Genomic DNA, 225,110 nt, shown 5'->3' with positions numbered 1-225,110 from the left:
CCGGCGGAAGGGCGTCAGTGACAGGATATGGGTTGCAACATTCTCGCCGTTTTCCGTGGTGATGGAAAAGACCAACTTGGAATCGACCAGCGAGATGTTCAGCCGATAGGGCCCGCCGGCATGGCCGACGGGTGTGAAGGAATTCTCCTCGATCAGGTCGAAGATCGCCACCGCCCGCTCATGCTCGACATCAGGAGTCGAACGGCCGATCGTATCGTCAAGGACAACGTCGCAGAGCCGAAAGTCGTCCTTCACCATTCCCTCACCTTTCGAGGTTCAGGCGGATCGCGACCGATCGCGCATGGGCATCGAGGCCTTCGGAAACGGCAAGCGCAATCGCTGCCGGGCCAAGATCACGGAGCTGCTGCGGACCGAGCCGCAGGATCGAGGTGCGCTTGACGAAATCGAGAACCGAAAGGCCGGAGGAGAAGCGGGCGGAACGCGCCGTCGGCAGCACGTGATTGGAGCCGCCGACATAATCGCCGATCACTTCGGGCGTGTGGGCGCCGATGAAGATCGCGCCGGCATTGCGGATCTTGTCCACAAAGGCATCGGGATCGGCGACGGCGAGTTCCAGATGTTCAGCGGCGATACGGTTTGCGAGCGGAATGGCATCCTTGAGATCAGAGACAAGGATGATTGCGCCAAAATCGCGCCAGCTAGCCGCAGCAGTCTCTGCACGGTTCAGCGTCTTCAGCTGCCGTTCGACGGCCGCTTCGACCGCCTTGCCGAATTCCTCGTCGTCGGTGATCAGGATGGCCTGCGAGCTCTCGTCATGCTCGGCCTGGGCGAGCAGATCAGCGGCAACCCAATCGGGATTGTTGTCCTTGTCGGCGATGACGAGCACTTCTGACGGGCCGGCGATCATGTCGATACCAACAGTGCCGAAGACCTGGCGCTTGGCGGCGGCGACATAGGCATTGCCGGGGCCAGTAATCTTGGCAACCGGGGCGATCGTTTCCGTGCCATAGGCAAGGGCAGCAATCGCTTGCGCGCCGCCGACGCGGTAGATTTCATTGACGCCGGCAAGTTTGGCCGCAGCCAGCACCGCCGGATTGACCGAACCGCCCGTCGCCGGCACGGCGATAACAATGCGATCGACCCCTGCAACCCTCGCCGGTACGGCGTTCATCAGGACCGAGCTCGGATAGCTCGCCGTGCCGCCCGGCACATAGAGGCCGACGGCTTCGATTGCCGTCCAGCGCGAGCCGAGGCCCACGCCCATGGCGTCCTCGTAGATATCGTCCTTCGGGAGCTGTCGGCGGTGGTGGGATTCAATGCGGAGTGCGGCGACCTTCAGCGCGCCGAGGACTTCGGATGGAGTGACCTCGACGGCATTGTCGATCTCTTCCTCGGTGACACGCATAGGCACGGTGGCGTAGTCGATGCTGTCGAACTTCTTCGAATATTCGGCGAGAGCGACATCGCCGCGGGTGCGAACGTCATCGATAATGGCGCGTACCACGGCGTTGACGTCTTCGGAGACTTCCCGCTTGGTGGTCAGAAAAGCCGCGAAACGCTGCTCAAAACCATCGGATGCCTGATTGAGCCAGATTGCCAAAGCGGTATTCCTTCTCTGATCGAAACTGTTAGGCTCAGGTGCCAGGGTGGCGCGGCTTGGAAGTCGTTTCCCAGGCGCCGCCGATATCGGCAAGCTGCACTTCGATGCATTCGACATCGAGGGCGATCGAAGCCGTGCCGGACAGCGAAAGCTCCAGCGTGCCTTCCGGGCCCTCGCCCTTCTGCTCGAAACGCAAGGCGAGCAGCGACAGCACGTCGTCGCGCCGAGCACGGTCGATGCCGATCGAGCGGACGGAAAGCACGCGCTTGAAAACGAGAGCAGCGCGGCGGCGTTCGAAACCCTTGCGCTTGCGGGCCGCCTCTTCCCAGACGAAGCGGTTGGCAGCGAGCGAAAACTGCTTGTCGCGCGGCAACCAGTCGATATCGGCTACCTTGAGGACGCTGTCCTGTATATGTGCGGAAATGACGGCCAAGTCTTCGCTATCGAGCGCAACAAGCTTCAGGTCGGTCATCCAGCCTCTATCCCATGTCTTTCAGCCGCACCTGCGGCGATCTGTCAGACAAGGGAGATAAGGCGCTCAGACCAAATACGCAACCGGGATAAAGGGCGCACAAGCGCCCTTTTCTTACTCGCTGACGCGCTCAACGATGGCGCCGCAGCGGGTCAGCTTTTCTTCCAACCGCTCAAAGCCGCGATCGAGGTGATAGACGCGGGAAACCGTGGTCTCGCCTTCGGCGGCAAGCCCGGCGATAACGAGCGAAACGGAAGCGCGAAGATCGGTCGCCATGACCGGGGCGCCCTTCAGCCGCTGGACACCTTCAATCTTCGCCGTCTGGCCTGACAGAGAGATCTTTGCGCCAAGGCGGGCAAGCTCCTGCACATGCATGAAGCGGTTTTCGAAGATGGTTTCCGTGACATGCGAGATGCCGGAAGAGCGGGTCATCAGCGCCATGAACTGCGCCTGCAGGTCGGTCGGGAAGCCCGGGAAGGGATCCGTGACGATATCGACCGGCTGGATGCCGGCGCCGTTACGCTTGATGCGCATGCCATTGTTGGTCGACGAGATGTCCGCGCCGGCGCGGCGCAGTGTTTCCAGCGCCGTTTCCAGCAGGGCAATATCGGTATTTTCGAGTACGACATCGCCGCCGGCCATGGCAACGGCCATAGCATAGGTGCCGGTTTCGATACGGTCAGGCAGGACGCGGTGGCGCGCGCCCGAGAGCGAGGTGACGCCTTCGATCGTGATGGTCGAGGTGCCCGCGCCGGAAATCTTCGCGCCCATGGCATTCAGGCAGTTGGCAAGGTCGACGACTTCGGGCTCGCGTGCGGCATTGCCGATTACGGTCGTGCCGCGGGCAAGGGTTGCCGCCATCATCAGCACATGCGTGGCGCCAACGGATACCTTCGGGAAGGTATAATGTGTGCCAATGAGGCCGCCCTGCGGTGCCTTGGCGTTGATATAACCGCCATCGATTTCCATCGTCGCGCCGAGCGCGGTCAGACCGTCGATGAAGAGATCGACCGGACGCGTGCCGATCGCGCAGCCGCCCGGCAGCGAAACGCGGCAATGACCTTCGCGGGCCAGGAGCGGACCGATGACCCAGAAGGAAGCACGCATCTTCGAGACCAGTTCGTAGGGAGCGGTCGTATCGACGATGGTACGGCAGGTGAAATGGATCGTGCGGGCGTAGGAATCTTCCTGACGCTCGCGACGGCCGTTGACGGCGACATCGACGCCGTGATTGCCGAGGATGCGCATCAGCAATTCGACATCGGCAAGGTGGGGCACGTTTTCGAGCGTCAGCGTATCGCTCGTCAGCAGCGAGGCGATCATCAGCGGCAGCGCGGCATTCTTGGCGCCGGAAATCGGAATGATGCCGTTAAGCTCATTGCCGCCGACAATTCTGATACGATCCATGTGCACTTACGGGCGAGGCCCGCCTTTCCTCAAAAGTTTTGCCTGTGGGGGCAAGGCAAGAAGTGGGGGTCTTTAGAGCAAATCCCCGCACGCTTCAATTCGTCGCGGACCGAACATTACGATTCGTCCATTTTTGCGGCAGGCATTTTTGCGGCGGGCAGCCCATTCGTCTCGTCCGCCTGGCCGGATCGGCGCGCGCGCACTTGCTGTTTGCGTCTTGAAAGATTTTCTCTCAGCTTTTCGGCAGCCCGTTCGCGGCGCAATGCCGCTTGGGCTTCCATGGCCGCTTTCCGGCTCTGCCGGGCCTTCTCAGTCTCTTCGTTCATCCCCCAGAACTACCCGAATTCGCGCCATTCCAAAAGTGGGCGGGACGTTATTCCCAGATAAGTTGGAATTTGCGGCTTGCACTCCTGCCGAAGCTGTGGCAATAGCCGCCCCGTTCACGCGAATTGAGCGTTTCCGCTTCTCGCGTCTGGTCCTGCTGCCGTAGCTCAGTGGTAGAGCACACCCTTGGTAAGGGTGAGGTCGGTGGTTCAATCCCACTCGGCAGCACCAGTTTTCTCCTTTAGCATTATCCCCCGCGCCAATCGGCGCCATTGCTGCCGGCAAAAATCTCGCTAGAATATTAGCATTCTGAATGCCTTTGCGGAGGAACCCGAAGGCTTCATTCAATGTTTCTATCGAGACATGCTGGAGGAGCGTCGATGGCAACTGAACGATGGAATAGTCCGATCAAGGTAGGTTTCGAAGAGGCGGGAGCACGCACGGTTAACGGACCGTTTGACGCGCTGACCTGCCTGACCGATCTCTGGCCTGCCGTACGCGGACTGAAATATCTCAAGGCACGCAGCGCCTGCCGCGCCGCACTCGATGGAAGAAAGACCGTCGAAGAGGCCCGCGCGGAGTTTATGGCGGCGGCCGAGGAAGCAAAGCTTAAAGTGCATTAAGCTTTCGGCGGCGGTATTGGACAATAAAAGTCCGATCTGCTCCGAAACGAAGCAATGCTTAATTTTCACTTAACCCTGCCCGGAGCTCGCGCAGGGCTTTGTCTCGAAAGACATTGCGCCATTCATCTGTTCATCAATAGAACGACGCCAGCCATCATGATGATGGTTAGAGGCTCGTCACCTTCTGCGGGAGACTGCAGACGAGCCTCGTTCGAAAGAAACTTCGAATATTCTATCAGCAATCCGAAGTATCCTCATCCTCCACCTGAATATATCCTACACCGATGATTGTGCCATCTGCGGCACGGATGAAGGACGGCAGGTAATGCGGTTCGGCGGGCTTGCAGACGGCGGCGCTGGTATATTCGTTCAGCGCTATTTCGTCTTTCGGCAGCGCCGAATAGTTCATATCGGTTTCGAGTGAGGCATGGGCGGAGCCGGCAAAAGCGCCGCATCCCAGAAGCAGAGCTGCGGCCCACAGGCGTATCAGCGTTTGCATTATTGTCTCCCGTATTGAAATCAGCTTTTCAACACGCGGGACAGGGAGTTGGTTCCTTGGAAATTCCTGTGCTGATCGTGATTTATCTCACCAGCAGGCGGCAATGCACGTAACCGCTTCCGACAATGTCCTCGGCGATTGCCAACGCCCGCTCGCTATCACCCCATTGGCTCACGAAACCTTCGAGAATGACGGTGGGGCCGATGGTGGAGACGATGATTTCGGTCGCATCGAGATCGGCTGCGGCATGCAGGGCGCTTTCCACGGACGCGCGCATGGCGGCCGTGTTGTGGCCCTTCATCCAGGCTTCCTCGTGGGGTGGCGAGCCGTGAAACCGCAGCACCATGACCGTTCCTGACATTACCTAATAGGGGTTTAACGCAAGAAGACGACGTTTGTTGCCATACGCAGCCGGCTGGATGCATAGTCGCCGTGATGGTGGTGCTCCGATACTCCTGTCCCCGTCGGCAGAAGCCCCATGCAATTGCGGCCGAGGAAAATGTTGATGAAAGCGCTTGTGCCTGCCCTTCTTGCCACGACCCTTCTGGCCGCACCTCTGCTGGCAGGCTGTTCCGCCGCGGACGCGCCTGCGCTGGAGCCCATTCCCGGCAGCATCACCTATGGCGGGCAGCCGCGCACGAAGCTGACGAAATCGCCGATCGGCAGCGCCGTCCACAACGACTTCTACGATCAGCAGGGCCAGCGCGTCTACGAAACCTATATTCTCCAGGCCGACCGCAGCCTGAAGCTGGTGCGGCGGCAGATCGTGCCGGACTTTCCGTAATAGTGCATGGCAGCCAGCGCCTGCTTGACAGCGGCGCCAATCGAGAACATCCAAGGAACATCTGATTTTATTCGCGAGCGTTGATTCTCCCGCGAAGCCCAACCGGACGGCTGGATGTATCTCGAAAGACTCAATCCCCAGCAGCGCATGGCCGTGGAGCACGGCACACTCACAGACGGCAGCCATGTGGCCGGGCCGCTGCTGGTCATCGCCGGCGCCGGTTCTGGCAAGACCAATACGCTCGCGCATCGCGTTGCGCACCTCGTTCTCAAGGGTGCCGATCCGCGCCGTATCCTGCTGATGACCTTTTCGCGCCGGGCGGCTGCCGAAATGGGCCGGCGCGTCGAGCGTATCTGCGGCGAGGTTCTCGGCAAGAATTCCGGCATCCTGGCGGATGCGCTCGCCTGGAGCGGCACGTTTCACGGTATCGGCGCGCGGCTCTTGCGCGACTATGCCGAACAGATCGGCATCGACCCGGCCTTCTCCATTCATGACCGGGAAGACAGCGCCGACCTGATGAACCTCGTGCGCCACGATCTCGGCTTCTCCAAGACGGAAAGCCGGTTTCCGACGAAGGGCACCTGCCTTGCCATCTATTCGCGTGCCGTAAACTCCGAAACGGAACTGCCGCTGGTGCTGCGCGACGCCTTCCCCTGGTGCGCCACCTGGGAAAAGCAGCTTCGTGAGCTTTTTGCCTGTTATGTCGAGTCGAAACAGAGCCAGAATGTGCTCGATTACGACGATCTGCTGCTCTACTGGGCACAGATGGTGGCAGAACCCATGATCGCCGAGGATATTGGCAGCCGCTTCGACCATGTGCTCGTTGACGAGTATCAGGACACCAACAGGCTTCAGTCTTCGATCCTGCTTGCGTTGAAACCGACCGGCCAGGGCCTGACCGTTGTCGGCGACGATGCGCAGTCGATCTATTCCTTCCGCGCGGCCACAGTGCGCAACATTCTCGATTTTCCGGCTTCCTTCAGCCCGGCTGCCAATATCGTCACGCTCGATCGCAACTACCGTTCGACGCAACCGATCCTTGCCGCCGCCAACGCGGTGATCGACCTTGCTTCCGAGCGTTTCACCAAGAACCTCTGGACGGAGCGGGAATCGCCGGAACGGCCACGGCTGGTGACGGTGCGCGACGAGAACGATCAGGCGCGCTATGTGGCAGACAAGGTTCTCGACAATCGCGAGGAGGGCGTGAAGCTGAAAAGCCAGGCCGTGCTCTTCCGCGCCTCGCATCACAGCGGCCCACTTGAGGTGGAGCTAACCCGCCGCAACATTCCTTTCGTGAAGTTTGGCGGGCTGAAATTCCTCGACAGTGCGCATGTGAAGGACATGCTGGCGGCGCTGCGCTTTGCCCAGAACCCGCGCGACCGTGTGGCTGGCTTCCGGCTGATGCAGATCCTTCCGGGGGTCGGCCCGTCCACCGCGCAGAAGGTGCTGGACCAGATGGCTGACGATGCAAGCCCGATCGCAGCGCTTGCCGTCATGCCCGCACCGCCGCGCTCGGGCGAGGAGTGGACCTCCTTCGTTTCCACCATGCAGGAGCTGAAAACCGGCAAGGCTGGCTGGCCGGCCGAGATCGAGCTGGTACGGCGATGGTATGAGCCGCATCTGGAACGGCTGCATGAGGATGCGAGCGCGCGGCTTGCCGATCTGGTGCAACTCGAGCAGGTCGCCGGTGGTTATGCCTCGCGTGAGCGATTCCTGACGGAGCTCACACTCGATCCGCCCGATGCGACTTCGGATCAGGCAGGCGTGCCGCTGCTCGACGAGGACTATCTCATCCTCTCGACCATCCATTCGGCCAAGGGGCAGGAATGGACCAAGGTCTTCATGCTGAACGTCATCGACGGCTGCATCCCTTCAGATCTCGCAGTCGGCACGACGGCCGAAATCGAGGAGGAGCGGCGATTGCTCTATGTGGCGATGACCCGCGCCAAGGACAGTCTCGATCTCGTCGTGCCGCAGCGCTTCTTCACCTATGGTCAGAATTCGCAGGGCGACCGGCATGTCTATGCGTCGCGCAGCCGCTTCATTCCAGCCACGCTGCTGCAATTCTTCGAGGTCTGCGGCTGGCCACAGGTCAAGACCGATACGGCAGCCGCCCAGCAGGCGCGGCAAGTGCGTATTGATGTCGGCGCGCGTATGCGCGGCATGTGGCGTTGAAGCCTCTCCTGACCAGCGGGGTTAGAGCAAAAGCGGCGGCTTGGCCGGCTCGAAGAAGCGGCCGATCATTTCATCGTTGACCAGGGCGATCGTCGGCGGCGACCATTTCGGATTGCGGTCCTTGTCGATGACGGCTGCACGGACGCCCTCGTAGAAATCCGGACCGTGCAGGATGTGCATGCAGGCGCCGAGCTCGCGGGCAAGACATTCGCCGAGCGTGCGGCTCTGGCGGCCGGCCCTCAGCAGCCGCAAGGCAAGCTTGAGACTGGTCGGTGAACGTGTGAGCATCACGCGGCGGGTCTCGGCAGCGAACTCGCCTTCCGCCGCACCAAGTGCGGATGCGATGTCCTCGACGCGGTTGAAGTGAAAAGCACGATCGATCATCGCGGCATTGGCCTGCAATCTGCCCTCGCCCGGCTGTTCCGAGAGATCGCGTAGCGCTGAGTCCACATCGTCCGACGAACTTCCCGCAGGCATGTTCGTCAGACGCTGGACTGCCTCTTCGAGACGCGAGGCAGGCATATAGAAATCTGCGAGCCCGGTATGGATCGCATCGGCGGCATTGATATCGAGCCCCGTCAGGGCCATCCATGTGCCGCTTTCGCCCGGCGTGCGGGGCAGCAGCCACGTGGCCCCGATATCGGGAAAATAGCCGATGCCGGTTTCCGGCATGGCAAGGCGGGTACGCTCGGTGACGATGCGATGGCGGCCGTGGCTGGAAAGCCCGATGCCGCCGCCCATGGTGATGCCGTCCATCAGCGCCACATAGGGCTTCGGATAGGTGGCAATCCTGTGGTTGAGGCGGAATTCCTCGCGCCAGAAGGTTTCCGCGAGACCATCGCCGGCGCGGCCACTCAGGTGGATGGCGCGGATATCGCCTCCGGCGCAGAAGCCGCGCTCGCCTTCGCCCATTACGACAATACTCGCCACGGTTTGATCGACGGCGAACTCATCAAGCGCGGCGGTAATCGCACGCACCATGGGGATCGTCAGGCTGTTCAACGCCTTTGGGCGATTCAGCCGGACGAGGCCTGCCGTGCCCCGTCGCTCGACAATGACTTCGCTTTGATTGCTGTTGTCCATGGTCCACCTCACTCCTGACCTATGAATAAACCGGGTCGGGTCGGGGTTCCAGTGGCTGGCTGATCAATCAGGCCGAGAGGGACTGCGAAACGGCAACATCACGCCGCAACGCGTAATCGATCGCCAGTTCCAGCGGGAGCGACCTCGAGAAATAATAGCCCTGCGCCAATCTTACGCCGATGCCTTTCAGCGACTCGGCCACATCCTCGCTTTCCACACCCTCGGCCACGGAGGCGATGCCGAGGTTCTGGCAGAGGTTGGCGACGGAGCGGGTGATGTTCATGCAGCGCGCGTCGCGGTCGAAATTCATCACAAAGGCCTTGTCTATCTTCAGCTTGTCGAAGGCCAGGCGGTGGATGTGGCTCAAGCTCGAATAGCCCGTGCCGAAATCGTCAAGCGCGATCGAGATGCCGGCAGCACGCAGCATGCCGATCACCTGATCGGCAGTGTCGAAGTCGGACAGGAGTGCCGTCTCGGTGATCTCGAACTCGATGCGTTTCGGATCGACGCCGGCGCGGCTGATCATCGCGAGCAATGCCATCGATGTCTCATGATCGCAGATGTCGCGGGCCGACAGGTTGAAGGAGACGCGCAGATGCGCCGGCATGATCTTCAGTGCGTCGAGCGCCTGGCCGAAGAGAATGCGTGTCATGCGGCCGATCACCGCCGTGCGTTCGGCGGCCGGAATGAAGGCATCCGGACTGATGCGGCCGAAGCGGGCGCTATCCCAGCGCGCAAGGGCCTCAAAACCGACGACGCGGCCGCTGCGCAGCTCCACGATCGGTTGATATTCGAGCTTCAACTCCTTGGCGAAATTGTCAGCCTGCAGCTCCAGCTCGATCAGATAGCGTTGCGTCAGGATCTTTTCGTGTTCCGGCGAAAAGAATTCCACGCCGCCGATGCGCTTGCTCTTGACCTGGTAGAGAGCGAAATCCGCTTTCTCGTAGAGATCTTCGGCGGTGTACTCGCCCGCCTCAGGATAGACGATGCCGCAGGAACCGGAAACGCGCACCGAACCATCCGGAATCTCGAAAGGTTCGCGTACGGCCGCACAGAGCGCCACGCCGAGGTCAGAGACGCCCCTGAGCGTCATGTCGGAGGGGAAGATGATGCCGAATTCATCGCCGCCAAGGCGTGAGACGATACCCTGATCGCCCAACAGCGAGACGAAGCGGCGTGCTGTCTCCTTCAGCACGAGATCACCAGCCGCATGGCCGAAGACGTCATTGACCGGCTTGAAGCCATCAAGATCGACGATGCCGATGACAGGCGGTGAAGACGGATCCTTCAGCAGCATCTTTTCGAGCGACAGGAAGAAGCTGCGGCGATTGGCAAGGCCGGTCAACTGGTCCTGGAGCGCGTTACGGCTGTTGACGAGGTTCAGTTCCTCGGCTTCGGCCTGTTTCTGCTTGAGCTCTTCGGCAAGCCGCACTAGGTGCGCGAAATTCTGGAAGTAGCTGTTGATGACACGCAGGAAGGGCAGCACCAGGAACAAGCCGCTGACTGCCGTGGCCACAAAGACCGGGTTGCCGGAAAAGAGGAAGGTCACGATCATGGCTGTGAAAGTGATGACCGTGGTGATTGCCGCGGCGAGCGGCAGATGCATCAGGCAAAAGACGCAGGAAATGCCGGTTACGACCAGGAAATAGGCGATCTGGCCCTGCTGCGAGGCATCGCCATATTGATAGAGCGCGATAGCCCAGCCGCCGAAGCCGATCGTGAGGATCACCGCGCCGACCAGCGTCACCTTCATCAGCCGCAGTGCACGTTCCGGCGTGACGTTTTCCTTGCCTGATATCTCCCACCAGCAGAGGCGGAAGACGCAGACGATGCTGAGACCGACGGGGATGTAGAGCGAAAGCCAAAGAGGCGCCGACTTGATGTGGGTGATGGCGACAGCCAGCGCATTGATGACGAGGAGAACGTACAGAATCGGAATCTGCGATGACAAAGCTTCGAACTGTGCCACCAGAAACTTCGGATTATCTTTTTGCAGCCGTAGTGACGCGATGAAGTTCTTCATGATCCCTTTTCCCTTGGCGGAAACGAGCCAGAGAAAGCTTGATTATTCCTTATTCACGTAACGTCAGGCCACCCGCACTGCGCCGGGATGGTAAATGTTCGGTTGCATTTCAGAAAGAAGCCGCAGCCAGTGCGCGATGAATGCTGTGCAGATCGTCGACGCTCCTGTTCATCAGGAAGAGTTCCCAATCGAGCGAGCTGCGGACGATGGTTTCCAGCGAGTCGTGTTTCGGTGTCCAGTCCAGCACGCGACGGGCAAGGGTCGCATCGGCGACGACGCTCGCTGCGTCGCCCGGCCGGCGTGGCGCCATGTTGATCTTGAACGAGTGACCGTTCAAGCGGGTGACCATGTTCAACACATCGAGCACGGAATAGCCGTTGCCATAGCCGCAGTTGGCGACAAGTGGCCCGCTGCCCTGGCGCAAATGCTGGAGCGCCTTCAAATGCGCTGCCGTCAAATCGCTCACATGGATGTAGTCGCGCACACCGGTGCCGTCATGGGTCGGGTAGTCGAAGCCGTAGACGGCGATGCTATCGCGCTTTCCGAGTGCGGCCTCACAGGCGACCTTGATGAGGTGGGTCGCACCCGAGGTCGACTGGCCGGTGCGCAGCTGCGGATCGGCGCCTGCAACGTTGAAATAACGCAGCGCCACATAGCTGAAGTCATAAGCGGCAGAGGCGTCACGAAGCATCATTTCAGTCATCAGCTTCGACTGGCCGTATGGATTTTCCGGATTGAGCGGCGCCGTCTCCTTCACGGGTACGGAGCCCTTCTGCTGACCGTAGACAGCGGCTGTCGACGAGAAGACGAAGTTACGGATGCCCGCCTTGATCGCAGCACTCAGCAGGGCGCGTGTCTTGCCGGAGTTGTTATCGTAGTAAGAAAGCGGGTCAGAGACCGAGACCGGCACGACGGCAGAGCCGGCGAAATGGATGATCGCCTCGATATCGTTTTCGATGAAGATCTTCTTCAGCACATCCGGACCGGCGACATCGCCGAGATAGAAGCGCGCGGCCGGCGCCACGGCCCAGCGAAAGCCGGTGGAGAGGTTGTCGAGCACGACGACATCTTCACCGACATCCAACAGCGTCCAAACCATGTGGCTGCCGATATATCCAGCCCCACCTGTCACCAGAACCGCCATGTCTGCATTCCCTGTTTTATCTTTTTCGGGAGCATCAGAACGGCTTTTTCCTTTCCGATTTTGTTATCAAACGGCCTCGGAAAGGCTTTGCGGCCGGTATGTTTTGAGATGTGGTTAGAGGCGGATTTCAGGTATTTCTACAATTTTATCGAACAGCCGGTTTTGGGACAAAACCGCCTTTTGCCACCCTTTTCCGAGCGCGTTGACAAGGCGTTCACGGCAAGTCAAAGTAGGTGCATGAACAACTTCGCGTTTCAGGCTATGATGATGGGCATGACGACCACCCTTTGCGGTGGGGGCGTCGGCTTGTGACCTGAAACTGTTCACTATACCCGACCCAACCCCGCCGGACACGCGCGGGGTTTTCTGTTTCTGCCCCGATGTCCGCCCCATGCAAAGGACTTCTCGTGGCACAAGATCTTCTCTCAATGCCGGTTCGTAACCCGCTTCTCCAAAACAGGGAGCGGCAGCGATGAGACTCTATCTGTCATCCTACCGGCTCGGCGCCAGCGCCTTCCGGCTGAGGAAACTTCTGAATGGCGGACGGCGCGCCGCCGTCATCCAGAACGCGCTGGACTTCATTCCGGCCGAGCCCCGGCGTGCCTACGAGGCCAATATCTACGATCCCAAGGAAGAACTTGCCGATTGGGGGATCGAGGCGGACGAACTGGATTTGCGAGACTATTTTGGGCAACCGCACGCGCTGAAAGAGGCGCTCGCCGGCTTCGACCTCGTCTGGGGCGTCGGCGGCAATGCCTTTCTTCTGCGGCGGGCCATGCGGCAGAGCGGCTTCGATCGCATCATCGGGGAATTGCTGCGCCAGGATGCGCTCGTCTATGGCGGCTTCAGCGCCGGGGCGGTCGTTGCAACGCCCTCGCTAAAGGGCATCGACATCATGGACGATCCGCAGCAGCTTGCACCGGATTACGACGAAGCAATCCTGTGGGACGGTCTCGGGCTCGTCGATTTCTCCATCGTCCCGCATTACCACTCTGACCATGATGAGGCCGAAGCTTCCGAAAAGACCGTCCACTTCCTTGAAGAAGCCGGCACGCCCTTTCAACCGCTGAGAGACGGCGAAGTCATCATCGTCGAGGGCCGGAATGTGACGCTGCTGCCAGTGCTACCGGAAGCGATGCGTCGCTCCGCCTAAAGCGTGCCGCGATCTTTCAGATTCGCTTGTCATGCTTTAGGCCTCTGTTTTTCGCATGTCGTTATCGCAAAACCGCTGCACACTTTTGCGCGACATGCTTTAGAGCTTCAGGATATAGTCGCAAAGCCGCTCAGCCGCGACTGTCACCTGCGCCGGATCGCGCAGGAAACAGGCGCGCAGAAAAAGCTCGCCGCCGGGTCCGAAGGCCGTGCCGGGGGCAAGGCCGACGCCGGTCTTGTCGACGATGTCGATCGCAGCCTTACGGCTGTCGGTAACGCCGTCGATCTTGAGGAAGGCGTAAAGCGCGCCATCGGGTTTCAGTGTTTCGACCCGATTGGTGGCGATCAGTGCATCGCAGAGGATATCGCGGGAGCGGGTTGCCTTGTCGATATTCGACTGCACGAAGGCGTCACCCTCGTTGAGGGCAGCGACTGCGCCCTTCTGCATGAACTGTGCGACGCCCGAGGTCGAATACTGGATCAGGTTTTCGAGCACCTGCCCGGTTTCCGGCGGGGCAACGATCCAGCCGACGCGCCAGCCGGTCATAGACCAATTCTTGGAGAAGGAGTTGACGAAGATGATCTTGTCGCCGGGCTCCATGACGTCGAGGAAAGACGGCGCGCGGCCACCAGCATAGAAATAACGCGCATAGATCTCATCGGCCATGATCCAGAGATCATGCTTGCGGGCCAACTTCAGGATATCCGCCAGATCCCTCTTCGTCGCGGTCCAGCCGGTCGGGTTTGATGGGGTATTGATGAAGAGGCCGCGGGTCCTCGGCGTGATCGCCGCTTCGATGCGATTGAGGTCGACAGCCCAGGTGCCGCCTTCGAACTGCAGCTCGACGCCGACCGAACGGGCGCCGGCGATTTCCAGGGCGGCAGCGATATTTGGCCAGGCCGGCGTAAGATAGACAAGTTCGTCGTCGGGCGAGGTCAGTGCCTGAACGGCGATCTGGATTGCCTGCATGCCTGAACCGGTGACGTAGAAATGCTCGACCGGAAGGCGGATGCCGAAATGCCTGAAGTAATAATCCGACAGCGCCTGGCGCAGTTCGGGAATGCCGCGCTGCCAGGTATAGAAGGTCTCGCCGGCGGCGAGCGCCTGCATGGCCGCCTGATTGATGAAATCGGGGGTGGGAAGATCGCCCTCACCGACCCAGAGCGGCAAGAGGCCCTCACGGCCACGGGCATAATTGACGACTTCGACGATCCCGCTTTCTGGCGCTGCAATGGCGCGCGGGCTGAGGCTGCTTACAATCGACATGCATATCTCCAGTTCACGCCTTCATAGCGGATTTGCGGACGCAAATCCTATGACAATGCGTGATGGCATATCGATTTTCGTGATGGATGAGCCCGGCCGGAGCGAACGGGCTTAGGACCGGATCAGACGGCTGGGCGCTTGGCGAGAAGATCGCGGATTTCAGTCAGCAGCGCGACATCGGCCGGCGGCGGCGGAACCTCTGCCGGCGCTTCCTTTTCCTTGCGCTCGACCTGCTCGCGCAGGATGTTCACAGCCTTGATCATCAGGAAAATGATCACGGCGAGGATGAGGAAATTGATGAGGACCGTGATGAAATTGCCGTACGCGAAAACGGCCCCGCGGCTACGGGCAAGTGCAAGGGTTGGCTGCCCAAAGGCCTCCTTCGACAGCGGAATGTAGTAGTTGGAGAAGTCGAAACCGCCGAAGATCGCACCGACGATCGGCATGATCATGTCTTCGACCAGCGACTTGACGATGCCGCCGAAGGCGCCGCCTATGATAACACCGACTGCGAGATCCATGACATTGCCGCGGGCGATGAAAGCTTTGAACTCATTGAGCATCCGATCTGTCTCCCCTTGATGCATTTTCAAAGACATGCCGTTGTTTTCATTAGCTACACCTTCATCTCAATTAATCAATCGGCAATTGGAAATATTCGGACACTGCCCCCATCCGCGTAGAACTTAAGACCAAGGCCGCGGGAATTTTCAAACTTGCTGAATTGCCCTAATCTCGGAACTGTTCCGGGAGGACGGCGGATAGTCCGCCGGCGGAGGGTCGATGCTTCCAGGCTGGGTCATATTTGCGTTTGCCTTGGGTTATCTTCTGCTGCTTTTCGCAGTAGCAAGCTACGGCGACCGCCGGAGCCGGAAATTCGGTGTGCCGGAAGGCGGTCGGCCGGTGGTCTATGCGCTCAGCCTGGCGATCTACTGCACCTCCTGGACCTATTTCGGCGGCGTCGGCCTTGCGGCTCATCATGGGCTGGAATTTGCCGGCATCTATATCGGGCCGATCCTCGTCTTCACACTCGGCATGCCGTTGCTGAAGCGCATCATCGAACTCGCCAAGGCCGAGAAGCTTACATCCGTCGCCGATTTCATTGCCGCGCGCTACGGCAAGAATTCCACTGTCGCAACCATCGTGGCGCTGATCTGCCTCATCGGCACCATCCCCTATATCGCGCTGCAGCTGAAATCCATTTCAGCGACGGTCACGGCCATGGTCAATCCGTCCGACTATGGCATCGGCAGCGGCAACCTCTACTTCCTCGACCTTCCACTGATCGTCACGCTGGTGCTTGCCTGCTTCGCGATCATGTTCGGCACCCGCCACACCGATGCGACGGAACATCAGGACGGGCTCATCCTCGCAGTATCGATGGAATCGATGGTGAAGCTGGTTGCTTTCCTGACGGCAGGCATCTGCGTTATCTGGTTCCTGTTCGACGGGCCAAGCGACCTGTGGCAGAAAGGATCGGAGAACGCTCTGGTCACCGCCGCACTCGACTATCAGACACCGCTCAGCCGATGGATCACGCTGACGCTGCTTTCGGCCTTCGCCATTATCATGCTGCCGCGCCAGTTCCATGTCACAGTCGTCGAAAACCGCACGGCAAAGCAGCTCCGGCTCGCGGGCTTTCTCTTCCCGCTTTATCTGATCGCCATCAATCTCTTCGTGCTGCCGGTTGCGATCGGCGGGCTGCTGACCTTCGGCGGCAACGGCAACGCAGACCTTTACGTGCTCTCTCTGCCGCTTGTGGGGCAAATGCCTGTTGTCTCGCTGATCACCTTCATCGGCGGATTTTCGGCGGCGACCGCCATGGTGATCGTCGATTCCGTGGCGCTTTCCATCATGGTGTCGAACGACATCGTCATGCCGTTCTTCCTGCGCCGGAAGCTCGCGGGCCTTGCGAGCCAGCGCGACGACTTCGCAAAAAGCCTGCTCAATATCCGCCGCAGCGCCATCTTCGCCGTGCTGCTGCTTGGCTACGCCTATTACCGTTCGACCGACAGCACGGCAGGGCTCGCCTCGATCGGCCTGCTCTCCTTTGCCGCCATCGCGCAGATTGCGCCCGCCCTCTTCGGCGGCATGATCTGGCGGCGGGCGAATGCGCGCGGCGCCATCCTCGGCCTCTCGTCCGGCTTCATCATCTGGGTCTACCTGCTGTTCCTGCCCTCATTCGGAGGCCCGGATTATTCCTATGTAGCGAGCAGTTTCCTCGGCTTCATCTTTCCCGGTACAACGCTCTTCACCGGCCCGGATGCCGATCCGCTCGTCAATGCGACGGCAATGAGCCTGCTCGTCAATACCGCCACTTTCATCGTCGGCTCGTTGACGCGCAACGCCAAGCCGCTGGAACGCATCCAGGCCGGCATCTTCGTCAAGCGGCATTCGCGCTCGCAATTTGCCACGCGGGGCTGGAAGACCCGCATCAGCGTCGGAGATCTCAAGACGGCGATCGCCCGCTATCTCGGCGAGGAGCGCATGCAGCGCTCGCTTGCGACTTACGAGCAGACGTCAGGACGCAAGCTGGAGGACGACCAGCCGGCGGATATGGCGCTCATCCATTTCACCGAGCAGCTTCTCGGCAGCGCTATCGGCTCCTCCTCGGCTCGGCTCGTGCTGTCGTTGATCCTGCAAAAAATCGAGGATGCTTCCTCGGACACGGCCTGGCTGCTCGATCAGGCGAGCGAAGCACTTCAATATAATCAGGACATGCTGCAGACGGCGCTCTCGCAGATGGATCAGGGCATTGCCGTCTTCGACAGTTCCAATCGGCTGACGATCTGGAATCGCCGCTTCCGGCAATTGCTGGACTTGCCGGAAAATGCCGGCCAGGTGGGTTTTCCGCTATCGGAAATCGTCAGTATCCTCAGCCAGCGCGGCGATATCGCGCCGGGCGACCAGGGCCAAGCGGTGCGGCATTTCCTGACGCTCGACAAGCCCTTCCCGCTGGTGCTCGGCGGCGGCGAGCGCATCATCGAAGTGCGTTCCAACGCCATGCCGGACAAGGGCATCGTCGCGACCTTCACCGACATCACCCAGCGTGTGGCCGCCGACCGGGCGCTGAAACAGGCAAACGAGACGCTGGAGCAGCGTGTCGTCGAGCGCACCGCGGAACTGACCCGCGTCAACAAGGAGCTCGCGGAGGCGCGTGCAGCGGCCGAGGAGGCCAATATCGGTAAGACGCGCTTCTTTGCTGCCGCCGGCCACGATATTCTGCAGCCACTCAATGCGGCCCGGCTCTATTCTTCCGCGCTCGTCGAACGCATGGCGCAATCGGAAAACAGCCCGATCGTGCGCAATATCGATTCCGCGCTGGAATCGGTCGAATCCATTCTCGGCGCCGTGCTCGATATTTCCCGGCTGGATACCGGCGCCATGCGCCCGCGGCTGGCTTCCGTGCCGCTTTCAGATCTACTCGAGCGCATTGAGACCGATTTTGCACCGATCGCCCGCGAGAAGAAACTGAAGCTCAAGGTCATGCCGACCTCGCTGCGGGTGCGCTCCGATCCGAACCTGCTGCGCCGTCTCGTACAGAACCTCGTTTCCAATGCCATCAAATATACTGTCAGCGGCAAGGTGCTGGTCGGGGTAAGACGACGTGGCAATCAAGTGATGATCCAGGTGATGGATTCCGGCATCGGCATACCGCCTTCGAAATTCCGGACAGTGTTCAAGGAATTCGCGCGGCTGGATGAGGGTGCCAAGACCGCATCGGGCCTCGGGCTCGGCCTCTCCATCGTCGACCGCATCGCCCGCGTGCTCAATCACAAGGTCGAGCTTCATTCAACGCATGGCAAGGGCACGGAATTCCGCATTCTCATGCCGCTCGATATCTCGAAGAGCGCGGACGCAGCAACAGCCGTCGTTCCCGTCGACCGCACGGCCCAGCCGCTAAAAGGATTGCGCATCCTCTGCATCGACAACGAAACCAAGATCCTCGAAGGCATGCGGCTGCTGATCGACGGATGGGGCTGCGATACGCAGGCGGCGGATTCGCTTTCCGTTGTCCAGGCGCTCTCGATGCGTCAGCCGCCCGATCTTGTCATTGCCGACTATCATCTTGCCGACGGGACCGGGGTCGAAGCGATCCGGCATCTGCGGCAGCATTTCGGTGTCGATATTCCGGCCTTGCTCGTCACTGCCGACAGGACGCCGGAGGTGCGCGCCGAGGCGGAGAAGCATGGCATTGCCGTTCAGCACAAGCCGGTGCGGCCGGCGGCACTTCGCGCCTATATCACCCAGATTTCCGGCCTGAAGCGCACCGCCGCGGAGTGAAGATCAGGCTGCCTTGCGCCGGCCGAAGACGTGGCCGACAAGCTCCTGGACGGGGGCGGCGGTCGGGGCATCGCCGAACAGGATACGGTACATGATGGGGGCGACTACGCGATCCATCACTGCATCGACATCGGGGAACGCCTCGCCCCTCTCCTTCGCCCGACCGGCAATCGCCTCGATCTGCTGACGGGTGAAGTTGCAACATTTGTTGGCATTGTCGCCGGTCTGGGCGGAGAGCACATCGCGGATATATTCACGGCCAGGACCGGAAGACATTTCTTCGGCATATTGCTCGGCCCAGGCCTCCAGATCACCGGCGCCGGTACCGGTATCGGCCGGCTCCATATCGGGGCGCAGGCGCTCCACCGCAACGTCGGCCAGCAATTCCTGCAGGTCACCCCAGCGGCGATAGATGGTGGAAGGCGTCACGCCTGCACGCGCAGCGATCAGCGGCACGGTGATCTCTGCACGGCTCATCTCTACGAGGAGGTCACGCACCGCGGCATGCACGGAAGCCTGGACACGCGCGCTTCTGCCACCCGGACGGATATTCTCTTTCACTGCCATTTCGAACCAACCTTATCCGCCTGAAGTGTGCTGCGATCTTTCAGATTCGCCTAGCACGCTTCAGGCCCTTTTTACGCAATTCCGGGTGCAAAACCGCGGCCAACAGTTCAGAAACTTTCATGCACTCATAAACGCAAATTATTTGCTTTTAGGCCTTACATCTCCTAGATAGAGCTAACGCAATAACTTAGCCTTAAGGAGCTTATATGGTCGCCGCTTCCGAATCCATCAAGAATTCGTCGCCCATGGGCTTCCACGCTCTGACGCTTGCGATCTTCTTCGGCGCATCAGCAGCGCCGACGCCTCTCTATCGTATCTATCAGGAGAGCTTTGCCGTTTCTCCCATCCTGATCACCGTGATCTTCGCAGTCTACGCCTTCGCACTGCTCGCAGCCCTGCTGATTGCCGGCTCCATCTCCGATCATCTCGGACGGCGGCCCGTCATTTTCGGCGCACTGGTGCTCGAAATCATCGCCATGGCGCTGTTTTCCATTGCCAGCGGGCCGGAATGGCTGATCGCAGCTCGTATCGTACAGGGGCTTGCGACCGGCATCGCCGGCGCTTCGCTGGGTGCCGCCCTTGTCGATATCGACCGGGCAAAGGGGCAGATCGTCAACTCGCTCGCACCGCTTTCCGGCATGGCGATCGGCGCCATCGGCACCAGCGCGCTGATCCAGTATGGACCCGAGCCGCTGCATCTCGTCTATGCCCTGCTGCTTGCTGCCTTTGCCGTGCAGGCCGTTGCGCTGTGGCTGACGCGAGAGACAGGCGGCACGCGGCCCGGTGTCTTCAACTCGCTGAAGCCGACGATTTTCATTCCGCAGCAGGTGAAGAAGCCGCTGTCGCTGGTGACGCCGATCAATATCGCCAACTGGACGCTCGGCGGCTTCTACCTGTCGCTTGTGCCATCCCTGGTCGCTTCGACCACCGGCAGCCGCGCGCCGCTGACGGGTGGCGCGGTCGTGGCAGCGCTGATGCTGTCGGGCGCAATCGCCGTCTTCCTGCGCCGCAACCGCAGCCCGAAAGCCAATCTCATCTTCGGAGTCGCCTCCCAAACATTGGGCATCGCAACGGTCGTCGCAGGCGTGCATCTTGCCAATGTGCCGCTACTGCTCGTCGGCACGCTTTTGACGGGCGCCGGTTTCGGCACCAATTTCCTCGGCTCAATCGGCACGATCATGCCACTTGCCAAGCCGGAAGAACGGGCCGGCCTGCTTTCGGCCTTCTATATTCAGAGCTATCTCGCCTTCAGCCTGCCGGCAATCCTTGCCGGCTTCCTCGTCAAGTCAATCGGCTACGGCATGACCACAGACATCTACGCAACCGCCATCGTCCTCGTCAGCCTTGCCGGGCTGATGGTGATGCGCGCGACAAAGGAGGCGGCGACGGCTTAAGGCGTGTCGCGATCCTTCAGATCTGCCACGCTTTAAGCTCTTGTTTTCGCAAGTCGCTATCGCAAGATCGCGCACATTTTTGCGCGACATGCTATATGCCATCGCAGGATGCGATCAGCGCCAGCCGAGTGCCGGCGCGACGTATTTCAGGATCGATTCGATGACGTGGGCATTGTATTCCACGCCGAGCTGGTTGGGGACGGTAAGCAGGAGCGTATCGGCCTCGGCGATCGCCTCGTCCTTCTTAAGCTCCTCAATGAGAGCATCGGGCTCGGCGGCATAGGAACGGCCGAAGATTGCCCTCGTATTCTCGTCGATGAAACCGACCTTGTCCTGCCCTTCATTGCCATAGCCGAAATAGGAGCGGTCGCGATCGTTCACCAGCGCGAAGATGCTGCGGCTCACGGAAACGCGCGGCTCACGCTGATGGCCGGCTTCCTTCCAGGCCTCGCGATAAGCACGGATCTGCTTGGCCTGCTGGATATGGAAGGCTTCGCCCGTCTCGTCATCCTTCAGCGTCGAACTCTGCAGGTTCATGCCAAGCTTGGCGGCCCAGACTGCCGTAGCGTTCGAGCCTGCGCCCCACCAGATGCGCTCACGCAGACCAGCCGAATGCGGCTCGAGCCGCAGCAGGCCGGGGGGATTGGGGAACATCGGCCGCGGATTGGGCTCGGCGAAGCCTTCGCCCCGCAACACTTCCAGGAAGACCTCGGCATGGCGGCGGCCCATATCGGCATCGCTCTGGCCTTCCGGCGGGTTGTAGCCGAAATAGCGCCAGCCATCGATGACCTGCTCGGGCGAGCCGCGGCTGATGCCCAGCTGCAGGCGTCCGCGGGAAATCAGATCGGCCGCGCCGGCGTCTTCCGCCATGTAAAGCGGATTTTCGTAGCGCATGTCGATGACGGCCGTGCCGATCTCGATGCGGCTCGTCCGAGCGCCGACGGCCGCGAGCAGCGGGTATGGCGAAGCAAGCTGACGAGCAAAATGATGGACGCGGAAATAGGCGCCGTCAGCGCCAAGTTCTTCAGCGGCGACAGCGAGATCGATCGACTGCAGCAGCGTATCGCCTGCCGAGCGCGTCTGGGATTGCGGCGAGGGCGTCCAATGCCCGAACGAGAGAAAACCGATCTTCTTCATGATTCCATCGCTTAAACTGAAGTGTGCCCTGCACGCTTCTTGTCATGATTCCTGACAGGCATATAGGCGCTCGCAGGAGATTTCTGAACCGGATGACTGATCAAATGCGAATTCGGCGCCGCGCAGTTGCAGCACAGAACGCGGTCTATCGGGAAACCTCGCAAAAGCAGGGGAAAAATTTGTTCCCGGCCATACTCTTAAGACAATTCTTAATTAGTCATATAAATTGCCGTCCGCTAAATTGTGAAGGGAAAGCAATGAATACAGATAGTTTTGAAAAGAAAGCCGACCTGCTGCTGGTCATGGCGAACGCCCATCGACTGCGGATGCTGAAGACGCTTGCCGAGCGCGAGGTGGCGGTCAACAACCTCGCCGATATTATCGGAATCAGCCAATCGGCACTCTCCCAACACCTCGCCAAGCTCCGCAGCAGAGACCTCGTCAAGACGCGACGCGATGCGCAGACGATCTACTACTCGGTCAAATCCGAGAAGGTCCATGTGATCCTTGAGATGCTGAGCGAAATGTTCGACGAGGGCCAGACAACGGATCGCCGGCTGGCGGGTTAGGAGACTTCGTATCGCCTGGATTCCCCACCGTCACCGGTTAACTGCTCTAGCCTGGCTGCTACGCCGGGCATGAACATTCTTTATTTCTCCACGAGCTTCGCCAGTTGCTCGGCGACCGTGCCCCAGCCGTCGTAGAAGCCCAACTCCACATGCGTGTTGCGGGTGTCCTTGTCCTTATGCATGACGAGGGCGTTGTAATCGGTGCCTTCGGGATGGTCGGCGAAGGTGATGATGGCTGTCATGAAAGGGGTCGGCGCGGGGCGCCAGCCGCCGAGGAGCGCATTGGTGAAGACGATGCGACGGCCATCCTGAATATCCAGATAGCAGGCGCTGAGATGGTGTTGGAAGGGACCGCCATCCTCGCTCATCTCGGTCACGAGGGCGCCGCCGGGTTTGACTTCCATGGCGGCGACACGGCAGAGCGCCGGCGCTGGGATCCACCATTTTTCGAATCTTGCCGGTGAGGTCCAGGCGCTCCAGACGGCAGCCGGCGGGGCCTTGATGACGCGCGAAATGGTCAGATCGAGATCGGGATTCACATTGATACTCATTGGGATTTCTCCTCCTCGGATTGCGTGGCGGTGACGAAAGCTTCGAGCCTGTCCGTGCGGGCTTCCCAGATGGCGCGCTGAGCCGAAAGCCAGCCGTCGACCATCGCGAAACGCTTCTTTTCCAGCGTGCAGGTGCGCACGCGGCCCTGCTTTCTCGTTTCGATCAGGCCTGTCTCTTCCAGAAGGTGGATGTGTTTCATGAAGGACGGCAAGGCCATGTCGAAAGGCTTTGCAAGGTCGCTGATGCTGGCTGGGCCGGTGCCTAAACGACCGATGACGGCGCGGCGCGTGGGATCGGCCAATGCCAGGAAGATGCTGTCGAGTTGATGTGAATGGTAATCCATAAGGCTAAGTATCAGGATCTGATACTTAGCGCAAGGGCTAAGTGTTTTGAATTGGCTGTTCGCGCGCTTGCAGCAGGATTCTCCGCTCAAGCCCAGCCAGAGATGGAGGGAATGTCAGAGCGGCGCCCGCGGCCCTTACGAGCCGCGGCGCCTCACCAATTATGCAGCCTTATCAGTTGCCGGATAGGGATCGAAGCGGCTGTAGAAGGTTTCGCCCTTGGCAGCCATTTCCTTCAAGAGCGGCGTCGGCTTGAAGTGGTCGCCATAGGTGGAGGCCAGCTTTTCGGCGAGTTCCACGAAAGCCTTTACACCCATGCCGTCGATGTAGCTCAGCGCGCCGCCGGTATAGGGCGCAAAGCCGAAACCGAGGATGGAGCCGACGTCGGCTTCGCGGGGATCGGTGACAATTCCCTCTTCCATGGTGCGGGCGGCTTCGAGCGCGATCGTGACCAGGAAGCGCTGCTTCAGGGTATTGACGTCGATCTCATCCGCCGGCTTCTGCGGATAGAGGGTCTTCAGCTCCGGCCAGAGGAATTTCTTGGCGGGCTTGGTCGGATACTCATAGAAACCCTTGCCGTTCTTGCGGCCACGGCGGTCGAGCTCGTCCACCAGCTTATTGATGAGCGCAAGGTGACGTTCGTCGACGGCCGTGGGGCCGAGATCGGCGACCGTTGCCTTGAGGATCTTCTGCGAGAGATCGATCGCTACTTCATCATTCAGCGACAGCGGGCCGACCGGCATGCCGGCCATCTTGGCGGCATTCTCGATCATCGCCGCCGGTACGCCTTCGATCAGCATGTCATAGGCTTCGTGGATATAGCGGAAGACGCAGCGATTGACGAAGAAGCCCCTGACATCGTTGACGACGATGGGCGTCTTCTTGATGGCGGCAACATAGTCCAGGGCCACGGCGAGCGCCCGGTCACCGGTGCTCTTGCCGAGGATGACCTCTGTCAGCATCATCTTTTCGACCGGCGAGAAGAAATGCACGCCGATGAACTGGTCCGGGCGTTTCGAATTTTCGGCAAGGCCCGTGATCGGCAGAGTCGAGGTGTTGGAGGCAAAGATCGTCGCTTCCGGGATGACGGCTTCCACCTGTTCGATGACCGCCTTCTTGACGGCGCGGTCCTCGAAAACGGCTTCGATGACGAGATCGGCATCTTTCAAATCGGCGTAGTCGGCGGAGGGTGTGAGGCGGGCGAGAAGTGCTGCACCCTCTTCCTGCGTAAGACGGCCCTTACCGACGGAATCCTTGACGAGGCCTTCGCCAACGCCCCTGCCCTTTGTGGCAGCCTCGATATCGCGGTCGATCAGCACGACTTCGAAACCAGCGGCGGCCGTGACATAGGCGATGGAGGCGCCCATGAAGCCGGCGCCGACGACGCCGACCTTCTTGAGTTCTGTCTTCGGCACACCGGCCGGGCGGCGGGCGCCCTTGTTGAGCTCCTGCATGGAGATGAAGAGCGAACGGATCATAGAGAAGGCTTCGGTGGTCTGCAGCACCTGCGTGAAATAACGCTGCTCGATCTTCAGCGCCGTATCGAAGGGAACCTGCAGGCCTTCATAGACGCATTTCAGGATGGCGAGCGCGCCGGGATAATTGCCTGATGTTTCGCGGCGCAAGATCGCCGGCGCTGCCGGCCAGAGCTGGGCTGCGGCGGGCGTCCAGATGCCGCCGCCGGGCACCTTGAAGCCCTTTTCGTCCCAGGGGGCGACGGGCTTCAGGCCGTCCTTGATCATCTGCTTGGCGGCCGGAATGAGCTGATCCGGATCGACCACCTGATGGACGAGGTTCATGGCCTTGGCGCGCGAGGCGTTCAGCGACTGGCCCGTCGTCATCATCTGCAAGGCGGACTGGGCATCGGTCAGCCGCGAGATGCGCTGTGTGCCGCCGGCGCCTGGGAAAATGCCGACCTTGACTTCCGGCAGGGCGATCTTGACGCTCTTGGCATTGGAAGCGACGCGGCCGTGGCAGGCGAGCGACATTTCCAGCGCGCCGCCCATGCAAGTGCCGTTGATGGCGGAAACCCAGGGCTTGCCGCAGGTTTCGAGCTTGCGGAACAGGCCGGTCATGCGGCCGACCAGATCGAAGAGTTTCTGTGCCGCACCGTCAGGATTTGCGGCTTTCTCCTGCTGGTAGAGTGTGAACATGGACTTGATCATCGAGAGATCGGCACCGCCCGAGAAGGAGGACTTGCCCGAGGTGATGACCACGCCCTTGACGGCGCTGTCGGCGACCGTCGCATCGATGATGGCATCGAGCTCGTTCATCACCTCTTCGGTGAAGACGTTCATCGACTTGCCGGGCATGTCCCAGGTGACCAGGGCAATACCGTCCGCATCGGTCTCGACGGTGAAGTTGGTGTAGCTCATCGTCTCTCTCCCTTAAACGCGTTCGATGATGGTTGCCGTGCCCATGCCGGCGCCAATGCAGAGGGTCACCAGCGCGGTGTTGAGATCGCGGCGCTCCAGTTCGTCCAGCACGGTGCCGAGGATCATGGCGCCGGTCGCGCCGAGCGGATGGCCCATGGCGATCGCGCCGCCATTGACGTTGATCTGGTCGTGCGGGATGTCGAAGGCCTGCATGTAGCGCAGCACGACGGCGGCGAAGGCTTCGTTCAATTCGAAGAGGTCAATGTCGGCAAGCGTCATGCCCGTGCGCTTCAGGAGCTTTTCGGTGACATCAACCGGGCCGGTCAGCATCAGAGCCGGGTCGGAGCCGATATTGGCGAAGGCTTTGATGCGGGCGCGGGGCTTCAGGCCCATGCTCTCGCCACCGGCTTTAGAGCCGAGGAGGACGGCAGCGGCGCCATCGACGATGCCGGAGGAATTGCCGGCATGGTGGACATAGTTGACGCGCTCGACTTCCGGATGGGCCTGGATGGCGACAGCCTCGAAGCCGCCCATTTCGCCGGGCATCTGGAAGGAGGGATTGAGGGAGGCGAGCGCCTGCATGTCGGTGCCGGGGCGCATGTGCTCGTCATGAGCGAGGATGGTCAGGCCGTTCTGATCCTTTACCGGGATGACGGAATTCTTGAACCAGCCGTTGTTCCAGGCGTTTGCCGCGCGCTTCTGGCTTTCGACGGCATAGGCGTCGACGTCGTCACGGGAGAAGCCGTATTTGGTGGCAATGAGATCGGCCGAAACGCCCTGTGGCATGAAATAGGCCGGGAAATTGACGGAGGGATCCATGAACCAGGCACCACCGGACATGCCGAGGCCGACGCGGGACATGCTTTCGACGCCGCCGGCGATGACGATATCGTCAGCGCCCTGCGCGATCTTGCCGGCGCCGAAATTCACGGCATCGAGGCCGGAGGCGCAGAAGCGGGAGATCTGCATGCCGGGCGCCTTCGTCGAATAACCGGCCTCGAAGGCGGCAGCCTTTGGGATGACGGCGCCGGCATCCATGACCGGGTCGACACAGCCCATGATGATATCGTCGACCGTTTCCGTATTCAGGCCGTTGCGGTCGCGGATCGCCTCCAGCGTCTTTGCCGTGAGACGGACGGAGGGCACTTCGTGGAGTGAGCCATCCTTCTTGCCGCGACCGCGGGGCGTGCGGACGTGGTCGTAAATGAAAACCTCGGTCATTGTCTCATCTCCCTGGCGGCAATCTGTCTTGCCTCAAATCTTGGAAGGAGGAGAAAAGACCCCTCCCCAGCCCTCCCCACAACGGGGAGGGAGAAATGGCTCAAAACGCTTCGGCGGCGAGTTCCATCATCGTGTCGGCGCCGGTTTCGATGCGGGCCTTGCGCAATGCGGTTTCCGGCATCACGCGCTCCATGAAGAATTTCGCCGTGATCAGCTTGTTCTTCAGATAGTCCTCCCTGGCATCGCCGGCGGCAAGACGCTCGTTGGCGGCTTTTGCCATGCGCGCCCACATATAACCGAGAACGACAAGGCCGAAGAGGTGCATGTAATCGGTGGAACCGGCACCGGCATTGTCGGGCTTGGCCATGGCGTTCTGCATGAACCACATGGTCGCGCCCTGCACGTCGTTCAAGCCCTTTTTCAGGTGCTTGGTGAAGAAGCCGAGTTGCTCGTCATTACGATTTTCTTCGCAGAAATCGCCGATCTCCTTGAAGAGCGCCATGGCCGCGCGGCCGCCGTTCAGCGCCAGCTTGCGACCGACGAGATCGAGTGCCTGGATACCGTTGGCGCCTTCATAGATCATGGCGATGCGGGCATCGCGCACATACTGGCTCATGCCGTGCTCTTCGATATAGCCGTGACCGCCGAAGACCTGCTGGGCCATGACGGCATGATCGAAGCCCTTGTCGGTCATCACGCCCTTCAGGATCGGGGTGACGAGGCCGAGAATATCGTCGGCCGTCTGGCGCTCCTTCTCGTCGGTGGCGCGATGGGCGATATCAGACTTGAGCGCGGTCCAGAGCAGGAAGGCGCGGCCGGCTTCATTGAAGGCGCGGATGGTCATCAGCGAGCGGCGGATATCGGGATGGACGATGATCGGATCGGCCTTCTTGTCCGGCGCCTTCACGCCTGACAGCGAGCGGCCCTGGATACGATCGCGGGCATAATTGGCGGCGTTCTGATAGGCGATCTCGGAAATGGCGATGCCCTGTAGGCCGACCATCAGGCGGGCCTCGTTCATCATCACGAACATGGCGTTGAGGCCGCGGTTTTCGGCGCCGATCAGGAAGCCGGTCGCCTCGTCGTAGTTCATGACGCAGGTGGCGTTGCCGTGGATGCCCATCTTGTGTTCGATGGCACCGCAGGAGACGGCGTTGCGGGCGCCCGGCGCGCCGTCCTTGCCGACGAGGAACTTCGGGACGATGAAAAGCGAGATGCCCTTGGTGCCCTCAGGCGCGCCTTCGATGCGGGCCAGCACCAGGTGGATGATGTTGTCGGCCAGGTCATGCTCGCCGGCGGAGATGAAGATCTTCTGGCCTGATATCCTGTAGCTGCCATCAGCCTGCGGCACTGCCTTGGTGCGCAGCATACCGAGATCGGTGCCACAATGCGGCTCGGTGAGGTTCATGGTGCCGGACCAGCTGCCGTCCACCATCTTCGGCAAGTAGGTGCTCTTCTGCTCGTCGGTGCCGTGGACGAGGATCGCAGCGATAGCGCCCTGCGTCAGACCCGGATACATCATCAGCGACATATTGGCGGCCGAGGTATATTCGCCGACGGCGGTATGCAGCGTATAGGGAAGCCCCTGCCCGCCGAATTCCTCCGGCACCGCAAGGCCGATCCAGCCCCCTTCGCGATAGGCTTTATAGGCCTCCTTGAAGCCCTTCGGCGTAGAGACGCTGGCATCGTCGTGGCGAGTGCAGCCTTCCTGATCGCCGGAATAATTCAGCGGAAAAAGAGCTTCCTCGGCAACCCTTCCGGCCTCGCCGAGGATCGCTTCGATCATATCGGGTGTCGCATCGGCAAAACCCGGCAGATTATTATAGCGCTCGAGACCCAGCACGTCGTTCAGCACGAAGAGCGTGTCGTTCACCGGGGCCTTGTAGACTGGCATCGTTCGAATTCCTCCAATTCGGCAACCGGATCGCTCCGGTCTCGAGACTCTCTTACAAAATATTGACGTTTGCGTAAACGTCAAATTCTTCATATGCGCGATTTTGTGAAGTGTGTGGAGAGGGGCAACCATGCAGCGCCATTACCGCTTCAGCGGGAATAGTCCGTTGCTTCTCCGGCTAAGCGCGCTACACTTAATCTTGTGACTTTGGAGAAGCCTGGGAGGAGCTGTTTCATGAAGAGAGCGTGGCCTGCGGAGTTCAATTCCATTTTCGATACGGCGGAGGAAGTGACCATCGAGCCCATAACAGTCGAGCCGGTCAACGGCGAACGGCTTGTTGCGCATGACGAGCCTCCGGTTCCGCGCAAGGCGCTGAGAGTGCGTATTCCCATGGAAACCTACGAACGCATCTGGCCGCTGGCAGAGATGCGGTTCCGGCCGGGCGAAGGTCCCTACGCCGGCAAGGCGGTGACACTGATCGCCACCAACCCCCACTATCATCCCTGGCACCCTGCCGATGGCGGCAGCGAGGAGAAAGTCAGCGATAGCGGACGGCATTACAAGATCGATTATCTGATCGTGCATTTCCTCTTAGATGAGGTGCGCGAAACCGTAGCAGCCTGAGCATGGATCTCACGGCTTGAAGGTCCAAACCGCTTGAAGGCAGGACAGCTCCCGGAATAGGCTTGCGCAAGCAAAGTCCATTCGGGGAGCCAAGCCTTGAGCGATTTCGATATCATCCGCCAGCGCGCCGAGCAAAGAAAAGGCGGAGCCGATGCGCTGAAAGCGATGCTGCCGGCCATGCCTGATCATGAGGCGCTGCGCGCGCTGCCCGATGACCGCATTCTTTCGCAGATGACCCGGCGCATCTTCTACAGCGGCTTCGTGCACAAGGTCATCGACAATAAATGGCAGGGCTTCGAAGAAGCTTTCGATGGCTTCGATCCTGCCGCCCTCAACATCGCTCCCGACGAATTTTGGCATGATCTGACTGGTGATGACCGCATCGTCAAGAACGGCGCGAAGATCATGTCGGTACGCGCCAATGCGGCCTTCGTGCGCGAGCTTGCGAACGAGGCCGGCAGCGCCGGCGCCTTCTTCGCCGATTGGCCGCGTGAGGATCATATCGGCCTGCTCGAATTGCTCACCAAGCGCGGCAGCCGGCTGGGTGGAGCCACGGGTCAATATTTCCTGCGCGGCATCGGCCGCGACAGCTTCATCATGACATCAGATGTGCTCGCCTGCCTGAGGGATGCGGGCGTGCCGCTTTCGCCATCCGGGACCGGCAAGAAGGATCAGCAGTTGATCCAGCAGACGTTCAACCGCTGGGCCAATGAAACGGGGCTGCCGCTCGCCTATCTCTCGCGCATCTGCGGGCTTTCGATCGACGCGCCGGAAGCGTGAAAATTTCCGCCCGACGGTTTTTTTAAAGGCCGGGGCTGCCTACCTCTCTCGAAAGGTTCATCCGAAGGAGAAGATCATGGCCGAGTTTCCCTATCGCAGCGCGCTGATTGTCGGCGCCGGTTCCGGCATCAGCGGCTCGCTCGCCCGCAAGCTTTCAGACCGCGGTGTGAAGGTTGGTCTTGCAGCACGCAATATCGGCAAGCTCGGGCCGCTGCTCGACGAAACCGGAGCCAAGGCCTTCGCCACCGATGCCGCACAACCGGCGGCGGTTTCGGCGCTGTTCGAGCGCGTGGATGCAGAGATCGGCGAGCCTGATATCGTGATCTATAATGCCAGCGGCCGGGTGCGCGGGCAGATCGCCGAGCTCGATCCTACCGATGTGGAACAGGCGATCGCGACCAGTGCCTTCGGCGGCTTCCTCGTAACCCAGCAGGCGGCAAAACGCATGATCCCGCGGGGACGTGGCGCGATCCTGCTGACGGGGGCGACGGCCAGCATCAAGGGCTATGCGCAATCGGCGCCCTTTGCCATGGGAAAATTCGCCCTGCGCGGCCTGGCGCAAAGTGCCGCCCGCGAGCTTGGGCCGCTGGGCATCCATGTGGCGCATTTCATTATCGACGGCGCTGTGCGATCGACCACCAGACCCGACCGCGAAGACAAGCCTGATGGCACGCTTTCGCCTGATGCGATCGCGCAATCCTACATCGATGTGCTGCTGCAACACCGCAGCGCCTGGTCGCAAGAAGTGGAACTGCGGCCCTGGACGGAGAGCTTCTGATCCGGCCGGTTACGAAGCGGTATATTTACTTCTCCGCAAGCATGGAAACCAGTAAGATCAGGCCGGCTTTGATAGCTGGAGGGAACGATGCCGCGCCTGGACCATGTCACGATCGATACCCGCAATGCGCCGGTCATGATCAGCTTTCTGGAGAGCATTCTCGGTGTGAAGGAAGGCTACCGACCACCCTTCCCTACATCCGGCCACTGGCTCTATCTGGATGACAAGCCAGTCATCCATCTGAGCCTTACTTCACGCACAGCTGACTTTCCGCCCGGCATCCTCAACCATGTGGCCTTCAGCCTCTTCGAATTCGAACCGGCGCTCGCTCGCATCAAGGCGAGCGGCTATCGCTATGAATATCTCGACATTCCGGATACCGAGCTCGGCCAAGTCTTCGTCTATGGGCCAGAGGGCGTGAAGATCGAGCTACAGTACAAGCGGCCGATCTGAAGATTCCCGCGCTCCAAACTGGCCCGAAAAGGGCAAAAGTTAAAAAATTCTCATCCGGGTTAACGAGTTCTTTACCACGTTTCGTAAAAGGTGCGCGGTGAGCATTGGCGATCTGCATTCCTTTTCTTTGTCTCGCGTTTCAGGAGTGCCGCCAAAAAGTCTATCCAGCTTGAGGAAAGTCTAATTGACTATTTCCTTATGGATGGCGCTCTCCGATGCGTACCCCGGTATGCTTCGGAAAAGGCAATGATCGGGCCCAGACCGGGTAATCGAAGCGAGCAAGAACATGAACGGATCGCGATCACATTCTTCCCGGCACTCCGACAGGACCTCGCTCGACGCGTTGAACCGCACCATCGAAGGGCTGGAAGCGCGGATAGAAGGCCTGATGGGCAGCGGGCGCGAACAGCGGCCTCGCAATCCGACGCCCGAACGTGATCGCTACGCCAGTTCCTATGCGCCGCGCGCAGCCGATCCGCTTGCGGAAATCCGCCAGCGCCAGCGCGCGCTTGACGCTACCAGAGAGAACCGCGAGCGCGCCTATACGCGCGAAGCGGCACCGGCCCTTCTGCGTGAACCGGCTCTCGCGCCTGCCCTGCAGCGCGCTCCGGCGCCGCAGCCGGCGACAGCCGCCTTCCGCGCCTCCGACGACACGATGACTGAAATCGCCCAGGCACTCGTCAACCTGCGGCAGGATCTGAAGCGCGACATTTCCGAAGGTGTCACGCGCGAGATGAATGCGTTGCGCACGGAACTGCGCGAGATCAAGACCAGCGCGCAGGACCGGCATTTCGCAGACGACATCCGCGCCGACATGGGTCGTCTGTCGCAGAGCATTGCGCAGCTCACCAACCGCTCGGCCGGACCGGAGGCTACCGGTCTGCGCAACGACTTCGAGGAGCTGCGTTCGCTGATGGACGGGCTGGCGCGCGAAGATTCGATGCGCCACATGGAACAGCGCTGGGAGAATGTGGAAAACCGGCTGGCAGAGCTCGACACGGCCGGACTGCAGGGAGAGCTCGTGTCGCTCGCCTACCGGCTTGACGACATCAAGCGGCATCTTGGCGGCATGGGCGAAAGCCCAGCCGTGCAGGCGCTGGAAGACAAGCTCATCACTATCGCCTCCGCTGTCGAGCAGTTCGGCAATCTGATCCAGCCGCACGACCGGATCATGTCCGAACAGTTCGCCGCGATGGATACGCGGCTCGACGAGATCAGCCGCGCGATCGCCGCCAGCGGACGCACTGCCACGGGTACCGACCCGGCGCTTATGCAGCGGCTGGAAAACCGCCTTTCCGCACTTGGCGACCAGATCGAGCTGATGGGTCGGGCCACCATGAGCCGGCCCGGTCCAGCCGACGACATGGCAGGCCGGCTGGAAGCGCTGACGGCGCGCGTTGAAGACCTCGCCAATACCGAAGCGACTTCACGTCTCGACGAGCGGCTGGAGCACCTTTCCTACCTGCTCGAACGCACACAGAAGGCCGCGCCGCAGCCGGACCTGACCGGCACGCTTTCCGATATCTCCCGCAAGATCGATGCACTGGAAAGCGGCTCGGTCAATGATGCGCTCGCCAAGCGGCTCGACTATCTCGCACGCCGCATCGACGAGATGGAAATCCGCCCCGCCCCGGCGCCTGTTATCGACGACAGTGCCTTTCAGCGTCTCGAAGGGCGGCTCAGCGACATCGCCGCGCGGCTCGAAGAAAGCACGGCAGCTGCGCCGACCGACACGCGCGCGCTGAAGAACCTCGAAGATCAGATCGCCAATCTCTCCGAACTCTTGAGCGCACCACGCGAAAATGCCGAAGTGTCGGCAAATCTCGACCGCCGCATGGGCGCGATCGAAGATTATATCGCGACGAACGACGAATATATCATCGAGGCCGCGCGGCAGGCGGCAGAAGCGGTGGTCGATGCCTATTCGCGCAATGGCGGAGCGCAGGGCGCTGCACCTGCAGCAGCCGACATGTCGGCTCTGGTCGCGCTTGCCGAAGATCTGCGGCATCTCGAAGATCTGAGCCGCGACGGCGAAGAACGCACCCACAAGACCTTCCAGGCTCTGCACGAGACTTTGGTGCATATTGCCGACCGGCTGGATACGATGGAAGAGCGGGTTCGCCCGGCCGCCCGGATACCGGCGACAGAAGTCGATTTCGACGTCGATCCCTACGCATTGGTCGACGCAGGCCGGGAGCCAGCTAAAGCTCCGGTGATGCAGGCGCCGAAGGCTTCGCCCGTGCTGCGCACGGCCGCAATCGCTGAAGAGGCGGCGCCGCGCATGCCGGAAGCGGCATTGGCCGACAGCACCAGCGCGATCGCCATCGAAGCCACCAGCCAGCAGGAAAAGTCAGTTGTTCCCGCCAAAGGCAGCCTGCTCGCAAGCCTTGGCCGCAAGCTGATGCCAGCGCGCAAGACGGAAGCAAAGGCGGTTGCCGAGCGCACGGTCATCGATCCCGCTCCGTCGATCGATCCCGTCGACGTGATGCCGACTGAGGCGGCAAACGAGCTGCTGGAACCGGGCTCCGGCGCACCTGACGTGAAGAAGATCCTGGAACGCGTGCGCGCCAGCCAGAACGCCCAGCGCGGCAAGCCGGCCACCGAAAACGATCGGGCGGACTACATCGCCGCTGCGCGCCGCGCCGCGCAGGCTGCCGCCATGGAGATCGACAGCAACGGAAAGCCTGCGACGCGCGCCGAGCGTCGTGCCGCCAAGCCTGAAAAAGCTGGCAAGGGTGGCGCCTTCTCGCGCTTCCGCCGGCCGATCCTGCTGGCAGTCGGCGCCGTACTGCTCGCCATTATGGCCTTCCCGCTTGCCCGCACGCTGACGACGGGCGAAAAGGCCCCGCCGCCGGCTGAAGTCTCGGCCCTGACCGGTGCGACCGAAATGCCGCAAGCCAACATGGCAGCCCCTGCACCGGTTGCGCCGGAAGCAATCGCACCGGAAATCGGTGCCCAGGCGCCGGCGATGACGCCGGAGACAACACCTCCCGAGGCGGCCGCTCCTGCAGAGCCGCAGGCGGCGACACCCGACCACCTGACCGATGCCGCGCCACCTGACGGCGAAGGCGCCGAATCCTTCGACCAGGCACCGGCACAGGAGACGTCCAGCTTCGTTCCGAACGCGCCCGCCGCACCGGTGGCAACGACGCTGGCAGCTCCTGCTGCTGCTTCCATCATCGTTCCCGACACGATCCAGCCACAGCCGCTCGCCGACGCAGCACGCAACGGCGATGCGCTAGCGCTTTTCGAGATCGGGGCGCGCTACACCGAAGGCCGCAACGGCCTTGCCGCCGACCAGAAGCAGGCCGCGAGCTGGTATCAGCTTTCCGCCGACAAGGGCTTTGCGCCGGCGCAGTACCGTCTCGGCAGCATGTATGAGAAGGGCAATGGCGTCGCTCGCGACGTGCAGAAGGCCAAGGCCCTCTACGAACAGGCCGCAGCCCAGGGCAATGCCAGCGCCATGCACAATCTCGCCGTGCTCTACGCCTCCGGCGCGCTCGGCCAGCAGGACTATGCTACGGCCGCCTCATGGTTCCAGAAAGCAGCCGACCTCGGCATCACCGACAGCCAGTTCAACCTCGCCATCCTCTGTGCCCGCGGCAATGGTGTGCCGGCAGATCTGGAAGAATCCTACAAGTGGTTCGCGATCGCCGCCAAAGCCGGTGACAAGGACGCCGCTCAAAAGCGCGACGAGGTGGCGAATGCCATGAAGCCGGACCAGCTCGAGCGCGCCCGCGCCAAGGCCGACCTCTGGAAGCCGCAGCCACTCGACAACAAGGCGAACGGCATCGAGATCCCGGACGCATGGGCAAGCGGCGCTGCGCCGAAGACGGCAACCGTCGACATGAAAAAGGCCATCCGCAACATCCAGGCGATCCTCAACAATAACGGCTTCGACGCCGGCCCGCCGGATGGAGAGATGGGCGCCAAGACGGTGACCGCCATCAAGAACTTCCAGAAGTCGATCGGCCAGGAACCGACCGGCAAGGTCAATGACGACACGGTGAAGGCGCTTCTGGAGCGGAACAAACCAGGCGCCAAGGCCATCTGAGACAACCCGGCGGCACCCTGCCGCAGGGCTTTGCGCACTTTCGCACTGACTGTCACAGAACCTGAAAAAAGCCGGATTATGCGGGACATATCGGGGCTCGCATCCAGCTGACCATGGCTTTTTTCCTTCGAAAGCCTCTGGCAACGATTTGACAGTAGGATGCGCCATTCGAATGGGGACGTGAGAGTGCCGCCCCGGTGGGAGCGGCAATAATCGGGGTCGGCTGTGACAATCTATCTGCCCATCGCAGAATTGTCGGTGAACATTTTCATCATTCTCGGCATGGGGGCTGCCGTCGGTTTCCTGTCCGGTATGTTCGGCGTTGGCGGTGGCTTCCTCATCACGCCTCTGCTGATCTTCTACAACATCCCCCCGGTCGTCGCCGTCGCGACTGGCGCCAACCAGGTGGTGGCTTCCTCGATATCGGGGGCGATCACACATTTCCGGCGCGGCACGCTGGATGTGAAGCTCGGCACGGTGCTGCTTGTCGGCGGTCTTTCGGGCGCGACGGTCGGCATCTGGATTTTCTCCCTGCTGCGCGCCATCGGTCAGCTCGACCTCTTCATCTCCCTGCTTTACGTCGTCTTCCTCGGTACGGTCGGCGGGCTGATGCTTTGGGAAAGCGTCAACGCCATGCGCCGTGCCGCCCGTAACGAAGCGCCTGCCCCACGGCGACCGGGCCATCAGCACTGGGTGCACAAGCTGCCGCTGAAGGTGCGATTCAAGAAATCGAAGATCTATCTCTCGGTGATCCCGATCGTGACACTCGGATTTTCGATCGGCATCCTCACCTCTGTGATGGGTGTCGGCGGCGGCTTCATCATGGTGCCTGCGATGATCTACCTGCTGCGCATCCCGACCAATGTGGTCGTCGGGACCTCGCTCTTCCAGATCATCTTCGTGACCGCCTATACGACGATCGTGCAGGCGGCGACCAACTATTCGGTCGATATCGTGCTCGCCTTCTTCCTGATGCTCGCCGGCGTCATCGGTGCGCAGTATGGCGTGCGCGTCGGCCAGCGGCTGCGTGGCGAACAGTTGCGCGCTCTGCTCGGCCTGCTGGTTCTTGCCGTCGGCCTGCGCCTTGCAGTCGCACTGGTCGTGACACCGGAAGACATCTATTCGGTGGTCATGGGAGTGGGGAACTGATGCTTCGGCTCCTCCTGCTCCTTGCCCTTCTCATGCCTGTCGCCGCCTCGGCACAGGTGCTGCTGCCCGGACAGGGAACGACGCGGACAGAGCGCGAGGGGCTGGAAATCGGCACTTCCACCAGCGAAATCGCCATTACCTCCGATTTCCGCGGCGCAGACCTGACGATTTTCGGCGCGGTGACGAATACTGACGACCTGCTGCTCGCCATCGGCCAGTATGATGTCATCGTAGTTCTGGAAGGCCCGCGCGAAGACGCCACGGTGCGCAAGAAGGAGCGGGTCTTCGGCATCTGGATCAATACCTCGTCAATGACCTTTGCCGACGTACCGCATTCCTATTCGATGTCGAGCTCGCGCTCTATCGACGACATCACGACACCGCTCGACCTGACCGGAGAGGGTATCGGCATCGACCATATTCCACTGCGGCCGATCGATTTTGCCGGCAACTTCAACAGTCTCAACGAATTCCGCACAGCCTTCCGGCGTCTGCAGCAATCGGGCGGGCTTTACGAGCGCGATCCGAGCGGTGTTCGTTTCGTCTCCTCCAACCTCTTCAAGGCAAGCCTGCGTCTGCCGGCCAATATTCCGAACGGCGTGCATACGGTGCGTGCCTATCTGTTCAAGAGCGGGAAATTCGTAACGCAGAAATCGCAGCCGCTGCGCGTCATCAAGACGGGCATCGAGCAGACGATTACCGATGCGGCGCATGAGCAACCGATTTTCTACGGCTGCTTTGCGGTGTTGCTGGCCGTGCTGACGGGATGGGGCGCCAGCCTGATTTTCCGCAAGGATTGATCGGGCGGAGGTCCGCCGTCGCGGCGATGACTTTCAAATGGGCTTTTATCAAACGTCCGGGGACGATGACGTACCCGGTGGGCGGACGCTTGTCCCGATGCCCGCCATAGCCACCATTCAAAGTCTTCTTGCTCATGACCGCTTGCATTTCACCATCAGTCAAGCTAATTTCAAAACCAGTTGCTTATGGCAACTGGTTTTGAAGAACATGGTCCAAGGAGGATGAGATGAGGAAGCTTGTTGTCTGGAACCTGATGACGCTGGACGGTTACTTCGAAGGGACGAAGCCGTGGGATATCGAGTTTCACAATCTGGCCTGGGGACCAGAGCTCGAGAAATATGCCGAGCAGTTCGGTGAGGAAGGCGACCTTTTGGTCTTCGGCCGCAAGACCTATGAGGGCATGGCCGCCTACTGGCCGAGCGCGGAGAGCGAAGACAAGATCAAGGCCTATATGAACGGCATCGCCAAGATCGCCGTCTCGCGAACCATGGAAAAGGCGGACTGGCACAATACGCGCGTCGTCAATGATCCGGTGTCCGAGCTGAAGCGGCTGAAGGAAGAAGATGGTAAGACGATCTTCGTCTTCGGCAGCGCCGAGCTTGCCGATACCCTGTTGAAGGCGGAGTTGGTGGATGAAATCCGCATCTGCCTCGTGCCCGTTATTCTCGGCCGCGGTAATCCGCATTTCAAGCCTGCGGATGCGCGGCAGACCCTGAAACTGCTCGACTCGTCTGTGACGAAGAGCGGCGCGGTGATCCTGCGCTATGAGCCCGTCAGGGCAGTCTGATCATTTGCCTTTACCGGCTGCAGCCACCAAGGCTGCGGCCGCTTCGCCTGCCGTTTCCATATAGGTGGGATCGCGATGCAGGAGCACGGCGGCAAAGGAGCCGTCGAGCAGCAGAACGACCTGGCGGGCGAGCTTTGGCGCCTCGACAAGATGCTGCTCCTCGAAGAGAGCAGCGAGCCATTGCTCGACATTCTTCTTATGCGCGGCACCAACCTTGATGGCGGGATGGCCGGGCATATTGGCAAGTTCAGCCGAGGTCCTGAGATAACCGCAGCCCTTCCATTTCGGATGCCGGGCGGAGCGAGCCAGATTGTCGAATATACCCTTCACCTTCGCCGCCAGATCCCCATCCGTTTCCGCAAACCAGCGCCGATAGACCGCGAGATTGGGCTGGTCTCGGGTTTCCAGATAGGCGGCGATCAGGTCGTCCTTGCTGTCGAAATGATAATAGAGGGTCCGCTTCGTGACATCAGCTTTCTCCGCCACGGCGTCGACGCTCACGGCCCGGATGCCTTCGCTGTAGAACAGTTTGGCCGCAGCGGCGACGATGCGTTCGCGTGTGTCGGAAGCGGATTTGACCATGTCGGCAATGTATACCGACTAGTGAGTATCCTCAATACCAGCTGTCGCCTACTGTCCCCCAAGTGCAGGCAAGGGAGAGATATATGCCGGCTGCAAGAAAACCAAGGAAGAGCGACCTTGCACGGGAGGCGGAAGCTGTCGCGATCGGCTGCCGTGACGGCGTGGAACTACGCGGCCATCTCTGGAGTGCAATCAGCGACCAAAGCATCGGCAGCGTCGTCATCAATCCGGCAACCGGCGTCGCGGCACGCTATTATCACTATTATGCGCGCTTTCTTGCCGAACACGGCTTTGACGTGCTGACCTATGATTATCGCGGCATCGGCCTGTCGCGCCCGGAACGGCTACGCGGCTGCGGCTATCGCTGGCGGGACTGGGGTGAACGGGATTTCGATGCGGCGCTGCTTTTCATGGATGGCCAGCGGCCCGGCCAGCCGCTTTTCGTCGTCGGACACAGTATCGGCGGCTTTCTGCCCGGCCTTTCGGCTCATGCCGACCGCATAACGCGCATGCTTGCAGTCGGCGCGCAATATGGGAACTGGCGAGACTATGCCCCCGCGCACCGCTGGTGGCTGCTCCTGAAATGGCATCTTTTCATGCCAGCGGCGACCTTGCTGTTCGGCTATTTTCCGGGGCGCCGTCTCGGCTCGCTCGAGGATCTTCCGAAGGGCGTTGCGCTCGACTGGGCGTTCCAGCGGGGGTGGATCGATCCTCATCCATCGGCTGCCGAAAGAGCCGGTGCGTCGAAGCCCTTTGAGAATTTTCACGCACCAATCCTGAGCCTCACCGTCACCGATGATGAGATTGCGACTGTCCACGCTATCAGGCGCGGTCTTTCCCATTATCGCAACGCAAAGGTGGAAGAAGTGCTGCTGACGCCGGAAGATCTTGGATTTCCGAAGATCGGACATTTCGATCTTTTCCACGCGCGCCACGCCGCCGGCTTCTGGCTCGACACTCTGCTCTGGCTGCGGGACGGCACCAATCCCTGGCCTAGTAAAAAGCCGTCGGTACATCTCGTATTCGCATAAAAACAGCTCTTTAACGTTTACGAGTTAGTAATCTCTCGGAAACGAGAGGTTTGTGTCATGCGTACTCGTATCGTGCTCGCGGTCATCGGGCTGGCCCTGCTTGCCGGCTGCGCGACGGCGCCCCGCCAGACGAGAAATATCTGCGCCGTCTTCGATCAGAAGGATGGTCTCTTCACAAGCTGGCAGGGTGCTGCGGAGCGTGCGGAGAAGAAATACGGCGTGCCGGTGCCGATCCTGATGGCGACCATGTATGTCGAATCCGGCTTCCAGCCTTATGCGCGGCCGCCGCGCACGAAGCTCTTCGGCTTCATTCCCTGGACGCGGCCTTCGACGGCCTATGGCTATTCGCAGGCGTTGAACGGAACCTGGGACCACTACCAATCCGAAACCGGCAACTGGGCCGCAACGCGTACCAACTTCGCCGACGCGATCGATTTCATCGGCTGGTACCACTACAGCAACAGTCAGGCGACGGGTATTCCGCTCAACGACGCCTATGGTCTCTACCTTGCCTATTATTCCGGTCCGACGGGATACAAGCGCGGCGACTGGCGCAACAATGGTCAGCTGCAGCAGACGGCGCAGAAGTTTGCGCGGATGGCCGGGACCTATCAGCAGCAATTGCAGGGATGCAATTGAGTTATTCCCTTCTCCCAGTGGGAAAGGGAGAAGGTGTCAGCCCCGCAAATTGTCGTACCGGACCGAATAGATCCTGTCACGCCCGAGCAGATGAGCAATCAGCGACGCCTTGTCGAAGAGGCCCTTCATGGCCTTGTGGCCGAGGTCGAGACCACCGCTCATGACGCCGAAAGCAGGCATCAGCAGGCGGGCGCCGTCCGTGGCGAAGCAGGGACGGCGAACGGATTTTTCGCGGCGGCGGACGGTGGCTGCGGGATGCAGATGGCCGGCGATTTCACCCTTCTGCAAGCCATCGCGCGGCTCATGACGGAAGGTCAGGCCGGCATAATATAGCTCGTCCGAACAGGTGCCCGGCAGGTCGACGGTGCCGTCAGGGTCGTGATTGCCATTGATCCAGATCCATTCGCGGCCGCGGGCCATCTCGACGATCAGCGTGCGGAAGGCATCCGGCAGATGCTCGGAGCCGACACGGTCGTGAAAATTGTCGCCGAGCGAAATGACGATTTTCGGGTCGTAGCGGGAGATGACCGCTGCGAGCACAGTGAGCGTCGCCAGCGTATCGTAAGGCGGCAACATCATGCCGCGGCGGGCAAAGGCCGCCCCTTTTTCCAGATGCAGGTCGGAGACGACGAGAATGCCGGCATCCGGCAGATAGAGCGCGCCAAGCGGATCGCAGACGGCCGCAACACCGTGAATGGCGGTTTCGACGCCCGGTATTGCGGCAAGGCCAGTCATGTCGCGCGCGAGCGCCAGGCGGTTCATCATTCAGTCATTCCAAGTTTCAGGCCAAGTTCTTATGCCATCGCCTCGGCGATCAGGTCGTCGGCGGCTTCGGCAAGCAGGGCGTCATGAGCCTGACCCGGTACCGATTCCCGGCCGATTTCCAGCATGACCGGCACGGCGAGCGGCGAAATATGATCCAGCGCCCGGTGGGTGATGTGGCCCTTGATTCGCCTCAGCATATCGCCAAGGCGGGAAATATCCAAAAGACCGGTCGAAGCATCTTGCCGTGTTGCCTGCAGCAGGATGTGATCGGGCTCGTGGGTGCGCAGCACATCATAGATCAGGTCGGCGGAGACGGTGATCTGCCGGCCGGTCTTTTCCTTTCCCGGATGGCGCCGCTCGATCAAACCTGCGATCACGGCACAATTGCGGAAGGTGCGCTTCAGAAGGAAGGATTCATTCAGCCAGGATTCCAGATCGTCGCCCAGCATGTCCTCATCGAAGAGATCGGAAAGACTGAGGCGACCGTTGGCGATCATCAGGCCGAGATCTTCAAGCCCCCAGATGGCAAGGGAATAATCCGTTGCGACGAAACCGAGGGGTTTAGCCCCTGTCCTGTCCAGACGGCGGGTAAGCAGCATGCCGAGCGTCTGGTGTGCGAGCCGACCTTCGAAGGGATAGATGACCATGTAACCGCGGCTGCCGCGCGGGAAGGTCTCGATCAACAGCTCGTCGCGTTTCGGCAGGAGAGATTTTTCCTTCTGCAGTGAGAGCCAGTCTCGCACCTGATCCGGCAGGCGGTGCCAGCGATCGGGATCGTCGAGCATCGAGCGGACTTGATCGGCTAGGTAGGTCGAGAGCGGGAACTTGCCGCCGGCATAGGAAGGGATTTTCGGATCGAAGGAATAGGCTTGGCTCACAAGCGCCTCGTTTTCCCGGATGCCTTCGAAGCGGAGCACCTTGCCGGAGAAGATGAACGTATCGCCCGGTGCGAGCTGTTCGAGGAAATATTCCTCGACCTTGCCGAGCACGGCACCCGGACGGCCAAGCCTGCCGCCCTCGCCGCGTTTGGCCATGCGAATGTTCAACATCGGATCCTCGACAATGGTGCCGAGGTTCAGGCGATATTGCTGGGCGACCTGCGGATTGGAGACGCGCCAGCGGCCCTCTTTTGTCTTGCGGATGCGGGCATAACGCTCATAGGTGCGCAGAGCATAGCCACCGGTCGCCACGAAGTCGACGACACGCTCGAATGTCTCCCATGGAAGATCGGCATAAGGCGAGGCGCTGGTGATCTCATCATAGAGTTCCAGCATGTCGAAGGGTTCGGCACAGGCCATGCCGAGCACGTGCTGGGCAAGCACATCGAGTCCACCGCGGCCGACGGGGGGCGTATCCTGCGCGCCGATGTAATTCGCATCGAGTGCTGCCTGGCACTCCATGACCTCGAAGCGGTTGGCGGGGACGAGGATCGCCTTCGACGGTTCGTCCATGCGGTGATTGGCGCGGCCGATGCGCTGAGCAAGGCGCGAGGCGCCCTTGGGCGCGCCGACATGAATGACCAGATCGACATCGCCCCAGTCTATGCCGAGGTCGAGGGTCGATGTGGCGACGACGGCCCGCAGCCGGTTGGCGGCCATCGCGGCTTCAACCTTGCGGCGCTGGGCAACATCGAGGGAACCATGATGGAGCGCGATCGGCAGATTTTCCTCGTTGACCGTCCAGAGCTCCTGAAAGAGCATTTCGGCCTGCGAGCGGGTATTGACGAAGAGCAGCGTCGTCTTGTGATCGATCAGCTGCCGATAGACATCCGGGATCGCATATTTGGCGGCATGGCCGGACCAGGGAATGTGCTCTTGCGTATCGAGAATGGAAATCTCGGGCTTTGCGCCGCCTTCGACGAGCACTAGGCCGGCATGGCTCTCCCTGCCCTCCTCCTGTGCCACCAACCATTTCTGCAAATCCAGGGGTTCGGCAACGGTGGCAGAGAGCCCGATGGTCCTCAAATCGGGTGCAAGCCTGCGCAGCCGAGCAAGGCCGAGCGAGAGCATGTGCCCACGCTTTGAGGTGACGAGCGAATGCAGCTCGTCGAAGATGACATATTTCAAATCCTTGAAGAAGCGTTCGGCCTCCCGGTTTGCCAATAACAGGGCGACTTGCTCCGGCGTCGTCAGCAGGATGTCCGGCGGGTTGAGCTTCTGGCGCTGGCGCTTGGCGTTCGGCGTATCACCGGTGCGGTTCTCGATCGATATCGGCAAGCCCATCTCGGTGACGGGCTTCATGAGATTGCGCTCGATATCAACGGCCAGCGCCTTCAGCGGCGAAACGTAGAGCGTGTGGATGCCCGTGAAGGCCGAGCCGGGCGGGATCTTGCCACGGCGTGTGAGGGCGGTCAGCGACGGCAGAAAGCCGGCGAGCGTCTTGCCGGCGCCGGTCGGCGCAATCAGCAGCGTGCTCTCGCCGGCTTCGGCACGGGCCAGCAATTCAAGCTGGTGGGCGCGCGGGCGCCAGCCCTTTTCCGCAAACCAGCGGAGAAAGGGTGTAGGCAAGGCAAGGCTGGTCTCGGCATCGATCTGATCCACGGGGCAAATGTAGTTCAAACGCGGACGAATAGAAGCGGTATTGACTCCCCAGCATAATCGTGGATAAATAATATCCATGATTAAGGGAGATCGGCTGTGAAGCTTGGTGACGGCGTCGAACAGAGCATTCATTGCACGGCGGTACTATCAGGGCTTTCGGCGGGCGGCGTGCTATCGGCCGCAGCCCTCGCCGAATATCACGGCGTATCGACGAGCTATCTGCTGAAGCACCTGCAGGCGCTTTCGGGAGCCGGAATTCTGGAGACAGTGCCGGGGCCGAAGGGCGGCTACCGGCTGGCGAAGAAGCCGGAAGACATTTCGCTGCTCGATATCGTGCTTGCGGTCGAAGGACCGGCGCCTGCCTTCCGCTGCGCCGAGATCCGCCAACGCGGCCCGAACCCGCTGCCGCAGCGCTATTTCACCAAGCCCTGCCAGGTCACGGCGGCAATGCTCAGAGCCGAGCGCGCCTATCGCGCCGAACTCGCGAACACCAGCATCGCCGACATTCTGTCCGAACTTTCCGCTGATGATGACGGCGGGATCGCAGCCAGAGGCTGCGCCTTCATGGAAATACATGAAAGAAAAGTGGCTCGCTGAGCCCCTAACACAAACCCCAACCCAAGGAGAAATACCATGCAAGCACGTTTCAACTTCGGCAAAGCCGCTCCGGATGCCTATAAGGCCGTCGTCGCTCTGGAGCAGTATGTGCAGGAATCCGGACTGGATAAGCGCTTCATTCACCTGATCAAGCTTCGTGCCTCGCAGATCAATGGCTGCGCCTATTGCGTCGACATGCATTCGAAGGAAGCGCGCCATCACGGGCTTTCCGAACAGTGGATCAACCTGATGTGCGTATGGCGGGAATCGCCGGTTTACGACGCCCGCGAACGCGCGCTGCTCGGCTGGGTCGATGCGGTGACGAAGATTGCAGAGACCGGTGCGCCGGATGCCGATTACGAAGCCCTGAAGGTGCATTTCTCGGAAGAAGAAATGACCAAGATCACGGTTGCGATCGGCACGATCAATATCTGGAACCGGCTTGCCGTCGGCTTCCGCAGCCAGCATCCGATCGATGCGCCGCAGAAGGCAGCCTGATACTTCGTTGCTGATAAGGGCTTTGTCCCGGTGACCGACCCGAGAGATCGGGTCGGTTGAATATTTCATCGTCTGTGGTGCGTATCGGACCTCACAGCAACGGCTTCAGGCAATTTGCCCGAGAGGTCCATGCTGTTGAATATGTCGCGAACGACCTTGGCGATTTCCTTTGCGGAAGAGCCTTTGGCGTATTCTTCCTGCATGCGGCGTCTGACAAGCTTTTCCAAATCTGACATAGCTCACCTCATCATATCCGGCGCGAAGAGAAGTGTCGCGCCAGGACCGATCACGGGCAAGTTACGTTTTGTTTATAATGGCTTACCGATTTGTAATGTTGAGTCTTTCCTAGTCAGATTGACCCGGAAAACTCTAGAGAGCGATGTAGCGGTCGGCCCTGTGATTGATCGCGACGAACAGATTGAGCACGACGGCGCCGAGCACGGAATAGAAAACGACCGGCGGCGTGGTGACGAAGAAGGCGGCGGTCAGGACACACATGTCGATGGCAAGCTGCACGAGGCCGGCGCGGATACCGAAACGCTCCTGCATATAGATGCCGAGGATGCCGACGCCACCGAGGCTGGCGCGATGGCGATAGAGCGCGAGAAGGCCGTAACCCAGCAGCAGGCCGCCAAGGAGAGCCGCCCAGGCCGGATGAATGGCAGCGATTTCCATTACCTTCGGCTGCAGGCTGATGAGCAGCGAGGTCAGGCCGATGGCGATGAAGGTCTTGATCGTAAAGGCGATGCCGAGCTGTTTCCACGACAGGTAGAAGAAGGGCAGGTTGAGCATGAAGAAGGCGGTGCCGAAATTTACGCCAAAGGCATAATGCAGCAGGAAGGCAATGCCGGCGGTGCTGCCGGTCAGCAGGCCGGCGCTCGCGAGCACATAGAGGCCAAGCGCAGACACGAGGCTGCCGGAGAATACGCCCTGCACATCCTCGACCGGCGTGTGACGCGTCGCGGTGGTATTCCAGAACCCAAGGGCATTGATGAGCTGGCTCATGGCGCGATCTCCGATAGCGGCTCCGGACCGGCCGGAGGAAGAGGGAATGTAAGGGTGGATACGGCGCGTGCTACGCTCCGGGGAGCGCGTCGCTTTCTTGCGGAATGGCCGGATTATCAGGCCTTACAAGGTTGCACGCAAGCGAAATATGTAAGCAATGCTGACCTATTTTAAAATCGCAAGAAATATGCGTTCAGACGGTCTTGCGCGTAAGGAACAGAATGCCGGAAACCGGTTTACCGCCATCTTTGCGAATGATGGTTTTGACGATGTCGAGGATTTGGAGACCGTGGGCTGCCGCGAGCCCTTCGACATAGGATTGGGAGTGGGCATAACGCAGTGACGGGGCCAGGCTGAAGCCATCGCGTTCGCCGCCATCCTCGACCGAAAAGACAAAATCGGCGCCCGCTATGGAGAGGTCGTCGAGGATCGCAAAGACGCTTTCCAGATTGCCGAGATACATAAGCACGTCGGCGGCGGTGACGAGATCGGCGCGGTGCCGCCCGCCATCGGAAATGAGACCGGAGGCTTCGGGCGCCAGCGACAGGTCTGCCTGGGCGAGATGGTCGTAGATATGCTTTTCGGCAGCCTTCGCCAGCATGTTCTGCGACAGGTCGAAGCCTTCGAGCTCCGTGACATGGGCGCGGATTTCAGGGCCGAGCAGGCCCGTACCGCAGCCGAGATCGACGGCACGCCGATAGTGCCTTCCGGTCGATGCGACGAGCGCCGCAAGTTTCTGCGGAACGGAATAGTCCAGCTTCTCGACGAGCGAGGTCTCGAAACGATCGGCATAATCGTCGAAGAGGCGTTCAACATAGCGGCTTGGCGGCTGGGCCGGCGTCTCAGTGTCGCCGAGCAGAGCAAGCTTGAGGCTCGAGCCGAAAACATCCTCGGGATCGAGTTCCAGCGTACGGCGATAGGCTTCGACGGCGGCATCCGTTTTGCCCACCTTTTCCTGGTAGGTGGCGAGGCGGTACCAACCTGCAGCCCATGCCGGTACCAGTTCCAGCGCCTGTTCCATCAGCTCGGCCGCAGCATCCGGCTCGCCGCCCTCATCCAGCATCCTGGCGTAATCGGCACGGCGGTCGGCGATGACATCGCCGGAGGAGAGCTGGCTTGGCTGCATGATTGGACCCTTTGGCTGGCGGCATTTGGCTTCGGCCACAAAAAAACTCAAGTCCTATTTCAGAGGCGGTGCTGTCTTGGTGGAAAAGGCTTGCGGGCGAATCGCCGCGACCGTATCTCAAGACAAACAGGAGATGGCGCATGTCCGATCAGGTGAACAGGTTCCTCGGCGATTCCATTGGCCGCACGATCATCAAACTTTTGGTGGTGTCGCTGGTCGTCGGCTTCGTCATGGCCATCTTCGGGCTGACCCCCTGGGAACTTATCTACAACTTCCGTGATTTCGTGACCCATCTATGGCGGCAGGGCTTCTCTGCGCTTGGCCGCGTCGGCGACTATCTGATCCTGGGTGCGACCATCGTCATTCCGATCTTCATCATCATCCGTCTTTTCAGCTATCGCAAATAACATGAGCTCAACCATCCTTTCTCGCCGCGGCCTGCTGCAGCTTTCAGGTCTTGCACTGGTGGCCGGCATTGCCGGCTGCACCACGACCCCGAAACTTGCGACCACGCCTTCCAATGCCGCAGACGAGACGGCTTCTGCATTGCCGCTCGTCAACCAGCTTCGCGCCAAGAACGGCCTGCCGCCGCTCAGCGTCGATCCGCATGCAAGTGCAGCCGCGATCTTCCAGGCCAAGCGCATGGCAAGTGCGGGCAGGATGAAGCATCTGATGGGCATGACAGACAGTTTCGGCGCCCGCGTGAAGGCGAGCGGTGTTGCCCTGCCGGCTGCCGAAAACATTGCTTCGGGCCAGCAGAGCGTCGATGCGGTCGTCACCGCCTGGATCAATTCCCCCCACCATCTGGAAAATATGCTCGGACGCTATAGCGGTATCGGCGTTGCCGTTGCACATAATACGTCTTCCAAGAACCTGCCCTATTGGGCCATGGTACTTTCCAGCTGAGGCGATTCCGCCTCTCCCCAAGAGGCGGATATGGATACCGGCAGCAGCAGAAATACATTGGCATTCGACGTGACGCACCGCCTGGTGCTGTCGATCGCCATTCCGATGACGCTCGGCTTCATGACCACGCCGCTGCTCGGTATTACCAATACCGCCGTCGTCGGCCATATGGGCGATCCTGAAGCGCTGGCGGGGCTGGCGATCGGCGCCATGCTGTTCGACCTCATCATGGGCAGCTTCAATTTCCTGCGGGCGTCCACGACCGGGCTGACCGCTCAGGCGCTCGGGCGGCGTGACGCGCATGAGCAGCAGGCCGTCTTCTGGCGGGCGATCGTCTCGGCGCTCGGCTCCGGCCTGGCACTTCTCGTGCTATCACCGCTGTTGATCCTGATCGGGCTGAAGCTAATGGGGGCGGAGGGTCGGATTGCCGAGGCGACCAGCAGCTATTTCTCGATCCGCATTCTCGCCGCACCGGCAGCGCTTGCCAATTACGCCCTTCTCGGCTTCGTCCTCGGCCGCGGTCAGGGTCGGACAGGGCTGCTGCTGCAGGCGCTGATCAACGGCATCAATATCCTGCTTTCCATCTATCTCGGGCTTTCGCTCGACTGGGGCGTTTCAGGCGTCGCCTGGGGCACGATGGCGGGCGAAACGGCGGGCGCGCTTGCCGGTCTTTTCATCGTGCTGCGCAGTTTCGACAAAGCGTATCGGCCAAGTCGGATGGAGGTCTTTTCGCGGAGCAAGCTCGCCGAACTCTTCGCGCTGAACCGCGACATCCTGATCCGCACCTTCGTGCTGATCGGCTCATTCGCGATCATGACCCGCATCGGCACCAGCTTCGGCGCCATAACACTGGCGGCCAATGCCGTGCTGATGAACTTCTTCCTGCTGTCGGGCTATTATCTCGACGGCCTTGCCAATGCCGCCGAGCAGATCACCGGCCGGGCGATCGGCGCGCAATACCGGCCCGCCTTCGACCGCGGTTTGAGACTCACGATCCTCTGGTCCTTCGGGCTGGCGGCGATCATTTCCGGCTTCTTCTATTTTGCCGGCCCCACTCTGATTTCAGTGTTGACCAATTCGCCCGAGGTGCAGGCGGCGGCCGAGACCTACCTGCCTTGGGCAGCGGTCACGGGGCTGACGGGTGCGCTCGCCTTCCTGATGGACGGGGTCTTCATCGGCGCGACCTGGTCCGTCGACATGCGCAACCGGATGCTGATGTCCTTTGCAGGATATCTCGCCATGCTCGCCGTCTTCGTGCCGCTCTTCGGCAATCATGGCCTATGGCTGGCGATGAATGCCTTCCTGCTGTTTCGCGGTTTCTTCTTGGCAGTGCTGGTGAAGCCACGCGCGGCTCAGACGTTCCGAGCCGCCCAGTAATTGACGCGGCTGTCCCTGAGATCGCGGATCGAGGCAACCTTTTCACGGTCGAGCAGCTTCGACAGGCCGCGAACAATCGTGCCGGGAAGGCCCGGGCCTTCATAGACCATGCAGGAATAGAGCTGCACGAGATCGGCCCCGGCTCTGACCTTTTCCAGCGCCGTTTCGGCCGAGGAGACGCCGCCGACACCGATGATCGGCAGGGCCGGACCGGCGCGCTTGCGCATCTTGGCGAGCACAGCGGTGGATTTCTCGAAGAGCGGTGCGCCGGAGAGGCCGCCGGTCTCCTTCGCCTGGAGCTGATCCTTCAAGCCATCGCGGGAGAGCGTCGTGTTCGAGACGATGAGACCATCCAGCGCATGCGACAGCGCCTCCGCGGCAATGTCATCCATGCCCTCTTCGGTAAGATCAGGGGCGATCTTCAGGAAGACCGGGATTTTTCGGCCGGCCTTTTCAGCTTCCTCGTCGCGTGCCGTCAGCACGGCCGACAAAAGTGCGGCGAGGCTTTCGCGCGCCTGCAGATCACGCAGGCCCGGCGTATTGGGCGAGGAAATATTGGCGGTGAAATAGCGGGCGACCGAATAGAAGCGGCGGATGCCGGCGACATAGTCGGCGATCCGGTCCTCGCTGTCCTTGTTGGCACCTATATTGACGCCAATAATGCCGGCGCGGCCGATCTGCGACAGACGGCGGAAGGCCGCTTCATGGCCTTCATTGTTGAAGCCAAGGCGGTTGATGACGCCTTCATCCTCCACCAGGCGGAAGATGCGCGGGCGCGGATTGCCCGATTGCGGCTTCGGTGTAACGGTGCCGATCTCAGTAAAGCCGAAACCGAGCTTCAGCAGTGCCTCCGGCACTTCCGCGTTCTTGTCATAGCCTGCCGCCATACCGAGCGGATTGGCAAAGTCGAGACCAGCAACGGTCTGGCGCAGACGCGGATCCGGCGCGATGCGGCACGCGGGCACGACGCCCGATTTCAGCGCCGCAATCGACATCCCATGCGCGGTTTCCGGATCGAAGAGGAAGAGGCCCCGGCGGGCGATGCGCTTGAAAGGATCGATCACGGTGCAAGCTCCGGAAAGATATGGGTGCCGGTATCGTCGACCAACAAAGGCGCTTCCCAGAGTACGGCCGAAAGCGGCAGATCGGCATAAAGATGCGGGAAGAGCGCGCCGCCCCGCGAGGGTTCAAAGACCAGCTTGTCGCCGAAATTGCGGCCATCGATGGCGACGAGGACAAGGCCGGTCTGGCCGGCAAAATGCAGGGCTGCGGTCTGCTTGACCTGATCTGCCGTCGAGAAATGGATGAAGCCATCCTTCTGATCGATGCCGGCGCCATGAAAAACGCCGGTTTGTCTGGCTTCCTGCCAGAGCGCCTCCGGCACGATCTTGTAAAGGGTCGGTGTCGTGGTCATGATGATCCCGTTGGCTGGCCTTGTTAAGAGGGGGCTGGCCTTCCTGATGAGGGCTTTGCCCCAAAGAGACGGCGATGTCCACGCCCGCGGGCGCAAAAACGGACAGGCACCAGGCTTTGCGGAGGATGAGACGATGAAGGCATTTGCAATCATGCTTGCCGCCGGTCTTCTGCCGCTTGCGGCATTGGCGGCGGAGCCAGACGCAGCCCGCTTCCAGCTCGAGCGCAGCGGCGACCATTTCGTGCGCCTCGACCGGCAGACGGGGGCAATGTCGCTCTGCACCGAAAAAGACGGGGCGCTGGTCTGCCGCATGGCGGCCGATGAACGCGCGGCCTATGAGGACGAACTCGACCGGCTTGCCGATCGGGTGAGCGCGCTGGAGAAGAATACAGCCGCCCGGCCCGCCTTGCCGACGGATGCGGAAGTCGACCGCTCGATCGGCATCATGGAGCGGATGATGCGCAGTTTCATGGGTATAGTTCGGGAATTCCAGGCGGAAGACAAGGCCAATCCCCTTCCGCAGCGGAGTTGATCTGGTTATATTCATATAAGTGGAGAGTCATGTTCGTGCGGGGGAGCCGGACAGGACTGACGGGATCGAGCTCTTGGGAGGGAGTTTTCGATGCAGGAACAGACCATCATCATCGCTGACGACCACCCGCTTTTCCGCGACGCGCTGCGGCAGGCGGTGACCGGTATGGAAGGACGGCAGGCGATCGTCGAAGCCGGAGATTTCTCCGCGGCGAGAACGGCTGCGGGCGAGCACCCGGATGCGGACCTGATGCTGCTCGATCTTGCCATGCCTGGAGTCAGCGGCTTTTCCGGCCTGATGGCGCTGCGCTCCGAATTCGTCAGCCTGCCGATCGTCATCATCTCGGCAACCGATGACACCACGACGATCCGCCGGGCGCTGGAGCTCGGCGCTTCCGGTTTCATTTCGAAATCCTCAGGCATCGAGGATATCCGCCGCGGCATCCTGACAGTGCTCGCGGGCGACATTGCCACACCGGAGAGCTATCGCGATGGACAGGAACAGGACCCCGATGTCGCCGACCTCATCCATCGCCTGCACACGCTGACACCGCAGCAGAGCCGAGTGCTGACCATGCTCGGCGAAGGACTCCTAAACAAGCAGATCGCCTACGAGCTCGGCGTTTCCGAAGCGACGATCAAGGCGCATGTCTCGGCAATCCTCTTGAAGCTCAACGTCGACAGCCGCACGCAGGCAGTCATCCAGCTCGGCAAGATCAATATGGCCATGGTCGCCTGAGCTTGCGTATCCGCGAGACAGGATTTTATTCCTCATTTTCACTTTACTCGGGGAAGTGCCTCGGTTAATCTGCCGGCGATAGAAAGCGGCCGGATGGACCGCGGAACCGGACGCATATGCTGTCACATGACCAGATCTGGGGAGCGATCGACAGGCTTGCCGAAGGGCATGACCTGACGCCGTCCGGTCTTGCGCGGCGGGCGGGGCTCGATCCGACCTCCTTCAACAAATCCAAGCGGCTCTCGGCAGACGGGCGCCTGCGCTGGCCTTCGACGGAATCCATCGCCAAGGTGCTGGAGGCGACGGGAGCGAGCATGGAGCAGTTCCTTGGCTTCATGCGGCCGGCGGGTGCCGCCGCCGCCAGCCTGCCGGACAGTATTTTTGCCTCACAGGGAAGCTCCATTCCCCTGCTCGGCTTTGCACAGGCGGGCGCTGGCGGCTTTTTCGACGATGGCGGTTTTCCTGCGGGCCAAGGCTGGGATGTGGTGGAATTTCCGGCTGGCCCCTCGCAGAAGGCTGGCGTCTATGCGCTCGAGGTACAGGGCGAAAGCATGATGCCGCTCTATCGCGACGGCGATGTGCTGATCGTGGAGCCCGGTGCGCAGGTGCGCCGCAACGACCGTGTCGTCGTCAAGACACGCGAGGGCGAGGTCATGGCCAAGGTGCTTCTACGCCAGAGCCCGCGCTCCATCGAACTTTTGTCGCTTAATCCCGAACATCCTAACCGGACGATCGAGCTTTCCGACGTCGAATGGATTGCCCGCATCATCTGGGCCAGCCAATAGGAAAATAATCATGCGCCCTGCCGCCTTCATCACAGGTATCGCGGGGATAGCGACTGTGGTTGGCCTGCTCTTGGCCGGGCAAGCGCGGCTCAATGGCGGCGAGGGCCTGTCATCCAACGCCGAAGCCGGAAGCGTAGCCGCGGCGCTGCCTGATGCGACCGCCGATGCGGCAAAACCGCTTGTATCTATCACAGACGAAGATGCTGAATTGATCGCTCGGGCAACGGAGCCTGCGCCAACCGAGCCGGCGGCGGCTCCATCCGGAAACACAGCAGAGGCCTCTTCCGAAAATGCGCCAGCGGATGCAACGGCGCAAAGCGCTCTTGCGCCGACTGAGACGCTATCAACTGCGCCTGCTGGAAAGGACAGCGTGGAACTGCTGCGGCCGACGGTGGAGAGCGCCGGCATTCTCTCCTTCGGCAAACGCAGGCTGCAGATTGCCAATATCATCGAGACGCCCGCCGACAAGAGCTGCGGCTCGGATGGCAAGCAGTGGCCGTGCGGCATGATGGCGAAGACGGCTCTGCGGCTTTACCTGCGCAACCGCACGATCGATTGCGACCTGCCTTCCGATGCGTGGGAGGACATGGCGAGTGCGGCCTGCCGGCTGGGGCAGCAGGATATCGGCACATGGCTGGTTGAAAACGGCTGGACGGAGGCGCAGCCGGGCTCACCGCTTGCCGCTGCCGGCGAAAAAGCAAAGCAGGCAAAGCAAGGCATTCATGGTGAGGATCCGCGCCGCAGGCCGGCGGCTACGCCCCGGCCCGAAACGGCCGCTCCCTTGTAATAAAGACCGCCAATTCCTAATCTCCGCTCATCGAAGAGGGAATCAGACATGAACAAGCCGCTTTCCGCCCATGACGCGCTGATCTATGTGATGGTGATGGCATCCGCCGTCGACAGCACCATGAACGACCGGGAAATGGAGAGGATCGGTCAGCTCATCGGCTTCCTACCGGTTTTCCGCGATTTCGACGACGACAATCTGATTTCCATCGCCCGCGACTGCGCCTCGCTGCTGGCAGGGCCCGAAGGGCTTGACGTCGTGCTGGAGACCGTTCGCGATACGCTGCCTGCCCGTCTCTATGACACGGCCTATGCACTGGCGGTCGAAGTCGCCTCGGCCGACCTTTCCGTCAAGGCCGAAGAACTGCGGCTGCTCAGCCTGCTGCGCGACCGTCTCGGCCTCGACAAGCTGACCTGCGCCGCCATCGAGCGCAGCGCGATCGCCCGCTTCCGCAAGGGCTGATTTCTGCTTTTCTTCACGCAATTCCGGACGCAAACCACTGCACACTTTTGCGGGATTGCTTCTCTTCACGCAATTCCGGACGCAAGACCGCTGCACACTTTTGCTGGAATTGCTCTAGTACAGCCCGTAAGGGAAATAACGCAGATAGATTTCCTGCAGGCGGCCATTGCGCGAGAGCGTTGCCAGCGCATGGTCGATTGCTGCCGTCAGCACGCTGTCATTCTGGCGCAGCATGATCGTCATTCCCTCGCCCAGGAAATGCTCGGACATATAGGGACCGTCGAACAGGGCGCAGCATTTGTCTGAAGCTGACGAAGCGACCCAGAAGGAAAGTTGCAGCGCATCGGCAAAGGCAGCATCGATCTTGCGTTCCTTCAAGGCCGTCAGCAGCGCTTCCTTATTGTCGAAGGGCTGAGCCTTGATGGTAGGGAAGAAGGCAGCAAGCATCGCCTCATGCACGGTGCCCTTGACGACGCCGACGGAATGGCCAGCGAGGCCGGCAGCCGTCGTTCCGGTCACGGAGGCGCCCATGTTGCGGACGAAGCGGGCCGGCAGCATCAGATAAGGGCGGGAGAAGAGGAACTCGCGGCGCAGCTCGGGCGTGACGGCAAGGCCGGCAATGACGGCGTCACCCTGTAAGCCGGCAAGCGCCTTCTGCAGGTCGGCAAAGGGCAGCGCCTGGATCTGGCACTTATCAGCGATCTCGAGCTCGGTGCAGATCTCGCGAGCCAGATCGACGTTGAAGCCGGAGAGCTTGCCGTTCTGGTCGGTGAAATTGAAGGGCGGGAAGTCCACCGAGGTCAGGAAACGCAGGCGCACGAGCGAGGACAGATCCGGCTTCGCCAGACGCTCGCGGGAATCGAAAAGCAGCGGCACGGACAGGCCCGATTGCTGCGCAAAAGCGGAAAAAGCCGAAAACAGTGCAACCGAAAATAGGCAAAGGACGAAAATCCCTCTGAGGGCCAGAAACGCCGGTCTAGATTGCACCATGATAACCTGCCTCGGGAGTAAGAGCGGCGCTTGCCACAGGCCGAGATGTAACAGAATCACGCCCAACGGGGAATATAGCCTGGCGGGCGACAGACTGCGATCGGACAGAATTGCGATACGCGCAGGCCTTCAAAGCAAGCCTTTCGGAAGACTCGGCCCCGCGCCAGTCGCAAAAAAATTCCGCATAAATTGCATTTTTCGAACACCCAAGCACAAATGACAACTATGCCCCAAAAATTTACGGGCAATCCTGCGAGCCCGTTAGCGCGGAATTAAGCAATATCCGATCTTATTTGTTGCGACGACACCGACCTCACCGGCCGACCGCATGATGCGCATGTCGAACCTCCCAAGGTATCTCCCACACCGCAATACCGAAGAATTGTTCTGCAACAAATGATTTCAAAAGCACCGGGTCCGCAACACACCCGGCCAATCGGGTGACATTTCCATGCTGAAACATCTGAAAATCCGCACAAAAGTCATATCGGTCGTGGCGCTCCTGGGGCTGATCACCATGGCCGGATTGGTCTATGTCATGTCCGAGTTCCGCCAAGCGGACGCGACTTACAGCGCCTTCATCGATCATGAGGCGCTGGCCTCCATGCAGAGTGCGCGCGCCAGCGCATCGATCGTCGCCTCGGTGCTGCAAGTGAGTCTGCTTGCCGATATGAAGCCCGATACGCCGGCATTCCAAACAGCGCTCGCCACACCGAGCAAGCTGCCGCAGGCACGCGACCGCATGAAGCAGGCGCTGACACTTGTGCCCAGCCGCAAGGCGGCGATCGATGAAATCCAGGCCGGTATCGATGAAATCGAAACGCTGGCGAACAAGATCATCGAGCAGAGCAAGGCCAAGGACAGCGCCGGCGCCCTGGCGAATGTCGCCCTGATCAATGCCAAGCTCAACGCACTGACGCCGAAGATGATCGCCAACAATGATGCGATGATGGCGATGCTCAACGACGGCGGCGACGCTCTTTCGGCTGCCGTTAACCAGCGGATCGTCTTCTGTTTCATCCTGATCGGCATTGCGGTTCTCGCCGCTGTCGGCATCAGCGTGGCCGTGGCGCAGATCGGCATCGCCGGCCCCATGATGCAGCTGCGCCTGCGCATGACGCGGCTTGCCGAAGGCGATACCGCGAGCGAGATCAGCGGTCTCGACCGCGGCGACGAGGTCGGCCAGATGGCAAAGGCCGTCTCGATCTTCCGCGACAACGCGATCGAGCGTGCCCAGATCGAGGCGCGCGCGGAAGCCGACCGCAGCCTCAGCGACAACGAGCGCCGTGAACGCGAAGCGCAGAAGGCCGCGGAAGCCGCCGATCTCGAGCGTGCGGTCAATGCGCTCGGAGACGGCCTGCGCCGGCTCTCGGCGGGCGACCTCCTCTCACATATCGAAACGCCTTTCGTCGCGCATCTCGACGCGCTGCGCCAGGATTTCAACAATTCGGTCGAGAAGCTCAACGAGACCCTGCACGCAGTCGGCTCCAACGCCCGTGCCATCAGCGCCGGCGCCAACGAGATCCGGTCGTCTGCCGACGAGCTTTCGAAGCGCACCGAACAGCAGGCCGCTTCCGTCGAAGAAACGGCAGCAGCCCTCGAAGAGATCACCATAACGGTGAAGGACGCGGCAAAGCGTGCCGAAGAGGCAAGCCAACTCGTCGCCCGCACCCGCCTTGGCGCCGAGAAATCCGGCGACGTCGTCCGCAAGGCGGTCGCTGCCATGCATCAGATCGAGCAGTCCTCCGTCGAGATCGGCAATATCATCGGCGTCATCGACGATATCGCCTTCCAGACGAACCTGCTGGCGCTGAACGCCGGTGTCGAGGCAGCGCGTGCCGGCGAAGCCGGCAAGGGTTTTGCGGTCGTCGCACAGGAAGTGCGTGAACTCGCCCAGCGCTCTGCAAACGCCGCCAAGGAAATCAAGGCGCTGATCAACACATCCGGCACGCATGTGCAGACCGGCGTCTCGCTGGTCGGCGAAACCGGCAAGGCGCTCGATGCGATCGTCCACGAGGTGCAGGAGATCAACCAGCACGTCCATGCGATCGCCGAAGCCGCCCGCGAGCAGTCGACCGGCCTGCAGGAGATCAATACAGCCGTCAACACCATGGATCAGGGCACCCAACAGAATGCCGCCATGGTCGAGGAATCCACCGCGGCAAGCCATAGCCTTGCCACGGAAGCGACGGCGCTCAACAACCTGCTCGGCCAGTTCCGCCTGACAGGCACCGGCGGCTTCGTTGCAAGCGCGCCGATCTCGACCGCACCGGCCGCGCCGCGCGCTGGCGCACGGCCGGCTGCCAGAGCTCCGGTCCGCGTTGCCGAAAGCACCGCACGCCCGAAGGCTTCGCCCGCCCGCGCCCTCGGCCAGAAGATAGCCAGCGCTTTCGGCGTGAACAACGCTGCCCCCGCCAGCAGCCAGGAAGCTGACTGGACGGAGTTCTGAGCTGATGACATGATTGAATGAAAATGGGCGGCTTCGGCCGCCCATTTTCGTTTCAGGTCCTTCAGGCTGGTGGACGCCAGCCGACTTCGACAAGAAGGTTGCCGGGCGCGGTGCAATAGAAGAGCCAGCCGCCGCGAATGGCGGCCGGTGGTCCTGAGACAGCGGCATCATCTGTCACCAGACGGCCATGAAGCCGATCGACATCCAATCTTTCGGTGAGGATGAAGCCGATATGATAGGTCTGCCGCTGCAGCTCCACCTGATCGGCACCGCCGAATTTCGGCAGCGGGCGGCTCAAGACGATCTCCGTTCCCTGGTCGTCATGAAGGATCGCCCGGCCGATCCGTTCGTTCATCTCCCGCAATTCCAGACTGAAATAACGCAGGAAGAAATCCGCCGTAGCGGCAATATCGGGCACGTAGAAATCAAGATGGTTCAAACGCATGAATGTCTCCTTTGAGAATAAAATCCCGGAGGAGTGCGTCTTTTAACGCTCCGCATGCCGCCGGGAACCCGCATTCGCATGCGGGCCACGTCGCGGGTTCTCGTGTGAAACACGGAGCAGAGCTTCCGATGATGGAAGGGACCGGGCTTACCTCATCCGATCCTGCCTTTTTCGACAGCATCGCTCTACCAGATAGCGCCACGAGCGGCAATCAGATCAATCGGACGGTTGGCGCGAACGATCACAACCTTTACCCGGGCACTTCTCGAAGGGTTGAAGACGCGCGCACCGTTTGTATCGTGAGCTTTCGGCGATTTGCGGTACAATAGCACCGTGCTGCGGAAAGAAAGGCTTCCAATATGAAACTGATCGCACTTGGCCTGATCGGCGCGCTGGCGCTCGCTGGCTGCACGACTGTCGAATATACCGGTCCCGGCATCGAGCCTATTCCCGGCAGCATCACCTACAACGGCCAGCCGCGCACCAAACTGACAAAGTCGCCGATCGGCTCGACCTTCCCGCACAATTTCATCGACCAGTACGGCCGGCAGGTCGAGGAGACCTATATCATCCGCCCAGACCGCACGTTGGCGATCGCTCACCGCCAGTACCGGCCGATCAACATTTTCGGAAGAGATTGAGAGGAATAGCTGGAGCGGGTGAAGGGAATCGAACCCTCGTATTCAGCTTGGGAAGCTGCTGCTCTACCATTGAGCTACACCCGCCTGATGGCTTGAGACTTCCAACAGATAGCCGCCGCTGTCAAGTGACGGCGCCATCGGGCATCAAATCCGAAAATGCTTAGACAGTTTGAGGCCCTGGGCCTGATAGTTGGAGCCGAGGCCTGAACCGTAGAGGCTCAACGGCTGTTCCTGCATGTGCTCGTAGATCAGGCGGCCGACGATCTGGCCGTCTTCCAGGATGAAGGGCACTTCGTGGCTGCGCACTTCCAGCACCGCGCGGCTGCCGCGCCCGCCGGCCGGCGCATGGCCGAAGCCTGGATCGAAGAAGCCAGCATAGTGGACGCGGAACTCACCGACGAGCGGATCGAAGGGGGTCATTTCCGCCGCATAATGCGGCGGAACGTGCACGGCCTCACGCGAGACGAGGATGTAGAACTCATCCGGATCGAGGATCAGCTCGGTGCGGTCGCGGCTGTAGAGTGGTTCCCAGAAATCGTAGATATCGTGCTGAGCCTTCTTGTCGACGTCGACGACGGCCGTGTGGTGTTTGCCGCGATAGCCGATCAAGCCTTCCTCGTCGCCCGTCAGATCGATCGACAGCGCAATGCCGCCGCCGGATACGTTCGGCTGCTTGGCGGCGACGAGCGTTTCCGTTGCGTGCAACTTCAAAAGCTCCGGCTCGCCCAGAACCGAGTGGCCGACGCGGAAGCGGATCTGTGACAGGCGCGAGCCGCGGCGCACGACGATGGGGAACGTGCGCGGGCTGATTTCGAGATAGAGCGGGCCGGAATAGCCGGCCGGGATCTTGTCGAATTCCTGCGCGTAATCGGTGATGACGCGAGTGAAGATATCGAGGCGGCCGGTCGAGCTCTTCGGATTGGCCGAGGCCGACATGTCGGCCGGCAGATCGAGGCGCTCCATCAGCGGTACGATGTAGACGCAGCCGGTTTCCAGCACCGCGCCTTCGCTGAGGTCAATGACATGCAGGCTCAGCCGGTCGAGCTTGTCTGAGACGAGATGCGATGGGCCGGGCATGAAGCTGGCGCGCACCCGAAAAGCCTTGGCGCCCAGCCGCAGATCCAGGCTGGCAGGCTGGATCTGGTCGCGGTCCAGCTCGCGCTCGCTTTGAAGACGCCCCGTCTCAAACAGCGCGGCAATTGCGCGGTCGGCCAAAATTCCAGTTTCGCGAGCCATCATGCTCCATCCATAATTTGCAGCCGACAAAACCAAAGTCGGGGAATTGACGCAAGCTTAGAACGGCAGTATTGCAAATTTATCCCGTGGTGATTTGGCCGGTCGGCTTGCAGCCACGTTAAATAAGTGGCTAAAAAGACCGGGTTGAAAACCGGTCTGCATTTGCGGCCGGTTTTTTTGTTGTTTGAAAGTGGTGATGGCATGAGCAAGACCTGGCGCCCGGCAACCCAACTCGTCCACGGCGGAACGCTCCGCTCGCAATATGGCGAGACATCCGAGGCAATCTATCTCACGCAGGGTTTCGTCTACGATACGTCGGAAGCGGCGGAAGCGCGCTTCAAGGGCGAGACCGAAGGTTTCATCTATGCGCGCTACGGCAGCCCCACCAATGACATGTTCGAAAAGCGCATGTGCATGCTGGAAGGCGCCGAAGACGCCCGCGCCACCGCTTCCGGCATGGCTGCAGTCACCGCCGCCATTCTCTGCCAGCTGAAGGCCGGCGATCATATCGTTGCCGCCCGTGCCCTCTTCGGCTCCTGCCGCTGGGTCGTCGAGACGCTGGCGCCGAAATACGGCATCGACTGCACGCTGATCGACGGTCGCGACCTCGGAAACTGGGAAAAGGCTGTTACCCCGAAGACCAAGGTATTCTTCCTGGAAAGCCCGACCAACCCGACGCTGGAAGTGATTGACATCGCCGGTGTCGCCAAGCTCGCCAACCAGATCGGCGCAAAGGTCGTCGTCGACAACGTCTTTGCGACGCCCCTCTTCCAGAAGCCGCTGGAGCTTGGCGCTCATATCGTTGTTTATTCCGCGACCAAGCACATCGACGGCCAGGGCCGCTGCCTCGGCGGTGTGGTTCTCTCCGACAAGGAATGGATCGATGAGAACCTGCACGACTACTTCCGCCATACGGGCCCGGCCATGTCACCCTTCAATGCCTGGACGCTTCTGAAGGGCATCGAGACGCTGCCGCTGCGCGTCAAGCAGCAGACCCAGAATGCGGCGAAGATCGCCGATTTCCTGGCCGATCAGGGCAAGGTCGCCAAGGTCATCTATCCCGGCCGCAAAGACCATCCGCAGGCCGATATCATCGCCAAGCAGATGTCCGGTGGGTCGACGCTCGTCTGCTTCGAGCTCAAAGGTGGCAAGGAAGCTGCCTTCGCGCTGCAGAACGCGCTTGAGATCGTCAAGATTTCCAACAATCTCGGCGACTCCAAGAGCCTGATCACGCATCCGGCCACGACCACGCACAAGAACCTGACGGACGAAGCTCGCGCCGAACTCGGCATCTCGCCGGGCACGGTGCGCCTGTCGGCCGGCATCGAGGATACGGACGATCTGATAGAAGATTTCGCCCGCGCTCTGGCGAAGGTTTCGGCCTGACCATCAAGGCACGGCCGTCGGCAGACGCTGCGGCCGTCGCATTGCCTTGAAATTAACACTGAGAGTTAGGCTTAATGAACGAAAGGCGGTCCAACCGGGGGTGGTGAGGCCGCGATCACTGTACCGTTTCTTGACGGCAGAGGCCTCTTATAAGATACGGGTAACATATCCTGACTAAGGTGTAAGGCATGTATCGCGCCCTCACACGAGATATCGAAGTCGTTGTCGAGCCGTTTTATCTGGAGGAGCAATCCGATCCGGATGACGATCGCTATGTCTGGGGTTACCGTGTGGTCATCAGCAACAATTCCGGCATCGCCGTACGTCTCGTCAACCGCTACTGGAACATTACCGACCAGAACGGGCAGATCGACGAGGTCAGCGGCCCCGGCGTCGTCGGCGAGCAGCCGCGGCTGCAGCCAGGTGACACCTATGAATATTCGTCGGGCTGCCCGCTGGATACGCCGTCCGGCCTGATGTTCGGCCACTACCAGATGGAGACGGACGAAGGCGAGACGTTCGATGTCGACATCCCCGCCTTCTCTTTGGATTCACCCGGCCTGCTCAGGGTATTGAACTAGAGCCTGCCCCATTCTCCGCGCACTCACTCCGCCGCCGCAACTTCCTGCACCGGGAAGCGGTAGGTCGTGGAGCAGAATTCGCAGGTGACCGAGATCTCGCCATTTTCCTGGCTCGCCTCGATTTCCTCGGCGCTGAAGCCCTTCAGCACGCCGCCGATCTTTTCCCGTGAACAGCTGCAACGATCGAAGACGGCGCGCGGATCGTAGACGCGCACGCCGCGTTCGTGAAAGAGGCGAAAGAGCAGGCGTTCGGTGCCAACAAGCGGATCGGTCAGTTCATCGGCATCCACGGTTTCAACGAGCGAGCGGGCTTCCGTCCAGGCATCATCCTCAACATGGGCGCGCGCAGCCGTGTCGCCATCACCGCCGTGAAGATCGGGCCGGCGCATACGCTCCGGCGCTTCCGGCAGGAATTGGGCGACGAGGCCCCCTGCCCGCCAGCGGTGACGCGGCTTACCGTTCTCGTCGCGGTCGAAGAGCTCGGCTGCGGCAAGGCGCACGCGCGTCGGGATCTGCTCCGACTGGCGGAAATAGACACCTGCAATGTCTTCCAGCGAGGTACCGTCAAGTGCCACGATGCCCTGATAGGGCTGGCTGAACTTGCCCTGATCAATGGTGAAGGCGAGCACGCCCTTGCCGAGAAGCTGTTCCGGCTCCGTCTCGCCTGCAGCGATCGCCTTATCGAGCAAGGCCTGATCGAAGCGGGCGTAGGCCCGGACATTTTCCGGCGTGGAGAAATCGGCAACCAAGAGATCGACGGGACCGTCGCTCTTGGTCTGGACAGTGAATTTGCCCTCGAACTTCAGCGAGGTGCCGAGCAGCACCGTGAGCACCACCACCTCCGCCAGAAGGCGGGCGACGGGCGTGGGATAATGATGGCGTTCGAGGATTGAATCCAGCATTGGGCCGAGCTGGACGGCGCGACCGCGCACATCCAGCCCTTCCACCTGGAAGGGGACGACATGATCATCGCCGGCGAAATCGAACTCGCCGAGGGCGGCGGCAGCTTCTGCCATGGCTTTCACTCCTGTTTTGTCAGAGCAGCCGGCCAGCGCACCGGCTGCTTGCGCAGCCGCGAGTTTGGAACTCGCGACATCCGATTATGGTTCAGATCGCGCCCAGGCACCAAGCAAGAATCGACTTCTGCGCATGAAGACGGTTTTCCGCTTCATCGAAGACCACGGATTGCGGGCCATCGATCACTTCGTCCGTCACCTCCTCACCGCGGTGAGCGGGGAGGCAGTGCATGAACAATGCGTCTTTGCCGGCCTGCGCCATCAAATGCGCGTTGACCTGATAAGGCTGGAAGACATTGTGACCGCGAGCCCGATGTTCCTGATTCATGGAGACCCAGGTATCGGTCACCACGCAATCGACGCCGGCGACCGCACGGTCAGCATCATGGTAAAGCATGATTTCGGCGCCCTCATTGCGGGCCCAGTTCAGATAGTGATCCTTCGGCTCGGAACCAAGGGGTACTGCCATGTTCATGCGGTAGCCGAAACGGGCAGCTCCTTCCACCAGCGAATGCAGCACGTTGTTGCCGTCACCCGTCCAGGCGATCGTCTTGCCCTTGATCGGGCCGCGATGCTCTTCGAAGGTCATGATATCAGCCATGATCTGGCAGGGATGGGTATCATCCGTCAGCGCATTGATGACCGGCACGGTCGCATGCTCAGCGAGCTCCAGCATACGGTTGTGGTCGGTCGTGCGGATCATGATCGCGTCGACATAGCGCGACAGAACCTTGGCGGTGTCGCCGATCGTTTCGGCGCGGCCGAGCTGCATTTCAGTGCCCGACAAGAACAAGGTCTCGCCGCCGAGCTGGCGCATGCCGACATCGAAGGAGACGCGGGTTCGCGTGGACGGCTTCTCGAAGATCATGGCGAGCATCTTGCCGGCGAGCGGCTTGTCGGCCGTGCCGGCCTTAAAAGCCTGCTTTCGCAGCTTGGCATCGTCCATGATGGTTCTGAGGTCGGATCCGGTGACGGCGGAAAGATCGAGGAAGTGTTTGGGGGAAGCCATTGTTCGTTACCTGCTACGCCCGCCAGCGGGCGGGGCATTGTCCTATCAAGCGGTCTTCTTGACCTTGGCGGCACGGATGTTTTCGGCAGCGCGTTCGAGACGGGAAAGACCCTCGCGCGCCTCCTCGGCGGTTACGACCAGCGGCGGCAGCAGGCGGATGACATTATCGCCTGCCGGGATCGCCAGAAGATGGGCTGCGCGGATTTCCTTCAGCAGCTCTGCCGAGGGAATGGCAGCCTTGACGCCGAGCAACAGCCCTTCGCCCCTGATATCTTCGATCACGTCGGGATAGCGATCCTTGAGCGATGCAAGGCCCTGGCGGAAGACGAGAGTGACATCACGCACATGCTGCAGGAAGCCCTCGGCCAGGATGACATCGAGCACCGCGTTACCGACAGCCATGGCCAGCGGGTTGCCGCCATAGGTGGAACCATGCGTGCCCGCCTTCATGCCGGAAGCGGCCTCTGCCGTCGCAAGGCAGGCGCCGAGCGGAAAGCCGCCGCCGATGCCCTTGGCAACCGCCATGATGTCGGGCGTTATACCCGACCATTCATGAGCGAAGAGCTTGCCGGTACGGCCGACGCCGGTCTGCACCTCGTCGAGGATCAGCAGCAGGCCATGCTCATCGCAGAGCTGGCGGAGCGCTTTCATGAATTCGGACGTTGCTGGGCGGACACCGCCCTCGCCCTGCACCGGCTCGATGAGGATGCCGGCGGTCTTGTCGGTAATAGCGGCACGGACAGCCTCGACATCGCCAAAGGGCACCTGATCGAAACCAGGGGTCTTCGGGCCGAAACCTTCGAGATATTTCTCCTGGCCGCCGGCGGCGATGGTCGCCAGCGTACGGCCGTGGAAGGCGCCATCGAAGGTGATGATGTGGAAGCGCTCCGGATGCCCCTTGGAGAACTGATAGCGGCGCGCAGTCTTGATGGCGCATTCGAGAGCCTCGGCGCCTGAATTGGTGAAGAACACCTTGTCGGCGAAAGTGGCATCCGTCAGACGCTTGGCGAGCTTCTCCTGCCCCGGCACTTCATAAATATTGGAGAGATGCCAGACCTTGTCGGCCTGATCCTTGAGAGCGGCCACAACGTGCGGATTGCCATGCCCCACGGAGGTAACGGCAACGCCCGCGCCGAAATCCAGATATCGCTCGCCCGTTTCGGTGATCAGCCACACGCCCTCGCCTCGCTCGAACCGCAGCGGGGCACGAGAATAGGTATCATAAAGCGGCGAGGCTTCAGCCATGGCGCAATCTCCTGGTCAGGCTCTAAGGCAACGGACTCCGGCTAAGAAAACCAGGCCCGAAAAATCAAAAATGCCGCCTTGCGGCGGCAGGAAGCACTATTTACTTTTCGCACTGCAATGTCAACAAAACTGAGGATTTAGCACATGCGTCAAGCCTCAAATCAGACTTGCAGGTCTATCAACAGCTAATGTTGCAGAAATGACTCTCCGGGGAAGCAAGTTGGGGAAAACCCCGAATTCGGATTCATCGGATTCACGCGACTCTTGTCACAGAGTCAGGCTCACACTAGGTTAAAGTTCAATTACTAGACTGCATGCGGCGGAACTAGTCACCAAAATTGATCAGGCGTTTCTTGCTTCGGAGACTTCCGAGGCAACGGTGAGGGATTCTGCCATCACCAACGCGAAAGGTGGAGACAGGGCAATGAACTGGACAGACGAGCGTGTCGAGAAGCTCAAGAAGCTTTGGTCAGAGGGGCTGAGCGCCAGCCAGATCGCTGCGCAGCTTGGCGGAGTGAGTAGAAACGCTGTTATCGGCAAGGTTCACCGGCTCAGTCTTCCCGGCCGCGCCAAGGCCGGCGGCACGGCAACCGCTGCGCGCGCAACGAAGCGCAATACGTCGGCTCCGCGCGCCCCGAACTATGCGTCTCGCATCACCACCCGCACCGTTACCCGCCAGCAGGGCGCAACGATGCTGAAGGAAGAGATCGAGATCGAAACGGTCGAGGAAATGGAATACGTGCCGGCCAAGAATGTGGTCGTGCCGATTTCACGCCGCCTTGGCCTGACGGAACTGACGGAGCGCACCTGCAAGTGGCCGGTCGGCGATCCGCTGAAGGACGACTTCTACTTCTGCGGCTGCGACTCCCCGGATTCCTCGCCCTATTGCAACTATCACCAGCGCCTCGCCTACCAGCCGGTCAGCGAACGCCGCAAGGCTGTCCGGGTCGCCTGACCCGCGATCTTCCAACAGACGCAACGTACCATCACCCCTCCTCGCCTATGCGCGGAGGGGTGATTTTTTTAGCCGGCACAGGAGGACTGGAAAACCGCTCCTGACCACGACTATCTGCCGGAGGCCGATCTCTGCCGGTCGTTCACCATGCCTGACAATGCGAAGTTACGTGGCCAACACCACCGATGTGTTTCAGCCCCAGGCTGGCATGGAACGGTGGTCATGGCGCTGTAACGCGATTTTCTGATGCAGATGCGGTATTCTCGTGGAGTAGCACGGCGCAAACAGTCGGTCAGGGGTGCCAATGGAGATCGATCCAAAGCGGATGACAATGGGGTTCGTCGGGACGGGCACGATTACCGAGGCCGTCGTCACCGGATTGGGCAAGACAGCGTTTCGCGACACACCGATCGTGCTGTCACCGCGCAGCGCAAGCGTCGCCGCCCGCCTTGCGGCGGCAAACCGGAATGTGTCGATCGCTTTGGGGAACCAGGATGTTCTCGACCGATCCGATCTCGTATTTGTGGCGGTGAGGCCGCAAATTGCCGAGGAGGTCATCCGCTCGCTCCGATTTCGGCCGGGCCACCATGTCATCAGCTTCGTCGCGGCCACGCCAATGGATCAACTGCTGGCGTGGATCGATCAGCCAGTTCGCCTGAGCCTGGCAATTCCACTTCCGTTCATCGCAGATCTTCAGGGCGCGACTGCGATCTACCCGCCCGACGAGGTTTCCCACGCCCTCTTTTCGGCGCTCGGAACGGCGATCCAGGTTGAAAACAGACCTGAGTTCGAACTTCTCGCGGTGGCGAGCTGCCTGATGGCCACCTATTTCGGCATCCTGGACGCGACGTCGACCTGGCTGCAGAGCCAAGGGCTTTCGAGAACGGCTGGCGACGCCTACCTCCGTCAATTGTTTTCCGGCCTCGCCCATGCTGCCCGTTCGAAACCTGTCGCGAGTTTTGATGAACTCATCGGCGAGCATTCGACCAAGGGCGGATTGAATGAACAGGTGCTCGAAGACTTTCGCGATTTCGGTGGCGCTGTGGCTCTGCAAAAGGCTCTTGATCGAGTTCTTGCACGCATTCGTCTGTAGAAAGCAAACCCTCTTGAAGTTCGCTTTCGGCGCCTAGTGTCGGCTTCCAGAAGAAGCTGTGCTTCGCCGAGACAGGTCGCTTCAAGCTCGACGGACAGGGCGGGCCTACCCATCGCTGTTTCTTCAGAAGGACACCAGATAAGCAAACGGGCCGCCCGGCAAGCGAGCGACCCGTCTGGACCTCCGATCACTCGGATCAGGCTTCCATGGAATATCCCGCGCCGCGGACGGTGCGGATGACATCCTGCATGTTGGAGAAGTTCAGCGCCTTACGCAGGCGCCCGACATGGACGTCGACGGTACGTTCGTCCACGTAGATATCGTGGCCCCAGACGCCATCCAGAAGCTGCGAGCGGGAGAAGACCCTGCCCGGCGACGACATCAGGAATTCGAGCAGGCGGAATTCGGTCGGGCCGAGGCGCACTTCGCGGCTCTTGCGATGAACGCGATGGGTTTCGCGATCGAGCTCGATATCACCACACTTCAGAACGGTGGAGAGAACCTCCGGACGGGCGCGTCGCAGCATCGCCTTGACGCGGGCAACGAGTTCCGGCGTGGAGAAGGGCTTGACGACATAGTCGTCCGCGCCGGTCGAGAGACCGCGAACGCGTTCGCTCTCTTCGCCGCGTGCCGTCAGCATGATGATCGGCAGGCGCTCGGTCTCCGGCCGCATGCGCAGCCGGCGGCAGAGTTCGATGCCGGAAACGCCCGGCAGCATCCAGTCAAGGATGAGCAGGTCCGGCGTGCGCTCCTGAAGCCGGATTTCGGCCTCGTCGCCACGGAGGATCGTATCCACCTCGAAACCTTCAGCCTCGAGGTTGTAGCGGAGAAGCACACTCAGCGCCTCTTCATCTTCAACAACTGCAACTCTTGGGATCATGCGTGTCAGTCTCCTAATGCATGATCCTTAAACCGGGGGTGATTTAAGCAACGGACCATGCAGAAACTTGGAATTGGCTGCGACCTTTGCGCGCCCCAGCGCAGGGCGCGCACGCAATTGGCAGGTCCGGATTACTCCGTCACCGCACCGACGGTATTGGAGCTGTCGTCCTTCGGACGCTCACCCTCCGGCTGGGCGCCGGTTGCCATGTAATAGATCGTCTCAGCGATGTTGGTCGCATGGTCGCCGATGCGCTCGATGTTCTTGGCGCAGAAGAGAAGATGCGTGCAGCTCGTGATGTTGCGCGGATCTTCCATCATGTAGGTGAGGAGTTCGCGGAACAGCGAGGTGTACATCGCGTCGATCTCGTCGTCGCGCTCGCGGATGGACTTGGCCTTGTCCGCAGAACGCGTCGTATAGACGTCGAGCACTTCCTTGAGCTGGACGAGCGCCAGTTCGGAGAGATGCTCGAGACCGCGGGCGAGCTTGCGCGGAACGCCGGTGCTCTGGACGGCGATGACGCGCTTTGCGGTGTTCTTGCCGAGGTCGCCGACACGCTCGAGGTCGGCGGCGATGCGGATCGAACCCATGATCTCGCGAAGGTCGGAGGCCATCGGCTGGCGACGGGCGATCGTGACGATCGCCTTGTCGTTGATTTCGCGTTCCGCGTGATCAAGGATCACGTCGTCGGAAATGACCTTCTGGGCGAGCGCAGTGTCGCCGTTGACCAGCGCACGGACGGCCTCGCCGACCATCTGTTCGGCAAGACCACCCATCTCGGAAATGCGCCGGGACAGGAATTTCAGATCGTCATCGTAAGCGGAAAAAATATGTGTCGATGCCATGGGGCTTTGTCCTCGAAAATCGGGAAGGCTTCACATCGCCAAAATCAGCCGAACCGGCCCATGATATAGTCCTGGGTGCGCGGATCGTCGGGATTGGTGAACATCTTGTCGGTGTCGTTTTCCTCGACCAGGTTGCCGAGGTGGAACATGGCCGTACGCTGTGATACGCGCGCGGCCTGCTGCATGGAATGCGTCACGATGACGATGGTGTAGTTTTCACGCAGCTCATGGATCAGCTCTTCGACCTTGGCAGTCGCGATCGGGTCGAGCGCCGAGCAGGGCTCGTCCATCAGGATGACTTCCGGGCTGACGGCAACGGCGCGTGCGATGCACAGACGCTGCTGCTGACCGCCGGAAAGGCCGGTGCCGGATTCATGCACGCGATCCTTGACCTCATTCCAGAGGCCGGCGCGCTGCAGGCTCGTCTCGACGATCTGGTCCAGGTCGGCCTTGGATTTGGCGAGGCCGTGGATGCGCGGTCCGTAGGAGACGTTTTCATAGATTGTTTTCGGGAACGGATTCGGCTTCTGGAACACCATGCCGACACGGGCGCGGAGTTCGACGACGTCGATGTCAGGATCGTAGATATCGTCGCTGTCGAGCGTGATCTTGCCGGTGACGCGGCAGCCATCGATCGTGTCGTTCATGCGGTTCAGCGACCGCAGGAAGGTGGACTTGCCGCAGCCCGACGGGCCGATCAGGGCGGTCACGGTGTTTTCGCGGACGTTCAGATTGACATCGAAAAGCGCGCGCTTCTCGCCGTAATAAACGGAGACATCCTGTCCGATCATCTTATACGGGACGTTGCTCATTTTCTGGTCCAGCGCCTTCTCAACTGCAGCTTCCGTCAACATGTTCATGATCTCTACTCCGTTTACCAGCGGCGCTCAAAGCGACGACGCAAGAGGATAGCTCCCATGTTCATGACGATCAGGAACAGGAGCAGGACGATAATGGCACCCGAGGTTCTTTCCACGAATGCGCGCTCGGCTTCGTTGGCCCACATGTAGACCTGAACCGGAAGCGCCGTGGAGGGATCGAGTGGACTGCTCGGCGCCTGGGCGACGAAGGCGACCATGCCGATCAGCAGCAGCGGCGCAGTTTCGCCGAGTGCGTGGGCAAGGCCGATGATCGTGCCGGTCAGGATGCCGGGCATTGCAAGCGGCAGCACGTGGTGAAACACCATCTGCATCTTCGAGGCGCCGAGGCCGAGGGCAGCCGCGCGGATCGACGGCGGCACGGCACGGAGCGCTGCACGCGTGGCGATGATGATCGTCGGCAGCGTCATCAGCGTCAGCACCAGGCCGCCGACCAGCGGTGCCGAACGCGGCAGGCCGGCGAAGTTGATGAAGACCGACAGGCCGAGCAGACCGTAGACGATCGACGGGACGGCGGCGAGGTTGTTGATATTGACCTCGATCAGGTCCGTCAGCTTGTTCTTCGGCGCGAATTCCTCAAGGTAAATCGAGGCAGCGACGCCGATCGGCAGCGAAAGCACGAGAACGATCAGCATCAGGTAGAGCGAGCCGATGAGGGCGACGCCGAGACCTGCGGCTTCCGGACGGCTGGAATTGCCGTTGACGAAGAGGCCGGTGTTGAACGTCTTGTGGAGAGCACCGCTCGCCTTCAGCTCATTCATCCAGGCAACCTGCTTGTCGTTGACCTTACGGTTCTTCTCATCGACCGAAAGATTGATCTGGCCCTTGTTGGCGCTGTCGATATTGGCATCTGCAAGCACTGTAATATTGACGGTCTTGCCAATGATCGACGGGTCGGCAACGACCATGTCGCGCAGCTGAATGGGCGCCCCCTTGGACAGCATGGCGGATGCATCGCGCACGTCAGGACGGCTTGCGGCATTGATGCCGAGCTGCTTGACGATCGCGTCGCGTAGCAGAACCGGATAGTTGGCAGCGACCAGCACCGAAGGGTCGGTTGCACGCTTGTTGTCCGGGTCGATCGTCTTCTCGGAGAATTCGATCGGCAGGGTGATCGACGTCTGTAGGAAGGCCGTATAGCCGTTGCTGATGACCGTCCAAAGCAGAATGAAGAGGAAGACGAGGCCGAATGCTATGGCTGCGATGCCATAGGCCTGGAACCGGCGCTCGGCAGCGTAGCGACGCTTGATGCCGATATCGCGACGCGCGGGCGCCTTAGAAACGGTAACGCCGGCGACGGGGGAAACAATATTCGTCATTCGTACTGCTCCCGATATTTGCGCACGATATAGAGCGCGTAGATGTTGAGGCAAAGCGTGATGCAGAACAGCGTGATGCCAAGTGCGAAGGCAACCAGCGTCTGCGGCGAGGTGAACTCAAGGTCGCCGGTCAGCTGGTTGACGATCTTGACGGTCACTGTCGTCATCGGCTCGAAGGGATTGATCTGGATACGGGCGGCGACACCGGCGGCCAGAACCACGATCATGGTTTCACCGATGGCACGCGAAGCGGTCATCAGCAGCGCGCCGACGATACCGGGAAGGGCTGCGGGCAAGACCACCTTTTTGATGGTTTCGGAGCGTGTGGCGCCGAGACCGAGCGAGCCGTCACGCAGTGCCCGCGGAACTGCGGTGATGATATCGTCCGACAGCGAGGAAACGTAAGGGATCAGCATGATGCCCATGACGATGCCTGCGGTGATGACGCTCTGTGCCTGGATGAAGTTCGTATAGCTGCCGCTCAAAAGACCGCTGATCTGCGCCGAGAAATCACGCAGGAACGGCCCGACGGTGACGAGTGCAAAGAAGCCATAGACGATCGTCGGAATGCCGGCGAGCACTTCGAGAAGCGGCTTGGCGATCGAGCGCACTCTCGAAGAAGCATACTCGGCCATGTAGATGGCGGCAAAGAGGCCGACCGGCACGGCGACCAGCATGGCGACCAGGCCGATATAGAGCGTGCCGAGCAGGAGTGGGATGAGCCCGAACTGGCCGAAGGAGGAGCTGCCCGCACCGGCAAAACGCGGATCCCAGACCGTTCCGAAGAAGAAGTCGACGAAGGGAACGACGGCGAAGAAGCGGCTCGCTTCTGTCAGCATCGAGAGCACGATGCCGATCGTCGTCAGAATGGCGATGGAGGATGCAACGAGCAGCGCCCAGAGCATAACGCGCTCGACACGGTTGCGGGCACGGAAGCGCGGAGCAACGGAGCGCAGCGCATAGAAAGCACCTGCGACAGATATGAGCAGCACGATCGCCGTCATGATGACGCGGCTCGTCATGCTCTCCGAGTTCAGGGTCTTTGCGGCAGCGATCATGTAGGGCTGCGGCTCGCCGGCGAGCGGTACGCCCTTCTCGCTGAGCTTTGCCTGCAGACCCGCAGGATTGCTCGACAAGGAGGAAACCTCATCCGAGGTCAGCAGGTTCATGCCGCGGGCAACCGTGGCGACCATGCTGTAGGCGAGGTCCTGCTGGACGACCGGTTGCGCCTTCACGTCGTCAGGAAAGGCGCCGCGAACGGAGGAAGAGATGATGCCCGGGCTGATAGCCAGCCAGGCAAACAGAACGATCAGGGAAGGCAGAACAGCCCAGATCGCGGCATAGGAGCCATAATAGGCCGGCCGCGAATGCAGGGCAGAAGACCTGCCTCCGGAAAGCGCCATCGCGCGGCTGCGCGCAGCCACATAGGCAACGGCGCCGATCACTACCAGGCACAAGAGTATGATGGATGTGCTCATTCGTTACGTCCCCAGGCCCACAGCCCCCAAAGAGCCAGGCAGCTCCAGGAGCGTGCCATCGGCTTCAATATCATGGAGAAGAAGTTCATCCGCCCGGCACCCCAATGGAGCCGGGCGGATAAGGTGATGCCGGCGCGACGCCCCCGAGCGTCGCGCCGGCAAAGTCATTACATGGTCTTGCCGGCCTCTACGGCCTTACGGATCGCTTCGCGCTCTGCATCCGGAGCAGCAACGAGACCGTATTCGACGAGCGGGCTGTCAGGGCCGATCATCTGGTCGGATACGAAGAAGTTGACATATTCCTTCAGGCCCGGAACGGCGCCCAGATGTGCCTTCTTGACATAGAAGAACAGCGGACGGGAAACCGGGTAGGTGCCGTTGGAAATCGTTTCCGTCGACGGAACGATGCCGCTCATGGTCGCAACCTTGAGCTTGTCAGCGTTGTTTTCGTAGAAGGAGAGACCGAATACGCCAACGCCGGTCTTGTTGGCAGCGATGCGTGCCAGCGTTTCCGGATAGTCGCCGTCGATGTCGACAGCAGCACCGTCCTTGCGAACTGCGACGCAAGCCTTGCCCTGGGCAGCCTTGTCGGCGATTTCCTTGGCGATGACTTCCTGAGCGCCGGAAGCCTTGCAGCCGGCGGCGAGAACGTTCTGTTCGAAGACTTCGCGCGTGCCGTGCTTTTCGCCCGGGATATAGGCAGCGATATCAACAGCCGGAAGCTTCGGGTTGACTTCAGACCACTTCTTGTAGGGGTTGGCGACGAGCTTGCCGTCAACGACAACCTGGGCAGCGAGGGCCTTGTAGATGTCGGCCGGAACGTAGGCAACGTCCGGGTTGGAAGAGTCGGTTGCGAAGACGATGCCGTCATAACCGATCTTGACTTCCTGGATGTCCGTTACGCCGGCAGCCTTGCAGGCTTCCGCTTCATTCTTGTTGATCGGACGCGAGGCGTTGGCAACGTCGATCGTGTCTTCACCGACGCCCTTGCAGAATTCCTTCAGACCAGCGCCCGTGCCGCCGGATTCGACGACCGGCGTCTTGAAGTTGGTGAAGGTTTCGCCGAAGGACTCGGCGACGATCTTTGCGTAAGGCAGGACGGTGGACGAACCAGCAACCTGAATCTGGTCGCGAGCAACTGCAACGCCAGCGAAAGCGGCGGTTGCAGCAAGCGCGGCAACAGTAAGTTTAAAGGTGTTCATTTGAATCTCCCGGCATTTGGGCTTGTGTGAGTGCGGCCTCAAAGAGGCCCTCGCATTGCCTTTTTTCATCGGCAGGACTCTCTTAGCGCCTTAAGCACCGTCCTTTTATGTCAAATCGATGAAACATTTATGACAAGATAAATTCTTGATTTTAAATGTAAAAATATTGCGTTGAAAAATTGCATGCGACATATTGCGTCAGAAGCGCACGGTAAACTCCGTTCCCTTGCCCACCTCTGATTTAACGATCAGCCGTGCACGATGGCGCGTCAGAATATGCTTGACGATGGCAAGCCCGAGCCCCGTGCCCTTCTTGGAACGGCTGTCTTCGATGCTGACGCGATAGAAGCGCTCCGTCAAGCGCGGCACATGTTCGGCCGGAATGCCTGGCCCCCTGTCGACGACGCTGACCTCCACCGGCTGGCCCGATCCATTCTTCAGCCAGACATCGACGACTTCACCTTCCTGGCCATATTTGCAGGCATTTTCCATCAGGTTCTCGAAGACCTGAACGAGCTCGTCACGGTCTCCCAGCACTTCGACCTTGCCGTCGGGCAGGTGCAGGTTGATCGAGACGCCGACATCCTTCGCAAGCGGCACGAGCGAATCCCTGACGTGGCCGAGAAGCGGCACGAGATCCACTTTCTCATCGGGGGCGATATGCGACTTGAGCTCAAGCCTCGACAGAGACAGAAGATCGTCGACGAGCCTGCTCATACGCGTCGTCTGGTCGAACATGATGCCGAGGAAACGTGCCTGCGCCTTCGGATCGTTCTTAGCCGGACCCTGGATCGTCTCGATGAAGCCGCGCAGCGAGGCAAGCGGCGTGCGCAGCTCATGGCTGGCATTGGCGACAAAATCCGAGCGCATGCGATCGATGCGGCGTATTTCGGAAATATCCCGGAAGGAGAGGATGTAATAGCGCTCGTTGCGGCCATCATCATCCTTGAATTCGACAGGAGCGCTGCGAACGATATAGACGCGCTCTGAAGGCAGCCGCTCGGAATGTTCGATCTGGTTCGGGGCGTTGGTGGCGATGGTTTCGCGCACCATGTCCAAGACGCCGGGAGAACGCAGCCTTGCCGATATATGGGAGCCGAGCGTCACCTCGCCGAAAGCCTTTTCGGCCGCGCGGTTCTGAAACAGCACCGAGGCATCTTCCGAGAGCACCATGACCGGGATATCGAGGCCGGCCAGCGTGGCGGAGACTTCCGGCAGGCGGCTCGGAGGCACTTCAGGCTCGGGTTCGACCGGCTCGTCTACATCGTGTCTGATGACCGGCGCCTCGTTGAAGAGCGAGGTGAAGATCATCACAAGCAGCAGGGCGAGCACGATCCATTTGTTCATGCCAGCGGCAAGCGCGACAAGCGCGCTCAGCAGCGTCGCCAGCAGAACCGGGCGCTCGCGCCGGATGCGCGCCAACAGGCTTTTTGTCCACGGCGTTTCGTCTTCCAAGCTGCCCCTCGCGGCGTCGATTCGTTTTTCTTTATATTCAAACTCTGCCTGATAGCCGCGTTTCATGACAGAAGTTTTCCATTTGAGAAACTTGCGCGAAAAGCCGCAGCGCGCGTCACCGAATTGCGCTTTGCTTACGCAGAGGATTTGATTTTCAATGATAAATATGTTCGCCTGCTGAAAAATGAAATCATCAAGCGCAGGAGGAGACGATGGCCGAAGACGTCGAAAGCAGGGTTGTGGAGCTGGAGATCCGGGGCAAGAGACGCGTCTTCGATATCGATGATCCCGTGCTGCCCGACTGGGCAGATGAGCATGCGCTGGAATCCGGCGACTACCCATACAAGAAGAAGCTGAAGGACGACGAATATCTCGACGAGCTCAGGAAGCTGCAGGCCGAGCTCGTGAAGGTGCAGTTCTGGCTGCAGGCGACGGGCAAGCGGGTGATGGCGCTCTTCGAAGGACGCGACGCGGCCGGCAAGGGCGGCGCGATCCAGGCATCCTCGGCTCACATGAACCCGCGCCTTGCCCGCGTGGTGGCGCTCGCCAAGCCTACGGAGCGGGAACAAGGTCAATGGTATTTCCAGCGCTATATCGCACAGTTTCCGACATCGGGCGAATTCGTGCTCTTCGACCGTTCCTGGTACAATCGCGCCGGCGTGGAGCCGGTCATGGGCTTCTGCACGCCGAAACAATACGAGGACTTTCTCAATCAGGCGCCGCAGGTGGAAAAGGTCATCGCCCACGAAGGCATATTCTTCTTCAAGTTCTATCTGGATATCGGCCGGGAAATGCAGATCAAGCGGTTCCATGACCGGCGGCACGATCCGCTCGCTGTCTGGAAGCTCTCCTCGATGGATATAGCCGCATTGACCAAATGGGACGACTACAGCGAGAAGCGCGACCGCATGCTGAAGGAAACCCACACGGAGTTTGCGCCCTGGACCGTGATCCACGCCAATGACAAACACCGGACGAGGCTCAACCTCATTCGCCACATGCTGAAAACCATCGACTATGACGGCAAGGACAAGGACGCGATCGGTGCGCTTGATGATAAGATCATCGGCGCGGGTCCCGGCTTCCTGAAATAAACCTCCCAAGCAAACCGGGCCACTTACTGGCCCGGCAGGATCCGCACGGCAAAGAGATTGATGCCACGGGCCTTGCCGTCGACATCGCTGTTGATCATCAGCCGGCCCGGGGAATTCGGCGCCAGGGAGCGGTCGAAGCGCACCTGCAGCAGCGCGTCCGACTTTTCGCGCGTGACGTTGAAACGATGGCGGGCGCAATTGCCGAGCGACTGGAAATCGCACTCGACGGTGATCTGTGTAGGCTCGTCCGTGGTGGACTGCAGGGTCAGCGCGATGGTCGAGGACTTGCCGGCAAGCTGCTGCAGGACATCGGCCGGAATGGTGATGGAAACATTGCCATCCGTATTGCCGCTCTGGGAGGTCAGGCGGACGGCCGGGCCTTCGGTTTCAGTGACACTTTCCTTACGGGCACGCGGGCCGCTCTCGATCTTGTCGGCATCCGAGGGCTTGAAGACCTCGATCCAGTCTGCCGAGAAGCTGTTTTGCGGGTCGATCGCCGCAGGTTGGTCGCCATCCGAGGGGGCGCTGTTGCCGGCACTCTCCTCGCCATCGAAATCTTCCGGCTGCGTGCTGGCGGGCGGATTGGCGACGCTTGTGTCACGCTCAGCCGCCGTCTTCAGCAGGCCAGAACTATAAGCCCACCAGGCACCCGTCCCGATGAAGGCGAGCAGCACGCACCAGACAAGCAGGCGCGAGAAGAACTTGCGCGGCCTGCGGCGAACAGCGGCCCGTTCGGGGCGGAAATCCATGCCGCCACGCCTGTCCGGCGTCGCGCGCGTCTCTCCACGCATCTCTCCATCTGACGCGGCCCCCAGCTGATCGGCGCTGCTGGCGTGGACATCATCCAGGCTTGCATCGTCCGCGCGCCGGGAAGTGGCGTTGTAGCCGCGCGTTTCACCTGTAACGGCCAGGCTGTCGTCCTCGCCCTCGCGATAGGCGGGCTCTTCCGCACGATAGGCGGGCTCTTCCACGTGATGGGCGGGCTCAGGGATCTCCACAACAGGCGGAACCGGAACTTCCGGAGGCCCCTGCCGCGGGTGAAGGCGCGCGCGCTCTTCACTCTCGATGGTGTGGATCGTGGTTTCGAGGCGGTGGCGGTGATGGGCCACCACTTCGGCATCGGTGATATCCTGCTTGCGCAGGCCGGCTTCCAGCGCCTGACGCGCGGACTGATAGATGCGTGCACGAACTTCCGCACTGTCGCGGTCGGAATTATCCAGCGCAGTTCTGATAGCCGTTTCTAGTCCGCTCACATCGGGCCCTTCACGTTTCGTGCCGGCATCAACCCCAAAAGATTGAATGCCTGTCAAAATTCGGTAGCGGCAAGTGCGGCAAACCGCAAGCCTTGCAGCCCTTCCGGAGCGCATCGGCGGGGGATAAGCAGCGCCGGACGTTCCGAATTCTCCATTAGATATAGTGAAAATGGACAGGATTAGGGAAAAGGCAGCAAGAAGAAGACCACACTCTTTTCCTTGGTCGCTCTTTTCCTTGGTCGCTCTTTTCCTCGGGCACTCTTTTCCTCAGGCGCTCTTTTCCTCAGGCGATGGCTCTGCTAATCAATTGACGTTTTCGTAAACGTCAAAAAGCGGTGAAAGCATGGCCCTGCCCCCGATACTTAGGGATAATCTGAGACTGCCGGTCATCGGCTCGCCGCTTTTCATCGTCTCCCATCCGGCGCTGACACTGGCGCAATGCAAGGCCGGCGTGATCGGCGCGTTTCCGGCCTTGAACGCGCGCCCGGAAAGCCAGCTCGACGAGTGGCTGGCAATGATCACCGAAGATCTTGCCCATTATAATGCCGGGCATCCGGAACGACCGGCCGCACCCTTTGCGGTCAACCAGATCGTCCATATGTCGAACAAGCGGCTGGAGCACGATCTGATGCTCTGCGTGAAATACAAGGTGCCCGTCGTCATTTCCTCGCTTGGCGCCGTGCCGGAAGTGAATGCAGCTGTTCATTCCTACGGCGGTATCGTGCTGCACGACGTCATCAACAACCGCCATGCCAATTCGGCAATCCGCAAGGGTGCCGATGGACTGATCGCGGTTGCAGCGGGTGCTGGCGGACATGCGGGCACGCTTTCTCCCTTCGCACTGGTGCAGGAGATCCGCGAATGGTTCGACGGCCCGCTGCTGCTTGCCGGCTCGATTGCGACCGGCGGCGCCATTCTCGCAGCACAAGCAATGGGCGCCGACATGGCCTATATCGGCACCCCCTTCATCGCGACCGAGGAGGCACGCGCCTCCGATGCCTACAAGCAGGCGATCGTCGAGGGTGCCGCCGCCGATATCGTCTACTCGAACTATTTCACCGGCGTGCACGGCAACTACCTGAAGCCCTCCATTCGCGCGGCAGGCCTCGACCCTGACGATCTGCCTGAAGCCGATCCCTCGAAGATGGATTTCGAACAGGCGACGGGCGGCGCAAAGGCCTGGAAGGACATCTGGGGCAGCGGCCAGGGCATCGGTGCGATCAAGACGGTGGAACCGGTGGCAAAGCTGGTCGACCGGCTGGAAGCGGAATACCGGGCCGCCCGCACCCGGCTGGCGCTCTGAAGCACAGGCCTTTCCACTAAGGGGGGCCCTTCCACTGAAGGGAGCCTTTCCACAGGCTCAGCTTTTTTGCCCGGGGGCATAAGAGGGTGCTTGAAATCTTCAGACAATGCCTGTATCAGCCCCATGCAAATCGCGGGCCGCATGCTTCGCCCGCCGGATTGCCGCTTTAGCTCAGTCGGTAGAGCACATCATTCGTAATGATGGGGTCACGTGTTCGAGTCACGTAAGCGGCACCATTAGCCTCTTGATTGTAAGTATAAATTCTCGACGTCTTCAGATATTACCTGCCGACGACGCGCTCAAGTCGCCACGCATGCAGCGCAATTGCCTGCCAGAACGTCGTAACCACTCGAGTCTGTCAATACGAACTCGGCGGGTAAAATGTCAGCGTTCGATTGTCATTGACTCTACGAAATCGCGTTAGCTGTATTGGAATCGTGATTCTAGGAATGTTTCAGGGAAAATTATGAGCGCAAGGAAAGTCGGTTCGGCTCCACCTTGTGGAGGGGCCCCCAGGGCATCCTGACCGCTGAGATCATAAACTGGACACGTCACGTCCTAAGTGTACCGCGCTCTAAGCTCGCAGGTCTTCTATCATGGCCCGAAGTCAAAAAGGCGGGAGTGTACTTTCTTGTTGGCCCCAATCCGGACGACGATGGTCAAACGTTCGTTTACATTGGCCAAAGGTGTTCTAACGCCGCGTTGTACAACGAGTTCAGGCCATATAGCGCCTGGGCACCCCGCCGAACCAGCCTAAGTCGGCGAAGGCCCTCGTGTCAAAAGGACCACGACGACTGCGAGCGACAGGAGCACTCCGAGTATATAGAATGTGTCGGAAAACGCCATGACGAAGGATTGTTGCTGGACGAGCGTGCCGAGCAAGATCTCGGCCTCATGATGTGCATGACCGATATCACCGGCGCCATGCGCCATAAAATACTGCTGCATGTCCGTCAGAAACTGCCCGACGTTGTTTCCATAGGGCGTGACCGACTGGCCGATGATGTTGGAATGGAATTGTTCACGTTTGGTGATGATCGTTGCCAATGTGGCCGTTCCCACTGCGCCACCGAGGCTTCGCATCATGTTGAACAGCCCGGATGCCGCTCCTGATTGCTCTCTGGGGATTCCAATAGTTGCGATACCGATCAACGGTGCGATCACCACGGCCTGACCAATTGCACGCACAATGTTGGTAATCATGAACTGGGGACCACCGTCGTCGAAGCTCAGATGCGTGTTCAGAAAGCAGCTTGCTGCGAAGATAGCCAGACCGACGGAGACGATGGCACGCCGATCGAAGTGCTTTTGCAGCAAAGGCACGAAGGGAATGATCAGAAGCTGCGGCAGGCCGGCCCAGGCCAGCACCAAGCCCGTTTGCTCGGCATTGTAGCCTTGAACTCCGTTCAGGTACGCAGGCAGCACGTACACCGAGCCATAGAGGGCGAAGCCAACAATGATATTGGCGAGGGTACCCAATCCAAAATTTCGGCGGGCGAGCAGACGTAGTTGGACAGCGGGTTTCTCGACGACCAACTCGATGATGATGAAAATCGTCAGTGCAATGGCTGCCAGGATGGCCAAGTGCACTATGTAGGGTGACCCGAACCAGTCGTCCTTGTTGCCTTCATCGAGCACTGTTTGCAGCGATGCCAAGCCAACCGCCATGAATGCGATGCCGAGCCAGTCGCCGTCGCGCAGCAATGCGAGGTTCATCTTGGATCGTTCCAGCGTCGGATAGAGCAAGCCAAACATCAACGCCCCGGGGACAAGGTTGATGAAGAAGATATACTGCCATCCGTAGTTTTCGGTCAGGTAGCCGCCGATGGTCGGCCCGATTGCTGGTCCGAAGGTCGCAGTCAGCGCGAAAGCCGCTAACCCCGTCGGCTGCTGGCGCAGCGGGATCGTCGTCAACACGCGAGTGAAGGCCATCGGAATCATCACCCCGCCCGTGAGGCCCTGCAATCCACGGAACATGATCATTTCCGATAGGTTCGTGGCAAAGGCGCAGCAGACGGAAAACAACAGAAACAGGCCGAGATTGCCGAGCAATGCGCGGCGGAAGGTGAAGACGCGGCTGAGATAGTCCGTCAGCGGGATCATGATGATTTCGCCGATCAGATAGGCGGTCGAGATCCAGGTGCCGTTGTCGGAACCGGTACCGATTCCGCCTTCGATCTGTGGAAGCGAGGAGTTGGTGATCTGAATGTCGAGGACGGCAATCAGCGCCCCTACCATACAGCCGCCAACCGCGATCCAAGTGCGCATGCTGGCGCCCGCCTCGCGCTCAACTCCAGATGTCTCCATGCCCGCCATCGCCGTAGACCTCCCAAGAATTACTTGCTTGCGTTCCCAGGAGGGTTGCCATCAACGGCCGGTCCAACCTTGATTGTGGTCGTTACCGACATCCCCGGAAGCAGGCGACCGGCAAGTGGATCCGACTTGTCGATGGTGATCTTGACGGGAACACGCTGGACGATCTTGGTAAAGTTGCCGGTCGCGTTGTCGGGCGGCAGCAAGGCGAACTCCTGACCGCTTGCCGGCGCTAGGCTGTTTACGATGCCGCGCACGGTGATACCTGAAAATGTATCCACGTCGATCCTGACCGGTTGGCCTGGCTTGACGTTGGCGAGCTGGGTCTCCTTGTAATTGGCGACGACATAGGCCGCCTGGAGCGGCACCACAGCCAGCAACAGTTGACCAGGCTGGGCGTAGAGGCCAACCCGGACTGCCCGCGCGCCGACAACTCCGTCGACGGGTGCTCGTAGCACCGTGTATCCGAGGTTGAGTTCGGCCTGAGCCAGCGCGGCACGATTGTGATCAAGAGTTGCTTCTGCTTCGGACTGTTGAGCGTCCAGCGTAGCGATCTGCTTCTGCGCGGCGACCAGTGCAGCCTTGTCCTTGACTACGACGGCCTTCGCCGATTCGGCCTGCGACGCTGCCTGTTGGGCCTCTTCCACTGTTGCCGAACCCGTTTTTGACAGGGTCATGAAGCGCTGGTTGTTCTGTTCAGCGAACACCTCCGATGCCTGGTCGGTATTGATCGTCGCTTGCGCTTCGTCGATCAGGGCCTTCTGTTCGCTGAGTTGGGCGGCAATACTGACGATGGCCGCTTCGGCCTCGGCGACATCCGCCTTGGCCTGATCGACCGCCGCCTGAAAGTCGCGCGGATCAATCGTAGCGAGAATGTCACCGGCTTTGACCGGCTGATTGTCATTGACAAGAAGCGTCTGGATATAGCCCGCCACCTGTGGCGCTATCGCGACCACGTCGGCCTGCACATATGCATCGTCCGTCGATTGTTCGAATTGCCACACCGTCCAGTATTCCCAGCCGCCATAGGCCGCTGCACCAAGCGCCACCATCCCTATCGTACCCAGCACCAGCATTCGCCATTTCGGCTTTCGCGTCGGCGGAGCAGGTGTCCCTGCCTCCGCTTGATCGCTCTCATCTGAAGTTTTTAGGTTTGTGTTCGCAGGATGATTGGTGACATTCATGTTCATGGGGGCTCCTGCCCCTGAATAGCCAACTGGCGGTTTGGGATGCACCGGGATTTAGCGATTCCAGCAAGTTGGGTTCAGCCAGCCGGCCGACCCGACTGGGAAGGCAGTGATGCGATGGGTAAAAATTATCGCGTTAGTGTGTGTTCCATAACCATACGTTGGTGTAGGATATGCCGTGCTTTCTGGTCACGGCTTTGAGTTCGGGCTTGCGACGTAGACCCACTGCAGCAGGTCGTTGATCTGGCTGTTTGGATGCCCGTTGACGGTAAGCGGTGGGCCGACCCCACCTTGACCGAGATCATCGGTAGACTTGGATCATCGGTAGACTTGCTATTCGCCGCATGAGTTGCGCTCTGGTATCGCGGCACACGCTGACATTGCAAGTTTCGCGAAAACCCCTGACGGCCATAATCTTACCGGCGCGGCGCGGCCGTTCGAGGCGCTGAGACGCGCCCGTCCCCGACGACGGCGCGTATTGCGATAGTCTATCCATTTGATGATCCGCGCGAAATATGAAGGCCGACTGCTATCTGCGTTCCTGCGCAGAGGCTTTCGGATTTGGCGCAGTGCGTCTCAGGGACATTTCATCCATCCAGGCGCCGACTTCGTCCGACCGCCAGAGATTGTTTTTTGCGACCTGTATCGGACCGGGAAACTTGCCGTCCCTGACCCAGAGCGTCCCGCTCGAAACGGGCGCGATCTTCTGGACGTCGCTCGTGCTCAACAGTGTGCAGGTGATTGCGCTGCCAGTCATGCTCGTTCCGCTGAGACCGATCAGAGGCAGAATGCGCGACGACGGCTGTTCATAACAAATGCGATGTAGTTCAACGCGATACAGCCGACGCAGGGCGACGTTCACTGTATCGGCGGCTCACCGCACGGAAGGCAATGCGGTCGGGCCCGACACGGCAGCCCTTGTCCATCAAGGTCCTGAAGCAGGCTGAACCTATAACCCATTCCGGAACAGGCGTTTTGAATCAAGGTTCCTGACCATGCTGAACGGCAGCACGTTATCAGTTTCAAACTGGGCTGCCGGCGCGGGCCTTCCAATGAAATATCCCTGGAGCTGGTTGATTCCGTACTGCTGCATCAGCCGCTGATGTTCGATGGTCTCGACGCCTTCAATGAGTATCCTCACGCCGCGATTGCGCAGCAGGCTGATGATGTCGAGCAACATCCTCTTGCCTCTCTCCGTGTTGCTGTCATGGAGGAAGGATCGATCGATCTTGACGGTGTCGAACTCTATGAGGCGGAGCCACGAGAGCCCTGCGAAGCCTGTGCCAAAGTCGTCGAGCCAGACTTGAGCGCCGAGCTTTCTCAGGTCGCTAATGCAACGAACCACATCCTGGTCGATTTCCAGCTCCACGCCTTCGGTGATCTCGAAAGCAAGTCGGGCACCCGTCACGCCGAATTCTGCCAGTGTTGCCGCCACATAGGTGGCGAAACCCGGCATCTTGAGTTCAATCGGGGAAACGTTGACGCTGGCAACCTGCACGAGGTCGGTCGCCAACAAGTCTCGGCAAACAGTGCGGATTGCCCACCGGCCGAGTTCGACGATCGAGCCCGTCCTTTCCGCAACCGGGATGAATTTACCAGGCGATACAGGCGTTCCATCCAACATGCTCAAACGCATCAAAGCTTCGACAGCGTCCATCTTGCCCGTCTGGACGTTGCGGATCGGTTGATAGACGAGGGAGACAAGGCCGTGCTCGAGCGCGATCTTCAGGGTCGCAGCTATATCCTCGCTGTCATCGCTGCTCTCAGGATCTTCGGGATCGAAGACCACGAGGGTGTTGCGGCCCGCCGCCTTGGCGGCGTAAAGCGCGCGATCAGCTTCGTGAATGACCTTCTCTACCTGCTTGCTCTCGTCCCGCGTATAGGACACGCCGACACTCACGGTGATGACAGTGGTCCCGTCTCGCCTGTGTTCGTGTGGCCAGGCCAAGGCCCTGATTGCAGCACACATTGCTTCTGCGAGCTCGACCGCTCGTTGCGAATTCGGCATCGATGTGATGACGATGAATTCCTCACCGCCGTATCGCCCGATGATCGAACCCCAGGACTCGGCCACGCTTTGAAGAAGCTGGGAGACAGCTATAAGACAGCGGTCACCTTCTTGATGGCCGTAGCAGTCGTTATAGCGTTTGAAATAATCCACATCGATAAGCAGGACGGCAAAGGGCACACTGTCGTCCTGCCAGCGTTGCCAATGATCACGCAGACGCTGATCGACTGCCCGGCGATTTTCGAGGCCGGTCAACGAGTCCGTGTTCGAGAGGTGCAAAAGAGCCTTGCCTCTTTCGTCGGCGGCAGCTTGCTGCAAACTCGCTTCAAATGCATTGAGGAAGACTTTGTAGCGCTCCCTATTGAGCTGAAGGTTCACGTAAGACGTGAAAACAAAGCAAGAAATACAGAACGCACCGAGGATGAGCTTGTGGAGAAGCAACATGGGCGCGAACAGATATAGGGCGCCAGTGAAGATGAGCACGTTCGTTGCGGAGGCCGCAAGAGCAACCGGAAACCGGAAACTGAAGAACAAGTTGACGCTCATCATGAAGATCGCGCCAAACACCATATAATATGAGAACGCATCCCCGGCCGCGGTCATCCGGGCGGTGAGAAGCCAGACAAGATAGGCTACGAGCACCGACATCGCCGCGGCCATGTCGACCGTATCGGCTTTTGCCTCGCGGTAGAGCAGGAATTCCAGCACGCATAACGCACTGACGCCAACCGCCAGCCGGCCGGCGACCGTGTACTGGACGACATCACCGATAAAAAGATAGTCCGTGAAGGAATATGCAAGGTAAGCAGCGACCGCTGTCCAGAGGCCTTTGCGCGTCGCGCTCTTTCGGCCGCTCTCGCTCTTCTGCTCATAAAGGCAACGCAACTGTTCTGGCGACAGCGTCGGCAGCACGGTAGCAGCTGCGGTTTCGGCTAACACGTGCATCATGCCCCTGCCACCCAACATCTTGCAGCAGTTGCCCTTCGCAGACTGCCAACTGACGCTGGATAGCCGTACGCAGAGTCCACATCAACCGATAACGCTCAAACGGTCCCCAAGCGGGCGGGCTATCTCTCGGGTTCACTAATATTTTCTAAAGCTAAGACGTGCACTGGCGCCGCAGCCCAACCTTAACGCTTGACTCGCGTGAAAATGGTAAGGATTTTACGCAATGTTTTAAGTTCTTATTCACCAGTGAGGTTTCAGTGGCTCAGCCGCTCTTTTCTCTTGATGGCCAAAGCCTGATCACGCCGCAGTCCTTCAGCAATAAGCTTCCCTCACCGAACCGAGATGACGAAACAGACCGCCTGCGAACCGCAGAGGCTGAGTTTGCGATCGTCATCAACATTGCAATACAACGGTTCTCCGCGGGTAAGAACCTGCCTGATGCAGTCAGGTGGCTAATTGGCCAGCTCCATGACGTCCGTCATAAATTCGGCGCTGCCGTGTGGCAGAAGCTCATCCCGATCATTCAAGCCCATCCCTCGGCAAAGATCCTCCAGCAGTGCCCGTTCACCCGTTGGTCCTTTGACAAACCTCGCGGCTATTCCGGTGATGCCAGTCTTATCGACTTCATTTATGGGCATCCGGCGGTGGCCGAAGAAGTGGCCAGATCCACCCGTCTCGGACTGGATATCTTCGACTACACGATAAACGCCCCCGGCCCGGTCGCCGTAAGGGAACGTCGCGACATCCTGACCCGCTACGTCGACGAGACCGCTGCGCGAACGGGTTCGGATACCGAAGTCCTGGCCATCGCTGCCGGTCACCTGCGCGAAGCGGAGGCATCGAAGGCACTTGCGGAAGGCCGCCTTAAACGCTGGGTTGCTCTTGATCAGGATCCGGAAAGTATCGGCTCGATCTCGAGCCAATTCCATGGAACTTCCGTCGAGCCTATCAATGGATCCGTGCGCGGCTTGCTCGCACGAAAGCATCGGATCGGCACTTTCGATCTGATCTATGCAGCAGGATTGTACGATTATCTCACCGATAAAGTGGCAATCCGGCTCACGCAGATTTGCATGGAAATGCTGAAGCCAGGCGGCGTCTTTCTATTTGCCAACTTTTCCGACGAGATGGCCGATGACGGGTACATGGAATCCTACATGAACTGGGAGCTTCTCCAGCGTTCCGAAGCCGACATGTGGCGCATTTCCCATCGTAGTGCGACGGAAGACACTGATGATAAGACGGTCTGGTTCGGTGCCAACCGCAATATCATTTACGCCACCATCAGGAAGCGGTCGTAAGCCCCGACGGGCCGGGCGCATCACAAAATCCGAGACTCGGGTCACTGCCGCTGCAGATCAATGCGGCTCGTCACCACGGATCGGCCGGAGGCGAGGTCGCGATCAACAGTCTGCAGGCGAAGCCCGTTTTGCCCCAGCTTTTCGATCATCAATTGTGCGCTTCGGTCGCCATTGGTGACGCGAGCCCAGGTGACATTGAAGTTGAGAGCATCGCCTTTCCTGCTGCCGACGAGCATGGAAGGCTGGCCCGACGGTCCCGTGTAGTTGCCGGTGTAACGTTGACCGGCCGCCTTTACACTTGCCGAGAAGCTTCTTGTGATGACGGCGAGCGCGCGACAACTGCCATTCATGGACACTGCGGAAGCACTCGCGCTGGATTTCAGATTGCACGATACATTGACCTTCTTGCCGCCGATCTTGGTCAGGACCATTCCGCCTCCATCCCAGTCGCCTGCCAATGAATTCAGAAAGTCCGCGTCCGCCGCATTCGCGTTGGCAGACAGACATGAAAGCGAGAGCAATGTTGCGATCAGATGAGGACGCATGAGAGCACCCAACGTTTCCCTGAGCTGACAACATTCAAAGCGAGAAATTGTTCCGCTGCGATCCGGAACTTGCGTTCCTACTCATGCCAGTGATCCGCCACCCAGGGTGTCGGGAGGATATAGTGGCGCAGGTAGCGGAAGGGTTGCTTGCCGCCGCGTTTGCTGACATCGAACACGCCCTTGATATGATCGAGCCTTGTTTCGGCCCGGCCCTTCGGGCCGAATTTCCCATCAATGGCGTTCTGCGGGTGGAAGCCGCGCGGGAAGAGGACAACGCGGGCACTGGATGGCAGGCGCGGTGCGAGGAAGTAGTTCAGCGGAAAGGCCCAGTGGCAGTCCTGCCGGAAATGCAGAACCCAGCTCCGCGGGAAGAATTTCACGCCTCCGGGCGCATTGCGGGTGACGAAGCGCTGTTCATACTGATACTCATCGGCCACTTTCTGCGGGTTGGCCCTGAACTTTTCCTGCAGCGGCAGGAGCTTGCCGACCGGAAAGCGAAAGAGCGAGCTCTGGCCGAGCCTTTCGAAAGGCGTTGTCTGGTTGCGGGCCATGACGACATCATCAGGCCCTCCAACTTTGAAAAAGTCATCCAGAGAGGCGACGATGACCAGGTCGAGGTCCAGATAGAGGACCGGCCCGCTCAGGCTTCCGAGCTTCGGTCCCCAGAGCCTCGCCTTCGGCCAGATGCCCCTCGTATTGACGGGCATTTCGACATCCAGAGGCGGCAGGTCCTCGCACAGGATACCGGGATGGAGATCATCCCGGCAGTCGGTGAAACATGTGAAGGTAAACGGCGGCGTGATGTTGCGCGCCACCATCGCATAGAGCCGGTTGATGAAAGTCGGCCCGTATCTTGTACCCCAGTTGATGCAAATTACCTGTTTAACGCCGCCGCTCGCAGCCAAAACATGCGTCATCATAGCCCGCCATTTCCGTGCCCGGATCCGAAACCCTTCGCAGCCGCGATGGCGCGGTTCACAGGCCTGCATCAGGTTTTCAGGTGGGAATAACCTGGCGGAAATGCAATCCTGAGATCCGAGAGGCCTGGCCTGCCAGATCTCTTTATTTCCGGCGGATACCCACCGAAACTTTCCTTCGCAAAATGCCTTGTATTTTAAATTTGTCAGGGCCGGAAGCGGTTTAAAGCGTCGACACAAAAGAAAGCATATCACTTGCGCTTTACCTGCTACCAGCAGGAGCATAAAAGACTGCCGACATCACGCGTTGCACCTGCCCCACCAGCCGACAGCGGTTTTCCCGTTTCACGGAGAAAGCTTCGAGAGGTTCATCATGTCCGCTACATCGAAGCAATCCAACCGCACGCTCGTCGTTGCCACGATCATGCTCGCGACCTTCATGGTGGCGATCGAAGCCACGATCGTGGCGACCGCCATGCCGCGGATCGTCGGCCAGCTCGGCGGCTTCACCTATTATAGCTGGGTCTTTTCCGCCTTCCTGCTGGCGCAGTCCACGACCACGGTCATCTATGGCAAGCTTTCCGACATTTTTGGACGCAAGCCGGTGCTGATCGGCGGCATCCTCGTTTTCCTCGTCGGTTCGCTCTTCTGCGGGCTTGCCTGGTCGATGGCCTCGCTCATCGTGTTCCGCCTGGTGCAGGGCCTTGGTGCCGGCGCGATCCAGCCGGTGACGATGACAATCATCGGTGACCTGTTCAAGCTGGAGGAACGCGGCAAGGTGCAGGGCGTGATGGCGACAGTTTGGGCGACTTCGGCGGTCGTCGGGCCGCTCGCCGGCGGCATCATCGTCGATACGATCTCCTGGGCCTGGATCTTCTGGATCAACCTGCCGATCGGCATCTTCTCGATCATTGCCTTCATGATGTTCCTGAAGGAGGATGTGGCGCATAAGGATGCCAAGATCGACTATCTCGGTGCCATCCTGTTTTCGATTTCCATCATCGCGCTACTGACGATCCTGACGGAAACGGATGCGCCGGCCTGGGTGCTTCTCTCGCTTGCCGCCCTCTTCGTCGTGACCGGCATTCTCTTTGTATTGCAGGAAAAGCGCACGCCGGAGCCCATCATTTCCATCGCGCTCTGGAGTCGCCGGCTCGTTGCGACCAGCAATGCCTGTATGCTGCTTGCCGGCATGGCGCTGATCGGTCTTTCGACGATCCTGCCGATGTATGTACAGGGCGTGCTCGGCCGCTCGCCTGTTGTCGCCGGTTTCACGCTGACCATGCTGGTCGTCGGCTGGCCGCTGTCGGTGATGCTTTCCGGCCGTTTCTTCAAGGCATTCGGCATCCGCAATACGCTGCGGGTCGGCAGCTTCATGTTTCCCTTCGGGGCCTTCTTCCTGCTGTTCCTGACGCCGGAAAGCCATCCGGCCGTTGCGGGCGCAGGCTCCTTCTTCATGGGCTTCGGCATGGGGCTCATCAACCTGACCAGCATTGCGCTGGTGCAGGACAGCGTGGAATGGTCGATGCGCGGCAGTGCCACAGCCTCGATCATCTTTGCCCGCAGCCTCGGCAATACGCTGGGTGCCACCGTGCTCGGCGCGATCTTGAATGCCGGCATCAATCACTATGCGACGGGGGATGCGGCAAACCGCCTGCACAATGTCCTGAACGAGCCGACCGGCCTCTCGGCGCTTGCAAACGATCCGGCGGTGCGCGGTGTCTTCGATGCGGCGCTGCACTGGAGCTTCTGGGGTGTCGTAGTCGTGGCGGTGCTGACCTTTGCGACCACCTGGCTCATTCCGATCAGCCGCGGCGTGAAGAGCGGGGGCGCGAGCAGCGCGGCAAGCGAGGCCGCGTCGCACTGATCAGGTGCCAACCTTTCAGCCCGGAGCGCCTTCCGTGGAGCTCTGCGGGATGGATTGCAGCAGGGTCTGGCGAGCGGAGCGAAGGTGTATGCGACAGGCGGCCTCAATCTTCGCCTGATCGTTGGCTTCGAGCGCCGCTATATAATCGAGATGTTCGTGGATCGCGCGTTCGTTGCGTTCGCGGGCGGCCGCCTTGTTCCACTGATAATGATAGTGGAAGATGATGGCGATCGCGTCATAGAAGTCGGCAATGAAACGGTTCTTCGAGGCGCGATGGATCAGCAAGTGAAAACGCTCGTCGAGTGCCGAGAATTCCTTGAAACGGTTATTGATGTCAGAGAGCACAGAGAGGTGCTCCTCCTTGATCGCCGCCAAATCCGACCAGGCGTGATGGTCGGCAGGTAGCCTGCCGAACTCGGCGGCCGAATGCAGCTCGAACATTTCGCGCACATCGGCAAGCTCCAGCGCAAATTCGCGGGTGAAGCCCTTCAGCGTCCAGTGGCTGTTCGGCCGTTTTTCGATGAGCCCGAAGCGCGAGAAGCGGATGAGGAATTCACGCACGCTGGTGGTACCTGTGCCGATCTCGCGGGCAAGCTCCAGCTCGTTGATCTGCATGCCGGGCGCTGCTTCATCCGAAAGAATGCGCTGCATGAAGCTGCGCTCGATGATGTCATGCAGCGAATCCGTTTCTTCGGAGGGGAAGAAGTCGCGGTCGATCGGCTGGCGCAGGACGATCTTCTGGCGCTTGTTCCAGCGGATGATGCCCTCGTCGCTGAGACGGGTCAGGATGGCGCGCGCCGTGCTGCGGCTGACGCCGAGCTGGGCTGCGATTTCCGGCTCCGAAGGCAGCGCCGTATCCGTGCGCAATGCTGCCGCATATCGGTTATAGGCTTCCTTGAAGACCGTATTCTGCCTTGCCATCAGACCTTGCTTTCTGCCCAAGCGATACGGGCTTTCCGCCCGAGCGACACGGCGATGATACCCGCCCCAAGAACGGGCACAGCCGGACCAGGAGCCTCTTTAGGCGACCTCTATCTTATTTTCAGTCGCCTGCGGCCGTTTGCCTCCCTCGTCCACAGGATCAATATTCCCGTTGACTTGAAAATGTTTATTGTAGATAAAAAACAAAATCAATGCGCATTCGTCTATGTAGCGGGCGTTTCGTTAGGGAGAAGAAATTGGACAGACAGCCTTGGATCATCCTGTCGACCGGAGACAATGTCGCGGTCGCAACGGCACAGATCGCCGAGGGATCGACGGTTGCGGGCGTCTCGACGCGCCAGAAGATCGACCCCGGCCACAAGGTCGCCATAGCAGACATTCCGCTCGGCACGCCGGTCGTGAAATACGGCCAGGCGATCGGCCGCACGACTGATGATGTGAAGGCCGGCGACCACGTTCACAGCCACAATCTGCATTTCGAAAACGACCGCCTTGCTGCGACGGCCAATTCCGCTCCGGAAGAAGCAAGTGCCGAGGACAGGGCGCGCACCTTCATGGGTTACCGCCGCGCCGACGGACGGGCGGCGACGCGCAATTATATCGGCATCATCGCCAGCGTGAACTGTTCCACCACGGTCTGTCGGGCGATTGCCGACGAGGCCAACCGGACGATCCTGCCGCATTATGACGGCATCGACGGCTTCGTGCCGATCGTTCACGACCAGGGCTGCGGTATGAGCTCGACCGGCGACGGCATGAACGTGCTGCACCGCACCCTTGCCGGTTACACCCGCCATGTGAATTTCGGCGGTGTGCTGATGATCGGCCTCGGCTGCGAGGTCAACCAGTTGACGCTTTACGGCCAGAGCGGTGCCGGCGCTTCCAAGCGGCATTTCAACATTCAGGACGCCGGCGGCTCCCGCCGCGCGGTCGAGCGCGCCATGGGCATGCTGCGCGAAATCGCCGCTGATGTCGGCCGCGAAAAGCGTGTTCCGATGTCGATCGGTGAGATCATCATCGGTCTGCAATGCGGTGGTTCCGACGGTTTTTCGGGCATCACCGCCAATCCGGCGCTCGGTGTTGCCGCCGATCTGCTGGCGGCAGCCGGTGGCACGGCCATCCTTTCGGAAACCTCCGAGATCTATGGCGCGGAGCATTTGCTGCGCAGCCGCGCCGTCAGCGACGATGTCGCCAAAAAGCTCGATGAGAAAATCGCCTGGTGGGAAGACTATGTCGCCCTGCACGGCGCCTCGCTCGACAACAACCCGTCTCCGGGCAACAAGCGCGGCGGGTTGACGACCATTCTCGAAAAGTCGCTCGGCGCCGTTGCCAAGGGCGGCCGCTCGCCGCTGACCGCTGTCTATGGCTATGCCGAGCGCGTCACCGCACCTGGTCTCGTCTTCATGGATACGCCCGGCTATGACCCGGTTTCAGCCACCGGCCAGGTTGCCGGCGGCGCGAACATGATCGCCTTTACGACCGGCCGCGGCAGCTGCTTCGGCTGTCGCCCCGCCCCCTCCCTGAAGCTCGCCAGCAATTCGGCGCTCTATACCTCGATGGAAGAGGATATGGACATCGATTGCGGCACTATCGTCACCGGCGATGCGACCATCAGCGGCAAGGGCCGCGAGATCTTCGAGCTGATCGTCGATACGGCCTCCGGCAAGAAGACGAAAAGTGAAATCTTCGGTTACGGCGATAATGAATTCGTGCCGTGGCATCTCGGAGCCACGCTCTAAATAATACTTATTGATATCAGGGTCTTCACAAGGAGGAATGATGAAGACGAGGAAGATTGGCAAGACGGCGCTCGAGGTGACTGAAATCAGCTTCGGCGCCGCTGCACTCGGCGGTCTTTATCGCGCCTGCCCGCGCGAGCAGGCGATGGAGACGCTGGAATCCGCATGGAACCACGGTATCCGCTATTTCGACGTAGCGCCGTGGTATGGCCTTGGGCTTGGCGAACGACGCGTCGGCGATTTCCTGCGCGACAAGCCGGAAAACAGTTATGTGCTGTCCACCAAGGTCGGTCGTCTGATGCGCCCGGTACCGACGGGCACCGTTCCTGATTATGGCTATGTCGAGCCGCTCTCCTTCGATGCCGATTACGACTATTCTTATGACGGCATCATGCGATCGGTCGAATTCAGCTATGCGCGCCTCGGCCTCAACCGCATCGATATTCTGTTCGTCCATGACATTGGTGCCTATACGCATGGCGCCGCCAAGAATGCCGTGCATCTGAAGAACTTCCTCGATAGCGGCATCAAGGCGCTGGAACAGCTGAAATCGTCAGGCGCGATCAAGGCTTTCGGCCTCGGCGTCAACGAAGTGCCCGTCTGCCTCGACGTGATGCGCAATGGCGATATCGACGTCATCCTGCTTGCCGGACGCTACACGCTGCTCGACCGCTCGGCGGTTGCCGAGCTCATTCCGCTCTGCCGGCAGAAGGGTACCTCACTCGTCGTCGGCGGTGTGTTCAATTCCGGTATTCTTGCAACTGGCCCGGTGCCGGGGTCGCATTTCGACTATATGCCGGCAAATGACGAGGTGCTCGGCAAGGTGGGCGCGATGGAAGAGGTGGCCAAGCGCCACGGCCTGCCGCTTGCCGCCCCCGCCCTGCAGTTTCCGCTGCGCGACCCGGTCGTCTCCTCGGTGCTGATCGGCACGGCAAGGCCCTCGAGCCTCGTGCGCAACATGGAAAATTTCGAGCCGCAGCTTCCTGCCGATATCTATCCCGAATTCGAACCCTATACGCTTGTCGCCGCACCGCTCGGCGAAGAGGCCGTGCGGGTCTAAGGAGACACTATGCTTAGAGGTATTCATCCGCTTCTCGGCCCCGATCTGCTCTATGCGCTGAAGAGCATGGGGCATGGCGACGATATCGTCATTGCCGATGCCAATTTCCCGGCAAGCAGCATGGGACCTGATGTCATCCGTGCCGATGGCGTCAGTGCCACGGCCATGGCCGAGGCGATCCTCACCCACATGCCACTCGATACGTTCGTGCCGCAAACGGCATGGCGGATGGAGGTGGTTGGCGACCCCAAGGCGGTGCCGGAGGTTTGCGCCGAATTCCAGGAGATCGTCACCCGGCGCGCCGGCGATTTTTCCATCGCATCCGTCGAACGCTTCGCCTTCTATGAGATGGCGCGGAAGGCCGCCTATATCGTCGCGACCACCGAGTTCCGGCTCTACGGCAACCTGATCTTGAAGAAGGGCGTCGTCCATCCGCACGAGGTGCAATTCGACTGAGACCGTATTTTAGGTCATTATGTATTTGAAATGAAAACAATTGCTTGAGAGAGAATTTAGCGGGTAAAAAAGCGAATTGGGCATACTTGCAATTTGCCTGCGCCTCAGCTAGCTTCTGATCGTAAATGTTTTTTATCGATAAAAATCGTCCGCCTGCGTTCAGCGGTCCGGTTTCATTGGAGGAGAACGCACCCTGAGAGGAGAACCCTTATGAGCATCGTGAAATCCATTCTGTCTCGCCGTGCCTTTACGGCACTTGCAGGCGCCGCTGTCATTGCGACGGCGATGCCGGCCACGTCTTTTGCGGCCGAGGTGACGATCCCGATCATCGTGAAGGACACGACGTCCTTCTACTGGCAGATCGTTCTGGCCGGCGCGCGCAAGGCTGGCAAGGATCTCGGCGTCAACGTGCCGGAGCTCGGCGCTCAGGCCGAATCCGATATCAACGGCCAGATCAGCATTCTTGAGAACGCCGTTGCCGGCAAGCCGGCAGCCGTCGTCATCTCCCCGACCGAGTTCAAGGCGCTCGGCAAGCCGATCGATGAAGCCGCCAAGTCGGTTCCGATCATCGGCATCGACTCTGGCGCCGACTCCAAGGCATTCAAGTCGTTCCTGACGACCGACAACGTCCAGGGCGGCCGTATCGCTGCTGACGGTCTTGCCGCCGCCATCAAGGGCGCCACCGGCAAGGAAGAGGGCGAAGTCGTCATCCTGACCAACCTTCCCGGCGTCGGCTCGCTGGAACAGCGCCGCGAAGGCTTCCTGGATCAGGTGAAGACCAAGCATCCCGGCCTTAAGGTGATTGCCGATAAGTACGGCGACGGCCAGGCAACGACCGGCCTTAACATGATGACCGACCTGATCACGGCAAACCCGAAGCTCGTCGGCGTCTTCGCCTCGAACCTCATCATGGCGCAGGGCGTTGGCCAGGCGATCGCCGAAAACAAGCTCGGCGACAAGATCAAGGTCATCGGCTTCGACAGCGACGACAAGACGGTCGGCTTCCTCAAGGATGGTGCGATCGCCGGCCTCGTCGTTCAGGACCCCTATCGCATGGGTTATGACGGCGTGAAGACCGCTCTTGCCGTCTCCAAGGGCGAAAAGGTCGAGAAGAACGTCGACACCGGCGCAAACCTCGTCACCAAGGCGAATATGGCTGAGCCGAAGATCGACGCGCTCTTGAACCCGAAGATCAAGTAAAACAACAGGCGGCCGCGCCGGCTTCAAAAACCGGCGCGGCCTTTCTCATCCATGGTATGTTTCACCAGGGAGAGCAGACGTGACAAGAGGAGGAGAGGTCCATGGTCGGACTGGAAGAGGTCAGTCATCGCCACGATGACAGCGCGACGCTGAAAGAAGCCAATCGAATTCCCGCCGGATCGCCCATCCTCGAATTGAAAGGCCTGCAGAAGAATTACGGTCACGTGCAGGCGTTGAAGCCTGCGACGCTGACCTTCCTTGCCGGTGAAATCCACGCCATCGTCGGCGAAAACGGCGCCGGTAAATCCACTCTTATCAAATTGCTCACCGGCGTCATCACACGCACGGCCGGCGAGGTGCTGTGGTGCGGCCATCCGGTGGGGCTGTCGACGCCGAACGAGGCAATCGCCCGCGGCATCAACGCCGTCCACCAGGAAGTCGTGCTCTGCCGGCACCTGACGGTGGCCGCCAATCTCTTCCTCGGCGACGAGGTCAATCGCTTCGGCATCATGCGCAAGAAGCAGATGGAGAAGATGGCGCAGGCCGTTCTCGACGATCTCGGCTTCGGCCTGCCGGCCGGTGCGCTTCTGAGTTCGCTGACGATCGGTCAGCAGCAGCTCGTTGCCACCGCGCGTGCGGCCATGCGCGGCACGCAGTTCCTGATCTTCGACGAGCCGACCGCCTATCTCACCCGCCAGGAATCCGCACAGCTCTTCAAGCTGATCCGCCGCCTGCAGGGCGAAGGCGTCACCATCGTCTATATCAGCCACCGCATGGAGGAAGTCTTCGAGCTTGCCGACCGTGTCTCGGTGCTGCGCGACGGCACGCATGTCGGCACGCGCCTCATCGGCGAAACCAATGACGCCGAACTGATCGCGCTGATGATCAATCGCTCGATCGAGCAGATCTACCATAAGGAAGAGATTCCGATCGGCGAGACGATCCTCGACGTCAGGGGTCTTACCGGCCCGGGCTTCGAAGACGTGTCGCTGAGCGTCAAGGCAGGACAGATCGTCGGGCTCTATGGCCTGATCGGCGCCGGGCGCAGTGAATTTGCTCTCGGGCTCTACGGGCGCCAGCCGACAAGTGCGGGCGAAATCCACTGGATGGGCAAGCGCGTCGATATCAAGAACGAACGCACTGCGATGGAGCTCGGCATTGCGCTCGCGCCCGAAAGCCGGCGCGACCAGGGGCTCTGCCTCAACCTGCCGATCGGCCTCAACATCAACCTGCCGGTGTTCGGACGCCTCAGCCACGGCCCGGTCATCAATCACGCGCGCGAATCGACGAATGCCGACAAGCAGATCCGCGATCTCAGCATCAAGACGCCGAGCCGGCGCGTTCCGGCCTCCAGCATGTCGGGCGGCAACCAGCAGAAGATCGTCATCGGCAAGTGGCTGAGCCACGGCGCCCGGCTTTTCATTTTCGACGAGCCGACCGTCGGCGTCGACGTCGGCACCAAGGCGGAAATCTACCGGCTCTTCGCCAAGCTTCTGAAGGACGGGGCGGGCATTATCCTGATCTCCTCCTATCTGCCTGAGGTCTACGAACTGGCCGACCGGCTGCACGTCTTCCGCAGCGGCAAGCTTGTCGCGAGCCATGATTTCCACGCGGCGACGCATGAAGAAGTGCTCAGCGAAGCGATCGGCGTCTGAGCCAGAAGAATAAGAGGGAGAAAATTCATGACTGTCACCCCCACCGAAATCGTCGCGCCGCCGCCGCGCCGGAAGATGAACATCCTGTTCGGCCTGACGCTGATCGGGTTGCTGATCTTCCTCTGGGTCGTGCTCGGCTTCTCGACAGCCAGCTTCTGGACGCCGCTCAACATCTCTAACCTGCTGCGCCAAGGCGCGATGACGGCGATCCTGGCGCTCGGCCAGACCTTCGTCATCATCACCGCCGGCATCGACCTTTCGGTCGGTGCAATCGTCGGCTTCTGCACGGTCATCATCGCCTGGCTGCTGCAGGCGGGCGTACCGCTCTGGGCGGCAATCTTGCTGACGCTGGCAATCGGTGTCGCGATCGGCTCCTTCCATGGCTTCGGCATCGTGCATATGGGCCTGCCGCCGTTTATCATCACGCTGGCGACGCTGACATCGCTGCGTGGCATTGGCCTGCTGATCACCAACGGCTCTACGATCAGCATCACCGACGAGGGCTTCAGCAACTTCGCCCGCGCCGATTTCCTTGGCGTCCCAAGCCTGTTCTGGATGGTCATCCTGGTTGCGATCCCCTCCTTCGTCTTCCTGCATCTGAGCCGCTGGGGCCGCTATCTCTTCGCCGTCGGTTCGAATGCCGAGGCGGCGCGCCTTTCCGGCGTCAACGTCAAGGGGATGATCTACCTCGCCTATATCCTTTCGGCTTCGTTTGCGGCTTTCGTCGGCGTGCTGCTTGCCTCACGTATCGCAATCGGTAACGCGACACAGGCCGACGGTTGGGAACTGCAGGCGATCGCCTCCTCGGTCATCGGCGGCACGTCGCTCTTCGGAGCCGTCGGCTCCGTGCATGGTCCGCTGATCGGTGCGTTCATTCTGGCGACGATCAACAACGGCGCAAATCTCCTGAACGTCAACTCGTTCTGGCAGCGCATCATCACCGGCCTGCTGATCATCGTCATCGTCTACTTCGACCAGCTTCGCCGGCGCCGGACGGGCTGAGCGAGACGCAAAACGAAGCCGGCCCAAAGGCCGGCTTTCTTCTTTTCAGCAATGCGAGAACTATCATGAAAGCTGTCCTTTGCCGCGAACCCGGTGTCCTCGATCTCGTCGAGCGCCCCTCCCCTGATAAACCTAATACCGGCTGGGTACGGCTTGCCGTCAGCCATGTCGGCATCTGCGGCACGGACTATCATATCTTCGAAGGCAAGCACCCCTTTCTCGAATATCCGCGCGTCATGGGACATGAGATCTCAGCGACGGTGCTGGAGACCGGCGACGGGGTGGCGATGGCCGTCGGTACGCCCGTCATCGTCAATCCCTATCTCTCCTGCGGAAGCTGTGTCGCCTGCCGGCAGGGCAAGCCCAATTGCTGCACCAATATCAAGGTTCTCGGCGTCCATACGGATGGTGCTTTCTGCGAGGAAATCGTAGTGCCCGCGGGCAATCTCTATGCCGCCAAGGGCCTCAGCCTTGAGGCCGCGGCGACCGTCGAATTCCTGGCTATCGGGGCGCATGCGGTACGCCGATCCATGGTCCCTGCGGGTTCCCGCTCGCTTGTCATCGGCGCAGGTCCGATTGGCCTTGGCGCGGCGATCTTCTCGCGTATCGCCGGTCACGATGTGACGCTGCTGGATACGAGTGCGGAACGGCTGCAGATGGCGTCGGAACGCTTCGGCCTTACGTCAGGGATCGTCGCCAATGATGGGACAGCCGATGCCGTGAAGGCCAGGACGGACGGCGATGGTTTTGATGTCGTCTTTGACGCGACAGGCTTTGGACCTTCGATAGAGAAGGCCTTCAGCTTTGTCGCCCATGGCGGCGCCCTGGTGCTGGTCAGCGTCGTGAAAGACGATATCCGCTTCTCCGATCCGGAATTCCATAAGCGGGAAATGATGGTCATCGGCAGCCGCAATGCGACGCGCGTCGACTTCGAACATGTCGCGGATTCGATCGCCAAGGGTCTCGTTCCGGTCGACAAGCTGATCACCCATCGCACGACGCTTGCCGATGTGCCGCGTGATCTCGCCCGCTGGGCACATGAGAAGAGCGGCCTCATCAAGGCGGTGATCAAGATTGCTGGTTAAAGCGTGTCGCGATCTTTCGGATTTGCTTGCCACGCTTTAAGCTTTTGTTTTTGCATGTCGTTATCACAAAACCGCTGCACACTTTTGCGCAACATGCTTAGGCCGCGTCGATTGCCGCGCGCATCTGCCTGACGACCGCGGCATCGGTGCGGTTCGAGGTCGGCACATCGAAGCCGAAAGAGACGGCGCGCGGATCGGCGCTGGCAACGGCAGAGCTGCAGGAGCCGTGAACTTCGCGCGCGCCTGTTGCCCGCAGGATCTCGAGGACATTGGCCGGTCGCACGCCACTGCCCGGCATGATGGAGATGCGGCCGGCAGCCTTGACGGAGATGCGCTTCAGCGTTTCGAGCCCGTCCATCGCCTTCGGTACGCAGCCCGAGGTGAGGATGCGCTCGCAGCCCAGTTCGATCGCCTGCTCCAGTGCCACATCCGGATCCGGCACGAGATCGAAAGCGCGATGCAGCGTCGAGCCGAGGCCGGACGCATGGGCCTTCAGGCGATGAATGAGCGGCATGTCGAGCGTGCCGTCCAGTCGGTTGGCGCCGATGACGACGCCGGCAAGGCCAGCGGCCCTGACAGCATCGATATCGGCAAGCATCGCCTTTTCGTCCGTCGCATCGAAGATGAAGGGGCCGGCATGCGGGCGGATCATTGCATAGACGGGGATCGGCGCTTCGGCGGCAATTCGCATCAGGCTCGGCAATGGCGTCAGCCCACCAAGCTCCAGCGCCGAGCAGAGCTCGATGCGGCCAGCACCGCCCTCGATTGCAGCCGCAAGGCCCTGAGCGCTATCGACGCATACTTCCAGCAAAACCGTCATATCCCGAATCCTTCTCGTTCCGCCATTTCGGCCAAAGTAGCCCATGCAGCCCATTTCACGAACGGCTTACCGCCGATAGCCGCCTTTCCCCCTCTGACGCTCCCCATCGTAACGTCAGGCGCGGCGGCGTAGGGCTATGGTGCCACCAAGTCAGCAACACATTGATTGTCGAATATCGTAAACAACCCTCAAACCCCGATTGGGTCCGCGCATGCCGACGATTGCTGTTCCACAAAGACGCGCCAAATCATGGTTCCCAGATTGGTGGACTTCCGATTGACGTCCGCAGCGCCTCGGTGAAGGCTCGCACCTTGGCACTCGCCTGCGGCAGGGCGCGCAGGAGGTAGATCCCGGCCGGCGCAGCGTTCCAGGGTTCATCGCCCGGCCGCAACCGGACCAGTCTCCCTGCCTTGACGTCCGGTCCGACGACCCAGCTCGACAGGAATGCGAGCCCCAGCCCCTCCTGGGCCGCCGCGCGCAGGGCTTCGAAATCGTCTGAACGGAACGTCACCATACCGTTCCCCGCATGGCCCGCCGGGCCGTCGAGCAGGTCCCCCCAACCCAGAAGATCAGCGCCATGCAGCTTGTCGATCAAACGGTGCGATGAGAGATCGGCGACGCTATCGGGCACACCCGCCCGTGCCAGATAGGCCGGGCTTGCGACCAACAGTCGGGTCAGAGGCGCAAGCCTCGTGGCGATCAGCGTGCTATCGGCCAGCGCCCCCATGCGGATGACCACGTCGAGACGCTCGAGAACCGGATCGGCCAGCCGCTCCGTCAGGTCGAGCTCGACCTTGAGCGCGGGGTGCTCAGTTTGCAGCGCTGCGACGACCGGCAAGACATAGCGCTTGCCAAAGGTCGGGAAGCAGGCGATCCGGAGTGTGCCGGAGACGGAACCGTCGAAGGCGGCGATCTCTGCGTGGGTGTCGGCCAGTTCGTCAAGAAGCAGCAGGGCCCGTTCGTGCAGCCGCCGGCCGGCATCCGTGAGCGTGAGGGCGCGGGTCGAGCGGACCAGCAGGGCAACGCCCAGATCCTCCTCCAGCGTGTCGATCTGGCGCACGATCGCTGAAGGCGTCACCGCGCGCCGACGGGCGGCGCCGGAAAAGCTCCCCGCCCTAACGACATCGACGAAGGTTGACAGGAACACGGCGAAATGGGGTCTCATCTTTGCGATCCAGGCAAAGCCGTTTGCAGCAGGCTACGGCTTATCGCTGTCTTTCAATAGACGCACAATCCCCATCGTGAGGTCGGCGAGTTCAACAGCATTCGACGTTACCAAAACAAGGTAAATCTCGTCGAAGGCCCCGCGCGTCTCATGAAGGCGTGGGACTGCAAATATATACATAGGTATGTTCGATTTGACTCTGAATTACTGACCTAACACGAACGTATAATTTTCACGCAACGGTCCGGATAGCAGATTGTACCGGCAAAAACGGATGCTTCGCAGATCAAAAGTTCGAGACTGTCGCTGGATACGGGCCGCAAGGGTGGCGCGCACCGGAGGTGTGGCTGGCTCGTCGTCCGTGGAAAGCAACGTCGTCATCTAATCCGTGACACTCGAAAGGAAAAACCATGAAGATACTGACCGACAAGATCCTCTCCCTGTCCGCCTATTCCGCCGAGATCGACGTCCCGCTGGACAAGGTCGATATTGCCGACTGGCTCTTCACCCTGCCGGAAGCCGAATATCTACGCTGCTGCCCGCCCGACCACATCGGTGCCGGCACCACGACCACGGATGACGGCCGACCCATGTCGATTAACGTCGAGATGATCGGCACCGCGTTGGTCGTGCAGCATTACGTCGCCGAGGAAGCAACGCCGAGTTACTGCCGGATGAACTCGATCTCGGACGTGTTCACCCCGGTCGGGCGCACACAGGTCAACGTGATCTGGGAGCTGATCGCCGAGGGGATAGAGGGCGGACGCACCCGCTACACCAATCGCGTCACCTCGCACCCCACCGACGTTTTCATGGACTTCATTGCCGCGCACGGCCAGACCTTGGAACAGGCGGCGGCCGCCCGACAGGAAGCGGGCGGTGACCACAACCGCAGGGAGACGCCGCTCTTCGCCGCCAGCATCGCCCGCCGGGCGCTCGGCAAGGTCGCTGCGAAATGAAGGCGATCGCGTTCGATGATTTCGGCAAGGCGGAGGTTCTCCGTCTTGCTGAGGCGCCGATGCCGCAACCTCGCCCCGGTGATCTTCTGGTCAAGGTGAAGGCAGCCGGTGTCAATCGCGCCGACCTTCTTCAACGCCAGGGCTATTACGGCAGGCAGAGTTATGGCGAGAGCGATCTGCTCGGGCTGGAAGTGGCCGGCGAGGTGGTCGCTGTCGGCAGCGATGTCGCCGATATCCTACCCGGCGAGCGCGTGATGGCCATCGTCGGAGGGGGTGCCTATGCCGAATATGCCCGCGTCGACCGCGGCATGGCGGTACGTGTTCCCGATGGCCTTGACCTTATCGGCGCGGCGGCGGTGATGGAATCGTTCGTCACCGCGTGGGAGGCCGTCGTGCATCTTGGTGGTGCCGCCAAGGGCTTGGCCGTGCTCGTCCACGCCGCAGCGGGCGGCATCGGTTCCGCCGGCGTGGAGATTGCGCACGCCCTCAGTGCCAGGGTCTTCGCGACGGCCAATGCCGAGCGCCGGATTGATGTTTTGGGCTTGGGCGCAGAGGCCGTGTTTGATTACCGGTTGGAGGACTTCGAGCAGGGCGTTCGCGATGCCACCGGCGGAAGCGGGGTCGATGTAATCGTCGACTTCGTCGGTGGCGACTATCCCGCCCGCAACCTGCGCAGCCTCGCGCCGGGCGGGCGTCTCGTGCAGGTCGGCCTGCTGGGCGGGCAGGACGATACCGTCATCCCTCTCGCTCTCCTGCTCCACAATCACCTGCGCCTTATCGGCACCGTGATGAAGTCGCGCAGCGCGGTGGAGAAGCGCGCCATGGTTCAGCGCTTCGCCCAAGGAGCTCTGCCAATGTTCGCCGATGGCCGGCTAAAGCCGTTGGTCGGCAAAGTGTTCCCACTGTCCGAGGCAGCCGATGCGCATCGCTATATGGAAGCGGGTGGCGGATTCGGGAAGATCGTGTTGGATGTAGCTGCGTGAGGATGAGCTTTGAGAGTACGTCGCTGATGCTTGAACGCAGTGAGCGACCCCTCGCCAACAGTCAGGAGTTCTGTCATGGCGGACATCTCTACGCCGGCTACCGAACCGATGACCTCACGCTCAAACAGGCGGCTCTCGCCTCGGGCAAGGTGGACGAAGCACTGTTCGACAAGGTCGTCCAGCCGATCGAGATGGTCGGCGTCGGCCTCGGGGGCGCCTGATGGATGCCCAGCTCCGCGATCGACTACCAGCACTTCATCTGCGTCCTGATCTCCATCAAGCTGGTTCGTGTTGTTGCCATTTTTGCCCTTCTGCGTAAACGGCAGGTAAGGGCTGAGCAATCAACGTGCCGAGCACTTTCCTGTCCTGAAGTCACACAATCGGCGGCGTTAGAGGGCTATAGCGTAGACGTAGTGCTCATCTTCATCGGGCGTGGCCCGCCGCAGCCTGTTTAAGCGAAGGCTTTGTTTTGCGCGACAGGCGCCGGGACAATTTTTGCCGCCGTCGTGATCAACATGTCGCAAGCGTCGGCCGCGGCTTTCCGATGATTGAAGGCCACGTGATAGGACATGGGCATCGGCTCGGCGAGCTCGACGATGCGCACCCGGTCGGCAATCGGCATGGCGCTGACACGGCCGAGGAAGGAGACATAGCCGTGATTGGCGACGAGATCGACGATGACGGGCAGCGAATCTGCCGCAGTGATGTCTCGATCGCGGAGGCGGCGATGCAGGGTGCGGTCATAGCCGAAGGTCATGGCGGCATGGCCGATGCCAGTGCGCGGACTCGGCGTGCAGATCGGATGGCTGGCCACAAGTTCCGTGGCGGTTGCTTCCACGCTGTCGAGTGGGGCGATCGCCACCATATCGGTGCGCAGCAATTCGCGATGACGGAAGCTTTCCAGGCCGAAGACGGAATCGAGGATCGCAACATCGATTCGCCCGGATTTCAGCGCCTCGCGCAGATCGTCGGCAGTCATCGAGACCAGCGATAAAGCATTCTTGTTGCGGCCGGCATTCCACTCGGCAACGAGGCTACCCAGGCAGCGCGCAACCCAGCTTTCCGAACCAGTGGGGATAATGGCACCGATGCGCAGTGAGCGAGCGGTGCGCTGATAGCGTTCGTCCGCAGCGGATTTCAGTTCGTTCCAGGCGAGGCTGATGGTCGAAAAGACGGTATAGGCGAAGCGGCCCTCCTCCGTCAGCGCCGAGCCCTGGGCCTGACGCTCGAAGAGTCTGCCTCCAAAGAATTTCTCAAGATTGGCAATCTGCAATGAAAGCTGCGGCTGACCAAGGCGCAGACGACGGGCGGCTCTGTTGATGCTGCCCTGATCGGCAACCTCCAGGTAACGCTCCATGGTGACGAGCTTGACGGGATGCGGGCGGCCCATTGTCCGTAAGCTTCCGGTTCACGATGACCAAGCTTGTCGCCGAGCTGCCCTGTTGCGGCAAGGATCGGCGCCAATCCCTCCAGAACTCTGCCTCCGGCAAGCAGAATGACCAGTTCGCCCGAGGAACGTTCGGCGAGCTTCAGGGCGAGCTCCGTCTCCAGGTTATCGATCGCTGCCGACGCGGTCGAGGCGGAGATGTTGAAGCGACGCGCAGTTTCGCGCATGGAGCCGGAAGACAGGACATGGCTTGCGATGAAGAGGGCGCCGAGATGCAAGGCTTTCTCCGGAAACTACTGAAAAGGCGGAGGATATGACGTGTTCGTGAAAAAAGATATCCCTGCCCATAGAGGTGCAGGCTATCGTTCACTTAATAAGAAATCCGGGCGGCGAAAGAACCGACTGAAAGCACCGGAACATCGTGGAAACACGCAAGGGGACAAAAACAAATCGCGCCGGCCTTGGAAAAGGGAATGCAATTCCGCGCACGGACCTGCATTCGCCGCCATAATCGCGTCGCGAGAGCGAATACTGGAGGGGGCTGCTTCGATTTTCGGGCATCGATTTTTCGGGCATGCACACTATTTCCATGACGCACGTATTTCCGGCATGATGGCCTGATGGCTGACCATGCCGGCTGGTTTTATGCGCGCAGGCTTCGCGTCCGGGGCTTTCGCGACGTTAACGGTGTTCAACCAAGGGGATAATCATGCTGAAGAAATTCGCACTTGCCGTTTCGCTTGCCGCCTTTGCGGCCGGCGCGGCCCACGCCGCAGACGTCGTCGTTTCATCGAAGATCGACACGGAAGGCACGCTGCTCGGCAACGTCATCGCACTCGCGCTGGAAGCCAACGGCATCAAGACGCAGGACCGCATCGCACTTGGCGCAACCCCGGTCGTGCGCAAGGCGATCACCGCGGGTGAAATCGACATCTATCCGGAATATACCGGCAATGCCGGTTTCTTCTTCAACAAGGCCGATGATGCCGCCTGGAAAAACCTCGACCAGGGTTACCAGCTGGCGAAGAAGCTGGACTATGACGCCAACAAGATCGTCTGGCTGACGCCCTCGCCCGCCAACAATACCTGGGCGCTTGCCGTCCGCAGTGACGTTGCCGGCCCGAATAACCTCAAGACCTTGTCCGACTTCGGCAAGTGGGTCTCCGGTGGCGGTGCTGCCAAGCTTGCGGCTTCTGCCGAATTCGTGAACTCCGCCGGCGCCCTGCCTGCCTTCCAGACCACCTATGGCTTCACACTGAAGCCGGATCAGGAAGTCGTGCTTTCGGGCGGTGACACGGCTGCAACGATCAAGGCTGCGGCCGACCAGACCAACGGCGTCAATACCGCCATGGTCTATGGTACTGACGGTGCAATTCAGGCTGCCGAACTCGTCGTTCTCGAAGACGACAAGAGCGTGCAGCAGGTCTATGCACCGACCCCGATCATCCGCGAGGCCGTGCTGCAGGCAAACCCGAAGATCCAGGAAATCCTTACTCCGATCTTCCAGAGCCTGACGGCAGACGAACTGCGCAAGCTCAACGCCAAGATCCAGGTCGATGGCGAGCCGGCGAAGTCCGTTGCCGAAGCCTATCTGAAGGAAAAAGGTTTCCTGAAGTAATCGCCTGCTGCCCAATTCCTTAAATCGGAGCCGATTTAAGGATAAAAATAGGCAGCAGTTTAAAGTGCTACAGCGTCCTTTGCGCGTCTGAAAAGACGCGCGGCGCTGTAGTGCCCCGTCCGGTATCCGGGCGGGGCACTTTCCGGACAGGGTAGGATCGATGGAAGAAACCTTAGCGGTCCGCAAGCTGGACCGGCTCGGCGTGGTACTCGTGGCAGGCGGCATTGCAGCAACGGCCCTTCTGCCTTTCATCTATGTGAAGGCGAACCGTATCGCCGCCGGCAAGCCGATGCTGCTGACGCAGCTTCTTCCCCAGCCTTCCGTCGTCATCCTGATGGTCCTCCTTGTTGCCACTGCCTTGGCGACGCTTTTCCTGCGCAACGCTTTCATTCGCCTGGCGCTTGGCACGCTCTGCCTTGCCGCACTGATTGTTGCAATCGGCCTTGTGGCGACGGCTGCAACGCCACAAGGCAGCACCGTGGCGCGCATGACGCCCGGCGGCAGCTTCTGGGTGCTCCTCGGCGTCATCGGCCTCATCATCTCCGACGCGCTGGTGAAGATAAAGCTGACACCGTGGATGCGTGTTGCAGCACTGGCCGCTTACACAGCCTTGCTCGCGATATTTCTCTCGTCCGGCCTGCTCGACAGCCTTTCGATCCTGAGGGAGTTTTCGACCCGGGCAAACCAGTTCTGGAGCGAGGCGGTCTCCCACCTGATGCTGGCATTCGGCTCGCTCGCCATTGCCATCGTTCTCGGGCTGCCGCTCGGCATCCTCTGCTTCTGGGTGCCGAAGCTGCGCGCCATCGTGCTGCGGACACTGAGCCTCATCCAGACCATTCCGAGCCTGGCACTCTTCGGCCTCCTGATGCTGCCGCTCGGCTATCTCGCTGCAAACGTGCCACTTGCGGCCGATATCGGCATTCGCGGCATCGGCACCGCGCCGGCGCTGATTGCGCTCGTGCTCTATTCGCTGCTGCCGATCGTTGCCAACACGGTCGTCGGCCTCGAAGGTGTCGATCCGTCGGTGCGTGATGCTGCCGCCGGCATGGGACTGACACGCCGGCAGATTCTCACCGGCATAGACCTGCCGCTCGCCTTTCCCGTCATCCTCACCGGCATCCGCATCGTGCTGGTGCAGGCGATCGGCATGGTAACGATCGCCGCGCTGATCGGCGGCGGCGGCTTCGGCATCTTCATCTTCCAGGGGCTTGGCCAGACGGCCATGGACCTCGTCCTGCTCGGCGCCGTGCCGACCGTTTTCTTCGCCTTCTCCTCGGCCGTCATCCTCGATGCGGTCATCGAAAGCATTCAGGGGCCAGCCGCATGAGCAAGATCGAGATCAGGAACGTCACCAAGCGCTACGGCTCGGCAACGGTCGTCGACAATGTCTCCATGAGTGTCGAGAAGGGCTCGATCACCGTGATCGTCGGCACGTCGGGCTCCGGCAAGTCGACGCTGATGCGAATGATCAACCGGCTGGTGCCGATCACCGAGGGTCAGATCTTCGTCGGCGACCATGATATCATGGACGTGCCGGCGACCGAGCTTCGCCGCAAGATCGGCTATGCCATCCAGGGACACGGCCTGTTTCCGCACCGGACGGTGGCGCAGAACATTGCAACCGTGCCGGAGCTTCTCGGCTGGGATACGGCCCGCATCGGCAGCCGTGTGGCGGAACTGCTCGGCCTCTTCAATCTCGACCCGGCGATCTTTGCCGAGAAATATCCGCACCAGCTATCCGGTGGCCAGCAGCAGCGCGTCGGCGTCGCCCGGGCGCTGGCAGCCGAGCCTGAACTGCTATTGATGGACGAGCCCTTCGGCGCGCTCGACCCCGTTATCCGCGGCAAGGCGCAGGACGATCTGCTGGCGATCCAGAAACAGTTCGGCACGACGGTCGTCCTCGTCACGCATGACATGGACGAAGCCTTCCATCTCGGCAACCAGATCGCCGTCATGAGCGGCGGCAGGCTCCTGCAATGCTCGACGCCAGAGAAGATCCTGACGGAACCGGCCGATCCCTTCGTGCAGCAATTGACCGGCACCTCCGACCGGGCGCTGAAGCTGATGTCGCTCTCGCCACTGAAGGACAGTATGGAGCCCGCCAAGCCGGGTCTGCCCTATTCGCTGGCGCAATCTCTGAGCCTTCGCGATGCTCTCGCCGAAATGATCTGGCAGGGTGTCGACGAGGCCGCCGTGCAGGATGCGAACAAGGCGCCCGTCGGTTCGATCTCGATGGGTCGGCTGCTCGAACTGGGCCGCAAGGTATGAAGTTTCTCGTCGCCAACCTTTTTCGCGCGCTGGCGCTGGTGATGCTGCTGATCCTGATCTTCAGGACAGAGTGGCTCTCCTTCATGCTGGTGCCGCTGACCAACAACAATGCACCGCCGGTCTACATGCAGAACAGCCTCGCTTCGCTGGCACTCGGGCACCTGGAACTGGTCTTCATCTCGATTGTCGGCAGCGCGGTGCTTGCCGTGCTTGGGGGCATTTTCGTCACCCGCCCGAGCGGAGCAGATTTCCTGCCACTGTCGCGCGCCATTGCCAACGCCGGCCAGACCTTTCCGCCCGTGGCGGTGCTGGCGCTTGCCGTTCCCGCCACCGGCTTCGGCGCTGCGCCGACGCTGATTGCGCTCTTTCTCTACGGACTGCTGCCGATCTTCGAAAATACGGTCGCCGGTCTCAAGCAGGTGTCGCCGCAGGTACTGGATGCCGCCGACGGCATGGGCATGAACGGGACGCAGCGTCTCTTCAAGGTTGAGCTGCCGCTGGCATTGCCGCTGATCCTCGAAGGGCTGAAGGTCGCAACCGTCATCAATATCGGCACGGCGACGATCGGCTCGACGGTTGCGGCAAAGGGTCTCGGCGAGGTCATCATTGCCGGCCTGATCTCCGACAATACCGCCTTCATCCTGCAGGGCGGCCTGATCGTCGGCCTGATGGCGGTTCTGATCTATGATGTCGTTGGCATGCTCGAAGACGTCATCACGCGCAGAATGGGCTTGCGTCCGGCTTGAGAGGACGGCTACCAAGGCTGCCGGAGATATCAGCGATTGGGAGACCGCCTTGGCCAAGATGATCCATTCCATGATCCGCGTTCTGGACGAGGCGCGTTCGGTCGATTTCTACAGCAAGGTCTTCGGGCTCGCGGTTGTCGACCGTGTCGATTTCGAGACCTTCACGCTGATCTACATGAGCAATGAAGAGACCGGTTTCGAGCTGGAGCTGACGGTCAACAAGGGCCGTATCGAGCCCTATAATCTCGGCGATGCCTATGGGCATCTGGCTGTTTCCGTTCAGGAAGTGCAGATCGAACACAAGCGGCTGACGGATCTCGGCCTCAACCCCGGCAAGCTCGTGGAACTCAACCGCGACGGCAAGCTGTTCGGTCTGTTCTTCTTCATCACCGATCCTGACGGCTACAAGATCGAAGTGCTGCAGCGCTACGGCCGTTTTCAATAAACATAAGAGGCTGAAATGATTGGGAGGAGAGACCTTCATAACGGCTGGACGCTTTTCTGTAACGATACAGGAAGAACCAGTCTGCCCGCTTCGGTTCCAGCAACGGTTCCCGGATGCGTGCATCTCGACCTGCTCGCAAACCGGCTGATCCCCGATCCCTATCTCGACATCAACGAGATCACCAATGACTGGATCGGCAAGACGGAATGGATCTACCGGCTGGACTTCGAAGCCGAGCCTGATGCGGGCCAAGTGCAGGAACTCGTCTTCGACGGCGTCGATACGATTGCGACGATCCGCCTGAACGGCGAGGAGATCGGCCGCACCTTCAACATGCACCGCACCTATCGCTTCGACGTTTCGTCGCTGCTGCGGGAAGATACAAACGAGCTCAGCATCACCTTCCATTCCGCCTATGCCTATGGCGCGGAGATGGAGAAGCATTACGGCTATCGCCCGAACAACTATCCGGGACCGGGCAACCTGATGCGCAAGATGGCCTGCAATTTCGGCTGGGACTGGGGGCCGACGCTTGTGACAGCCGGACTCTGGAAGCCGGTGCGGCTGGAGAGCTGGGATCGGGCGCGGCTTGCCGATATCAGGGTTTCCGCCGCCCTTGCCGGTGGCGATGGGCTCGTCAAGGTGCATGCGCGGCTGGCAAGGCAAGGCGAGGCAGTGCCGACGACGCTTGTTGCAGAAATCGGTGGCGTCACGCAGACCGTTGCGATCGACGCCGATACGGACGAAGTGTCCTTCGAGGTTTGCGTGCCCTCACCGCAGCTCTGGTGGCCACATCATCTCGGCGCGCAGCCACTCTACCCGCTGGAAATCCGGCTGGAGGATGCCAGCGGCAACTTACTCGACCTTTATTCGAAGCGGATCGGCTTCCGTTCGCTGCGGCTCGACACCGCGCCGGACGCACATGGCTCCGCCTTTACCTTCGTCATCAACGACGTGCCGATCTTTGCCTGCGGCGCCAACTGGATACCGGACGATTGTTTCCCTTCGCGCGTGACGGCGGAACGCTATGCGGCGCGGATCGATGAGGCGAAGGCTGCTAATATCAATCTGCTGCGTGTGTGGGGCGGCGGCGTCTTCGAGCGGGACGAATTCTACGAGGCCTGCGACCGGGCCGGCATGCTTGTGTGGCAGGATTTCCTTTTTGCCTGCGCCTCCTATCCGGAGGAAGAGCCGCTGCGGAGCGAAATCATCGCCGAGGTGCGGGACAATGTGGTGCGGCTGATGCCGCATGCCTCCCTCATTATCTGGAACGGCAATAACGAGAATATCTGGGGTTTTGACGAGTGGGGCTGGCGGCCGATCATCAAGGACGGTGTCAGCTGGGGGCTCGGCTACTATCTCGATGTCCTGCCAAAGCTCTGTGCCGAACTCGATCCCGACCGGCCCTATTATCCCGGCAGTCCCTATTCGGGCTCCACGGAGATCGAGCCGAATGACGACCGGCACGGCTGCAAGCATATATGGGACGTGTGGAACGACGTCGGTTACGAAGTCTATCGTAACTACATTCCGCGCTTCTGCTCCGAATTCGGCTGGCAGGCGCCGCCGGCATGGGCGACGCTGCAGGAGAGCGTGCATGACGAACCGCTGACGCCGGAATCGCGTGGCGTCTTCCATCATCAGAAGGCGACGCAGGGCAATGACAAGCTCATCAAGGGCCTTGCCGGACACCTGCCCGTGCCGCAGACGATGGATGACTGGCATTTTGCGACCCAACTCAATCAGGCACGCGCCATCCGCTTCGCAGTCGAGCACATGCGCTCGCATCGCGACATCTGCAAGGGCGCGGTCGTCTGGCAGTTCAATGATTGCTGGCCGGTCACCTCCTGGGCAGCGCTCGATTCTGCCGGCCGGCGCAAGCCGCTCTGGTATGCGATGCAACAGGCGTTCCATCCCCGCCTGCTGACGATCCAGCCGCGTGGCGAGGGCCTTTCCGCGGTCGCGGTTAATGAGCAGACACTGTTCTGGCGCTCGAAGATCAGCGGCAAACGCATGCGGCTTGATGGTACGGTGCTGGCGGAATTTGAATTCTGGCGGCTGCTCTGCGACCGGTTCGAAGCGAAGGAATTTCCGTTGCCGCAGGATATCGCGACTTCACGCGCGGCGGATGAAGAAGTCATCGTCGTGCAGATGCTGGACAAGCGCGCCTTCCACTATTTCGTCGAGGATATCGAGCTGAAGCTTCCGGTGCCAGACGTCAACATATCGCTGGCAAGATCGGACGATGGCTGGGATGTCACGGTGAGTGCAAAGAGCTTCCTGAAGGATCTTTGCCTGATGGCGGATCGGCTCGATCCTGCGGCGGTCGTGGATTCCATGCTGGTGACGTTGCTGCCGGGTGAAAGCCATGTCTTCCGTGTGACGACCGACAAGTCCCTGTCGGCCGAAGATATCGTGGTTGGCACAGTGCTTCGCACTGCCAATGATCTCGTCAATAAAAACTGAAAGGCCCCGCTCTCGCGGGGCCTCTACCGGCTCGTCCTCGCGGACGACGTTACATCCAGTAGGGCGGCACGCCATAATAATCATACACGCGGCGGCCATTATCGTTGTACCAGGTGTCATCGTCATCCGCGTAGCTCGGCGCGCCTTCGATCTGCTCCTTGGTGAGATCGATGCGGTAACCGTCCAGCTGGGTATCGTAGGTCAGCTTTTCCCACGGCAGCGGATAGTGATCACTGCCGATGCCGAGGAAGCCGCCGAAACTCAGAACAGCGTAAGCAACGCGGCCGTCCTGCTTCCCGAGGATGAGGCGTTCGATGGAACCGATGTGTTTGCCATCGGCGCCATAGACGCGGGTGCCTTCAACGCGGTCGCTAGCGATCAGCGTCGGCGTATCCTTCACATTCGGGTCGCGTCGGGTGGCGTCAGTATCCTGATTCAGCATTGTGCACCTCCTTTGTCGTTCCTCGTGGTTCATCCACATCGAGAAAACGTGCCCTATGCTTCAAAGTTCCCCTTCACATGCTGTTCATATGCGACCACCGCGATATTGACGTTTACGTCAAGGTTATTGTAGCCTCAATCCGCTTGAACCGCTCAAGCAATGGCATAAGCTGCCTTGACGGAAGACGGAGGATCTTCCGATCGACCGGTGTCATCCGGTTTCGGCGGCCGAATGGGAGAGAGACACAATGAGCAGTATTTCCGTCCACCCTGGTGGTGCGAAACCGGAAAAACCATGGCTTGCCACCTATCCTGATATCGTTCCGGCTGAGATTCCCCCGTTGGAATTCGCCTCGCTTCCCGACCTCCTGGAAAAGAGCTGTGCCCGCTTTGCCGATCGCAGGGCCTTTTCGAGCATGGGCAGAACGATGACCTATCGCACGCTCGAGGCACAGACCCGCAAAGTGGCCGCCTGGCTGCAGAGCGTCGGCCTGCAGAAGGGCGACCGCGTGGCCGTGATGATGCCGAACGTTCTGCAAAACCCCGTCGCGGTCTACGGCATCCTGCGCGCCGGACTTGTCGTCGTAAACGTCAACCCGCTCTATACGCCGCGCGAGCTTGAGCACCAGCTTAACGATTCCGGCGCCAAGGCGATCTTCGTTCTGGAAAACTTCGCGCGCACTGTCGAACAGGTCATCAACAAGACGGACCTGCGCCATGTCGTCGTCAGCTCTCTCGGCGAAATGCTCGGCCCAAAGGGGCATATCGTCAATTTCGTCGTCCGCCGGGTGAAGAAGCTCGTTCCGTCCTGGTCCATTCCGCAACACAAAAGTTTCAGGCAGGTGCTATCGGCGGGAGCGAACAGGACGCTTGCGCCCATCGCGCTCACCGGCAGCGACATTGCCTTCCTGCAATATACGGGTGGGACGACAGGTATTGCCAAGGGTGCGATGCTGACGCATCAGAACCTGCTTGCCAACAAGATGCAGCTGCAGCTCTGGCTGAAATCCGCCTTCGACAAAAAGAAGCAGCCTGAGGTCCTGAACTTCCTCTGTGCGCTGCCGCTCTATCACATCTTCGCACTGACGGTGAATTCGCTGATGGGCATGTCGCTCGGCGCCCACAATGTGCTGATTGCCAATCCTCGCGACATTCCAGGGCTTGTTAAGGAATTCCAGAAGTCTGATATCCATATCTTCCCCGGCCTCAATACGCTCTTCAACGCGCTGCTCAACAACGCCGACTTCGCCAAGCTCGATTTCTCCTCTCTCGTCATGTCGCTCGGCGGCGGCATGGCCGTGCAGCGGCCGGTGGCCGAACGCTGGCTGAAGGTGACGGGCTCGCACGTGACCGAGGGTTACGGCCTCTCCGAGACCTCGCCTGTTGCGACCGCCAATCGCTTCGATTCACCCGAATTCACCGGCTCGATCGGCCTTCCCATCCCCTCGACGGAACTCGATATCCGCGACGAGGAAGGCAATTCGCTGCCGCTTGGCGAGATCGGCGAGATCTGCATTCGCGGCCCGCAGGTCATGGCCGGATATTGGAACAAGCCGGAGGAGACGGCGCGGGTGATGACGCCGGATGGTTATTTCCGGACCGGCGACATGGGCTTCATGGACGAGCGCGGCTATACCAAGATCGTCGACCGCAAGAAGGACATGATCCTCGTCTCCGGCTTCAACGTCTATCCGAACGAGATCGAGGAAGTGGCCGCCATGCATGCCGGCATTCTGGAGGCGGCTGCGATCGGCGTGCCGGACGGGCATTCCGGCGAGGCCGTCAAGCTCTTCATCGTGCGCAAGGATCCTGCTCTCACCGAAGCCGATGTGAAGGCCCATTGCGCGGCCAATCTCACCAACTACAAGCGGCCGCGCTTCATCGAATTCCGCATCGAGCTGCCGAAGAGCCCCGTCGGCAAGATCCTGCGCAAGGACCTGCGCGGCTGAATTTGACGGTCTCATGAAATTGAGGGCCATCCGCTTGTCGCGGGTGGCTTTTTTCATATTTCGTCAGATGGCTGAACTTGATTTGACTGCGGGAAAGAGAATAGTTTCCGCAACCCTCTCCGCCTCCAAAGGAGTCTCCCATGAATGCCATCGTCGAACAACTGAAGAGCACCTCGGCTGCCACCAAGGCCACTGATCTGCGCGCCGCATTCGCTAATGATCCGAAGCGCTTCTCGCGCTTTTCCGTATCGCTTGACGACCTGCTGATGGATTTTTCCAAGACGGCCGTGAATGACGAGATCCTGAAGCTTCTGGTGAAGCTCGCCGAAGAAGGCGGCGTCGAGAAGAAGCGTGAGGAGATGTTCTCCGGCAAGGCGATCAACTTCACCGAAAACCGCGCCGTGCTGCATACCGCGCTCCGCAACCGCTCCAACACCCCTGTCCTGGTCGATGGCAAGGATGTCATGCCTGACGTCAACGCCGTGCTGACAGCCATGGGCAAGTTTGCCGATGGTGTCCGCTCGGGCGCGCTGAAGGGCGCGACCGGCAAGAAGATCACCGATGTCATCAATATCGGCATCGGCGGCTCGGATCTCGGCCCGGTCATGGCGACGTTGGCGCTCGCCCCCTTCCATGACGGCCCGCGCGCGCATTTCGTCTCCAATATCGACGGCGCCCATATCGCCGACATCCTGAAACTTGTGGAGCCGGAAACGACGCTGTTCATCGTCGCTTCCAAGACCTTCACAACGGTCGAGACGATGACCAATGCGCAGACGGCGCGCAAGTTCATCGCCAGCGCGCTTGGCGAAGCGGCCGTTCAGCACCATTTCGCCGCCGTCTCCACCGCCCTCGACAAGGTCTCCGCATTCGGTATCGAGAGCGAGCGTGTCTTCGGCTTCTGGGATTGGGTCGGCGGTCGTTACTCGATCTGGTCGGCGATCGGCTTGCCGCTGATGATCGCGATCGGTCCGGAGAATTTCGGCAAGTTCCTCGATGGCGCGCATGCCGTCGACAACCACTTCCGTAAGGCACCGATTACCGAGAACCTGCCTGTCCTGCTCGGCCTCATCGGCTTCTACCATCGCAATGTACTGGGTTACCCGACACGCGCCGTGCTCCCTTATGACCAGCGCCTGTCTCGCTTCCCGGCCTATCTGCAGCAGCTCGACATGGAATCGAACGGCAAGGGTGTGACCATCGACGGCACGCCTGTCGAAGGCAATTCCGGCCCGGTTGTCTGGGGCGAGCCTGGCACCAACGGCCAGCACGCCTTCTACCAGCTCATCCATCAGGGCACGAGCATCATCCCGGCCGAATTCATGATCGCCGCCAACGGCTTCGAGCCGGAGCTGCGCCATCAGCATCAGCTCCTGATGTCGAACGTTCTCGCCCAGTCGGAAGCGCTGATGAAGGGCCGCACCTTCGCGGAAGCCAAGAAGCAGCTGACCGACAAGGGCATGGAAGACAAGCAGGCCGATTTCATCGCCCCGCACCGCGTCTTTAACGGCAATCGCCCGTCGATCACCTTCGTCTACGACAAGCTGACGCCCTATGCACTCGGCCGCCTGATCGCACTCTATGAGCATCGCGTCTTCGTCGAAGGCGTGCTCTTCCGCATCAACTCCTTCGACCAGTGGGGTGTGGAGCTCGGCAAGGAGCTAGCGACCGGCCTGCTGCCCGTCGTCGAAGGCAAGGAAAGCGCTGCAGGTCACGACTCCTCGACGCAGGGTCTCGTTGCCGCGCTGGCAAAGCTCGCCAAGTAATTCGGCGATCCGCAAACGGTCGCCGGGTTCAGTTCTCGACAAGCAGATTTTTATCGAACCAAACATCCTGATAATCATCTGCAATCAAGAATCGCCAACCCGGCGCCAAAGCAAGATACGGTTCAACGGCGGGCAACCAACCGCTCAGATGATTGGCATGCAGGGGTTTGAAAAAGTCATCCGCCGCGCTGTATTCACCAGCCCAAATATACCAACCCGATGTTCCTCCAACCGGATGATGCCGAAGGCCATTCAGCGGCATAATTCCGGACTTTACATTTAGCGATATCCCTACAGTTTCGCTGGCAGAAGGAACAAACATAGGGGATCCAAAGCGGTCGCAAATGTCCTTTTGTTTTAGCGAGAGGCTACTCCTCAAATCCGTTACCCTTCTTCAATCGACGGAAAAGTGCTGAGGTAACGACCTTTCTCAGCGGAACACTTGGAGCACTGTGGCTGGACAGCATTTACATCACGCGTGCGAGATTTGTCGATTGATCCGTTTTCATTGAACCCGCGCAGGTGGGGACAAAGCCCATTGGCGACACAGGTGGGTTTTTTGTTTGACCCTGTCGAATTGTAGGGCATCTCGTCGTCTATAGAGAAATTGACGGAGGAGGAGCTGATGACCGCGACTGATGACGAGCTGGTGAAATTCGAGGCAGAGGGCGCACCGCCACTGCCGCCCTCGCATGAGCAAGGCCTCGTCGACCACGAAGGCGCGCGCATCTGGTACGCGAGCTACGGCGCAGGCCCCGCTGTCATCCTGCTGCATGGCGGCCTCGGCAATAGCGGCAATTGGGGTTATCAGGTTCCTGCATTCATCGAAGCCGGCCATCGGGTCGTGGTGATCGACAGTCGTGGGCATGGCCGCAGCACGCGTGACGATCGGCCCTATACCTATCATCTGATGGCTTCGGACGTGCTAGCCGTCATGGATCACATCGGACTTCAGGAAGCAGCCCTCGTCGGCTGGAGCGACGGCGCCTGCACGGCGCTGATCCTCGCTGATCAGCAGCCGGACCGCGTCTGCGGCGTATTCTTCTTCGCCTGCAACATGGACCCCAGCGGTACCAAGGAATTCAAGGCAACGCCCGTCATCGAGCGCTGCTTCAGCCGCCACAGGAAGGACTATCAGGCGCTGTCGGAAACGCCGGACCAGTTCGAGGCCTTTGTCGCCGACGTGTCGAAGATGATGTCGACGGAGCCGAATTATACCGCCGAACAACTGGCAGGCATCAAGGTTCCGGTTTCCATCGTGCTCGGCGAACACGACGAATTCATCAAGCCTGACCATGCCGATTATCTGGCAAGGACGATCCCGGATGCGGAATTCGTGCTGCTGCCCGGCGTCAGCCATTTTGCGCCGCTGCAGCAGCCGGACCTCTTCAATCGGGAGGTCCGTGCCTTTCTCGATCGGATCGCCTAAGCTTCAGAGGCCGATCTCTTTCGCCCAGGGCGGATTAGCACCTGCGCGGGAGACGGTGACCGCGGCAGCCTTGGCGCCAAGCGCCAGGGCGTTTCGCAGGGCCTGCTCATCAAGATTGGCGACCTGCGCCTTGGTCAGCAGGTTATCCATCTTCAACGAGGCGAGAACGCCGGCATCGAACGTGTCACCTGCGCCGACCGTGTCGACGACCTTGACGCGTTCGCTCGGGACCGTGACCTTGCGCGCGCTGGTGTATCCGGTAGCGCCTTCCGCACCCTTGGTGATGACGACGAGCTTGGCGCCATGGTTCAGCCAATGGGCGGCGAGCGCATCGTGGTCACCTTCCAGGCCGAACCATTCGAGATCCTCATCGGAGAATTTCACGATATCGGACTTGGCGGCCATGCGCTTGATGCGGGCCATGTGCGCGGCCTTGTCCTTGATGAAGCCGGGGCGGATGTTCGGGTCGAGCGAGATGACGCGCGTGGCGGCCTCGCGGTCGAGCAGGGCCTCGTAGGTTTCGCCGCAGGGGCTCGGGATCAGGCTGATCGCACCGAAATGCAGGGCTTCGCAATCATCGCCAAGGGTCGGCAGATCATCCGTGGTGATCATCCGGCCGGCCGTGCCTTCATCGTAGAAGGCATAGGTCGCCTGACCATTGACCAGCTTGACGAAGGCGATCGTCGAGGGGCGCGGCGTGATGGCGCAAGGGCTGTAATCGACATTGCTCGCCTTCAGCGTATCAAGCAGGATTTCGCCCATCATGTCATCGGCAATGCCGGTGAAGAAGGCCGTGGGGATACCCAGGCGACCAAGCGCAATCGCCGTATTGAAGATTGCGCCGCCGGCATAGGGCGCAAAGCCCTTTTCGCCGAGAGTCGTATCCCTCGGCAGCATGTCGATCAGGGCTTCGCCGCAGCACAAAATCATCGAATTCCTCCCAACAGGACTTGCGCGTTTCTCAATCGATTAAGCGAGCTTTTGTCAAAAGGCTAGAGCGAAAGCTCACTTACGCCGCCATTCCTTGCCGACCAGGCGAGCGGCGCATCGAGGAAGGCCTCGACTTCGTGCAGCGTCATATCGTCGAAGAGCTTCTGCTGCCTGGCGATCGCGAGAACCTCGCGCCAGGTGGCGATATAATGGAGCTGGACCTTGCCATTGGCAAAGCGCTGCTGTGCCTCGGGAAAGATGCCGTAGAAGAAGAGCGCGATGCCGTGATCGACGATGCCGCCGGCGGCACGGATGGCATCGATGAAGGTGAACATGCTGCCGCCGGCCGTCGTCAGATCCTCGATGACGAGAACGCGGGCGCCGTCCTTCATCTCGCCTTCGATCTGCGCATTGCGGCCATGGCCCTTCGGCTTTTTGCGGACATAGATCATCGGCAGGCCGAGACGATCGGCAAGCAGTGCGGCAAAGGGAATGCCCGCGGTCTCACCGCCGGCGATGCAATCGAACTGCTCGAAACCGGCATCGCGCAGCAGGCTGCTGGCGGCAAAATCCATCACCGTCGAGCGGATGCGCGGGAAGGACAGGAGCTTGCGGCAATCGATATAGACGGGGCTCATGATGCCCGAGGCATACTTATAGGGCGTCTCGGCGTTGAAATGAACCGCCTTGATCTCCCAGAGCATCTTGGCCAGCAGCTCTGCCATAACGGCGCGATCAGGGAATGTGGTCTGGATCATGCGGCTTACTCCTTCGGCTGACGTTCCAGCGGCAATAGCAGCAAGAGCGGCCGGTTTCCAGATGGAAGGCAGCCCGTCAGCCGAGCAGACGGTCGATATCCGCAATCTGCATCTTCTTGAAGAGCGCGATCGCCTGCACGCCCTCTTCCTCATCCAGTGAAACAGCATAGCGGACGGCAGCCGCGAGAAGTTGCATCGTCAGCCGGGCGATGGCCAGAAGCTCCGTCTCGGTCCGCTCCGGCCATAGCTGTTTTAGCACTGAAAGCAGGGCCTGCGCGTGAAATTCCATGTCTTCGGCATCGACTTCCTGAAGCAGCTTGTCCGTGTGGGTCGCGTGCCAGATATCGTGCATGACAGGCTCGCGGCGAAAGAAGGCATAATATTCATCGGCGATGACGCAGAGAGCCGTTCGCAGATTGTCGGCATCCGTCACGTTGGCCAGTTCGTCGGCTACACATTGCCGGCCCTGCTCGTTGAAGCGCTCAGCGAGCGTGCGGATGATCGAGGTTTTGTCCGGGAAATACTGATAGAGGGCGCCGAAGGAAAGCTCAGCCTTTTCAACAATCTCGCTCATCTTCAGGGCATCACTGCCATTCTTTTCGATGAGGTCGGAGGCAACGGTCAGGATTTTTTCGAAGCGCTCGCGGCCGCGCTGCTGGCTCGGGATGCGGCGTGGCTGACCGGTCGACTCCTGCTGGCGCCTACGCCGTGCGATCACTTCTTCTACCATCTTCCGCTTCCTTCAACTGTTGACAAAGAAAATAAGAGAGTTTATCTCATTTTGCAAATGAGAGAGTTTCTCTTATTTTAAACCGCGGAGGAGTTTCGATATGCAGAATTCCGAAATCGTTCTGATCGGCGGATCGGGAAAAACCGGTGGCCGCATTGCCGACAGGCTGGAAGAACTGGGACTTAACGTGCGCAAGGCGTCCCGCTCCACGATACCGGCCTTCGACTGGGAGGATCACGCGACCTGGCGCGGTGCGCTCACGGGTGCGACGAGCGCCTATGTCGCCTTCCAGCCGGACCTTTCCATCTCCTGGGCGGCAGAGGCCATCGAAGCGCTTTCAAAGCTCGCAAGGGAGTGTGGGTTGCAGCATGTCGTGCTGCTTTCCGGCCGCGGCGAAGAAGGGGCACAGCGGAGCGAGGAAGCGCTCAAGGCAATTGGGATCGGCTACACGATCCTGCGCGCCTCCTGGTTCTGCCAGAATTTCAGCGAGGGCGCTTTCGTGGAGCCGCTCATTGCCGGCAGGCTGGAGCTGCCGGCTGGCGATATCAGGGAACCCTTCATCGATGCCGATGACAGTGCCGATGCGGCAGTGGCGGCACTCACCGATATCAGGCATCGCAACAAGATCTATGAGCTGACCGGCCCTCGCGCCCTGACCTTCCGCGAAGCCGTTGCCGAGATTGCCGCAGCCGCGGACCGTCCGATAGAATATGGGCAGGTATCGATGGCGGATTTCAAGGACGGGCTTGCCGCTGCAGGAATGCCCGAGCCGATCGTGGCACTTCTGGAAGAACTCTTCGGACAGGTGCTCGATGGGCGCAATTCTGAAGTGATGGGTGGTGTGACAGAGATACTCGGCCGCCCGGCAAGGGATTTCAGCCAATATGCGCGGGAGACCGCGGCAACCGGATTGTGGAGCGCCTGACCATGCAGATCGTTCTCGTCATTTCCCTCATTGCGGCAGCGATCGGCAGCGGCCTTGTCGCCGGCATCTTCTTTGCCTTCTCCACCTTCATCATGACCGCCTTTTCGCGCATCCCGGCCGAGCAGGGCATTGCTGCGATGAATTCCATCAATGTGACCATCGTGCGCTCGCCCTTCATGCTACTTTTCGTGCCGACGGCGATCCTCTGCGTAGTGATCGCAGTGCTCGCCTTCATAAACTGGCGCGGCGGCGCCTCTTCTATGATGCTGACCGGCGCGGCACTCTATGTCATCGCGTCCTTCCTCTCGACCATCGTCTTCAACGTGCCGATGAACGACGCGCTGGCGAAAGTCAGCGGCAACGGGCCAGAAGCGGTGCAGCTCTGGATGACCTATCTCAGGGACTGGACCTGGTGGAACCATGTGCGCACCAGCGCCTCGCTGCTGGCCTCGGTCGCGTTCGTCCGTGCGCTGATGCTGATCTGAAAAGGGCGGAGGCAATGCCCTCCGCCCTTCCTTTGTTTTCACGCAATTCCCGACGCAGAACCGCTGCACAGTTTTGCTGTAATTGCTCAGTTCTGTTGGCAGAAGGTGATGCGGTTGTTGAAGGGATCGATGACGCCCATTTCGAGGCCCCAGGGCGCTTCCTCGATGCCCGGGTTCATATAGCGGTAGTTCTTGGCGGCGAGTTCGGCCTGGTAGGCGCTGATATCCTTCACCCGCACGAAGGCTCGGGCGCCGGGGCTGGCATCGCCGGAATGCTCGCTCAGATGTAATTGCATGCTTTCACGCGAGACCTGGCAATAAAGCGGGGAGTTCTCGCCGAAACGGTGCTCCCAGTCGAGCGTGAAGCCCAGGAAGCCGCAATAAAATTCCATGGCTTTTTCGACCGAGAAGATGCGGAAGATCGGCACCGGTGGCTCGATGCCCACAGCCGATTTTACGCCTTTGGTGTCATCCAGTTTTGCGGAGAGAATATTCCACTGGTCGAAGCCGAATTGTCTGGCGACAATCTCCAGGGTTTCGCTATGAGTGAGGGAAATATCGCGGTCGGCAAGCGCCTGACGCAGGTTTTTTGCCATAAGCTTGGCATCGCGAAAATCGCGCATGGTTCATCCTTCTCCGTTGGCGGCAAACAGGAAGATCAGTGCCCGCGTCTGCTGACCCGTTCGCCATCGATTGCCAAGAGCAAGGATGTGAAACTGGATTTGGATGCCTTCACCATAATGCTTGCGCATCGCGGGGCGGCTGGCTGCATCCGGCCGGCTGTGAGCTTACGAAAGGTCGGGAGAAGGATCAAGAGGCCGATCGCGCATCCCCTGACGGTACCGAATGCAGGTGGCTGGCGAGTTCGACACGATTGCGGCCGGCGCGTTTTGCGACATAGAGCGCCTTGTCCGCCTCCCCCAGCATGGCATCGAAATCCAGCGGCTTGGAGCGACCAGGTGCAACACCGACACTGACGGTGCATTTCAGCACCTCATCGTCGATATAGATATCGCGCTCCTCGAAAGCCTTGCGGATGCGCTCAGCGGCAAGCTCGGCGCGGCCGGGCATGATTTCCTTCAGCACCAGCGCGAATTCCTCGCCGCCGAGGCGGGCGGCCGTATCGCCGCTACGGCAATTGGCCGAGAGTTCGCCGGCAAAGACCTTCAGGACGTGATCACCGGCCGCATGGCCATAGCGGTCGTTGACCGATTTGAAATGATCGATGTCGAAGACGATGACAGCAGTCGAAGCGCCCATGGCGCGGACGCCATATTGGTCGAACAGAGCGCGGCGGTTCAGCAAGCCGGTCAGCGGATCGGTGATCGCATCCATGCGGTGACGGGCGGCAAGCCGCCATTGATGCAGCGCCAGCGACAGGGCACCGATACCGGTCATGCCGGCAATGCATATGGCAAGGCTCAGATCTTCCGCCCAATTGCTGGGTGCGGCGCCAAGCACCAGTTTGCCGTCCCAGATCAACACGGCAGCGCAGAGTACGAAGGAAATCGCCGTCAATGTATAGAGAGCGGTAATGCCCGATATCGGCGCAGGTGCTTCGGCGCGGTCGAGCCAATATTGCCAGGCGGTCGCGAAGAGCAGAAAGGCGATAGCGAGATTATCGGCCATGAAAGCCAGACCATCCAGCCCGGCGATCATCGGCGGAATGGATGTGGCCATGGCGACAAGTGCACGGACGACGATGCCTGATATCGGGAGCCTGCCGGTACGGAACTGATAGCCAGCGCCCCAGATAGTGGCAAAACCGGCATGAAACAGCACGAAATTACCTGCACCAAGCAGGCGCCCGGGCTGCTCCACATAGAAGGCATAGGCAAAAATGCCGGCGACGACGAGAACGAGGCCGAATGCGCCGGTGAGAAGAAAGGTTTCGGCCCGGCGCGCGAGCCAACTTCCCGTGAGCGTCACGGCAAGGCAGGTTGCTGACACGCCAAGCGCCAGCAGCAATGAATTATAGTCAAGCATCATGCTTTAAATCTCCGCGGCTCTTGCCGCGCCGATAACGTTCTGAAATCTATCTCGTCATTGCTGACGAATGTCTTACGCATTCCGTTAAAAAAACATGGATTTCGCAGCCGGGCGTTACAAATTCAACATTCGGCAGCAACTATAAGAAGAATAATATTTAAGCCCGCAACGTCTTTTCTCAGGCTTTGATCTGCCAATGCAGTGCAAACATCGGATCGAAGACGGTAACCAGACCGGCGCCGGTCTCAATCCTGGCGGGGAAGACCACGGGTTCGGCCTGCCGCTCCAGCGTGATACGTTCCTCGTTGGGCGCCAGCCCATACCAGGCCGGGCCATTCAGGGAGGCAAAGGCCTCCAACCTGTCGAGCGCACTATCCTGCTCGAACACATGGGCAAGGCAGCTCATCGTATTGATCGAGGTATAGATCCCCGCGCAGCCGCAGGCGCATTCCTTGAGCGGGTCGACATGGGGCGCTGAATCCGTGCCGAGGAAGAACCTAGCATCGCCGCTCGTCGCCGCGGCCCGCAGCGCCAGCCTGTGGTTCTCGCGTTTTGCGACCGGCAGGCAGTAATAATGCGGGCGAATGCCGCCGACGAGGATGGCGTTACGGTTGATGATCAGGTGATGGGTGGTGATGGAGCCAGCGAGATTGGCCTTGGCCGACTTGATGTAGTCGATGCCATCGGCCGTCGTGACATGTTCCATCGTCACTTTCAGCTCCGGCAGGCGCTTGCGCAGCGGGTCGAGCACCGTCTCGATGAAGACGGCCTCACGATCGAAGATATCGACATCAGGTGTAGTCACCTCGCCATGAACGCAGAGCGGCAGGCCGATCCTGGCCATGCGCTCCAGCACCGGCATGGCCTTTTCCATGTCGCGCACACCACCGTGTGAATTCGTCGTGGCGCCGGCGGGATAGAGTTTCACGGCGGTGATGAGGCCGCTCTTCTTTCCCTCTTCCACGTCATCGGGGCTCGTATTCTCGGTGAGATAGAGCGTCATCAGCGGCTGGAAGCGATGGCCAGCCGGAAGCGCCTTCATGATGCGCTCGCGATAGGCGGTCGCATCTGACGTCGTGACGACGGGTGGCACTAGGTTCGGCATGATGATGGCGCGCGCAAAGGTGCTGCTCGTATCCCCGATCACACCTTCCAGCATGGCGCCGTCGCGCAGATGCAGATGCCAGTCGTCAGGACGGCGGATTGTGATCGATTGCATGGGAGCCTCCGAAGCGATGCGGGTTTCGCCTCGATAGCATCAACACCGGTACGGAAACAACTGTTCAGGCCAGCGCGATTTCCAATGTGATGTCTGCAGGCCGGCGATTTTCGAGGATGAGGCGACCGTTCGGCAGGTCGTTGCCATAGACTTTGGCGCTCGCTTCTTCCTCAGTCAGCTTGTAGCCGCGCCAGCGATCCCAGAGGCGCTCTTCCAGCACCTCCATCGGCGGGGCGAGCATGATCGTGTAATCGAAGATACCGTCGAGTTCGGCCCATTTGCCCAGCGTGAAGAGCAGATAGTTGCCCTCGATTATGATGAAGCGGTCCTGAGGATCGATCGGCCGGGCAGAGGCGATGGCAAGTTCGCGCGAACGGTCGAAGACGGGAACGAGGACCTCCTGATCGGCGGGACGCACGGCTTTGACGATATCGAGGAAGCCGCGTACATCGAAGGTCTCCGGAATGCCCTTGCGGGCCAGCAGACCACGCTCGATGAGAATGGCGTTGTCCATATGGAAGCCATCCATGGGAAGCACCGAGACACTCTCGCCCTTGGCCTTCAGGGCGCTGGCGACATTGTCGGCCATGGTGGATTTGCCGGCGCCGGGCGGCCCGGCGATCGCGATGAGGAAGCGCCTCGTGTTGCCGGCGCGGTTTAGAACCTCGCCGACAATTTCGTCTATTCTTGCATTCATGCAGCGACGGGCTCCGCAGGGACCGCCTTGGCGCCGGTCATGAAGGCGACGGCATCGGACATCGTGTATTCCTTGGGGTTGATGACCGTCAAGCGGCGCCCAAGGCGATGGATATGGATGCGATCCGCCACCTCGAAGACATGCGGCATGTTATGTGAGATGAGCACGATCGGAATGCCGCGGGCGCGCACGTCGAGGATGAGTTCCAGCACTCGGCGGCTTTCCTTGACGCCGAGAGCGGCAGTCGGCTCGTCCATGATGATGACCTTTGAGCCGAAGGCAGCGGCACGGGCAACGGCCACGCCCTGACGCTGGCCGCCGGAGAGCGTTTCCACTGCCTGGTTGATATTCTGGATGGTCATCAGGCCGAGTTCGGAAAGCTTGCTGCGTGCCTGCTTTTCCATCGTCGGACGGTCGAGCATGCGGAACCAGGAGCCGAGCGGACCCGGTTTGCGAATCTCGCGGCCGAGGAACATATTGTCGGCGATCGACAGTGCCGGCGAAAGGGCGAGGTTCTGATAGACGGTTTCGATGCCCGCGTCGCGCGCTTCCATCGGCGATCTGAACTGTACCTGCCGGCCTTCCAGGGTGATCACCCCGTCATCGGGCGTGATTGCGCCCGATATCGCCTTGATGAGCGAGGATTTGCCGGCGCCGTTGTCGCCGATGACGGCAAGGATTTCGCCCGGATAGAGGTCGAAATCGGCGTTATCGAGCGCTGTCACACGTCCATAACGCTTGACGAGGCCGCGGGCGGTGAGAATGGGTTCGCCAGCCATGATCACACCGAAACCTTTCTGATCCACTGATCGATAGCGACAGCGGCAATGATCAGCACGCCTGTCAGCAGGACTTTCCATTGTGGGTCGGCGCCGAGCATGTTGAGCCCCATCGACACGACGCCGACGATCATGGTGCCGAAGAGCGTGCCGAGAATGGAGCCACGGCCGCCGAACAACGAGATGCCGCCGATAACAGTCGCGGTGATTGCCTGGAGGTTATAGTCCGTGACGGCCGAAGACGGAGAAATCGAGCCGTTGCGGCCGATCGAGACCCAGGCGGCGAAGGCAGCGATGACGCCGGATATAGTGTAAACGGTCAGCAGCACCTTCTTGGTCTGGATGCCGGAGAGCTTGGCAGCTTCCGGATCATCGCCGACGGCATAGACATGCCGGCCCCAGGCGGTGTGATTGAGGACATACCAGAGCAGCACGACGAGCAGCACCATGGCGATCACGCCGAGGGTCAGCACTGCGCTGCCAAGCTTGAAGCTTGTGGCGAAGAGATGGAGCAGCGGCGCCTGTTCGTCGACATCGGTATCGCGGATCGTCTCATTGGCGGAATAGATAAAATTCGTCGCCATGACGATATTCCACGTGCCGAGTGTCACGATGAACGGCGGCAGCTTCATGAAGGCGACGAGGAACCCGTTCAGCAATCCGCAGAGGCCACCGACGATGAGGCCGGCGATAACAGCGATCGGTGTCGGGATGCCATAGGTGATGGCCACATTGCCCATGATGACGGCCGAGATGACCATGATGACGCCGATCGACAGATCGATGCCGGCGGTCAGGATGACCAGCGTCTGGCCAGCTCCCAGAATACCGACGATGGCGATCTGCTGCAGGATGAGCGTCAGCGTATAGGACGAGAAGAACCGTCCGCCGATCGCCAATCCGAAGATCACGATCGACAATATCAGCACGATCAGCGGCACGGCGGCCGGTGTCGAGTGCAGAAAATGCTGCGCGCGCTTTATCAGCGAGACACTCTCGTGCTCGAACGAGGCGACGCTCTTGTCGCTTTCGTCGAGGACGCGTTCAAATTCCTGTGCTCCGGTCATTGTTCCTCCTCCGCAGCCGCGCGCCGAACTCACGCGAAAGCCGTCGCCGATCGTTTTCCGGTCTTTGTTCAGCCGGTTTGTCGGGCGACGGCATATGGTCCGCCCAAAACGGCCGAGGATCAAGACCCGGCCACTCTGCACTTATTCAGGCAGGGCTTAGCCCCAGCACTTATCAGTGCCTTCCTTCGTGTCGATCGACTTGACGCCGGAGACCGGCTTGTCGGTGACGAGGGAGACGCCGGTGTCGAAGAAGGACTTGCCTTCAGTCGGCTTCGGCTTTTCACCGCTGTCGGCGAACTTCTTGATCGCCTCGATGCCGAGCGACGCCATCAGCAGCGGATATTGCTGCGAGGTGGCGCCGATGACGCCTTCCTTGACCGACTTGACACCCGGGCAACCGCCGTCGACCGATACGATCAGCACGTTCTTTTCCATACCGACGGCCTTCAGTGCCTGATAGGCACCGACTGCAGCCGGTTCGTTGATCGTGTGGATGACGTTGATGCCAGGATCCTTCTGCAGAAGGTTTTCCATGGCCTTGCGGCCGCCTTCCTCGTTGCCGTTCGTCACGTCATGGCCGACGATGCGCTTGTCATCTTCATCGCCGATCTTGTTCGGGTTCTTCGGGTCGATGCCGAAGCCGATCATGAAGCCCTGGTCGCGCAGAACGTCGACCGTCGGCTGCGACGGCGTCAGGTCGAGGAAGCCGACCTTGGCGTCCTTGGCCTTGTCGCCGAGCGTTTCCTTGGCCCACTGGCCGATCAGCTTGCCGGCGAGCAGGTTGTCGGTGGCGAAGGTGGCGTCGGCGGCATCGGCCGGCTCGAGCGGCGTGTCGAGCGCGATGACCAGCAGACCTGCATCACGCGCTTTCTTAACCGAAGAGACGATGCCCTTGGTGTCGGAAGCGGTGAGCAGGATGCCCTTTGCGCCGTCAGCAATGCAGCTTTCGATCGCCGCGACCTGGCTTTCGCTGTCGCCATCGATCTTGCCGGCATAGGACTTCAGCGAAACGCCGAGTTCCTTGGCCTTGGCCGTAGCACCTTCCTTCATCTTGACGAAGAAGGGGTTGGTGTCGGTCTTGGTGATCAGGCATGCAGAAACATCTGCCGCCATCGCCGGAGCGGAAAAGGCGACGCCGAGCGCGAGAGCGCCGAAAGCGAGAACTGATTTCTTCATGAACTCCTCCCAGAGATTAGCCGGCCCGCCCCCAAGGCGGTGCCGGAATTCATGCACGGCGAGACTTGCGGAATGTGACATCAGCCCCCTCCAAAAGCCGTCCCGTGCCCTTGACGCTGGTAATTAAGAGCGAAAGAAAACTGCTTGTCAATAAATAAATCCAATTGAATTATTAATTCGATGTGGCATGCTGGCGGGAAATCGGGCATAGGCCGTTAATCGGGAGGAGTGGCCAATGTCGTCCTTGGATGGTCCGGATTCCATGCCGGCCCCACCGCCAATTCTGAATCCGTCCGGAGGCGCGAACCAGATCAGGGTGCGCGCCTATAACGAACGGCTCGTGCTGTCGCTGGTGCGCCTCTACGGTGCCCTGTCGAAGGCCGATATCGCACGTCGTAGCGGGCTGTCTGCCCAGACCGTCTCCGTCATCATGCGGGTGCTGGAGAAGGAAGGGCTGCTTTCGCGTGGCGAGCCCATCCGCGGTCGCGTCGGCCAGCCATCCATACCCATGCGGCTCAATCCGGATGCCGTCTATTCCTTCGGCGTGAAGATCGGCCGGCGGAGCGCCGACCTCGTATTGATGGATTTCGTCGGCAGAATTCGGCTGCAGCTGCACAGAATCTATGCCTATCCCCTGCCCGACGAGATCCTGTCTTTCGTCACCCACGGGATCAAGGAGCTGGAAGGCAAGCTGGACGAGCGCGAGCGCAGCCGCATCGCCGGCCTCGGCATCGCGGCCCCCTTCGAGCTCTGGAACTGGGCCGATGAGGTGGGCGCACCCGAGGGCGCGATGGAGGTCTGGCGCGATTTCGACCTGCAGTCAGAAATCGCCACGCAGGTATCCTATCAGGTCTTCCTGCAGAACGACGCGACCAGCGCCTGCGGTGCAGAACTGGTGTTCGGCATCGGTCCGTCCTATCCGGATTTCGTCTATTTCTTCATCGGCTCCTTCATCGGTGGCGGGATCGTGCTGAATTCAGCGATCTTTTCCGGCAAGACGGGAACGGCAGGAGCCATCGGTCCGCTGCCTGTGCGCGGCAAGAACGGCGAGACACTGCAGCTTCTGGAGATCGCTTCCATCTTCGTGTTGGAAAACATGCTGCGCGAGCGCGGCATAGATCCTTCGCCCCTCTGGTATTCAGCCGATGACTGGGTGGATTTCGGCGAGCCGATGGAGGCCTGGATCCAGGATACGGCCAAGGCGCTGGCACAGGCGATCGTGGCTGCCGCCTCGATCATCGACTTCAGTGCAGCTGTCATCGATGGCGGCTTTCCCGACTGGGTGCGCCGGCGCATCGTGCAGGCGACGATCTACGAAGCTGAAAAGCTCGACCTGCAAGGCGTCGTCATGCCCGATATCGTCGAAGGCGTGGTCGGCGCACAGGCGCGCGCCATCGGCGGCGCCAGCCTGCCGATCTTTGCGCGTTATCTCACAGACCAGAATGTGCTTTTCAAGGAGATCGACAATGCTGAAAGGGCTTGACCCGCTGCTGAGCCCGGACCTGCTCGCGACATTGCGCGGCATGGGCCATGGCGATGAAATCGCCATCGTCGACGGCAACTATCCGGGTATCGAGCATGCGCGGCGGCTGATCCGGCTCGACGGGCACCATCTCATCCCGGTTCTTGATGCCGTTTTGAGCGTGCTGCCGATCGACGACTTTGTGGACGAAGCGATCTTCCGCTCGACCGTGAAGGCCGAGCGCGACAAGCTCGATCCGGTGCACGAGGAAATGATCGCCTGTTGCGCCAAGCACGAGCCGGATCGCGAGGTCATTCCACTCGTCGGGCAGGATTTCTATGGCCGCGTGCGGGCGGCCCATGCTGTCATCCAGACCAGTGAACCGCGGCTCTATGCCAATATCATCCTGCGCAAGGGCGTAATCTATCCCTCGGCTGATGACGACCCCGTCAAGGCCGAAGTCGATCCCTTCGTCTATTGAGGTCTGCCGCAGAGCAATTCCAGACACAAACCGCTGCGCGCTTTTGCTGGAATTGCTCTAGATCTCGCCGGCCGACGGCCCCCAGACATCCGTCAGCACAAAACCGAGGGGATGCGGATCGAAGGGGTCGAGTGCGACCTGCGACAGGCCGAAGGTGAAGCCGCGGCCGGTGATCGTCGGGATGACAGCCGATTTGCCGGCCACTTCCGTCACCGCCTGCAGACCGACCTCGAATTCCGAACCGATGATCGACTTCGACTTGAAGACATCGCCGACCTTGGCCTTTCCGCGGGCGTATAGGGTCGCCAGATTGGCCGAATTGCCTGTGCCGCAGGGCGAACGGTCGGCGCGGCCCGGCCACATGGTGGTGCAGGTGCGCACCGTGCCATCAGCCTCGATATCGCGGAACATGACATAGGCGACGCCCGAGATTGCCGGGATTTCCGGATGCACAACGTGGATATTGCGATTGATGAGCTCTTTGAGGATCATGCCGGCCTGCACCAGTGCTGCGGCATTGGCCTTCTCGATCGTCAGGTTGATCTGGCCGACATCGACCAGCGCATAGAAGATGCCGCCATAGCAGATGTCGGCCTTGATCTTTCCCCAATGCGGGGTGTCGATCTCGACATCAAGCTCGTGGACGAAGGACGGCACCATGGTGAGTTTAACCTTCTCGCAGCGACCGTCGCGGCAAGTGGCCGTCGCCTTCACCAGACCGGCTGCGGTTTCCAGCGTGACGATGGTTTCCGGCTCCTTCATCTCGACGATGCCGGATTCCAGGAGAGCGGTGGTCACACAGATGGAGTTCGAGCCGGAGCTCGCATGCGCCTGGTCTGGCTGCAGGATAATAAAGGCAGCGTCAGCATCGGGATGCTTTGGCGGCAGCAACAGGTTGACGGAGCCGATCGGTGCGCCGCGCGGCTCGAGGCAGAGGAAGCGACGAAGCTCCTGCCCCTTGGGGTCGGTGTTCAGCCAGTGAAGCTGGGCGGCGACCGTCTCGCCCGGAATTTTCGGCACGCCACCGATGGCGACCTTGCCGATTTCACCTTCGGCATGAACATCCAGAAGCTGGATCGTGCGCTTCCATCTCATCTTTCAAACTCCAAATCGGACGTGACGCGCGATGCCGCCATCGACGCGGATATTTTTGCGGGTGACGAAGGTTCCGGCCATGACCAGCCCTAGTACCTGTTGATGCGGAATGGCTTGATATCAACTGATGTTTTGACACCTGCCACCATATCCGCGATCAGCCGCGCTGTCGTTGCCGAATAGGTCAGGCCGAGATGGCCGTGGCCGGTGGCATAGAAGACGCCAGGCATTTTCGATGAGGGTGAGATGATCGGGATCGTATCCGGCAGCGCCGGGCGGTGCCCCATCCATTCACTGGTATCCTGAACCTTGAGATCGGGCAGGATGCGCTGCGCATGGCGCACGAGCACGCGCGGACGACGGAAATCGGGCGCGGCGGTCAGTCCGGCCAGCTCGACATTGCCCCCAATGCGGATACCGCCTGCCGTCGGCGTGACCATGAAGGCGCGATGCGGCCAGATCACCGAATAGCGCATGGAAATACCGGGCTGCATGATCTGCGTATGATAGCCACGCTCGGTTTCAAGCGGGATCGGCTCGCCAAGCGCCTCGGCGAGGAAACGCGTATGGACGCCGGCTGCGAGGATGACCTTTTCGGCTTGGATGCGGTTGCCGTTTTCGAGAAGGACAGCGGTCTTGCCATCACTCTTGCGTTCGACACTTTTTACTTGGCCAGATACGAAGCTGGCGCCCGCGGCCTTTGCGGCATCGGCGAGCTTTACGACAAGCTTATAGGGATCGCGGATGGACTTGTTATCCGGCAGCAGCACGGCTTTGGCGACTTTCGGCGACAGCGTCGGCTCGTAATACTGGATCGCGCCGTTGCTCAGCACTTCGAATTCGAGGCCGTAGCGCCGCATCAGTTCGAGATGGCCGCGATCGGCATCGAATTCGGCTTCGGTCTCGTAGATCGCCAGGCAGCCCTCTTCGGTCATCAGCTCCGGTGCGCCGATGGCATCGAGCATGGTACTGATATCGCCGAGAGCGATCTTGGAGAGGCTCATGCCCGCATCCTCGATCTCCCTCAGACGCGAGGGACGGCCAGCTGCGAGGAAACGCAGGAACCAGGGTAGGATTTTCGGCGCATAGCCTGGCCGCAGCCAGACCGGACCTTCCGGATCGATCAGCCAGCGCGGCAGCTTCTTCCAGGTCGAGGGGCCGGAACCGGCTGCAAAGTCGAGCGCGATGCTCGCCATATTGCCGTAGGAGGTTCCCCTGCCCGGTTCACCCTTGTCGATCAGCGTTACTTGAAAGCCGCGCCGCTGCAGTTCGAAAGCAATCGAAGCGCCGATCACACCGGCGCCGACGACGGCTACCGTCTTATTCGTTTCATTCGCCATGTCTTGTCCACCGCACGGCAGAGTCGATGCCGTTGGAGATGTGATATATCACAACGAAGCGAATGCCTATGATTTTTTACTGAGCATCTTCCGGCAGTCCGGCGCCGACGCTATCGCCCACGGAACCCACGGTATTGTTCATTGACTGGCCGAGACGGCGCACCTGGTCGTCATAGTTACGGCGGGTGCGGGGATCGAAAATGGCGATTGGCGTGCTAACAGCAAGACTGACCGCGCTGCCGGCGGTCTGGGCCGCGCCGATCGCGACAGCACCGACCGCCTCGCCAAGGCCGACCTCGGAATCGGTGATGGTCTGGCCGGCGATCAGCCGGTCACCGATGAGTTTCACCACTTCGGGGCTTTCGGCGAACTTGCCATGGTTCAGGCGATCGCCGGTCTTCAGCTTGGTAAGGTCAAGCACGGTGATGCCAGCCGCTTCCAGCTTGCTGCGATAGGGCTCGGCGGAAGGATCAATCTGGCCGAGGCGATCGACATTGCCGGAGATGCGGCGCGAAAGCGCCAGCGCCCGATCATCCTGGGATACGAAGATGGTGAAATGCGGCTTGTCCTTACCGAGGCTCATAAACTGGCGGCCGAACACGTCGACGTCTAGATCCGGTGAGGCAAGAATGACGTTGTTGATCTTGGAGGCAACGTGGCCGTCGCGGATCGCCATCTGGCGCAGGGCTTCGACCGTCAGCCACGTGCCCATGGAGTGGGCCATGACGGTGATGTCGCCAACGGCCGGATTGTTGGCCGTGCGCCGCAGCAGCTCTTCCAGCGCATCGCGCGAATAGTTGGTGCTTTCCTTGTCGTAGTTGTAATCGAAGATGCTGGCGCGCGACGGCCAGGTGAAAACGACGGGCGCAACGTCGGCATGCGAATCATGGACGATCTGCGCGAAACGATAGACCGCATCCTCGTAGCGGTTGTTGAAGCCATGAACGAAGATGAGGACGCGCTTGCTCCCAGGCATATGCGTCTTCAGCCAGTTCTCACCAGCCTTCTCGCCATCAAGCGGATCAACCGCCACCGTCACGAAATTCTTGAGCGGGTCGGCAGGCAAGCGGGAGGGCCACTGCACCTGCCCGACCTTGCGATTGGCTTCAGGCGGAATGGAGATATCGACGGCATTGACCATCAGGCCGGTGCCACGCTCGCCGGAGAAAAGAACGCCGGGATCCTTGTCCGCAGCGCGGGTTGTGGCAACCAGCAGATCGACGCGAGATGTGCCCGGAGGAACCGTGCCGGCCGCCTGCATGACACCGATCGGCCGCCCGCAGGATGCAAGACCAATACACAGGACGAGCAGGGCTGTGAGGGCTTTGCGCGAAACGCCGCATCCGCCGATCATGACTACTCCGCAGGTTCAGGCGTCATCGCGCCAAGCCACCGACATGCGCTTGCCGCGCGCCTCCAGATAGTCCGAGGCCAGCGAGAGAGTCAATTTTACGAAAGTTTGGGATAGGCATGACCCGGAAAAGAAAAGAGCCCGGCGCGGGAGGAGGTGCACCGGGCTCTTGATCCTGACTGACAACTGGGAGGAGGAGTGTTGTCAGTCCGATGAAGGAGCGCTGGGAGGAGGAGTGCGCTGCCTTCGTGATTATTAATACCCAATTCATTTGATGGGGAATAGCGAAAATACCGCAATGCAGCAATGCATTGGACGCAATGCTTGCCTCACTGAGCTCACGTCTGCGCCTCATTTTGCGCCATCTTTGATCAGCTGGTCAAATTATTGGGCAAAATGCTCGCGCATGAAGTCGATATAGGCCTGATCGTCCAAGGCAAAATGTCGGGACCGATGTCGCAGGACGCCCTTCCCGGGCCTGTGCCTCTATCATTCCGGCCACCGGCAAATGCCGCCAACGCTGCGCGCCTTTCTCGATATCGCGCGGGAAATGACGGCGCGGCGCGAAACGAAAACGGCCGCGGCTGAAACCGCGGCCGTTTCACGACTGATTTTATGTTTATCAGGCAGCCTTGAAGAGCTTCTTGCCTTCTGCATCGAGGGCTTTGAATTCCTCGTCCGACAGCGTGATGTTTACCGCAGCGACGTTTTCTTCCAGATGCTTGACCTTGGAGGTGCCGGGGATCGGCAGCATGACGGGGCTGCGCTTCAGCACCCAGTCGAGCGCGATCTGGCTCGGGGCGGCGTTGTGCTTCTTGGCGATCGTGTCGAGCAGTGAGCCCGGCTTGGCGAGATCGCCGGCCGCCAGCGGATACCAGGGGATGAAGCCGATGTTGTGCTTTGCGCAATAGTCCAACACATCCTCGCTGGTGCGGTCGACGAGATTGTAGCGGTTCTGGACCGTGGCGACCTTGAAGACCTTGGAAGCGGCTTCGATATCGGAGACCGAGACTTCGCTGAGGCCCGCATGGCGGATCAGGCCGGAATCGAGCAGCGACTTGATGGTGTCGAACTGTTCCTTGGCCGGAACCTTCGGGTCGATGCGGTGAAGCTGCCAGAGATCGATCTGCTCGACGCCGAGGTTGCGCAGGCTCTTGTGCACCTGCTGGATCAGATATTCCGGGCGGCCGAGCGGCAGCCAGATATTCGGACCGTGGCGCGTGAGGCCGCCCTTGGTGGCGACGACGAGGCCTTTCTTATAGGGGTGAAGCGCTTCCTTGATCAGCTGTTCGGAAACGTCAGGACCATAGGAATCGGCCGTATCGATGAAGTTGATGCCGAGTTCCGGCAGGCGTTTTAGTGTGCGGATCGATTCTGCATGATCCTTGGGATCACCCCAGATGCCGTCGCCGGTAATGCGCATGGCGCCGAAACCGAGGCGGTTGACCTCCATATCGCCACCAATCTTGAAGGTGCCGGATTTCGCTGCGTTGTAATCAGTCATCGTATTTTCCTCTCTTGGTCAATCAAATCACTCAAAATCGGTGGAGCTGGAGACTTGCTCCCAGGCGTCGAATTCGCTCTTGAGAGAGCCCAGTTTCTCACGAACGAGGCTGATCGCGTCCCGCCCCAGCAAGAGATGGGCCGGCGGATTATCGGATGCAATGAGCGTCAGCATTGCGGCCGCGGCCCTTTTGGGGTCGCCCGGCTGGTTGCCGTTGCGTTCGAGGCGGCGCTGGCGCAATGGCTCGAAAACCTCATCATAATCTTCGATCGAACGCTCCGCACGCACCATCGAGCGGCCGGCCCAATCAGTGCGGAAACCGCCGGGCTCGACAGCCGTCACATGGATGCCGAAGCTCCTGACTTCCTTGCCGAGGCTTTCCGAAATGCCCTCGAGGGCAAACTTGCTGCCATGATAGAAGGCAATGCCTGGCATGGTGATGATCCCGCCCATCGAGGTGACATTGAGGATATGGCCACTGCGGCGCTTGCGCATATAGGGCAGTACCGCCTGCATGACAGCCACCGGACCGAAAACATTGACCTCGAACTGGTGGCGCAGATCTTCCATGCTCGATTCCTCGACGAGGCCTTCATGGCCGTATCCGGCATTGTTGACGAGAACGTCGATCGGGCCGACCTCCCTTTCGATCTCGGCAACGACAGGCGCGATCGCTGTGGTATCAGTGACATCGAGCAGCATACCGAAGGCAAAGCTGGGCTTCAGCGCCTCGAACGCTTTGCGGGATTCTTCATTGCGCAGGGTGCCAACCACCTTATGGCCCTCGGCGAGGGCAGCCTCTGCAAGGGCGCGGCCGAAACCGGTGGAAACACCTGTAATGAAAAGGATCCTAGCCCTTGTTGTCATGGCCTTCACTCCGTCTGGCTGTTGGTGGAGGGGAAGTTAGGCCGCGGAGATAATTTCGATAAGCTCATTAAATGGCAATGGCCTTTTTAGAGAAACTTATTAATCTCGGTCTTGAAACCGGAGAATGGAATGCGCCAGGACATGCTTGACGGCATGGTAACCTTTGTCGTCGTCGCCGAGGAAAAGAGCTTTTCGGCTGCCGCCATTCGGCTTGGCGTATCGCCGTCCGCCATCAGCCAGACGATCAGCAAGCTGGAGAGCCGATTGCGTCTGCCGCTCTTCAACCGCACCACCCGCAGCGTGAGCCTGACGGAAGCTGGCGGCCGCTATCTGGAGCGAGTGCTTCCCGCCCTCGGCGAGCTTGCGGCCGCGAGCAAGGATCTGGACGCGGATGTCGGCCGGCCGGCGGGCCTTTTGCGGCTCAATGTGCTGCGCGCTGGCTATATGATTGCCATCCAGCCGCTGCTTCGCGATTTTCTGGAGGCCTATCCCGACATCCAGGTCGAGGTGAAGATGGAAGCCTCGATGAACGATATCGTCGCGGAAGGCTTCGACGCCGGCATCCGCTTCGGAGAGACGGTGGCAAAGGACATGGTGGCCATTCCGATCGGCCCGCCTATCAGCGCCCATGTCATCGCCTCGCCGGAATATCTCGGCCGCCGCGGCATGCCGAAGCATCCACGCGACCTGCTGCAGCATGATTGCATCGGCTTTCGTTTCGTGACGAGCGGTCAGGTCGAGCGCTGGGAATTCGAGAAGGATGGCGAAGGCGTCGATATTACGCTCCATCCACGGCTGATCCTCAACGATTCCGCAGCACTCACACAGGCAGCCCTCGATGGGATTGGCATTTCCTACATGATCAACGGCTATATCGAGCGTTTTCTTGAAGATGGCCGGCTCGTGCGGATCCTTGCCGACTGGAGCCCGCCGCTGTCCGGCCTGACGCTCTATTATCCGGATCGCCGGCGGGTGCCTGCAAAGCTGCGCGCGCTCATCGATTTCCTGAGAAAGCATCGATCCGAAGCGCCGCCGGCAACGGAAAGCGTGATTATCTAGCGTATAGAATTGCTTTGGAGGTAGGCTTTCGTCTCATCGCCGAATTCGGCCAGCATCTTCCAGAGTTCGCCAAAGATCTCGCGTGCGAAGGCTTCCATTGAAACGCCCTCCATCGAAACACCCTGGGTACGCTCTTGCCAGACCTCGCTGCCAACGCGCAGCGCGCCGATGACGATTGCCGAAAGCAAACGCATGTGCGCCCGCGCTTCAGGATCACCGCCCTTGCGGGCAATCAGCGCCTCGGTCAACTTCTGCTCCAGCTTGGCATATTTGAGCTGATCGCGGGCCTTGAGGGTCGGAGTGCAATGGATGAGTTCGCCAAGCGCCATGGCGCGCTCGTCAGCCGAAGCGGTCGCAGTGACGATCAAGGCTTCCTCGACCGCCTTGACGTCAGACTCACCGGGCGGGCGGGCGGCAATCGCCGCCATCAACCGGTCAGCGAAGGAATCCTGCCAGGCGAAGACGACTTCTTCCTTCGACGGGAAATAATCGAAGAAACTGCGCTTCGAAACGTCAGCTGCTTCGGTAATCTCCTCGATGGTCGTCGCGTCGAAGCCGCGCTCCAGAAAGAGGCTCATCGCTGCCTGCTCGATGCGCTCGCGGGTTTGGCGCCGCTTGCGCTCGCGCCTGCCCTCGATGGCTTCAGGCAGTTTCTTCTCTGTCATTTGCATCAGATGTTATTCAGTCATCCGCTTCGGAGAAAGCGGCGATCTCCATATCCACTCCGCTGCTGCGATATTTGAAGCGCTCACGCGAGAGCTCCAGCGGCTTGCGGCGCGAAATCCGGTAGACGGAAGCCGGCGGCAGGTTGCGGACCGTGCCGCCGATGCGCGTCGCCTTCAGGCCCAGGCGATCGAGGATCGGACGCGGCACAGGACAGCGCGGTCCATAGGTAAACTGATAGAAGGCGCCGCCGGCCCGCATATAGACGAAGGCGCCCGCCAGGATCGAGGCTATCTTGCGCGGCGACATGGAAAGCAGCGGCAGACCGCTGACGACGGCGCCGACAGGTTCACCTTCGAAAATATCGGCCTGCGCCAGATGGGCGGCATCCATCTGCAGGATGCGTGCATCGGGAAAACGCTTTTGAAGCGATCCGATGAATTCAGGACCATATTCGATGAGCGTCAGATCGGATTCGCTGATGCCGCGCGCAAGCAGCGCGCGGGTAAAGACGCCGGTGCCCGGCCCGAGCTCGATGATCGGACCGTCCAGCGCCGCGATCTCGCTGGTCATGATCCGCGCGAGCGAATCGCCGGAGGGCGCGATGGCCGCAACCCTCAGCGGGTTACTTAGCCAGGAACGGAAAAAATGCAGGAAATCGGAGAATGCAGTCTTTGCGATCATGATTATCCCACCTGCCTGAAATGCGATTGACTATCGATGCGACGATCTCTCGCAGCATGGCAATTCCATGGCAGCCTCGTCAATCCATCGTTTTCGCGCATGTCTTTTTCCAACAACATTTCGTGTATTTTTGTATCTATTGCATTTTTGCAGTTAATGCAATAATTCTCATCGCGTGATTTACCGATCGGTCCGCGCCGCCTCACACCGCAAAAGGAAATTTCCATGACTGACTGGACGACGACGAACATACCGGACCAGACGGGCCGCATCGCAGTCATTACCGGCGCGACCAGCGGCATCGGATATGAAACGGCCAAGGCGCTCACCGGAGCCGGCGCCCGTGTGATCATCGCATCACGCAATGTGGAAAAGGGCAACGAGGTGCTCGCGAAGATCCGGGCGACGCATGCCGGGGCCGAGGTGAGCTTCGAACCGCTCGATCTTGCGAGCCTGACATCGGTCGCAAACTGCGCTGCTCGTCTCTCTGCCTCGCTGCCGCGCATCGACCTGCTCATCAACAATGCCGGTGTGATGGCGATCCCGACGCGCCACGTCACCGAGGATGGGTTCGAGATGCAGCTCGGCGCCAATTATATCGGCCATTTCGCCTGGAGCCTGCGGCTACTGCCCATGGTGCTCTCGGGAAAGGCACCGCGCGTCGTGACCGTGAGCAGCCTTGCGCACCGCTCCGGCAAGATCAATTTCAACGACCTGCAATGCGAGAAACGCTACGGCTACTGGTCAGCCTATGCGCAGTCCAAGCTCGCAACGCTGATGTTCAGCCTGGAACTCGACCGTATTGCCCGCGCGGAAGGCTGGAACCTGACGAGCACGGCGGCGCATCCCGGCTACGCCGTGACCGGCCTGCAGAGCACGGGCCCGCGCATGGGACGCACCGGCCCAAGCTGGCAGGAGCGTTTCGGCAAATTGCTGGAGCCTCTGCTTTCCCAGTCGGCTGCTGCCGGCGCATTGCCGACGCTGTTTGCCGCGACCTCACCGGATGCGAAGGGCGGCGTCATGTACGGCCCCGATGGTTTCTATGAGCTGAAGGGTTCGCCGAGGCTCGCAAAGATTGTTCACGCAGCGCAGGACAAAACGGTCTGGCGAAAGCTGTGGCAGGTCTCTGAAGATCTGACCGGGCTCTCCCTCGACAACGTGACCGAGGCTTCCCTGGAACGAAAAAGGCAGCCATGAAGGCTGCCCTCTTTTCGTGACAGGGATGTCAGTTCCCTCGCCTATGCCTGCAATCCGCGTTCAATAGTTGCAGCCCGAGCTACTGGTCGGGTTGAAGCGCAGGCCGCAAGCCATGTTAAGCGACTTCTTCCGGCCATACTGGTAAGGTTCGGAGCTGCTGGAAGTACCATTGACCGAACCCGTGGTGTGGGGCTCATTGCGAGCGGTCGTGTTCTTCTGCTGCTTTACGACCTGCTGCTGCTGTTGCGCCGGGGCTGCGTTGGCAGATGCGAAAGCCGAAACGGTGATGATTGCGCCAAAGGCTACGGCCACGAGGCCATTCTTCACGACATTGATCATTTCTTGTCTCCTTGGGAGGATGGTTGGAATTTACGCCAAGTAGCTAGGAAGCGGAATTGTCATATTCTACTGCCTTGAAACGGCGATCACGACGACGTGAGTTCCGATTGCGGACAAGAAAAAGGCGGCTTTTGGCCGCCTTTTTCTTTGCCGGCTCAATAGCCGTTGTCACAGGGCATGCTGCCGGGGCCGATCGTGCCATTAAACGAGGGGTTGCACATAGTTTTCGGCTCGGGGCGGTTGACGGGTTCGCGGACAATCGAGCCCGTGGTGCCGGCTTCAACGCCGAACGCGGCAAGCGGATACCAGTAGCCGTCGGAGTGACGGCGGGTACCGGGGCGTTCCGTGCGGAATCCATGATAGCCATGCCAATAGCCGGCATGTGCTTTATATTGCACCATTTCCACATTCGATGGGACCGGGATCCGGGCCTGCTGAACGGGCGCCGCCAGCGCGGGAACGGTAGACGAGAGGGCGAGAAGAGCGCTGAGCGCAAAGGCGGCTGGGGCTGGATTAAGCATTTTCATGATAAACCCTCCTTCTGGATTTACCTATGAAAAATGCGTTCTATACGCGCGAAGTTCCATCACGACACGCAGCTTCCTACACTTGTGATTGCAGGCGATCCGGCGTGACTGAAAGACACAAAAAATCAAAAATTGCGATTTTGCAAAAGCCGCGAGAGCAGCGCCTGCGACAATTCATCAGCTGTGTGAATTCACCGTTCTCAATTCGCGTACAAAGGACGGTAGCCCTGGCTTGCGACGCAGGAGACATATTGCCTGTGAGCCGCGCCGCTTGCATTGGTTTCCCGTTCCATCGCGTCGCGGTGCCCGGTCATCTGCGCACGCAGGTCGTACTGCTTGTTTGCCTCATCATACATTGCGTTGGCATCGGACATACAGAGGCTGTGGGTGACACCAGGCGGATTGACGGGAGAAGCGACCGGCACGAGCACCGGCGCATTGGCGCGATCGATACAGCCTGCCAGAGCAGCCATCATCGCGACGAGACCAACGACACCAACAATTCTCGTCATCATCCAACCCTCCGGCTTCTCGCCCGACACAATCCATCGCTTCCGCAGATAGACGCCGAAGGTTGCGCGAAACTAGGCATGGAGGTGGGGAGCTATGGTATCGTGGCGCCCGTCGAAGCTTGAGGCAGGCTTCAGAATGGACGCTCGGTCGCGGCACCATCTGCATCGGAGCTTCAAAATGACAGTTGTTCAGGAAGAAGAACCTTTGACCGCGGTCCTTCACATCCTCGGCAAATCAGTCAGTGTTTGATCTGCGCCGGGGAAGTACATTGCCTTGCACGCCAGATTCGGAATAACGCCGAAGAGCGTGATCAGCGCCGGAATTGCGGTCGCCGCCCTGGCGCTCGCGCTGGGTTATCTTACATCGTCGAGGTGGTGGAGAGGCGGGAACCAATCAGGCCCAAGTTGGCCGAAGCCGATTTGCTTGCGACAAGAGCAATGGCGCCGGGCGCGATGAAGAGCCTGCTGCCAAGTCATGACCATGAACAATTGGAAAATGGCGCACCCGAAGAGATTCGAACTCCTGACCCCCAGATTCGTAGTCTGGTGCTCTATCCAGCTGAGCTACGGGTGCGTCTGCAGTGGCGGCCGTGCCGCTTGCGTGGGCGGTTCTCTAAAGGGTCTTTTCGGGCAATGCAAGAGCAATTCGAAAAAAATCGCGACTTTGGTTCGGCAAGGCTCCCCTGCGGAAATTGCATCACTTTTCGGCGTGCGACCGGCTGCGGTAATCTTCCAGTGAAACGGGGCGATCCGGAATTTCGATACGGAACTGCGTGCCGACCGAGGGCTTTTCTACAAGCGCGATCGTGCCGCCGTGGGCCAGCACCAGCTCGCGGGCGATGGTGAGGCCAAGACCGGTGCCGCCGGAGCGGGCCGAGCCGCGGAAGGCCGCAAACAGGTTCTGGCGCGCCTTCAGCGGCATGCCGGGGCCTGTATCGTCCACCGTGATGCTGACGACGCTGCCGACGCGCTGGGCGGCGACTGTGATGCGCCTGACGATCCCAGCCCCCTGCTCGCCCGGCGAGGTCAACGCCTGCAGAGCGTTGCGGCAGAGATTGTGGATGATCCGGAACAATTGCTCGCTATCAGCGTCCACTTCCAGATCCGGCCCCATCTGCTCGATGAACTCGACGCCGCTTTGTGGCTCGATGGCGAGGATGTCCTTCACCTCCTGCACAAGCTCGTAAAGATGGATTCGGCGGCGGCGCGGCGCCGATTCAGTTGCCTTGCCGTAAGAGAGGACTTCGGTCGTGTAGCCGACGGCGCGATCGATGGTGCGCAGTAGCTTCGGCGCGAAGCTTTTCACCAAGGGATCGTCGACATCGACGAGGCGGTCAGACATGAGCTGGGCGGATGCCAGGATGTTGCGCATGTCGTGGTTGATCTTCGAGACCGCGAGGCCAAGTGCTGCAAGGTTTTTCTGCTGCTTCAGCGTCTTCTGCAGTTCGAGCTGCATGGATGTAAGATTGCGGCCGGCAACAGCCAGTTCGTCACGGCCGCCGTCGCCGACATAGACATGCAGCGGATTTTCGGGATCCGAGGCGAATTGCTGCATGCTGCCCGTCAGTCTGCGGATCGGGCGGATGAGAATGCGATTGATGGAGAAGAAAATCAGTGTCGCGGTAAACAGCGAGATCAGGATCGACAGCAGCAGCACGTTACGGGCATAGACGAACATCGCCTTACGCAGAGGCCGGTCTTTCATGACCACCTCGACGCCGGTATTGGTCTCGCCCACCGCACCATAGACGCGGATCATGCGGTTGCCGCCGAAGATCATCGTGTCCAGCGCGTCGCGCATCGCGGTCAATGGCGGGATGTTGCTGAGATCGTAGGATTCGTCGACCGAGGTCGGCATTTCGCTCATGGCGAGCAGGCGGGAGGTGCCGTCCTTGCGCAGCACAATCGCCTTGGTGCCCGTCGCCTCCAGCGTCTCCTTCTGCAGCGCGCGCGGCAGATCCACCGGCTGCAGGCCGTCGATGACGATTGCGGCAGCGGCGGCCGTATTCAGCCGATCCTCCAGCCAACGCACACGCATGCTCGCGATCGAGGGAAAGAAGATCAGGATTTCCGCCAGCATGATGAAGAAGACGGTGAGCCAGAGCAGCTTGCCGGAGAGGCGGCTGAACATGCCGGCACGCGGATAGGAACCCCTAGCAGCCTCACCGGCCGCGATGTTTTCCGCCTTGAAAGGCTCGCCCTGGTCTTGAACCGGCATCTCGTCTTGTCCGTGCGGCGAAAGGCCGCCATCAGAATGAGCTCTTATATTAGACGAGAATGCTCCGCTTTCAAATCTTTGCGAGGAGCGGCAAGTCGTCACAAACGAAAACGCCGCCCGCAGGCGGCGTTCCGATCCCGGTCATAAAGGCTATCAGAACTCTTCCCAGCTCTGCTCCGCAACAGCGGCATTGCCGCTGAAGGCGCGGGCGACGCGGCCGATAGCACGGCGCGCCGGAGAGGCGACTGGCTGGTGATGCTGCTGGCGGGCAACGGCAACGGGCGCCTCGTTGGAAACCTTGAAGCGGGAGATGAGGCGCACGAGGCCATCGGCTTCGGCTGACAGCTTGTGGGTCGCAGCCGAGGTTTCCTCCACCATCGCGGCGTTCTGCTGCGTCACCTGGTCCATCTGATTGACGGCGGTGTTGACCTCCTTGAGGCCGGTCGATTGTTCCTTTGCCGCCGTTGCGATCGAATGGATATGGTCGTTGATGGCGATGACCCTCGTCTCGATCTCCGAGAGCGCACTGCCCGTCGCCTGGACCAGCTTGACGCCGACCTGCACTTCGTCGCCAGACTTGTTGATGAGCGCCTTGATATCCTTCGCGGCCGTTGCCGAGCGCTGGGCGAGCTCGCGCACTTCCTGGGCGACCACAGCGAAGCCCTTGCCGGCTTCACCAGCGCGTGCGGCCTCGACGCCGGCATTCAGCGCCAGCAGGTTGGTCTGGAAGGCGATCTCATCGATGACGTTGATGATCTGACTGATTTCGCGGGAGGCCTGCTCGATACGACCCATGGCATCGACGGCGTTGCGGACCACGACCCCGGAACGACCGGCATTGTCCTTCGCCTCGGAGACCATGACGGTCGCTTCCTGGGCGCGTTCCGTCGAGTTCTGCACAACGGCTGTGATCTCATCGAGAGCAGCAGAGGTTTCCTCAAGTGCGGCAGCCTGCTGTTCCGTGCGCTTGGAAAGATCGTCGCTGGCGTTCCTGAGTTCGTTGGTATTTCCGTTGATCGCTTCGGTCGTCTCGCGCACTTCGCGCATGGTCGTCTGCAGCGTCACGAACGTGCTGTTGACGTTTTTCTGCAATTCGGCAAAGGCGCCCTGGAATTGACCGCGCATAGTCTGCGTCAGGTCGCCTTCAGCAAGGCTTGCTATGACGCGGCGGGTTTCGTCGACGCCGGCATCGACGCTCGACAGCAGCGTGTTGATATTGCCGGCGAACTGGTTGAGGCTTTCGTCCTGATAATCCTTGTTGATGCGGTGGCTGAAATCGCCGGCAGCAGCGGCTGCAACGACGACGGACATGCTGGACTGCAGGTCGTCGCTCTTTGCACGCATTGCCGCTTCCTGTGCGTTCATGCGCTGGATGACGAGGCCGTTTTCCTTGAAGATGGCGACGGCAGCGGCCATCTCACCGATTTCGTCCTTGCGACCGGCGAACGGCACTTCCGCCTGGAAATTGCCGTCTGCGACGTCCTTGATCGCCTGAGTCACCTTCTTGATCGGCCGACTCAGGTGGCTGGTGCCGATGTAAAAGCCCATACCGACGCCGACCGCGATACCGATGCCGGTGATGCTGAGCACCAGCATCAGGATCCAGCTGCGGAAGCTCTCGATCTGGTCGTCGACGGCCGTCAGTGCGGCCTTGTCAGTGTTGACGATCGCGTCGATCTCGGCCTGGAAAGCCTTGCGGTTGGCGCGGTTGGCGTCATTGTTGCCCTGCTCGTTTGCGGCCTGCGGGCTCACCTGCGTGCCGAGACGGGCTGTCTCAGTGCGGAAGGTGCGGAATTCCTTGGCGCGGTCGATGAGCTTGGTGAAAGTATCCTTCTCGCTATCAGGCACAAGTGGCGCCCAACCGGCGATGACCTTGTCGATCTCGTCCAGATCGGCCATCAGGCCCTTGGCGAAGGCCGGCGTCTGTTCCAGGCTCTTTGCAGCATAGATGCCGCGCGACTCCATGACGACGGCGGTGACGAAGCGGTTGAGACGTTCGCCGGCGTAGGCGCGGGCCGCGGCATGTTCATAAGCAGTCAGGTTCGCGTTGTACTCGCTCATCGCCGACAGCGCGGTGGCACCGATCAGAAGCGCAACGCCACCCATGACGGAGACAAGAAGATTGATTTTGCCGCGAATTTTCACTGAACGCTCCCTCGCTTCGCACAATGGCTGGAAAGCAAATTCCCAGCCGATGTACTGAAAGATCGGGTAAATTCGTTAATGTTGTATTTCGAATATTAACAATATCGACTACAAGAAATTACCCATATTTACTGTTGCGCGCATTATGCTTTGTCTCGGGCCGAGCATCTTCAAGGAATAAAAGTTGCGGCTGAGAGCTTTCGGAAGCTTATGGATGAAATATACAACCATATAGTGAAGAACCAAATTCGTTAACACCAGAGTGCGAAATCTTGCCATCCGCCACGCAGCTCCGGGGAATCTGCCTGTCATAATTGACTTTGGCAGGCTTCATTTGTATAAGCCGCCGCACGTCCGGTCGTTTCAGGTCTTTTGCGACCTTGCCCGTTCGAAAAACCACGCTCCTTGCATTATGCAAATTCAAGAAGGGCCGCACTCCGCGGTGTTTAAATAAATGAAGCGTACCTATCAGCCCTCGAAGCTTGTTCGCAAGCGCCGCCACGGTTTCCGTGCGCGTATGGCCACTAAGGGCGGCCGCAAGGTCATCGTTGCTCGCCGCGCACGCGGCCGCAAGCGTCTTTCGGCCTAAGGCCGGAATTGCCCGATAGCAAATGACGGGCGACTTGAAGACCAAAGAAGACAAACAGATTGTCGGGCGGCTCTTGAGCCGCCCGCAATTTCTTGCAGTCCGCGAAGGCGAAAAGCGCCGCGGCCCTCTCTTCCTTCTCGAGGTCCTGAACCGCAAGGAAGAAGAAAGCGAAGCCCGCGTCGGCTTCACAGTCACCAAAAAACATGGCAACGCGGTCGAAAGAAACCGCATGCGGCGACGCCTGAAAGAGGCGGTGCGGCTTCATGCAGGGTTTGCAATGCAGCCCGGACACGACTATGTGGTTGTCGCCCGCAGGGACGTCTTGACAGCGTCCTTCGATGAACTGGCCGCGGAACTGAAAACCCGCGTGGAAACCAGGCCGAAACACAGGCGCCCGAAAGACGAGCGCCCCAGGAACGTATGATGCAAAACAACCGCAATTACTTCATTGCGATCGCTCTCTCGGTGCTGATCGTCCTTGGCTGGCAGTTCCTCTATATGAACCCGCGCATCGAGGCTCAGCGCAAGGCTCAGGAAGCCCAGAAGGCACAGCAGCAGACCGAGCAGACGCAGCAGCCTGCCGCCGGCGGCCAGAGCGCGCAGCCGAATGGCGCAGCTCCCACCGGTCAGGCCACGGCGACGGCGACCCGCGAGGAAGCTCTGGCGAAATCGCCGCGTGTTGCCATCGACACGGCTGCCCTTTCCGGCTCCATCAACCTCGCCGGCGCGCGCCTCGACGACCTGAGGCTGAAGGGCTATCACGAGACCGTCGACAACTCGAGCCCGATCATCACCCTGTTCTCGCCGGCTGAAACCAAGGACGGCTATTTCACCGAGTTCGGCTATATCGGCACTGATGCGACAGGCGCCGTTCCCGGCCCGTCTACCATCTGGACCGCGCCCGAGGGTGCGAAGCTCACCGAAAAGACGCCGGTGACGCTGACCTATACCAATGACAAGGGCCTGACCTTTGCCCGGACGATTTCCGTCGATGACCGTTACATGTTCACGGTCGTCGACAAGATCACCAATAGCGGCGACGCCGCCGTATCGCTGTCCAATTATGGACGCGTGACGCGCTACAACAAGCCGACCACGCCTTCGGTCTACGTGCTGCATGAGGGCTTCCTCGGCGTGCTCGGCGCCGGCAGCGGCATTTCCGAGAGCAAGTACACGGCGATCGAAAAGGAAAACCAGTCCAACCCGACGGTCACCGGCGGCTGGATCGGCATTACCGACAAGTATTGGGCTGCGGCTCTCATTCCGAGCCAGACCATTCCCTTCGATTCCCGCTTCTCGCATTTCACGGACGGTCAGCCGCGCTATCAAGCCGATTTCAAGGGTGAAGGCCTGTCGATCGCTCCCGGAGCGACGGTCGACGTCAAGAACCTCGTCTTTGCCGGCGCCAAGGAAGTGCCTGTCGTCGATGAATATGAAACGAAATATTCCATCCCGAATTTCGATCGCCTGATCGACTGGGGCTGGTTCTGGTTCCTCACGCAGCCGATGTTCAAGCTGATGGACTTCTTCTTCCGCTACTTCGGCAATTTTGGCGTGGCGATCCTCTGCACGACTATCGTCGTCAAGGCGCTGTTCTTCCCGCTCGCCAGCAAGCAGTACGCTTCGATGGCGAACATGAAGCGCATGCAGCCGAAGATGGAAGAGCTGAAGGCAAAATTCGGCGACGACCGCATGGGCCTGCAGCAGGCGACGATGCAGCTCTACAAGGAAGAGAAGATCAACCCGATCGCCGGCTGCTGGCCGGTTGCGCTGCAGATTCCGATCTTCTTCTCGCTCTACAAGGTGATCTACATCACCATCGAAATGCGCCATGCGCCGTTCTTCGGCTGGATCCGCGATCTTTCGGCGCCCGACCCGACGACGATCGTCAACCTGTTCGGCCTGCTGCCTTTCGAGGCACCGGCCTTGCTGCATCTCGGCGTCTGGCCGCTGATCATGGGCGTCACCATGTTCGTGCAGATGCGCATGAACCCGACCCCGCCCGACCCGACGCAGGCAATGATCTTCAACTGGATGCCGCTGGTGTTCATGTTCATGCTGGCAAGCTTCCCGGCCGGCCTCGTCATCTACTGGGCCTGGAACAACACGCTCTCGGTGCTGCAGCAGTCGGTGATCATGAAGCGTCACGGCGTGAAGATCGAGCTCTTCGACAATCTGAAGGGCCTGTTCAAGCGAAAACCGGCGCCATCGAAATAGTCGAAAAGCCCTGCTTCGGCGGGGCTTTTTGTTTCGGGCCACAGAAGCGCTCAACCGTACGAACCTTGACAATACGTCTTAAAAACATGAAGCCGGTTTCATTACCGATCCCGGAGATTGCAGAATTCATATGACTGAAATCGCAAAGCCGCTCTTCGGCCACCCCTGGATATTCATCCGCGGCGTGCCTTCCATGAAATTCCTTCCGCCGGAAGGCCCCTTGGAAGTAGCTTTCGCCGGCCGGTCGAATGTCGGCAAATCGTCGCTGATCAACGCGCTGGTCGGTCAGAAAGGTCTGGCGCGCACCTCCAATACGCCGGGCCGCACGCAGGAGCTCAACTACTTCGTTCCGGACGGTTATTCCGGCGAGGGCAACGACCTGCCGCCGATGGCGCTGGTCGATATGCCGGGCTATGGCTATGCACAGGCGCCGAAGGAGCAGGTGGATAACTGGACAAAGCTCGTCTTCGACTATTTGCGCGGCCGCTCGACGCTGAAGCGCGTCTATGTGCTGATCGACAGCCGCCACGGCATCAAGAAGAACGACGATGACGTCCTGACGCTGCTCGACAAGGCGGCCGTCTCCTACCAGATCGTGCTGACCAAGACGGACAAGATCAAAGCGCCTGCCGTGCCAAAGCTGCTGGCTGAAACATCGGAGAAGATCCGCAAGCGCCCCGCCGCCTATCCGGGCGTGCTTTCCACCTCCTCGGAAAAGAACGAAGGATTGGACGAGCTGCGGCAGGCGATTGCCGAAACGGTCGGCGTCAGCAACTGGAAATAAAAAGAGGCGCCCAGAAGGGCGCCCCCGACAGCCTGTATTTGAATTTACATCTTCGGCAGCAGCACTTCGTCGACGACGTGGATGACGCCGTTCGACTGTTTGACGTCGGCGATGGTGACGTGGGCGACACCGCCATTTTCATCCGTCAGCGTGATCTTGCCCATGCTTTCCTTTGCCTTGAGCACGCAGCCGCCGACCGTTTTGATGTCGTGCTCGCCGCCATCGTCCTTGATCATCTTGGCGACGGTCTTCGACATGGCATCTGCGGCAACGACATGGCAGGTCAGAACCTTGACAAGCTTGCCCTTGTTTTCTGGCTTCAGCAACGTATCGACAGTGCCTTTCGGCAGGGCAGCGAAGGCTTCATTGGTCGGCGCGAAGACGGTGAAAGGCCCCTTGCCTTCCAGCGTGCTGACGAGGCCGGCTGCCTTCACGGCAGCAACCAGGGTGGTGTGATCCTTGGAATTGACGGCATTCTCGACGATGTTCTTGTTCGCATACATCGCGGCGCCGCCGACCATCGGGTTCTTTGCCTGAGCGGCGAAGGCGATAGCCGAAAAGGCGGCGGTGAGCGCTGCGGCACGCAGTGCGGACTTGATCATGGTTTTCTCCTCTGCACCCGGTCGCAGCCGCCGGCTTTATGCCCTGCGCCGCCCGGATATCAGCAACTACGGAAGGCGCTGCAGAAGAGTTTCAGAAAATGATTTTTATTTTACGGCCTGTGGATCGAACCGCTGGCGATGACGGGGCCTGACGGCTGATGTGTGGGCGAGCCGCCGAATGGCTCCAGGCTGACGGCCAGCGTCGTTCCATCGGAAATCTGGCTGCGCATATCGGTCGGGATCAGCAATGCGCCGTTCATGCCCGGTTGGAAAACGCCGAGAGAACGGGGCGTCCCGCTACCCGGCACGAGCCAGAGCTCCAGAGATTTCTCCTCCGGCTTGCCGGCCGCAACCGGCACGATCTTCAATCGGCCACTCTGGATATCGTAGGAGGCCATCAGATTGACCTGATTGTTCTGTCCCGAGAGGTCCGCCACCAGCGGTGGCGATGCCGGAGGCTGGGGCACGAGACCGGAGGCAAAGGCGATGACGCCCAAGGTGACCGCAAGCGAGGCAAATGTCAGCGAGCGCCAGAAACCGGCGGAATTCCAGAGGCCGTGCGAAAAGCGCGGCTCACTTTCTGCATTGGCGAAGAGGCGCGCCTCGATCTGCTTGAAGGTCTCGCTGCTTGGAGCAGCCGTGCCATATTCGTCGTTGAAGCTGGAGAGGTTGACCTCCCAGCGGCTGACGATGGCGGCAAACTGCCGGTCGCGGCGCATGCGCTCCTCGACGATCCTGCGATCCTGAAGAGAGAGGACGCCCAGCACATACTCGCCGGCGAGAACCTCATCCCGGGAGCGGTCTCCCTTGCTTTTGTCGGGCGATGTCATCGTTCCATGCACTCTCTCAGTTTCAGCAGGCTGCGTCTTAGCCATGTCCTCACCGTGTTCAGCGGGACACCAAACTGATCGGCCAGTTCCTGATAGCTCAGCCCTTCGACATAAGCCCGTTTCACCGCGACCGCACGATCAGCTTCCAACTCTTCCATGCAGGTGTCAATCCGCCTTCCTTCATCCTTAATCACGACTTGCGCTTCAGGATCGGGACCGGCATCGGCAAGATCAAGCGCTTTGTCGATTTCGTCGGCTACCGGCTTGCGCGCCCGCAACGCATCGATCGACTGATTGCGGGCAATTGCCGCAAGCCAAGCGACCGATGTCGAGGAGCCAGCAGTAAAGGCACCGGCGCGCTGCCATATCTTGATGTAGACCTCTTGCAGCACCTCTTCCGCCTCGTTCCTGCTTCCCAGAATACGAAGGCAGATCGCCAGAAGTTTCGGACTGGTCTGGTTATAGAGTGCGGCGAAGGCCTTGCGGTCGCCGAGCGCTACGCGGCCGATTAAATCTGCAAAATCCCCAGTCATGTCGCCCTCGAATGAACGATTTCCGATTCGATAGTTTCAATATGAGCTGGCAGGTTCCCAGGTCGGCCTTAGATACGAAAAACTATTGCGTGCCGGATTATTCCATCTGTCAAAAACTTGAGATAAAAGGCCGCGATCAATTCCGCGGGGTCCCCCATGAACGAGTCCGAAAGCGAAATCCAGGCGCGTCTTCTCGCGCAGGCGCTGCCCTTCATGCAGCGCTACGAAAACAAGACGATCGTCGTTAAGTACGGTGGCCATGCCATGGGCAATCCCGAGCTCGGCAAGGCCTTCGCCAGCGATATCGCACTTTTGAAGCAATCCGGCGTCAACCCGATCGTCGTGCATGGCGGCGGCCCGCAGATCGGCGCGATGCTGACGAAGATGGGTATCGAATCCAAATTCGAAGGCGGCCTGCGCGTTACCGACCAGAAGACGGTCGAGATCGTCGAAATGGTGCTTGCCGGCTCGATCAACAAGGAAATCGTCGCGCTGATCAATCAGACCGGCGAATGGGCGATCGGCCTCTGCGGCAAGGACGGCAACATGGTCTTCGCCGAAAAGGCCCGCAAGACTGTCAAGGATCCCGATTCCAACATCGAGCGCGTGCTCGATCTCGGCTTCGTGGGCGAAGTCGTCGAAGTCGACCGTACGCTGCTCGACCTTCTTGCCCGCTCCGAGATGATCCCGGTCATCGCGCCGGTTGCTCCGGGCCGCGACGGCGCGACCTATAACATCAACGCCGACACTTTCGCGGGCGCCATCGCCGGCGCGCTGAACGCCACCCGGCTGCTGTTCCTGACGGATGTGCCCGGCGTGCTCGACAAGCAGGGCAAGCTCATCAAGGAGCTTTCCGTCGCCGAAGCGCATGCGCTGATTGCCGACGGCACGATTTCCGGCGGCATGATCCCGAAGGTTGAGACCTGCATCGACGCCATCAAGGCAGGCGTGCAGGGCGTCGTCATCCTGAACGGCAAGACGGCCCATTCCGTGCTGCTCGAAATCTTCACCGAGCACGGCGTCGGCACGCTGATCGTTCCCTGATTGAGAAAGGCGCCCTTCCGGGCGCCTTTTCTTATGCTTCGGCAAAGCTTGTCGAGAGCGTCAGATCTTCCCAGGCATCGATTTCAGCGCTCAGGCTCTTCAGCTTGTCGCGAACAAGCGCCAGCGCATCGGCGCCGAGCAAGAGATGCACGGGCGGGTTTTCAGCCTCGACCAGCGCCAATACGGCGGCGGCCGCTTTGCGAGGATCGCCTGCCTGTTTGCCGCTCTTTTCCTCGCGGGCCCTGCGGATAGGATCGAAGAGCGAATCATAGTCGGCGATGCTCCTGTCGGTGCGGATCATCGATCGTCCGGCCCAGTCGGTGCGGAATGAGCCGGGAGCGACCGCCGTGACTGCGATGCCGAACGCCTTCACTTCCTTCGCCAAAACCTCGCTGATGCCTTCGAGCGCAAATTTGCTGCCGCAATAATAAGCGATGCCCGGCATGGTGATGAACCCGCCCATCGATGTGATGTTGATGATGTGACCGGCCCGCCGTCGGCGCATGAACGGCAGAGCGGCCTTCATCATTCCAACGGCGCCGAAGACATTGACCTCGAATTGCCGGCGCATCTCCTCGATCGGCGATTCCTCCAATGTCCCCTCGTGCCCGTAGCCGGCATTGTTGATGAGAACGTCCACCGGGCCGATTGTTCTCTCGATACCAGCAACGGCCGGTTCGATTGCTTCGATATCGGTAACGTCCAGGCGGACCGCCGTTGCACGACCCAGCGCCAAGCTCTCGAACAGAGCTGCGGCTTCCTCATTCCTCACGGTTCCCACCACGCGATGCCCCTTCTCCAATGCGGCCTGCGCAAAGGCATGGCCAAAGCCCGAACTGACACCGGTAATGAGAAACTGCTTTTCGATTGAACTCATCGTGAACTCCTGTTCTAGCGCAACCGCCACAAAGAGGCGGCGCGTTCCGTCATGTGGCGGCGCAGGAGAGGTAGTTCCAATATATTGCACAGGTGAATACGATATTTTAAAAGTATCACATGGAGCTTCGTCATCTTCGCTATTTCATTGCTGTCGCAGAAGAACTCAATTTCACGCGCGCCGCGCGGAAGGTCGGCATCGGCCAGCCGCCACTCAGCAACCAGATACGTGATCTTGAAAACGAGATTGGCGCACCCCTTTTCCGCCGCCTGTCGAACGGTGCGGAACTGACGGAGGCAGGCGGTGCTTTCCTGCCGGAAGCCCGGGCGATTTTGCTTCAGGCGGAACAGGCCAAGCAATCCGCCCTCCGGGCGGCGCGCGGCCAGAGCGGGCGGCTGCGGGTCGGCTTCACCAGCTCTGCGGTGTTCAATCCGGTCGTGCCCGCCATCGTGAACGCCTTTCGCGAGAAATACGCAGCCGTCGAATTCAGCCTGGAGGAAGCGCCTACCACGCAGCTGCTGGAGCGGCTCGATGGGGAAGAGCTCGACGCTGTCTTTATCCGCCCGGGAAGTGGTGATGCGCCGCAAGTCCGATGTCAGCTGCTGGCCGAAGACCCCATGGTCATCGTGCTTCCGGCAAGGCATCCGCTGTCAGAGGCGCAGACATTGCGCCTCGACGCGCTGGCCGGAGAGAGCTTCGTTCTCTTTCCACGCGAGGCGGGTGCCGGCTTCTTCGACGATATCATCGCCGCATGCCGGCGAGCGGGATTTGAAGCACAGCTCGGCCAGTCGGCGCCGCAGATCACCTCGATCGCCAGCCTGATAGCAGTTGGTCTCGGCGTCTCGATCGTCCCGGCGGACATGGCGAAGATCAATGTTCCCGGCGTTCGCTACATTGCGATTGCGGGCGAAGCACCGACAGCACGGTTGGCGCTCGCCACCCGACGCGACGAGCGCTCTTCCATCATTCGTAACTTCATAGCTCAGGCGATCGCCACACAGAAAAGCTTCGCCAACAATAATCAGATCGCCGAATAGATCGCGGTCGCGGCTTCCTTCAGCTTTTCCATCATGGCCCGATACGGTCCGGGACCGTAGCTGATGCGCGAAACACCGAGCCTTGCGAGATCAGCCGGATCGGGCGCGCCCGCCTTCATCATGATATTGACCGGCAGCGTGGATGCGGCGCAGACTTTTTCGATCAAGGCCGGTTCGATCAGGCCCGGCACGAAGAAGCCGCTGGCGCCTGCCGCCGCATAAGCCTTGCCGCGCTCGATCGCCGCATCGACCAACCCTGCATGCCTGGAGCCGTCACCTTCCTGAAGGAAGAGATCGGTGCGGGCGTTGATGAAGAAATCGATACCCCGTGCCTTGGCCATTTCCCTGATCGCGCGGATGCGTGCTGCTTGCGCTTCGATGGGATGAAGGCCGGTCTCGCCGACGCGCTGGTCCTCGAAATTGATCCCTACGGCGCCGGCCTCGATGAGCTTTGCGACATTGGCCGCGGCACCGGCGGGTTCCGAGGAATAGCCGCCTTCGAAATCCACCGAGAGCGGCAGGTCGTTGACGGCCGTGATCGAGCGCGCCGTCTCGATAAGCACATCCATCGGCAGCTTCTGGCCGTCGCCATAACCATTGGCGGCCGCGACGGACCAGCTTCCGGTCGCAAGTGCCTTCGCACCGGCCTCCGTCACAGCCTTGGCCGTTCCGGCATCCCAGATGTTGTAGAGAATAACGGGATTGCCCTTGCGATGCAGCGTGCCGAAAAACTCGGCCTTTTCAATCTGGTTCATGCTGTCCTCTCCATCTTATGCGCACTGATTTTTTCCTCGTGCCGAAGCAGCCATTGCTTGCGCCAGAGCCCGCCGCCATAACCCGTCAATGAGCCGTCCGCGCCGAGGACGCGATGGCAGGGCACGATGATCGCGAGCTGGTTGGCGCCGTTGGCGCGGCCGACGGCACGCACCACCTCCGGCCTTTCCATCTCTCTAGCGAGATCGCCATAGGCGCGCGTCTGGCCGACAGGGATTTCGATGAGCTTTGCCCAGACATGCTTTTCGAAGGGCGTGCCGCCAAGCGCCAGCGGCGTCTTGAAGGTGGTTAGCCGCCCTTCGAAATAGTCCCTGATCTCCGCCTCGATCTGGTCGATAACAGGCGTGCGACCGATCGCGACCGAGGAACGGACACGCTTCTGCAGCGCTTCGAGTTCGGTCGGCAGCGCCTTGCGGTCGTGAAATTCGAGGAGATGCAGATGCGTCTTATCGGCGACTGCTATCATCGGCCCGAGCGGTGTATCGAACCAGTCGGCAAAGAGCAGTTCGCGGTTTTGCGAAAGCGCCGGCCCCCTGCCGACCAGCCGCTGGAAAGCCGCTCGGAAGCCGCTTCCCGATTCATATCCTGCTTCGAATTGCACGTCGATGACGCGGGCGCCATCGGCGAGCTGCCGCGCGGCCTCGCCGAGCCGGCGATAGCGGACGATATCGTGGAAGGTCATGCCGAGCGCTCGCTTGAAAGCGCGGCGGACGGTCGATGGATCATATCCCCGGCGCACAAGCTCATCTTCGGTCCAGCGCACCTCCGGTTCGCTGTCGAGCCGCGCCAGTAGCATGTCGACGATCGGCTCGTGGCCCGGCTGCTCCAGCGGCTTGCAGCGCTGGCACGGGCGGAAGCCCGAATGCATGCAGGCGGCGATCGTGTCGAAGAAGATGGTGTTTTCCCGCTTCGGCTTGCGCGCCGGGCAGGTCAGACGGCAGAAGATGCCTGTCGTCTTCACGCAGACATAGGCCTGGCCCTCATAATCGGCGCTGCGCGTGATCAGGGCATCATAGAGCGTGTCATCATCGGGGCGTTCGAAAAGCATGTCCGCTTTCTAGCACTCTGCGCCTGTGTCGTCCGCCGAAAATCGGGCGTCTATTTCATTCCGCAGCGTCGAGGCTCTTCACATGCCGCTGCGGGCGCAACATCGATTCCTCCTCCGCATCCTGGGGGGCGCCCCAGAATGTCTCAAGCGTCGGACCTTCCTTGGGATGGCGGTGGCGGAAGAGGAATTCGAGGATCTCGTGAAACCAGACGCGGCGACCCATCTGCGTGTACCAGCGCATGGAATGACGCTGTTCCGGATCGCGATGAAAGAGGATGCGCAGTAGCGCCTTCGGCCGCGCCTGGACCGCGACCTCGATCAGCTTGACGCAGGCGACCAGCACGATCGGGTTAAGATGCCGCATCTTCAGGACCTGATGTTTGTAGTCCCATTTGCGGATATCGGTCTCGATCACCTGCCGTTCGCGGGCGATACGGAAGAACGGCGTCCAGCGATGCGGTGTCACATAGAGCGCCTGGATCTGGTCGGGATCATAGGAGAGCAACTGCCGGAAGCCGCGCCAGAGATCGCTCAGCCTCTCCTCCTCGAAACCGACGACCCAGGTCGCCATAGAAAGGATGTCGTGCTGGCGCAGGAGGCGGATAGCCTCGCGATCGGTCGTCTTGGCGCCGCCCTTCTTGATCAGGGCAAGCGTCGCCTCATCGGTGTTTTCCATGCCGAGCAGCCAGCGCACGACACCCGCCTTTCGGTAGAGGTGCAGGATATCGGCATCGCGGACGATATCGTCCGCTCGCGTCGAGCCGACGATCTGCACGGGCACATTCTCGGCGATCATCGCTTCGAGAAAAGCCAGCCAGGCTTTTCGCGAGGATGTCGGGTTCTCGTCGGCGAGATTGATGAGCTCGACGCCCTCTTCGCGATACAGCCGTACAATCTCGCGGGCGAAAAGCTCCGGCGAGCGGTGACGCCAACGGGTCCAGAAACCGCGCTGGCCACAATAATTGCAGAGATGCGGACAACCGCGAGAAAACTGCATGACGACGGCGCGCTTGCCGCCCCAGTAGCTGTACTGGCGGTGGTCGATCAGCTCCCAGCCGACGCGATAGGCATCGAGATCGGCGATCGCCTGTGCCGGCTGCGTTGCCAGGATTTCGCCATGGCCATCACGAAAGGCGATTCCGGGGATGGTCGCGAGCGGGCGGTTCGTCGCCAGCGCATCGGCAAGGCGTCGCATGGTTTCCTCGCCCTCGCCTCGCACGAGGATGTCGAATGCCTCGGTCTCGGCCAGCACCTCCCGCCAATGATAGGTGGGGAACACGCCGCCGTAGATGATGGAGATTTTGGGATCGCCGCGCTTGATCGCTTCTGCGATCACGCGGGCAGTCGGATGCGCCGACGTCGAGCCGGAATGGCCGATTAGCACCAGATCGGGACTGTCAGCCATCACCCGGCTGACGATGTCTGCAACCGTCATCGGTCCGAATTCTGCATCGATGAGGCTGACGGCATGACCATCGTCGATCAGCGGACCTCCAACCGAAAGAAGCCCGAGCGGTGGAAGATGATCATCGGGAATACGACTGCCGATCGCCGTATGCGGCGGGTTTATCAGAACGATCTTCATGCTACTTCACCCTTGCGGGTCCCCCTGTCTGACGCAGGCAGAGGTCACCAGCGATCAATGGCGAAAGTCAGCCAAAATCTCTCTGAAGTTGTGAAAATCTGGCGGCATTTTTGGGAGAGCCTTGGCAAGCCGGACCTGCAAGCAAAAGCCTTTGGTTTCCCGCCGCGACCATGTCATAAGGGCGGCTATGACAAAGATCGACCGCACGCCTACCAAGAACGATTTCGAGCATGTGACCGAATGGGTCTTCGACCTCGACAACACGCTCTATCCGCATCATGTCAATCTCTTCGCGCAGATCGACAAGAACATGACGGCCTATGTTTCGGCGCTCCTGCAAATGGAGCAGGAAGAGGCCCGCAAGCTGCAGAAGCAGTACTACTACGATCACGGTACGACGCTGCAGGGGCTGATGATCCATCACGGGGTCGATCCCAACGACTTTCTCGAAAAGGCGCATGCGATCGATTATTCGGCACTGACCCCGCAGCCGGAGCTTGCCGAAGCCATCAAATCCCTGCCGGGCCGCAAGTTCATCTTCACCAATGGCAGCGTCCAGCATGCACAGGCGACGGCCGGCGCGCTCGGTATCCTCGACCATTTCGACGACATCTTCGATATCGTCGCGGCCGACTATCTGCCGAAGCCGGCACAGGCGACCTATGACAAGTTCACGGCGCTGAAGAAGGTCGAGACGGGCAAGGCTGCGATGTTCGAGGACCTGCCGCGCAATCTCACCGTACCGAAAGCGCTCGGCATGCAGACCGTTCTGCTCGTGCCGCGCAATCTGGAAGAGACTGTCGTCGAATGGTGGGAGAGAACGAGCGGCGAGGACGACCACATCGATTTCGTCACCGACGATCTCGCTGATTTCCTGAAGAAGATTACGACCTAACTTACCAAAGTTTCATCCATCTTACAGATGTTTAACTGGGCCGTGACAGGGTTCGGTCCTACCTTTCGTATCGAGGGACATCCTACGAAAGGACGCACTGACATGTACCGCAACAAGCTTATCCTGACGGCGCTTTCCTCTGTTCTTCTTCTCGGCGCAGCCGCCGGGGCCAGCTTCGCAGCACCAGGCGACCAGGCTGATCATCCAGGCCACCATGGAAAAATGGAGCATGGCATGATGAGCGGTCCGCGTGGCGCGGCCTTCCGCGAAATCCTCTTCGTGCGCATGCTGAAACAGTTCGACACGAACAAGGATGGGCAGATTACCAAGCAGGAGGCGACCGATGGCATGGAGAAGATCTTCGCCGCCATCGACACCAACCATGACGGCTCGCTGACGCCAGGCGAAATCCGCGCGTACCGCGAAGCACAGTTCAAGGCGCGTCGTGAAGCGGTATCGGCCAAGCAGGGCGATGCGGATCAGAATGCGGCGCCGCAGGCAGGCGACGACAAGGACCATGGCCGTCACGGCCACGACGGTCACCATTGGATGCATGGCAATGCCCGCTTCATGGCAATCACCATGATGATGGGCCGCATCGACACTGACCAGAACGGCCAGATCAGCAAGCAGGAAGCGGAAACCGCCTTCAACAAATTCTTCGATCGCATGGACCGCAACAAGGACGGCGTGATCTCGATCGACGATATGCCGGACCAGCCCTTCCTTTGAAGGGAATAACAAAGCGTTCCCTGGATATCGCGAGGGGTTTGCCCCTCACCCGAAGCCCTCTTCCCGTCCACGGGAGGAGGGTTTTTCGTTTGTACCGGGCGTAAAGCCGCTGACCAGTTTGGCTTGAACTGCTCTATTCGCGGTGTTCGTAAAAGTCCTGCACGATCTTCCAGGCCTCATCGGCAGTATCGACGAAGCTGATCAGGTTCACGTCCTCAGGCGCGATCGTCCCGAATTCGGCAAGCGCCTCGAAGTTGATGATGCTGTGCCAGAATTTCGAGCCGAAGAGCAACAGCGGGATGCGTTCCATGCGGCCGGTCTGGATCAGCGTCAGGCATTCGAAGAATTCGTCCAGCGTGCCGAAGCCGCCGGGGAAGACCGCGACCGCCTTGGCGCGCACCATGAAATGCATCTTGCGGATCGCGAAATAGTGGAAGTTGAAGCTGAGCTCGGGTGTCACATAGGCATTCGGCGCCTGCTCGTGCGGCAGGACGATGTTGAGGCCAATCGAAGGGGCTCCCTCATCCGCCGCACCGCGGTTTCCCGCTTCCATGACGCCGGGGCCACCGCCGGTGACGACGACATATTCGTGGAAATCGAAACCGGCCGCATAACGCGAGCAGAGGCGGGCGAATTTGCGAGCTTCGTCATAATAGACCGATGCGGCTTCGAGGTTTGCACGCTGGGTCTCGTTGCGGGCTGCCCAGGCGCTCTGGCCGGGTGCCGGAATGCGGGCGCCGCCGAACATGACAACGGTCGATTTGATGCCGCGCTCGGCCATCATCATCTCGACCTTCAGAAGTTCGAGCTGCAGGCGGATCGGTCGCAGTTCCTCGCGGCAGAGGAAATCCTCATCCACATAGGCAAGGCGATAGGCCGGCGAGAGCGTCTGCGGCGTCTTCGGAACCGCTTCCGCGCGCTGCCTGTCGCTCGAACTACTCTTCAACGGATCCCAGACACCGTCCTTGCGTCGTCCGCCACCGTTTCTTGCCTTTGCCATATCGAAATGCCTTTCAGTATCACCGGCCACGAATGACCGGATATGTCGCTATAACGCCTTGAATCCAGATATGATCTTGTCCGAAAAATCATTCCATTTTACGGGTGCATGCTATAGATCGGGTGACAACCCGCCAATCGCAATTCCGGAGACCTGCCGTCTCCACGATAAAGATCGAAGTTTAAGGAATTCCCATGAGCGCCACCGACCTCGTATCCCTTGAAAAGACCATCGAAACCGCTTTCGACAATCGCGACAATGTGAACACGTCGACGAAAGGCGAAGTGCGCGATGCAGTCGAGGCCGCTCTAAACCTGCTCGACGGGGGCAAGGCACGCGTGGCCGAGCGCGGCACCGATGGCGTCTGGAAGGTCAATCAGTGGCTGAAGAAGGCCGTGCTGCTCTCCTTCCGCCTCAACGATATGGAAGTGGTCAAGGGCGGTCCCGGCCAGTCGACCTGGTGGGACAAGGTGCCCTCGAAATTCGAAGGCTGGGGCGAGAACCAGTTCCGCGCCGCCGGCTTCCGCGCCGTGCCTAGTGCGGTCGTGCGCCGCTCGGCCTATATCGCTCCGAACGCCATCCTGATGCCGTCCTTCGTCAACCTCGGCGCCTATGTCGGCGAAGGCACGATGGTCGACACCTGGGCCACCGTCGGCTCCTGCGCGCAGATCGGCAAGCATGTGCATCTCTCCGGCGGCGTCGGCATCGGCGGCGTTCTGGAGCCTATGCAGGCCGGACCGACGATCATCGAGGACAATTGCTTTATCGGTGCGCGTTCGGAAGTCGTCGAAGGCTGCATCGTGCGTGAAGGCTCGGTGCTCGGCATGGGCGTCTTCATTGGCAAGTCGACCAAGATCGTCGACCGCGCTACCGGCGAGATCAGCTATGGCGAAGTACCGCCCTATTCGGTCGTCGTTGCGGGCTCGCTGCCGTCAGACAAGACGATGGCAAACGGCCAGCAGGCGCCTAACCTCTATTGCGCCGTGATCGTCAAACGCGTCGACGAGCAGACCCGTTCCAAGACGGGCATCAACGAACTGCTCCGAGATTGATGACAGCCCGAGATTGATTCGGTAAACAATCGGCGTCTTTTAGGCGAGGCGGCCTCACGCCTTGCCACGCCTTTGCCATTCCCACCGGATAATTCGACCGCCATGACCGCCACGAATCCTGTTGCCAATCTTCAGACCCTGATCCGCTGCCCGTCCGTGACGCCAGCAGAAGGCGGCGCGCTTTCCGCGCTGGAAGCGATGCTTTCTCCGCTCGGTTTCAAGGTCGACCGAATGGTCGCGAAGGAAGATGGCACGCCTGATGTCGAGAACCTCTATGCCCGTCTCGGCACCGAGGGACCGCATCTGATGTTTGCAGGCCATACCGATGTGGTGCCCGTCGGTGACGAAGCCGCCTGGGCGCATCCGCCCTTTGCCGCCGAGATTGCCAATGGCGAGATGTTCGGCCGTGGCGCAGTCGACATGAAGGGCGGCATTGCCTGTTTTGCCGCCGCCGTTGCCCGGCATGTCGAAAAGCATGGAGCGCCCAAGGGCTCGATTTCCTTCCTGATCACCGGTGATGAGGAAGGCCCGTCGATCAACGGGACGATCAAGCTGTTGCAGTGGGCGACTGAGCGCGGCGAGACATGGGATGCCTGCGTCGTCGGCGAGCCAACCAACCCGAACAAGCTCGGCGACATGATCAAGATCGGCCGGCGCGGTTCGCTGTCCGGCAAGATCGTCGTGCACGGCGTGCAAGGGCATGCGGCCTATCCGCATCTTGCCGACAATCCGGTGCGCGGCATGCTGCAACTCACCCAGGCGCTGATGGATCCGCCTTTCGACGCCGGCACGGACAATTTCCAGCCGTCCAACCTCGAAGTAACGACTATCGATGTCGGCAATCCGGCAACGAACGTCATTCCGGCCAGGGCTTCGGCGAGCTTCAACATTCGCTTCAACGACACCTGGACGGCCGATACACTCCGAGCCGAAATTGTCCGGCGCCTTGATGCAGCTGCCACTGACGGCACATTACGGCCGGGCCGCGAGCCGGTGAAATACGAGATCATCTGGGCCGACCGCCCGAGCCATGTTTTTCTGACCCGCAACAATGCGCTGATCGCCTCGCTGTCGTCGGCAGTCGAGAGCGTGACCGGCGCATCGCCGGTGCTGTCGACCACAGGCGGTACCTCGGATGCGCGCTTTATCAAGGATTATTGCCCGGTCGTGGAATTCGGCCTTGTCGGCCAGACCATGCATATGGTCGACGAACGGGTCGCCGTTGCGGATCTGGAGACGCTGACGGCGATCTACGAGACTTTCATCGAACGTTGGTTTGAGAATGCCGGGCTTTAGAGAGGTCCAATATTATCTCGCCGGCATCTGGTTGCTGATCAAGCTCGATCCGCGCGGTTTTCGCTTCCTCGACATATCGGATCGCGGGGTCAACCGATCCTTCTGGGCGATCATCTGGTGCCTGCCGCCAACGGGAATCACCTGGCTTACGTTGCGCAACGGCTATCTCAGATCGATGCCGCCAGAGGCTGATGTCGGGTTTACCTTCTATTTCCGGCTAGGGCTGATCGAACTCAGCAGCTGGATCGTGCCGCTGATCTTTGCTGGCCTGCTATTGTTTGCCTTGCGCATGGGGGAGCGTTTCGCGCCTGTCGTCGTCAGTGTCAATTGGCTCAGCGTGCCACTCGCTTACATCAACGGATTGCTGCTGGCGCTTGTCTTTTTCATGCCAGGTTCAACCGACATCGTACGATTGCTGCTCCTAGTAAATGCGCTCGCACAAATCTTCGCGCTGGCGCGTGTTCTGCGGATGATCTGCCACGGGCAAGTTCTAACGGTCGGCGGTCTCACTTTGGCGCTTATGGTGCCGCCGATGATAGTGTCAGAATATCTGTTCAACTTCCTCGGCATCTCTCCGGGGTAATCAGCACCGGTTGACGACTCCACCGTCTTCCTTGACGAAGGTCCTGATACGCGCCGCAGGCCGGATTATGATAGATCGTCGTCTCTATCGTTTTCATCCGCCTGTTTGCGCCGGTCGGTGATCACCTCCGGATAATCCACCTGCATGAAATAGAGCCCGTCGGGCGGCGCTACGGGGCCGCAGGCCTTGCGGTCGCGCGCGTCCAACGCTGCCCGTACATCGTCAGGTGTCCACTTGCCCTCGCCCGCGAGCTTCAGCGTTCCTGCAAAGGAACGGATCTGATTGTGCAGGAAACTCCGGGCGGTGGCACGGATCTCAACCAGTTCGCCATTACGGGTCACATCCAGCCGGTCGAGCGTGCGCACGGGGCTGTTTGCCTGGCAGTGAGCCGAACGGAAAGTCGAGAAATCATTCCTGCCGACGAGGGTCTGGGCTGCTGCATGCATGACTTCATGATCGAGCGTCTTCGGCACCCACCATGCCTTGCCCGCCTCCAGCGCCAACGGCGCGCGACGGCTGATGATGCGGTAGAGATAATGCCGGCGGAGCGCGGAGAAGCGCGCGTCGAAGAATTCGCTCGCGGCCTCGACATCAAGGATCGCCACTTTCTCACCCGCAAGCTTCAGATGGGCATTCAGTGCATTCTGCAGCTTGAAGGGCGACCAGTCCTTCGAAAGATCGGCATGGATGACCTGCCCCATGGCGTGGACGCCGGAATCGGTGCGGCCCGCGCCGCGAGCTGACACGGTATCGCCGCTTGCCGAGAAGATCGCCTTTTCGATCGCGCCCTGCACCGAAGGTCCATTGTCCTGTCGCTGCCATCCGACATAGGGGCCGCCGTCATATTCGACGATCATGCGGTATCGCGGCATCAGACGAGCCTCGTGCCCGCAGCAAGCGGTGTGCCGCGCAGGAAATCGGCAGCGGCGAGCGGTTTGCCGCCGGCCTTCTGAAGCTTCGTGAGGCGGACGGCGCCCGCCCCGCAGGCAACCACAAGATCATCGGTCAGAAGTGCGCCGGCTGCGCCCTCACCCGCCGCAAGTTCGGAGCCGAGAACCTTGATGCGCTCCGCCTTGCCATTGCTCTCAAGCTCGAACCAGGCGCCCGGGAAAGGTGCGAGGCCGCGGATATGATTGTGAACATCTTTGGCGTCGCGGCTGAAATCGATACGCGTTTCCGCCTTGTCGATCTTGGTGGCATAGAGCACGCCTTCGGCCTGCTGAGGCGTCAGCGGCAGATCGTCCATCTCCAGCTTGACCATGGCCTCGGCCATCGCCTTCGCGCCTGTTTGCATCAGGCGGTCGTGCAGTTCGCCAGCCGTCATGTTCGGGCCGATCTCGACTTCACGAGTCAGCGCGACATCGCCTGTATCGAGGCCCTTGTCCATCTTCATGACCATCATGCCGGTCTTCTCGTCGCCGGCCATGATCGCCCGCTGGATGGGCGCAGCACCGCGCCAGCGCGGCAACAGCGAGGCATGGCCATTATAACAGCCGTAACGCGTGCCGGTCAGGATAGCCTCGGGCAGCAGCAGGCCATAGGCAACGACGACGCCGACATCGGCACCCAAGGCACGGAAGCGCTCACGCTCTTGAGGATCCTTAAAATTGACCGGCGTGAAGACCGGGAGGCCAAGCAGCTCGGCCGTCTGGTGCACCGGCGATTTCTGGAGATCGAGCCCGCGCCGTCCGCCCGGCCGTGGCGGTTGAGTATAGACAGCCACGATCTGATGGCCGGCGTCGACGAGCAGGCGCAGCGTCGGGACGGAGAAGTCGGGCGTTCCCATGAAAACGATACGAAGAGACATTCTATCTCGCCAATTGAGGATCAACCGTCTTCAAACGGGTTTACGAGCTTGAGATCAAGCCCTTCGAAATCTTTTGTGTTGCGGGTTGCAAGCGTCGCACCATGCACAAGGCAGATGGCCGCGATCATGGCGTCTTTCGTCTCCATTCTTCGACCGCGCTTTTCACGCGCCGCCCTGAGTGCACCGTAACGATGCGCTGCGGCCAGGGTGAACGGAATTATCCTGCCCGAAAATGCCTCCTCAAGACGAAGATAGTCCTGCATCAGCGCCTCTCGCCGCTTGCCTTCTGGCAAGAGAGACAAACCGTAGTGGATTTCTGCAACACTGATAGTCGTCAGATAAAGGTCGGCTCTGTCAAAGCCGTTCAACCAATGCAGCAATCGCTCGCTATATTTACGGCCTTCCAACTCGGAGATGACGTTCGTATCTAGAACGACGCTCATTCGTGGAATTTCGGTGGAGCACGGTCCGCTTCATGCCGTGCAGTTTCTATCGCTGATAGCTCGTCATCGGTCCAGCGTTCAGCCCCGAGAAGACCACGCAGCCATTCTCCTGCCGGCTGCCGATCTTCGCGCAAGGTGCTGAGTGAGCGACGCAGATGGATGATCGCTTCCTCCGAAAGGCTGCGTCCGTTCTCCCGCGCGCGATTTTGAAGCTCGTGCTTCAGGGCATCATCCAAGTTTCGGATCAGAAGATCACCCATTAACAGCTCCTATGATATCATCGATATCATAAGGCGCGGCCGCAACATTTTCAATGCTGCAACTCAGAGCGCCTTGGACTTGGAAGCCTTGGTGAACTTCTTGATGACCATTTCGCGCTTCAGCCGCGAGATGTGATCGATGAAGAGCACGCCGTTCAGATGATCGATCTCATGCTGGAGACAGGTAGCGAGCAGACCGTCGGCCACCACACTCTGTTCTTTGCCTTCACGGTCGAGATATTTGACGGTGACCTGCGCTGGCCGCTCCACTTCCGCATAATAGTCGGGAATGGAAAGGCAGCCTTCCTCATAGACGGAACGGTCATCCGAGGAGCTGACGATCTCCGGATTGATGAAGACGAGCGGCTGTTTTTCCTCGCCTTCCTTCGAAAGATCGATGACGAGCATGCGGCGTGGAACGCCGACCTGGATTGCGGCAAGGCCGATGCCCGGCGCGTCATACATTGTTTCCAGCATATCGTCCGTAAGGCGCTGGAGATCGGCGTCGACCCGCTCGATCGGCTTGGAAACCTGACGGAGAACGGGATCGGGAAGAATGATGAGTGGCTTGATGGTCATGGCGTTCCCATAACCCATCTTTTCAAACTAGGGAATTATCCGCCGGGCAGGGATTGCGGTTTTTTGCAGCGCCTGCCCGGATTTTGCCTGGATTATTCAGGCTGCGCGGCGGGCGGTACCGGCAACCTGCCGACCTTCAGTACGAGCGCGGAAACGCTGCAGCAGTTCGATGAGGTTCTCGACCCCATCCTTCAGCCTGCGGGTTTCGGCAGACGTACGCTCGACCATGCCGGAATTCTGCTGAGTGATGGTGTCCATGTTGCGGATCGCCACGCTCACCTCGTTGACGCCAGTCGCCTGATCGCGGGCGGCAGCCGCAATATCGGCGACGAAGCTGTTGATGATGTCGATACGGCTGATCATGTCGCTCAGCGCCTCACCAGTGCTGCTGACGATGTTGACGCCCTCGTTCACCTGCGTCGAGCTTTCGGAGATCAGATTCTTGATCGCTTTGGCGGCATCGGCCGTGCGCTGGGCAAGCTGACGGACTTCCTGTGCGACGACCGCAAAGCCCTTGCCGGCATCACCGGCACGCGCAGCTTCGACGCCGGCATTCAGTGCCAGCAGGTTGGTCTGGAAAGCAATCTCATCGATGACGCCGATGATCTTGGCGATTTCGGTGGAGGACTTCTCGATGCCCGCCATGGCCGAAACGGCGCTGGTGACGAGTTCGCCGGAATTCTTGGCTTTCTCCTGCGTTTCGCGCACGGCGCCGGACGCCTTTTCGGCGTTGGCGGCGGTCTGGCTGACGCTGACGGAGAGCTGTTGCAGCGCAGCCGAGCTCTCTTCGACGCCGGCTGCCTGCTGCGCGGTGCGCAAGGCGAGATCGTCCGTTGCCTTGGACATCACATCGGCACCTTCGAGAATGTGGCCGGACGTGGTGCGGACAGATGTGAAAGATTCGCGAAGAGCGTTGACGGCCCTGTTATAGTCTTCAGCCATTTGGCGAAAATTCCCGGGCAGATCGGCAGGAAGGGTCGCTTCGAGATCGCCACGCGACAGTGCTTCGAGGCCGCGGCGCAGATGTTCCAGTGCCAACGCCTGATCGGCTTCTGAGCGGGCGCGTTCTTCTTCCAGCGCGTGGCGCTTTTCCTCGAGCGCTTCCAGATAGACGGAGATGGAATAATCCATGTCGAGCATCGCCGCCTTGATGACGGCGGTCAGCTTTTCGGCAAGCGCCTTTCCCTGCTGACGGGCAAAGAGCGATGGCCACTGCTTTTCCATCAGGCCCCGGACGAGCTCAGACATGACAAGCGCATAGCCGCCGATATACCAGCGCGGCTCCAGGCCGATGCGGGCATGGGTGCGGCCGACGGCAGTCACACCATTCACATAGCTTTCGTCGAAATTGCCGCCCGAAAGATTGCCCCAATGTTCCTGCTGGCGCTTCTTGGCGTGGCCCATATGGGCCTTGTTGGAGAAGAAGCCTGCGACCGCCGGGGTCTTTGCGAGCTTGCTGTAGAACTTGTCGAGTGCGCCGCCGAGAAGCTCCGAGATCGCCGGCCGTAGCTCCCGCAGGTTCTTGCGCGCCTCATCGTCAAGCTCAATGAAGTCAAGGCGCTGCCTGAGGGCATTGTCGGTCTGGTGGGAAGTCATGGGGGATCTCTATCTGGCGCGAATGCGGAGGGAAATTGCAGCGCCAGATTTGGCGAATATGGTTTAGCAATCGTTAAGTGCGCGGCTGATTTTTCTTCCGTTACAGCAAATTAGCGTCGTTCGTATTGGTGATACGGTGTGGATTGTTCACGTTTTGATCTGGATATCGCCGCTTATTTTGTTATGGTGCAGCATGACCATGACATCCGACTCACTCACTATTTCCCTGCCGATACTGAGCCCCGGCGTGCTTGCACTTGCCAGCGGCGCACTCGCCGTTCTCATTCTGGTGACAATCGTGTTTGCCTTGCGCAATGCCGGCATCCGTCGCGAGCAAGCCGAAGAAGCCAATCTTCGCGCCGCGGAAAGCGAGGCGCGCATGGCTGAGCTTCTGAAAATACAGGCGGAGATGCAGGGACGCATCTCGACCATGACGGAAGTCTTCGGTGCACGGCAGGCCGAGCTCAATCACGCGATCAACCAGCGGCTCGACGGCATGTCACAGCGCATGAGCTCGACGCTGACCGAGCAGACGAAATCAACGCACGACAACCTGCAGAAACTGCAGGAGCGCCTGGCGGTGATCGATGTCGCCCAGAACAATATCCAGACGCTCGCCAAGGATGTCGTCGGGCTGCAGGCCATTCTTTCCAACAAGCAGACGCGTGGGGCTTTCGGCCAGTCGCGCATGGAAACGATCGTCGCCGATGGCCTGCCGATGGGCGCCTATGCCTTCCAGCAGACGCTTTCCAACGGCTCGCGCCCGGACTGCACGATCAGGATGCCGAATGGGGCACCGCCGCTCGTCATCGATGCCAAATTTCCGCTCGAGGCATGGAACGCGATCCGCGATGCAGGCGGCGCGGACGCCGGTAAGCTTGCTGGTCAGCAGTTTCGCCGTGACATGGAAGTTCACATCAAGGATATTTCCGAGAAATATCTGATCCAGGGCGAGACGCAGGAGACGGCTTTCCTTTTCGTTCCCTCAGAATCGATCTTCGCTGAAATTCACGAAAATTTCGAAGGGATCGTGCAGAAGGCGCACCGCGCACGCATCGTTATCGTCTCGCCTTCGCTCTTGATGCTGTCAATCCAGGTCATTCAGGCCGTGCTCAAAGACCAGCGCATGCGGGCGCAGGCGCATGTCATCCAGGGAGAAGTCGCCCTCCTCATGGACGATCTCGGCCGGCTCGACGAGCGCGTACGCAAGCTGCAGGGACATTTTTCCCAGACGCAGCGCGACGTGGACCAGATCATTACCTCAGCGGACAAGCTCACCAAGCGCGGCGCGAAGATCGAGGCGCTGGAATTCGAAGCAGGCGGCGACGGCAAGCCAACCCGCGAGAACGAGCCGGCGGCGAAATCCGTCGAAAGCCGAACTGGTTTGCTCAAGCTCAGGGTGGTTGACGAGGAGTGATCGCTTCGGCAGTGTCGCGGCCCGAAGCAAGGGACGGACATGCCATGATCACAGTTTTCGGCTCCATCAATATGGACCTTATCGCCACCACCGAGCGCCTGCCGAAGCCCGGCGAAACAGTTGCCGGCAACAGCTTCGCAACGGCTGCCGGTGGCAAAGGCGCCAATCAGGCGCTCGCCGCCCGGCGAGCAGGCCGCTATGTCCATATGGCGGGCGCTGTCGGCAAGGATGCCTTTGCCCAGGGCGCCCTTGAACTGCTCGACGGCGCAGGCACCGACCTTTCCGGCGTCAGCCATGTCGAGGGGCCGACGGGCACAGCTCTCATTCTCGTCGGCGGCGACGGCGAGAACATGATCGCGGTCATTCCCGGCGCGAACGGCAAGATGAGCGGCGACAATGCAGAGGCCGCCGTCAACGCCATGAACGAGGGCGATATACTCATGCTGCAGCTCGAAGTTCCCGTCGAGGCGGTCGAGCGCGCGCTTGCTGCCTCTCGCGCCAAGGGCATCACCAGCATTCTCAATCTCGCGCCGCTTATTCCGGATGCGCCGCGCCTCGGCCGGCTGGCCGATATCGTCATTGCCAATGAAACCGAGTTCGAGCGGCTGGCGGGACAGGAAAACATGAGTGCCGGTGACCGCGAGGCGGCGTTGGAGCGCCTGCATGCCGAGACCGGCCAGACGCTGATCGTCACGCTCGGCGGCGATGGCGTCATCGCGATCCGGGATGGCCAGATTTCCCGGGCGCAGGGCCTCGTCATCGAACCCGTCGATACTGTCGGCGCCGGCGATACGTTCTGCGGTTACTTCGCAGCAAGCCTCGATGAGGGGCTGGATTTCAACTCGGCGCTGCGCCGTGCAGCGGTCGCCGGCTCACTCGCCTGCCTGAAGCCGGGGGCACAACCCTCCATTCCGCTCGCAGCCGAAGTCGCAGACAGAATATAGTCCAGTCCAGCCGCGAACAATCGATAAAAAGCCACCCCTAGTTTTGGGGTGGCTTTCCGGATTTGCTGCCGAAACATAGCGAATTTCATTCAAATTTAAGAGGTTTCTGGCGATCCTTCGGGCGATCGCCACCTCGTTCATCTTCGAGGCGGTCAACCCCACGGCTGCTCCATGATAGAGCGTGCCTTACCCGCTGCGCCGGAGAATGGCCCTTCGGCGCGTCCTTGCCCCGAGGAATCTATGTTCATTTTCAGAATGAAATCGCTTGCGGCGAAGCTCATCGTCATTACCGGTGCCGCCATTGCACTGGTGCTTGTCGTTTCGAACCTCTTCCTCATCGACCAGACCCGTAACCGCGTCCAGACCCTGACGCTGGATCAGGCCAATTCGGAAGCCAAGTCGATCGCCAACGAGATTGCAGCCAATGTCGGCGAGCTTGCGAGTGCTGCCCGCACCATGTCCGGCGTCGTCGGACGCGGACATGAAGGCAAGATCCTCGATCGCAAGGGCATCATCAGCATTCTGAAGGCCAATCTCGAACAGAACGCTTTCGCCTTCGGCAGCTGGTTCTGCGAGCAGCTTGGCGCCTTCGACGGCAAGACCACGGAAATCGCCAACAACAATGATGAAGGCACCAACAAGGTCGGCGCCTTCACGCCTTACTGGTCGAAGAACAGGACCGGTGACATCCAGTTCTCGACCTTCGACAATGACTATACCGCAGAGTGGTGGAAGCTCGCCGCCGACAGCGGCAAGGGTGCGATCACGGCGCCCTACCTCGCAGAAGGCACCGACGTTCCGACCCTGCTGACTTCGATTGCCTATCCGGTCATGTCCGGTGGCAAGATGATCGGTGTGGAAGGCGTCGATATCTCGCTGAAGTCGCTCACCGACAAGGTGCAGGCGCTGCGCCCCTTCGGCTCCGGCCGTGTAACGCTGATCGCCCAGAACGGCAACTGGATCGTCGCTCCGACCCCCGACCTAATGTCGAAGCCTTATGGCGACAATCCTGGCTCGGCTGACGTAAAGGCTGCGCTTTCGTCCATGAAGGTCGGCCTCGTCAAGAACCTCAGCTTCGACGGCCTCGATCCCTTCGACCGCGTCGTCTATCCCTTCGCAGTTCCCGGCCTGAACGCCAACTGGGTCGTGCTGGTCGACGTCCCGCACACGGCGATCAATGCTCCGGTTCAGGACCAGACCTTCATGATGGTCATCAACGGCATCATCGTCCTCGGCGCCGTGCTGCTCGCCCTCTACTTCGCCGTCCGCGCGCTTGTTCAGCGTCCGCTCGCTGGCCTCGTTTCCAGCGTCAAGGCGCTGAGCGACGGAAAATACGACGAAACGGTTGCCGGCCAGAACCGTGCCGATGAAATCGGCTCGGTCGCCAAGGCTCTCGAAGGCTTCCGCTTCGCGCTTGCCGATACGCGGCGTCTCGAAGCCGAGGCCGACAACCAGCGCCTTGCCGCCGAAACCGAACGCGGTCGCTCGGAATCGGAACGCCAACAATCGGTCAACCTGCAGCGTCACATCGTCTCGATCGTCGGTGCAGGCCTTTCCGAATTGTCACAGGGCAATCTCGGCCACCGCATTACAGAGGAATTCCCCGGCGAATACGGCAAGTTGAAGCAGGACTTCAATGCCGCTCTGGCAAGCCTCGAGGAAACCATCAACACGATGAGCCTCAGCGTCATCAATATCGGTTCGGGTACGGGCGAAATCAGCAACAGCGCCTCCGACCTTGCCAAGCGCACCGAGCAGCAGGCGGCAAGTCTGGAAGAGACGGCAGCGGCGCTCAACGAGCTGACCGCCCAGGTCAATTCCAGCGCCGAGAACGCCCGCACCGCAGCTGACAACGTCAATCTCGCTTGCGAAGACGCCGAGAAATCAGGTGAAGTGGTGCAGAAGGCGATTGCCTCCATGCACGGTATCGAACAGTCCTCGACGGAAGTTTCGCGCATCATCGGTGTTATCGACGAGATCGCCTTCCAGACGAATCTTCTGGCTCTGAACGCCGGTGTCGAAGCGGCCCGCGCCGGTGAAGCAGGCAAGGGCTTTGCAGTCGTCGCACAGGAAGTCCGGGAACTCGCTCAGCGTTCGGCGAATGCCGCCAAGGAGATCAAGACACTCATCAACACCTCGGCCGTCCAGGTCAAGGAAGGCGTCGATCTCGTCGGCCGTGCCGGCGAGACGCTGCACAAGATTGCCGAGCAGGTGATGGGCATCAACGGCCTTATCCGTCAGATCTCGGCCTCGGCCAGCGAACAGGCCATCGGCCTGAAGGAGATCAACCAGGCCGTGAACCAGATGGACCAGGTCACGCAGCAGAACGCCGCGATGGTGGAAGAAACCACTGCTGCCAGCGTGACGCTGAACGACGAGGCTCAGACGCTGAAGACACTGGTCACCCGCTTCCGCGTCTCCGGCCAGCGAAATGCCGCGACAGCACTGCGCTCCACCGCACAGCAGATGCGCGCACCGGCTGCGCCGGCGCCACGCGCGGCTGCTCCGGCACCGCGCCGGGCCGTTGCACAGTCTCGCGGCTCAGCCGCTGTTGCCCAGGACAATTGGGAAGAGTTCTGATCGCTGATCGCATGACAAGAAAAAGGCGCCTGAGCGATCAGGCGCCTTTTTTTGCATTCCGGGTAGATCGTCAGGCAGCGTTCGACGTCTGCTCTTCATTGAGGAAGGCATAAATCGCCGAAGCGGAATCGGTCGCGCGCAGCTTGGCGACCAGATCGTGGTCGCGCAGGACACGGGCGATGCGCGAAAGCGCCTTGAGGTGATCGGCACCGGCGCCTTCCGGCGCCAGAAGCAGAAACACCAGATCGACCGGCTGGTCGTCCAGCGCTTCGAAATCGACGGGCTGTTCCAGCCGGGCGAAAATGCCGACGATGGAGTGGATATTGACGAGCTTGCCGTGGGGAATGGCGATGCCGTTGCCGACACCGGTCGAGCCCAAGCGTTCGCGCTGCAGGATCACATCGAAGATTTCCCGTTCGGAAAGCCCCGTAGTCCTGGAGGCTTTTGCTGCCAATTCCTGAAGCAACTGTTTCTTGGAATTTACCCTGAGGGCGGGAATGATCGCATCCTGGTGCAGCAAATCTGCCAATGCCATTTCTTTTTCCTTCTGTCGCCGAGAGCACGGGTCCGGGGGAGCGGCGCCCGGCGCCGCTCCCCCGCCCTGATCTCAGCCTTTGATATTGGCCGAATCGATCCAGCCAATATTTCCGTCGTGACGACGGTAAACGATGTTGAGCTGTTCCTTGCCAGGGCTGCGGAACAGGAGAAGCGGCTCGTCGGTCATGTCGAGCGCCATGACGGCGGTTGCAACAGACATCGTCTTGAGCTGCTTGGTGCTTTCGGCGACGATGGCCGGAGCGAAATCGTCCGGAACCTCGTCTTCATGATCGGGAACCGCGTCCATGACGGTATAGGCGACTTCTGCAAAGCCGTTACCGTTCAGATGATTTCCGGCGTGGTGATCCTTGAGCTTCCGTTTGTAGCGGCGCAGCCGCTTCTCGATACGCTCGGATGCCGCATCAAAGGCAATCTGCGGATCCATGGCCTCGCCTGCCGCATGCAGCACGACGCCGCTATCGAGATGAAGCTTGCAATCGGCGGAAAAACGGGAGTTCGACTTCTCCACGATCACCTGACCGGAATATCCCCCGTCGAAGTATTTCGTGACGGCCAAACCGATTTGGTCCTCGATCTTTTGACGGAAGGAGTCACCAATTTCCATATGTTTACCGGATACACGCACACTCATGGAGTTTCCCTTCTTATGGTAGTTTGCGAGTACCAGTTTACGCCAAGCCTCAACCTCATCCAAGCACTTCGCGCAATCTCAAGCAAGATGAGCTCAAGTCTGCGTGTCCCTGTTGCTGTGAGGATGATGGGGATAATGCCCGGATGCACTTTGCTGCTCCGATTGCGGCGGGCTTCTAGCGACAGCCTCCCGAAAAGTCAATAGCCCGGCACAGCGAGGTCTAGCATACGCGGAAAACGTGCACTGAAAATCCCATGAAATTGGGATGTCTCCGCCATCAACGGTTCCAAGCGGCGATCATCGGCTCGCCCCGGCGTTGCAAGTCAGAAACCGGCGACCTTGGCCACTGCGCGCTTTTCCCTGCGGCGCTGGACGGAAGAGGCGATGTTCATCGCCTCGCGGTATTTGGCGACCGTACGACGAGCGAGATCGATGCCGCCCTTTTTGAGCATATCGACGATATCATCGTCGGAGAGTACCGCATCCGGGCTTTCCTGCAGGATCAGCGTCCGGATCTTGTGGCGAACTGCTTCAGCCGAATGACTGTCACCGCCCTCGACGGCGCTAATCGAAACCGTGAAAAAGTATTTCAGTTCGAAGAGGCCGCGCGGCGTCAGCATGTATTTATTCGACGTGACACGGCTGACCGTCGATTCATGCATCTTGATCGCCTCGGCCACCGTCTTCAGGTTCAGCGGCCGCAGATGATCGACGCCGTGCAAGAGGAAGGCATCCTGCTGGCGCACGATCTCGCTTGCGACCTTCATGATGGTCTTGGCGCGCTGATCCAGGCTGCGCGTCAGCCAGTTGGCGGTCTGCAGACATTCGGAGAGGAAGGCGTGATCCTCGCCGTTCTTCGCGACGCGCGAAAAATAGGACTGATTGACGAGGACCCGCGGCAGCGTATCCGGGTTGAGCTCGACCAGCCAGGCGCCATCCGAGGAGGGGCGGACCACGACGTCAGGCATGATCGCCTCTGAAACGCCAGCCTCGAAACCGCTGCCGGGCTTCGGATTGAGTTGGCGGATTTCGGCGAGCATGTCGAGCAGGTCTTCCTCATCGACGCCGCAGAGGCGTTTCAGGGTGACGAAGTCGCGGCGCGCCAGCAATTCGAGATTTTCGACCAGCGCCTGCATGGCGGGATCGAAACGATCCTTCTGGCGAAGCTGGATCGCCAGGCATTCGGCAAGGCTACGGGCGAACACGCCGGGCGGATCGAGCGTCTGCAGCGCTGAGAGCACGCGCTCGATGTCATCTGCATCGGTACCGAGACGCTCGCCGGCTTCCGCGACATCGGCCTGCAGATAGCCGGCATCGTCGAGCTGATCGACCAGATTCTGGGCAATCAGGCGATCGGCCATATCGGGCAATATGAAGGGTATCTGCTGGGCAAGGTGGTCGCGCAAAGAGACCTGACCGGCGACGAACTCATCGAGATCGTAATTGCTGTCAGCACCTTCGGCGCTGCCCGGCATGGATTTCCACTGGCTGATGAGCTCGGGGGCGTCGAGGCGCTGCGGTGCGCCGTCATCGGGGAAGACATTGGTGTAATTGGCATCCAGCTCGTCACTCAGCCGGCTTGAGCTGCCATTATCGTACCAGTCGCCGGACAGCGTTTCGCCGCGATCCTCATATTCGCCGTCCCCCGCACCATCCGTTTGCTGCGGGTATGGTTCGTCCGCAGCCTCGCCGCGTTCCCCGGCCTCGCCCTCGTCCGACGGAAGTTCCAGAAGTGGGTTCTTCTCCACTTCCTGGGCGATGAACTGAGTGAGTTCGACATGCGTCATCTGCAGCAACTGGATGGATTGCATCAGTTGCGGTGTCATTACCAGGGACTGGTTCTGTCGCAGAAAAAGATTGGCAGACAGGGCCATGGCGGACGCGAAACTCCCTCGACTCCTCCAGGAAACCGCGTCTGATGAAGATTTCAGGCCACGGAATTCCGAGTTGGCCCAAAAATTGCTTTTTTATCCTACTTGGTCAAGCGGAACCTATGCCGCAGCCGCAATTTTCTGTCGTCCAGGACCGGTTCAGAGACTGAAATTGTCGCCCAAGTAAAGCCGGCGCACTTCCGGATTGTTGACGATGTCGTTCGCGCGTCCATGGGTCAGCACTTCGCCAGCATGGATAATATAGGCCCGGTCGATCAGCCCCAACGTCTCACGCACATTGTGGTCGGTGATGAGAACGCCAATGCCGCGTGCCGTCAAATGATGCACGAGGTTCTGAATATCGGCAACCGAGATCGGGTCGACACCTGCAAAGGGCTCGTCGAGCAGCATGAAGGTCGGGTCGGTCGCAAGTGCGCGGGCAATTTCCAGGCGTCGGCGTTCACCGCCCGAGAGAGCCACGGCGGCACTCTTGCGGAGCTTCGCGATGTGAAACTCCTCAAGCAGTTCGTCGAGCTTGCGCTCACGCGCCGTCTTGTCCTTTTCATGCACCTCAAGGACGGCGCGGATATTCTCCTCCACCGTCAGCCCACGGAAGATCGAGGCTTCCTGCGGCAAGTAGCCGACGCCGAGGCGGGAGCGACGATACATCGGCATCGTCGTCACGTCGTTGCCGTCGATTTCGATCGTTCCCTCATCAACAGGCACGAGGCCGGTGATCATGTAGAAACAGGTCGTCTTACCGGCACCGTTAGGCCCCAGCAGGCCCACAGCCTCACCACGCCGCACGACTAGCGAGACGCCATTGACGACACGCCGCGTCGCATAGGTCTTGGTCAGACCGCGTGCGATCAGCGTTCCCTGATAACGAGCCTTGTCGACAGGAGCCGCGGCTTCCGTTGCGGCTCTGCCGGACTTGGTGGATAGAGAGAATAGCTTCACGTGAAAGGCCGACTTCTCAGTTCTGCTTTGGCTGCTGACTCGGCTGCGATTTTGGATCGAGCTGAATCTGGACACGACCACCGCAGCTTTCAAGCTCCGCCTGACCGGTCGCCATGTGAACCGTGAGCTGGCAGCCGGTAAAGACGTTCGGGCCATCGGTCAGCACGACCTTCTTGCCCGTGAGGATAAAGACCTGCGAGGTCATATCGAAATTGCCATCATCGGCGGTCGCCGTCTGCGTACCCGACGTCAGGTAAACCTTGTCGGTCACCAGGATCTTATCGATATCGGCACTACCCGAGGCAAGCGAGCTCGACTGTTCTGCAGCGACCGGAGCCGTCTCGGCAGCAGGTGCCGGCTTGGTGGCAGCATCGCCCGCTGCCGGCTGCTTCGCCTTGTCTTTGTAATAGACCGTCATCTTGCCGGCTTGCAACGTCGTCGTGCCCTGAACAACCTTGACGTCGCCAGTGAAGAGCGCCGTGTGTTCCTGGTCATGGATTTCCAGCTTGTTGCTTTCAATCTGGATCGGCTGATCGCTGGAAAGCTTCATGCCAGGCATCGTCGTCGACTGGGCGGCCGCCCCCGCGACCGACAGGACGAAGGCAAGCGCGCCTGTGATAAAAGCTACGCCAGTCTTGCGAGTTGAAATGCGACAATCTTTTGTCATGTGACCCGGCTCTTTAGGTGCCCTGTTTATGGATGGTGGATGAATCAACATTCATGCGAACGTTCCCCTCGAATGTGATCACGCGCCCCTTATCGGTTATATTCATCGACCGCGCAACAATCGAAGCATTGTCCTTGGTAATTCTGACGGGATCATCCGTCGTCATGTTTCCACCCTTGATATCAAGGTGTGCAGACTGAAAATTCGCAACGAGACCGCTGCTCAGAACAAGCGTGAACGGCGCCGTCATATGCAGATTGTCCGTGGCGCGATTGAAATCTGCCGTCGCCGCGGTCACGCGGGCCATCAGGCCGTCGTTCATCGGCACGGCGGCCTTGATCGTCTCCAGCGTGATGAGATCTGGATTGCGAATATCCTGCAGTGCGCGTTCGGCGAGCATCGAATAGTTGATGCCGTCGGAGTTGCGGCCGGCGATTGCCGGCTTTTCCATCACGACCTTGCCGTTCTCGATTTTGGCGCCCTCGATCTTAATGGTTTCCGGCAGGTAAGTGCGGATCACCGAGACGGCGATGAAGATGAGGGAAATGATGAGGGCTGCACCCGGCAGCAAGAACTTCAGGCGGCGAACACGCGCGGAATGGAACCGGGCAAGGCCATAGGCACTGTCCTTTGGCCCCGCGTATGCGGGCTTCCCGTTGTTCCTGAGGGTATCGAGCATATGCCTGGTCCGTGTGTGATGATCGTGCCGCTTATATAGCAATGCCGGGCGCCAATCACAGTTCGTTTCGCATTATTACATTGGCTTGCCAATATGGATTTTTTTCTGCAACAAGCAACTAAACCGAAAATAGCAGGTTCCCGAGGCATTTTCTCGCGGCAGCGTGCGCCTTATCTCCCCAGCGGCGGAGTACCGCCGTTGGGTTTCGTCTCTGGAGGTTGGAATGGACAGCTCGATCATCGCAGACCGCCGGCTGCTGCGCCGCAGGCTTGGCTTCTGGCGCCTTGCCGCGGTCGTGCTGCTCGTCGCGCTCGGCTTTGCGCTTTATAATTTTGCCTTCAGCGAAGGCAGCACCGCGCGGCCCCATATCGCCCATGTGACGATCTCCGGCCTGATCACCGATGATGACGAGTTGCTCGAGAGACTGGAAAAGATCAAGGACAATGATCAGGTCAAGGCAGTCGTGATCTCGATCTCCTCGCCGGGCGGCACGACCTATGGCGGCGAAAAGATCTTCAAGGCGATCCGGGCGATTGCGGAAAAGAAGCCCGTCGTCTCCGACGTCAGGACGCTTGCAGCCTCCGCAGGCTATATGATTGCGACGGCCGGCGATACGATCATCGCGGGCGAAAGCTCGATCACTGGCTCGATCGGCGTCATCTTCCAGTACCCGCAGATCCAGCCACTGCTCGACAAGCTCGGCGTCTCGTTGCAGGAGATCAAATCCTCTCCGCTCAAGGCCGAGCCCTCGCCGTTCCACGACACCAGTGAAGAAGCCAAGGCCATGATCCGCAACATGGTTCTCGACAGTTACGACTGGTTCGTCAACCTCGTTGCCGACCGGCGCAAATTGCCGCATGACGAAGTGCTGAAGCTTGCCGACGGAACGATCTACACGGGCCGGCAAGCGCTGAAGGTGAAACTCATCGATGCGGTCGGTGGACAGCCGGAAATTCGCGCCTATCTGACCTCCCGAAACGTCAGCGACAAACTGCCGGTCGTCGACTGGGACAAGAAGAGCAATACGCCCTTCTTACTCGCTGGAGCTGTTTCCCGGTTGATTACGATCCTTGGTTATGGTGATCTTGTCAAAAGTCAGGATCTCAACGGCATCCTGCCCCCAAAGTTGCTTCTTGACGGGCTGCTTTCAGTTTGGCAGGTTGGCCAGGATTGAACAAGAAATCAATAATTTAAGGGGGCGACCGTGATCAAGTCCGAATTGGTGCAGATTGTTGCGGCACGCAATCCGCATCTCTACCACCGCGATGTTGAAAATATCGTCAATGCGGTCCTCGACGAGATCACTGATGCGCTTGCCGCCGGCAACCGCGTCGAACTGCGCGGCTTCGGTGCATTTTCCGTAAAGAACCGCCCTTCCCGTTCCGGCCGCAACCCGCGCACCGGCGATACGGTCTTCGTCGAGGAGAAGTGGGTACCCTTCTTCAAGACCGGCAAGGAACTGCGCGAGCGCCTGAACCCCGGACAAGCCGACGAAGAGGATTGATCCTCGGCATCAGGCATCAAGCCGCACTTGAACTTCTCCGCCGCACTTCTATTCTGGCGTCAACGAAGCTTGCCTTCGCTAAACCGGCGCGGAGACCGACATGACCAAGAAGATCATCAACCTTTTGATTTTGCTGCCGCTTGGCGTCATCCTGATCATCTTCTGCGTCGCCAACCGGCAGAGTGTAACGCTTGCCTTCAATCCGTTCCGGCCGGAGGATCAGGTTCTTTCCCTGGCCGCGCCTTTCTTCGTTTTCCTGCTGATCGCTTTTATCATCGGCATGCTGGTGGGCTCTGCTGCGACCTGGTTCAACCAGGGCAAGCACCGCAAGCGCGCACGCGTCGAAGCCAAGGAGGCGATCCGCTGGCAGGGCGAAGCAGATCGTCACAAGACGCGCGCAGAAGAGATCGTCGGGCAGTTGCCCTCGCGATGACTGCCGTTATTCCACTGGCGCCGGAGTGAAACTCAGCTCTTCATAATCGCCTTCGGGTGAGGCACCTCTGCCGGTGACCTGAAAGCCATGTGCCAGATAGAAGGCCTTGGCGTCGCGGTTGTTGACGAGGCATTTCAGCCGATAGTTATGCTCTGGCCAGCCCGGGAGCGATTGCAGCAGGGCGGTTCCCGCGCCTTTGCCCTGGAATTCAGGCAGGATATAGAGCATGTGGATGAAATCATCCGCCGCCCAGATCGAGATAAAACCGGCGATCTTCCCGTCGGGTCCCTCGCAGACGGAAACGACCTCGCCGTTAGTGTGGGCGGCAAAATCCTCCCGATGAAACTTGCCGGGATCAACCCAGGTGAAGGTCTGGCGCCGGACAGACAGGTAGATGTCGGCAAGCTGCGTCACGTCTTCGGCGCAATTGGGTCGGATTTTCCAGGTCATCGGTCTTGCGTAAAAGGGATTAAGGAGGATGCCAAGCCCATGTGCCTAGCCTGCGGCCTTTTCGATGACAGCGGCATTGAAGCTCCCCCAGAAGCGTCGCGCGAGCTTTTCCAGCGTGGTGCGGATCAGCCGACCGCCGAGCTCGGCAATCCGGCCACCCGTATCGCCGTCCGCACTATAACGCAGCAGGGTGTGCAGTCCCTCATCCACCAAGGTGACATCGGCTTCGCCCCTGGCAAAGCCAGCAATGCCGCCCCGCCCTTCCGCGGCGATGGTGTAACTGCGCGGCGCATCGACGTTCGAAAGCTTGATCTCGCCGTGGAACGTCACAGAAAACAGGCCGAAGCCGACTTTGACGGTTGCCAGGAATTGCGTGGGCGACAACTTTTCCACGCTCTGGCAGCCGGGAATGCATTGCCTGATGATATCGGGATCGTTCATGGCCGCCCATACAACATCCGGCCGCGCGGCGATGCGTTCCTCCCCGATCAGATCCATCAGCAATTCCCCATTTCTATGGTCTGACCATATCATAACGGGAAAGCGCTTTGCCAAGGTCGGACGGGATGCTATTTGCACTGGCTCAATTGAATTTAAGACGCGGAAGACCACGTTGAAACAAAGAGAACGCCGGCCTAGCGCGAAGGTAGCGACAGGCCCTTCGGGCGGACGCCGCTCCGATGCGCGGCCTGCAAAGCCGGAGAAGACGAAGGCGGCACCAGCGCGCGAACAGCGCCCACCGGCAGCCGTTCCAGCGGTAATCGAACGCCCGCTGACGGCGCGCCACGGCGAGCGGCCTGCAGAGCGCGTGCCTGTCATCCTGGAATCGACGGGTGCCGGCGATTTCCATCTGATCGACAGCGGCAACGGTCAGAAACTTGAACAATACGGCCCCTATCGGGTCGTGCGGCCGGAGGGACAGGCACTTTGGCAGCCGTCGCTGCCCGCCCATGTCTGGGAGAAGGTCGATGCTGCCTTCACCGGCGATACGGATGAAGAAGGCACCGGTCGCTGGCGTTTTCCGAAGGAAGCGCTTGGCGAAACCTGGCCGCTCAACCTGCTCGGCGTCGATTTCTTCGGCCGCTTCACCTCTTTCCGGCATGTCGGGGTCTTTCCAGAGCAGATCGTTCACTGGAGCTGGATGAAACAACAGGTGGAAAGCGCCGGACGGCCGCTGAAGGTGCTGAACCTTTTCGGTTATACGGGCGTTGCCTCGCTGGTCGCCGCGGCTGCCGGTGCGGAAGTCACCCATGTCGATGCCTCGAAGAAGGCGATCGGCTGGGCGCGTGAAAACCAGGCGTTGGGACGCATGGAAAAGCTGCCGATCCGCTGGATCTGCGAGGATGCGATGAAATTCATCCTGCGTGAGGAACGGCGCGGCAGTCAGTACGACATTATCCTCACCGACCCACCGAAATTCGGCCGCGGTCCGAATGGCGAGGTCTGGCACCTTTTCGAGCACCTGCCGTTGATGCTGGATATCTGCCGCGAGATCCTGTCGCCGAAGGCCGTCGGCCTTGTGTTGACGGCCTATTCGATCCGGGCGAGCTTCTATTCCATTCACGAGTTGATGCGCGAGACGATGCGCGGGGCCGACGGCGTGGTCGAATCCGGCGAGCTCGTCATCCGCGAGGCCGGCCTCGACGGCAAGACGCCGGGCCGCGCACTCTCTACCTCTCTCTTTTCCCGCTGGGTGCCGAAATGAACGAATTCCACGATCGAGGCCCCCGCAGGGTCGGGCATGTGAAGGAAGTCACCTCGCTTGCCAATCCGATCATCAAGGACATCAAGGCGCTGACCAACAAGAAGTCGCGCGAAGAGAGCGGCACCTTCATGGCCGAAGGGCTGAAGCTCGTCATCGATGCGATCGAGCTCGGCTGGACGATCCGCACGCTTGTCTATGCCAAGGCCGCCAAGGGCAAGCCGCTGGTCGAACAGATGGCGGCAAAGACCGTCGCCTCCGGCGGTCTCGTGCTCGAAGTCAACGAGAAGGTGATCTCCTCCATCACCCGGCGCGACAATCCGCAGATGGTGGTCGGCATTTTCGAAACACGCTGGACAAAGCTTAGGGATGTCAGGCCAAAGGATGGCGAGACCTGGGTAGCGCTCGACCGCGTGCGCGATCCCGGCAATCTCGGAACAATCATCCGTACGGCCGACGCGGCCGACGCTTCTGGCGTCATCCTTGTCGGCGAGACGACCGATCCCTTCTCGCTGGAAACGGTGCGGGCCACCATGGGCTCGGTCTTTGCCGTTCCGATTGCCCATGCGACGGCAGAGGAATTCACCGCCTGGAAGAAGCAGGCCGGCGTTTCCGTTGTTGCGACCCACCTTGCCGGCTCGGTCGATTACCGCACGATCGATTACAAGAAAAAACCGGTCGTGCTGTTGATGGGCAACGAACAATCCGGCCTGCCGGACCAGCTTGCCAAGGAAGCCGATGCGCTTGCCCGCATTCCCCAGCAGGGCCGCGCCGATTCCCTCAATCTCGCCGTTGCCACCGCCGTCATGCTTTTCGAGGCACGCCGCCATCTCCTCTCACTGTCCGAGGGCAAATGACTGATCTTGCGACCGCACGCCCGGCGCTCTTCTCGCGACCGCTGCCGATCCTGATCTTCATCGTGATCGCCGTCATCCTCGACCAGATCGTCAAGATCGCCGTCGATCATTACCTGCCGCTGCAGGAAGCGATTCCCGTCATTCCGATGCTGGCGCTCTACCGCACCTACAATCTCGGCGTCGCCTTCTCGATGCTGTCGGGTATGGACGGCTGGTTCATCGTGGGGATGCGTCTGATCATCGTCGCTTTCGTGCTTTTTCTCTGGCATCGCACCGCCAAGGACCGCTGGCTGGCGCATCTCGGATATGCGCTCATCATTGCGGGGGCGATCGGCAATCTCATCGACCGTTTCGCCTATGGCCATGTGATCGACTACATCCTCTTCCACACGGAAACCTGGTCTTTCGCCGTGTTCAATCTCGCTGACAGTTTCATCACTGTCGGCGCCGGCTGCGTCATTCTCGATGAGATGCTGCAGAAGCCGAAAAAGGCGGATCACTAAATTTTTAGCGGATTCCTGAAAACATTCGGAACGGGCAATATGTTAGCTGAACTGCATGCAGAGTATGGCGCAGCTACAGGAACGATTGTCCGCCGCGTTTGGCGGAGCCGCCGTTAGGGCCTATCGAGGCCGGACGGCGGGTGAATTGACGTCGCCGGCTACCCTTCGCTCCCTGCATCCATTGCTCTTTCACTGGCTCGGCGGAGCAGGGCTCATTTCGGCGATCCTGCTGCTATTGCTTTCTCATTGGGGCGGTCCGCTCATGGCAGTCCTCGGCCTCATCCTGATCGCCGCGATTGCAGGCTATCTTGCCCTTCTTTTCAGAAACGGAAACCGGCCCGGCGGCCGTAACCCGGAGACGACGGAACGCGTCGATGCAACCGGCCTGCTCGGCACGGTCCATGACGTGCTCGGCGATATCGTCGTCACCCGCATGATGGACCGGCGCATCATCGGCACCAACGAGACGTTCCGCAGCCTTACCGGGCGCGCCAAACCCGAAGGCCAGACCTGTGAGGAGATCGGCCTTGCCTTCCGTCCCGGCCCGCAGCCGCATCGATACGATGTGGAGATTTCGACACCGGCAGGACAGCGCATCTTTCTCTGGCACGATGTCGTGACCCGTGATCCGGCAAACGGACGCCTGCTTCTGCAGAGCATCGCGCGCGACGTGACCGAAGAGCGGCTTGCCGCCGAAAGCCGCGAGGAGGCACGGCAGAAGGCAGAATATAACAGCGCCGCCAAATCGCGGCTGCTCGCCACGGTCAGCCACGAAATCCGCACGCCTCTGTCAGGCATTCTCGGCATGGCGCATCTGATTTCTGAAACGAAGCTGACGCAGGAACAGCAGAACTATCTGACCAGCATCCGCCAGTCCGGCCATGCGCTGACGCAGCTGGTCGAGGATCTGCTTGACTTCTCCACCATCGAGGTCGGCCGTTTCGAACTCCGCCCGAGATCGGAATCGCTGCGCAAGCTCGTCGAAAGCGTCGTGGAAATGCTGGCGCACCGCGCCCATGAAAAGGGTATCGAGATCGGCGCTACGGTCTCTGCCGATGTGCCGGAGCTGATGAGCTTCGATCCGGCGCGGCTGCGGCAGGTGCTTTTCAATGTCATCGGCAATGCGGTGAAATTCACGCAGACCGGCGGCGTCTTCATCCGTGTCTCCAGGGCGGCTGGCGAGCTGTCGATTACCGTCAACGATACCGGGCCTGGCATGACGGCGGAGGAACAGGCGCGCATATTCGGGGAATTCGAACAGGGCGGCTCGCTTGCCCAGAAGAGCAACGGCACGGGCCTCGGCCTTGCAATCTCCGCCCGCATCATGCGTGAATTCGGCGGTTCGCTGACAGTTGCAAGCGAGAGGGGCAAGGGCAGCCAGTTCACCATTCGCTTCCCCGTCGAACTTTCGGAAGAGGATAAAGCCACCAGGAATGCACTGCTGGCGGGAAACAGTATCGTGCTGCTTGCCCCGGCGGGTGCAGCGCGCACGGCGATTGCCGAGACGATCACGACGCTCGGCGGGCGCTGCCACCTCGTCGCTGGCGGCGAGGCGGCGCGCGAGAGCCTGCTGTCGCTCGCCCGCAACGGCGAGCGGCCGACCGATATCATCGTCGATCACCGCATGTCCGAGGAATTCTCGCTGCATATCGCCGACCGCACGGAGATCGCGGCACTCGGCCTGCGCAAGGTGCTGCTCGTCAATCCGGAAGAGCGTAACTCCTATTCGCTCGACCTCTTCGATGCGTGGCTGATCCGGCCGCTGCGCGAGCAGTCGCTGATCGACGTGCTGCGCGGACGCATGCGTGGCATGGAGAAGCGCGATGCTCTGAACGACAACCAGCCCGGCCTCGGCCCGTCCATTGCAGAACGGACGGCGGTGGGCGACGGCCTTTCCGTCCTCCTCGGCGAGGACGATCCGATCAACGCCATGTTGGTGCGCGTCATGCTGGAAAAAGGCGGCCATTCCGTCAGGCATGTGGATGATTTCGAAACCCTGCTCGATTGTGCCCTTGGTGACGACAGGCCCGACATCATCATCAGCGATCTTTCCATGCCCGGCGGCAACGGTATCGACATGCTCGGACGCCTGCGCGGACACGAACGTCGGCTCGATCTTCAACCGATTCCGGTCATCGTTTTGACTGCGGACAAGAGCGACGAATCGCGGCGACAGGTCTTGCTCAACGGCGCCAATCGCGTCATGGTGAAACCGGTGGATCCGGTCAGGCTGCTCACCGAAGTACAGGCGGTTGTTGCTCTTTCAGCCCGCCGGGCTGAGGCGCGCTAAAGCTGGGGAAAACGGCACGTTTCTTGCGTGCACAAATTCGGTATGTCACTTTCCTGTCGTACATAAGTGTTTTATGGCGTGTGATAGGCCGGAGACGGGAGAATCGCCATGTCTGTTGACATCCTTAATTGTGACGCCACTGCCGAGGCCGCTCGGCCATCGACGGCCGCCGCCCCGAAGGAAGGCGACATTCTCGGCCGCATCGGCAATTTAGAGACCCGCCTTGCCTGCAGCGCGCGTGAGATCGATGCCGCGCAGGCCGTGCGCTACCGCGTTTTCGTCGAGGAAATGAAGGCTCAGCTGCCAGCGGACGCCATGCGCCGCGAGCGGGACTTCGATGCCTATGACGCCTTCTGCGACCACCTTCTCGTTCTCGACCGCTCGATCGAGGGCGATGCCGAAGACCAGATCGTCGGTACCTACCGCCTGCTCAGACAGGACGTCGCCATGGCCAATGGCGGTTTTTACTCGGCTTCGGAATTTGCGATCAACGAGCTCATTGCCCGCCACCCCGACAAGCGCTTCATGGAGCTCGGTCGCTCCTGCGTTTTGCCGGAATACCGCACCAAGCGCATCGTCGAACTGCTCTGGCAGGGTAATTGGGCTTACGCGCTGAAGCACGGCATGAGCGCCATGTTCGGCTGCGCTTCCTTCCCGGGCGTTTACCCGGAAAGTCATGCGCTGGCTCTTTCCTTCCTCTATCACAGCGTACTCGCCAAGGATGAATGGGCCGTCAGCGCGCTGCCGCATCTGGCGCGCGACATGGATCTGATGCCGGCTGAAGGTGTCAACCCGAAAAGGGCGCTGATGGCGCTGCCGCCGCTCATCAAGGGTTACCTGCGCCTCGGCGCAATGGTCGGCTCCCACGCTGTCGTCGATCAGGCGTTCAACACGACCGACGTGCTGATCGTGCTGCCGATATCAAGCATTTCCGACCGGTATCTCAATTATTACGGTGCGGATGCAGGCCGTTTTGCAAGCTGACGGCTGCCGCTTGACGGCGGTGCCTCGCCAATTCATTCTCTTTCGGCGTTTTCAGTAGGGCGCATCGGCAATGGTGCCGGCTGGGCTATGCCCGCCTACAACATCAAAACCTTGCGCCATGCCGAATTTCGAAAATCTCAGGAAGAAAGCTAAGCGGTTCAAACGGTGGCATCAGGATCGTTATTATCCTGTTGCAGCGGAAATCCGCTATTGGCTTGCCCGCTACCGCCATCTCAGTGACCGGCAAATCCTCGAGCTTGAGTTCAAGCTTGCGGATGCGCAGGAACTGGTGGCGGCGCAGCAGGGATTCGAAAGCTGGGCGGCGCTGAAAAAGGGTCTCGCCGACATGAGTGCAACAGCCGAACAAAAATCCACATCCCAACCGACGCTGCTCGATGCCCAGCCGCAGCTTTTCGTGAGCGATATCCAGGCCGCCTGCGATTTCTACACACAGAAGCTCGGCTTCGCCCTCGCCTTCATTTATGGCGAACCGCCCTTTTATGCGCAGGTCGTTCGCGGTGCGGCGAGGCTCAATCTCCGGCACGTTGACATGCCGGCCTTCCATCCGGAGCTTCGCCAGCGCGAGAGGGATATCCTCTCGGCGACGATTACGCTTGATGACGTGAAGGCGCTTTTTCTCGAATACACCGCAAACGGCGTTCCGTTTCATCAGCCGCTGAGGCTGGAACCCTGGGGCGCGCGAACATTCATCGTATGCGATCCGGATGGAAATCTGATCGCTTTTGCAGGCTAAGCCCGTCTGAGGCGGACCACACTAGCGGTCCGCCTCTATTACTTATCAGGAACCGGCAGCATAGGCCGCAATCGCAGCCATGTTGACGATATCGCTGTCCTTGGCGCCCATCGAGGTGATCTGCACCGCCTTGTCGAGGCCGACGAGGATGGGTCCGATGACCGTCGAGCCGCCGAGTTCCTGCAGCATCTTCGTCGAGATCGATGCCGAGTGGAATGCCGGCATGACGAGGACGTTGGCCGGACCGGAGAGGCGGCAGAAAGGATATTGTTCCATCACCTTACGGTTCAGGGCAACGTCGGCGGCCATTTCGCCATCATACTCGAAATCGACGCGACGCTTGTCGAGGATCTTTACAGCTTCGCGGACGCGCTCGGAACGCTCCCCCGAGGGATGGCCGAAGGTGGAATAGGCGAGCAACGCGACGCGCGGCTGGTAGCCCATGCGGCGTGCGAGACCTGCGGCCTCCTCGGCAATATCGGCAAGCTCCTCGGCCGTCGGCATATCGTGAACCGCAGTGTCGGCAACGAAGACCGTGCGGCCGCGGCAAAGCGCGATCGACACGCCGATCACTCGATGGCCCGGCTTATGGTCGATGCAGCGGCGCACATCTTCGAGTGCCGTCGAATAGTTGCGGGTAATGCCCGTCACCATGCCATCGGCATCGCCAAGCGCCACCATGGTGGCAGCGAAATGGTTGCGGTCATTATGGATCAGGCGCTGCGCGTCGCGGTGCAAATAGCCCTTCCGCTGCAGGCGGGCATAGAGATAATCGATATAGGCCTCGACGCGGGTCGAGATACGGGCGTTGACGATCTCGAGGCCTGGACGATTGAGGTCGATGCCTGCGCGTTCGGCCGTTGCACGGATCAGATCCTCGCGGCCGAGTAGGATCGCGGTGCCAAGCTGCTGATTGGCGTAAGACATGGCGGCGCGCATCACCTGCTCTTCCTCGGCCTCGGCAAAGACCACGCGCTTCGGATGGCGGCGCACGCGCTCATAGAGGCTGGCGAGTGTGGAGGCGATCGGGTCGCGGCGGGCCGACAGCTCTCGCTTGTAGCCAGCCATGTCGGTGATGATCTTGCGGGCGACGCCGCTTTCGATCGCCGCTTCGGCAACGGCGGCCGGAATGGCGGATATCAGGCGCGGATCGAAGGGAACCGGGATGATGTATTGCGCACCAAAACGCGGACGATTGCCCTGATAGGCAGCCGCAACATCATCGGGCACGTCTTCACGGGCAAGGCTGGCGAGTGCCTTCACAGCGGCAATCTTCATCGCATCATTGATGGTCGAGGCGCGGACATCGAGGGCGCCGCGGAAGATATAGGGAAAGCCCAGCACGTTGTTGACCTGGTTCGGATAGTCCGAACGGCCGGTCGCCATAATGGCGTCATCACGAACACGAGCAACTTCCTCGGGCGTAATTTCCGGGTCGGGGTTGGCCATGGCGAAGATGATTGGCCGGTCGGCCATGGAGCGGATCATCTCCTCGGAGAAGGCGCCTTTCTGCGACAGGCCGAAAACGACGTCTGCGCCCTTCATGGCTTCTTCGAGCGTGCGTGTATCGGTCTTTGCCGCATGCGCCGATTTCCACTGGTTCATGCCTTCGGTGCGGCCCTGATAGATGACGCCCTTGGTATCGCAGAGGATGATATTCTCAGGCGCAAAGCCCATCGACTTGATGAGTTCAACGCAGGCGATGGCGGCAGCACCCGCGCCGTTGCAGACGAGCTTGGTGGTCTTGAGATCGCGGCCGGTCAGTTCCAGCGCGTTGATGAGGCCGGCGGCGGCAATGATCGCGGTGCCGTGCTGATCGTCATGGAAAACAGGAATATCCATCAGTTCGCGCAGACGGCTTTCGATGACGAAACAGTCCGGCGCCTTGATGTCTTCCAGATTGATGCCACCGAAGGACGGACCGAGGAAACGCACGCAGTTGATGAATTCGTCGACATTTTCCGTATCGACTTCAAGGTCGATGGAATCGACATCGGCGAAACGCTTGAAGAGTACGGACTTGCCTTCCATGACCGGCTTGGAGGCAAGCGCGCCGAGATTGCCGAGACCGAGAATGGCCGTGCCATTGGAAATGACGGCAACCATATTGCCGCGGGTCGTATAATCATAGGCCGTGGCCGGATCGGTGGCGATGGCTTTGACCGGCACCGCGACACCGGGAGAATAGGCCAGCGAGAGGTCGCGCTGCGTCGCCATCGGCTTGGTCGGGTTGATCTCCAGCTTGCCGGGCCGACCCATCGCGTGAAATTCGAGCGCTTCCTGATCGGTAACAGAGGTCACCGGCCGTTCTTTCTTCTCCATCTGGGACATGCCTCCTCCAAACGTCTGTGGGTGACGTTTTCCTCTTCCCCAATTGCTGTTGTCATCTATAGCGGCGCGCGGATAGGGTTGGCACCTGTTTTTTTGGGAAAAACTGCACCTCCGTGAACGCACGAATAGACATCAGAAACGAAGCCTTCTCGGCAGCCGAGCTTGCGACTGAAGAAAGCCGCGCCTCGGCGACGCCGATGATGGAACAGTTTATCGAGATCAAGGCGAACAATCCGGATTCGCTGCTCTTCTATCGCATGGGCGATTTCTACGAGCTGTTCTTCGAGGATGCGCTCGAGGCTTCGCGCGCGCTCGGCATCACGCTCACCAAGCGCGGCCAGCATATGGGGCAGGATATTGCGATGTGCGGCGTGCCTGTGCATGCGGCCGACGATTATCTGCAGAAGCTGATTGCGCTCGGCTATCGCGTCGCCGTCTGCGAGCAGGTGGAAGACCCGGCGGAAGCCAAGAAGCGGGGGGCGAAATCCGTCGTCAAGCGCGATGTCGTCCGCCTCGTCACACCGGGCACCATTACCGAGGAAAAGCTGCTTTCGCCCTCGGAATCGAACTATCTGATGACGCTGTCGCGTATCCGCGGTACTTCCGAGCCGGTGCTGGCGCTTGCCTGGATCGATATTTCCACCGGCGTCTTCCGGTTGGCGGAAACCGATGCATCGCGACTGCTCGCCGATATCCTGCGCATCGATCCGCGCGAACTCATCGTACCGGATACGATGTTTTATGACGGCGAACTGAAATCGGTCTTCGATGTACTCGGCCGCACCGCCGTTCCACAACCGGCTGTGCTTTTCGACAGCGCGACGGCAGAAACCCGTATAGCGCGCTACTTCGACGTTTCGACGCTCGACGGTTTTGGAAGTTTCTCGCGCGCCGAGCTTGCAGCCGCGGCAGCCGCCATCGCCTACGTGGAGAAGACGCAGATTGCCGAACGGCCGCCGCTCGGCAGACCGGAACGGGAGAGCGGCGCCTCGACGCTGTTCATCGATCCGGCCACACGCGCCAATCTGGAACTTGTGCGTACACTCTCCGGTGATCGCAATGGTGCGCTGCTGAAGGCGATCGACCGCACGACCACCGGTGGCGGAGCGCGGCTGCTTGCCGAACGACTGATGTCGCCGCTCACCGATCCCGCCCGCGTCAACGAGCGCTTGGATTCGATAGGCTTCCTGATGCAGGAACCCTCGCTCTGTGGCGACCTGCGCGATGCACTGAAACACGTACCCGACATGCCGCGGGCGCTCTCCCGCCTGGCGCTCGACCGCGGCGGCCCGCGTGATCTCTGGGCGATCCGGCAGGGACTCGGCGCTGCCACGCATATCGCCGATCTCCTGGGAAGCGCGCTGCTGCCGGAAGAATTGGAACAGGCGCGCATGGGCCTGCAGGCTCTGCCATCGGAGCTCGAAGCCCTGCTTGCGGACACTCTTGCCGAAGAACTGCCGCTGCTGAAACGCGATGGCGGTTTCCTGCGCGATGGCGCCAATGCCGATCTCGATGAGGTACGCGCGTTGCGCGACCAGTCGCGCCGCGTCATTGCCGGCCTGCAGCTGCAATATGCCGAGGAGACCGGCATCAAGTCGCTGAAGATCAAGCACAACAATATTCTCGGCTATTTTATCGAGGTGACGGCCGGCAATGCCGGGCCGATGACCGATACGGCCGAGGCGAAGGCTCGCTTCATCCATCGGCAGACGATGGCAAATGCCATGCGGTTCACCACGACCGAGCTTGCCGATCTCGAAAGCCGCATCGCTAACGCCGCCGACCGCGCACTGCAGATCGAGCTCGAAGCTTTCGACCGGATGACGGAAGCGACTGTTGCCGAGGCCGAAGCGATCAAGGCCGGTGCGCGGGCGCTTGCCGTCATCGATGTCGCTGCAGGTCTGGCACTGCTTGCCGAAGAGCAGGCCTATTGCCGGCCGCTGGTCGATGGCTCGAAGATGTTTGCGATCGAGGGCGGGCGTCATCCTGTCGTCGAACAGGCCCTGCGGCGGCAGTCCATCGGGCCGTTCGTCGCCAATAATTGCGACCTGTCTCCGGTTTCCGACGGCAAGGATGGGGCGATCTGGCTGCTGACCGGCCCGAACATGGGCGGTAAATCGACGTTCCTGCGCCAGAATGCGCTGATCGCCATTCTTGCGCAGATGGGCTCCTTCGTGCCGGCGACGTCAGCGCATATCGGCATCGTCGACCGGCTGTTCTCGCGCGTCGGCGCATCCGACGATCTGGCGCGCGGGCGTTCCACCTTCATGGTGGAGATGGTCGAGACTGCGGCGATCCTCAATCAGGCGAGCGAGCGCTCGCTGGTCATTCTCGACGAGATCGGCCGGGGCACTGCGACCTTCGACGGTCTTTCCATCGCCTGGGCTGCTGTCGAGCATCTGCATGAAGCCAACCGCTGCCGCGGGCTTTTCGCGACGCATTTCCATGAGCTGACCGTGCTTTCCGAAAAGCTTGCCCGGCTATCGAACGCAACGATGCGCGTGAAGGAATGGGACGGCGACGTGATCTTCCTGCATGAGGTCGGTCCAGGGGCAGCCGACCGGTCCTACGGCATTCAGGTCGCGCGGCTCGCCGGTCTGCCAGCTTCGGTCGTGGCGCGGGCGCGCGACGTGCTGACCCGTCTTGAGGATGCCGACCGCAAGAACCCGGCAAGCCAGCTGATCGACGACTTGCCGCTCTTCCAGGTCGCAGTGCGCCGCGAGGAGGCGACCCGCGGGCCGTCCAAGGTCGAGGAGGCCCTGAAGGCGATGAGCCTCGACGATATGACACCGCGCGAGGCGCTCGATGCGCTCTACGATCTCAAGAAAAAGATGAAGTAGGAATTCCCCGATGTTCATGGAAAAACTGCTTCAGGAAACCCAGCGCCTCTCCGTCATCGTCTCGATGCTGGAGATTATGAAACAATCTGATGGTAATCTGGAGGCGCGCGGCTGGAATACGCCGATCGGCATGGCGAAGATTACCGGCTCCTGCTTGAAGATCGGCGAGCTCAGCAGTGCAATCATTGACGCCGGATACCGCGAATGCGACAAGGCGACGCTCAATGGCATCATGAGTGAAACGCGGCAGGTTCTCGATACGCTGCTGACGCAGGCTTCAGCCTAAGGACTTGCGGCAAAGCGTCCGCGGCCGACGGCTTGCCAACACCATTTCGCCAAATTTAAAGGTTCATGGAATATGGAGGCCTGTGTCAATCCGCGGGCAAAGAGGCTATAGCGCATGCAGATCAAACAAGAGGCGCGCCATGAGCAAGCGACCCGGACCGAAGAGGTAAGCCCCCGGCCGATGGCGACGCACGACATCGATTTCTCCGAAATCCTCGATGTGGAATTGCTGCAGGGGCAATGTGACGCCATTGCCGAAGCCAACCGCAACCGTCCCGACGTGCTGCGAAACGATCTTCTTGCCGCTCTGAAGAAAGCCAGCGTCGAGGGACGCAAGAAGGCGCGTGAACTGCTTGACGCCCAGGGCGGCGGGCTTGATTGCGCCCACCGCATTTCCTGGCTGCAGGACCAGATCATCACCATTCTCTATAATTTCGCCACGGCGCATGTCTTTCCGAAGCAGAAGGACAAGTTCGCAGTCACGGCAGTCGGCGGCTACGGCCGCGACACACTGGCACCGGGTTCCGATATCGATCTGCTCTTTCTCTTCCTGCCGAAGCCGGCGGAAGAGACGCATAAAGCCGTCGAGTTCATGCTCTACATGCTGTGGGACATGGGCTTCAAGGTCGGCCATGCGACCCGCACCGTCGAGGAATGTATCGCGCTTTCCAAGTCCGACATGACCATCCGCACCGCCATCCTGGAGATGCGCTACATCTGCGGCCTGAAGTCGCTGGAGACGGAGCTGGAATCCCGCTTCGACAAGGAAATCGTCACCGGCACGGGGCCGGAATTCATTGCCGCCAAGCTTGCCGAACGCGACGAACGCCACCGCAAGGCCGGCGACACGCGCTATCTCGTCGAGCCGAACGTCAAGGAGGGCAAGGGTGGCCTTCGCGACTTGCACACGCTCTTCTGGATTTCGAAATATTATTATCATGTTCGCGACCCGGCCGATCTGGTGCCGCTCGGCGTGCTGTCGAAGCAGGAATACCGGCTTCTGGAGAAGGCCGACGACTTTCTCTGGGCCGTGCGCTGCCACATGCATTTCCTGACCGGGAAAGCAGAGGAACGTCTTTCCTTCGATATCCAGCGCGAGATCGCCGAGGCGCTCGGCTATCATTCCCGCCCCGGCCTTTCGGCCGTCGAGCGTTTCATGAAGCACTACTTCCTGGTGGCTAAAGATGTCGGCGACTTGACGCGCATCCTCTGCGCCGCGCTCGAAGACCAGCAGGCGAAGTCGATCCCGGGTCTGACGGGCGTCATCAACCGCTTTACCCACCGCAATCGCAAGATCCCCGGCAGCGTCGAGTTCGTCGAAGATCGCGGCCGCATTACGCTTGCCAATCCCGATGTCTTCAAGCGCGATCCGGTCAGCATCATCCGCCTGTTCCATGTGGCCGATATCAATGGGCTGGAATTCCATCCCGATGCGCTGAAGCGCGTCACGCGTTCGCTCGGCCTCATCAACAACGACCTGCGCGAGAATGACGAGGCCAACCGGCTTTTCCTGTCGATTCTCACTTCCAAGCGCGATCCCGCCCTCATCCTGCGGCGCATGAACGAGGCCGGCGTGCTTGGCCGCTTCATTCCCGAATTCGGCAAGATCGTCGCGATGATGCAGTTCAACATGTATCATCACTACACAGTCGACGAGCACCTGATCCGCGCCATCGATGTTCTCACTGAGATCGATAAGGGCAAGGCGGAGGAGCTGCATCCGCTCGCCAACAAGCTGATGCCGCATATCGAGGATCGCGAGGCGCTTTATGTCGCCGTACTGCTACACGATATCGCCAAGGGCCGTCAGGAAGACCATTCGATCGCCGGCGCGCGTGTCGCCCGCAAGCTCAGTGCCCGCTTCGGCCTGTCGCAGAAGCAGACTGAGATCGTCGTCTGGCTGATCGAAGAACATCTGACCATGTCGATGGTCGCCCAGACGCGCGACCTGACGGACCGCAAGACGATCACCGACTTTGCCGACCGCGTTCAGTCTCTTGACCGCCTGAAGATGCTGATGATCCTGACGATCTGCGACATCCGCGCCGTCGGACCGGGTGTGTGGAACGGCTGGAAGGGCCAGCTGCTGCGCACGCTCTATTACGAGACGGAACTGCTGCTTGCCGGCGGCTTCTCCGAAGTGTCGCGTAAGGAGCGCGCCCAGGCTGCCGCCGAAGCGCTTTATGCGGCGCTTGCCGACTGGCCACAGAAGGATCGCCGCACCTACGCCAAGCTGCATTACCAGCCCTATCTGCTCTCCGTGCCGCTGGAAGACCAGATCCGCCATGCGCATTTCATCCGCCAGGCGGACAAAGCCGGCCAGGCGCTGGCAACCACGGTGCGCACTGACAGCTTCCACGCGATCACCGAAATCACCGTTCTCTCGCCCGACCATCCGCGCCTGCTCGCCGTCATTGCCGGAGCCTGTGCGGCAGCCGGCGCCAACATCGTCGATGCGCAGATCTTCACGACCTCGGATGGCCGGGCGCTCGATACGATCCATGTCAGCCGCGAGTTTCCGAACGACGAGGACGAGCTTCGCCGCGCCGGCACGATCGGCCGGATGATCGAGGACGTGCTGTCAGGCCGCAAGCGCCTGCCCGATGTGATCGCAACCCGCGCGAAGAACCGCAAGAAGAGCAAGGCCTTCATCATTCCGCCGTCGGTGGCGATCACCAATAGCCTGTCGAACAAGTTCACGGTCATCGAGGTGGAATGCCTCGATCGGCCCGGCCTGCTGTCGGAAATGACTGCCGTCCTGTCCGATCTGTCGCTCGACATCCAGTCGGCCCGCATCACCACCTTCGGTGAAAAAGTGATCGATACTTTCTACGTCACCGATCTTGTCGGCCAGAAGATCTCCGGTGACAGCAAGCGCGCCAATATCACTGCCCGTATGAAAGCGGTCATGGCCGAGGAGCAGGACGAACTGCGCGAACGCATGCCATCAGGGATCATCGCCCCTGCCGCTACCGCCGCCGAAAAGAAAGCCGATTTCCCCGCATGAGCCTCGTCAAGAAATTCGCCACGGTCGGCGGCGCCACGCTCGGAAGCCGCATCTTCGGTTTTGCCCGCGAAACGCTGATGGCCGCCGCTCTCGGTACCGGGCCGATGGCCGACGTCTTCTATGCCGCCTTCCGCTTCCCTAACCTCTTCCGTCGGCTCTTTGCCGAAGGCGCTTTCAACGCCGCCTTCGTGCCGCTCTTCGCCAAGGAGATCGAGGCGAACGGCACTGATGGTGCCAAGCGCTTTTCGGAAGAAGTCTTCGGTGTTCTGTTCTCCGTCCTGCTGCTCATCACCATCGTGATGGAGCTTTCCATGCCGCTGCTTGTGCGCTTCGTCATCGCGCCGGGTTTTGCTGATGACCCCGAGAAATTCGACATCACCATCCGCATGGCGGCAGTGATGTTCCCTTATCTCATGTGCATGTCTCTGACTGCGATGATGAGCGGCATGCTAAATTCGCTGCATCACTTCTTCGCCGCGGCCGTCGCGCCTATCTTCCTCAATGTGGTGATGATCGGCGCGCTGTTCTACGCGCTCTATACCGGCGCCGAACCGTTGACGACGGCCTGGTATCTTTCCTGGGGCGTGCTGGCAGCCGGCGTTCTGCAGCTCGCCGTCGTCTATCTCGGTGTCCTGCATGCCGGCATGAGCATCGGCTTCCGCTTCCCGAAGATGACACCGAACGTCAAGCGGCTGCTGATCCTTGCCGTTCCAGCGGCCGTCACAGGCGGTATTACGCAGATCAACCAGCTCATCGGCCAGGCAATCGCCTCTTCGCGCGAAGGCGCTATTGCAGCCCTGCAATATGCCGACCGAATCTACCAGCTTCCCCTCGGCGTCGTCGGCGTCGCCGTCGGTGTGGTGCTGCTGCCCGAACTCGCCCGCGCACTCAAGGGCGGGGCGTTGCGCGAAGCGGGCTATCTGCAGAACCGCTCGATCGAATTCGTGCTGTTCATGACGATTCCTGCCGCCTTCGCGCTCTGGATTCTCTCCGACGAGATCATCCGCGTGCTCTATGAGCGTGGCGCCTTCCACCAGGAGAACACGTTCATCGTCGGCTCGATTCTCGCCATCTACGGCATCGGCCTGCCGGCTTTCGTGCTGATCAAGGCACTGCAGCCGGGCTTTTATGCCCGCGAGGACACCAAGACGCCCATGCGTTTCTCTGCGGTTGCCGTCGCGGTCAACTGTGCAACGGCGCTGACGCTCTTTCCCTATATCGGCGCGCCCGGCATCGCGGTGGCCGAAGCCACGGCCGGCTGGATCAGCACCGTCCTGCTCTTCACGACACTTCTGCGCCGCGGCCATCTCACATGGGAATGGGCGCTTGCCAAACGCGCCGTCCTGCTGGTCGTCGCCTCTGCCGTCATGGGCGCGGTCATCTTCTACCTCAAGCAGCACTGGGCGCCCTGGCTTGCCTCGGGCGCACCGCTTCTGACCAAGGCCGGCACGCTTGGTCTGCTGATTGCGATTTCGATGGTCGTCTATTTCGCGACCGCCTTCCTCATCGGCGGGGCGGACCTCGGCATGATCCGCCGCAACCTCAACCGCAAGCCGGCGCCGGCGAAAGATGCCTAGCGCCCTTTTTTCGCAATTCCGGACGCAAAACCGCTGCGCACTTTTGCTGGAATTGCTTTAGCAATCCACCCATCGTCGCTGCGGCCCGACATCGACGTGGACGATGCCATTGCAATAGGTGCCGATCCCTCCGATGCCGGGTGCGGTTTTCGCAGCGGCGACGATCGTGCGCTCTGACACGCCGGGAATCCGGATATCAGCCGCAAGGCATTTCCCGTGCATGGAACCGTGGCGGCGGGGATGTGGCCGGAAGCCCGAAGTTATCATCGGCCGTCGTCCGGTCTTTGCCGCGATGTGCGACAAGACCACCCGCAATCGCTCCGGGAAGCAGCCGGCGCGAACGCTGACGGTCTGCATCGTGTAAGCAATACGCGTCTCGTATTTGGGAAGCTGACTGGTCTGCCGTCGATTATCTTGACCGACGGCCGTCGTTGCTGATTGTAGGGCGAAAAGGCCTGCCATGGCGAGCAAACTAGCGTTCTGCATGGTCCCTCCGATCGGTTATCCCGACGGCCCCTTGGGGCCGCCAGCCCGGCGAGAGGATTTTCAGTTCAAAGAAAGCTTTTCTGTGAAATTTTATACTCAGTTTTAGCTAAACACACTGATCAATTTGGCGTAAAACCGGGCACTTTTCTGCATATAAATGGAATAAACGTCCGAATCTGGAGATCTCATGATCCAATCTCTGTTTCTCGTCACCCTCGTTGTCGATAATTATGACCGCGCCAAGGCCTTCTATTGTGAGGCCCTCAGCTTCGAATGCCTTCAGGACGAAGTACAGCCGGAAGGCAAGCGCTGGGTCGTCGTCAAGCCAAAGGGCGGGGATGGCGCGGCCTTTCTACTGGCGCAGGCGGCAAATGAAGCGCAGCGAGCTGCTGTCGGAAATCAGACCGGCGGGCGTGTCGGCTTCTTCCTCAAGACCGACGATTTTGCGCGCGATCACGCAGCGATGCTTGATGCCGGCGTTCACTTTCTGGAGGAACCGCGACATGAGGTTTACGGCACCGTTGCGGTCTTTTCGGATCCTTACGGCAACACCTTCGACCTCATTCAACACGCTGCGCCCACCGCCTCTTGATTGCGACCGGGAGCGCGTGCATAAGCGCCCGCGTTAGCAACATGGGCCTTTGGCCCTGGGGCCCTCCACCAGCCTAATCGAGGACAACATCATGGGCGAATTCAAGAAGCTCGTATTCTCCGGCGTTCAGCCGACGGGCAATCTGCATCTCGGCAATTATCTCGGCGCGATCCGCCGCTTCGTGCAGCTCCAGGACGGCAACGACTGCATCTATTGCGTCGTCGATCTTCATGCGCTGACCGCGCAGCTCGTCCACGAGGACATGCTGTCGCAGACGCGCTCGATCGCAGCCGCCTTCATCGCTTCCGGCATCGACGCTGAAAAGCATATCGTCTTCAATCAGTCCGCCGTACCGCAGCATGCCGAACTCGCCTGGATCTTCAATTGTGTCGCCCGCCTCGGCTGGATGAACCGCATGACGCAGTTCAAGGACAAGGCCGGCAAGGACCGCGAGCAGGCCTCGCTCGGTCTCTACGCCTATCCGAGCCTGATGGCTGCCGACATTCTCGTCTACCGCGCCACGCATGTGCCCGTCGGTGAGGATCAGAAGCAGCACCTCGAGCTGACGCGTGACATCGCGATGAAGTTCAATCTCGATTACGCCTCGCATATCCGCAAGACGAATTACGGGATCGACATCACCGTCGGCGACGAGCCTGTGCATGCCTATTTCCCGATGGTCGAACCGCTGATCGGCGGGCCGGCGCCGCGCGTCATGTCGCTGCGCGACGGCACGAAGAAGATGTCGAAGTCCGATCCGTCGGATCTTTCGCGCATCAACCTGATGGACGATGAGGACGCGATCTCCAAGAAGATCCGCAAGGCCAAGACCGATCCGGATGGCTTGCCGAGCGAAATCGCCGGTCTCGAAAACCGGCCGGAGGCTGAAAACCTCGTCTCGATCTATGCCGCACTCGCCGACAAGACGAGGGAACAGGTGCTCGCCGAATTTGGCGGCCAGCAGTTCTCCGTATTCAAGCCGGCGCTGATCGATCTCGCTGTCCAGGTGCTGTCGCCGATAACAGGCGAAATGCGCCGCCTGATGAACGATACGAGCCATATCGACACGATTCTGCGCAACGGCAATGAACGCGCAAGGGCACGCGCCGACGTGACGATGCGCGAACTTCGCGAGATCATCGGCTTCCTCTACTAGTCCGATCGACATGCAGAGCTCCCGTGCAAAACGGGGGCTTGCAAATTTTTGGTCTCAGGTGTCAGAGTTCGGATCATGGTATCAAAGCGACTCTCACGGCTCGAAGGTCATCGCCGCAAATTTATGGCGGTGATAGACGGGACACCCGAATGCCAACGCGCCGTCCACTATGCCGGACGGCGCGCCAAGAATTCCAATGGCGGCCTCGTTCTGCTCTATGTGATCCCGGAAGGCGATTTTCAGCAATGGCTTGGCGTCGAGGAGATCATGCGGGCGGAAGCCCGCGAGGAGGCGGAAGCCACTGTCGCCAAGATCGCACAAATCGTGCGCGAGACGATTGGCATCGAACCGGAGATCGTCATCCGCGAGGGCAATTCGGCTGAGCAGATCAATGCGGTGATCGAGGAAGACAGGGACGTCGCCATCCTCGTGCTTGCCGCAGGCTCCGCTAAGGAGGGACCGGGACCGCTGGTTTCGTCCGTCGCAGGACGTGGAGCTGCCTTTCCCATTCCTGTCACCGTGCTTCCCGACACGCTGACGAATGAAGAAATCGACGCCCTCTGTTAAGCCATTTCTTGAGTATCAGTCTCTTGAATCGGTCGGGCAATAGGCTTATTTTCTTTTGAAGAATTCTAAAGACGGCAGAGGCCACGGCCCGCCGCATGGAGAGCGAGATGTTCATTCAGACCGAAGCCACGCCGAACCCAGCAACGCAGAAGTTCCTTCCCGGCAAGGTCGTAATGGAAAACGGCACGGCCGAATTCCGCAATGCCGATGAAGCCCAGGCTTCGCCGCTCGCCGCTCGCCTTTTCGAGATTCCAGGCGTGACCGGCGTCTATTTCGGCTACGATTTCATCTCAGTCTCCAAAGACGATGCCGAGTGGCAGCATCTGAAGCCGGCTATTCTCGGCTCGATCATGGAGCATTTCATGTCCGGCAAGCCGGTCATGGGCGATGCCTCCATCCTCTCGGAAGACATTGATGCCGGCGATGAATTCTTCGATGAAGGTGACGAATCGATCGTGCTGACCATCAAGGAACTGCTGGAGACCCGGGTGCGTCCGGCTGTTGCCCAGGATGGCGGCGACATCACCTTCCGCGGCTTCAAGGACGGCAAGGTTTACCTCAATATGAAGGGTTCCTGCTCCGGCTGCCCGTCTTCGACGGCAACGCTGAAGCACGGCGTCCAGAACCTGCTGCGCCATTTCGTTCCGGAAGTGCAGGAAGTGATTGCCGCTTAAATTGTAAGATTCGTCCGGCCGTTCATCTAGGGTTCGGCCGGACGGATTTATGGATAGGCGACAATAGTTTATTCGGAAATTGATGGCATGATCGTTCTGGCGCTCGACACGGCAGGTGTGGATTGCGCTGCCGCTATTTATGATGGCGGCAGGAATACGATGCTGGGGGAGGCATCGGACATGATCGGCAAGGGGCATGCTGAACATCTGATGGGTATCGTCGACCGCGCGCTGGATCAGGCGGGCGTCGCACTTTCGGATGTTGACCGCCTTGCGGTCACCGTCGGCCCCGGCTCCTTTACCGGTATCCGCGTCGGTGTTGCCGCAGCCCGCGGCTTTGCGCTTTCCCTTAATATTCCCGCCGTCGGCATCACCACGCTGGAAGTGATGGCGGCCGCCCAGCGCGAAAAGACGCCTGGCCGCGCAGTGCTCGCGGCGATGGATGCCAAGCGGGACGAAATCTATCTCCAGTCTTTTGCAGCCGACGGCTCATCGCTCGATGAGCCCCGGGCGGTCAGCATTGCCGAAGCGCAGGCTTTCGCTACCGGTTTCGACGGCGAGATCACCGGTTCGGCGACCCCGATCCTGAAGCCCTATGCGACGGGCGAATACGCCAACTCTTTCCCGATCTCCATCGTGGCGCGTCTCGGTGCTGCCGCGGACCCGAATGCCGGAAAGCCGAAGCCCCTTTATCTGCGCGGACCCGATGCCAAACCGCAGGCCGGGTATGCGATTGCAAGAGTATGACGATGCTGGAAGCCTATCTGACGCTGAAACCGGAATTCGAAATCGTCGCCATGGAGCCGGAGGATTGCCTCGACGTTTCCGTCCTGCATGGCGAGCGCTTCGCCCGCCCTTGGGGTGACGGCGAATTTCACAGCCTGCTTTCGCAGAGCACCGTCTTCGGCTTTGTCGCCCGCCAGACCAATGCCATCCTGAAAAAGACGCTGCCGGGCTTCATCCTGGCGCGCCAGGTGGCGGGCGAGGCGGAAATCCTGACGGTCGCCGTGCAGGCGAAGGTCGCGCATTCCGGCCTCGGCTGGCGGCTGATGCAGGCCGCCATGCGCGAAGCACGCCTTCGTGGCGGTGAGAGCATGTTCCTGGAAGTCGATAACGGCAATACCGCCGCCCTCGGCCTTTACCGCAAGCTTGGCTTCGAGATGGCTGGTGAGCGCAAGGGCTATTATAAGGATGCCAATGGGGCTACCTCCACGGCGCTTGTCATGAAGCGCGTTCTTCGGTAGTTCCCTTCTCGGCAGGAATAGCGAGAAGGCAGCCATGACTGAGGTAGCCAAAACCCTTGAGGAGCTTTGCGCTGAACGCGGCATGCGCATGACCGAGCAGCGCCGGGTGATCGCGCGCATTCTCGAGGACTCCGAAGATCACCCCGATGTCGAGGAGCTCTATCGCCGCTCCGTCAAGGTCGATGCCAAGATTTCGATTTCGACGGTCTATCGTACGGTAAAGCTATTCGAAGATGCAGGTATCATCGCCCGCCACGATTTCCGTGACGGCCGCTCCCGCTACGAGACAGTGCCTGAAGAGCATCACGACCATCTGATCGATCTGAAGACAGGTGTCGTCATCGAATTCCGTTCGCCGGAGATCGAGGCGCTGCAGGAGCGGATCGCCCGCGAGCATGGCTTCAAGCTGGTGGATCACCGCCTGGAACTCTACGGCATCCCGCTGAAGAAAGACGAAATCTGATATCATGGCAGTCCGGGAGCGCCGCATTTGATCGTCTGGCTGCGCATCGCCTTCGCCATTACCGTCATCATTGTCGTCAGCATCCTGCTCATGCCGCTACAGGTGCTGGCGCTGCGTTTCGATTGGAGACTCAGGCGCACCCTGCCCCGGCGCTGGCATCGTATCGTCTGCTATTGTCTCGGCATCCGCATTCAGGTGCGCGGCACGCTTGAGAGTCGCCGGCCGCTGATGCTCTGTTCCAACCATTCTTCGTGGATGGACATCATGGTCATGTCGGCCGTGGCCGACGTCGCCTTCATCGCCAAGATCGAGGTGCGCGACTGGCCGATTTTCGGCACGCTCGCCAAGCTGCAGAAAAGCGTCTTCGTGGTGCGGGAGGAAAAGCGCCGCACCGGCCATCAGGCGAGCGAGATCGCCGGCCGCATGGCAGACGGTGAAATCGTCGTGCTTTTTCCCGAGGGAACGACCTCGGATGGTAATCGACTGCTGGAGGTCAAATCGTCGCTCTTCGGCGCTGCCGCAATGGCCGTGCCCCATTCCCCGACCGGCGGCGTCATGGTCCAGCCGGTTTCTATCGCCTATACGCAGGTGCATGGTATCGCCATGGGCCGCTATCACCGCCCGCTTGCGGCATGGCCCGGCGATATCGAGCTCCTACCGCATCTGACCGACATCATGAAATGCGGCGCGATCGATGCCGAAGTCTCCTTCGGCGAGGCGATCGAATATGGCGAAAAGACCAATCGCAAGGAAGTCAGCGCGACGATCGCTGCCCGCATCCGCAACCTGCTGAACCGCAGCCTGCGCGGCCGCGCGATCGACTGATCCGAGATACCCTTTTCTCCCGCGTCAAAAACCACTAGATAACGGGCCATGACCCAGGACAGCGCCCTTCTTCAGGCCCCGGAGGCTTCTCTCCGCGATGGCTCCAACAGCCGCAAGGTTTTCATCAAGACCTATGGCTGCCAGATGAACGTCTACGACTCGACGCGCATGAGCGATGCTCTTGCCCGCGACGGCTATGAGACGACCGAGGATATGGAAGAGGCCGACCTCGTCTTGCTCAACACCTGCCACATCCGCGAGAAGGCGGCCGAGAAGGTCTATTCCGCGCTTGGGCGCCTGCGCGAGATGAAGAAGCGCAAGGCCGCCGACGGCCGCGAGATGATGATCGGTGTTGCCGGTTGCGTAGCGCAGGCGGAAGGCGAGGAAATCCTGCGCCGTGCGCCGGCTGTCGATGTGGTCATCGGCCCACAGACCTATCACCGCCTGCCGGAGGCGCTGCGCCGCGCCAAGGAAGGCCACCGCGTCATCGATACGGAATATGCAATCGAGGACAAGTTCGAGCACCTGCCGATCGCCGAGGCACCGAAGATCCGTGCCCGTGGCGTGACCGCCTTCCTGACGGTTCAGGAAGGTTGCGACAAGTTCTGCACCTTCTGCGTCGTGCCCTATACGCGCGGCTCCGAAGTGTCGCGGCCAGTCGCACAAATCGTCGAGGAGGCGATGAAGCTCGTCGATGGCGGCGTGCGCGAAATCACCCTGCTTGGGCAGAACGTCAATGCCTGGCATGGCGTCGGCCCGAAGGGCGAAGAGTGGAGCCTTGGCGACCTGCTCTACCGGCTTGCCGAAATCCCGCGCCTTGCGCGGCTTCGCTACACGACCAGCCATCCGCGCGACATGGACGATCGTCTGATCGAGGCTCATCGCGACCTTCGCACGCTGATGCCTTATCTGCACCTTCCGGTTCAGGCCGGTTCGGACCGCATTCTAAAGGCCATGAACCGCCGGCACACGGCAGCCGAATATCTTTCCCTCATCGAGCGCATCCGCAAAGCCCGCCCCGATATCGCACTCTCAGGCGACTTCATTACCGGCTTTCCGGGGGAGACAGACCGGGAATTTGAGGATACACTAAAACTCGTTGAGGAGGTTCGTTATGCACAGGCCTTCTCGTTCAAATATTCGACGCGGCCCGGTACGCCCGGAGCGGAATTGAAGGACCAGGTGCCGGAAGACATCAAGGCAGAACGGCTGGAACGCCTGCAGGCGCTGCTTCTTAAGCAGACGCAGGAATTCAACGAGTCTTGCATCGGCAAGGAAATCGATCTTCTCCTGGAAAAGCCCGGCCGTATGCCCGGCCAACTTATTGGCCGCTCACCGTGGCTGCAGTCCGTGAATGTTGATGCAAAAGCATCGCAAATCGGTGACATTATTAAAGTGCGAATCACAGGAACCGGAACCAACAGCCTGTTTGCCGAACGCGCAGAGGCTGAGGTCTAACCCAAGGAGCTCGACCGCTTGAACGGACAGGAATTGGTTTCCACTTCACCGCGCCACCCACGCATTGCGAGCGACGCCAATCACTTCGTCCTGACGTTCGAGAACAACCGGTTCGCCAGCGAACTTTTCGGACAGTTCGATCAGAATCTGAAGCTGCTGGAACAGCGGCTCCATATCGATGCGCGGGCGCGCGGCAACTCCGTTGTCATCACCGGCGATGTGCTGGCCACCAATCAGGCGCGGCGCACACTCGATTACCTCTATGAAAAACTCCAGAAAGGCGGCAGTGTGGAGCGTTCAGACGTTGAAGGCGCAATTCGCATGGCGGTTGCCGCCGACGACCAGCTCACATTACCGACGATGGAGAAAAAAGCCAAATTGACGATGGCGCAGATTTCGACGCGCAAGAAGACGATCATCGCGCGCACGCCGACACAGGATGCCTATATGCGGGCGCTCGAGCGCTCAGAGATGGTGTTCGGCGTTGGTCCGGCCGGTACCGGCAAGACCTATCTCGCCGTCGCCCATGCGGCCCAGCTGCTGGAGCGCGGCGCGGTCGAAAAGATCATCCTCTCCAGACCGGCCGTCGAAGCCGGCGAACGCCTGGGCTTCCTGCCGGGTGATATGAAGGAGAAGGTCGATCCCTATCTGCGCCCGCTTTATGACGCGCTCTACGACATGATGCCCGGCGATAAGGTGGAACGGGCGATTACCGCCGGCGTCATCGAAATCGCGCCGCTTGCCTTCATGCGTGGACGCACGCTCGCCAATGCCGCCGTCATCCTCGACGAGGCGCAGAACACCACGGCGATGCAGATGAAGATGTTCCTGACGCGTCTCGGCGAAAATTCGCGCATGATCATCACCGGCGACCCGAGCCAGATCGACTTGCCGCGTGGCGTCAAATCCGGCCTTGTAGAGGCGCTGCATCTCCTGAACGACGTCGAGGGTATCTCGATCGTGCGCTTCAAGGATGTCGACGTCGTTCGCCATCCGCTCGTCGGCCGCATCGTCAAGGCCTATGACGCGACCTATACCGCAGCAAACGAAGAGGCCAGCCGGCAGGACTGATGGCCGAGCTCGACATACAGATCAGCATCGAGGACACGGGCTGGCCCGCCGAAGATGTATTGCATGCTCTTGGCGAACGCGTGTTGGGTGCGGCTGTCACTTACCTGCGGGAAGAGGAACAGCAACCCTTCCCGAAGATGCCGCCGGAAGTTTCGCTCGTCTTCACCGACGATGCCTCCATCCAGGACATCAATGCGGAATGGCGCGGCAAGGACAAGCCGACCAACGTGCTGTCGTTTCCGGCCTTTCCGGTCAAACCCGGCAAAATGCCTGGTCCGATGCTCGGCGACATCATCATTGCCCTGGAAACGGTCGAGCGCGAGGCGCAAGAGCTCGAAAAGAGCTTTGACGATCATCTGACCCATCTTATGGTGCATGGTTTCTTGCATCTGCTCGGCTACGACCATATGAATAATGACGAAGCCGAAATTATGGAGGGGCTGGAGACTCGCATTTTGGCAGTACTCGGCCTATCTGACCCCTACGAGGGTCAAGACCTTAAAATGGAACCATGAGCGACTTTTCAACGAAGCCGGCGTCAGACGCCAGGGACTCCGAGCAATCCTCTTCTTCCGATGAGGGTGGCAGTAGTCGACACCGACCGCAATCCTTCTGGTCACGCGCCGCGCGCATCTTGAGACCGCAACAAGGCTCGCGCCTGCGCGAAGACATCGCCGACGCGCTGATGACCGACCCGGCTGCAGCCGACGCCTTTTCGCCCGACGAGCGGGCGATGCTCCACAATATCCTGCGCTTCCGCGAAGTGCGCGTTGCCGACGTGATGGTGCCGCGCGCCGATATCGAGGCGGTCGACCAGAACATCACGATCGGCGAACTGATGATCCTCTTCGAGGAAAGCGGCCGTTCGCGCATGCCGGTCTATGCCGAAACGCTCGACGACCCGCGCGGCATGGTGCATATCCGCGATCTTCTTTCCTACGTCGCCAAGCAGGCGCGCAACAAGCGCCGCAGCGGCACAAAGCCTGCGGCAAGCACGCCCGCAATCGAGGTCTCTCCGGAAAATATCCAGAAGGCGCCGCGCTCGGCCAAGCCGAACTTCGATCTCGGACGCGTCGACCTGCAGAAGACGCTCGCCGAAACCGGCATCATCAGACAGATCCTCTTCGTGCCGCCTTCCATGCTGGCATCCGATCTTCTGCGCCGCATGCAGGTGAACCGCACACAGATGGCGCTGGTCATCGACGAATATGGCGGCACTGACGGCCTCGCCTCGCACGAAGATATTGTGGAGATGGTGATCGGCGATATCGACGACGAACATGACGATGAGGAAGTCATGTTCAAACGCATTTCGGAGGATGTCTTCGTTGCCGACGCCCGCGTCGAGCTCGAGGAGATTGCCGAAGCCATTGGTCCGGATTTCGACATCAGCGAGCAGATTGATGAGGTCGATACGCTGGGAGGCCTGATCTTCTCGGCACTGGGGCGCATCCCCGTGCGCGGAGAAGTCGTTCAGGCCCTGTCGGATTTCGAATTCCACATCCTCGATGCCGATCCGCGCCGCATCAAGCGAGTGCGCATCACGCGCAAGCGCCAGGCAATCCGCCGCCGCGCCAAGGCGGATGGTGACGGACCGCCCATCGGCGACGGAAACGATGATCGATCGGCGGAATCGACCGCAAACTGACCTTTCCGTAAGACGACAAGCGCGCGCTTTTTTGAAAGACTGCGATTGGATTGATTCGCGGCTTTGATGGGAGTGCGCATGGAGCGGCTTGCGGACAGGATTATCCTCGTCTGGGGTTTCAAACGGTCATTGCTTGCGATCGCAGCAGGCGCCTTTGGCGTCCTGGCGCTGCCTCCCATCGGCTTCTTCGCCGCGATGTTCGTTTCCTTCACGCTGCTCGTCTGGCTGATCGACGGGGCGGCCGCCTCGCCGGAAAGCAGCCTTCCCGGCAGGCTCTGGCCGGCATTTGCCACGGGCTGGCTGTTCGGCTTCGGTTACTTCGTTGCGGGGCTCTGGTGGGTTGGGCATGCGCTGCTGATCGATTCAGAGGAGTTTGCCTGGGCCTTGCCGCTCGCGATCCTCGGCCTTCCGGCCTGCCTTGCGATCTTCTACGGCTTGGCTGCGGCGCTTGCCCGTATCTTCTGGTCCGATGGCATGGGGCGGATCGCAGCACTTGCTGCCAGCTTCGGCCTGCTTGAGTGGGTACGCAGCTTCATCTTCACTGGTTTTCCGTGGAACGCCATCGGTTACGCCATGATGCCCATGCCTGTCATGATGCAGTCCGCGCATGTGATCGGCACCATGGGGGTGACGGCTCTCTCGGTCTTCGTCTTTTCTGCCCCTGCCCTACTCGGAACGCGGCAGGGAGCGAAACTCGGCGTCAGCCTCGCGGCAATCCTCTTTGCGGCGCATCTCGGTTACGGCGCCTATATCCTTTATCTCACGCCGAAGCCCGCGGCGTTACCCGAGGACAAGCGGCCTGTGGTTCGCCTGGTCCAGCCGGCGATCGATCAATCCGTCAAGATGGACAATGATGCGGATCGCGAGGCGATCTTCGAGACACATCTCAAGCTTTCGACGGAGCCTCCCAAGGAAGGCGGCAAGAAACCTGATATCATCGTATGGCCGGAAACCTCGATCCCCTTCATCCTCACCGACAACAAGGATGCGCTGACGCGGATTGCCGATACGCTCGACGACGACCAGATCCTGATCGCAGGCGCCGTGCGCGCTGAAGAACTCGGCCCCGGCTATCCCACCCGCTATTATAATTCGATCTATGTGATCGACGGGCGGGGGCAGATCGTCGCCGCCTCCGACAAGGTGCATCTCGTTCCCTTCGGCGAATATCTTCCCTTCGAGGACATGCTCAACGAACTCGGCATCCAGAATGTGGTGGAGATGCCGGGCGGTTTTTCGGCGGCCGCCAGCCGTCATTTGCTCGAGCTTCCGAGCGGGCTGAAATTCTACCCGCTCGTCTGCTACGAGATCATCTTCCCAGACGAAATGACCGGCGACATCGGCCAAGCGAACGCCATTCTTAACATCACGAATGACAGCTGGTTCGGCTCAACACCGGGTCCCTACCAGCATTTTCAGCAGGCTCGCGTACGGGCGGTTGAGACCGGTTTGCCGCTGATTCGCGATGCGAATAGTGGAATTTCGGCGGTTGTAGACGCGCGCGGCGAAATCGTTTCAGGTCTAAAATTAGACGAAATGGGCTTTATTGATGCAACCCTCGATGGATTCGGAAAAAACACGGGAAGCCCATACCCCCGCCAAACGTACTTCTGGTTGACTGAAACGTTACTGATGATCATTGCGCTAATTTCACGCAGGGGTTTTATTTTCAGGTTGAATTGACCGAAAACCCCTAAAATTGCATAGTGGTCGCAATCGGCGTTAGTAACGTATGCTTCAAGGTGGGTTATCGCGACTTGCAACGTGGCGTTACGGAATGAGGTCAGGGCATGCCGGTTAGAACAGAGTTGAATTTTTCTTTGCTAGGGCACGACCATGATTGAAAATAAGAAGAAGCCGAATCCTATCGACATCCATGTCGGTAGCCGCATCCGGCTTCGCCGTACTATGTTGGGCATGAGCCAGGAGAAGCTTGGCGAAAGCCTCGGCATCACCTTTCAGCAAATCCAGAAATACGAGAAAGGTACCAACCGCGTTGGTGCCAGCCGCCTCCAGAACATTTCAAGCATCCTCAACGTTCCCGTTTCCTTCTTCTTCGAAGACGCTCCCGGCGAACATTCCGGTGCCTTGACCGGCATGTCGGAAGCCTCGAGTTCGAACTACGTCGTCGATTTCCTCTCCTCTTCGGAAGGACTCCAGCTCAACCGCGCATTTGTGAAGATCACCGATCCCAAGGTTCGTCGCAAAGTCGTCGAACTGGTGAAGGCACTGGCGGCGGAAGCCGACTCCGACTGAGCGTCCCCCACGCTCGGAAAAGCTTAAGGCGGCTCAAAAGGCCGCCTTTTTGCGTTTTTGGGGCAAAATTTGTCATTTCGCCGCAGATATAAAGATATATTTATGTCCTTCTGTGCTTGTCATCGGGGCACGAAGTGAGTACCTACTAGACCGCTTTTATTCTTTGAGGGGAATCCCGGAATGCGCGCGAACTATCTCTTTACCAGCGAATCTGTTGCCGAAGGTCACCCGGACAAGGTGTGTGACCGCATCTCCGACGAGATCGTCGATCTGGTCTACCGCGAAGCGGCAAAGACCGGCATCAATCCGTGGGGCGTGCGCATTGCCTGCGAAACCCTCGCGACGACCAACCGCGTCGTCATCGCCGGTGAAGTTCGCCTGCCGCCGAGCCTGATGAAGAAGGACAAGGACGGCAAGGACGTCATCAACCCGTCGAAGTTCAAAGCTGCGGCTCGTCGCGCCATCAAGGACATCGGTTACGAACAGGACGGCTTCCACTGGAAGAAGGCCAAGATCGATGTGCTGCTGCACTCGCAGTCGGCCGACATCGCCCAGGGCGTGGACAGCGCCGCCGACCAGCAGGGCGACGAAGGCGCCGGCGACCAGGGCATCATGTTCGGCTACGCCTGCAAGGAAACGCCGGATCTCATGCCGGCGCCGATCTACTATTCCCACAAGATCCTTCAGCTGCTCGCTGTCGCCCGCAAGAAGGGTGAGGGCGAAGTCGCCAAGCTCGGCCCCGACGCCAAGAGCCAGGTGACCGTACGCTATGTCGACGGCAAGCCGGCTGAAGCCACCTCGATCGTTCTTTCCACTCAGCACCTGGACGACAGCTGGGATTCGAAGAAGGTTCGCAGCGTCGTCGAGCCCTATATCCGCGAAGCTCTCGGCGACCTGAAGATCGCCGACGATTGCAAGTGGTACATCAACCCCACCGGCAAGTTCGTCATCGGCGGCCCGGATGGCGACGCCGGCCTCACTGGCCGCAAGATCATCGTCGACACCTATGGCGGTGCTGCTCCGCATGGCGGTGGCGCATTCTCCGGCAAGGACACGACCAAGGTCGACCGTTCGGCTGCCTATGCTGCCCGCTACCTCGCCAAGAACGTCGTAGCTGCCGGCCTTGCCGACCGTTGCACGATCCAGCTCTCCTACGCCATCGGTGTTGCCCAGCCGCTGTCGATCTATGTTGACCTGCACGGCACCGGCAAGGGTGTGACCGAAGATCAGGTCGAAGCCGCGATCCGCCAGAACATGGACCTGTCGCCGTCGGGCATCCGCCGCCACCTCGACCTCAACAAGCCGATCTATGCCAAGACCTCCGCTTACGGCCATTTCGGCCGCAAGGCTGGCCGCGACGGCTCGTTCTCCTGGGAGCGCACGGATCTCGTGAAGGGTCTCAAGGACGCCGTCAAGACCAAGGCTGCTGCATGACGGATATGGAACGCCGGGGCCGGGCGACCGAAGCGTTCTTCGGTCGCCGCAAGGGAAAAGCCCTGCGTGAACAGCAGGCCGATCGGCTTGCTACACTGCTTCCGGCATTCATCATCGATCTCTCGGCGGCTCCCCCGGAGCCGCTGAAGGACATTTTCGCTGTTCCGGTCGAGAAAATGCGGCTGGAGATCGGCTTCGGCGGTGGAGAACATCTCATCCACCGCGTGCTGGAAACGCCTTCGACGGGCTTTATTGGCGTGGAGCCTTTTGTAAACTCCATGCAGAAGCTGCTTGCACGCGTCGAGGAAACGGGTGCGCGCAACGTGCGTGTCTATAACGATGACGCGACGCAGCTTCTCGACTGGCTTCCCGATCATTGCCTCGATCAGATCGACCTGCTCTATCCGGACCCCTGGCCGAAGCGGAAGCACTGGAAGCGTCGCTTCGTCTCCAAGACCAATCTCGACCGTTTTCACCGGGTGCTGAAGCCAGGCGGGCTGTTCTGTTTCGCCTCAGACATCGACACCTATGTGAACTGGACGCTGCTGAAATGCCGCGACCATGGCGGCTTCGAATGGATGGCGCAGAATGCCGCCGACTGGCTGACGCCCTATGAGGGCTGGCCGAGCACCCGCTATGAAGCCAAGGCTCGCCGCGAAGGTCGCTCCTCGGCCTATCTCACCTTCAAGCGTGTCTGACCTACCTAGGTGTGAGCTTTCAGGGCAGATCAGCCATCACGACATCCTCGACGCCTTCGACGGCTTGGCCGATGACGGAGCCGTCGGGCGCGATGATGGCTGTGCAGCCATAGCCGAACCACCGGTCTGGGCCTTCGTCGACTGCGCCTACGGCGTCGCAACACATGTACCAGCGCTTCGTCCGCCGCGCGCAGGAGCGCATATGCTCCAGTGATTCCTCGCGCCAGATCTCGGCCTTGAGAGGCCGCAGTACCATATTGATCGGGCAGCAGATCAGATCCGCGCCCTGTGCAACGAGCCTGTCAGCGGCATCGGGATAGTTGGTGTCGTTACAGATATTGATGCCGAAGGTGCGGCCGGCGCGGCTCCAGACAGGGAAGTCCGTTCCCGGAGCACAGCCGCTCTCGATGGGGTAAGCCTTGGCATAGGTGCCACGCAGCACGCCGGCTTCGATCACGACAGCACTGTTGAAGACCGCTTCGCCACGGCGTTCGAAACAGCCTATGACGGCGGTTGCCCTTGTCGGCGCGAGCTTTTCCAGAATTGAACGAAATGCAGGGCTGTCAAGCGAGAGCGCCCGTCGTTCAACGCGATGCTGCCGGTAGCTATGTCCCTGAAGGTAGGATTCCGAAAAAAGAGCGAGATCGACACCATGTGCATCGGCCCAGAGCAGGTCGCTCAATATGACTTCGGCCGCGGCCTCCGTGTCGTCGAAAATGGGAAAACGCTGGAAGGCGGCTATACGCATGGGCAAGGGACTAGCATGAGTCCCTCGCATCGCCCATTATCATTCTTCACACATGCATTCTGACGGTCGGCCTTGCGGCAGTCCGGTCGTGATCAATGCAGGCTGACTGTCTTCAGCTCGTCTTCGGCAGCCTTGAAGAAGGTGCTGGAGCGGTTATCCGTCAGCAGGATCGGTGTACCATCAGCGCCGAACAATGCCCAGAGATCAACGCTTGGATCGATATCCGGCGCCTCGGGGAAGCACTTGGCAACCTCTTCATTGCGTATTTTGCGGATATAGGCGACCTCGCCATTGCCGATGCCGGCAAGTTCGGACTTGGTCAGACGCGACGTAGCTTCTTTCATCAACATTCCTGTTCCTCCGAGAGAAGGGACCAACGGTTCAACAAACCGTTGTGCTACTGTGAAACCGAAATGTTAATTTTCTTGACCATGCGCGCCGGTTCCGGGCGAATTAGATCCACCGAGAGCAGACCGTTCTTGAGGCTTGCGCCTAAGACCTGCATGCCATCCGCGAGAACGAAAGTCCGCTGGAACTGTCTCGCCGCAATGCCACGATAGAGATAATCGCGCTCGCCCTGATCGATCTGCCGGCCACGGATCAGAAGCTGGTTTTCCTCGGTCGACACATCGAGCTCTTCTTCGCTGAAACCGGCGACGGCAAGCGTAATGCGAAGCCGCTCAGGCGCGTCGTGGCCTGCGGCGATGCGTTCGATATTATAGGGTGGATAACCATCGCTCGCCTTGGAAATCCGCTCGAGCGTCTTTTCCATGGCATCAAAGCCCAGAAGCAGCGGGCTGGCGAAAGGGGTGATACGGCTCATATTCCAAAGTCCTTGATGCAAGCGACCTCTCCGGACCTCAACACGCAGCATCCGGGTACCGCTAATATGGGAACGACAGTTGCTCGCTGCAAGGCGTGATGGCCGCCGGCCAGGCCTCCCGCATTTTAAGGTAAAGCTTCGTAGGACCGCTTCCTTGACAAAGGACGCAGTGCCCCGCATCAAAACATGCCCCGGTGCACTGTGTTGATTTGCGACGGGAGCGTGAAGACAATGAAAAGGTGCATGCTAGAGCGACACGCACCAGAGGATGGAACTACCCGGATGGCAGAACCGAGAAAAATCATTATCGACACCGATCCCGGCCAGGACGATGCTGCCGCGATCATGCTGGCCTTCGGCAGTCCGGGAGAGCTTGATGTCCTGGGCATCACCACTGTCGCCGGTAACGTGCCGCTGTCTCTGACAAGCCGCAATGCGCGCATCATCTGCGAGCTTTGCGAGCGGACCGATATCAAGGTCTTTGCCGGCGCCGACCGGCCGATAACCCGCAAGCTCGTCACCGCCGAGCACGTGCATGGCAAGACAGGTCTCGACGGCCCTACCCTTCCAGAGCCGACGATGCCGCTGCAGGCGGAGCATTCCGTCGACTTCATCATCGAAACGCTGCGACGCGAGCCGGAAGGCACAGTTACGCTCTGCACGCTCGGACCGCTGACCAATATCGGCCTGGCCTTCCAGAAGGCGCCCGACATCGTGCCGCGTATCCGCGAACTTGTCATGATGGGCGGCGGCTTCTTTGAAGGCGGCAACATCACGCCGGCTGCTGAATTCAACATCTATGTCGATCCGGAAGCCGCCGATATCGTGTTCCGCTCGGGCGTGCCCGTCGTCATGATGCCGCTCGACGTGACGCATCAGCTTCTGACCCGCAAGGACCGCGTCAAGCGCATGGCCGAAATCGGCACAGCGCCCGCCAAGGCGATGGTGGAGATGCTGGAATTCTTCGAGCGCTTCGACATAGAAAAATATGGCTCGGATGGCGGCCCGCTTCACGACCCGACGACGGTCGCTTACCTTCTGAAGCCTGAGCTCTTCAAGGGCCGGGACTGCAATGTCGAGATCGAGGTAGCGTCGGAGCTGACCGTCGGCATGACCGTTGTCGACTGGTGGCATGTGACCGAGCGCAAGCGCAATGCGAAGGTCATGCGCTTCGTCGATGCCGACGGCTTTTTCGATCTGCTGATCGAGCGCTTTGCGCGGATATGATCCGCCAAGATTAGACAGGAGCCAGAAAGGCCGCTCGCGCGGCCTTTCTTAATTGTCAGACGTCCTTTGTCTTAGGCGTCCTTCTCGTCCAGAACCGAGTTGGCCTCGGCTTCCACGAGTTTCGGACCACCCTTGGCGACGCCGACCATGGCCGGGCGCAGCACGCGCTCACCGATGGAGAAACCGGCCTGTACGACCTGCACGACCGTATTGTTCGGCACTTCGGTGTTCGGCACTTCGAACATCGCCTGATGGAAGTTCGGATCGAACTTCTGGCCGACCGGCTCCAGCTTGCGAACGCCGTGGCGCTCGAGAGCCGAGAGCATGGAACGCTCGGTCATCTCGACACCCTCGATCAGCGTCGTCAGGCCAGCGTCGGCAGCAGCCTTGACCTCGGGCGGAATGGCGTCGATCGCACGGCGCAGATTGTCCGAGACGGCCAGCATGTCGCGGGCGAAGCCTGCGACGGAATAGGACTTGGCGTCCTTGACCTCGCGCTCTGTACGGCGTCGCAGATTATCCATTTCAGCGGCAAGCCGCAGATAGCGGTCGCGCAATTCGGTATTCTCGGCCTTCAGAAGCTCAAGCGCATCCGGTTCGCCTGCAGCTGCTTCCTTCACGGCTTCATTCTCGACGTTTGCGGCGGCGTCGGCTGTGGCTTCCGCCGCAGCCGCGTCAGGTCCGTTCTTCGTCGTTTCATCAGTCATGACGGTCTCCGGTTCGTGTATTCTCAGATGCGCCCGATATCGATGTTTGGCCGGAAAAAATCAAGTCTGCGTGACGAAGAAGCTAAAATTCCGCCGGTTTCGCGCAAGGGATCAGAGAGATCCGCGCGAAAGGCGCGACACGAGCTGGGCCGTATAGTCCACCATCGGCACGATGCGGGAATAATTGAGCCGCGTAGGACCGATCACGCCCACCGCGCCGACGATGCGGTCGTCGTCATCACGATAGGGCGCCACAATGAGCGAGGAGCCGGAAAGCGAGAAGAGCTTGTTTTCCGAACCGATGAAAATGCGCACACCCGGCCCGCTTTCGGCAAGGTTCAGGAGTTCGATCAAGCTGTCCTTTTTCTCGAGGTCATCGAAGAGCAGGCGCAGCCGGTCGAGGTCTTCCGCCCCACCTACGCCTTCCAGCAGGTTTGCGCGGCCGCGGATGATGAGCTGTGCCGGCTTGGTCTCGTCCGAGCTACCGGCCCATACGGCGATGCCGCGCTCCACGAGATCCCGCGACAGCGCATCGAGCTCGTGGCGAACTTCATCTTTCAGCCGGCTCAATTGCAGGCGCAATTCCGGCAGCGTCTGGCCGGTCATGTGCGCGTTGAGAAAATTGGCGGCTTCGGTGAGCTGCGAGGAGGTAACGCCCGCAGGCAGTTCGATGATGCGGTTTTCTATCTGATCATGATCGCCGACAAGCACGGCCAGCGCCTTGGTAGGCTCCAGGCGGATGAACTCGACATGTTTCAGAACCGGGTCGCTCTTGGACGTAATGACGAGGCCGGCGCCGCGCGAAATGCCCGAGAGCATGCGGCTTGCCTCGTTCATCATCGATTCCACCGGATTGTCGCGGCTTCCGGCCCGGACCTGGCGGTCGATGCTGGCACGCTCCTCGACGGAGAGATCGCCGACCTGCATGAAGGCATCGACGAAGAAGCGCAGGCCGATCTGGGTCGGCAGGCGGCCGGCGCTGACATGCGGAGAATAGATAAGCCCGAGCTCTTCCAGATCGCTCATGACATTGCGAACGGAGGCAGGCGACAGAGACATGGGCAGAAGACGCGAAAGATTGCGGGAGCCCAAGGGCTCGCCATGCTCCAGGTAGCCTTCGACGATGCGCCGGAAAATTTCCTTCGACCGTTCATCCAGCGCAGCCACGGCATCCGAAATTGATGTCGACCTGTAGCTCATGAACTTTTCGCACCCGCACTGAATGATGTCAGGGAAATATAGCCATTCTGTCCCCCGTGGCAAAAGGGAATTTGCAAATGCACGCAGCCAATCGTAGAAGCGGGCGACGATACAATGCATGCATGACATTGCCCGAGAAGCGCTTACGCTTTTCGGCATCATGTTTCAGGAGAAGAGAATGCGGCCTTCAGGCAGAAAAACAGACCAGATGCGCAAGGTCTCCTTCGAGCGCAATTTTTCCAAGCATGCGGAAGGTTCCTGCCTGGTAAAGTTCGGCGACACACACGTGCTCTGCACGGCAAGCCTCGAAGACAAGACCCCGCCGTGGCTGCGCAACACCGGCAAGGGCTGGGTCACCGCCGAATATGGCATGCTGCCGCGCGCAACCGGCGAACGCATGAAGCGCGAAGCTGCTGCCGGCAAGCAGGGCGGCCGCACGCAGGAAATCCAGCGCCTCATCGGCCGCTCGCTGCGTGCCGTGGTCGATCTGACCGCGCTCGGCGAACGCCAGATCACGCTCGACTGCGATGTCATCCAGGCGGATGGCGGCACGCGCACGGCCTCGATCACCGGCGGCTGGATTGCGCTGTACGACTGCCTGCGCTGGATGGAAACCCGCAACATGATCAAGGCCGACCGCGTGCTGAAGGATCATGTCGCGGCGATCTCCTGCGGTATCTTCGCCAATCAGCCGGTGATCGACCTCGACTATCTCGAGGATTCCTCGGCCGAGACCGATGCCAATTTCGTCATGACGGGCGCCGGCGGCATTGTGGAGATTCAAGGCACGGCAGAAGGCACGCCTTTCACCGAGGAAGAATTCTCCTCGCTGATGGGCCTTGCCAAAGCAGGCATTGCCGACCTGGTAGACCTGCAGAAGCAGGCGATCGCCTGAGGCCTTTCAAGCCTCGCTAGTGAATTTCCTTGTCCCTGCTCCCGGGGGCAAGGCCGGACAAGGGGCGGGCAATGGCGCAACCCATCGAAGGCATTCTTGAGACCGCGCTCTACGCAACCGATCTTGATGCGGCCGAAGGCTTCTACGGAACTGTGCTGGGCCTTGAGAAGATCGCACGTTCGGGCAACCGCCATGTATTTTTCCGCTGCGGACCGGGCGTGCTCCTGATCTTCAACCCGGAGGAAACGGTGAAGCCACCGGCACCTGACAGCCTGCAGGTTCCGCCACATGGCACCATCGGAAAAGGCCACGCCTGCTTCAGGGTTTCGGGAGATAATCTCGATGCGATGGCGGAGAAGCTGAAAGCTGCCGGCATCGGCATCGAATCCGAGGTTCACTGGCCGCAGGGCGGCCGATCGATTTATTTCCGCGATCCTGATGGCAATAGCCTGGAATGCGCGGAGGCGAAAATCTGGGGCATGGGATAAGGATACTTTATGCGTAAGCTTGAAACCAAGACTATTGTCGTCGCCAGCCATAATCAGGGCAAGATCCGCGAAATCCAGGATCTGATCGGGCCGCTTGGCTTCACCGCCAAATCGGCTGCCGAGCTCAATTTCATCGAGCCCAAGGAAACAGGGACGACCTTCGAGGAAAATGCCACGATCAAGGCAATCGCCTCGGCCAAGGCCTCCGGCATGCCCGCGCTTTCTGACGATTCCGGACTCGTCGTCGATGCCCTCGGCGGTGATCCCGGCGTCTACACGGCCGACTGGGCGGAGACAGGCAACGGCCCCCGTGATTTCAACATGGCCATGGAAAAGGTCGAGAAGGCACTGGAAAAGGCAGGTGCCACGAAGCCGGAGCAGCGCACCGCGCGTTTCGTCAGCGTGCTCTGCCTTGCCTGGCCGGATGGCCACACGGAGCTTTTCCGCGGCGAAGTGGAAGGCACCGTTGCCTGGCCGCCGCGTGGAACGCAGGGTTTCGGCTATGATCCGGTCTTCCAGCCAGAAGGCTATGATGTGACCTTCGGCGAGATGAGTGCGGAGGAAAAGCATGGCTGGAATATCGGCAAGCCGCAGGCGCTGTCGCACCGCGCTCGCGCCTTCAAGCTCTTTGTCGAAACCTGCCTGGAAGCATAAGGCCAAGCTTAGAACATGATCGATTCGCCTGCGCTGATGTCCGACACAAAGCTTCTGCCTGATACCGGCGAACCCGGTTTCGGGATCTATGTGCATTGGCCTTTTTGTGCGGCGAAGTGTCCCTATTGCGATTTCAACAGCCATGTCCGCCATCAGCCGGTCGATCAGGAGCGCTACGTCGCAGCTTTCCTAAAGGAGATCGCCACGGCCCGCCAGATGAGCGGGCCGAAGACGGTGACCAGCGTATTCCTCGGCGGCGGCACGCCCTCGTTGATGAAGCCGGAAACGGTCGACGCGATCATGAACGGCATTTCTCGACACTGGCATGTGCCCGACGGTATCGAGATCACGATGGAAGCCAACCCCTCGAGCGTTGAGGCCGAACGCTTCCGCGGCTATCGCGCAGCCGGAGTCAACCGCGTCTCGCTCGGTGTGCAGGCGCTGAACGATCGCGATCTCAAATTCCTCGGACGACTGCATGACGTTGCCGACGCGCTGAAGGCGATCAGGCTGGCGCGCGACATCTTCCCGCGCATGTCCTTCGATCTGATCTATGCCAGGCCGAACCAGACGGTTGAGGAATGGGAGAGCGAGCTGAAAGAAGCGATCTCCTATGCAGTCGATCACCTTTCGCTCTACCAGCTTACCATCGAGGAAGGCACGCCCTTCTACGGCCTCCACAAGGCCGGAAAGCTGATCGTGCCCGATGGGGACCAGTCCGCCGCACTCTATGAGGCCACGCAGGAAATCACCGAGCGTGAAGGATTGCCGGCCTATGAGGTATCCAACCATGCCCGGCCCGGCGCCGAGAGCCGCCACAACCTCACCTACTGGCGCTATGGCGATTATGCCGGCATTGGCCCCGGCGCACATGGGCGCCTGACGCGCGGGCCAGAAAAGATCGCGACCGCTACGGAGCGCAAGCCGGAAACCTGGCTGGACCTCGTCGAAAGCGACGGGCACGGTATCATCGAGCAAGAGCGCCTCGGTTTCGACGAGCAGGCCGATGAATTGCTGCTGATGGGACTGCGCCTGAAGGAAGGCGTCGATCTTGCCCGCTGGCAGCAGCTTTCCGGCCGCGATCTCGATCCGAAGCGCGAAGAATTTTTACTGGAACACGGCTTCATCGAGCGGATCGGTAATTCCCGCCTGCGCTGTACGCCGGCAGGCATGCTGATCCTTGATTCCGTCGTCGCGGACCTCGCCTGCTAGAGCATTCCCCTTATTCTTCGAAACAGGAATGCTCTATCTCTTTGTTTTTACACAATTCCGGGCGAAAAACCGCCGCGCACTTTTGCTGGAATTCTCTAAGCCGCGTCAAGCAGCGCGCCTCTTTCTGAAATTGACGAGCTTTCCATCGATCGCCGCAAGGCCGACCGCGATCAAGGCCATGCCGATCAGATGCTTGAACTGCAGTTGCTCGCCGAGTGCTGCAGCGCCAAGCAGGATCGCGCTGACGGGGATCAGAAAGGTCACAAGCATCAGATTCGTAGCGCCCGCCGTCGCCAGGATGCGGAAGAAGAGCACATAGGCCACGGCAGTCGAGAGGATCGCAAGGCCTGATAGCGCCAGCCAACTTTCGGCGGAGGGCATGGCGAGCGTCCAGGGCTGGTCAACAATCAGCGCGATCGGCAGCATCAGCACGGTGGAAGCAGTCACCTGCCCGGCTGCCGGAATGAGTGGCGCAAGGCCCATCCGGCGGAACCGCCGTCCCCAGATGCCAGCCAGCGAATAGGAGAAGGCCGCACCGAGAACCGCGAGCTGGGCAAGCACGTTCGAGCCGAGATCCTTCAAGGCGTCAAAACCGATCATGTAGGCCACGCCGGCAAACCCGACGATCACGCCGAAGAGACGGTTTGCCGTCAGCTTTTCATCCGCCGTCAGCACATGGGCAACGACCACGGCAAAGAGCGGTGTCGTGGCGTTGAGGATCGAGGCGAGACCGCTCGCAATATGTGTCTGGCCCCAGACGATCAGGCAGAAGGGAATCATATTGTTCAGAAGTCCCATGCCGAAGAAAGCGATCCAGCTCTGCCTGTCGCGCGGCATGGTGTGGCCCATGGCGCGCACGATCAGATTGAGTGCGATAGCGGCAAGCAGCACGCGCCCGGTCACGATGGTGAAAGGTGGCAGCGCCTTTACGAGAATGCCGTTGAAGAAGAAGGAGCCGCCCCAGAGAAGCGACAGCACGATCAGCATGGCCCATTCTGCAGCTCCCATGGACTTCTGAATGGACATGAAAATCTCCTTTGTCGAGTTTTGCTAAAGTGTAATTTCCAGCTCACCTGTGTGAATTTGCCAGACATATCGGTTTTTATTAGTATCCCCTGCACCTGACAAACGAGCATTTCTGCTTGCATGATTGAGCTGAGCTAAAGCATGATTGATCCTCTGCCCTCACTATCGGCCCTGCGCGCCTTTGAGGCGGCGGCGCGTCATCTGAGCATGACGCAGGCGGCGCACGAGTTGCACGTCACGCCAGGCGCCGTCAGCCTGCAGATCCGCGACCTCGAAGCCTCGCTTGGCGTGTCGCTGTTCGAGCGGCGAACCCGGCAGATTCTGCTGACGGCGGAAGGCCGGGACTATTTCGCGACACTGCGCACCGCCTTCCAACTCGTACGCGAGGCGACGGCATCGCTGACCGCACGGCGGCGCGGCAATGCGCTGGCGCTCACCTGTACGGCAGGTTTTGCAACGCACTGGCTACTGCCACGGCTTCAGCGGTTCGAGGACATGCATCCTGATATCGATGTGCGCATCAGCGCCTCCCATCGCATGTTCGATTTCGAGCGTGACGGGATCGATCTCGCCATCCGCCACGGGCTTGGCGGCTACGAGGGATTGATCAGCGAGCGGCTGGTGGATGACGAACTGGTGCCGATCTGCACGCCGGCGCTTGCGGCGGCCCTTGGCGCCGATCCTTCGCCCGATCTGCTCGCAGGATATCAGCTCATCCATGACGTCTACCGCCGCGACTGGCAGCTCTGGCTGGCCGCAGCGGGCGCCACCAAGGTGGATGCCTCCCGTGGCCCGATCTTCAGTGATGGCAACGGCGCCTTCGAGGCGATGAAATCAGGTTTCGGCGTGGCGCTGATGCGCCGTTCCTTCATCGAGAAGGAACTTGCCGAAGGCCGGCTCGTCGCTCCGTTTCCGCTGGGGCTGACAAGCAAACTTGCCTACCATCTCGTCTATCCGGGCACAGCGCTGGAACGGCCGGCGGTCGCGGCCTTCCGGCGCTGGCTGCTTTCGGAGGCTAAAACTTAGAGCCTTCCCGTTTTTCTTCGAAATACGGAAAGGCTCTATCTTTTTGTTCTAACGCAATTCCGGACGCAAAACCGCTGCACACTTTTGCTGGAATTGCTCTAATCCCTGCTCGTAGCACCCGCCTTGAACAGGCTGCCCGTCGGTGTCTTCAAGAACATGTCCAGTGGAATGTGCTCCTGATGCAGGAAGCCATTGGCGGGCAGCAGGCCGTCGCGGACCATTTCGATGACAGCAACCACCGAGGCAGACGTCGTCCAGGCGATTGCCGTACGCCGAGCGCCGGCAATCTCGATCGGATAATAGGCGCGGACAAACTCCTTCCGGCGCAAGGAGCCGTTGATCGTGCCTTCGGCCGCGACATGCACATAGACGACATCATCATCGACCGGCGGCTTGGCGTTGGTCAGGATTTCGCCGGCGAGCTGGCGTTTGTCACGCATCAGAAGCTCATGGAAGAAGAAATTCATCAGCTCCATGTGGCCGGGATAACGCATCGTCTTGTAATCGAGATTATCGACCTTGCCGAGCATGGTGTCGCACATGGTGCCGAGGCCGCCCGAGGTCGTAAAGGCCTCCAGCTTGACGCCGCCGACATAGATCGTTTCGTGCCATTCCATCGGCGAGACGAGCTTACGAACCCCGCCCTCGATGACCTCGCAATCGTTCAGATATTCATTGACCACACCTTCCGGCGACCAGTTGAAGGCATAGCCCAGAAGCCCGGTCGGATGCTGTGGCAGAGCGCCGACGCGCATGCGGATCGAGCGGCAGCGGTCAAAACCATCGGCAAGGCTTGCACCGACGATGCCGACGAAGCCAGGCGCCAAACCGCATTGCGGCGCCATCAGCCCGCGGGCGGTCTTGGAAAGCTCGATGATGAAATTGGTGGTCGGCACATCCTCGGTCAGATCGAAATAATGGATGCCGGCGAGATGGGCCGCCCGCGCCAACTCGATATTCAAATGATAGGGCAGGCAGGACAGCACGGCCTCGACGCTCGACAGCAGCTCGCCGATGACAGAGGTATCCGTGATATCGCCGGCCCGGCATTTGAAGGGCAGGTCGCCCACGGGCAGTTGTGCATCGACGCCGATGACCTCGAAGCCGCCCTCATGCAAAAGCGTCGCCGCCAGCCGTCCGACCTTGCCGAGGCCGATCACGGCAATCCGTTCAAAACTCATTGATGTCCTCCCGAACGCCGACGTTCTTCACCGGCGCATTTTTCTCACGTGGGGGCTGTATAGAATAAAAAGCTTATAAAAGAAAACAGCCGGGATTGCTCCCGGCTGCTGAAACGCGGTGGATGTGCACTGCTTATTCGTTGATGAGGCGCTTCAAAAGCTCGATCTCATGCGACAGCTTCGTGTCTCCCGAGATCAGTTCCTCGATCTTGCGCACGGCGTGCAGAACCGTTGTGTGATCGCGTCCGCCGAAGCGGCGGCCGATCTCCGGAAAGGAGCGCGGCGTCAGCGTCTTCGACAGATACATGGCGATCTGGCGCGGCTTGACGATGACGCGCGTGCGGCGGTTCGAGACCAGTTCCTGACGCGAGACATTGTAGTGACGCGCGACGATACGCTGGATATCCTCGATACGCACACGACGCGGCTCGCCGGAACCGACGAGATGGGCCAGCAGCTCATCCACGCGCTCGATCGAGAGGTTCGGCTCGAAGGAGCGGCGGAAGACCAACTGGTTGAAAGCGCCTTCCAGTTCGCGACCGCTTGCCGTGATGTTGCGGGCCACATGCTGCATCAGCTCGGCCGGGATCTCCAGTGACGGATCTTCCAAGCGGGCAGCAGCAAGGCGGCGCTTCAAGATTTCGAGACGCATCTCATAGTCGGGACCATCGAGTTCGATCGCAACGCCGCCCTGCAGACGCGAACGGACGCGCGGATCGAGCGATTCCAGTTCCCACGGCGCTCGGTCGGCCGCGACGACGACCTGCTTGGCGCTGTCGAGCAGCATGTTCAGCAGGTGGCAGAATTCGTGCTGGATCATCTTGCCCTGCAGGAACTGCATGTCGTCGATGATCAGAAGGTCGATGTTGCGCAGCGAGTCCTTCAGCGTCAGCGCGTCATTGTCGCGGATCGCTGTCGCGAAACGCCACATGAAATATTCGGCCGTCAGATAGACGACGCGCAGGCCACGCGGGTTCTGCACCGCGGCATTGGCGATCGCCTGCAGCAGATGGGTCTTGCCGAGGCCGACGGTCGCATGGACGAAGAGCGGGTTGAAGCGCACGGCGCCCTGACCTGCTTCCGCAATGGTCTTTGCGGCGGCGAGCGCCACGCGGTTGGAGCTGCCCTCAACGAAAGTGTCGAAGGTGAAGCGGGAATCCAGCGGCGAGCCAAAGAGCGGCGAACCGACACTTGCCGGGCGCGCCGCAGCGGCGGCCGAAACAGCCTGCTGGACGATCTGCCCCGCCGGCTGGGCAGATGCCGGGCGGCGAAGCTGGGTGGGCTGGGTGACCGGCTCGACGGAGACTGCATCGTCCAGCGCCTTCGTGCCGGCGCGCGTTGCCGTGCGCACAAGGATCTCGACTTTCAGGATTTCGGGGTCTTCAGCCTGGAACAGGCCGACAATGAGATCGAGATACCGGTTGTTGATCCACGACTTCAGAAAGGTCGTGGGAACGGTGAGACGGACGACACTCTTGGAAACCGAATGAAGCTTGAGCCGTGCAAACCAACTTGCATAGACGTCAGGACCGACTTGTGCCTTCAGACGCGCGCTGACGCGTTCGAAGAGAACACCATGCTTCATCTCGCCCTTTTCTTCCGTTGCGCTCAGGTGAATGGAACCGAAAGACTGCTGTGCAGCTTCCCCGTTATCCAGTGCACCCGTCGTCATCGAATTCATCTGCAT

217 protein-coding genes, 4 tRNA genes, 1 pseudogene and 1 riboswitch (1 of these 223 running past the window's edge) are annotated in these 225,110 nt (G+C 60.3%); of the genes and pseudogenes, 113 read left to right on the top strand and 109 right to left on the bottom strand.

What is annotated here, in order from left to right:
* The 5 genes from AB8B33_RS01110 to AB8B33_RS01090 form a co-directional block, all read right to left on the bottom strand.
* On the bottom strand, positions 1-258 hold the 5' portion of the coding sequence (locus AB8B33_RS01110; RefSeq protein WP_310378921.1) for a UPF0262 family protein. Its footprint begins 216 nt before the window's first position; only the first 258 of its 474 coding nucleotides appear in the window; it begins with the start codon at positions 256-258; its stop codon lies beyond the left edge, outside the window.
* A 4-nt stretch (positions 259-262) separates the two neighbouring features.
* The gene (gene hisD / locus AB8B33_RS01105) at positions 263-1,561 is read right to left on the bottom strand and encodes a histidinol dehydrogenase (RefSeq protein ID WP_439014065.1); all 1,299 of its coding nucleotides are present in this window, start codon (positions 1,559-1,561) and stop codon (positions 263-265) included.
* Positions 1,562-1,595: 34 nt separating this feature from the next.
* Positions 1,596-2,033 (bottom strand): DUF2948 family protein, encoded by a 438-nt coding sequence (locus AB8B33_RS01100; protein ID WP_439014064.1) that lies wholly within the window; start codon positions 2,031-2,033, stop codon positions 1,596-1,598.
* A 114-nt stretch (positions 2,034-2,147) separates the two neighbouring features.
* Positions 2,148-3,440 (bottom strand): UDP-N-acetylglucosamine 1-carboxyvinyltransferase, encoded by a 1,293-nt coding sequence (murA, locus tag AB8B33_RS01095; RefSeq protein ID WP_007821142.1) that lies wholly within the window; start codon positions 3,438-3,440, stop codon positions 2,148-2,150.
* 116 nt (positions 3,441-3,556) lie between these two features.
* Entirely contained in the window at positions 3,557-3,766 is a 210-nt protein-coding gene (locus AB8B33_RS01090) for a hypothetical protein (protein WP_310378927.1), read from the bottom strand.
* 154 nt (positions 3,767-3,920) lie between these two features.
* Here AB8B33_RS01090 and AB8B33_RS01085 point away from each other — a divergent pair.
* Both AB8B33_RS01085 and AB8B33_RS01080 read left to right on the top strand, forming a co-directional pair.
* Positions 3,921-3,995: transfer RNA gene (locus tag AB8B33_RS01085), tRNA-Thr, on the top strand.
* Positions 3,996-4,144: 149 nt separating this feature from the next.
* Entirely contained in the window at positions 4,145-4,387 is a 243-nt protein-coding gene (locus AB8B33_RS01080; RefSeq protein ID WP_007821147.1) for a DUF982 domain-containing protein, read from the top strand.
* A gap of 235 nt (positions 4,388-4,622) precedes the next feature.
* On the opposite strand, the gene AB8B33_RS01075 is transcribed toward AB8B33_RS01080, so the two are convergent.
* Together AB8B33_RS01075 and AB8B33_RS01070 are read right to left on the bottom strand one after the other, a co-directional pair.
* Positions 4,623-4,886: a hypothetical protein gene (locus tag AB8B33_RS01075; RefSeq protein ID WP_310378931.1), complete on the bottom strand. Its 264-nt coding sequence runs from the start codon at positions 4,884-4,886 to the stop codon at positions 4,623-4,625.
* Positions 4,887-4,968: 82 nt separating this feature from the next.
* Complete coding sequence (locus AB8B33_RS01070; protein ID WP_310378934.1) at positions 4,969-5,232, bottom strand: BON domain-containing protein; 264 nt, start codon at positions 5,230-5,232, stop codon at positions 4,969-4,971.
* A 159-nt stretch (positions 5,233-5,391) separates the two neighbouring features.
* Between AB8B33_RS01070 and AB8B33_RS01065 the strand changes: the two genes are divergently transcribed.
* Together AB8B33_RS01065 and AB8B33_RS01060 are read left to right on the top strand one after the other, a co-directional pair.
* Positions 5,392-5,670: a hypothetical protein gene (locus AB8B33_RS01065; protein ID WP_439014063.1), complete on the top strand. Its 279-nt coding sequence runs from the start codon at positions 5,392-5,394 to the stop codon at positions 5,668-5,670.
* A gap of 114 nt (positions 5,671-5,784) precedes the next feature.
* The gene (locus AB8B33_RS01060; RefSeq protein WP_439014062.1) at positions 5,785-7,845 is read left to right on the top strand and encodes an ATP-dependent helicase; all 2,061 of its coding nucleotides are present in this window, start codon (positions 5,785-5,787) and stop codon (positions 7,843-7,845) included.
* A 21-nt stretch (positions 7,846-7,866) separates the two neighbouring features.
* Here the strand turns inward: AB8B33_RS01060 and AB8B33_RS01055 are convergent, their stop codons facing one another.
* The 3 genes from AB8B33_RS01055 to galE form a co-directional block, all read right to left on the bottom strand.
* On the bottom strand, positions 7,867-8,928 hold the full coding sequence (locus AB8B33_RS01055; RefSeq protein ID WP_439014061.1) for an enoyl-CoA hydratase/isomerase family protein: 1,062 nt from the start codon (positions 8,926-8,928) through the stop codon (positions 7,867-7,869).
* 67 nt (positions 8,929-8,995) lie between these two features.
* Positions 8,996-10,951, bottom strand: coding sequence for a putative bifunctional diguanylate cyclase/phosphodiesterase (locus tag AB8B33_RS01050; protein WP_439014060.1), 1,956 nt, complete (start codon positions 10,949-10,951; stop codon positions 8,996-8,998).
* Between the two features lie 109 nt (positions 10,952-11,060).
* The gene (gene galE, locus AB8B33_RS01045) at positions 11,061-12,095 is read right to left on the bottom strand and encodes a UDP-glucose 4-epimerase GalE (protein WP_439014059.1); all 1,035 of its coding nucleotides are present in this window, start codon (positions 12,093-12,095) and stop codon (positions 11,061-11,063) included.
* 472 nt (positions 12,096-12,567) lie between these two features.
* Here galE and AB8B33_RS01040 point away from each other — a divergent pair, with 472 nt between their 5' ends.
* Entirely contained in the window at positions 12,568-13,248 is a 681-nt protein-coding gene (locus AB8B33_RS01040; RefSeq protein WP_439014058.1) for a Type 1 glutamine amidotransferase-like domain-containing protein, read from the top strand.
* Between the two features lie 99 nt (positions 13,249-13,347).
* Here the strand turns inward: AB8B33_RS01040 and AB8B33_RS01035 are convergent, their stop codons facing one another.
* Entirely contained in the window at positions 13,348-14,514 is a 1,167-nt protein-coding gene (locus AB8B33_RS01035) for a pyridoxal phosphate-dependent aminotransferase (RefSeq protein ID WP_439014057.1), read from the bottom strand.
* 122 nt (positions 14,515-14,636) lie between these two features.
* Positions 14,637-15,077: a large conductance mechanosensitive channel protein MscL gene (gene mscL, locus AB8B33_RS01030; RefSeq protein WP_192728207.1), complete on the bottom strand. Its 441-nt coding sequence runs from the start codon at positions 15,075-15,077 to the stop codon at positions 14,637-14,639.
* Positions 15,078-15,297: 220 nt separating this feature from the next.
* On the opposite strand from mscL, the gene AB8B33_RS01025 reads away from it, so the two are divergent.
* Positions 15,298-18,798 (top strand): hybrid sensor histidine kinase/response regulator, encoded by a 3,501-nt coding sequence (locus AB8B33_RS01025; RefSeq protein WP_439014056.1) that lies wholly within the window; start codon positions 15,298-15,300, stop codon positions 18,796-18,798.
* A 3-nt stretch (positions 18,799-18,801) separates the two neighbouring features.
* On the opposite strand, the gene AB8B33_RS01020 is transcribed toward AB8B33_RS01025, so the two are convergent.
* Complete coding sequence (locus tag AB8B33_RS01020; protein ID WP_439014055.1) at positions 18,802-19,365, bottom strand: TetR/AcrR family transcriptional regulator C-terminal ligand-binding domain-containing protein; 564 nt, start codon at positions 19,363-19,365, stop codon at positions 18,802-18,804.
* A 206-nt stretch (positions 19,366-19,571) separates the two neighbouring features.
* On the opposite strand from AB8B33_RS01020, the gene AB8B33_RS01015 reads away from it, so the two are divergent.
* Positions 19,572-20,759, top strand: coding sequence for an MFS transporter (locus tag AB8B33_RS01015; protein ID WP_439014054.1), 1,188 nt, complete (start codon positions 19,572-19,574; stop codon positions 20,757-20,759).
* Between the two features lie 114 nt (positions 20,760-20,873).
* On the opposite strand, the gene AB8B33_RS01010 is transcribed toward AB8B33_RS01015, so the two are convergent.
* Positions 20,874-21,896 carry an LLM class flavin-dependent oxidoreductase gene (locus tag AB8B33_RS01010; protein WP_439014053.1) on the bottom strand — a complete coding sequence of 341 codons (1,023 nt, stop codon included), beginning with the start codon at positions 21,894-21,896 and terminating at the stop codon, positions 20,874-20,876.
* Between the two features lie 257 nt (positions 21,897-22,153).
* Here AB8B33_RS01010 and AB8B33_RS01005 point away from each other — a divergent pair, with 257 nt between their 5' ends.
* On the top strand, positions 22,154-22,465 hold the full coding sequence (locus tag AB8B33_RS01005) for an ArsR/SmtB family transcription factor (RefSeq protein WP_113323635.1): 312 nt from the start codon (positions 22,154-22,156) through the stop codon (positions 22,463-22,465).
* Between the two features lie 80 nt (positions 22,466-22,545).
* Here the strand turns inward: AB8B33_RS01005 and AB8B33_RS01000 are convergent, their stop codons facing one another.
* The 5 genes from AB8B33_RS01000 to AB8B33_RS00980 form a co-directional block, all read right to left on the bottom strand.
* Entirely contained in the window at positions 22,546-23,016 is a 471-nt protein-coding gene (locus AB8B33_RS01000) for an SRPBCC family protein (protein WP_439014052.1), read from the bottom strand.
* Positions 23,013-23,360, bottom strand: coding sequence for an ArsR/SmtB family transcription factor (locus AB8B33_RS00995; protein ID WP_439014051.1), 348 nt, complete (start codon positions 23,358-23,360; stop codon positions 23,013-23,015). Before AB8B33_RS00995 ends, AB8B33_RS01000 begins: the two co-directional genes overlap by 4 nt.
* Positions 23,361-23,519: 159 nt before the next feature.
* Positions 23,520-25,733, bottom strand: a complete 2,214-nt coding sequence (locus tag AB8B33_RS00990) for a 3-hydroxyacyl-CoA dehydrogenase NAD-binding domain-containing protein (protein WP_439014050.1) — start codon at positions 25,731-25,733, stop codon at positions 23,520-23,522.
* A gap of 12 nt (positions 25,734-25,745) precedes the next feature.
* Positions 25,746-26,954 (bottom strand): acetyl-CoA C-acetyltransferase, encoded by a 1,209-nt coding sequence (locus AB8B33_RS00985; protein ID WP_439014049.1) that lies wholly within the window; start codon positions 26,952-26,954, stop codon positions 25,746-25,748.
* Positions 26,955-27,054: 100 nt separating this feature from the next.
* Positions 27,055-28,848, bottom strand: coding sequence for an acyl-CoA dehydrogenase C-terminal domain-containing protein (locus tag AB8B33_RS00980; RefSeq protein WP_439014048.1), 1,794 nt, complete (start codon positions 28,846-28,848; stop codon positions 27,055-27,057).
* A 234-nt stretch (positions 28,849-29,082) separates the two neighbouring features.
* Between AB8B33_RS00980 and AB8B33_RS00975 the strand changes: the two genes are divergently transcribed.
* The 8 genes from AB8B33_RS00975 (at position 29,083) to AB8B33_RS00940 (ending at position 38,274) form a co-directional block, all read left to right on the top strand.
* Positions 29,083-29,472 (top strand): hypothetical protein, encoded by a 390-nt coding sequence (locus AB8B33_RS00975; RefSeq protein ID WP_439014047.1) that lies wholly within the window; start codon positions 29,083-29,085, stop codon positions 29,470-29,472.
* A 96-nt stretch (positions 29,473-29,568) separates the two neighbouring features.
* Positions 29,569-30,252 (top strand): DNA-3-methyladenine glycosylase I, encoded by a 684-nt coding sequence (locus AB8B33_RS00970; RefSeq protein WP_439014046.1) that lies wholly within the window; start codon positions 29,569-29,571, stop codon positions 30,250-30,252.
* Between the two features lie 76 nt (positions 30,253-30,328).
* Positions 30,329-31,030 (top strand): SDR family NAD(P)-dependent oxidoreductase, encoded by a 702-nt coding sequence (locus tag AB8B33_RS00965; RefSeq protein ID WP_439014045.1) that lies wholly within the window; start codon positions 30,329-30,331, stop codon positions 31,028-31,030.
* Between the two features lie 87 nt (positions 31,031-31,117).
* On the top strand, positions 31,118-31,483 hold the full coding sequence (locus AB8B33_RS00960; RefSeq protein WP_439014044.1) for a VOC family protein: 366 nt from the start codon (positions 31,118-31,120) through the stop codon (positions 31,481-31,483).
* A gap of 286 nt (positions 31,484-31,769) precedes the next feature.
* Positions 31,770-35,537 (top strand): peptidoglycan-binding protein, encoded by a 3,768-nt coding sequence (locus AB8B33_RS00955; protein ID WP_439014043.1) that lies wholly within the window; start codon positions 31,770-31,772, stop codon positions 35,535-35,537.
* 225 nt (positions 35,538-35,762) lie between these two features.
* The gene (locus AB8B33_RS00950) at positions 35,763-36,686 is read left to right on the top strand and encodes a sulfite exporter TauE/SafE family protein (RefSeq protein ID WP_439014042.1); all 924 of its coding nucleotides are present in this window, start codon (positions 35,763-35,765) and stop codon (positions 36,684-36,686) included.
* Positions 36,686-37,486: a TIGR02186 family protein gene (locus tag AB8B33_RS00945; RefSeq protein WP_439014041.1), complete on the top strand. Its 801-nt coding sequence runs from the start codon at positions 36,686-36,688 to the stop codon at positions 37,484-37,486. Before AB8B33_RS00950 ends, AB8B33_RS00945 begins: the two co-directional genes overlap by 1 nt.
* Before the next feature lie 227 nt (positions 37,487-37,713).
* The gene (locus AB8B33_RS00940) at positions 37,714-38,274 is read left to right on the top strand and encodes a dihydrofolate reductase family protein (protein ID WP_439014040.1); all 561 of its coding nucleotides are present in this window, start codon (positions 37,714-37,716) and stop codon (positions 38,272-38,274) included.
* Here the strand turns inward: AB8B33_RS00940 and AB8B33_RS00935 are convergent, their stop codons facing one another.
* Positions 38,275-38,856, bottom strand: coding sequence for a TetR/AcrR family transcriptional regulator (locus AB8B33_RS00935; protein ID WP_037101196.1), 582 nt, complete (start codon positions 38,854-38,856; stop codon positions 38,275-38,277). It abuts the gene before it with no gap.
* A gap of 83 nt (positions 38,857-38,939) precedes the next feature.
* Between AB8B33_RS00935 and AB8B33_RS00930 the strand changes: the two genes are divergently transcribed.
* Positions 38,940-39,887, top strand: a complete 948-nt coding sequence (locus AB8B33_RS00930; protein WP_439014039.1) for an alpha/beta hydrolase family protein — start codon at positions 38,940-38,942, stop codon at positions 39,885-39,887.
* 57 nt (positions 39,888-39,944) lie between these two features.
* The gene (locus AB8B33_RS00925) at positions 39,945-40,526 is read left to right on the top strand and encodes a transglycosylase SLT domain-containing protein (protein WP_310378984.1); all 582 of its coding nucleotides are present in this window, start codon (positions 39,945-39,947) and stop codon (positions 40,524-40,526) included.
* A 36-nt stretch (positions 40,527-40,562) separates the two neighbouring features.
* Here the strand turns inward: AB8B33_RS00925 and pdeM are convergent, their stop codons facing one another.
* Complete coding sequence (gene pdeM / locus AB8B33_RS00920; RefSeq protein WP_439014038.1) at positions 40,563-41,291, bottom strand: ligase-associated DNA damage response endonuclease PdeM; 729 nt, start codon at positions 41,289-41,291, stop codon at positions 40,563-40,565.
* Positions 41,292-41,320: 29 nt separating this feature from the next.
* Positions 41,321-43,831, bottom strand: a complete 2,511-nt coding sequence (locus tag AB8B33_RS00915; protein WP_439014037.1) for a ligase-associated DNA damage response DEXH box helicase — start codon at positions 43,829-43,831, stop codon at positions 41,321-41,323.
* Between the two features lie 96 nt (positions 43,832-43,927).
* On the opposite strand from AB8B33_RS00915, the gene AB8B33_RS00910 reads away from it, so the two are divergent.
* Both AB8B33_RS00910 and AB8B33_RS00905 read left to right on the top strand, forming a co-directional pair.
* Positions 43,928-44,428, top strand: a complete 501-nt coding sequence (locus AB8B33_RS00910) for an RrF2 family transcriptional regulator (protein WP_439014036.1) — start codon at positions 43,928-43,930, stop codon at positions 44,426-44,428.
* A 36-nt stretch (positions 44,429-44,464) separates the two neighbouring features.
* A complete protein-coding gene (locus tag AB8B33_RS00905; protein WP_439014035.1) occupies positions 44,465-44,926 on the top strand; it encodes a carboxymuconolactone decarboxylase family protein in 462 nt (153 codons plus the stop codon).
* A 65-nt stretch (positions 44,927-44,991) separates the two neighbouring features.
* Here the strand turns inward: AB8B33_RS00905 and AB8B33_RS00900 are convergent, their stop codons facing one another.
* From AB8B33_RS00900 to AB8B33_RS00890, 3 genes are all read right to left on the bottom strand, one after another.
* On the bottom strand, positions 44,992-45,162 hold the full coding sequence (locus tag AB8B33_RS00900; RefSeq protein ID WP_007821222.1) for a hypothetical protein: 171 nt from the start codon (positions 45,160-45,162) through the stop codon (positions 44,992-44,994).
* Positions 45,163-45,295: 133 nt separating this feature from the next.
* A complete protein-coding gene (locus AB8B33_RS00895) occupies positions 45,296-45,931 on the bottom strand; it encodes a YitT family protein (RefSeq protein ID WP_439014034.1) in 636 nt (211 codons plus the stop codon).
* A 193-nt stretch (positions 45,932-46,124) separates the two neighbouring features.
* The gene (locus tag AB8B33_RS00890) at positions 46,125-47,057 is read right to left on the bottom strand and encodes a methyltransferase (protein ID WP_439014033.1); all 933 of its coding nucleotides are present in this window, start codon (positions 47,055-47,057) and stop codon (positions 46,125-46,127) included.
* 140 nt (positions 47,058-47,197) lie between these two features.
* Between AB8B33_RS00890 and AB8B33_RS00885 the strand changes: the two genes are divergently transcribed.
* The 3 genes from AB8B33_RS00885 to AB8B33_RS00875 are packed head-to-tail and all read left to right on the top strand — an operon-like array spanning position 47,198 to position 49,340.
* A complete protein-coding gene (locus AB8B33_RS00885; protein WP_439014032.1) occupies positions 47,198-47,464 on the top strand; it encodes a DUF6460 domain-containing protein in 267 nt (88 codons plus the stop codon).
* Position 47,465: 1 nt separating this feature from the next.
* Positions 47,466-47,963: a CAP domain-containing protein gene (locus AB8B33_RS00880; protein ID WP_113322940.1), complete on the top strand. Its 498-nt coding sequence runs from the start codon at positions 47,466-47,468 to the stop codon at positions 47,961-47,963.
* 30 nt (positions 47,964-47,993) lie between these two features.
* A complete protein-coding gene (locus AB8B33_RS00875) occupies positions 47,994-49,340 on the top strand; it encodes an MATE family efflux transporter (RefSeq protein WP_439014031.1) in 1,347 nt (448 codons plus the stop codon).
* Here the strand turns inward: AB8B33_RS00875 and AB8B33_RS00870 are convergent.
* Both AB8B33_RS00870 and AB8B33_RS00865 read right to left on the bottom strand, forming a co-directional pair.
* Entirely contained in the window at positions 49,316-50,404 is a 1,089-nt protein-coding gene (locus AB8B33_RS00870) for a quinone-dependent dihydroorotate dehydrogenase (RefSeq protein ID WP_439014030.1), read from the bottom strand. The two genes, AB8B33_RS00875 and AB8B33_RS00870, sit on opposite strands and share 25 nt — an antisense overlap.
* On the bottom strand, positions 50,401-50,754 hold the full coding sequence (locus AB8B33_RS00865) for a DUF952 domain-containing protein (protein WP_439014029.1): 354 nt from the start codon (positions 50,752-50,754) through the stop codon (positions 50,401-50,403). Before AB8B33_RS00865 ends, AB8B33_RS00870 begins: the two co-directional genes overlap by 4 nt.
* A 133-nt stretch (positions 50,755-50,887) precedes the next feature.
* Here AB8B33_RS00865 and AB8B33_RS00860 point away from each other — a divergent pair, with 133 nt between their 5' ends.
* From AB8B33_RS00860 to AB8B33_RS00840, 5 genes are all read left to right on the top strand, one after another.
* Positions 50,888-51,286 carry a hypothetical protein gene (locus tag AB8B33_RS00860; protein ID WP_439014028.1) on the top strand — a complete coding sequence of 133 codons (399 nt, stop codon included), beginning with the start codon at positions 50,888-50,890 and terminating at the stop codon, positions 51,284-51,286.
* Between the two features lie 90 nt (positions 51,287-51,376).
* Positions 51,377-52,024, top strand: a complete 648-nt coding sequence (locus AB8B33_RS00855) for a response regulator transcription factor (RefSeq protein WP_113184061.1) — start codon at positions 51,377-51,379, stop codon at positions 52,022-52,024.
* A 116-nt stretch (positions 52,025-52,140) separates the two neighbouring features.
* Entirely contained in the window at positions 52,141-52,809 is a 669-nt protein-coding gene (locus AB8B33_RS00850) for a S24 family peptidase (protein WP_037101171.1), read from the top strand.
* A 10-nt stretch (positions 52,810-52,819) separates the two neighbouring features.
* Positions 52,820-53,596, top strand: a complete 777-nt coding sequence (locus AB8B33_RS00845) for a thermonuclease family protein (protein ID WP_439014027.1) — start codon at positions 52,820-52,822, stop codon at positions 53,594-53,596.
* A 48-nt stretch (positions 53,597-53,644) separates the two neighbouring features.
* Positions 53,645-54,058, top strand: coding sequence for a tellurite resistance TerB family protein (locus AB8B33_RS00840; RefSeq protein ID WP_007821246.1), 414 nt, complete (start codon positions 53,645-53,647; stop codon positions 54,056-54,058).
* A gap of 114 nt (positions 54,059-54,172) precedes the next feature.
* Here the strand turns inward: AB8B33_RS00840 and AB8B33_RS00835 are convergent, their stop codons facing one another.
* Positions 54,173-55,048 carry a transporter substrate-binding domain-containing protein gene (locus AB8B33_RS00835; protein WP_439014026.1) on the bottom strand — a complete coding sequence of 292 codons (876 nt, stop codon included), beginning with the start codon at positions 55,046-55,048 and terminating at the stop codon, positions 54,173-54,175.
* 451 nt (positions 55,049-55,499) lie between these two features.
* On the opposite strand from AB8B33_RS00835, the gene AB8B33_RS00830 reads away from it, so the two are divergent.
* Positions 55,500-57,497, top strand: coding sequence for a methyl-accepting chemotaxis protein (locus tag AB8B33_RS00830; protein ID WP_439014025.1), 1,998 nt, complete (start codon positions 55,500-55,502; stop codon positions 57,495-57,497).
* 61 nt (positions 57,498-57,558) lie between these two features.
* Here AB8B33_RS00830 and AB8B33_RS00825 read toward each other — a convergent pair whose 3' ends face one another.
* Positions 57,559-57,942, bottom strand: coding sequence for a VOC family protein (locus tag AB8B33_RS00825; protein WP_439014024.1), 384 nt, complete (start codon positions 57,940-57,942; stop codon positions 57,559-57,561).
* 359 nt (positions 57,943-58,301) lie between these two features.
* On the opposite strand from AB8B33_RS00825, the gene AB8B33_RS00820 reads away from it, so the two are divergent.
* A complete protein-coding gene (locus tag AB8B33_RS00820) occupies positions 58,302-58,583 on the top strand; it encodes a hypothetical protein (RefSeq protein ID WP_113322929.1) in 282 nt (93 codons plus the stop codon).
* 10 nt (positions 58,584-58,593) lie between these two features.
* Here AB8B33_RS00820 and AB8B33_RS00815 read toward each other — a convergent pair.
* Together AB8B33_RS00815 and AB8B33_RS00810 are read right to left on the bottom strand one after the other, a co-directional pair.
* A tRNA-Gly gene (locus AB8B33_RS00815) sits at positions 58,594-58,667 on the bottom strand.
* A 60-nt stretch (positions 58,668-58,727) separates the two neighbouring features.
* On the bottom strand, positions 58,728-59,822 hold the full coding sequence (locus AB8B33_RS00810) for a 2'-deoxycytidine 5'-triphosphate deaminase (RefSeq protein ID WP_439014023.1): 1,095 nt from the start codon (positions 59,820-59,822) through the stop codon (positions 58,728-58,730).
* A gap of 73 nt (positions 59,823-59,895) precedes the next feature.
* Positions 59,896-59,974, top strand: a riboswitch (SAM riboswitch).
* A 46-nt stretch (positions 59,975-60,020) separates the two neighbouring features.
* Between AB8B33_RS00810 and AB8B33_RS00805 the strand changes: the two genes are divergently transcribed.
* The gene (locus AB8B33_RS00805; RefSeq protein ID WP_113322927.1) at positions 60,021-61,205 is read left to right on the top strand and encodes an O-succinylhomoserine sulfhydrylase; all 1,185 of its coding nucleotides are present in this window, start codon (positions 60,021-60,023) and stop codon (positions 61,203-61,205) included.
* A 188-nt stretch (positions 61,206-61,393) separates the two neighbouring features.
* Positions 61,394-61,786: a Co2+/Mg2+ efflux protein ApaG gene (gene apaG, locus AB8B33_RS00800; protein WP_113322926.1), complete on the top strand. Its 393-nt coding sequence runs from the start codon at positions 61,394-61,396 to the stop codon at positions 61,784-61,786.
* A gap of 23 nt (positions 61,787-61,809) precedes the next feature.
* On the opposite strand, the gene AB8B33_RS00795 is transcribed toward apaG, so the two are convergent.
* The 3 genes from AB8B33_RS00795 to AB8B33_RS00785 all read right to left on the bottom strand — a co-directional run bounded on the left by AB8B33_RS00795 (position 61,810) and on the right by AB8B33_RS00785 (position 65,056).
* Positions 61,810-62,802, bottom strand: a complete 993-nt coding sequence (locus tag AB8B33_RS00795) for an Hsp33 family molecular chaperone (RefSeq protein WP_113322925.1) — start codon at positions 62,800-62,802, stop codon at positions 61,810-61,812.
* A 91-nt stretch (positions 62,803-62,893) separates the two neighbouring features.
* Positions 62,894-63,811: an ornithine carbamoyltransferase gene (gene argF, locus AB8B33_RS00790; RefSeq protein WP_007821265.1), complete on the bottom strand. Its 918-nt coding sequence runs from the start codon at positions 63,809-63,811 to the stop codon at positions 62,894-62,896.
* Between the two features lie 45 nt (positions 63,812-63,856).
* Positions 63,857-65,056, bottom strand: a complete 1,200-nt coding sequence (locus tag AB8B33_RS00785; protein ID WP_439014022.1) for an aspartate aminotransferase family protein — start codon at positions 65,054-65,056, stop codon at positions 63,857-63,859.
* Between the two features lie 424 nt (positions 65,057-65,480).
* On the opposite strand from AB8B33_RS00785, the gene AB8B33_RS00780 reads away from it, so the two are divergent.
* Positions 65,481-66,011 carry a GcrA family cell cycle regulator gene (locus AB8B33_RS00780; RefSeq protein WP_439014021.1) on the top strand — a complete coding sequence of 177 codons (531 nt, stop codon included), beginning with the start codon at positions 65,481-65,483 and terminating at the stop codon, positions 66,009-66,011.
* A 304-nt stretch (positions 66,012-66,315) separates the two neighbouring features.
* A complete protein-coding gene (locus AB8B33_RS00775) occupies positions 66,316-67,104 on the top strand; it encodes a pyrroline-5-carboxylate reductase (protein ID WP_439014020.1) in 789 nt (262 codons plus the stop codon).
* A 196-nt stretch (positions 67,105-67,300) separates the two neighbouring features.
* On the opposite strand, the gene phoB is transcribed toward AB8B33_RS00775, so the two are convergent.
* From phoB to phoR, 7 genes are all read right to left on the bottom strand, one after another.
* Positions 67,301-67,984: a phosphate regulon transcriptional regulator PhoB gene (gene phoB / locus AB8B33_RS00770; RefSeq protein WP_003570612.1), complete on the bottom strand. Its 684-nt coding sequence runs from the start codon at positions 67,982-67,984 to the stop codon at positions 67,301-67,303.
* 131 nt (positions 67,985-68,115) lie between these two features.
* Complete coding sequence (phoU, locus tag AB8B33_RS00765; RefSeq protein ID WP_007821274.1) at positions 68,116-68,829, bottom strand: phosphate signaling complex protein PhoU; 714 nt, start codon at positions 68,827-68,829, stop codon at positions 68,116-68,118.
* A gap of 44 nt (positions 68,830-68,873) precedes the next feature.
* Positions 68,874-69,689 carry a phosphate ABC transporter ATP-binding protein PstB gene (gene pstB, locus AB8B33_RS00760; RefSeq protein ID WP_037101137.1) on the bottom strand — a complete coding sequence of 272 codons (816 nt, stop codon included), beginning with the start codon at positions 69,687-69,689 and terminating at the stop codon, positions 68,874-68,876.
* A gap of 14 nt (positions 69,690-69,703) precedes the next feature.
* Positions 69,704-71,026, bottom strand: a complete 1,323-nt coding sequence (gene pstA / locus AB8B33_RS00755; protein WP_113322920.1) for a phosphate ABC transporter permease PstA — start codon at positions 71,024-71,026, stop codon at positions 69,704-69,706.
* Complete coding sequence (gene pstC, locus AB8B33_RS00750; protein ID WP_439014019.1) at positions 71,023-72,504, bottom strand: phosphate ABC transporter permease subunit PstC; 1,482 nt, start codon at positions 72,502-72,504, stop codon at positions 71,023-71,025. The genes pstA and pstC overlap by 4 nt, the downstream gene beginning before the upstream one ends.
* A gap of 167 nt (positions 72,505-72,671) precedes the next feature.
* Positions 72,672-73,706 carry a substrate-binding domain-containing protein gene (locus tag AB8B33_RS00745; RefSeq protein WP_439014018.1) on the bottom strand — a complete coding sequence of 345 codons (1,035 nt, stop codon included), beginning with the start codon at positions 73,704-73,706 and terminating at the stop codon, positions 72,672-72,674.
* Positions 73,707-73,904: 198 nt separating this feature from the next.
* Positions 73,905-75,128: a phosphate regulon sensor histidine kinase PhoR gene (gene phoR / locus AB8B33_RS00740; protein WP_439017167.1), complete on the bottom strand. Its 1,224-nt coding sequence runs from the start codon at positions 75,126-75,128 to the stop codon at positions 73,905-73,907.
* 245 nt (positions 75,129-75,373) lie between these two features.
* Here phoR and ppk2 point away from each other — a divergent pair, with 245 nt between their 5' ends.
* Entirely contained in the window at positions 75,374-76,255 is an 882-nt protein-coding gene (ppk2, locus tag AB8B33_RS00735; RefSeq protein ID WP_439014017.1) for a polyphosphate kinase 2, read from the top strand.
* Positions 76,256-76,278: 23 nt separating this feature from the next.
* On the opposite strand, the gene AB8B33_RS00730 is transcribed toward ppk2, so the two are convergent.
* Positions 76,279-77,508 carry a hypothetical protein gene (locus AB8B33_RS00730; protein WP_439014016.1) on the bottom strand — a complete coding sequence of 410 codons (1,230 nt, stop codon included), beginning with the start codon at positions 77,506-77,508 and terminating at the stop codon, positions 76,279-76,281.
* A gap of 343 nt (positions 77,509-77,851) precedes the next feature.
* On the opposite strand from AB8B33_RS00730, the gene AB8B33_RS00725 reads away from it, so the two are divergent.
* Positions 77,852-78,811: an NAD(P)H-dependent flavin oxidoreductase gene (locus tag AB8B33_RS00725; protein WP_439014014.1), complete on the top strand. Its 960-nt coding sequence runs from the start codon at positions 77,852-77,854 to the stop codon at positions 78,809-78,811.
* A 160-nt stretch (positions 78,812-78,971) separates the two neighbouring features.
* Positions 78,972-79,047 (top strand) — tRNA-Thr (locus AB8B33_RS00720).
* 517 nt (positions 79,048-79,564) lie between these two features.
* Here AB8B33_RS00720 and AB8B33_RS00715 read toward each other — a convergent pair.
* The 4 genes from AB8B33_RS00715 to AB8B33_RS00700 form a co-directional block, all read right to left on the bottom strand.
* Positions 79,565-81,127: a DHA2 family efflux MFS transporter permease subunit gene (locus AB8B33_RS00715; protein WP_439014013.1), complete on the bottom strand. Its 1,563-nt coding sequence runs from the start codon at positions 81,125-81,127 to the stop codon at positions 79,565-79,567.
* Between the two features lie 20 nt (positions 81,128-81,147).
* On the bottom strand, positions 81,148-82,314 hold the full coding sequence (locus tag AB8B33_RS00710; RefSeq protein ID WP_439014012.1) for an HlyD family secretion protein: 1,167 nt from the start codon (positions 82,312-82,314) through the stop codon (positions 81,148-81,150).
* Between the two features lie 526 nt (positions 82,315-82,840).
* Positions 82,841-83,068: a helix-turn-helix transcriptional regulator gene (locus tag AB8B33_RS00705; protein WP_439014011.1), complete on the bottom strand. Its 228-nt coding sequence runs from the start codon at positions 83,066-83,068 to the stop codon at positions 82,841-82,843.
* 192 nt (positions 83,069-83,260) lie between these two features.
* Positions 83,261-85,267, bottom strand: a complete 2,007-nt coding sequence (locus AB8B33_RS00700) for a putative bifunctional diguanylate cyclase/phosphodiesterase (RefSeq protein WP_439014010.1) — start codon at positions 85,265-85,267, stop codon at positions 83,261-83,263.
* 257 nt (positions 85,268-85,524) lie between these two features.
* Between AB8B33_RS00700 and AB8B33_RS00695 the strand changes: the two genes are divergently transcribed.
* The gene (locus AB8B33_RS00695) at positions 85,525-86,568 is read left to right on the top strand and encodes a class I SAM-dependent methyltransferase (RefSeq protein WP_113322910.1); all 1,044 of its coding nucleotides are present in this window, start codon (positions 85,525-85,527) and stop codon (positions 86,566-86,568) included.
* A 41-nt stretch (positions 86,569-86,609) separates the two neighbouring features.
* On the opposite strand, the gene AB8B33_RS00690 is transcribed toward AB8B33_RS00695, so the two are convergent.
* Together AB8B33_RS00690 and AB8B33_RS00685 are read right to left on the bottom strand one after the other, a co-directional pair.
* Positions 86,610-87,113, bottom strand: coding sequence for a hypothetical protein (locus tag AB8B33_RS00690; protein ID WP_113322909.1), 504 nt, complete (start codon positions 87,111-87,113; stop codon positions 86,610-86,612).
* A 77-nt stretch (positions 87,114-87,190) separates the two neighbouring features.
* Positions 87,191-88,033, bottom strand: coding sequence for a glycosyl transferase (locus AB8B33_RS00685; protein WP_113322908.1), 843 nt, complete (start codon positions 88,031-88,033; stop codon positions 87,191-87,193).
* A 370-nt stretch (positions 88,034-88,403) separates the two neighbouring features.
* Between AB8B33_RS00685 and AB8B33_RS00680 the strand changes: the two genes are divergently transcribed.
* Positions 88,404-89,897 (top strand): MDR family MFS transporter, encoded by a 1,494-nt coding sequence (locus AB8B33_RS00680; RefSeq protein ID WP_113322907.1) that lies wholly within the window; start codon positions 88,404-88,406, stop codon positions 89,895-89,897.
* A gap of 15 nt (positions 89,898-89,912) precedes the next feature.
* On the opposite strand, the gene AB8B33_RS00675 is transcribed toward AB8B33_RS00680, so the two are convergent.
* Positions 89,913-90,818, bottom strand: coding sequence for a GntR family transcriptional regulator (locus AB8B33_RS00675; protein ID WP_439014008.1), 906 nt, complete (start codon positions 90,816-90,818; stop codon positions 89,913-89,915).
* Between the two features lie 257 nt (positions 90,819-91,075).
* On the opposite strand from AB8B33_RS00675, the gene AB8B33_RS00670 reads away from it, so the two are divergent.
* The 7 genes from AB8B33_RS00670 (at position 91,076) to AB8B33_RS00640 (ending at position 99,036) form a co-directional block, all read left to right on the top strand.
* On the top strand, positions 91,076-92,578 hold the full coding sequence (locus tag AB8B33_RS00670; protein WP_439014007.1) for a UxaA family hydrolase: 1,503 nt from the start codon (positions 91,076-91,078) through the stop codon (positions 92,576-92,578).
* A gap of 40 nt (positions 92,579-92,618) precedes the next feature.
* Positions 92,619-93,638 (top strand): aldo/keto reductase, encoded by a 1,020-nt coding sequence (locus tag AB8B33_RS00665; protein ID WP_439014006.1) that lies wholly within the window; start codon positions 92,619-92,621, stop codon positions 93,636-93,638.
* A 9-nt stretch (positions 93,639-93,647) separates the two neighbouring features.
* Complete coding sequence (locus AB8B33_RS00660) at positions 93,648-94,094, top strand: RbsD/FucU family protein (protein WP_439014005.1); 447 nt, start codon at positions 93,648-93,650, stop codon at positions 94,092-94,094.
* Between the two features lie 210 nt (positions 94,095-94,304).
* Positions 94,305-95,294, top strand: coding sequence for an ABC transporter substrate-binding protein (locus tag AB8B33_RS00655; RefSeq protein ID WP_113322902.1), 990 nt, complete (start codon positions 94,305-94,307; stop codon positions 95,292-95,294).
* Positions 95,295-95,395: 101 nt separating this feature from the next.
* The gene (locus AB8B33_RS00650; protein ID WP_310379066.1) at positions 95,396-96,949 is read left to right on the top strand and encodes a sugar ABC transporter ATP-binding protein; all 1,554 of its coding nucleotides are present in this window, start codon (positions 95,396-95,398) and stop codon (positions 96,947-96,949) included.
* Positions 96,950-96,976: 27 nt separating this feature from the next.
* The gene (locus AB8B33_RS00645) at positions 96,977-97,951 is read left to right on the top strand and encodes an ABC transporter permease (protein ID WP_113322900.1); all 975 of its coding nucleotides are present in this window, start codon (positions 96,977-96,979) and stop codon (positions 97,949-97,951) included.
* Between the two features lie 65 nt (positions 97,952-98,016).
* Complete coding sequence (locus AB8B33_RS00640) at positions 98,017-99,036, top strand: zinc-binding alcohol dehydrogenase family protein (protein ID WP_439014004.1); 1,020 nt, start codon at positions 98,017-98,019, stop codon at positions 99,034-99,036.
* A gap of 97 nt (positions 99,037-99,133) precedes the next feature.
* Here AB8B33_RS00640 and AB8B33_RS00635 read toward each other — a convergent pair whose 3' ends face one another.
* Together AB8B33_RS00635 and AB8B33_RS00630 are read right to left on the bottom strand one after the other, a co-directional pair.
* Positions 99,134-99,856 carry a copper homeostasis protein CutC gene (locus tag AB8B33_RS00635; protein WP_439014003.1) on the bottom strand — a complete coding sequence of 241 codons (723 nt, stop codon included), beginning with the start codon at positions 99,854-99,856 and terminating at the stop codon, positions 99,134-99,136.
* A gap of 247 nt (positions 99,857-100,103) precedes the next feature.
* A complete protein-coding gene (locus AB8B33_RS00630) occupies positions 100,104-101,021 on the bottom strand; it encodes a LysR family transcriptional regulator (protein ID WP_439014002.1) in 918 nt (305 codons plus the stop codon).
* 410 nt (positions 101,022-101,431) lie between these two features.
* On the opposite strand from AB8B33_RS00630, the gene AB8B33_RS00625 reads away from it, so the two are divergent.
* From AB8B33_RS00625 to AB8B33_RS00615, 3 genes are read left to right on the top strand one after another with little or no spacing between them, the layout of a single operon-like run.
* Positions 101,432-101,980 carry a hypothetical protein gene (locus tag AB8B33_RS00625; RefSeq protein WP_439014001.1) on the top strand — a complete coding sequence of 183 codons (549 nt, stop codon included), beginning with the start codon at positions 101,432-101,434 and terminating at the stop codon, positions 101,978-101,980.
* Positions 101,977-102,963, top strand: coding sequence for an NAD(P)H-quinone oxidoreductase (locus AB8B33_RS00620; RefSeq protein ID WP_439014000.1), 987 nt, complete (start codon positions 101,977-101,979; stop codon positions 102,961-102,963). Before AB8B33_RS00625 ends, AB8B33_RS00620 begins: the two co-directional genes overlap by 4 nt.
* 26 nt (positions 102,964-102,989) lie before the next feature.
* Positions 102,990-103,184: a hypothetical protein gene (locus AB8B33_RS00615; RefSeq protein WP_439013999.1), complete on the top strand. Its 195-nt coding sequence runs from the start codon at positions 102,990-102,992 to the stop codon at positions 103,182-103,184.
* Positions 103,185-103,414: 230 nt separating this feature from the next.
* Here the strand turns inward: AB8B33_RS00615 and AB8B33_RS00610 are convergent.
* A pseudogene (locus AB8B33_RS00610) lies at positions 103,415-104,628 on the bottom strand (LysR family transcriptional regulator).
* A 431-nt stretch (positions 104,629-105,059) separates the two neighbouring features.
* Here AB8B33_RS00610 and osmF point away from each other — a divergent pair.
* From osmF to AB8B33_RS00580, 6 genes are all read left to right on the top strand, one after another.
* Positions 105,060-105,968 carry a glycine betaine ABC transporter substrate-binding protein OsmF gene (gene osmF, locus AB8B33_RS00605; protein WP_439013998.1) on the top strand — a complete coding sequence of 303 codons (909 nt, stop codon included), beginning with the start codon at positions 105,060-105,062 and terminating at the stop codon, positions 105,966-105,968.
* A gap of 160 nt (positions 105,969-106,128) precedes the next feature.
* Positions 106,129-107,295 carry an ABC transporter permease gene (locus tag AB8B33_RS00600; protein WP_439013997.1) on the top strand — a complete coding sequence of 389 codons (1,167 nt, stop codon included), beginning with the start codon at positions 106,129-106,131 and terminating at the stop codon, positions 107,293-107,295.
* Positions 107,292-108,236: an ABC transporter ATP-binding protein gene (locus AB8B33_RS00595; protein WP_439013996.1), complete on the top strand. Its 945-nt coding sequence runs from the start codon at positions 107,292-107,294 to the stop codon at positions 108,234-108,236. The genes AB8B33_RS00600 and AB8B33_RS00595 overlap by 4 nt, the downstream gene beginning before the upstream one ends.
* Positions 108,233-108,982, top strand: coding sequence for an ABC transporter permease (locus AB8B33_RS00590; RefSeq protein WP_439013995.1), 750 nt, complete (start codon positions 108,233-108,235; stop codon positions 108,980-108,982). The genes AB8B33_RS00595 and AB8B33_RS00590 overlap by 4 nt, the downstream gene beginning before the upstream one ends.
* Positions 108,983-109,031: 49 nt before the next feature.
* Positions 109,032-109,427 (top strand): VOC family protein, encoded by a 396-nt coding sequence (locus AB8B33_RS00585; RefSeq protein WP_439013994.1) that lies wholly within the window; start codon positions 109,032-109,034, stop codon positions 109,425-109,427.
* A gap of 15 nt (positions 109,428-109,442) precedes the next feature.
* On the top strand, positions 109,443-111,893 hold the full coding sequence (locus tag AB8B33_RS00580; RefSeq protein WP_439013993.1) for a glycoside hydrolase family 2 protein: 2,451 nt from the start codon (positions 109,443-109,445) through the stop codon (positions 111,891-111,893).
* A 49-nt stretch (positions 111,894-111,942) separates the two neighbouring features.
* On the opposite strand, the gene AB8B33_RS00575 is transcribed toward AB8B33_RS00580, so the two are convergent.
* The gene (locus AB8B33_RS00575; protein WP_007821379.1) at positions 111,943-112,335 is read right to left on the bottom strand and encodes a PRC-barrel domain-containing protein; all 393 of its coding nucleotides are present in this window, start codon (positions 112,333-112,335) and stop codon (positions 111,943-111,945) included.
* Between the two features lie 247 nt (positions 112,336-112,582).
* Between AB8B33_RS00575 and AB8B33_RS00570 the strand changes: the two genes are divergently transcribed.
* On the top strand, positions 112,583-114,283 hold the full coding sequence (locus AB8B33_RS00570) for a long-chain fatty acid--CoA ligase (RefSeq protein WP_439013992.1): 1,701 nt from the start codon (positions 112,583-112,585) through the stop codon (positions 114,281-114,283).
* 140 nt (positions 114,284-114,423) lie between these two features.
* Complete coding sequence (gene pgi, locus AB8B33_RS00565) at positions 114,424-116,049, top strand: glucose-6-phosphate isomerase (RefSeq protein WP_439013991.1); 1,626 nt, start codon at positions 114,424-114,426, stop codon at positions 116,047-116,049.
* A 28-nt stretch (positions 116,050-116,077) separates the two neighbouring features.
* On the opposite strand, the gene AB8B33_RS00560 is transcribed toward pgi, so the two are convergent.
* Positions 116,078-116,428, bottom strand: a complete 351-nt coding sequence (locus AB8B33_RS00560; RefSeq protein ID WP_439013990.1) for an immunity protein Imm33 domain-containing protein — start codon at positions 116,426-116,428, stop codon at positions 116,078-116,080.
* A gap of 246 nt (positions 116,429-116,674) precedes the next feature.
* Here AB8B33_RS00560 and AB8B33_RS00555 point away from each other — a divergent pair, with 246 nt between their 5' ends.
* On the top strand, positions 116,675-117,478 hold the full coding sequence (locus tag AB8B33_RS00555; RefSeq protein WP_439013989.1) for an alpha/beta fold hydrolase: 804 nt from the start codon (positions 116,675-116,677) through the stop codon (positions 117,476-117,478).
* Between the two features lie 3 nt (positions 117,479-117,481).
* On the opposite strand, the gene AB8B33_RS00550 is transcribed toward AB8B33_RS00555, so the two are convergent.
* The 3 genes from AB8B33_RS00550 to AB8B33_RS00540 all read right to left on the bottom strand — a co-directional run bounded on the left by AB8B33_RS00550 (position 117,482) and on the right by AB8B33_RS00540 (position 119,896).
* Positions 117,482-118,408, bottom strand: coding sequence for a carbohydrate kinase family protein (locus AB8B33_RS00550; protein ID WP_439013988.1), 927 nt, complete (start codon positions 118,406-118,408; stop codon positions 117,482-117,484).
* Positions 118,409-118,470: 62 nt separating this feature from the next.
* Positions 118,471-119,166: an orotate phosphoribosyltransferase gene (locus tag AB8B33_RS00545; protein WP_439013987.1), complete on the bottom strand. Its 696-nt coding sequence runs from the start codon at positions 119,164-119,166 to the stop codon at positions 118,471-118,473.
* 76 nt (positions 119,167-119,242) lie between these two features.
* Positions 119,243-119,896, bottom strand: a complete 654-nt coding sequence (locus tag AB8B33_RS00540) for a TetR family transcriptional regulator (protein WP_439013986.1) — start codon at positions 119,894-119,896, stop codon at positions 119,243-119,245.
* A gap of 100 nt (positions 119,897-119,996) precedes the next feature.
* On the opposite strand from AB8B33_RS00540, the gene AB8B33_RS00535 reads away from it, so the two are divergent.
* Together AB8B33_RS00535 and AB8B33_RS00530 are read left to right on the top strand one after the other, a co-directional pair.
* Positions 119,997-120,821: an SDR family oxidoreductase gene (locus AB8B33_RS00535; protein ID WP_439013985.1), complete on the top strand. Its 825-nt coding sequence runs from the start codon at positions 119,997-119,999 to the stop codon at positions 120,819-120,821.
* Positions 120,822-120,823: 2 nt separating this feature from the next.
* Entirely contained in the window at positions 120,824-121,306 is a 483-nt protein-coding gene (locus tag AB8B33_RS00530; protein ID WP_439013984.1) for an anthrone oxygenase family protein, read from the top strand.
* A gap of 86 nt (positions 121,307-121,392) precedes the next feature.
* Here AB8B33_RS00530 and AB8B33_RS00525 read toward each other — a convergent pair whose 3' ends face one another.
* The 7 genes from AB8B33_RS00525 to AB8B33_RS00495 all read right to left on the bottom strand — a co-directional run bounded on the left by AB8B33_RS00525 (position 121,393) and on the right by AB8B33_RS00495 (position 128,233).
* Positions 121,393-121,929 carry a glyoxalase superfamily protein gene (locus tag AB8B33_RS00525; RefSeq protein WP_439013983.1) on the bottom strand — a complete coding sequence of 179 codons (537 nt, stop codon included), beginning with the start codon at positions 121,927-121,929 and terminating at the stop codon, positions 121,393-121,395.
* A 187-nt stretch (positions 121,930-122,116) separates the two neighbouring features.
* Complete coding sequence (locus AB8B33_RS00520; protein WP_439013982.1) at positions 122,117-123,295, bottom strand: GGDEF domain-containing protein; 1,179 nt, start codon at positions 123,293-123,295, stop codon at positions 122,117-122,119.
* Between the two features lie 178 nt (positions 123,296-123,473).
* Positions 123,474-124,514, bottom strand: coding sequence for a dihydroorotase (gene pyrC / locus AB8B33_RS00515; protein WP_439013981.1), 1,041 nt, complete (start codon positions 124,512-124,514; stop codon positions 123,474-123,476).
* 64 nt (positions 124,515-124,578) lie between these two features.
* Positions 124,579-125,211: a nucleoside triphosphate hydrolase gene (locus tag AB8B33_RS00510; RefSeq protein WP_113322877.1), complete on the bottom strand. Its 633-nt coding sequence runs from the start codon at positions 125,209-125,211 to the stop codon at positions 124,579-124,581.
* Entirely contained in the window at positions 125,208-125,990 is a 783-nt protein-coding gene (locus AB8B33_RS00505; protein ID WP_113322876.1) for an ATP-binding cassette domain-containing protein, read from the bottom strand. The genes AB8B33_RS00510 and AB8B33_RS00505 overlap by 4 nt, the downstream gene beginning before the upstream one ends.
* 2 nt (positions 125,991-125,992) lie before the next feature.
* Complete coding sequence (locus AB8B33_RS00500) at positions 125,993-127,057, bottom strand: ABC transporter permease (protein ID WP_113322875.1); 1,065 nt, start codon at positions 127,055-127,057, stop codon at positions 125,993-125,995.
* A gap of 156 nt (positions 127,058-127,213) precedes the next feature.
* The gene (locus tag AB8B33_RS00495) at positions 127,214-128,233 is read right to left on the bottom strand and encodes a sugar ABC transporter substrate-binding protein (protein WP_037071865.1); all 1,020 of its coding nucleotides are present in this window, start codon (positions 128,231-128,233) and stop codon (positions 127,214-127,216) included.
* A gap of 235 nt (positions 128,234-128,468) precedes the next feature.
* On the opposite strand from AB8B33_RS00495, the gene AB8B33_RS00490 reads away from it, so the two are divergent.
* Both AB8B33_RS00490 and AB8B33_RS00485 read left to right on the top strand, forming a co-directional pair.
* Positions 128,469-129,716 carry an ROK family transcriptional regulator gene (locus tag AB8B33_RS00490; protein WP_439013980.1) on the top strand — a complete coding sequence of 416 codons (1,248 nt, stop codon included), beginning with the start codon at positions 128,469-128,471 and terminating at the stop codon, positions 129,714-129,716.
* The gene (locus tag AB8B33_RS00485; RefSeq protein ID WP_113322873.1) at positions 129,700-130,176 is read left to right on the top strand and encodes an RbsD/FucU family protein; all 477 of its coding nucleotides are present in this window, start codon (positions 129,700-129,702) and stop codon (positions 130,174-130,176) included. Before AB8B33_RS00490 ends, AB8B33_RS00485 begins: the two co-directional genes overlap by 17 nt.
* A gap of 57 nt (positions 130,177-130,233) precedes the next feature.
* Here the strand turns inward: AB8B33_RS00485 and AB8B33_RS00480 are convergent, their stop codons facing one another.
* The 5 genes from AB8B33_RS00480 to AB8B33_RS00460 all read right to left on the bottom strand — a co-directional run bounded on the left by AB8B33_RS00480 (position 130,234) and on the right by AB8B33_RS00460 (position 136,333).
* The gene (locus tag AB8B33_RS00480; protein WP_439013978.1) at positions 130,234-131,271 is read right to left on the bottom strand and encodes a 4-hydroxyproline epimerase; all 1,038 of its coding nucleotides are present in this window, start codon (positions 131,269-131,271) and stop codon (positions 130,234-130,236) included.
* Positions 131,272-131,360: 89 nt separating this feature from the next.
* Positions 131,361-132,611 (bottom strand): NAD(P)/FAD-dependent oxidoreductase, encoded by a 1,251-nt coding sequence (locus tag AB8B33_RS00475; RefSeq protein WP_439013977.1) that lies wholly within the window; start codon positions 132,609-132,611, stop codon positions 131,361-131,363.
* Positions 132,612-132,687: 76 nt separating this feature from the next.
* Complete coding sequence (locus AB8B33_RS00470; protein ID WP_439013976.1) at positions 132,688-133,965, bottom strand: alpha/beta hydrolase; 1,278 nt, start codon at positions 133,963-133,965, stop codon at positions 132,688-132,690.
* A gap of 619 nt (positions 133,966-134,584) precedes the next feature.
* Entirely contained in the window at positions 134,585-135,466 is an 882-nt protein-coding gene (locus AB8B33_RS00465; RefSeq protein ID WP_113322868.1) for an aldo/keto reductase, read from the bottom strand.
* A 27-nt stretch (positions 135,467-135,493) separates the two neighbouring features.
* Positions 135,494-136,333: an oxidoreductase gene (locus AB8B33_RS00460; RefSeq protein ID WP_113322867.1), complete on the bottom strand. Its 840-nt coding sequence runs from the start codon at positions 136,331-136,333 to the stop codon at positions 135,494-135,496.
* A gap of 129 nt (positions 136,334-136,462) precedes the next feature.
* On the opposite strand from AB8B33_RS00460, the gene AB8B33_RS00455 reads away from it, so the two are divergent.
* Entirely contained in the window at positions 136,463-137,392 is a 930-nt protein-coding gene (locus AB8B33_RS00455; RefSeq protein ID WP_439013975.1) for a LysR family transcriptional regulator, read from the top strand.
* Here the strand turns inward: AB8B33_RS00455 and AB8B33_RS00450 are convergent.
* Positions 137,389-138,057, bottom strand: a complete 669-nt coding sequence (locus tag AB8B33_RS00450) for a TetR family transcriptional regulator (RefSeq protein WP_439017166.1) — start codon at positions 138,055-138,057, stop codon at positions 137,389-137,391. The genes AB8B33_RS00455 and AB8B33_RS00450 overlap by 4 nt on opposite strands.
* Before the next feature lie 16 nt (positions 138,058-138,073).
* A complete protein-coding gene (locus AB8B33_RS00445; RefSeq protein ID WP_439013974.1) occupies positions 138,074-138,739 on the bottom strand; it encodes a class I SAM-dependent methyltransferase in 666 nt (221 codons plus the stop codon).
* 225 nt (positions 138,740-138,964) lie between these two features.
* On the opposite strand from AB8B33_RS00445, the gene AB8B33_RS00440 reads away from it, so the two are divergent.
* Positions 138,965-139,936: an oxidoreductase gene (locus AB8B33_RS00440; protein ID WP_439013973.1), complete on the top strand. Its 972-nt coding sequence runs from the start codon at positions 138,965-138,967 to the stop codon at positions 139,934-139,936.
* A gap of 60 nt (positions 139,937-139,996) precedes the next feature.
* Here AB8B33_RS00440 and AB8B33_RS00435 read toward each other — a convergent pair whose 3' ends face one another.
* From AB8B33_RS00435 to AB8B33_RS00410, 6 genes are all read right to left on the bottom strand, one after another.
* Positions 139,997-140,275 carry a hypothetical protein gene (locus tag AB8B33_RS00435; protein ID WP_439013972.1) on the bottom strand — a complete coding sequence of 93 codons (279 nt, stop codon included), beginning with the start codon at positions 140,273-140,275 and terminating at the stop codon, positions 139,997-139,999.
* Between the two features lie 155 nt (positions 140,276-140,430).
* Positions 140,431-140,802 carry a cell surface protein gene (locus AB8B33_RS00430; protein ID WP_439013971.1) on the bottom strand — a complete coding sequence of 124 codons (372 nt, stop codon included), beginning with the start codon at positions 140,800-140,802 and terminating at the stop codon, positions 140,431-140,433.
* Positions 140,803-141,002: 200 nt separating this feature from the next.
* Complete coding sequence (locus tag AB8B33_RS00425; protein ID WP_405049679.1) at positions 141,003-141,317, bottom strand: hypothetical protein; 315 nt, start codon at positions 141,315-141,317, stop codon at positions 141,003-141,005.
* A gap of 494 nt (positions 141,318-141,811) precedes the next feature.
* A tRNA-Arg gene (locus AB8B33_RS00420) sits at positions 141,812-141,888 on the bottom strand.
* A 123-nt stretch (positions 141,889-142,011) separates the two neighbouring features.
* Complete coding sequence (locus tag AB8B33_RS00415; RefSeq protein WP_113322859.1) at positions 142,012-143,532, bottom strand: sensor histidine kinase; 1,521 nt, start codon at positions 143,530-143,532, stop codon at positions 142,012-142,014.
* Positions 143,533-143,685: 153 nt separating this feature from the next.
* The gene (locus AB8B33_RS00410) at positions 143,686-145,677 is read right to left on the bottom strand and encodes a methyl-accepting chemotaxis protein (protein WP_439013970.1); all 1,992 of its coding nucleotides are present in this window, start codon (positions 145,675-145,677) and stop codon (positions 143,686-143,688) included.
* Between the two features lie 454 nt (positions 145,678-146,131).
* Between AB8B33_RS00410 and rpmH the strand changes: the two genes are divergently transcribed.
* The 4 genes from rpmH (at position 146,132) to yihA (ending at position 149,267) form a co-directional block, all read left to right on the top strand.
* A complete protein-coding gene (gene rpmH / locus AB8B33_RS00405) occupies positions 146,132-146,266 on the top strand; it encodes a 50S ribosomal protein L34 (protein ID WP_016552555.1) in 135 nt (44 codons plus the stop codon).
* Positions 146,267-146,288: 22 nt separating this feature from the next.
* Complete coding sequence (gene rnpA, locus AB8B33_RS00400; RefSeq protein ID WP_037100997.1) at positions 146,289-146,690, top strand: ribonuclease P protein component; 402 nt, start codon at positions 146,289-146,291, stop codon at positions 146,688-146,690.
* On the top strand, positions 146,690-148,483 hold the full coding sequence (gene yidC / locus AB8B33_RS00395) for a membrane protein insertase YidC (protein ID WP_439013969.1): 1,794 nt from the start codon (positions 146,690-146,692) through the stop codon (positions 148,481-148,483). The genes rnpA and yidC overlap by 1 nt, the downstream gene beginning before the upstream one ends.
* A gap of 130 nt (positions 148,484-148,613) precedes the next feature.
* The gene (gene yihA, locus AB8B33_RS00390; RefSeq protein ID WP_113322856.1) at positions 148,614-149,267 is read left to right on the top strand and encodes a ribosome biogenesis GTP-binding protein YihA/YsxC; all 654 of its coding nucleotides are present in this window, start codon (positions 148,614-148,616) and stop codon (positions 149,265-149,267) included.
* Positions 149,268-149,311: 44 nt separating this feature from the next.
* On the opposite strand, the gene AB8B33_RS00385 is transcribed toward yihA, so the two are convergent.
* From AB8B33_RS00385 to AB8B33_RS00375, 3 genes are all read right to left on the bottom strand, one after another.
* On the bottom strand, positions 149,312-149,869 hold the full coding sequence (locus AB8B33_RS00385; RefSeq protein ID WP_113322855.1) for a fasciclin domain-containing protein: 558 nt from the start codon (positions 149,867-149,869) through the stop codon (positions 149,312-149,314).
* Positions 149,870-149,979: 110 nt separating this feature from the next.
* On the bottom strand, positions 149,980-150,699 hold the full coding sequence (locus AB8B33_RS00380) for an anti-sigma factor (protein ID WP_439013968.1): 720 nt from the start codon (positions 150,697-150,699) through the stop codon (positions 149,980-149,982).
* Positions 150,696-151,232 carry a sigma-70 family RNA polymerase sigma factor gene (locus AB8B33_RS00375; RefSeq protein ID WP_439013967.1) on the bottom strand — a complete coding sequence of 179 codons (537 nt, stop codon included), beginning with the start codon at positions 151,230-151,232 and terminating at the stop codon, positions 150,696-150,698. Before AB8B33_RS00375 ends, AB8B33_RS00380 begins: the two co-directional genes overlap by 4 nt.
* A 156-nt stretch (positions 151,233-151,388) precedes the next feature.
* Here AB8B33_RS00375 and argB point away from each other — a divergent pair, with 156 nt between their 5' ends.
* A complete protein-coding gene (argB, locus tag AB8B33_RS00370; protein WP_037100983.1) occupies positions 151,389-152,276 on the top strand; it encodes an acetylglutamate kinase in 888 nt (295 codons plus the stop codon).
* 31 nt (positions 152,277-152,307) lie between these two features.
* Here argB and AB8B33_RS00365 read toward each other — a convergent pair whose 3' ends face one another.
* Positions 152,308-153,153: an oxidoreductase gene (locus tag AB8B33_RS00365; protein WP_439013966.1), complete on the bottom strand. Its 846-nt coding sequence runs from the start codon at positions 153,151-153,153 to the stop codon at positions 152,308-152,310.
* Positions 153,154-153,272: 119 nt separating this feature from the next.
* On the opposite strand from AB8B33_RS00365, the gene AB8B33_RS00360 reads away from it, so the two are divergent.
* On the top strand, positions 153,273-154,190 hold the full coding sequence (locus AB8B33_RS00360; protein WP_439013965.1) for a LysR family transcriptional regulator: 918 nt from the start codon (positions 153,273-153,275) through the stop codon (positions 154,188-154,190).
* Here AB8B33_RS00360 and AB8B33_RS00355 read toward each other — a convergent pair.
* The 3 genes from AB8B33_RS00355 to bchE are packed head-to-tail and all read right to left on the bottom strand — an operon-like array spanning position 154,175 to position 157,597.
* Complete coding sequence (locus tag AB8B33_RS00355) at positions 154,175-154,945, bottom strand: isocitrate lyase/PEP mutase family protein (protein WP_439013964.1); 771 nt, start codon at positions 154,943-154,945, stop codon at positions 154,175-154,177. The two genes, AB8B33_RS00360 and AB8B33_RS00355, sit on opposite strands and share 16 nt — an antisense overlap.
* Entirely contained in the window at positions 154,942-156,012 is a 1,071-nt protein-coding gene (locus AB8B33_RS00350) for a bifunctional transcriptional activator/DNA repair enzyme AdaA (RefSeq protein WP_439013963.1), read from the bottom strand. The genes AB8B33_RS00355 and AB8B33_RS00350 overlap by 4 nt, the downstream gene beginning before the upstream one ends.
* Positions 156,013-156,067: 55 nt before the next feature.
* The gene (gene bchE / locus AB8B33_RS00345) at positions 156,068-157,597 is read right to left on the bottom strand and encodes a magnesium-protoporphyrin IX monomethyl ester anaerobic oxidative cyclase (RefSeq protein WP_439013962.1); all 1,530 of its coding nucleotides are present in this window, start codon (positions 157,595-157,597) and stop codon (positions 156,068-156,070) included.
* 187 nt (positions 157,598-157,784) lie between these two features.
* Here bchE and AB8B33_RS00340 point away from each other — a divergent pair, with 187 nt between their 5' ends.
* On the top strand, positions 157,785-158,492 hold the full coding sequence (locus AB8B33_RS00340; RefSeq protein WP_439013961.1) for a pyrimidine 5'-nucleotidase: 708 nt from the start codon (positions 157,785-157,787) through the stop codon (positions 158,490-158,492).
* 102 nt (positions 158,493-158,594) lie between these two features.
* Positions 158,595-159,224 carry a calcium-binding protein gene (locus AB8B33_RS00335; protein WP_439013960.1) on the top strand — a complete coding sequence of 210 codons (630 nt, stop codon included), beginning with the start codon at positions 158,595-158,597 and terminating at the stop codon, positions 159,222-159,224.
* A 133-nt stretch (positions 159,225-159,357) separates the two neighbouring features.
* On the opposite strand, the gene AB8B33_RS00330 is transcribed toward AB8B33_RS00335, so the two are convergent.
* Positions 159,358-160,224: an LOG family protein gene (locus AB8B33_RS00330; RefSeq protein ID WP_439013959.1), complete on the bottom strand. Its 867-nt coding sequence runs from the start codon at positions 160,222-160,224 to the stop codon at positions 159,358-159,360.
* A gap of 194 nt (positions 160,225-160,418) precedes the next feature.
* Between AB8B33_RS00330 and dapD the strand changes: the two genes are divergently transcribed.
* The 3 genes from dapD to AB8B33_RS00315 all read left to right on the top strand — a co-directional run bounded on the left by dapD (position 160,419) and on the right by AB8B33_RS00315 (position 163,155).
* The gene (gene dapD, locus AB8B33_RS00325; RefSeq protein WP_113325080.1) at positions 160,419-161,276 is read left to right on the top strand and encodes a 2,3,4,5-tetrahydropyridine-2,6-dicarboxylate N-succinyltransferase; all 858 of its coding nucleotides are present in this window, start codon (positions 160,419-160,421) and stop codon (positions 161,274-161,276) included.
* 102 nt (positions 161,277-161,378) lie between these two features.
* On the top strand, positions 161,379-162,572 hold the full coding sequence (gene dapE, locus AB8B33_RS00320) for a succinyl-diaminopimelate desuccinylase (RefSeq protein ID WP_439013958.1): 1,194 nt from the start codon (positions 161,379-161,381) through the stop codon (positions 162,570-162,572).
* A complete protein-coding gene (locus tag AB8B33_RS00315) occupies positions 162,559-163,155 on the top strand; it encodes a hypothetical protein (RefSeq protein ID WP_439013957.1) in 597 nt (198 codons plus the stop codon). Before dapE ends, AB8B33_RS00315 begins: the two co-directional genes overlap by 14 nt.
* Before the next feature lie 65 nt (positions 163,156-163,220).
* Here the strand turns inward: AB8B33_RS00315 and truA are convergent, their stop codons facing one another.
* The 6 genes from truA to AB8B33_RS00285 all read right to left on the bottom strand — a co-directional run bounded on the left by truA (position 163,221) and on the right by AB8B33_RS00285 (position 167,840).
* Complete coding sequence (truA, locus tag AB8B33_RS00310) at positions 163,221-164,027, bottom strand: tRNA pseudouridine(38-40) synthase TruA (RefSeq protein ID WP_439013956.1); 807 nt, start codon at positions 164,025-164,027, stop codon at positions 163,221-163,223.
* Entirely contained in the window at positions 164,027-164,962 is a 936-nt protein-coding gene (gene fmt / locus AB8B33_RS00305) for a methionyl-tRNA formyltransferase (RefSeq protein ID WP_439013955.1), read from the bottom strand. The genes truA and fmt overlap by 1 nt, the downstream gene beginning before the upstream one ends.
* Before the next feature lie 20 nt (positions 164,963-164,982).
* A complete protein-coding gene (locus tag AB8B33_RS00300; RefSeq protein ID WP_113325075.1) occupies positions 164,983-165,405 on the bottom strand; it encodes a type II toxin-antitoxin system VapC family toxin in 423 nt (140 codons plus the stop codon).
* On the bottom strand, positions 165,402-165,665 hold the full coding sequence (locus AB8B33_RS00295) for a FitA-like ribbon-helix-helix domain-containing protein (RefSeq protein WP_113325074.1): 264 nt from the start codon (positions 165,663-165,665) through the stop codon (positions 165,402-165,404). Before AB8B33_RS00295 ends, AB8B33_RS00300 begins: the two co-directional genes overlap by 4 nt.
* A 63-nt stretch (positions 165,666-165,728) precedes the next feature.
* Complete coding sequence (gene def / locus AB8B33_RS00290; RefSeq protein WP_113325084.1) at positions 165,729-166,244, bottom strand: peptide deformylase; 516 nt, start codon at positions 166,242-166,244, stop codon at positions 165,729-165,731.
* A 96-nt stretch (positions 166,245-166,340) separates the two neighbouring features.
* Positions 166,341-167,840, bottom strand: coding sequence for a methyl-accepting chemotaxis protein (locus AB8B33_RS00285; protein WP_439013954.1), 1,500 nt, complete (start codon positions 167,838-167,840; stop codon positions 166,341-166,343).
* A 193-nt stretch (positions 167,841-168,033) separates the two neighbouring features.
* Between AB8B33_RS00285 and AB8B33_RS00280 the strand changes: the two genes are divergently transcribed.
* The 3 genes from AB8B33_RS00280 (at position 168,034) to AB8B33_RS00270 (ending at position 172,781) form a co-directional block, all read left to right on the top strand.
* Positions 168,034-169,257 carry a DNA recombination protein RmuC gene (locus AB8B33_RS00280; RefSeq protein ID WP_439013953.1) on the top strand — a complete coding sequence of 408 codons (1,224 nt, stop codon included), beginning with the start codon at positions 168,034-168,036 and terminating at the stop codon, positions 169,255-169,257.
* 44 nt (positions 169,258-169,301) lie between these two features.
* Positions 169,302-170,201: a ribokinase gene (locus AB8B33_RS00275; RefSeq protein ID WP_439013952.1), complete on the top strand. Its 900-nt coding sequence runs from the start codon at positions 169,302-169,304 to the stop codon at positions 170,199-170,201.
* A 240-nt stretch (positions 170,202-170,441) separates the two neighbouring features.
* Complete coding sequence (locus AB8B33_RS00270) at positions 170,442-172,781, top strand: methyl-accepting chemotaxis protein (RefSeq protein ID WP_439013951.1); 2,340 nt, start codon at positions 170,442-170,444, stop codon at positions 172,779-172,781.
* Positions 172,782-172,851: 70 nt separating this feature from the next.
* On the opposite strand, the gene ptsN is transcribed toward AB8B33_RS00270, so the two are convergent.
* The 6 genes from ptsN to lptC form a co-directional block, all read right to left on the bottom strand.
* The gene (gene ptsN, locus AB8B33_RS00265) at positions 172,852-173,316 is read right to left on the bottom strand and encodes a PTS IIA-like nitrogen regulatory protein PtsN (protein WP_029868958.1); all 465 of its coding nucleotides are present in this window, start codon (positions 173,314-173,316) and stop codon (positions 172,852-172,854) included.
* Between the two features lie 72 nt (positions 173,317-173,388).
* Positions 173,389-173,970 carry a ribosome hibernation-promoting factor, HPF/YfiA family gene (gene hpf, locus AB8B33_RS00260; protein WP_007814977.1) on the bottom strand — a complete coding sequence of 194 codons (582 nt, stop codon included), beginning with the start codon at positions 173,968-173,970 and terminating at the stop codon, positions 173,389-173,391.
* 323 nt (positions 173,971-174,293) lie between these two features.
* Entirely contained in the window at positions 174,294-175,844 is a 1,551-nt protein-coding gene (gene rpoN, locus AB8B33_RS00255) for an RNA polymerase factor sigma-54 (RefSeq protein ID WP_439013950.1), read from the bottom strand.
* A 156-nt stretch (positions 175,845-176,000) separates the two neighbouring features.
* The gene (lptB, locus tag AB8B33_RS00250) at positions 176,001-176,801 is read right to left on the bottom strand and encodes an LPS export ABC transporter ATP-binding protein (RefSeq protein WP_113325068.1); all 801 of its coding nucleotides are present in this window, start codon (positions 176,799-176,801) and stop codon (positions 176,001-176,003) included.
* Between the two features lie 16 nt (positions 176,802-176,817).
* Positions 176,818-177,468, bottom strand: a complete 651-nt coding sequence (locus AB8B33_RS00245; protein WP_113325067.1) for an LptA/OstA family protein — start codon at positions 177,466-177,468, stop codon at positions 176,818-176,820.
* A gap of 13 nt (positions 177,469-177,481) precedes the next feature.
* Positions 177,482-178,147, bottom strand: coding sequence for an LPS export ABC transporter periplasmic protein LptC (gene lptC, locus AB8B33_RS00240; RefSeq protein WP_113325066.1), 666 nt, complete (start codon positions 178,145-178,147; stop codon positions 177,482-177,484).
* 223 nt (positions 178,148-178,370) lie between these two features.
* Between lptC and sppA the strand changes: the two genes are divergently transcribed.
* The 3 genes from sppA (at position 178,371) to AB8B33_RS00225 (ending at position 180,084) form a co-directional block, all read left to right on the top strand.
* Positions 178,371-179,321, top strand: a complete 951-nt coding sequence (gene sppA, locus AB8B33_RS00235; RefSeq protein WP_113325065.1) for a signal peptide peptidase SppA — start codon at positions 178,371-178,373, stop codon at positions 179,319-179,321.
* Between the two features lie 30 nt (positions 179,322-179,351).
* A complete protein-coding gene (locus AB8B33_RS00230) occupies positions 179,352-179,651 on the top strand; it encodes an integration host factor subunit beta (protein WP_003544934.1) in 300 nt (99 codons plus the stop codon).
* Between the two features lie 100 nt (positions 179,652-179,751).
* Positions 179,752-180,084, top strand: coding sequence for a LapA family protein (locus AB8B33_RS00225; RefSeq protein WP_037100920.1), 333 nt, complete (start codon positions 179,752-179,754; stop codon positions 180,082-180,084).
* A 6-nt stretch (positions 180,085-180,090) separates the two neighbouring features.
* On the opposite strand, the gene AB8B33_RS00220 is transcribed toward AB8B33_RS00225, so the two are convergent.
* Positions 180,091-180,534: a GNAT family N-acetyltransferase gene (locus AB8B33_RS00220; protein ID WP_439013949.1), complete on the bottom strand. Its 444-nt coding sequence runs from the start codon at positions 180,532-180,534 to the stop codon at positions 180,091-180,093.
* A gap of 45 nt (positions 180,535-180,579) precedes the next feature.
* Entirely contained in the window at positions 180,580-181,032 is a 453-nt protein-coding gene (locus tag AB8B33_RS00215) for a CoxG family protein (protein ID WP_439013948.1), read from the bottom strand.
* A 115-nt stretch (positions 181,033-181,147) separates the two neighbouring features.
* Here AB8B33_RS00215 and AB8B33_RS00210 point away from each other — a divergent pair, with 115 nt between their 5' ends.
* The 6 genes from AB8B33_RS00210 to AB8B33_RS00185 all read left to right on the top strand — a co-directional run bounded on the left by AB8B33_RS00210 (position 181,148) and on the right by AB8B33_RS00185 (position 187,624).
* Positions 181,148-182,239: a class I SAM-dependent methyltransferase gene (locus AB8B33_RS00210; protein ID WP_439013947.1), complete on the top strand. Its 1,092-nt coding sequence runs from the start codon at positions 181,148-181,150 to the stop codon at positions 182,237-182,239.
* Positions 182,236-183,093, top strand: a complete 858-nt coding sequence (locus AB8B33_RS00205; protein ID WP_439013945.1) for a TrmH family RNA methyltransferase — start codon at positions 182,236-182,238, stop codon at positions 183,091-183,093. The genes AB8B33_RS00210 and AB8B33_RS00205 overlap by 4 nt, the downstream gene beginning before the upstream one ends.
* Entirely contained in the window at positions 183,090-183,596 is a 507-nt protein-coding gene (lspA, locus tag AB8B33_RS00200) for a signal peptidase II (protein ID WP_439013944.1), read from the top strand. Before AB8B33_RS00205 ends, lspA begins: the two co-directional genes overlap by 4 nt.
* Before the next feature lie 55 nt (positions 183,597-183,651).
* Positions 183,652-185,886: an ATP-binding response regulator gene (locus AB8B33_RS00195; RefSeq protein WP_439013943.1), complete on the top strand. Its 2,235-nt coding sequence runs from the start codon at positions 183,652-183,654 to the stop codon at positions 185,884-185,886.
* 108 nt (positions 185,887-185,994) lie between these two features.
* Positions 185,995-186,870 (top strand): GNAT family N-acetyltransferase, encoded by an 876-nt coding sequence (locus AB8B33_RS00190; RefSeq protein ID WP_439013942.1) that lies wholly within the window; start codon positions 185,995-185,997, stop codon positions 186,868-186,870.
* A gap of 118 nt (positions 186,871-186,988) precedes the next feature.
* Complete coding sequence (locus AB8B33_RS00185; protein WP_310379427.1) at positions 186,989-187,624, top strand: bleomycin resistance protein; 636 nt, start codon at positions 186,989-186,991, stop codon at positions 187,622-187,624.
* 45 nt (positions 187,625-187,669) lie between these two features.
* Here the strand turns inward: AB8B33_RS00185 and AB8B33_RS00180 are convergent, their stop codons facing one another.
* Complete coding sequence (locus AB8B33_RS00180; RefSeq protein ID WP_113325056.1) at positions 187,670-189,955, bottom strand: NADP-dependent malic enzyme; 2,286 nt, start codon at positions 189,953-189,955, stop codon at positions 187,670-187,672.
* Between the two features lie 113 nt (positions 189,956-190,068).
* Between AB8B33_RS00180 and mutS the strand changes: the two genes are divergently transcribed.
* From mutS to murJ, 4 genes are all read left to right on the top strand, one after another.
* Positions 190,069-192,795 carry a DNA mismatch repair protein MutS gene (gene mutS, locus AB8B33_RS00175; RefSeq protein WP_439013941.1) on the top strand — a complete coding sequence of 909 codons (2,727 nt, stop codon included), beginning with the start codon at positions 190,069-190,071 and terminating at the stop codon, positions 192,793-192,795.
* Positions 192,796-192,805: 10 nt separating this feature from the next.
* A complete protein-coding gene (locus AB8B33_RS00170; protein WP_113325054.1) occupies positions 192,806-193,081 on the top strand; it encodes a hypothetical protein in 276 nt (91 codons plus the stop codon).
* A 114-nt stretch (positions 193,082-193,195) separates the two neighbouring features.
* Positions 193,196-196,087, top strand: a complete 2,892-nt coding sequence (locus AB8B33_RS00165) for a [protein-PII] uridylyltransferase (protein ID WP_439013940.1) — start codon at positions 193,196-193,198, stop codon at positions 196,085-196,087.
* Complete coding sequence (gene murJ, locus AB8B33_RS00160; protein WP_439013939.1) at positions 196,084-197,664, top strand: murein biosynthesis integral membrane protein MurJ; 1,581 nt, start codon at positions 196,084-196,086, stop codon at positions 197,662-197,664. Before AB8B33_RS00165 ends, murJ begins: the two co-directional genes overlap by 4 nt.
* 57 nt (positions 197,665-197,721) lie before the next feature.
* On the opposite strand, the gene AB8B33_RS00155 is transcribed toward murJ, so the two are convergent.
* Positions 197,722-198,150 carry a YcbK family protein gene (locus tag AB8B33_RS00155; RefSeq protein ID WP_113323570.1) on the bottom strand — a complete coding sequence of 143 codons (429 nt, stop codon included), beginning with the start codon at positions 198,148-198,150 and terminating at the stop codon, positions 197,722-197,724.
* A 187-nt stretch (positions 198,151-198,337) separates the two neighbouring features.
* On the opposite strand from AB8B33_RS00155, the gene AB8B33_RS00150 reads away from it, so the two are divergent.
* The 16 genes from AB8B33_RS00150 (at position 198,338) to trmB (ending at position 212,236) form a co-directional block, all read left to right on the top strand.
* The gene (locus tag AB8B33_RS00150; RefSeq protein ID WP_439013938.1) at positions 198,338-198,742 is read left to right on the top strand and encodes a VOC family protein; all 405 of its coding nucleotides are present in this window, start codon (positions 198,338-198,340) and stop codon (positions 198,740-198,742) included.
* 91 nt (positions 198,743-198,833) lie between these two features.
* The gene (gene trpS / locus AB8B33_RS00145; protein ID WP_439013937.1) at positions 198,834-199,898 is read left to right on the top strand and encodes a tryptophan--tRNA ligase; all 1,065 of its coding nucleotides are present in this window, start codon (positions 198,834-198,836) and stop codon (positions 199,896-199,898) included.
* A gap of 75 nt (positions 199,899-199,973) precedes the next feature.
* Positions 199,974-200,465: a universal stress protein gene (locus AB8B33_RS00140; protein WP_007814929.1), complete on the top strand. Its 492-nt coding sequence runs from the start codon at positions 199,974-199,976 to the stop codon at positions 200,463-200,465.
* A gap of 107 nt (positions 200,466-200,572) precedes the next feature.
* On the top strand, positions 200,573-201,139 hold the full coding sequence (locus AB8B33_RS00135) for a NifU family protein (RefSeq protein ID WP_007814928.1): 567 nt from the start codon (positions 200,573-200,575) through the stop codon (positions 201,137-201,139).
* An 87-nt stretch (positions 201,140-201,226) separates the two neighbouring features.
* Positions 201,227-201,886 (top strand): tRNA (adenosine(37)-N6)-threonylcarbamoyltransferase complex dimerization subunit type 1 TsaB, encoded by a 660-nt coding sequence (gene tsaB, locus AB8B33_RS00130; protein ID WP_439013936.1) that lies wholly within the window; start codon positions 201,227-201,229, stop codon positions 201,884-201,886.
* On the top strand, positions 201,883-202,383 hold the full coding sequence (locus AB8B33_RS00125; RefSeq protein ID WP_439013935.1) for a GNAT family N-acetyltransferase: 501 nt from the start codon (positions 201,883-201,885) through the stop codon (positions 202,381-202,383). The genes tsaB and AB8B33_RS00125 overlap by 4 nt, the downstream gene beginning before the upstream one ends.
* A gap of 34 nt (positions 202,384-202,417) precedes the next feature.
* Positions 202,418-202,846 (top strand): Fur family transcriptional regulator, encoded by a 429-nt coding sequence (locus AB8B33_RS00120; RefSeq protein ID WP_007814920.1) that lies wholly within the window; start codon positions 202,418-202,420, stop codon positions 202,844-202,846.
* Positions 202,847-202,873: 27 nt separating this feature from the next.
* Complete coding sequence (locus AB8B33_RS00115) at positions 202,874-203,671, top strand: lysophospholipid acyltransferase family protein (protein WP_439013934.1); 798 nt, start codon at positions 202,874-202,876, stop codon at positions 203,669-203,671.
* 48 nt (positions 203,672-203,719) lie between these two features.
* Entirely contained in the window at positions 203,720-205,129 is a 1,410-nt protein-coding gene (miaB, locus tag AB8B33_RS00110; RefSeq protein WP_310379451.1) for a tRNA (N6-isopentenyl adenosine(37)-C2)-methylthiotransferase MiaB, read from the top strand.
* An 18-nt stretch (positions 205,130-205,147) separates the two neighbouring features.
* The gene (locus AB8B33_RS00105) at positions 205,148-206,200 is read left to right on the top strand and encodes a PhoH family protein (RefSeq protein ID WP_113323564.1); all 1,053 of its coding nucleotides are present in this window, start codon (positions 205,148-205,150) and stop codon (positions 206,198-206,200) included.
* Complete coding sequence (gene ybeY, locus AB8B33_RS00100; RefSeq protein ID WP_113323563.1) at positions 206,200-206,715, top strand: rRNA maturation RNase YbeY; 516 nt, start codon at positions 206,200-206,202, stop codon at positions 206,713-206,715. Before AB8B33_RS00105 ends, ybeY begins: the two co-directional genes overlap by 1 nt.
* On the top strand, positions 206,712-207,848 hold the full coding sequence (locus AB8B33_RS00095) for a hemolysin family protein (RefSeq protein ID WP_113323562.1): 1,137 nt from the start codon (positions 206,712-206,714) through the stop codon (positions 207,846-207,848). The genes ybeY and AB8B33_RS00095 overlap by 4 nt, the downstream gene beginning before the upstream one ends.
* Before the next feature lie 78 nt (positions 207,849-207,926).
* On the top strand, positions 207,927-209,531 hold the full coding sequence (gene lnt, locus AB8B33_RS00090) for an apolipoprotein N-acyltransferase (RefSeq protein ID WP_439013933.1): 1,605 nt from the start codon (positions 207,927-207,929) through the stop codon (positions 209,529-209,531).
* A 153-nt stretch (positions 209,532-209,684) separates the two neighbouring features.
* Positions 209,685-210,104: a helix-turn-helix domain-containing protein gene (locus AB8B33_RS00085; RefSeq protein WP_007814904.1), complete on the top strand. Its 420-nt coding sequence runs from the start codon at positions 209,685-209,687 to the stop codon at positions 210,102-210,104.
* 180 nt (positions 210,105-210,284) lie between these two features.
* On the top strand, positions 210,285-211,538 hold the full coding sequence (metK, locus tag AB8B33_RS00080) for a methionine adenosyltransferase (RefSeq protein WP_310379463.1): 1,254 nt from the start codon (positions 210,285-210,287) through the stop codon (positions 211,536-211,538).
* The gene (trmB, locus tag AB8B33_RS00075; RefSeq protein ID WP_439013932.1) at positions 211,535-212,236 is read left to right on the top strand and encodes a tRNA (guanine(46)-N(7))-methyltransferase TrmB; all 702 of its coding nucleotides are present in this window, start codon (positions 211,535-211,537) and stop codon (positions 212,234-212,236) included. The genes metK and trmB overlap by 4 nt, the downstream gene beginning before the upstream one ends.
* 19 nt (positions 212,237-212,255) lie before the next feature.
* Here trmB and AB8B33_RS00070 read toward each other — a convergent pair whose 3' ends face one another.
* The 3 genes from AB8B33_RS00070 to AB8B33_RS00060 form a co-directional block, all read right to left on the bottom strand.
* Positions 212,256-212,984 carry a carbon-nitrogen hydrolase family protein gene (locus tag AB8B33_RS00070; RefSeq protein WP_113323558.1) on the bottom strand — a complete coding sequence of 243 codons (729 nt, stop codon included), beginning with the start codon at positions 212,982-212,984 and terminating at the stop codon, positions 212,256-212,258.
* Positions 212,985-213,076: 92 nt separating this feature from the next.
* Positions 213,077-213,334 (bottom strand): DUF1150 family protein, encoded by a 258-nt coding sequence (locus AB8B33_RS00065; protein ID WP_007814896.1) that lies wholly within the window; start codon positions 213,332-213,334, stop codon positions 213,077-213,079.
* A 47-nt stretch (positions 213,335-213,381) separates the two neighbouring features.
* The gene (locus AB8B33_RS00060) at positions 213,382-213,807 is read right to left on the bottom strand and encodes an Hsp20 family protein (protein ID WP_037100862.1); all 426 of its coding nucleotides are present in this window, start codon (positions 213,805-213,807) and stop codon (positions 213,382-213,384) included.
* A 282-nt stretch (positions 213,808-214,089) separates the two neighbouring features.
* Here AB8B33_RS00060 and AB8B33_RS00055 point away from each other — a divergent pair, with 282 nt between their 5' ends.
* On the top strand, positions 214,090-215,034 hold the full coding sequence (locus tag AB8B33_RS00055) for a nucleoside hydrolase (protein WP_113323557.1): 945 nt from the start codon (positions 214,090-214,092) through the stop codon (positions 215,032-215,034).
* A 71-nt stretch (positions 215,035-215,105) separates the two neighbouring features.
* Here AB8B33_RS00055 and grpE read toward each other — a convergent pair whose 3' ends face one another.
* Both grpE and hrcA read right to left on the bottom strand, forming a co-directional pair.
* Entirely contained in the window at positions 215,106-215,741 is a 636-nt protein-coding gene (grpE, locus tag AB8B33_RS00050) for a nucleotide exchange factor GrpE (protein WP_113323556.1), read from the bottom strand.
* Positions 215,742-215,852: 111 nt separating this feature from the next.
* Positions 215,853-216,941, bottom strand: coding sequence for a heat-inducible transcriptional repressor HrcA (gene hrcA, locus AB8B33_RS00045; RefSeq protein WP_037070837.1), 1,089 nt, complete (start codon positions 216,939-216,941; stop codon positions 215,853-215,855).
* A gap of 178 nt (positions 216,942-217,119) precedes the next feature.
* Here hrcA and rph point away from each other — a divergent pair, with 178 nt between their 5' ends.
* From rph to hemW, 4 genes are all read left to right on the top strand, one after another.
* A complete protein-coding gene (gene rph / locus AB8B33_RS00040) occupies positions 217,120-217,836 on the top strand; it encodes a ribonuclease PH (protein WP_113323597.1) in 717 nt (238 codons plus the stop codon).
* A 71-nt stretch (positions 217,837-217,907) separates the two neighbouring features.
* Positions 217,908-218,324: a VOC family protein gene (locus AB8B33_RS00035; RefSeq protein WP_113323555.1), complete on the top strand. Its 417-nt coding sequence runs from the start codon at positions 217,908-217,910 to the stop codon at positions 218,322-218,324.
* 9 nt (positions 218,325-218,333) lie between these two features.
* Positions 218,334-218,978, top strand: coding sequence for an RdgB/HAM1 family non-canonical purine NTP pyrophosphatase (gene rdgB / locus AB8B33_RS00030; protein ID WP_113323554.1), 645 nt, complete (start codon positions 218,334-218,336; stop codon positions 218,976-218,978).
* 15 nt (positions 218,979-218,993) lie between these two features.
* Complete coding sequence (hemW, locus tag AB8B33_RS00025) at positions 218,994-220,190, top strand: radical SAM family heme chaperone HemW (protein ID WP_439013930.1); 1,197 nt, start codon at positions 218,994-218,996, stop codon at positions 220,188-220,190.
* Positions 220,191-220,295: 105 nt separating this feature from the next.
* Here the strand turns inward: hemW and AB8B33_RS00020 are convergent, their stop codons facing one another.
* A complete protein-coding gene (locus AB8B33_RS00020) occupies positions 220,296-221,216 on the bottom strand; it encodes a DMT family transporter (protein WP_439013929.1) in 921 nt (306 codons plus the stop codon).
* Positions 221,217-221,357: 141 nt separating this feature from the next.
* Here AB8B33_RS00020 and gcvA point away from each other — a divergent pair, with 141 nt between their 5' ends.
* On the top strand, positions 221,358-222,242 hold the full coding sequence (gcvA, locus tag AB8B33_RS00015) for a transcriptional regulator GcvA (protein ID WP_439013928.1): 885 nt from the start codon (positions 221,358-221,360) through the stop codon (positions 222,240-222,242).
* A gap of 98 nt (positions 222,243-222,340) precedes the next feature.
* On the opposite strand, the gene AB8B33_RS00010 is transcribed toward gcvA, so the two are convergent.
* Both AB8B33_RS00010 and dnaA read right to left on the bottom strand, forming a co-directional pair.
* A complete protein-coding gene (locus tag AB8B33_RS00010) occupies positions 222,341-223,423 on the bottom strand; it encodes a saccharopine dehydrogenase C-terminal domain-containing protein (protein ID WP_113182158.1) in 1,083 nt (360 codons plus the stop codon).
* Positions 223,424-223,556: 133 nt separating this feature from the next.
* Positions 223,557-225,110, bottom strand: a 1,554-nt coding sequence (dnaA, locus tag AB8B33_RS00005) for a chromosomal replication initiator protein DnaA (protein WP_113324749.1), incomplete at its 5' end; no start/stop codon positions are given.

The organism is Rhizobium sp. 768_B6_N1_8 (genome assembly GCF_051811225.1).
In the GTDB taxonomy this organism is placed as follows: domain Bacteria; phylum Pseudomonadota; class Alphaproteobacteria; order Rhizobiales; family Rhizobiaceae; genus Rhizobium.
Note: the sequence above shows the minus strand (reverse complement) of the source record. Positions and strands in the feature narration are given on the sequence as shown.

Excerpts from the sequence above, each read along its gene's own strand:
- AB8B33_RS01100 (WP_439014064.1), bottom strand. The coding sequence starts at position 2,033 with ATGACCGACCTGAAGCTTGTTGCGCTCGATAGCGAAGACTTGGCCGTC.
- murA (WP_007821142.1), bottom strand. The coding sequence starts at position 3,440 with ATGGATCGTATCAGAATTGTCGGCGGCAATGAGCTTAACGGCATCATT.
- AB8B33_RS01090 (WP_310378927.1), bottom strand. The coding sequence starts at position 3,766 with ATGAACGAAGAGACTGAGAAGGCCCGGCAGAGCCGGAAAGCGGCCATG.
- AB8B33_RS01080 (WP_007821147.1), top strand. The coding sequence starts at position 4,145 with ATGGCAACTGAACGATGGAATAGTCCGATCAAGGTAGGTTTCGAAGAG.
- AB8B33_RS01075 (WP_310378931.1), bottom strand. The coding sequence starts at position 4,886 with ATGCAAACGCTGATACGCCTGTGGGCCGCAGCTCTGCTTCTGGGATGC.
- AB8B33_RS01070 (WP_310378934.1), bottom strand. The coding sequence starts at position 5,232 with ATGGTGCTGCGGTTTCACGGCTCGCCACCCCACGAGGAAGCCTGGATG.
- AB8B33_RS01065 (WP_439014063.1), top strand. The coding sequence starts at position 5,392 with ATGAAAGCGCTTGTGCCTGCCCTTCTTGCCACGACCCTTCTGGCCGCA.
- AB8B33_RS01060 (WP_439014062.1), top strand. The coding sequence starts at position 5,785 with ATGTATCTCGAAAGACTCAATCCCCAGCAGCGCATGGCCGTGGAGCAC.
- AB8B33_RS01055 (WP_439014061.1), bottom strand. The coding sequence starts at position 8,928 with ATGGACAACAGCAATCAAAGCGAAGTCATTGTCGAGCGACGGGGCACG.
- AB8B33_RS01050 (WP_439014060.1), bottom strand. The coding sequence starts at position 10,951 with ATGAAGAACTTCATCGCGTCACTACGGCTGCAAAAAGATAATCCGAAG.
- galE (WP_439014059.1), bottom strand. The coding sequence starts at position 12,095 with ATGGCGGTTCTGGTGACAGGTGGGGCTGGATATATCGGCAGCCACATG.
- AB8B33_RS01040 (WP_439014058.1), top strand. The coding sequence starts at position 12,568 with ATGAGACTCTATCTGTCATCCTACCGGCTCGGCGCCAGCGCCTTCCGG.
- AB8B33_RS01035 (WP_439014057.1), bottom strand. The coding sequence starts at position 14,514 with ATGTCGATTGTAAGCAGCCTCAGCCCGCGCGCCATTGCAGCGCCAGAA.
- mscL (WP_192728207.1), bottom strand. The coding sequence starts at position 15,077 with ATGCTCAATGAGTTCAAAGCTTTCATCGCCCGCGGCAATGTCATGGAT.
- AB8B33_RS01025 (WP_439014056.1), top strand. The coding sequence starts at position 15,298 with ATGCTTCCAGGCTGGGTCATATTTGCGTTTGCCTTGGGTTATCTTCTG.
- AB8B33_RS01020 (WP_439014055.1), bottom strand. The coding sequence starts at position 19,365 with ATGGCAGTGAAAGAGAATATCCGTCCGGGTGGCAGAAGCGCGCGTGTC.
- AB8B33_RS01015 (WP_439014054.1), top strand. The coding sequence starts at position 19,572 with ATGGTCGCCGCTTCCGAATCCATCAAGAATTCGTCGCCCATGGGCTTC.
- AB8B33_RS01010 (WP_439014053.1), bottom strand. The coding sequence starts at position 21,896 with ATGAAGAAGATCGGTTTTCTCTCGTTCGGGCATTGGACGCCCTCGCCG.
- AB8B33_RS01005 (WP_113323635.1), top strand. The coding sequence starts at position 22,154 with ATGAATACAGATAGTTTTGAAAAGAAAGCCGACCTGCTGCTGGTCATG.
- AB8B33_RS01000 (WP_439014052.1), bottom strand. The coding sequence starts at position 23,016 with ATGAGTATCAATGTGAATCCCGATCTCGATCTGACCATTTCGCGCGTC.
- AB8B33_RS00995 (WP_439014051.1), bottom strand. The coding sequence starts at position 23,360 with ATGGATTACCATTCACATCAACTCGACAGCATCTTCCTGGCATTGGCC.
- AB8B33_RS00990 (WP_439014050.1), bottom strand. The coding sequence starts at position 25,733 with ATGAGCTACACCAACTTCACCGTCGAGACCGATGCGGACGGTATTGCC.
- AB8B33_RS00985 (WP_439014049.1), bottom strand. The coding sequence starts at position 26,954 with ATGACCGAGGTTTTCATTTACGACCACGTCCGCACGCCCCGCGGTCGC.
- AB8B33_RS00980 (WP_439014048.1), bottom strand. The coding sequence starts at position 28,848 with ATGCCAGTCTACAAGGCCCCGGTGAACGACACGCTCTTCGTGCTGAAC.
- AB8B33_RS00975 (WP_439014047.1), top strand. The coding sequence starts at position 29,083 with ATGAAGAGAGCGTGGCCTGCGGAGTTCAATTCCATTTTCGATACGGCG.
- AB8B33_RS00965 (WP_439014045.1), top strand. The coding sequence starts at position 30,329 with ATGGCCGAGTTTCCCTATCGCAGCGCGCTGATTGTCGGCGCCGGTTCC.
- AB8B33_RS00960 (WP_439014044.1), top strand. The coding sequence starts at position 31,118 with ATGCCGCGCCTGGACCATGTCACGATCGATACCCGCAATGCGCCGGTC.
- AB8B33_RS00955 (WP_439014043.1), top strand. The coding sequence starts at position 31,770 with ATGAACGGATCGCGATCACATTCTTCCCGGCACTCCGACAGGACCTCG.
- AB8B33_RS00945 (WP_439014041.1), top strand. The coding sequence starts at position 36,686 with ATGCTTCGGCTCCTCCTGCTCCTTGCCCTTCTCATGCCTGTCGCCGCC.
- AB8B33_RS00940 (WP_439014040.1), top strand. The coding sequence starts at position 37,714 with ATGAGGAAGCTTGTTGTCTGGAACCTGATGACGCTGGACGGTTACTTC.
- AB8B33_RS00935 (WP_037101196.1), bottom strand. The coding sequence starts at position 38,856 with ATGGTCAAATCCGCTTCCGACACACGCGAACGCATCGTCGCCGCTGCG.
- AB8B33_RS00930 (WP_439014039.1), top strand. The coding sequence starts at position 38,940 with ATGCCGGCTGCAAGAAAACCAAGGAAGAGCGACCTTGCACGGGAGGCG.
- AB8B33_RS00925 (WP_310378984.1), top strand. The coding sequence starts at position 39,945 with ATGCGTACTCGTATCGTGCTCGCGGTCATCGGGCTGGCCCTGCTTGCC.
- pdeM (WP_439014038.1), bottom strand. The coding sequence starts at position 41,291 with ATGATGAACCGCCTGGCGCTCGCGCGCGACATGACTGGCCTTGCCGCA.
- AB8B33_RS00905 (WP_439014035.1), top strand. The coding sequence starts at position 44,465 with ATGCAAGCACGTTTCAACTTCGGCAAAGCCGCTCCGGATGCCTATAAG.
- AB8B33_RS00900 (WP_007821222.1), bottom strand. The coding sequence starts at position 45,162 with ATGTCAGATTTGGAAAAGCTTGTCAGACGCCGCATGCAGGAAGAATAC.
- AB8B33_RS00895 (WP_439014034.1), bottom strand. The coding sequence starts at position 45,931 with ATGAGCCAGCTCATCAATGCCCTTGGGTTCTGGAATACCACCGCGACG.
- AB8B33_RS00890 (WP_439014033.1), bottom strand. The coding sequence starts at position 47,057 with ATGCAGCCAAGCCAGCTCTCCTCCGGCGATGTCATCGCCGACCGCCGT.
- AB8B33_RS00885 (WP_439014032.1), top strand. The coding sequence starts at position 47,198 with ATGTCCGATCAGGTGAACAGGTTCCTCGGCGATTCCATTGGCCGCACG.
- AB8B33_RS00880 (WP_113322940.1), top strand. The coding sequence starts at position 47,466 with ATGAGCTCAACCATCCTTTCTCGCCGCGGCCTGCTGCAGCTTTCAGGT.
- AB8B33_RS00875 (WP_439014031.1), top strand. The coding sequence starts at position 47,994 with ATGGATACCGGCAGCAGCAGAAATACATTGGCATTCGACGTGACGCAC.
- AB8B33_RS00865 (WP_439014029.1), bottom strand. The coding sequence starts at position 50,754 with ATGACCACGACACCGACCCTTTACAAGATCGTGCCGGAGGCGCTCTGG.
- AB8B33_RS00860 (WP_439014028.1), top strand. The coding sequence starts at position 50,888 with ATGAAGGCATTTGCAATCATGCTTGCCGCCGGTCTTCTGCCGCTTGCG.
- AB8B33_RS00855 (WP_113184061.1), top strand. The coding sequence starts at position 51,377 with ATGCAGGAACAGACCATCATCATCGCTGACGACCACCCGCTTTTCCGC.
- AB8B33_RS00850 (WP_037101171.1), top strand. The coding sequence starts at position 52,141 with ATGCTGTCACATGACCAGATCTGGGGAGCGATCGACAGGCTTGCCGAA.
- AB8B33_RS00845 (WP_439014027.1), top strand. The coding sequence starts at position 52,820 with ATGCGCCCTGCCGCCTTCATCACAGGTATCGCGGGGATAGCGACTGTG.
- AB8B33_RS00840 (WP_007821246.1), top strand. The coding sequence starts at position 53,645 with ATGAACAAGCCGCTTTCCGCCCATGACGCGCTGATCTATGTGATGGTG.
- AB8B33_RS00835 (WP_439014026.1), bottom strand. The coding sequence starts at position 55,048 with ATGGTGCAATCTAGACCGGCGTTTCTGGCCCTCAGAGGGATTTTCGTC.
- AB8B33_RS00830 (WP_439014025.1), top strand. The coding sequence starts at position 55,500 with ATGCTGAAACATCTGAAAATCCGCACAAAAGTCATATCGGTCGTGGCG.
- AB8B33_RS00825 (WP_439014024.1), bottom strand. The coding sequence starts at position 57,942 with ATGCGTTTGAACCATCTTGATTTCTACGTGCCCGATATTGCCGCTACG.
- AB8B33_RS00820 (WP_113322929.1), top strand. The coding sequence starts at position 58,302 with ATGAAACTGATCGCACTTGGCCTGATCGGCGCGCTGGCGCTCGCTGGC.
- AB8B33_RS00810 (WP_439014023.1), bottom strand. The coding sequence starts at position 59,822 with ATGATGGCTCGCGAAACTGGAATTTTGGCCGACCGCGCAATTGCCGCG.
- AB8B33_RS00805 (WP_113322927.1), top strand. The coding sequence starts at position 60,021 with ATGAGCAAGACCTGGCGCCCGGCAACCCAACTCGTCCACGGCGGAACG.
- apaG (WP_113322926.1), top strand. The coding sequence starts at position 61,394 with ATGTATCGCGCCCTCACACGAGATATCGAAGTCGTTGTCGAGCCGTTT.
- AB8B33_RS00795 (WP_113322925.1), bottom strand. The coding sequence starts at position 62,802 with ATGGCAGAAGCTGCCGCCGCCCTCGGCGAGTTCGATTTCGCCGGCGAT.
- argF (WP_007821265.1), bottom strand. The coding sequence starts at position 63,811 with ATGGCTTCCCCCAAACACTTCCTCGATCTTTCCGCCGTCACCGGATCC.
- AB8B33_RS00785 (WP_439014022.1), bottom strand. The coding sequence starts at position 65,056 with ATGGCTGAAGCCTCGCCGCTTTATGATACCTATTCTCGTGCCCCGCTG.
- AB8B33_RS00780 (WP_439014021.1), top strand. The coding sequence starts at position 65,481 with ATGAACTGGACAGACGAGCGTGTCGAGAAGCTCAAGAAGCTTTGGTCA.
- AB8B33_RS00775 (WP_439014020.1), top strand. The coding sequence starts at position 66,316 with ATGGAGATCGATCCAAAGCGGATGACAATGGGGTTCGTCGGGACGGGC.
- phoB (WP_003570612.1), bottom strand. The coding sequence starts at position 67,984 with ATGATCCCAAGAGTTGCAGTTGTTGAAGATGAAGAGGCGCTGAGTGTG.
- phoU (WP_007821274.1), bottom strand. The coding sequence starts at position 68,829 with ATGGCATCGACACATATTTTTTCCGCTTACGATGACGATCTGAAATTC.
- pstB (WP_037101137.1), bottom strand. The coding sequence starts at position 69,689 with ATGAACATGTTGACGGAAGCTGCAGTTGAGAAGGCGCTGGACCAGAAA.
- pstA (WP_113322920.1), bottom strand. The coding sequence starts at position 71,026 with ATGACGAATATTGTTTCCCCCGTCGCCGGCGTTACCGTTTCTAAGGCG.
- pstC (WP_439014019.1), bottom strand. The coding sequence starts at position 72,504 with ATGAGCACATCCATCATACTCTTGTGCCTGGTAGTGATCGGCGCCGTT.
- AB8B33_RS00745 (WP_439014018.1), bottom strand. The coding sequence starts at position 73,706 with ATGAACACCTTTAAACTTACTGTTGCCGCGCTTGCTGCAACCGCCGCT.
- ppk2 (WP_439014017.1), top strand. The coding sequence starts at position 75,374 with ATGGCCGAAGACGTCGAAAGCAGGGTTGTGGAGCTGGAGATCCGGGGC.
- AB8B33_RS00725 (WP_439014014.1), top strand. The coding sequence starts at position 77,852 with ATGGCCCTGCCCCCGATACTTAGGGATAATCTGAGACTGCCGGTCATC.
- AB8B33_RS00715 (WP_439014013.1), bottom strand. The coding sequence starts at position 81,127 with ATGGCGGGCATGGAGACATCTGGAGTTGAGCGCGAGGCGGGCGCCAGC.
- AB8B33_RS00710 (WP_439014012.1), bottom strand. The coding sequence starts at position 82,314 with ATGAACATGAATGTCACCAATCATCCTGCGAACACAAACCTAAAAACT.
- AB8B33_RS00705 (WP_439014011.1), bottom strand. The coding sequence starts at position 83,068 with ATGACTGGCAGCGCAATCACCTGCACACTGTTGAGCACGAGCGACGTC.
- AB8B33_RS00700 (WP_439014010.1), bottom strand. The coding sequence starts at position 85,267 with ATGATGCACGTGTTAGCCGAAACCGCAGCTGCTACCGTGCTGCCGACG.
- AB8B33_RS00690 (WP_113322909.1), bottom strand. The coding sequence starts at position 87,113 with ATGCGTCCTCATCTGATCGCAACATTGCTCTCGCTTTCATGTCTGTCT.
- AB8B33_RS00685 (WP_113322908.1), bottom strand. The coding sequence starts at position 88,033 with ATGATGACGCATGTTTTGGCTGCGAGCGGCGGCGTTAAACAGGTAATT.
- AB8B33_RS00680 (WP_113322907.1), top strand. The coding sequence starts at position 88,404 with ATGTCCGCTACATCGAAGCAATCCAACCGCACGCTCGTCGTTGCCACG.
- AB8B33_RS00675 (WP_439014008.1), bottom strand. The coding sequence starts at position 90,818 with ATGGCAAGGCAGAATACGGTCTTCAAGGAAGCCTATAACCGATATGCG.
- AB8B33_RS00665 (WP_439014006.1), top strand. The coding sequence starts at position 92,619 with ATGAAGACGAGGAAGATTGGCAAGACGGCGCTCGAGGTGACTGAAATC.
- AB8B33_RS00660 (WP_439014005.1), top strand. The coding sequence starts at position 93,648 with ATGCTTAGAGGTATTCATCCGCTTCTCGGCCCCGATCTGCTCTATGCG.
- AB8B33_RS00655 (WP_113322902.1), top strand. The coding sequence starts at position 94,305 with ATGAGCATCGTGAAATCCATTCTGTCTCGCCGTGCCTTTACGGCACTT.
- AB8B33_RS00650 (WP_310379066.1), top strand. The coding sequence starts at position 95,396 with ATGGTCGGACTGGAAGAGGTCAGTCATCGCCACGATGACAGCGCGACG.
- AB8B33_RS00645 (WP_113322900.1), top strand. The coding sequence starts at position 96,977 with ATGACTGTCACCCCCACCGAAATCGTCGCGCCGCCGCCGCGCCGGAAG.
- AB8B33_RS00640 (WP_439014004.1), top strand. The coding sequence starts at position 98,017 with ATGAAAGCTGTCCTTTGCCGCGAACCCGGTGTCCTCGATCTCGTCGAG.
- AB8B33_RS00635 (WP_439014003.1), bottom strand. The coding sequence starts at position 99,856 with ATGACGGTTTTGCTGGAAGTATGCGTCGATAGCGCTCAGGGCCTTGCG.
- AB8B33_RS00630 (WP_439014002.1), bottom strand. The coding sequence starts at position 101,021 with ATGAGACCCCATTTCGCCGTGTTCCTGTCAACCTTCGTCGATGTCGTT.
- AB8B33_RS00625 (WP_439014001.1), top strand. The coding sequence starts at position 101,432 with ATGAAGATACTGACCGACAAGATCCTCTCCCTGTCCGCCTATTCCGCC.
- AB8B33_RS00620 (WP_439014000.1), top strand. The coding sequence starts at position 101,977 with ATGAAGGCGATCGCGTTCGATGATTTCGGCAAGGCGGAGGTTCTCCGT.
- AB8B33_RS00615 (WP_439013999.1), top strand. The coding sequence starts at position 102,990 with ATGCTTGAACGCAGTGAGCGACCCCTCGCCAACAGTCAGGAGTTCTGT.
- osmF (WP_439013998.1), top strand. The coding sequence starts at position 105,060 with ATGCTGAAGAAATTCGCACTTGCCGTTTCGCTTGCCGCCTTTGCGGCC.
- AB8B33_RS00600 (WP_439013997.1), top strand. The coding sequence starts at position 106,129 with ATGGAAGAAACCTTAGCGGTCCGCAAGCTGGACCGGCTCGGCGTGGTA.
- AB8B33_RS00595 (WP_439013996.1), top strand. The coding sequence starts at position 107,292 with ATGAGCAAGATCGAGATCAGGAACGTCACCAAGCGCTACGGCTCGGCA.
- AB8B33_RS00590 (WP_439013995.1), top strand. The coding sequence starts at position 108,233 with ATGAAGTTTCTCGTCGCCAACCTTTTTCGCGCGCTGGCGCTGGTGATG.
- AB8B33_RS00580 (WP_439013993.1), top strand. The coding sequence starts at position 109,443 with ATGATTGGGAGGAGAGACCTTCATAACGGCTGGACGCTTTTCTGTAAC.
- AB8B33_RS00575 (WP_007821379.1), bottom strand. The coding sequence starts at position 112,335 with ATGCTGAATCAGGATACTGACGCCACCCGACGCGACCCGAATGTGAAG.
- AB8B33_RS00570 (WP_439013992.1), top strand. The coding sequence starts at position 112,583 with ATGAGCAGTATTTCCGTCCACCCTGGTGGTGCGAAACCGGAAAAACCA.
- pgi (WP_439013991.1), top strand. The coding sequence starts at position 114,424 with ATGAATGCCATCGTCGAACAACTGAAGAGCACCTCGGCTGCCACCAAG.
- AB8B33_RS00555 (WP_439013989.1), top strand. The coding sequence starts at position 116,675 with ATGACCGCGACTGATGACGAGCTGGTGAAATTCGAGGCAGAGGGCGCA.
- AB8B33_RS00550 (WP_439013988.1), bottom strand. The coding sequence starts at position 118,408 with ATGATTTTGTGCTGCGGCGAAGCCCTGATCGACATGCTGCCGAGGGAT.
- AB8B33_RS00545 (WP_439013987.1), bottom strand. The coding sequence starts at position 119,166 with ATGATCCAGACCACATTCCCTGATCGCGCCGTTATGGCAGAGCTGCTG.
- AB8B33_RS00540 (WP_439013986.1), bottom strand. The coding sequence starts at position 119,896 with ATGGTAGAAGAAGTGATCGCACGGCGTAGGCGCCAGCAGGAGTCGACC.
- AB8B33_RS00535 (WP_439013985.1), top strand. The coding sequence starts at position 119,997 with ATGCAGAATTCCGAAATCGTTCTGATCGGCGGATCGGGAAAAACCGGT.
- AB8B33_RS00530 (WP_439013984.1), top strand. The coding sequence starts at position 120,824 with ATGCAGATCGTTCTCGTCATTTCCCTCATTGCGGCAGCGATCGGCAGC.
- AB8B33_RS00525 (WP_439013983.1), bottom strand. The coding sequence starts at position 121,929 with ATGCGCGATTTTCGCGATGCCAAGCTTATGGCAAAAAACCTGCGTCAG.
- AB8B33_RS00520 (WP_439013982.1), bottom strand. The coding sequence starts at position 123,295 with ATGATGCTTGACTATAATTCATTGCTGCTGGCGCTTGGCGTGTCAGCA.
- pyrC (WP_439013981.1), bottom strand. The coding sequence starts at position 124,514 with ATGCAATCGATCACAATCCGCCGTCCTGACGACTGGCATCTGCATCTG.
- AB8B33_RS00510 (WP_113322877.1), bottom strand. The coding sequence starts at position 125,211 with ATGAATGCAAGAATAGACGAAATTGTCGGCGAGGTTCTAAACCGCGCC.
- AB8B33_RS00505 (WP_113322876.1), bottom strand. The coding sequence starts at position 125,990 with ATGGCTGGCGAACCCATTCTCACCGCCCGCGGCCTCGTCAAGCGTTAT.
- AB8B33_RS00500 (WP_113322875.1), bottom strand. The coding sequence starts at position 127,057 with ATGACCGGAGCACAGGAATTTGAACGCGTCCTCGACGAAAGCGACAAG.
- AB8B33_RS00495 (WP_037071865.1), bottom strand. The coding sequence starts at position 128,233 with ATGAAGAAATCAGTTCTCGCTTTCGGCGCTCTCGCGCTCGGCGTCGCC.
- AB8B33_RS00490 (WP_439013980.1), top strand. The coding sequence starts at position 128,469 with ATGTCGTCCTTGGATGGTCCGGATTCCATGCCGGCCCCACCGCCAATT.
- AB8B33_RS00485 (WP_113322873.1), top strand. The coding sequence starts at position 129,700 with ATGCTGAAAGGGCTTGACCCGCTGCTGAGCCCGGACCTGCTCGCGACA.
- AB8B33_RS00480 (WP_439013978.1), bottom strand. The coding sequence starts at position 131,271 with ATGAGATGGAAGCGCACGATCCAGCTTCTGGATGTTCATGCCGAAGGT.
- AB8B33_RS00475 (WP_439013977.1), bottom strand. The coding sequence starts at position 132,611 with ATGGCGAATGAAACGAATAAGACGGTAGCCGTCGTCGGCGCCGGTGTG.
- AB8B33_RS00470 (WP_439013976.1), bottom strand. The coding sequence starts at position 133,965 with ATGATCGGCGGATGCGGCGTTTCGCGCAAAGCCCTCACAGCCCTGCTC.
- AB8B33_RS00465 (WP_113322868.1), bottom strand. The coding sequence starts at position 135,466 with ATGACTGATTACAACGCAGCGAAATCCGGCACCTTCAAGATTGGTGGC.
- AB8B33_RS00460 (WP_113322867.1), bottom strand. The coding sequence starts at position 136,333 with ATGACAACAAGGGCTAGGATCCTTTTCATTACAGGTGTTTCCACCGGT.
- AB8B33_RS00455 (WP_439013975.1), top strand. The coding sequence starts at position 136,463 with ATGCGCCAGGACATGCTTGACGGCATGGTAACCTTTGTCGTCGTCGCC.
- AB8B33_RS00450 (WP_439017166.1), bottom strand. The coding sequence starts at position 138,057 with ATGACAGAGAAGAAACTGCCTGAAGCCATCGAGGGCAGGCGCGAGCGC.
- AB8B33_RS00445 (WP_439013974.1), bottom strand. The coding sequence starts at position 138,739 with ATGATCGCAAAGACTGCATTCTCCGATTTCCTGCATTTTTTCCGTTCC.
- AB8B33_RS00440 (WP_439013973.1), top strand. The coding sequence starts at position 138,965 with ATGACTGACTGGACGACGACGAACATACCGGACCAGACGGGCCGCATC.
- AB8B33_RS00435 (WP_439013972.1), bottom strand. The coding sequence starts at position 140,275 with ATGATCAATGTCGTGAAGAATGGCCTCGTGGCCGTAGCCTTTGGCGCA.
- AB8B33_RS00430 (WP_439013971.1), bottom strand. The coding sequence starts at position 140,802 with ATGAAAATGCTTAATCCAGCCCCAGCCGCCTTTGCGCTCAGCGCTCTT.
- AB8B33_RS00425 (WP_405049679.1), bottom strand. The coding sequence starts at position 141,317 with ATGATGACGAGAATTGTTGGTGTCGTTGGTCTCGTCGCGATGATGGCT.
- AB8B33_RS00415 (WP_113322859.1), bottom strand. The coding sequence starts at position 143,532 with ATGCCGGTTCAAGACCAGGGCGAGCCTTTCAAGGCGGAAAACATCGCG.
- rpmH (WP_016552555.1), top strand. The coding sequence starts at position 146,132 with ATGAAGCGTACCTATCAGCCCTCGAAGCTTGTTCGCAAGCGCCGCCAC.
- rnpA (WP_037100997.1), top strand. The coding sequence starts at position 146,289 with ATGACGGGCGACTTGAAGACCAAAGAAGACAAACAGATTGTCGGGCGG.
- yidC (WP_439013969.1), top strand. The coding sequence starts at position 146,690 with ATGCAAAACAACCGCAATTACTTCATTGCGATCGCTCTCTCGGTGCTG.
- yihA (WP_113322856.1), top strand. The coding sequence starts at position 148,614 with ATGACTGAAATCGCAAAGCCGCTCTTCGGCCACCCCTGGATATTCATC.
- AB8B33_RS00385 (WP_113322855.1), bottom strand. The coding sequence starts at position 149,869 with ATGATCAAGTCCGCACTGCGTGCCGCAGCGCTCACCGCCGCCTTTTCG.
- AB8B33_RS00380 (WP_439013968.1), bottom strand. The coding sequence starts at position 150,699 with ATGACATCGCCCGACAAAAGCAAGGGAGACCGCTCCCGGGATGAGGTT.
- AB8B33_RS00375 (WP_439013967.1), bottom strand. The coding sequence starts at position 151,232 with ATGACTGGGGATTTTGCAGATTTAATCGGCCGCGTAGCGCTCGGCGAC.
- argB (WP_037100983.1), top strand. The coding sequence starts at position 151,389 with ATGAACGAGTCCGAAAGCGAAATCCAGGCGCGTCTTCTCGCGCAGGCG.
- AB8B33_RS00365 (WP_439013966.1), bottom strand. The coding sequence starts at position 153,153 with ATGAGTTCAATCGAAAAGCAGTTTCTCATTACCGGTGTCAGTTCGGGC.
- AB8B33_RS00360 (WP_439013965.1), top strand. The coding sequence starts at position 153,273 with ATGGAGCTTCGTCATCTTCGCTATTTCATTGCTGTCGCAGAAGAACTC.
- AB8B33_RS00355 (WP_439013964.1), bottom strand. The coding sequence starts at position 154,945 with ATGAACCAGATTGAAAAGGCCGAGTTTTTCGGCACGCTGCATCGCAAG.
- AB8B33_RS00350 (WP_439013963.1), bottom strand. The coding sequence starts at position 156,012 with ATGCTTTTCGAACGCCCCGATGATGACACGCTCTATGATGCCCTGATC.
- bchE (WP_439013962.1), bottom strand. The coding sequence starts at position 157,597 with ATGAAGATCGTTCTGATAAACCCGCCGCATACGGCGATCGGCAGTCGT.
- AB8B33_RS00340 (WP_439013961.1), top strand. The coding sequence starts at position 157,785 with ATGACAAAGATCGACCGCACGCCTACCAAGAACGATTTCGAGCATGTG.
- AB8B33_RS00335 (WP_439013960.1), top strand. The coding sequence starts at position 158,595 with ATGTACCGCAACAAGCTTATCCTGACGGCGCTTTCCTCTGTTCTTCTT.
- AB8B33_RS00330 (WP_439013959.1), bottom strand. The coding sequence starts at position 160,224 with ATGGCAAAGGCAAGAAACGGTGGCGGACGACGCAAGGACGGTGTCTGG.
- dapD (WP_113325080.1), top strand. The coding sequence starts at position 160,419 with ATGAGCGCCACCGACCTCGTATCCCTTGAAAAGACCATCGAAACCGCT.
- dapE (WP_439013958.1), top strand. The coding sequence starts at position 161,379 with ATGACCGCCACGAATCCTGTTGCCAATCTTCAGACCCTGATCCGCTGC.
- AB8B33_RS00315 (WP_439013957.1), top strand. The coding sequence starts at position 162,559 with ATGCCGGGCTTTAGAGAGGTCCAATATTATCTCGCCGGCATCTGGTTG.
- truA (WP_439013956.1), bottom strand. The coding sequence starts at position 164,027 with ATGCCGCGATACCGCATGATCGTCGAATATGACGGCGGCCCCTATGTC.
- fmt (WP_439013955.1), bottom strand. The coding sequence starts at position 164,962 with ATGTCTCTTCGTATCGTTTTCATGGGAACGCCCGACTTCTCCGTCCCG.
- AB8B33_RS00300 (WP_113325075.1), bottom strand. The coding sequence starts at position 165,405 with ATGAGCGTCGTTCTAGATACGAACGTCATCTCCGAGTTGGAAGGCCGT.
- AB8B33_RS00295 (WP_113325074.1), bottom strand. The coding sequence starts at position 165,665 with ATGGGTGATCTTCTGATCCGAAACTTGGATGATGCCCTGAAGCACGAG.
- def (WP_113325084.1), bottom strand. The coding sequence starts at position 166,244 with ATGACCATCAAGCCACTCATCATTCTTCCCGATCCCGTTCTCCGTCAG.
- AB8B33_RS00285 (WP_439013954.1), bottom strand. The coding sequence starts at position 167,840 with ATGACTTCCCACCAGACCGACAATGCCCTCAGGCAGCGCCTTGACTTC.
- AB8B33_RS00280 (WP_439013953.1), top strand. The coding sequence starts at position 168,034 with ATGACCATGACATCCGACTCACTCACTATTTCCCTGCCGATACTGAGC.
- AB8B33_RS00275 (WP_439013952.1), top strand. The coding sequence starts at position 169,302 with ATGATCACAGTTTTCGGCTCCATCAATATGGACCTTATCGCCACCACC.
- AB8B33_RS00270 (WP_439013951.1), top strand. The coding sequence starts at position 170,442 with ATGTTCATTTTCAGAATGAAATCGCTTGCGGCGAAGCTCATCGTCATT.
- ptsN (WP_029868958.1), bottom strand. The coding sequence starts at position 173,316 with ATGGCATTGGCAGATTTGCTGCACCAGGATGCGATCATTCCCGCCCTC.
- hpf (WP_007814977.1), bottom strand. The coding sequence starts at position 173,970 with ATGAGTGTGCGTGTATCCGGTAAACATATGGAAATTGGTGACTCCTTC.
- rpoN (WP_439013950.1), bottom strand. The coding sequence starts at position 175,844 with ATGGCCCTGTCTGCCAATCTTTTTCTGCGACAGAACCAGTCCCTGGTA.
- AB8B33_RS00245 (WP_113325067.1), bottom strand. The coding sequence starts at position 177,468 with ATGACAAAAGATTGTCGCATTTCAACTCGCAAGACTGGCGTAGCTTTT.
- lptC (WP_113325066.1), bottom strand. The coding sequence starts at position 178,147 with ATGCTCGATACCCTCAGGAACAACGGGAAGCCCGCATACGCGGGGCCA.
- sppA (WP_113325065.1), top strand. The coding sequence starts at position 178,371 with ATGGACAGCTCGATCATCGCAGACCGCCGGCTGCTGCGCCGCAGGCTT.
- AB8B33_RS00225 (WP_037100920.1), top strand. The coding sequence starts at position 179,752 with ATGACCAAGAAGATCATCAACCTTTTGATTTTGCTGCCGCTTGGCGTC.
- AB8B33_RS00220 (WP_439013949.1), bottom strand. The coding sequence starts at position 180,534 with ATGACCTGGAAAATCCGACCCAATTGCGCCGAAGACGTGACGCAGCTT.
- AB8B33_RS00215 (WP_439013948.1), bottom strand. The coding sequence starts at position 181,032 with ATGGATCTGATCGGGGAGGAACGCATCGCCGCGCGGCCGGATGTTGTA.
- AB8B33_RS00205 (WP_439013945.1), top strand. The coding sequence starts at position 182,236 with ATGAACGAATTCCACGATCGAGGCCCCCGCAGGGTCGGGCATGTGAAG.
- lspA (WP_439013944.1), top strand. The coding sequence starts at position 183,090 with ATGACTGATCTTGCGACCGCACGCCCGGCGCTCTTCTCGCGACCGCTG.
- AB8B33_RS00195 (WP_439013943.1), top strand. The coding sequence starts at position 183,652 with ATGCAGAGTATGGCGCAGCTACAGGAACGATTGTCCGCCGCGTTTGGC.
- AB8B33_RS00190 (WP_439013942.1), top strand. The coding sequence starts at position 185,995 with ATGTCTGTTGACATCCTTAATTGTGACGCCACTGCCGAGGCCGCTCGG.
- AB8B33_RS00185 (WP_310379427.1), top strand. The coding sequence starts at position 186,989 with ATGCCGAATTTCGAAAATCTCAGGAAGAAAGCTAAGCGGTTCAAACGG.
- AB8B33_RS00180 (WP_113325056.1), bottom strand. The coding sequence starts at position 189,955 with ATGTCCCAGATGGAGAAGAAAGAACGGCCGGTGACCTCTGTTACCGAT.
- AB8B33_RS00170 (WP_113325054.1), top strand. The coding sequence starts at position 192,806 with ATGTTCATGGAAAAACTGCTTCAGGAAACCCAGCGCCTCTCCGTCATC.
- AB8B33_RS00165 (WP_439013940.1), top strand. The coding sequence starts at position 193,196 with ATGCAGATCAAACAAGAGGCGCGCCATGAGCAAGCGACCCGGACCGAA.
- murJ (WP_439013939.1), top strand. The coding sequence starts at position 196,084 with ATGAGCCTCGTCAAGAAATTCGCCACGGTCGGCGGCGCCACGCTCGGA.
- AB8B33_RS00155 (WP_113323570.1), bottom strand. The coding sequence starts at position 198,150 with ATGCAGAACGCTAGTTTGCTCGCCATGGCAGGCCTTTTCGCCCTACAA.
- AB8B33_RS00150 (WP_439013938.1), top strand. The coding sequence starts at position 198,338 with ATGATCCAATCTCTGTTTCTCGTCACCCTCGTTGTCGATAATTATGAC.
- trpS (WP_439013937.1), top strand. The coding sequence starts at position 198,834 with ATGGGCGAATTCAAGAAGCTCGTATTCTCCGGCGTTCAGCCGACGGGC.
- AB8B33_RS00140 (WP_007814929.1), top strand. The coding sequence starts at position 199,974 with ATGGTATCAAAGCGACTCTCACGGCTCGAAGGTCATCGCCGCAAATTT.
- AB8B33_RS00135 (WP_007814928.1), top strand. The coding sequence starts at position 200,573 with ATGTTCATTCAGACCGAAGCCACGCCGAACCCAGCAACGCAGAAGTTC.
- tsaB (WP_439013936.1), top strand. The coding sequence starts at position 201,227 with ATGATCGTTCTGGCGCTCGACACGGCAGGTGTGGATTGCGCTGCCGCT.
- AB8B33_RS00125 (WP_439013935.1), top strand. The coding sequence starts at position 201,883 with ATGACGATGCTGGAAGCCTATCTGACGCTGAAACCGGAATTCGAAATC.
- AB8B33_RS00120 (WP_007814920.1), top strand. The coding sequence starts at position 202,418 with ATGACTGAGGTAGCCAAAACCCTTGAGGAGCTTTGCGCTGAACGCGGC.
- miaB (WP_310379451.1), top strand. The coding sequence starts at position 203,720 with ATGACCCAGGACAGCGCCCTTCTTCAGGCCCCGGAGGCTTCTCTCCGC.
- ybeY (WP_113323563.1), top strand. The coding sequence starts at position 206,200 with ATGGCCGAGCTCGACATACAGATCAGCATCGAGGACACGGGCTGGCCC.
- AB8B33_RS00095 (WP_113323562.1), top strand. The coding sequence starts at position 206,712 with ATGAGCGACTTTTCAACGAAGCCGGCGTCAGACGCCAGGGACTCCGAG.
- lnt (WP_439013933.1), top strand. The coding sequence starts at position 207,927 with ATGGAGCGGCTTGCGGACAGGATTATCCTCGTCTGGGGTTTCAAACGG.
- AB8B33_RS00085 (WP_007814904.1), top strand. The coding sequence starts at position 209,685 with ATGATTGAAAATAAGAAGAAGCCGAATCCTATCGACATCCATGTCGGT.
- metK (WP_310379463.1), top strand. The coding sequence starts at position 210,285 with ATGCGCGCGAACTATCTCTTTACCAGCGAATCTGTTGCCGAAGGTCAC.
- trmB (WP_439013932.1), top strand. The coding sequence starts at position 211,535 with ATGACGGATATGGAACGCCGGGGCCGGGCGACCGAAGCGTTCTTCGGT.
- AB8B33_RS00070 (WP_113323558.1), bottom strand. The coding sequence starts at position 212,984 with ATGCGTATAGCCGCCTTCCAGCGTTTTCCCATTTTCGACGACACGGAG.
- AB8B33_RS00065 (WP_007814896.1), bottom strand. The coding sequence starts at position 213,334 with ATGTTGATGAAAGAAGCTACGTCGCGTCTGACCAAGTCCGAACTTGCC.
- AB8B33_RS00060 (WP_037100862.1), bottom strand. The coding sequence starts at position 213,807 with ATGAGCCGTATCACCCCTTTCGCCAGCCCGCTGCTTCTGGGCTTTGAT.
- AB8B33_RS00055 (WP_113323557.1), top strand. The coding sequence starts at position 214,090 with ATGGCAGAACCGAGAAAAATCATTATCGACACCGATCCCGGCCAGGAC.
- grpE (WP_113323556.1), bottom strand. The coding sequence starts at position 215,741 with ATGACTGATGAAACGACGAAGAACGGACCTGACGCGGCTGCGGCGGAA.
- hrcA (WP_037070837.1), bottom strand. The coding sequence starts at position 216,941 with ATGAGCTACAGGTCGACATCAATTTCGGATGCCGTGGCTGCGCTGGAT.
- rph (WP_113323597.1), top strand. The coding sequence starts at position 217,120 with ATGCGGCCTTCAGGCAGAAAAACAGACCAGATGCGCAAGGTCTCCTTC.
- AB8B33_RS00035 (WP_113323555.1), top strand. The coding sequence starts at position 217,908 with ATGGCGCAACCCATCGAAGGCATTCTTGAGACCGCGCTCTACGCAACC.
- rdgB (WP_113323554.1), top strand. The coding sequence starts at position 218,334 with ATGCGTAAGCTTGAAACCAAGACTATTGTCGTCGCCAGCCATAATCAG.
- hemW (WP_439013930.1), top strand. The coding sequence starts at position 218,994 with ATGATCGATTCGCCTGCGCTGATGTCCGACACAAAGCTTCTGCCTGAT.
- AB8B33_RS00020 (WP_439013929.1), bottom strand. The coding sequence starts at position 221,216 with ATGTCCATTCAGAAGTCCATGGGAGCTGCAGAATGGGCCATGCTGATC.
- gcvA (WP_439013928.1), top strand. The coding sequence starts at position 221,358 with ATGATTGATCCTCTGCCCTCACTATCGGCCCTGCGCGCCTTTGAGGCG.
- AB8B33_RS00010 (WP_113182158.1), bottom strand. The coding sequence starts at position 223,423 with ATGAGTTTTGAACGGATTGCCGTGATCGGCCTCGGCAAGGTCGGACGG.